Consider the following 230,686-nt stretch of genomic DNA (forward strand, 5'->3'; position numbering starts at 1 on the left):
TAGTACGAAAGAAAAAGGGACTGGTATTGGATTAATGTTAAGTTATAAAATTATTGAAAGTCATCAAGGGACAATTAGTATCATGAGCGAGGTTGGTGTCGGGACAACAGTAACTATTCACTTACCGAAAGTACTAAGTAAACAATCTCTTTCTAATTGTGACGACAAATGTATAACGATACCCACTAGTAGTAATTCTTAAATGAATTAATACCCAATAACAAAGCGATTAGTGAAAACTAAGCTTTTTGTTATTGGGTATTTTTTATATTTAATTTAGTAAACTTTACCTTTTCTTTACCTTTGTTTTAATTTCTATTAAGTTTTAAACATTATATTAATATTTGTACAAAGCAATGTATAGAAATTGTACATTACTTTTAATATAGAAATGTGATTATTATTTGGAATATTGTAAGGAGGAGATTATGACAAGGTGAAAAAGCAAGAGAAGAAAAGTGGGAGAGTAGTACCTCTCCGGTTAAATATTTTATTCCTTTGTGTATTTTTATTATTTTCTGGCATTATTATTCAGTTAGGGAAAGTACAAATTTTTGATGGAGAAACATATAAAAATGAAGTAGAGAAGAGAGAAAATACAACCGTGGGTCTTTCTGTACCACGTGGGAAAATATTTGATCGTGAAGGAAATCCAGTAGTTGATAATAAGTCTTTACGTACAATTACATATACAAAGGTGAAAGGTGTAAAACAAGAAGAAATATTAAAATCAGCAAGACAACTTGCAGATATTATTGAAATGCCACAAGAAGATATAGATAAGTTAACGGAGACTGATAAGAAAGACTTTTGGATGCAATTAAATCCAGAACTTACTCAAGACTTAGTATCAAAAAAAGAAATAGATAAGTTCCGAGATAAGGATATTACCGGAAAAGAGCTAGACAAAAAAATAGAAGATTTAAAAAGGAAGCGCGTTACAGATAAAAATCTTCAAGAATTAACGGCTAAAGATATAGAAGTGTTAGCTATTAAAAGCAAAATGAACTCAGGTTTTCAGATGGCACCTCAAATTATTAAAAAGAACGTTAGTGAACAGGAATATGCGGTGATTAGTGAAAATTTAGCGAACCTTCCAGGGGTAGATGCATCAGTTGATTGGGAGAGAATCTATGTAAATGATGGGTTATTCCGTTCTGTCCTTGGTAACGTTTCAAATGCTGATGAAGGATTGCCACGTGAAAGATTAGATTATTATTTAGTGCGTGATTATAGCCGAAATGATAGGGTCGGCAAGAGTTATATAGAACAGCAATACGAAGATGTACTTCATGGCACAAAAAAAGAAGTAAGAAGCATTGCTGATAAACAAGGAAATACTATTAGAACGGAAACTGTTACTGAAGGGAAAAGCGGTAAAAATTTAACTTTAACAATAGATATGGAATTGCAAAAAAAAGTAGAGGAGAGTATAGAAAAAATATTAAAACAATATAAAGGATCAGAATCAATGTTAGACCGTGCTTTCGTAGTGATGATGAATCCAAAAAATGGCCAAGTATTATCAATGGCTGGGAAAAAGCTTGTAGAAAAAGACGGGAAAATGGAAGTAGAAGATTATGCTTTAGGCACGCTGACTAGTTCTTATGAGCTTGGATCAACGGTTAAAGGTGCGACAGTGTTAACAGGGTTTGAAACAAATGCAATAACTCCTGGAACACATTTTTATGATGCACCTATGAAGTTTAAAGGAACTAAGGAGAAGAAGTCTTGGAAAAATTTTGGTGATATAGACGATCTAAGAGCGTTACAAGTTTCTTCAAACGTTTATATGTTTAATATAGCATTAAAAATTGCTGGCGTGGATTATGTGAAAAATAGTTCACTAGATATTAAACAAGAATATTTTGATAAAATGAGGTATTATTTCAGGCAATTTGGACTAGGCGTACAAACTGGTATTGATTTACCAAATGAAACTGCAGGACAAATTGGAAGAAAAGATAATCAGCCTGGTTTCTTATTAGATTATTCTATTGGACAATATGATACGTATACACCACTTCAGCTTGCACAATATATTTCCACTATCGCAAATGGAGGGTATCGAATGAAACCACAAATTGTTCAAGAGATTAGAGAACAAACCGTTCAAAAAGATGAGGTTGGTAAAGTAGTACAATCAATAGAACCCGTTGTTTTAAATAGAATTGATATGAAACAAGAATATATTAATCAAGTAAAAGAAGGATTTAGAAAAGTATTTCAAGAAGGAGATGGAACGGGAGTAAGAGCGTTCCAAAAAGCACCATATAAACCAGCTGGTAAAACAGGGACCGCACAAACTGTATATGGTGGAGAAAATGATATTGGGCGAAATGAGAAAGGCGACCGTAGAGAATGTTATAATTTAACATTAGCTGGATATGCGCCATATGATGATCCAGAAGTAGCATTTTCTGTTGTAGTACCGTGGGTTAAAAATGATAAATCAGGCATTAACTCCGATATTGGAAAAGAAGTTTTAGATGCTTATTTTGATTTGAAAAATAAGCGATTAACTGGTGAAGCGCCAAAAACAGATGACTCTAAAGAGAATTAAAATGGACGAAACGTCTCTAGCATTCATGTGAACTAGAGGCGTTTTTATCTGGGAATAGATTAGAAATGAGGTATATATGAAGCTGTTTATTCTAAAATATTGGAGGAACATAGGTAGCTACATCATAATAATAATTGAGATTATATTTATTAATAACTCTTTTTTTATTTTAATGAGCTAAAATAATTCTATTAACGATTCACGTTTTGTAAAATAAATCATATATTGATAGCATAGGACAAGCAGAAAAGCTTGTTCTAACCTCACAGAACACTCCTTATCACGGTTAGGCATCTACATAGGTAGATGCCTTTTTTTATGTTGATGACTGAAAATTATTTATCAACATAATGTTGCAAGCACATTAGGACTATTAGGGGACGATTACATGTACAAATAACAGTATGCTTAATTAAAATAGTGAAATGTAAGGAGTGAGGAATAAGTGCTAAATATTTTAGTAGTTAATTTTCCAGCAGAGGGACATGTAAACCCTACATTAAATTTAGTAAAAGCCTTTACTGAACGAGGGGATAATGTACATTATATTACAACGGCAAACTTTAAGGGTAGAATTGAAGATTTAGGAGCTACTGTACATACTCATCCGGATCTATTAAAGGGGATTTCTATTGATGCTGAAACCTCATCTGGGTTAAATGCTTTCTTTCATGTGCATGTTCAAACTTCTTTATATATATTAGAAATTACGAAACAATTAAGTGAAAGCATAAATTTTGATTTCGTAATTTATGATATATTTGGTGCGGGAGAGTTAGTAAAGGAGTATTTAAAAGTTCCAGGTGTAGTGTCCTCACCTATATTTTTAATTCCTTCAGAGTTTTTGAAGACATTACCTTTTCATCCAAATGCAGATATACCATTCCAACCAGAGAAGATCTCTGAAAAATTATTAAACCAGATGGAACATGAATTTGGAGTAAAACCAAACAATAATCTTCAATTTATGAATAATAAGGGTGATGTTTGTCTCGTATACACAAGTCGTTATTTCCAACCTAATAGCGAATCATTCGAAGAAAATAACATTTTTATTGGACCGAGTATTTCAAAGCGTAAAACAAATATAAAGTTTCCATTGGAATCACTTAAAGAAAAGAAAGTTATTTATATTTCAATGGGAACACTGCTTGAAGGACTCGAACCATTCTTTAATACTTGTATTGATACTTTTTCAGATTTTGATGGGATAGTTGTAATGGCAATTGGTGATAGAAATGATATTTCTAAAATTAAGAAAGCACCAGATAATTTTATAATTGCTCCATACGTACCTCAATCAGAAATATTAAATGAAGCAGATGTTTTTATTACACATGGTGGTATGAATAGCGTACACGATGCCATTCATTATAATGTCCCATTTGTAATAATACCGCATGATAAAGACCAGCCAATGATAGCGCAAAGATTAACTGAGCTTGAAGCGGCACATAGACTATTGAAAGAACATGTTAATGTGCACACTTTAAAAGAGGCCGTAACAGATGTTCTTTCAAATGAAAAGTATAAACATGGTATAAGAAAACTTAATGATAGCTTTTTAGAATGTGGTGGTTCAAAAGAAGCAATTGCAGTTATTGAATCTCTTTTAAATAAAGTAAAACTTTAATCGATAGGGATTTTACTACCCATAAATAGCGGGATAAATAGTCGTAACTGTATACAAGCATAGAGGTTCTCACCTTTATGCTTGTATATTCTTATCCAGCAAATTGTACAGCAGTATTTGCATGTAAAAAAGCAGTATCAAAAACGGGAACAGTGAGATCATTTTGGGAGATGAGTAAAGGTATTTCAGTACAGCCTAATAATATACCTTCAGCGCTGTTTTGAATTAATGATTTTGTAATTTGTAATAGCTTTTCTTTAGATGTTTCTGAAATGATCCCTCTACTTAATTCATCTAATATGACATGGTGGATAAAAGTTCTTTCCTCGTCATTTGGGATAATTGTCTCAATGTTATATTTCGCTAATCGTGATTTATAGAAATCTTGCTCCATCGTTTGTTTTGTTCCTAATAGTCCGATACGTTTTATATTCTGTTCTACCATTTCTTTAGCACTTACATCACCAATGTGAAGAAGCGGGATAGATATTGCTTGTTCTACTTCCTCGGCAAATAGATGTACGGTATTTGAACACATTAATAAACATTCAGCCCCAGATTTTTCAACTTTCTTTGCAACTGTAACTAGTTCATTTTTCACTTCTTCATATTGATGGTTTTGTAATAAAGTAGTTACTTCACCAAAGTCCATACTATATAAAACTAACTTTGCATTTTGATCGTATTGAGAGAGTGTAAGTGTATTAATATGTTTATAGTATAATGATGTAGATTCCCAACTTAATCCTCCAATCAAACCAATAACTTTCATAATGCATTCCTCCCGAAACGATTTTGAATTTATTATTTCATAATTCCGATAAGAATACAATGATTTAAATGATCTATTTAACAAAAAATAAAAATAGTAAGAAAAGTGTTGAAATTTACATTCTTTAGTGCCATAATACGAATTACAAATTAATACTTATCCAGAGAGGTGGAGGGAACGGCCCTAAGAAACCTCAGCAACCCCTATGCAATTTTATAGGAAGGTGCTAATTCCGCAGAGGACACGATGTGTTTTTTGAAAGATAAGAGGATTCTTGAACGTGACAGAAAATGACCTCTTATGTAAGAGGTCATTTTTTTGTTGTATAGAAAGGGAGTGTCGATGCATAATTCATTTTTAAATTAAATATAGAGTAATAAAAGTTGACTAATATGAGAGGGGAATTGTCATGAACAAATTATCAACAAAGTTAGTAGTAGCAATCGGTATTGGAGCAGCATTATACGGGATATTAGGGCTTTGGGGATTTTCTATTGCACCGAATACATTTATTAAACCAGCATTAGCTATATTAACTGTTTTTGGAGCATTATTTGGTCCAGTGGCAGGACTGTTAATCGGACTTATCGGTCATACCGTAACAGATACGATTGCTGGATGGGGGATTTGGTGGGGCTGGGTTATTAGTTCAGGAATTATTGGTTTTTCAATGGGGCTTATTCAAAGAAGAGTTGGTTTTAGTGTGAAAAACGGGTCGTTTAACAAGGGGGATATTTCTTATTTAGCAATTACTGGGCTAGTTGGTATTGTCATTGCTATTATATTTGCTGGGGCATTCGATATTATTGTGATGGGAGAACCATTTGACAAAATTGTTATACAAGTATTAGGCGCAACAATTTCCGATGTCATCGTTTTCTTAGTACTTGGATTGCCACTTACAATTGGTTTGGCGAAATCCAATAAGAAACATACACATTTAAAAATTGAAAAGTAGGGATGTTAACATGCAACCAATTATTTCGTTTGAACAATTCACCTTTCAATATTGGCATGCTGCGCAGCCTACTTTAAGTGATATTACCTTTCATATATACCCTGGGGAAAAAGTGCTAATTGCTGGACGAAGTGGTTCAGGCAAGTCGACATTAGCTCATTGTATAAATGGGCTAATCCCATTTTCTTACGAAGGGACTAGTACAGGTAACGTTTTAATTGCCGGTAAAGACCCGAGGGAAGGAAGTATTTTTGAACAAAGTAAACAGGTAGGAACAATTTTGCAAGATCAAGATGCTCAATTTATTGGTCTGACAGTAGAAGAAGATGTAGCTTTTTATTTAGAAAATGAATGTGTAAAGCAAGATGATATGAAAAAGATTGTTTCGGACTCATTAAGAAAGGTGAAGATGCATACGTTTCATAAACAAAGTCCACATGAATTATCAGGAGGTCAAAAGCAAACAGTTTCCCTTGCTGGTTTATTAACAACAAATGCGGATATATTATTGTTCGATGAACCGTTAGCAAACTTAGATCCACTAAGCGCCATACATACGATAGAACTTATGAAAGATATACATGAACAATATAATAAAACGATTGTTATTATCGAACATAGGATAGAAGAAATTTTAAAACTGGATTTAGACAAAGTTATATTAATTGATGAAGGTAAAGTCATTGCGATAGGAACACCAAAAGAAATCTTAGCGTCAAATATATTACCACGTATCGGCTTAAGAGAGCCTATTTACATCGAAGCATTAAAGAGATTACATTTTGATAGTAATAATGACGTAATATATCCAATGGAAAACCTTCAAAAAGAAAAGGTAAGCAACGTTATAAAAGAGTGGATGGAGAAACAAGTCATATTAAAAGGGAATACTAAAAACAAGGAATTACTTAAAGTGGAGAATTTATCATTTTCATACTCTAATAAACAAAAAGTATTAGAAAATGTAAACCTTTCAATATATGAAGGAGAAATTGTGGCACTGTTAGGACATAATGGAGCAGGGAAATCAACATTAGCTCATAGTCTTATAGGCATAAACAAAATGAAAAATGGGAAAATCTTGTTAAAAGGTGAAGATATTAGTTCTTGGTCTATTCGTAAACGTGGGGAAATCATATCTTACGTGATGCAAAATCCAAATCATATGATTACACAGCCTACTGTTTTTGAAGAAGTTTCATTTACATTAACATTACATAATTTTTCTAAGGAAGAAATTAAGAATAGAGTAGAAGGAACTTTAAAAATTTGTGGTTTATATCCATTTCGTAATTGGCCAATTCAAGCACTAAGCTATGGGCAAAAAAAGAGATTAACAATCGCATCTGTATTAACAACAAATCCTAAACTTATCATATTAGATGAACCGACAGCGGGACAAGATTATTATCACTATAAACAATTTATGTCTTTTATTAAAAACCTAGCTAAAAAGGGTATTTCATTTGTTTTTATCACTCATGATATGAATCTCGTACTAGAATATGCAGACCGTGCAGTAGTTCTACATGAAGGGAAAATTATTGCGGATAATACAGTGTTTGATGTATTAGGCGATCAAGAAACGTTACAAAGAGCCAACTTAAGAGAGAGTTCTTTAACCAAGCTTGTTAAATTTAGTGGGATTGCATGTCCAGAAAAATTTATGGAGCTTTATTTAGACAGTAATAGGAGGGAGGAAGGTGCATAGTACATATTTTCATCGTATGGATGGGGTAGTGAAATTGTTTTTATTTATTTTTTGTATGACGCTTACTTTTTTGTTTTTTGATTTTCGGGTGTTGCTAATATTATTTATTATTGGGTGTATCGGGCTCAGCATTGCTAAAATTCCATTTCGTAAAATTTTAATTGTTTTTAGTGTCATATTTACATTTAGTTTATTAAACTCTGTCATGATTTTATTGATTACACCAACTCATGGATCTGAATTAACTGAATCATATACCGTGTTTTTACATGTTGGATATGCAACGATTACATATGAAACATTATTTTATGCAGCTACACTTTCATTAAAGTATTTTACGTTATTACCATTTACACTTCTTTTTATTTACACGACAGATCCAAGTGAATTTGTAAGTAACTTAAGTAAACTGGGTATTCATTATAAGATTACTTATGCAATAAATATTGCACTACGTTATATTCCTGACATCCAGTCTGAGTATAAAATTATTAAACACGCGCAAGAAGCGAGAGGAGTGGCTTTTGAAAAAGGAGAAGCAAGTTTATGGGTTCGTATGAAGAACCGTGTTTTAATTTTCTGGCCACTAATCATTCATTCTCTAGAAAGAATAGATACGGTTTCAAATGCAATGGATTTAAGAGGATTTGGAAAGAAGGATAAACGTACATGGTTTTATACAAGTAAGGCGAAACGTGAAGATTTCATCGCTTTATTTGCCGGTATTTTCATATTTATTGTTGCGGTATATTTAAAATTAAACGTATTTCAAAACTTTTGGTATCCATTTTAAAGCACTCTTTAAACGAGTGCTTTTACTTATTTTTATGTAGACATGCTCAAAAAAGGGATATACACATAATGTATAATACGAACCAGTTAAAATGATCAACTACCTATTAGTTTTCAAACCAAAAGGAGGAGAAAATATGAGTTACGGTGGTTCTTGTGGTTTTGGTGGAGGTTTCGCTTTATTAGTTGTGTTATTCATTCTATTAATAATTGTAGGATGCAGCTGCTGGGGCGGAGGATACTAATTTTTAATTAGTCTTCACAAATGTAAACTAAAAAAACATTGAAGATACTTATGTATCGAAACAAATAAAAAAGGAGCGACTATGCTCCTTTTTTATTTGTTTTAATGTGTATTCTTACTATATTTCGGGAACGTAATCGTTAAAGTCGTTCCTTTACTAACGATACTTCTGATTTTTAAACTTCCATGCATCGTCTCAATAATCTTAACAGCAACCATTGTACCTAAACCAGTTCCTTTTGTTTTTGTACTAAAATACGGTTCACCGAATCGATGTATTTGCTCCTGTGACATTCCAACTCCGCTATCTTCAATTCGTATTTCAACTTTACTATTATTGATGGATGAGGAAATATTTAAGGTACCACCATTAGGCATTGCTTCAATACTATTTTTTATTAAGTTTAAAAAACATTGTTGAAAGTGCTGTTTATTACCAACAATGGTTGCCTCAGAAAAATCCTGTGTAATATGTATCGTATTCATATTACACAATGGCAATATCATATTAATAACTCGATTTAACTCTTGTTTTACTGAAATTTGATCTAATTTTTCTGGAGCAGGTTTGGCAAACGTTAAGTAATCATCGATAATTTCTTGGGCACGATTTAACTCTTCAAGTATATGTTTAATATATTCGTCTCTTGATTCGGGAGTTAAATTTGGTGTTTTTAAAAGCTGTGTAAATCCTTTTACAACCGTTAAGGGATTCCTTACTTCGTGCGATATACTTGCAGCGAGTTGGCTAACAATCTCCATTTTTTCCATTTTAATTAATTTTGAGCGCATTAATACAGCATCTTTAATAACTTCATTTATATAAACAATAAATAACATTAAAGTAGTCGGTAATACCATGAAATAAATAATATACAAATTATTCACTTCAAAATCTGATAAGGTTAATACAATTAAAGTTGTAAATATTGCTAGGAAAAAGGTTAAAAGCATGGAAAAAGCTACTTTAAGTTTTCTATTATATGTATTAAATTTTGAAGATGCGAGTGCTGTAACGATGAACATTATTCCGTAAACAACAACTGTCAACATGTTAAAGCCATAAAATAAAAATCTCGTAATTAATAAAATTGCAAACAATATGATACCGACAGGGAATCCACCATAAAGCGTACCTATTATGACCGGAATTTGTCTTAAATCATGAATACAACTTTCATCCATATAGATAGGGTATCGCATACATAAAATAAGCGGGATACTAGAACAAAGGGTGATCAGTAGTATTTTATATTTCTTTAAATAGTGCCGGCTATCATATATGAAATAAAAAACAAATATACTACATAAAATGTATAGAAGATTATTTAACACGTTTTGATTAATATAAACAAAGTCCATAATATTTGCCTCGTTATTCTGAATTTTCTTTTCATATGTATTATACATGATAACATGTGTTAAGGTGAATAAACCTTGTTAATAGAAGATTTATTTGGATTTTGGTTATAAAATGCAAACATTAGCTAGCCAAAGCTACTTTTACCAAAAATTTTTTACTGGTTCTTCCTCCGTCCAAGTCTGGATGGAGCTTTTTTCTTTTTTGGTAACTCAACAAAATTAGCAGGATTTCTAGAAATAATATTTTGTTTAACTGCTAGATTTAAAGCTGTTTTTAGTATTCGATGCAATTATTTGAAATACCATTATCTAGTGTTAATTTATAGCATTTTTGAATGTGCATAACATTTAATTTATGAAGTGCAATTATTCCTATACTAGGTATAACATAGTGGGTTATATTGCTATTATAAGAAACTTTTCTATACTCACCCTTTTAATTTCTAACCACTGAACCATATAGTCTTTTAAACTAAGCTTAGTCGGCTCCACAAAAGCCCCTTCATTTAACTCCTTAATCTTTTTCGGCTTCTTTTTCCTATCTCTGGATCACGACCAATATTAATAAAGATACGGTACTTATTTCCTCTTTTTCGAATATGTCCTTCCGCTTAAAACACTCCTTCATTTTATTTTGAGCCATGGTGTATAAGTCTTGTTTTAATTTTACTGCTATGAAAATTACATAGTTGGACATATGAGAGATGGATATATTTTACCATATTAAGATTGTTATTAAGGAATAAAAAAAGAGCCATAAGGCCTCTTTTTTGCTGTGTTCATGGAAAAAATTGAAAACGTTTGATAAATAGCTGCAAAAGTACAACATGTGGTTGCTAAAACACTAGCTAACCATCTTGAAGCATGAGTTTTTAACAGTAAGATATAAACTAATCCAAAAGTAACCAAGCGGAGGTTTGTTGATTCTTATTAGGATTAATTTGTTTTTTTGAGATTGATTGTTGTGGTGTTAAATTTGGGACACTCCCCATTTTAAAACCTCCATTACTTATGTATAGAATTTAAATTGTTTAAAAGTATTATATATGCTAAATAGATAATTTTAAACCTATCTGGATAAAGAGAGGTTTATAAAATTTAAATAAAATTCTTATTTGAACAGAAAAAAAGCGTCCGGGAAAGCGCTCTTTGACTAAGACTCAGATCAAGTGAAAATGTAGCAGTAATTTATTTTATATATGTTTCTAGGATATGCGCAAATTTCAAATGATATAGTTATTTTACTATAGAAAAATAAGTGACTCAGTAATTGTGTCAGCCGAGTCACCCAGTACTATCGATCCAGATAATATTCTTTTTTATATGTAGTTATAGCGAGTTCTTAGAGGCTAACTCAAAACCGCAGTTAAAGAACAAAGAAATTTATTTTAGAGAGTTTTAGAATTTGTTATGTTAATGCTACAACAGCAAGAGTTAAGCCCAACGTATTTAATGTATTAGAATATGGTCCTACATTAACAGTAAGAGTACTTGTTATACCTAAAGGTGTAGTGAAAATAGCGGGTGCTGATACAGAAGTGAATCCTGCAGTATATCCCAGAGAAGTACCAGAGCCAATAATTGGGTTATTATTAAGATACATAGTGATACCTGCCGAATTACCTCCTGGTTGAATGATAACTTGCACTTCATAGATTGCCAAATAGGTTCTTCCACCTTCAAGTAAAACAGTTGTTGGTGGTGTGAATGAGATTGCCGTACCATTAGAATTTACCACGGTATCTAATGGAATCGCAGAATTTACAGAGACTATTGATGGGGTAGTTTGAACAACATTTAAACTGTTAGCCGTGGGGGATGGACAAGTGCAAGATTTGTGAATGTTTGAGTTATTATCATTTTGGTAATTCACAAATAATCAAGCTCCTTTGCGTAAGATAATTTTTTATCCTATATAAAACGTAGCTTTTTTGTATCTAAGTTATTTTTAATAAGTCTTTAAAGATAAGTCAAATATTGGTGGTCAGTCAACTCTTAAAAGTATTTGATATTCTGGGATTTCAAAGTGTATCTGATAAATATATATGAAATTTTTTTAAGGACATTACCTTAAGTTCGGAAACATAATAAAATAGTTATTTTGTTAAATAAAAAAACATGCACAAAAATTGTGCATGTTTAAAAAAAGTTATGTCTTGTCTATGTAAATATATGCTTAACTAATATATACCGTATGTATGTTTGAGCAAAATGGTTATTTATTAACAAATATAAAGAGCGCTTTTTAAGGTGCTCCATGAACAAGCCTAATATTGAAAAAGAATCTCACATGATATTTTATGTATGTTCTTAATACATGTGCAGATTTTTCTTTTGTGCAACGAAGCAGCCAGTTAATAAAACTAACTGCTTGTTGTACAAAAGAAACGTTGCGCTTACAGAAATAGTTTGTAACATTAAGTTACAAAAATAGTATGAACAGAGTTAAAAATGTTATTCAGAAGTGAAAGAAAAAAATAAAAAAGAGCATCATGCATTGAAGTGCTCTATAAGATAGGCGGTAACACTTTGAGCTGGATGTTTAGGTTAAAATTATATGTCGTAGAAATAAGACCTAAAATTTATTTTCAACTCAATAGAAAAGAGCAGCTAGCAAAGGCTAACTGCATTGAGAACATTATAACCATTAATTTAAGGAGTACATATAGTGTGGACAAAAACATCAAGTTTATGTAACAAAAATTAAAATCGAACAGTTAATGCAAATAACTGTTTGATTTGATACAACCTGGGTAAGAAGCAGATTGTATTTTGATTAGTATTAGGGAAAGTATTAAATTTTATTTAGTTCGTTAACAAAATCCTTATTTAAAAATTAAAGAGCGCCTTGGGAGAAAGGCGCTCCATGACCAAGATGTTTAAATGATTAATAATAAGATGATCATGATTATTGTATGTACATTTCTAATGAATGTGAAGTCTTTAAATGCATTCAAAAAGAGTACGTATATACATGCTCTTTGACAAGAAAGGTAGATTTTTTATGAGTGGATTCCCCCATTCAATAACATATGCTTGTCCAGTTAAAAGATGAAAGGGTTTAATGAAATCTTTAATTGGTAGAAAGGGATTAGTTTAGTTTTGATTCTGCTAATCCCCAACTAATTATAAAAAGTAAGCCGAATATGAGAGCGTAAATAATACAGGAAATTATTAAACTAGCTATAGCGACTTTTTTGTGATGAGCCTTTTGGAGCAAAAACAGCTAAAACAATTGAGACAGGTATTAAAAAGAGTATATAAATGTTTGAAAGCATTGATAATAAACCAAAAAATACGATTAAAGTTAATAAAAATGAAGTGATTCCAAAGTATTTCCTCATTACTTTAGCCTTTCTTGGAAAAAATAAATAATACAGATTATACCATAAATGAATAAGATTGAAGTGAAATTTTAACAAAAACGCTATTTTAATAAGAGTTGGTTCTCACTCAAAAGCAAGGGTTGCATAGGGAGTTCCAAAATGTTCTTTTTAGATGTATTAATGGTTAGGGAAACATAAATCTGGGAATAAAACTTGATATTCTGGGATTAATCGAAGGTCAACAGTTGTACTTGCAAAGAATTTATATTTTGTTTCTAATTCAGCTAGTGTAACTAGGTGATGCGTACCTAAGCCCTTCTGTATGCTATGTTTAGAAAGGGTTGGGCCAATTTGTAATTTTCGATTTTTCATAGCTGTGTTCCATGGACTGTAAAAGAATTTTAAAACGAAAGCAGGGTACATGTAAACGATAAATGAATGATTTGACCAATGCCTTCCGGCTATATAGTTACCATGCGAATAATTGTGGATTAGTCTACCTCCGTAGTAAGGGGCAGGTGGAGTAGGATCGAGTATTCTCCCATGATAACGCTGTTTGACAAGGGGAATTCCGTATCTCGGATTGGAATAACCATGAGTAGGGTCATCTACCATCAGAATAGTCCTAATAGCATACATGTTTTTCCTTAAAGTGACGAGAGATGAGAAAAAGGCTTCCTTATCAAAACAGCAAAGAAATTCAGTAGTATTTAAAACCATTTTCCACCCCTTAATTTCTTTTTCTATTTCCATTATCTCTTTATCAACTAATATAGCATCAAACTCTAATACTTTTGAATCTCGGATTTCCCAATGAGGCGCAAATAATTTACATATTTCTACTGAACGATCAGTAGAGCCTCGATTAATAAGAATACCGTGATCAAATAGTTTTGTGTGGTGCATTAGCCACCATGGGAGTAGATACTCTTCATTGTAAAAATGGGAAATTAAAGTTGTCTTAATAAAAACCCCTCCTTATAAACATGGATAAAATAATTCTTGCTCTAGTATAATGCTTATCCTAGTAAATACATATGTCTTGAGTATATTTGAGAAAAATGTTTATTTACAAATAAAAAGAGCGCTTTGGGAGGAAGGTGCTTTATAACCAAGTCTTTTTTTTGAAAAAAGGTTCACATCATATTGTATGTATGTTTCTTAGATAGGTGTAGTTTTATACAAAAATCTTTATTTTATAACAAGAAAAAAGAGTACATGTTTATATGTACTCTAAGATAATCTTTTTAATATCTGTACAAGTGTTTCATTAGCGCAACAATATTAGTAAAGCTACGGTCAAAAAAGATGGATTTAAATGAAAACGTTATTTTGGGGAAGTTGAGCAATGGAGTTAAAGGAGTATGCCATTTATAAGGGAAATCTAAATGGCTAATATGTACTAAAACAATACAGGAGTGCGCTCAACATTTGAGTGTGCTTCCTAAGAAAATCCTCTTTTGTAAAATAACGGATAATAGAAAGAAAGTGACTAGTAGAAAGCAAGCTCATAATTATTTAACTGTTATGCTGTTAGGCGAGGTCTAATATGAAAATTTTATTTGCATCTAATTTGTTTCCCGGCTCATAAGATATTAATGGGCAAAAAACGAAATAAAGGATGAAAGGGGAAATAACAGTAAATGAGTTTACAAGAGCTGCTAATATCAAGAACAAATACAGCGGTGGTCATGAAATCAGGAAATGATTCAACAGCATTTATTGGAGGGAACCCTTTTAAAACAATTAATGGTGCGATTACAGCGATTAATACTACAGGAGCTACAGGGATTACAATTTTTGTGTTTCCTGGAATTTATGACGAAAAGGTAGTTATCCCTAATGGAAATTCATTACGAGGAATTAGTCTATGGACAGTAATAATTCGTCAACAGAATGCAACATCAAATACTACTGTACTCACAATGGGAGAAAATACAAGAGTAGAAGATATTACGGTATTAGGAACCTCTTCTATCCATGTGGATTTAACAGGGATTGCTTTTCCTGGAACAACATCACAAACTTCTAGATTAAGAACAGCAGTTATAACTGTGGATAATTCTACAGCATCAACAAGTGGGACTTCAAATGTTTATGGAATTCATTCTTTTGGAACAGGAATTCCAGATGAAAGTATAAGTACTGTAAGAGCAACAACGATAACAGTAAAATCAGCCGGTTTAGGGAATAAAAGAGCCATATTGGTTAATACAAATTCACATAATTTTCATTGCCGTGATGTTAATTTAACCACTACTAGTTCAGTTGGAGCAGGATCTTATATTGGGGCAGAAGTAAATCGAATAGGAGCACAATTAAGTTTGCGTTTAGCGTCGATTCAAGGCACTACAGCGGATATATCACAATCAGCTGGAACATTGATTTTAAGTTCAGCGAATCTTATAAATTCTAACGCTAATAATTTGGGCTTTTCTACAGTTTTACAGCCTACTACAATTATTTGGGCAGATCCGTCGGGTCTACCAACTGGAGGGACTCGTTTTTATAGACCAGGAACAGCGGCTGTTTCAAATACAGAAGTATTTATCCGATTAAGTCAAAAATCTGTTATAAAATCACTATCGGTACGTGCTCGAGTTGGCCCTGGAGGGACAAATATTGATACTTGGACTATTCGAAAAAATGGTGTGGATACACCTCTTGTAGTTTCATTAACTGGTGCCCAGACTTCTAATATAACTAATAATATTTCAACAACATTCCAAGCAGGGGATAGTATCTCGTTAAAAGTAACAGTTTCTACGCTAAGCGCGATAGCAGATACTGTAATACAAGTTGATATTTTCTGAAAGTTAACAAATGAATTGTTGTGTTAATGCAAGGGTAAGTAATGAAACTTATTTCTTTTAAAAATACATCTATATAAGTGAAGCGTTTAAGAGGAATTCTATAAGTTGATAATCTTTGTATCACAATGTAAAAGAAATTTATTTAAACATGAAAAATTAATAAAAACTTCATTTTTTTAGAGAAATGGTGTGATTAAGTATGGGCATTGAATACGGAATGTTTGTATAAAAAAAGAGTAGACTTTAACCTACATATAAAAGTACTGGAATTTTTCTAAAGGAAGGAATATCTGAAATATAAATATAATTGAGGGGAGTGAAATAATAATGGAAACTAGTACTTTTTTAGGGCTGTTCTGGGGATGGATGACGGTTATCGTATCAGGAATACTTTTCGTCCGTCCATCGGTGCTACGTGATTTGAAAAAATTAGTGGTTGAAGACAGAGGGTTTGGTATTATGTATGGTTTTCTATCAATTTTCCTAGGATTAGGTACTGTAATTCTACATAATGTATGGGTATTCAACTGGAAGGGATTCCTAACAGTTATTGCATGGCTTGCATTATTAAAGGGAATTTATATAATTGCATATCCTGAACCTTCCAAGAAAACAGACTTTGAAGTAAGGATACTTTCAACACGTATAGTACTCGCTATCATTGGTGCTTTGGCTTTATGGATGCTTATAGTAATCTATATAAAATAATCTTTTTTTAATAAATAAAAGAGCCTGATGTGAGAGAAAAGGCCTTTTCAAAAATTGTATATGAGGAAAATCAATGTCAATAGTTTAATACCAATAAATTAGAATTAATTCCAGGTATTAAGTATTGAGAAATAAAATTGAACGCAACAAATTGGTTAACTTTATGAGCTAACCAATTGTTACACAAAAGAAAATTAGGCCCTATAAGTAATAGATGTGTAACTTAAAGTTACAGTTATAGTGTAAGCGAGATTGAAAATGTTATACGAAAGTAATTCTGTTTAAAAGTTTTATTTTGTCATAAATAAAAGAGCAGTTAGCCCAGCCTAACTGCTCGATACAGAGGTAATAGTCTAGCTACATAGATATTATATGCTGAGTTATTGATTTTATTTGTGTAAAACACAAAAAAGAGCAGCTAGCAAAACCTAGCCGCTCTAAACAGTGATGTGTCTCTAGATGTAGTTGTAGTATAAACAGAACGTTGAGTTTTATTCATGGGGAGATAGAAATTGGCTTGAAAATAGAATATAGTCCGGCTAGGAAACTAGAGGACACAAATAAAAACCTTTAACTTCCGCTAAAGATAATTATGTTAATGATCTAGTGATTGCGGTTCTGGTAAGGGCAAGAAGAGGACCGTGTAAAAATAGAGTTGTAGAAATAGAAAGAGTGGATTCCTTGTGAGAGAGTAAGGATCCACTTTTTTCTTGCAACTGATAAAGAGACACTATATCTGACTTATATAAATATCCTATTTGTTCAAATTTGTACTTGCTAATGGTACAATTATATTCATGGAGGGATATTATGGTAAGTTTTTATGTAACACTGTTTCTTATATTTGGTACTGCGATATTTTTATTTTTCTTGTCTGGTTCATCAAAAATTAAGGCTAAAAATCTATCATTGATAATGATCTGTTTAAGGATAAATCTACTCACAAGTCCAATGGCTTTATTTATAGGTGTGATGGCAACAGACTCTCCATATAGCACTACGCTTGATTTTTTTGGAGGATGTCTCTTTATTCAGGGAATACCGCTCCTCCTCCTACTTGCAGCTTTTTTGAAGTTTGCAATAGCAAAGAAAACAAAACAAGTATAGTATAAACTCTATATTTCTTTTAATAATTTAAGGTTATATATTTTCTGTATTAGCCGCTTTTAACCACGCTTCGTAGAATTCTATAACTGATGCATACCGTTCTGCCCGATTGTCACTTACAGCACGATACGCTACCTCATATAATTCCTTACTTGCTTCCCATTTTATAAAGGAACGATCTTTTTCACCGCCTAAAAGTGAGAAAGCCATTGCTCCCATATTAAATACATTTGTTCTTTCATCAATTATAGCGTTTAGTTCAAATTCCTCTGGTGACATAAAACGGGAGGAACCCCATAGCCGGCCCATTTTATTTATGTAAGGTTTCTTACTGTATAAATCTATATCACAAATTTTTGTCTCGTTTGTATTAAAATTATATAGAATACTACCGTCATAAAAATCTATTGCTACATAGTTTTTCTTTTCTACATAAGTATGGAAAGAAAAAATGGAATGTAAGGAATGAATTCGTTCTATAGCAGATAAATGTCTAAATTTATAAAATGGAGAGTTTGGATTTTTATATTTCTCAGGAGGTGGGAAACTCCAATGCGAATGAAGACATTCACCATCAAACCAATCGAAAATTAATACATATCCAGATTGAACTGGAAAATGATCAATTAGTCTTATGAGCGATTCATGCTTTAAATCTTCATAGATAGTAACTGAATTTTTTAACCTTTTAATAGCGTGACCCGTTGTTCCTTCAAATGCAATTGTTTGTGCTCCTGCGTATTTAATAAATTTCTTATGCCCATCTTTTTCTACACCAAAACTTATATTACCTGAGTCTTGCTGGTCAAAAACTGCAAATACGGTCCCTAATTTAATAAGCCAATCAAAATTATGATATTCTTTTAATTGGAATGTTACGTTATTCAACTGAATTTCCACGGAATTTTCTTTCATATATTACCTCACATTTAATATAATTAAGTTGTACATTCCACTATTCGACATATTTTATGGAAATCCTATGCTAATAATATAAAATTTTATAAATATAATGATAAACACTTATAAAGAGGTGAATACAATGGATCAACAAATTGTTATTAAAGCATATCAAAAAGACTGGGTTGAAGAGTATATAAAAGAAAAAGAGAAATTCTGTTCCTTGTTAGGACAAGAAATAATTGCTGTTGAACATATAGGAAGCTCAGCAGTAGAAGGATTAGGAGCTAAACCTCTTATTGATATGATGATTGGCGTAACAGACTTACAAATTACTGAAAACTGGATTGAAGTTCTATCGGAAATTGGATATGAGTATGTTCCAAAAGATGCAACGAATTGGCGTTTTTTTAGAAAGGGAAAATGGAGAGCGGGTACTCATCATTTGCATATTTATATTTATAATAGTGATGAGTGGAGAAACAATATTTTATTTCGTGACTTTCTAATAAGCCATGAATGGGCACGTAAAGAATATAGAGAATTAAAAGAGAGGCTTGCTATTACATATGCTTTTGATCGTGTTTCATATACAAAGGCAAAAGCGCCGTTTATTCGAAAAATATTAGAATTGGCTAGAACTCAATGAATTTATAGATTCCTATCTAACTAGTTTTGAAACCCCTTCCTATACTTTTTATAGGGAGGGGGATTTTTTTATGTCAAAATATATAATTTCTAATTATTGGAGGCAAACTATTTTATTTATTTTGATATTTCTAGTACATTGGAAATATTAAGGGGGAATTAAGCAATGAAAGCTATTGTACATCAATATGAAAAAGGATTAGAGGGATTAGAATATAAATTTCTACCTGAGATAAGTCCTAATGCAGGTGAAGTAAAAGTCAAGTTAAAAGCTGCAGGATTAAATCATAGGGATTTATTTATTATAAATAATAGAAAAGAAATGGATCTACCATTAGTAATAGGGTCAGATGGATCAGGAATTGTTACAGAAATAGGAGAAGGAGTTTCAAATATTACACTACATACAGAAGTTATTATTAATCCTAGTATTGGATGGGAACATGCTACTGAAGTACCAGAGTTACCGGAAGTGCTAGGTGGACCGAAAGGTGGAACGTTTGCTGAATATGTAATTGTACCGGCTGAAAATGTAGTAGAAAAGCCGGCATATCTTACTTGGGAAGAATCAGGTGTTTTATCTTTATCCGCACTAACTGCATATAGAGCACTTTTTACAAAGGGTAGATTGAAGTGCGGTGAACATGTTTTAATTCCGGGAATAGGCGGTGGTGTTGCTACATTTGCCATGTTATTCGCGAAAGCAATTGGTGCTAAAGTGAGTGTTACCTCAAGGGTAGAGAATAAAAGGGAACATGCTGAAAAATATGGTGCAGATATTTCTTTTAATAGTACCGGAAATTGGGAAGAGAGCTTACAAGGTGAAAAAGTAGATTTAATAATAGATAGTATAGGCCCGGCAACTTTCTTGAAATATTTTGATGTATTAAAACCAAATGGAAGAATCGTGAATTTTGGTGCAAGCTCAGGAGATACAATTGAATTACCATTACGCGCATTATTTTATAATCAAATTGATATTATAGGAACATCCATGGGTAGCCGTGAGGAATTTAATGAGATGATAAAGTTTATTGAAAAATATCAAATTAAACCAATTATTGATAAGGTTTACTCGTTAGAAGAAGCAATTCGAGCACTAAGCCGTATGGAACATGGGGAACAATTCGGAAATATTGTACTTCAAATGAATTAAAAAATATGATTTTACAATTAGTATATTTAAATGAATATGTTATGTATTTCAAACATGAAAAAAATACGAACCGCCTTATTATAAAGGCTTACCGGTTTTATACATAAATAGCGTATAAAATTTGTTTTATAATTGTCGCATGAGTAATAGTAAAATGAGAATTAGATGAAAAAAGTTTAAGCCTATTTTCATAATGGTATTGTATACTGTGTAAATCAAGAACACTTGTATGTAAGGAGAGAGTTTAATGAATTACACAGTATTTCAGTGGTTTAATAATTTTGCTGATTCATCCAAACTATTAGATACGTTAATGATTGCTATTACAAATAGCGCTGCATACGTAGCCGTTCTATTTATGTTTATCTTATGGTTTAATAATGGAAAGAAAGAGAAGGCAATTAGAAAACAATATACAGTTTTATATACGACGCTTTCGGTTATTATTGCATTAGTAGTAAATGTTCTTATACACGCGGTATATTACCATCCGCGCCCGTTCGTATCACATGATGTACACCAATTAGTACCACACGCAGCAGATTCATCATTCGTTAGTGATCATTCTGTACTTGTATTTTCAATCGCCTTTGTATTTATTCTTAGAGGAGAAAAACTGAAATATATCGCGCTATTATGGGCAGTACTAGTCGGTATATCACGTATGTACGTAGGTGTTCATTATCCTTTAGATATACTTGGTGCAGCATTCTTAACACTTATTACGAGCGCTTTAGTAATGCAAAGTACACGTATGTTTGAACCAATAGCGAAACTTGTATTCAAAATGTATGCATTAGTAGCGAGACGAATTCCTTTCTTAGCGAAATATAACCATATCGCATAATTTTCCTATAAAAAGTTCCCCTTTGGACATCCAGAGGGGAATTTTTTATAGGAAATACGAAAAGAGTTTAGAGTGCTCTGTAATCAAGTTGTACTAATTAATATTCTGAAATTTCACGCACCATATTTACAATATATAAAATAATGACGCAAAATAACAACAGTTAGTTTTGCATTGTTTTAAAGGAATTAAAAAGAAAACTTCGAAACATATAGTATCGCAAACAAAAACTACAAATTTTAAAACGGATCTTCGTACGAATCCATTCCAAAAGAGAGGAGATAAGTATGCAAAAACTCCAAACGAATAAAGGCGCTCGATATATGATGATTGCTTTTATTGTTTTGTTTCTTATTATGATTTTGCGTATATTCTATATTCAGGCAGTAGGAGTCGTGCATAATGTGAATGTAAAGGATCTCGCGAATGAACAACATAATAAAAAAGGTGTTTTAGAAGCGAATCGTGGCACTATCTATGATCAAACCGGAAAGGTGTTAGTACAAGATTCTACAACGTATCGAGTTGTTGTGAATTTAAAAGGAAAAGATAAAGTGAAAAATAAAGATGAAACCGCACAACAATTAGCCGATGCGCTTGAAATTGATAAAGAAGAAGTATTAAAAAACTTTCATGAAGGGCGTACGCAAGTTGAAATTGGGAAAATTGGTCGGAACTTATCTAGGGAAAAGAAGGAAAAAATTAATGATTTAAAAATACCAGGTGTATCTTTTATGTCGGAAAAAGCAAGAGTGTATCCGAATGAAGACTTTGCATCCTATATACTTGGTTTTGCTAGACCAGATGATAAAGGGAATACGGAAGGGAAGTTTGGGCTTGAAAAGAGTTTGGATAAATATTTGCGCTCTACAAACGGGAATATAGAATATGTGGGTACACGAAGGGGAATTCCGCTTACAAATGATATAGGTAAAGTAGAACCAGCTAAAAATGGGAATAACGTATATTTAACGCTTGATAAACAAATTAATAGTTTTTTAGAAGAAGCGATGAACAAAGCGCAAGAACATTATGATCCTTCTATGTTAATTGGCATTATTGCTGATCCAAAAACAGGAAAGGTTTTAGCGATGTCTAGTAAACCTAGTTACAATCCTAATGTAGGTGATATCGAATACTTTTTAAATGACCCGATTGCAAATGCATATGAACCAGGTTCAACAATGAAAGTTTTTACGTTAGCAGCTGCCATTAATGAAGGTGTATATAACGGAAAAGAATATTTTCAATCTGGAAAATATTCCGTTGGTTCCTCTGATATAAAAGACCATAATGGTGGATTTGGATGGGGATCAATTACATTTGATGAAGGTTTTGAAAGGTCATCAAACGTAGCTTTTTCTATTTTAGAAGATCGGTTACTGAAACCAAATAAATTTAAGCAATATATGAATAAATTTGGTTTCAATCAAAAAACAGGGATAGATTTACCTGGAGAAAGTAAAAATACTTTATTATTAAATACACAAATTCAACAGGTTACAACTTCTTTCGGTCAAGGTTCTACAGTAACTCCGATTCAATTAATCCAAGCGGCTACTGCTATAGCAAATGACGGGAAAATAATGCAACCATATATCGTTGATAAAGTTGTAAATCCAACAAACAAAGAAGTTATTATGGAAAATCAACCGAAAGAAATTGGGAATCCGATAAAAAAAGAAACAGCGGACAAGGTTAGAAGCTTAATGGAGCGTGTTATAACATCTTCAAAAGGAACTGGTACAATGTATAAAGTGGATGGTTATCCAATTGGAGGTAAGACAGGAACAGCACAAATCCCGAATCCTGAAAACGGCCGATATATGGAAGGGAAAGAGAATTACATTTTCTCCTTTTTAGGAATGGCTCCAATTGATGATCCGGAGTTAATCGTATACTTAGCTATTAAGCAGCCAAAGTTAAAAGGAGATGAGTATGGAGCTCAGCCTCTTGCTGAAATATTTAAACCTGTTATAAAAAACAGCCTTGAATATTTAAAGGTGAAACCGTATACCGAAAAACAAATAGCTGATGCAGCGAAACAATCTCAATTAAAAGTACAAAATTATGTAAATCAATCGATGGGTACAGCAGAGAAAAGTGTAGAAAAAGAGAAGCTACAGCCGGTAATTTTAGGAGAAGGAAAAATAATAAAACAATATCCACAGTCTGGCGAGGTAATGAGTGAAGGTGATCGTATATTTTTATTAGGGAATAACGCACAAATGCCAAATGTAAAAGGTTGGTCCATGCGTGATGTTATGTATTTCTCTAAGCTTTTGAAATTAGATTTGAAAACTTCTGGTACAGGTTATGTAACGAGCCAAAGTATTGAAAAAGGACAAGATTTACAAGAAGGAGATACACTAGAACTAGAATTAGAACCGCCGTTACAACCGTTAACAGAGGCGAATACGAATTAATTCAAACTTGTTGAAGAACCTATATTCAATAGGTTCTTTTTTAAAAATTTATGAGTAATTTCACGCACCGTATTTTTTAAGAAAATAATAAATAAGATTTTTAACAGTTACTAAAACAAAAAAACTTACATATATTGAAATTAGAACGATTGTTCAATTTTTTTATATTAAACGACAGAAGGAGTCTACATTGAATAAAAGACGATACGATAGCGATTTAGCCAAAGAAATAATAGCAGAGAAAGCGATAGAGTTATTTTCCTTAAAAGGGTATACAAGGACCTCAATTGATAACATTGCGAAAGCCTCTGGTTATAGTAAAGGACATATATATTATCATTATAAAAATAAAGAAGAATTATTTGTTTATTTAGCTAAAGACAGTATGAGAAACTGGCACGATAAATGGAAAATAGTAGAAAAACAGTATGCAAATGCTACTGGGAAATTATATGGAATGGCTAAATTTGTACTTTATAATTACAAAACGCCGTTATTAAGGGCAGGGCAAGAGCTTGCCTCTGATCCGAGCACGAATCCTTCTACAGTAAGACAGCTTTATGGTTTAGCTGCTATCCCTTTAAAGGCATATCATAAAATTTTGGATGAAGGTATACAAAGAGGCGAATTTTATATAGAAAATGTTGAGGACTCCAGTCTTTTATTAGCTTCATGGCTTGGTGGTTTATGTCAATTCATTCATTCAATTGAAACAGAGAAATTAGAAGCTTTATTTGATAAAACCATTACAATTTTTTTACTCTCTATTACAAACAAACATGTGTAGCGTTACAAGCGAATTAGAACGATTGTTCAAATTCTTACACTCGTCCGTTTTCATTATATGTATAAACAACAGGAGGTTATTTATATGGATGAGCAAAGAGTCGCAATTATAACTGGCGGCGCTTCTGGTATTGGTAAAGCTTTAGCCATTCAATTAGCAAATAAAGATATATTTGTAATTATCGCTGATATTAATGAAGTCTGTGGCCAGAACCTTGTGAATAATATAAAAAATAATAATCAACTAGCTAGGTTCGAATATTTAGATGTTACTAACGCTGAATCCGTAGAAAAACTTATTATAAAAATAGTTAATGAGTTTGGTAGAATTGATTATATGTTTAATAATGCAGGAATTGCTATGTATGGAGAAGTATACGATATGTCTTTGGGTGATTGGAAACATATTATTGAAATAAATTTATTAGGAGTAATTTACGGAACACAATTGGCTTACCAATTCATGAAAAAACAAGGATTTGGTCATATCATTAATACTGCTTCTGCAACTGGTTTAGGACCAGCTCCCCTTTGTACCGCGTATGCAACAACCAAACATGCTATCGTAGGTTTAACAACTTCATTACATTATGAGGCGGAAGAATACGGTGTAAATGTAAGTGTGCTTTGTCCAACTTTTGTAGATACACCCATATTTGAAAAATCAATTGCAATTAATATGAATAAGAATCAAATTATAAAACAACTAAAAACAAATAAGCCAATTTCAGCTGACAAGTTTGCTGAAATTGCACTGAAAGCTATTCATAAAAATAAATTAGTAATTTGTCCAATGCCATTAAAAAAAACGATGGACGTATTCTTTACTTTATTTCCTTATCTTCATAAAAAGCTAATGCGTTTCGTATGTCGAATTGGTCGTAAAGCAAAAATGACGAAAATATAAATATCTGATTATTTTTTATTTACAGTTAAAAAAATTGTGATAATATGGTAAAAATCAAATGCAGTGAAGAGAAGAGTAAATAAAATGAATTTTTCACAGAGAGCTCCATTTAGCTGAAAAGGAGTAAAAATTCTTTATTGAACCAAGCCTCTGAGCAGCGCATCGGAACCTATTATTAGGGGATGGTGTGACGGGAGCTCCCGTTATAGAGCTATGGTATAAGCATGAGTTAGAATGCAGTACCTGATAAGGTTAATATGGTGACATATTAACAAACTAGGGTGGCACCGCGATGATAAATCTCGTCCCTAAGATTAAAAGTCTTGGGGGTGGGATTTTTTTATTGTTGTAAAACAATTTGGAAAGCGGGGGCCAAAAAATGAAAAACTTACTTAAAGATTGGAAATATCCTTTATTACTATTGTCCGGAGTTGGTATTGCGAATTTAGGGGCATGGATTTACTTAATAGCACTGAATGTACTTGTCTATCATATGGGCGGCTCAGCCTTAGCTGTTGCTGCTTTATATGTAATAAAACCATTAGCCACTTTATTTACAAACGCTTGGTCTGGGAGTATGATTGATCGTTTAAATAAACGGAAATTAATGATTCACCTCGATATATATCGTGCGTTATTTATCGCTATTTTACCTTTACTTCCGTCACTTTGGATTGTTTATGTATTTGTATTCTTTATAAGTATGGCCAGTGCAATATATGAGCCAACTGCTATGACGTATATGACGAAATTAATTCCGGTAGAACAAAGACAACGTTTCAACTCATTACGTAGTTTAATAGGATCTGGTGCATTTTTAATTGGTCCGGCGATAGCAGGGGTTTTATTAATTGCGAGTACATCAGAGTTTGCTATATATATAAATGCTATAGCATTTCTCTTATCAGGATTCATTACATTACTTTTACCTAATCTTGATAAGAAAAAAGATTCGGATACAACTAGTAATACATTATCCCTTACAGTATTAATAAAAGATTGGAACACTGTTATAAATTTTAGTAGAAAACATGTGTATGTCGTATGTGTGTATTTCTTATTTCAAAGTATGTTCGTATTAGCGACTGCTACTGATTCACTTGAACTATCGTTTGCGAAAGAGGTATTACTACTAACAGATAGTGAATACGGTTTTCTAGTTAGTATAGCTGGTGCAGGATTTATTTTAGGTGCCATAACAAATACAATTTTATCAAAGAAATTAGCACCTTCATTTCTAATTGGAATAGGATCATTATTTATTGCAATTGGTTATTTAATTTATGCTTTTTCAAATGTATTTTTAATAGCTGCTATTGGATTCTTTATTTTATCTTTTTCAATGGCATATGCAAATACAGGATTTTATACATTTTACCAAAATAATATCCCTGTTCATATGATGGGACGGATTGGGAGTATATATGGACTTGTTATTGCGATAGTAACAATCTTTATTACAATATTATCTGGTGTTGCGACTCAGTTCATTTCTATACAACTTGTAATTATTGTAGGTTCATTGATTATGTTATTTATTACTGTCGTCTTGTGTGTGTTTACTTTATTCCCATCACAATCTAAGTTGTATTCTACTGAATCAATAAAGTGAAACTTTAATCAGGGGGGCATCCCCCACTGATTATCAGCCCTCACCAATCGGGCTTTTACGGGCAGCAGCGTCCCCACTTAACTTCTTTGCTTTCGCTGAATTTTGAGATGGGGGTCTTACTGCCCACAAATAGCGGGATAAATTCGAAATGAACTTTGTGTTCTCATTAACAATTTATCGTATTTAATAAAAGGGTTCTTTCCCCTTTATATGGAAAAATCAATAAGGGGAAAGAACAATACCGAAAGATAAGGGTGGTTGTCGTGATAAAAACAAAAGATGAAATTGATAAAATTGTAAAAGAAATACAAAAGAAAATAAATTTCTCAGGGGTAGTTTTAGTACAAAAAGAAAAAGACTTAGTCTATGAAAAAGCTTTGGGTTACGCAAACCAAAGTGAATGTATAAACAATACGATACAAACAAGATTTGGCATTGCCTCAGGATGTAAAATTTTCACTGCAATTGGCATCTGTCAACTTGTTGAAAAAGGTTTTATTTCTTTTCATACAAAATTAAAAGATTGTCTAGAGATAAAATTTTCAAACTTCGATGAAGATATTACAATACATCAACTACTAACGCATAGCGCTGGTATACCAGATTATTTTGATGAAAGTATTATGGATAACTTCGAAGATCTTTGGAAACAAACACCTATGTATCTATTAAAGAGCTTAAAAGACTTTTTACCATTATTCCAAAAAAGTAATATGATGTTTGCACCTGGAACTAAGTTTCACTACAACAATGCAGGTTTTATCATACTTGGATTAATAATAGAAGAACAGACGGGACTTAAATTTACGGAGTATATAGAAAAGACCATTTTTAATTCGATTGGCATGAATGATTCTGGCTATTTTTCGTTAGATAGATTACCAAGACATACAGCTCTAGGATATATAAAGGACGAAACCAACCAAAATTGGAGAACAAACGCCTACTCTATACCGATAAAAGGAGGAGCTGATGGAGGTGCATATGTTACTGCACCAGACATGCTGAAATTTTGGGCGGCCCTATTTAATAATGAAATTTTAGGAAAGGAATATACAAAATTACTTTTAACTCCCCACATTCAAGTAAATGATAAACAGTCGTACGGATATGGAATATGGATTGAAACACAAGAAAACAACATTTTTAAATACCATGTTATGGGTTATGACCCAGGCGTGAGTTTTCGCTCGGCTGTATATCCAGACTTAGGCATTACATTGGTTATTGTTTCAAATAAATGTTCAGGGCCTGAAAAATTATTGACAGAAATCGAAAGAGCTTTTTAATTATATGGATATAAAAGAAGAGATACGAAAACAATTTAAACGGGTTTATGACTGTTTCTGTTTTGAAAAGTATTTTAGTTAATGAGTAACCCTTTATTTAGTAAATAAAGGGTTTTTGTAATTCTGCACAATTACATATGATTATATGGATTTTTAAATTAAAAAACATTACTATATAGTTGTAAATTATAACTATTAATTTATATGAAAGGATGTGTTAGTAATTTGTATATGATCAACGGTAGTTTGTTTATTATTTTAGGGGTTATTTGTTATTTAATTGTACGTGGAATATTAATTGTTACCAAAAATAAAAAACATGTGATTTGGTGGAAAGAAATAATAAGTTTTTTATTCGTGGTCTACATTTGCATGGTTGTTGCAGTAACTTTATTCCCTTTACCAATCGGTTTTCCTTCTAATCTTGAAAATTTGAATCGCTCGGTCAATATAATACCATTTGCATCAATTATTAAAGACATCAATCAAATTGGTAGTGCTTATGATGGAGATGCCCTATTTATGATTGGTCTAATTGTAAGAAATGTAGGCGGAAATATTTTATTATTAATGCCTTTAGGATTTTTAGCACCAATCCTATGGGATAAATATAAGAAATTCAAAAATACAATTTTATTAGGATTTTCTATATCAGCTAGTATTGAATTGTTACAATTAATTCAGTCTTTATTTAGTGGAGTGGGACGTATTACTGATATTGATGATGTGATCTGTAATGTTCTAGGTTCTATTTTTGGATATTGTATTTATAAAATACTTTTAAAACTATCTACTAAATTCAATATTCGAAAGTCAGAAAAAAATGATGGTAGTAATCTGGAATTTATTAATAAATGACATTGAAAATAAATTCATCCTGTGTTTAACGACACTGTGAACGGTAATACTAATTAACATTGAACTTTTACAACAAGGGATGATAATATGATATACATTTACACAGATTTTGGTGGAACACATACTACCTCACTAGCTGCAGCGTATCATTTAAATAAACTACCAACGGATCGCAAATTAACGAAAGAAGAAATTTTGAATGTAGATTACTTTAATAAATTGAAAACAGAAGATATGGGAAAAATTATTTTTCATGGGATCGATGAACATGGTCATCCTGTATATACGATTGGATGCGGCGCATCAAAAGTTGTTGTACCTGCGATGAAGCATTTAGGAGAAATCTTGCAAAAACATTATCAAAGTCATGAAAAAATTATTTTTTCTAATACATCACCAACCGTACCTTTACCAATGACTTTCGGTGGTCTGTTTTCTAGAAGGTTCCATATCGACTTTATTGGTGTACCGTTACTCGTATGGGGAGCAAAAATTTGCTGTGATAATATACAAAGGCTTGTTAGTTATACTAAAGAAGCTGGCCGATTAACGAATGATTATGTTGTAATTTTAGATAATGAAACCTTTAAATAGTATATGATAAGAAGAAAATCGAGCAAATTCCTTGATTTTCTTTTTTATTTGTGAAATAGACAAGAAATAGTCACAATTAATATGCATCTACTATAGCCAAAACAATAAAGTCCTGTTACTATTACAGGGATATTCTCTTTTCGTAACATAAATATATAGAAAAGTCAGAAAAGAGGAATTGAATTAAGGGAGGAACAACATGAAGCGTGTTGCTTGGATTACTGATAGTACAACTGCGAGTTTTAAAACAGAAGGAGATAACTTTGTTATCCCAATTGAAGTTATTATTGATGGTGTGTCGTACAAAGATTGTGAAGAAGGTGTGCGTGAGCGCGTTTATAACGCTTTGAACGAAGGTAAAACTGTCACTACATCACAGCCTAACATAGGGGAAATGGTAGAGTTATTTTCGAAATGCAAAGAAGAATATGAAGAGGGATTTGCAGTTGCTATTAGCGGAAAAGTAAGTGGAACTTATCAAAACATGAAGTTAGCTGCAGAAATGGCAGGTTTCCCATTAACGGTATTGGATAGTGAAACAACAAGTTATCCAATGGATGAACTAATTAGAAAAGCGAAATCGTTATACAATGATGGTATGACGTTACAAGATATACACAAAACATTAGTAGATGAAAAAAGAAGACCCTTCCACGTATTCCCGAAAAGTTTAAAAGGCCTTTACGCAAGTGGGCGTGTAAAAGGAGTTCAATTTTTACTTGGAAGTTTATTAAGTGTGAACTTAATATTAGAAGTAAAAGGTGGAGAGCTTTTACTTGAAAAAAAAGTTCGTAAAATCCAAAAATGTCGAGAATATATTAAAAATGAACTTGAAAAAGAATTACCAAAAGTACTTCACATGTTCCATGCTAACGATAAAACTGGAGCTGAAGAATGGATTGCAGATATTAGACAAGCATTTCCTGAAATGGATTTCAAATTATATCCATTACCAATTTCATTTGCGGTTCATGCAGGTGAAGGTACAATAGCAATTAGTTATTAAAGTAAAACCCGTGAATGATTCACGGGTTTTTTCAGAGTGTTGGGAAAGACCTTATAGTATATAAGGTCTTTTGTACTTCTTAAAATGACTTGAATAGCGTTTATTTGAGGTCATTAGGTAGTTAGAGATTGATGACTATCTTTAAATGTTAATAAATCGGAATTTTCTTCCTTTTATTTCTACAGTTGCAATCTATTTACATATAAGATTATTAGGATTATATTGACAATGAAAGAGAAAACAATAGATGGAAGGGGATGTTTTTTATGTTTAAAAAAGCAGCACTAGGGATTTCATCGTTAGCAATCACAGCGTTCGTCGGATTAGGGATGGCAACAGAAGCTTCAGCTGGACCAGCAGCACCACTTACTTCACTAAACGTCGTACAAGTAGAGTCTGAGCTAGGCGGGGTAGAAACAATTAATCAGAATAGCTTCAGCACATCGCGTAACCACGGGGGAAAATATTTATATATTACAACGAAAGAAATGGGCTATGGCCAAAACCCATTTGCTAAAATGAATGGTTCTAATGTAAAAAGTATTGATTACACTATAATTGGCGGAAGACCAATCGTTGGCTGGTATTATAAATGGGATGCTTCTGGACACCAACAAGGAACCTTTGAGTACCAAAAGACATCTATAAATGCACCATTTAATACAATGCGTACGTCAATTTATATCCAATAATTTTGAAAGCGTTCGCACATATAGAATAGTAAAAAAGGTACTTCTAGGAGTACCTTTTTTTTGATTTGAATCACGTTCATCTATATTTACAATCCCGATTCCACAGCAAGAATGCTTCCCATAAAACAAAATCCTAAACGTCTATAAAATTGATATGAACGCGTAGTACAAGTCCTCTACAATAAAAGTACGTAACCTTAAATATTTTCAACTCAATGAAAAAGGAGTAGCTAAACTTATATAAGTTTAGCTTAATGGGTATGTGGCGGAACCCTAAAATTAATTACAACTTTTTCATAGTATAAATAATTTTGCATAGGGCGATGAAAGGATTTCTTAAAATAATAAAGAAGTATGTATAAACAAATATATAAATGGTTGTGATTAGGATGAAAATCAGTAAGTTTGCAGAAGTAAATAATGTAAGTATAGATACGATTAGACATTATATGGACCTTGGACTTGTTATTCCTGAGAAAAAAGGAAGTCACTATTTTTTTGACGAGTATTGTCAAAAGGATATAGAACTTATATTAGAGTACAAATGGCTAGGGTTTAGCTTGAATGAAATTAAAGAACTGTTTCTTTATAAAAATTTAGGGAAATCTTTAGACTATGAAAAGGATATTTTTTATCAGTCTTTATTTAAAGTAAAATATGAAAAGATTGAACAAGAAATAAAGACCTTAGAGGAACGAAAAGATAAATTAAAGGAAGCGTTACATAATTTATCTATAGAAACTGAAATTTCGAGTTCAATTTTAGGGGTAGATTTAAAAGTACTCCATTTATTTAAATGTGTTAAGTGTAACGGAAATTTAATTCTTGAAGATGGCTTTATCAATAAAAATCAAATTATTGAGGGAAAGTTAATTTGTAATTGTGGTGAAGAATACGCGATTATTTCAGGGGTTTTAACAGCTGACAACTCATTGAAAGCGTATGAAAAGACATCACTTGAATATTCTATTTCGGATTATATCCATGAAACTGATACTGCTTTTTTGGAAAATGTTCAAAGAGGAGGAGAATGGGCGAAAAAGAAACTAATGCAACTAGATTTAAATGAAAAAATACTACTTGATTTAGGATCTGGTATTGGGTTCTTTTTACTAAATATTTATGAAGAACTACCGGAAGAGTGTTTATATATTGCTGTTGATCGAGATTTGAATAAACTTTTACTTTTAAAAGATTTAATTGAGAGAAGAAATGCGAAAAGAAATATTGTATTTATTTGTGCCGATTTTCTAAACATACCTATTCAGAGTAATTCTGTTGATATTGTAATCGATCAATCAGGTACAAGTAATTATAGTTTTGAACATGAGGAGTTTTTATTGCACGAATTAAATTCCCTTTTTAAACACAATTGTTATTTATTAAGTTCATTTATTTTATTTAATAAATTTAGTATAAATAGCCAAATTGTACCTAGACTCCGAGGGAATTTTACATCTGCAAAAGTAACGAAAGAAATCCAAAATTTACAGTTTCAATCGATTGATGAAAGTACTTCAAATTATTTAAAACGAGGCGGAAAGTACGAGGATTTCTTTGTTCAAGGAGAAGAAATTTATACATATTCATTTTTCGGAAAAAGATGGGGCTAACTCCATCTTTTATTTATTTTTCCTTAAAACTTTTCAAATCGTACATATTGCTATTGGGTTGACCCAAGAACTTACAATGTACGTAATACAAAGTTATGCAGGGGGAAAAGTGATGGGAAGTTTACGATTACATATAGAAAATAAAAATAGAAACCAAGAACTAAGAAATATTTGTTTATATTCAATTGCAAAAACAGTATCACTATTCGGTAGCTCTATTTATAGTTTTGCATTAGGATTGTATGTTTTACAAATAACCGGATCTGCGTTGAATTTTGCGATTACGCTCATATTAGGAACGATTCCAATGATTGTTATGAATCCATTTGCTGGTGTCATTGCTGATAAGGTTGATAAAAAGAAACTCGTCGTTTGCATGGATGTACTAAGCGGGTGCTTATTAATAACTGTTTATATATTAAGCAACTATTATGGATTAAACTTATTCATTATTTATACTACTACCTTTCTTATGACAGTATTTACAACGTTTTTTGGAATAGGATTAGAGGCCGTAAAACCGAATATGGTTACTAAAGAACGGTTAATGAGTATTAATTCTATAAGTAAAATTATCGATTCTATATCTTTAATTTTAGGGCCTATGTTAGGGGGCATTGTTTTTGCAGTCTTTGATATGAAAACTTTTATAATTATTAACGGTATTTCATTTATCCTTTCGGCTATATCCATATTGTTTATAAACTTTAAATTGTGCGAGCAAAACATACATGAGGAATGTTCAATTAGAGAAATTAATTTTATTGAAGATATAAAGGAGGGATACTCTTACTTAATGGAGCGGAAAAGCTTAAAAAATACTTTTAGTATTTTAATTTCCCTTAATTTCTTTTTAGGCTTTGCTGTAACTGTTCCGTTGCCATACATTATTAACACAGTTCTCAATCTTAGTTCTAAGCAATTTGGTATGATTCAAGGGACATTTCCGATAGGTATGATAGTTGGTGCAATATTAGTAAAAAAGATAACTGATTGTTTTTCTTATTCTTATCTATTGAAAAAAATAAGTTTTATTTAAATCTATTGTAGTAAATAATTTGGTATATGTTACTACGTATTGCATGATTATGTTCTTTTTAGGATTTATGATAGCACAAATTGATATTCCTTTAATGTATTTCATGCAAAATGAGATTCCTGAAGAATATAGAGGAAGAGTTCTTAGTATTGGATTAAGCATAGGTAAAATAATGCAGCCAATAGCACTTGCAATATCAGGACTATTATTAAATTACATGCCAGCCTATATGCTTCCCATTGCAGGGGGGATTGTATTTTTTATTTTGAATAAAATTTTAGCAAATAAGTTAAATTTAGAAATTCATTCAAAAGGGTATAGTGTTGAACATAATTAAATAATATCGAAATAGCGCAGGATGATGATCCTGCGCTTATCTATCGTAATTCAGCTGTTTTTCTAATGACAATTTTATCAATTTCATCTTCTTCATCACCGATAAATAACCCGCGTTCTTTTAAATATGCCTCAAAATATAAATCTGCTTCAGCGCGTTCGTCATATGGCTTTACAGAGAGAACGAAACCTAATTTGTTTTGTTCTTCTAAATGAGAAGTGGAGATGTAAGCCGGTACATTATGGCGTAAAAACAGTTCTTTAACCGGAATAATCATATCTTTCATTAATTTCGTTAGCATACCCATTTCAAACTCGAAATTAAAGCGATCTATACTAGATAAATCAGCGAATACTACACCGATAAAACCTGTATTAAATACTTCTTGATATTCTACATCTTTGTCATGGCCGCCGTAAAAATTCTTTTCGATCAAATAATTTACAAAATAAGCAACGCCATCACTTTGTTCAAATGGTTTCGTTGAAAGAACAAAGCCAATTTTCTTTTGTTTATGTAAATACACACATGACATGTATGCTGAAATGTTATGTTCTTTAAACAAAGCGCTTGTTGCTCCAGAGAGACCATCTAATACGTGATGAACAATTTGAAGTTTTTTACGAGCGAAATAATAGGATTTCTTTTGTAACTCCAATGTATCAATAAAGACAGAGCCGATAAAGCCTGTATTTGAAATAATAGGTGCTTGCTTTTTTCTTCCTCTGCGCTTTAATGAAGCCATTGTTAAAATCATCCCTTCATGTACGTTTAAAATAAAAAAGAACGTTTGTTCGTATATTTATATTTTACTATTAAAACGCTATAAAGTAAAGGGTTTTTAATGAAAATATAACAAAAAAGACACCTTATAAAAGGTGTCTTAAACACTGTAGGGAATAGGATTTACCCTAATTATTTATATTATGATACAGAAACAATCTCTTCTGTATCTTCTACATCTAAATGACAGTCCATAGTACGAACATCTTGATCTTCATGACTTCCGAAATAAATAGTAATTTTCATATGTATCGCTCCTTTATTCTAGGAATACCTAAAATAATTACTAGTAATGTTAATATTTATTATATACCACTTTTTTCATTCCGACAACGTTATATCATTTTTAATTATTTTAAACTATAGAGCACAATTTAAAGAGGTACTTTTTATAGAAAAAGGTAAATTTCTAATATGTTATATTTAATATAGAAGAATTCGAGTATTACTTTTTATGAAAAGGAGAACTATTGATGAATTATAAACAACTACTAATAGATAACTTTGCATATAAAACTTCATATGTTGCGCAATTTGTGACCGGAATGAGTATAAAAGAAACGAAAGATTATATTGCTGTTGATTGCGGATTACCTGCCGATACATTTAATATCATCACTCTACTAAACAATAATTTAACGGTAGGGATAGAGAAATTATATAAGGAGGTAGACTACTATAATCAAAAGAAATTTCCAATGAGTGTTTGGTTATGGGATGAGGAGCAAGAGCGGGATATAAAAAGCGAGTTAATTAAAATCGGTTTAAAAGAAGCGGAGCAAAATATCGCGATGGTAGCAGATTTAAAAACAATTTCTCCAACAATAAACATGCCAGTAAGTTTTACAATTCAACAAGCATCATCACCTGGACTAATAAAAAAATTTGGAAAAACGTTAGCTAATCTATTTGGCACATCAGAGGAAGGTATACATGTACAAGCATTCTATAATCAAATTTCTACTCTTGATTTATGGAACAGTGAGAATATGAAACTATTTTTAGGATTTTATGAAGGCGAAGTCGTAACTGTTGGTTCATTGATATGTTCAAAAGATAGTATTGGTATTTATGACATAGCAACGAAAGAAGAAATGAGAGGACGAGGATTCGGATCTATTATGTTCAATTTCCTTCTGCAAGAAGCACAAAAATTTAAAAATACGTATTGTGTATTACAAGCTTCACCCGATGGAATCAATATTTATAAAAAATCGGGATTTCAAGCTATCGGCAAAATGACTGTATTTGAAAATCGACATTTAATTAAGTAAATCATTCAAGTTAAATCGTCTTTATATAGGAGCTTATAAATCGTTATGAAAAAGATATATCTCGTTACAATAATTTGTGCCTTTATAGTAATAAGTATCTTTGTTTTTCAGAAAACAAATGAATATAAGTATAATAAGGCTATTAACCAATCAAATTATATAAAAAATATCGCACATAGAGGCGCTTCTGCGTATGCACCTGAACATACAATAGCAGCATATCAATTAGGACAACAAATGAATGGAGATTATATAGAAATTGATCTCCAAATGACAAAAGATGGACATTTAGTGGCTATGCATAATGAAACATTAAACCGTACAACGAATGGTACTGGGCTGGTGAAAGAGCATACATTAGAAGAAATAAAGCAACTAAATGCTGGCTCTTTTTTCAATGGAAAATATCCGAACTTAGCAAAGAAAGAATTTGAAAATGTTAAAGTCCCAACATTAACAGAAATTCTTGAAACGTTTGGGCATAACGCGAACTATTATATCGAAACAAAATCACCTGATGAATATCCAGGAATGGAAGGAAAATTATTAGAAATTATTAATCACTACGAAATACATGATAAAGTTATTATTCAATCGTTTAGTGAAGAAAGTCTACAAAAGATTCATAGCTTAAATAGTAATATATCCATAGTACAATTATTACCTTATAAAAAAGTAGTTCAATTAACAAAATTAGAGATAGAAAAGTATAAAATGTACTGCATAGGTCTTGGTATGAATTACAAATATATTGATTCAGATTATGTAAAGAAAATAAAGAAAAGCGGATTAGAAGTTCATCCATTTACAGTAGATAATGAAAATGATATGAAAAAGTTGCTTGCATGGGGAGTCGATGGAATGTTTACTAATTATCCAGATCATTTACATTCAATATTGGATTTGAAAAATCATGAATAAGTAGTGTTATTCATAAAGGGAAAATTTACACAACCTGTATACTAGGATTATCAATGCAAGAAGGCAGGTAGCATATAAAAAGAAAATACCAAAAACCGCAACTGGAAGACTTAGGTTGTGGTTTTTTTATTGCTTCCATTTCAGTTTACAAAGTTTGAAGCTAGAAGTGAAAACCTTTTTAGATGAATTGGCTTCTTATGTATTTGTACAACCCATGAGATGAATTTTGCATAGGATAATAGAAAAGGAGATGTTGCATATTGAAATACCACAATAGAAATGTAAGTAATCTGAATAAATTAGCGGATAATACGAAAGCTGCAGCTTTTAAGTGGTATCAGTACTGCATTAACAATGGTATTGAAGTGTTAATTTATGAAACAATCCGTACGGTCGAGCAACAACGTGAATATGTTCGTAAAGGAGCATCACAAACGATGCGCTCATATCACTTAGTAGGACAGGCATTAGATTTTGTTCCAATTCAGTCGAATGGTACAGAAGATTGGAATGGCTATAATAAAGAACCGTGGGCATCAGCAATTCGTTATGCTAAACAAATTGGCTTTGAATGGGGCGGTGACTGGAAAGGATTCGTGGATAGCCCGCATTTGCAATATAACTACAAAGGATATGGAACGGATACTTTTGGGAAAGGTGCTCAAAACGTAGTGACTTCTCCTCCATCGAATGATAGTGTAGGGGTTGCGTATATTAACGGTAGTAATGTAAATTTACGAAAAGGACCTGGTACTGGATACGGCGTTATTCGTCAATTAGGGAAAGGAGAGTCCTACAAAGTATTTGGAAAATCAAATGGCTGGTTAAATTTAGGTGGCGATCAGTGGATTTATAACGATCCATCATATATTCGTTATACGGGAGGGAATGTACCAACATCTTCACAATCATCAAACGATGGTGTAGGTGTAGTTACTATAATCGCTGATGTATTGCGTGTTCGTACCGGCCCAGGAACAAATTACGGCATTGTGAAAAACGTGTATCAAGGTGAAAAATATCAATCGTTTGGATATAAAGATGGTTGGTATAATGTTGGTGGAAATCAATGGGTTTCTGGTGAATATGTTACGTTTATAAAGTAAATATAAGAGCCGTCCTGTTGGGCGGCATTTTATTTTAAATATTCATAGGGCGAGCACTCATAATATCATTCGTGATACATAGAGTATAATTTTTCATTCTAATAATCAGAAAGTAATCAAAATGTAATTAATTTCAACTACGCTTTTTATATTTTTTTGATACACTGGCTACGAGGGGAATACCAATTAAGGTGGGTAAAAACCAAAACCATATTGGCGGAAGTAAATTTATAATAGGAATATGGATGCCGACATTTACTAAAAGTGCGGTGACTGCACCTATATAAGAACCTAACATACCTCTGATGTGGTGATGGAGCCAATTTTTCCAACGTTTTTTTCGTGCAAGGTATCCATAAATCGCAAATGAATAAGAGAAGATTGCTACATAAAATAAATATGCGACTTTATCCCAGTTGATAATGGATAATATTATTGCCGTAAGGGTAATGACAACATAGGATGCATGATATATTTCGCCCCATTCGGTATGTTTTCCTTTCTTCTTTTGGGCAACCATCGCTACAATACCAGTGATTAAGCATATTGTTCCAAATAGGATGTGTATGGTTAAAAGAATGTTAAAAATGCTCATAATAATTCCTCCTTTTTTATTTTTATAGTATTGCAGTATAGGAGAAAAGTTGAAAAATATAGTTAGTTCGGCTTAATATATTGAAATAAAGGTACTCCTAGAACAAAATCCAATGATTGAAATGTTTTCTTAAATTTAGTGAGATGATTATTACGTTAAGTGAAGGAGAGACTTCTATGTTTACATCTATTACATATTTACAATCGGGCAATGACAAGCAACAAAAAATATATGATGTTTTGAATAACCTAAACATCATGGAGGATTTAGCTTTATATAATCCAGTTCTTTGTGGGACAATCCCGATAAGAATTGATACTCCTCAATCTGACTTAGATATTGTAATGGAAGTATATAACTTTGATGTTTTTGAGCAGGAAATGAGATCTTTATATGGTTCTTATGGAGGGTTCAACATTAAAAAGAAAAAAATTAAAGGTACTGAATCGATAAAGGTGAATTTTGAATTCGAAGGTTTTGAATTTGAATTATTTGCTCAACCTAAGCCAGTGCGTAATCAAAATGCATATAGACATATGATAGTGGAGCACATGTTATTAATGCAGCATCCCCATATAAGGGAAGAAGTTATTCGCTTAAAGGAACAAGGTTTAAAAACAGAACCTGCATTTGCTCAAGTATTAAATATTGACGGAGATCCTTATGAAAAACTTATTTTATTAGGGCAGGAAATGAAATTGTGGTAAATAAGATACGTAAAAAAATCCTCCAAAAACAAAAGAGGATTTTTTTATGCCGTTAACTTTCGAATTAATTCACTGAGTAATTTAACCCCGTAAGTCATTTGTTCTGGAGAAGCATATCCATATGATAAACGAATGTACTGATCTGATTCTTCTTCATAAATACGTCCCGGGTTTAAAAGAATTCCTTTTGATAGTGCCTCTGAAAATAGTTTTTTCATCGGAATGTTATGCACAACCTTTAGCCATATAAAAAATCCACCACTAGGAATATCCCACGATGCAACATCTGCACAATACTTATTTAAAGCTCGTATCATTATTTGTCTTCGTTCTTTCAGGTGAATTCTTACGTTTGCTACATGGTCTTCATAAAAACCTTCATTTATCCATTCAGCAGCTACTCTTTGAGATAAAGAGCTGGATCCATAGTCTGTTTGCATTTTTATATCTGACAATCTATCAATAACAGGTTCTGGTCCGATTATCCATCCAATTCTAAGTCCTGGGGTAAGTGTTTTAGAGAGACTACCAATATATAATACATGTCCATGTTTATCCATTGACTTTAAAGGAGCTGGTGGTGATTTATCAAGCCATAACTCTCGGTAAATATCATCCTCGATGATAGGCAATTGCTCTTTTTCACATATTTTTAATATTTCTTTTCTTCGCTCTTTGGACATCAATATCCCCGTTGGATTTTGAAAACAAGGGATTGAATATAAAATATTATTTTTTTGACTATACTTAATTCGTTTTAATAAGTCGTTAGGTAAAATACCTTGATTATCCATTGATATACCGGATAAATTTATATTTGCTGATTGAAAAACATGAAGTGAATATAAGTAAGAAGGTTGTTCAAGTAAAACAGTTGATTTTCTATGTAAAAGACCAATTGATATTAATTGTAATGCTTGGAGTGCACCAGAGACTATTAATATAGAACCCGGTGATGCATGTATTCCAAATGATTTTACGTATTTGCTTATTGCTTCACGTAACGGATAAAAACCTTTTTGTTCTTCGTATCCGAAATAATCTAATTCCTCACTGACGTTTTTTATTATAGATTGCATAGTTTCAAGCGGGAAAAGATGAGGTGCAAGTTCACCTTTACTAAGATGAATAAGCGTTTTATTTGCTTCCGCTTCATTTATTTCTCGCACCATTAACTTACTTGGTTTATGAATACCGGCCTTTACATATTCACTCCAATCGGGCGGGGGATTAGTTGCTAATAATGACCATGTATTATTTGTTACAATTGTTCCTGCTCCGATTTGTCCTTGAATTAAACCATCTGCCATAAGTTCATCTAGCGCAGTTATTACAGTACTTCGATTTACATGAAATAATTTTGCTAACTGCCGCTGACTAGGGATTTTACTTCCAATTGGCCATTCTCCGTTTTCAATTTTTTCTTTTATATAGTCTATTATCTGCCAATATTTAGGCACTTTTTTATCGGTTGTCATATAAAAAACTCCCTCGTTTATTTAAAAGATTCAAAGTGGTTGGTTTTTCCGATAAATAACTGGTTGAAGACATTGTATCAACTATTAAATATGATGAAAAGAAATAATTGGTAATTTAAAAATGGTTGGTTTTTTAGGGAAGGAGAGAAAACATGCATAATAAAAAATGGGATTTACGCATTATATGTGCTCACGCTTTTACAATTCTTATATGGGGAACTGCTTTTCCAGCAATTCGTATGGGGCTTGAATCTTATACGCCTGAACACCTTACTTTACTACGTTTATTAATCGCCTCATTTATACTTTTGTTATTTTCATTTATATACAAACTACGACTACCGGATTTAAAGGATATCCCAGCATTTTTTATATTTGGTGCTTTAGGGTTTACTATTTATCACATCGCATTAAACTACGGCGAAAAAACAGTAAATGCTGGATCTGCAAGTTTAATTATTTCAGTCACTCCAATAGTGACGGCAATTCTTGCTTCTGTTTTTTTGAATGAAAAAATGAAATTAAATGGCTGGATCGGTGGTGTAATGAGTTTTGCAGGAATTGTCTTAATTTCACTTAGCCAAGGCGACGCTATTCAATTAAATAGCGGGGGATTATTTATATTATTAGCGGCGATTTCAGAAAGTCTATTTTTCGTTTTCCAAACATCTTACTTAAAAAAATATGGCTTCTTACCATTTACCATATATACAATTTTGTCTAGTACTGTATGTATGCTTATTTTCTTACCCGGAGTTTATCAAGAAATACTAGCAGCCCCTCTTGAAGTTAACTTGAGCGTTATATATTTAGGTGTCTTTCCAACAGTACTCCCGTATATTACATTGGCCTATATTATATCTCGTACTGGTGCTTCTGAAGCAACAAGTTCTCTATATTTAACGCCAATAACTGCGTGTTTCATTGCTTGGATATGGTTAGGAGAAGTGCCAACTTTAGTTTCAATAATTGGCGGAGGAATTACTATACTTGGAATTGTGATTGCTCATATACCAGTATTAAGAAAAGAAAAACATAGGAATTTAGCAAATAATCAATCCGTATAATGTAATTCAATAATGATTTTATGATACTTTTTTATATAGTTTCTTTCTTATGTTGATAAATATAATATTTTGTATTTCAGTTAAATATTGTATGTTACATTTTATGTAGTAAGCATTTTAAAAGGAGATGACAACATAATGAATGGAAAAAGAAAAATTTTCACATGTATTTCTATTATAGGAATCGGACTAGCTAGTTTTTCTAATTCTAGTTTCGCAGCAAATGTAACGGACAATTCAGTACAAAATTTTATTCCCATAGTTAATCAACAAGTAGCTGCTGCAAAGGAAATGAAACCATTTCCCCAGCAAGTTAATTATGCAGGCGTTATAAAACCGAATCATATTACACAAGAAAGCTTAAATGCTTCTGTAAGAAGCTACTACGATAATTGGAAAAAGAAATATTTGAAAAATGATTTATCTTCTTTACCTGGTGGTTATTATGTAAAAGGAGAGATTACAGGTGATGCGGATGGATTTAAGCCACTTGGAACTTCAGAAGGTCAAGGGTATGGGATGATAATTACAGTATTAATGGCTGGTTATGATTCGAATGCTCAAAAAATCTATGACGGTTTATTTAAAACAGCAAGAACTTTTAAAAGTTCTCAAAATCCTAATTTAATGGGATGGGTTGTCGCAGATAGTAAAAAAGCACAAGGTCATTTTGATTCTGCTACTGATGGGGATTTAGATATTGCGTATTCTCTTCTTCTTGCTCATAAGCAGTGGGGATCTAATGGAACAGTTAATTATTTGAAAGAAGCACAAGACATGATTACAAAAGGTATTAAAGCTAGTAATGTTACAAATAATAACCGACTAAATTTAGGAGATTGGGATTCTAAAAGTTCACTTGATACGAGACCATCTGATTGGATGATGTCACACCTTAGAGCATTTTATGAATTTACAGGTGATAAAACTTGGCTTACTGTTATTAATAATTTGTACGATGTTTATACGCAATTTAGTAATAAGTACTCTCCAAATACAGGACTTATTTCAGATTTCGTTGTAAAAAACCCACCACAACCCGCACCTAAAGACTTCTTAGATGAGTCAGAATATACAAATGCATATTATTACAATGCTAGTCGGGTACCATTGAGAATTGTAATGGACTATGCGATGTACGGCGAGAAAAGAAGTAAAGTCATTTCTGATAAAGTTTCTTCGTGGATTCAAAATAAAACGAATGGAAATCCTTCTAAAATTGTGGATGGTTATCAATTAAATGGATCTAATATTGGTAGTTATTCAACTGCTGTATTTGTTTCACCGTTTATTGCTGCAAGTATAACGAGTAGCAATAATCAAAAGTGGGTAAATAGTGGATGGGATTGGATGAAGAATAAGAGAGAAAGCTATTTTAGTGATAGTTACAATCTATTAACTATGCTTTTTATTACGGGAAATTGGTGGAAGCCTGTACCCGATGATAAAAAAACACAAAATCTAATAAATGATGAAATCTATGAAGGATACGATAAATAATCAAATTTGAGAATATTTACCTAAGAAAAGGAATTAGCATACGCTAGTTCCTTTTTATATCTTGTAAAACATTATCCATTTTAAACTTTGCATATGTATACTTGCTTTTTTCATATAAATAGCTATTGATGACTCAATTTTTTTATGAGGGGAGAGTATTTCTTGGAAAAAGTATTATTTTTCGGAGACCCAGGTATTGATGACTCATTTGCCATTATGTATGGTTTACTGCATCCCGAAATTGAAATTGTCGGTATTGTAACTGGATACGGAAATGTTGAGCATATACATGCTGCACATAATGCAGCGTATATTTTACAGTTAGCAAATAGACAAGGCATTCCTGTCATTAGTGGTACAACAAAACCACTTACAGAAGAAATTACTACGTACTACCCTGAAATTCACGGAGCAGAAGGATTAGGTACTATCCATGTTCCAGAAAGCGTATTATCTATTCCAATATACAATTTTGGCAGTATTGCTGCGATTCTTATAAAGTACGGAAAAGATTTAACGATTGTTGCTGTAGGAAGATTTACCTCGTTAGCAATTGCTTTTAATTTATGGAATGATTTAATGCTAAATGTAAAAGCAATATATTTCATGGGTGGTGTTTTTTTAGAAGTAGGAAACGTTACGCCGTTAGCAGAGGCAAATGTGTATGGAGATCCTATAGCAAGTAAAATTGTTTTCCATCAAGCAAAGAATTTATTAATATTCCCTTTAAATGTAACAAACAAAGCTGTGTTAACACCAAATGTATTTAGCTATATTCAAGCTAATACAAAGAATCCATTTCATATGATAATGAAACCAATGTATGATTACTATTTATCTGCATACCAAAAACTTAATCCATCTATCGAAGGACCTTTGCTACATGATGTGGTTGCAATAAGTGGATTAGTAAATCCAAGTTTTTTTGAATTTGTGCATCGTACAGTAAATGTAGATACATACGGAGATACGAAAGGACAAACATTTGCTGATTTCCGCCCTAGCTCTATATCTGAAGGGGCCCATATAGCATTAGAAATAGATGAACAAAAATTCATTCAAGATTTTATAAAAATCATGTTATAAGTTGTTGTCGAAAAAGGGAATTATTTCAATGCGTTGAATATAAAAATACATCCCTCTAGATAAAGGAGCTTACAATATTGAATGTCCAGTTAAAGGTTGTTACGAGAGAAAATTGGGAAGAAGCATTAAAGCTACAAGTTAAAGAAAATCAGTTGAAATTTGTTCCATCCGTAGCAGTTTCGCTTGCTAAAGTATATATAAAACCAGATGGTGACAATGTAGAGTACATACCATTCGCTATATACGATGGTGACCTTATGGTTGGTTTTGTAATACATGCAGTTGTAAGAGAGACATCGGATATGTATTGGATTAACGGATTTATTATTGATCAATCGCAGCAAGGTAATGGTTATGGAAAAGCAGCCTTACAAGAAAGTATTAATATAATAAAAAATACGTTTAAGGCGTGTAAAGAAATTAGATTAACCGTACATAAAGATAATATCTCTGCAAAGAAACTATATGAACGATACAGTTTCAAATCATTAGAACAGGAGTATGATGGCGAGCAAGTATATCGTTTATTCGTTTAACTATTAGGAAGTAAAGGCGTGAAATGAAATATGCAATTTACTGAAGTGAAAATTGAAGTGTTCATTCCTGAAGAATATATTGAAACATTAAGGGATGAATTAAATAAAATTGGAGCATGTAAAACGGGCGAATATGACCATTGTTTTTCCTATAGTTCAGTGAAAGGATATTGGAGACCTTTAGACGAGGCATCTCCTTTTAATGGAGAAATTGGTCAAATATGCGAAGGGCAAGAATGTAAAGTTGAAATAAAGTGTAAACGAGAACTTGTAAAAGATGCTCTTGAAGTTATTAATGATATTCATCCGTATGAAACACCTATGATTTATATTATACCAATACTAAATGACTATTTTGAGCAACTATACATTGAATAATTAGGAGGAATATCAATTGAAAAGTAAATTTCATCATATTGTACGAGCAGTCATGATAAAAGATGAAAAATTATTAGTTGCTGAATATATTGGCCATCATTATTTTTTACCTGGTGGCCATGTTGAGATTGGAGAATCAGCAGAGAATGCATTAATAAGAGAGTTAAGAGAAGAACTTGGAGTAAACTGTAGTATACAACAATTTTTAGGAGTCATAGAAAATCAATGGCAAGATAAAGAAGTGCTTCATCATGAAATTAACCACATTTTTGAAGTAGAGTCACAAGATTTACATACGGACTTACCACCGAAATCTAGCGAGTCTCATTTAGCATTTCACTGGATAGATTATAATAAAGAATCCTTAAATGATTATGAAATCATGCCAATGCCTTTAGTGAAGGAATTACTTGAAAGAAAGTTAAGTGATGAACTACTAAATTGTTGGATTAGTAATTTTTAAATCACTTTATTTATAGTAAATACGTCCATCGAATGAATATAAAGAAAATAGGCTCAAAAACAAGGTACATCACCTAGTGTAAGTTCATATTTTGTTGATGTACGTATTTAGTCTATAGCCTTGTTTCAATCTTGTTTACAAAAATATATAAACTTTAACGTTTGGGCGGAATTTAAATTTATAAATGGAGGGGTTCGTAATGAATCAATTTCAACATGAACTACAAACATTAAACCTTAATGATTATCAAACTGGTAATGTTGTGTATTGGGATCAACAACAAAGTCAATATCCATACTATTACATTCAAGACGATGCACGTCGTTGCGGAGGATGCGGAGGATGCGGAGGTTGTGGTGGACGCTGTGGCGGTTGTGGCGGCGGTAGATGTGGTGGCTGTGGTGGACGTTGCGTAGGTTGCGCTGGTTGTTTTGGTTGCTTTAATTGCTGGAACTGGTGGATTATTTAAATATATTACATCATTAATATTTTATATGAAAGAAAGGTGTAAACATTGTTTATACTTTTCTTTCATGCTGTAATTTTCGAACGTATTAAGGGGGATTTATTTGTATACATACGATAAGTTGATTTCTTGGGTAGAAAATATTAAAGAAAAAAATCATAGTTCTGCTACAGCACTTTGTATTATAAAAAATAATAAAATCGTACTAGAGCATTATAGTGGTTACCACTCAAATATCTCTACAAGTAAAAAAGTAACCGCGTCATCACAATTCAACGTTGCTTCTGCGAGAAAAAGTTATTTAGGTTTAATGGTAGCATACGCACTTTACGAGGGGAAAATAAACTCTATTGATGATGAAGCGACAAAGTATTTTAAAGACTTTGATTCTGCATTGCTTGGTAAAACAACGATAAGACATTTAGTAACACATTCGCACGGATTAGAAGAAACGAATGACGGGACAATTTTTCGTGAATTTGAACCGGGACAATCATGGGCATATAGAGATATTAATGTAAGAATGATGACACGTCTTATTTACCAGCTATATAACAAAAGTGTTCCTGAATTGTTAAAGGAGCGTGTGTTTAAACCTGCTAATTTTCAAGAAACAGGTTGGAGAGTTCAGCGAGATGAAAATTTAGTTGACGTTGTTAATAATCCAAATGAAGACGCAATTAGTGAAATTGGTACAGTAGATGACGGTACTGAAAAAAATCTGTTTGTCTCAGCTAGAGAATTTGCTTATTGGGGTAATCTTCATTTAAATCAAGGTGTGATAAACGGTAAACAAATTGTTCCAAAAGAAGTTATAAAAATCGCTACGAGTTTGCAGAGTCCAACATTTATAAACAAAGAGCTACCACAAAATGGGGTGTTTTGGTTCGTCCAAAATGAACCTGCACAATTAAGTGAGCTTGGTGAACGTATTCCAAAAGGGTCGTATCAAATATTAGGGATTACTGGACCGACTATTTTAGTAATACCTGAATATAATGTAGTTGTTGCAAAAATGTATAACAAAAGATATAACTACGGCGGTGATAATTACTTATATTATTTACGTGAATTTAGCAATTTAGTCACTGATACATTTAGTAGCGGTAATAGGGCATAATTAATCCTATAACAAAAAGGAGTGATTGAAAGTGAAAGATAAAGTGAGCAAAAATAAAAAACAAAATATAAAAGATGTAAATACAGAGCAAAATGCAATTTACAGCGATCCTAAAGATGCAGCAAATATGCAAACTGTACCGCAGCCGAAGGATTTTGATGAAATCGAATATTAATTTTTCATCCGACTATATGATGAATGAAAAATACGTCTTAAGTCCCATCACATATAATAAATTATTTGATAACATATATACATAAGCATTTGAAAATGTCTTATCTTAACAAAGCTTTCTTTAGAAACATTCGATATAACCTGCAAAAAGGCACTTCTTTATGAAGTGTCTTTTTGTGTATATGAACTTAATTACCATTTTCCGTACAGTATCTTACAATTTATGATGGATATACTAACTGTGAAAATTCATGTCAAGATAAAAGAAGGGGACAGTTAGTATGAAACAAACTTCTATAAATCCGTTACTAATTGTTTTAGGTACAATCATTGTTCAAATTGGCCTTGGAACAATTTATACATGGAGTTTATTTAATCAACCCCTTGTAAGTAAGTTTGGATGGAATCTTAATTCAGTAGCGATAACTTTCTCCATAACAAGTTTTTCTTTATCATTCTCAACTTTATTTGCAGCAAAATTGCAGAAAAAATTAGGACTTCGGAAACTTATTGCTACTGCAGGAATTGTTTTAGGACTCGGCTTAATACTTAGTTCACAAGTTTCTTCCTTACCACTATTATATTTATTAGCTGGTGTCGTTGTTGGTTATGCGGATGGAACGGCTTATATTACATCACTATCTAATTTAATTAAATGGTTTCCAAATCGGAAAGGGCTTATTTCAGGTATATCTGTATCAGCATATGGAATGGGCAGCTTAATCTTTAGGTATATAAACGGAAATCTTATCGATAACCTTGGTGTATCACAAGCATTCTTATATTGGGGTATTATCGTGTTACTTTTAGTATTAATCGGATCGTTCTTCTTACGAGAGGCAATTGTAAGAAATGCTGTAACTGAAACATTACACAATGACTATACTCCGCGTGAAATGATGCGAACGAAACAAGTATATCTCCTATTTTTTATGTTATTCACCTCGTGTATGGGTGGTTTGTATTTAATAAGTATGGTAAAAGATATCGGCGTACAACTCGTTGGACTTAGCGCAGCAACCGCTGCAAACGCCGTTGCTATGATTGCAATCTTTAATACAGTAGGTAGAATCATTCTTGGGACGTTATCAGATAAAATCGGCCGCATGAAAATTGTCTCTGCAACGTTTATTATTATAGGTTTGTCAGTCTTTACTTTAAGTTTTATTCCGCTAAATTACGGAATCTATTTTGCTTGTGTAGCAAGTGTCGCCTTTTGCTTCGGCGGTAATATAACTATATTCCCAGCTATTGTCGGAGATTTCTTTGGATTAAAAAACCATAGTACAAATTATGGGATTGTCTACCAAGGTTTCGGATTTGGTGCGCTTGCAGGATCATTTATTGGAGCGATACTCGGGGGATTTCAACCAACTTTCATTATATTCGGTGTTTTAAGTGTTATTTCCTTTATTATTTCAATATTAATTCGTCCACCAAATGCAGAAAAGAAAAAGGAACTAAAACATTTACATCGGAAAGTAGCTTAATACTAAAAAGAGTCCTAATATAGGTCTCTTTTTTTGTGTAGAGAGAATAGAGTTATTTAATTTAAAATGAAATGATTTGAGAAGCAATAAAGTTGTTTATTTCTTAATGAACTAAGTAGCAGATACGTAGAATATTCATATTGTTTTATAAAGGAACTAACATGTTGTTAAAAAACATTTAGAAAATTACAGTTAACCAACTTTGTGATGGAATGTGCACTTCATTCATAGACCATTATTTTCTTATAAGTTTACAATGAAAGTAGTTGGCTTATATTGATTACAACCATAATTTCTTCTGTTGTGGCATTCGCTACAACAAATATTGATGACATTTTTATACTGCTTGTTTTATTTTCACAAGTAAGAACAGAAGTAATTAGGAAAGAAGGTAGAGCTGTCCGCGAAAAAGTTATGAGAAAAAAACTTTATATTGTTATTGGACAATATTTTGGGTTTAGTATGATTGTTTTTCTAAGTATCGTTGGGTCTTTAAGCTCTTTTTTCATTCCTGTTTCGTGGATTGGGTTATTAGGATTCGTGCCAATTTATATGGGGGTTAAAGGACTGTTGTCACTTCGTTCTTATAAAAGTAATGAAGTTATCGATAACGTTACTGGTTCATTATTTAAAGTAGCTTCAATTACATTAGCTAATGGAGCTGACAATATTTCGATTTATATACCAATGTTTGCTAGTCAAACTCTTGAAACAAATATCGTTACATTAGTTATCTTTTTTTTCATGATAGCGATATGGTGTTTTATTAGCTACAAATTGCTAAAAGCTCCTATACTAGCTAAAGTACTTGAGAAAAACTGTTATATTATTGTTCCAATTGTTCTAATTGGTTTAGGAATGTTCATTCTTTTTCGCAGTGATACAATTGGACTATTCTCCTAAGGTGTTGAAATAACGGAAGTTTTCATAAAAAAGAATTGAACAATTTTAATATTTTTTTGAGCAATTACATTCATTGAGATTAATTGGATTCTACACAACGTATATAAGTCTTATTACAGATGAAATGTAGTAGGGCTTTTTTATTTTAGTGAAATGAAACAATTGTATTAGTCATCTACGACTATTATTTAGACAGGACATTAGAATTATGAAGTTGAATAGCTATCGTAAAAGGAGTGTGACACTTAAAATGAAAATAGTACAGCAGTGGGTACAAGAAGATAGTGATTACATAAGAGAGAAAGTGATTGAATACAATCAAAAATATCTTGCAGATGAAGAAAAAACCCCTTCAGAGAAGGTTAGTTTCATAGTAAGAAATGAAAAAGAAGAAATCGTAGGTGGGGTAACAGCAATAATTTTTTGGCACCATGTACACGTTGACTTTCTATGGGTTTCTGAAGAATATAGGCATGAAGGCTACGGAAGCAAGTTAATAAAACTTATTGAAGAATTTGCAATTGAAAAAGGGTGTAGGTTAATTAATTTAGATACTTTTAGTTTCCAAGCTCCTGATTTTTATAAGAAACATGGATATAAAGTAATTGGAGTAAGTGAAGATCATCCGAAAGGACATAATCATTATTATTTAGAAAAACGGTTAAAAAGTATATAGAATTTGTTAACGTTAGTATTTGAAATACAAATGCAATAAGGGCGAGGTTAATATTAATTTCAGTATTAATTGAATCAATTTTTATACTAAAACTGCAAGAACGTACTTTGGATAATCTTCCTAAGGTACGTTCTTTTTTTATATCAGTAGCCTATTCTTATTAACTCCAACAATAGTGGTAAAGGCAAGACTTAACTAACTTATATATATTAAAAGGAGTTAATGGTAGAATGAATAGAAGACAGAAAATTCCTTTTATTTAAAATAGAGGAGGTACATATGAAAAAAGTTAATGTTACATACGCGATTTTGTACGATAAAACTAATGAAAAGATCTTAATGGTAAAAAACAAAGGGGAAAATGGTTCTTATTATACATTACCAGGTGGCGCAGTTAAACTAGGAGAAACATTAGAAGAAGCAGTAATTCGAGAAGTAAAAGAAGAAACAGGGTTACATATAAATGTAAACGGGATTTGTTCTATCAGCGAAGCCTTTTTTGAGGAAAGAGATCATCATGCAATTTTCTTTAATTTTCTAGGCGAAATAATCGGCGGAGAGACATATATATCAAGGCCAAAAGAAATCGAAGAGATTACTTGGATGGAATTACATATAGCAGCTCCATATTTACGCATACCAGAACATTTACTAGATTTATTACAAAAGAAAGAAACAGTACCTTATTTTTTTAACGGAACAATCGTTCATCAATCTTCATAAAAATATTATCTTATGTAAGGCGGGGAAAACATGGAGTTTATCGTTAATCACAAACAATTCACTCAATCACTTTCAGAAGTCAACAAAGCAATATCAACAAAATCTTTAATTCCTATATTATCTGGTATAAAAATAACTGCAGATCAATCTGGAATTACTTTAATTGCAAGTAACTCGAATATTTTTATTAAAAAATTCATTCCTGTTTCAATTGAAGACGAAAAAATTGCAACTATTTTAAAGGCAGGAACTATTGTTGTACCTGCAAAGTATTTCATTGAAATAATAAAGAAAATGCCAAGTGATATAGCAATAAAAAGTAAGAATGAGCAAATTATTAAGATACAATCAGAAGAAATCACATTAAGTTTAAATGGATTTCCTGCAGATGAGTTTCCGAATGTACCGCTTATAGATAATCATGCAGAAATCAAAGTAGAGACAGAGCAATTGATTGAAGTATTTAAACAAACAGTCTTTGCAGTAGCAAAAAATGAATCTAGACCTGTTCTTACTGGGGTGCATATAGAGTTATCTAATAATAAGTTCATTTGTGCTGCAACTGACTCACATAGACTAGCTATACGCGAAACATTGCTTTCCTCAGATGTAAAAGCAAATTGTATTGTACCAAGCGCAACCATTAGTGAACTTCTAAAATTAATGAACGGCAATTCGGAATTCGTATATATCTACCTTTCAGAGAGTCATATTATATTTACGCTCGGAACAACTACATTATATTCAAGACTAATTGAAGGGAAATATCCTAATATTTCTAACCTTATTCCAAATGACTTTAAAACGATTATTAACATAGATAGAAAAAAGATATTACAAGGTGTAGATCGATCAAGTTTATTAGCAAGTGAATGGGCCAATAACAATGTTAACTTAGAAATCATAAACGAATCTACAATTAAAATTTCTTCAAACGCTTCTCAAATTGGGCAAATATCCGAAACGCAACAGATAGATGCGATTCAAGGTGAAAAACAATTAAATATATCTTTCGATGGGCGTTTTATGGTTGATGCTTTAAGGGCAATAAAAGAAGAAACGATTACTTTAAGCTTTGGCGGTTCTATGAGACCGATATTGATTGAAGCAGGAGAGCAATCTGCAGCAGTACATCTTATATCACCAGTAAGAGCTTATTAGGGATAGAGGAAGTGATTACATTATGTACAAGCAGACTTTTGTTTTATGAAATCATAAATTAATACATTATAAGAATGATGTATTAGTATAGCAAACAGTTTACTAAATCCTACATAATATAATTCAATCATAGACAAAGCAGCAATGGTAATCTGAAATACAAAGCAAAATAATAATAACCTAAATATAAAAGCCATAGATTAATCGATATGGGGTGAGTACGATGAAGAAAATAATTGTTTTACTCATTGGTATAGTTTTAATTATTTTTGCTTTTTATCAATACAACAAAAAAGACTATGCAGCTAAAAGTACTAACTTGTATGTAGAAAACTTTAAAGGGGAAAATGATTCAATAAAAATACAATCTGCTATTAATAAAGCAGAGTCTAGTAAAATTAAAACTGTATTGCTTGATGATAAAAAGTATAAAATCACGTCACCAATCATTGTTAAAAAAGGTGTGAAATTATTATTTGGTTATGGATCCCAATTTGTAGTTGAGGGAAACTTTAGAGTTTTAGAACTAGAGAAAAACGCATCCATTGAAGGAGCGTATATAGCTATTGACGATCCTAAATTTAACTCTGAAGTTATTTATTTAGACGGTAAAAATAAATATTATAACACTTGGAACAAAACACAAATAAAAGATATAAATATTATCAATTGGACGGAAACGAATAAAGGTACCGGAATTTCTTTATACTCTGCTGGAAAAGAAAATGAAATTTCGTTTGTTAACTTCGAAAATATTAAAGTTGTAGGAATGGAAACTGGACTGAAATTAGTAGCGAAAAAACCGAGCACCGGACAAGCTTGGATAAATGCCAATCGTTTTATGAACTTTTCTTTAGAAGACTGTGTAAATATGATTTATATGGATAGTCAAGTAACTACGCCAAATGAAATTAGTGGGAATCAATTTACAAACCTTCAAATACAGCCTTCAAATAAAACAAAAAGCGTTATACAGGTAAGTGGTCAACATAATGAATTTCATGGGATGGTGTGGGATTTAAATAAAATAAAACATGAAAACGAACTCATTGAACTGACTGATAAGAGTATGAATACAGTGGTTGAAATGTCCAGTGTACCAGCAAATAGAGTATTAGATAGTGGGAGATCCAATATAGTAAAATAAGTTTAAATACAGAAAAAAGAGCGAATTCTTTATAAGAGGATTCGCTCTTTTTATGTTTTAAAATTAAATTTCCTTCCACCAAGCTGATAAAGGATAGTCTGTAGATTTTAACGTAATAGATTCGCCAATTTGTGGTGTTGTAATTTTCACTCCTAAACGGTTGGCTTCTTGTGTAACACGTTCTATCGGGTCACTCCATTCGTGTAATGCTAACGTAAAAGCACCCCAATGAATCGGAAGAAGTAATTCTCCTTTAACATCAATATGGGCTTGTACCGTTTCTTCAGGCAACATATGAATAGCAGACCACCTCGGATCATATTGTCCGCATTCCATTAATGTAAGATCGAATGGACCGTATTTATCACCAATTTCCTTAAAGTGAGGGGCATAACCGCTATCACCACTAAAGAAAATTTTAGTCTTTTGACCAAGAATAAGCCATGAACACCATAATGAACAATCTCTATCTGTCATACCACGTCCAGAGAAATGCCTTGCAGGCGCACATACTAACTTAATATTATCAAACGTAATTTCGTCCCACCAATTATGCTCACTAATTTTACTAGGTGAAACACCCCATTTAATAAGATATTGTGCAACTCCAGTTGGAACATAAAAGTGCTTTGCGCGATCTTTTAACTGCATAATACTTTTGTAATTCAAATGATCATAGTGATTATGAGAAATGATAATCGCATCAATTTCTTGAAGGTCATCACGTTCTAAAGAAAAAGCACCACTATAGCGTTTACTATTAAACAAAGGAAATGGGGAAGAGGCATCTCCAAACATAGGGTCTAATAATAGTTTTTTATCTTCTATTTTCAAAAGAGAAGCAGAATGGCCAAACCATGTAACACTCTCAAACGATTCATTATCTTTATTTGATAAAACGATAGGCAATTCCTTTATAGGACGCAGCTTTGATTTCATTTTAAAGTAATCCGTCATTAAACTTATAATATCTTTCGGTTTAAAACTCATATCAGTATGAATTTGATTTGTATATTTCTTATTCATCAGTTCTCCTTTTTACGATTAACAATTTACGTATGTGGTTATTGTAGCTATTTGTAGTTTAAACTATATCATTTTACCTTTCATCATAAATTCGTCAAATTCATTATTCGTATCTATAAAGTACAAATCGCAAAGTGGCAGCTAAAACAAATATTAAGTACATGTTGTAAATTGTTTTTATTTAGTAAATTCCTTCTTATACGCAACAAAGAACATACGTTTCGTTGTGTGTTATAGAAGAAAATATGTCTCTAATAAAAGAAAGGAAGGAGAGGATGTAAGTGCACATAGAGCGAAAAAAGAAATCAAAATGTAAACTATCAAAAGCTGAAATCATTCATATGTATGCAGATGGGGAAAGTACTTCAGAAATCGCGATGCTTGCTAATGTTTCTGCAAGGTATATTCGTATGGTTCTAACAGACAACAACGTTCCAAGGCGCGCTATAGGGAGCTGGAAGAGAAAGTATGACATAAAAGAAGATTATTTTAAAACTTGGTCAAATAATATGGCTTATATTTTAGGATTTATAGCAGCAGATGGTGTTATACAGAAAGAAAATCAATACAACTATTTTCAAATTGGATTTATAAAGACAAAGATATTTATTTGCATAGAAAATATGAAGTGTTTCAGAAAGAAAGTCTGAGTTTAGATCAATTACAAGATTGAAAATTAAAACAAACTCAAACTGCCGTTAAACAAAGAAAAAAAAATTTCCTTGAAGAATATATGAAAAATAAATGTAATGCTACAACTTGTTCAAATTTAGAAATAAGCGAATCGGCTTTCAAACGTTGGCTAAAAAATGATAATTAATTTAAAAGAGATTATGAAAAGATTAAGTTAATTAAAGATAACTTATTAATTGAAATTGAAGCAATTGCTGTAGCAAACTAATTTTAAGAACTTATTCGTAATCATATCAATGCAATTCGTTTAATGCGTTCAGTTAAAACGAATTGCATTTTTTATTGTCTTAAATATAATTTATATCTGGAGACATTATCATCAACAACTCATAAAACAACAACAAATAAGCACACAATCGATTACACAGAATGAATCCGATGAAAAGGGAAGCGTAACAATCTTCACTAACATATAATAAGTTTATTACTTTTATCCAGTTAACATAATATATATTATAGGAAGTTATAGAAACAAATCGATTACAGGTATCAAAAAACAAGTAAACTATACTTAATGAGACGGAACAGAGATTTTTAGTGAGATTCACATGAAATCTTATCTAAACAAATTTCTTCAGTTTTTATCGTTTTTATTTGTTATAAATTCATCACAGCAAATCTTAATCAATAATCGCTTGAGATTTAACGAATCCAAATCATTTTTGATCGGCAAGAAATTTTTATACAGAAAAATTTTTTCTATACAAAATATAAATTAGTGATTTTATTTTATGTTTTACTTAATGAATTGATTGCTATTTGCACACGTTTTACAACTTTACATTATTTGTTGTTATTTCTGTTATTTAGGCTTGACTTTCATTACACTCATTGTTTTTTATTCTAGTTAACATAACGTTTATTTTTAATATAAAAAAATCTTCCCTTACCTTCAGGAAGATTTTTTGTTTGCTATTATTTTATTTATATCTTCTAGTAACAATCCCAATTGTAAATGACATTGGAAAAATCTAGATTTAACAGCTCTTCCTTACGTATAAAGAAATTAGCAACACCCGAATCTCCCCACATAATATTTAATGAATCGTCTGTATCGATTTGCAGCAATAATATGTCATGCTGTTGGTATTTTTCTTCCCATTCTCTCGGATCTGTCTGTGTGAAAAATGGATATCCGCCAATTTTATGTCCTTGATCTTTACATAAATCATCATACAGTTCGCCTAATTCTATATTATTTTCTTCATCAACAATTTCTTCCCAATCAATGTTATCACTAAAAATCATTTCAAATCGATAATCTCTTGATGTTACTGGTTGATATGCCAACTCAAACTTTAGTTTTGCTGCTTCGGGTATGATAAAATTCTCTAAATCTAAAGTGTTTAAATAACTAAAATCAGTAATCACCTTAGTTAAATCCGCTGTGATTGTAGAATGATAAACAATTCGAAAGTCTTTTTGGCTTGTGGGATGATCAAAATCTGCTCCAAAAAGATCTTCTTCAGCACTTATGAAAAACTGTAACATTCCATGTTGAGGCATATGTTCAATGTTTGGTATTTCTTCAAGGTTTAACTGCGCAAGTAGCATCATAGGTTGTCCGTTTGAGTCTTTAGGATGCTCTTGATCTATAGGTAAATACGGATAACCACCAAACTTACTTTCAAAAAGGGTTGTCTCTGCTAATGTTCCAGACACTTTAACATACGGTTTCACACTTTCTTCTAAAATACTACGATACTGTTCTAGTTCTTTCGGAATTTGAAGTTGATACGTATTCTTCACTACATTTGCCTCCCTTTAGTAATGAATTGAAAATGCCTAACTTAATTATATAGCAAGCGATAGCTTAATTGAAAATCGTTAAAAATCCATTTTCACCCTCATTTTTTGCGCGCTTGGCGGACAAAGTAAATTATGCTCTAAAACCTTTTTATTGATAGTTCGAATTAATTCCGCTGCTTCTGCCGTATTTGTATTTTCTTTTAGCTTTTCTTTTAAATCATCAATTTCCTTTGAAAGCTCAATCCACCTAGGTAATACATGATTATTTTTCAAAGTTCTATACAGTTGCTTTTCAGGATTGTACGAAAGATCTTTATCTAGATTTAGAGGTTTCTCCTTACCAGGTAAATTATCAAAAGACCCTTTCTTTTTTGCTTCTTTTACGATAGAACTAATATGGTCCTCATACGTAAATGTCCAAACTTTCTCATCTTTTACTAAAATCTCTTGCTTTTTTAGTTTTTTATCTAGTTCTTCTTGATTCATAGAATCTCTCCTCTTTACATTTTATAGTAGCGTTTTTGTACGTTTCAATGCTTTCAATCCATCAAATAACTTTTCTCGCCACCAAATACCGTCATATCCGCCTTGAAACTCTTCATAAGTACTGGATACTCTTTTTCTTTTAAAGCTTTATACAGGCGTCTATTAGCCGTTAAAAGAGGTTTGTTTTCGAGTTCTCCTGCTGCAATATAAAAATGAGGTTGAGTCGCATTTAAATCTATAGATGAAATTTGATTTTCATAACCATCCTTTTTCCAATGCACGGATCCAGACATTGACAACACGTTTCCGAAAACATGTGGATTTTAAAGCGCTGCATAAAAAGCTGCTAGGCCACCAAGACTGAAACCAGCAATTGTTGTATGATTCCTTTCTTGATAAACGTGATACTTAGATTGAATCCACGGAAGTAATTCCTTTGTTAAAAATGTATTCATTTTATCGTTATAAGTTAGCTCTTCTAATCGATCAACAGGATCTATAGCAACAGCAATGCAAGATGGGATTTCTTTTTCGTAAATTAAATAATTAAGTGTTTTTTCAATTGAAAGGCTCTGGATGAATGAATTCCCATCAAATACAATGAGAAGTTCTTGAAGATGTGAAGTGTGAGAATAATCATGAGGCGTATAAATATGAATTTTGCGTGTGTTATTTAAAATCGAACTATAAAAAGAATATGTTTCAATCTTTCCGGATGGATAATCCTTTGAAGGAAAACGACTGCTATATTGCACCTCCATTCCTATGTTTAACACAGACGCTTTATTGGTACCTTCTCCAAATGTATTTCGATTAAATTGGTCTATTTCGTACTGTTCACTACGCTTTATCCAATCATTTTCGAAAACATCGTTTACTGAAAAATAGTACGTTGAAATAAAACTCTTATCCGTCCTAAACGTTACATACCAAATATCTGTCTGTAACAATCGTTGTAATTGATTTACAGACAAATCCCAACCAGGAAAACTACCGAATACATAAACGTTTTCAGTGTTTTGATCCCCTAACCATATATACGTTATAAGCTTATACTGATTATCTGCAGGGCATTGTTCTATTAGTGGCGTGTGATTTGACTTTATTTCATGCAAAAAAGTATAAAGAGCTTTTTCGTTTCCATTCTTTAATTGATTTTTAAGCTTCTCTAACTTAGGACTGATTATTGTAGTCACCTCTCTTCCTCCTTTGTAGTATTCTATATGTAGTTTTTTTCATTAGAATCCCTATATAAAAGTAGTCGTAAGTTATTTGTTTAGCGAAGTTATTTATTAGAAAAATAATCAATTGCCTGAATAGAAAGTTCCAACGATTTTATTCTTCTTTCTAAAAGCGTTCTTTGAGGACTACCAAGCTTTGACTTAACGTAAATCTTTTCAATTGATGGAAGCAAACCAATCAGAACATTACGAGCTTCTGCTAAATCTTCCTGAGTATAATTATGAGTTTCTTGCTTCCAAACACTTTCTAACATAGCTAAGCCGATACTAGCTGCTTTGAGTCTTTTTTTCACTAAAGTAGTATTTGATCCTTTTTGAGTCATCTGTGATAAGGCATTTTCAAGTTTACTAATTGTTGACTGTAAAGATTTTATTGATTCTACTTTATCTATATTTGATACGTTTTTCATGTTAATGTTATCCCTTCTACGTTGCTAACTTGTTTTGTTTAATGTTCAATGAAATCCTTAAAAGCTTGATTTCACTCGAAATATTTTAACATAAATAACTAACTGTATTCGAGTTGGACAATAACTTAAAGCAAAACAGCTATTCCTCTCTCCTCCCCTGCATCATTCTATTATGTGTACTTCTTTCTTCTCGTTAGAATTCCTATATAAACTAGTTGTTAATATTGAATGTTTTATGAACAAAAAAACGTACAAGTAATGTAACCTGTACGTTTTCGCTTTTATTCAGTAAGGTAATAAAGTAATAGCTTCCTGGTCTTCTCATAACTTATGAAATCTCTATACAAAATGGGATAATTCACAATTTCTGTTTCTAGAAAACGATATTGCGGAAACCACTCAAAAAACGATTTTCTTAACCACTTTATTTGTTGAAACGTAATGTTCTGTTCGTTTCCATTTAGTATAGAATTTAAAGTAGCTGCTGTATGCATCCAATAATGATTAAAATCAGCGTTTATACAATCATCTTCGGTAAATTTACTTTTTAGGTCTCGTTGCAATTTTGCTGTAGCACGATAAGAAAACGGTTTATTCAGTGGACTATGCATTTTCTGCAATTCTTTAAAAATAATTCGTTTTCCCAACTTCAACTTTCTCCTCCTTTATTTCTCTATCCAATTTAATAAGTTTTCATAATGGTATTTAGCATCTGTATAGCCAAGATTATATAAATTAATGAGTTTTTCTTTATTTCTTTCTATTCCGCTTATTGGAAGTTGTACGCTAGGCTGAATGATATAAAAGTTATCTTTTTGTCCTATTTGATTCATATAAGATATTGTCTCATTATAAAAACGATAATGGTCTACTAAATTCTCTGCGATTTTTGGATATTTTCTATATAGAATTTTAACTAGTCCAGAAAATTTATTTCGCTGCTTCTCATATCCTTCTGGCTTTGTCATAATTACAACGTTCTTTTCATAACCATCAGTTTGAGCTTTTAAAACCGGTATAGGATCTATAATTCCTCCATCTAGCAATTTTCGATTATCATACTCTACAGCAGGCGCTATAAACGGCACTGAGCTGGATGCACGGATGATTTTTAAAATTTCATTTCCATGTTCTTTTTTATTATAATAAACAGCTTGTCCTGATTCGCAATCAGTCGTCCCTATAACAAATTGTTCATTACAGTTTAAGAAAGTTTGAAAATCAAATGGAACAATTTTATTAGGTACTTCATCAAATAAAAAGTCCATCCCAAATAATTCACGTTTTCGAATTAAGTTTCGGTAAGATATATACCTGTAATCTGATACTAGCTCTGTATTTACTTTCTTATTTCTCCCTTTTTGACGCGCCAAATAAGTTGCTCCCATACAGGCGCCAGCTGATACGCCGACTACATACGGAAAGAATAAGTTCTTTTCCATGAAATATTCGAGTACACCTGCAGTATATAAACCTTTCATTCCTCCGCCCTCTAATACTAAACCGGTATTCTTCATGCTATATCCCTCTGCTTCTTTTTTCTTAATTCCATATTAGCATAAGATTTTAAGATGAGGTTATATAAACTAATTACAACAATAACCAGAAACTACTAAAGTAAAGTCATAATATCTTTGAGAGTAACATGTTACAATATAAGTAATTCATTCCACATATATTAAAGGAGGAATTTAATATGGGGTTATTTAGCGGTATTTTAGGAAATGCATCAAATACGAGTTCTGAAAGTGTAGAACGTGATTTAGAGAAGATTATGCTAGACGATGAAAAAGTAGAGCATGCTTATAAATTAATTCGTGATCTAATCGTATTTACAAATCGTCGTCTTATTTTAGTAGATAAACAAGGAGTAACTGGCAAAAAAACAGAATACCATTCTATTCCTTATAAAAGTATTACACAATATAGCATCGAAACGGCTGGGCATTTTGATTTAGATGCAGAACTTAAAATTTGGGTGTCTAGTATGGAGGATCCAATTACGAAAGAATTTAAAGGTGACGATAGTATTTTAAGCATTCAAAAAGCGTTAGTAACCTTTACGACAAAGTAGTGGTTTTTGTATTTTTATTCATTTCAAAAATTACTAACCCGGGTATTTTGGAAGAATATACATTATTTTTGTATATTTAATCTTAAATAATGTAGAAAGGTAAAGCGTATTTTGTATGCTTTACCTTTCTTTTTTGTAATAAACAAGTGTAGTTTTATCATTTAATTTCTTTTTAGCTTCTGTTCTTTTATACTCCATCTTTTCATACAAAAAACAATTTTTCTCTTCTTCTAAAATAGTAGCAAGTTCCCAGCTCGTTGCTTCAGGAAACATTTCCTCAATTAATGTAAGTACCTTTTGGGCAATTCCTTTTCCTTGATAACTCGGGTGAATAAACATTGGACTGATCCAAAATTTAGAGGGTGTTTCTTTTTGTGAAATGCATATCGCTCCAACAAGATTTATAGCCACTATTATTTTATAGAAGCCACCGTCTACATGATTTATTCTACAAATAGTTTTTTCGATAGTTTCATTTGCTGGATTTGTTTCATAGTCTTTATATTTATGTAATAAAGAGCTAAATGAGTCTATTTGCATTTGAAATATAACTTCTGCATCAGTTTCTGTCGCCTTCTCTAATATAATCTCCATGTTACCAATTTAGACGCTTTCTTAAAGAAGTAATATGAGCGGTATGGTGACGACCATGCCATGCGTATAGTCCTATTGCAACAGCAAGTTTTGTTTCACCAGTTTCAGGATGGTTAAATGTCTTTTCTAAATCTTCAATTTCTAGAGAATATAACAGGTTAACCCATCTTTTATGTAATGAATCTAGCATTACTAGTGAAACATCTACCGGTAATTTTGAATCGGGTAACTCTGCCCACTTCTCTTCTTTATACGGCTTAATAGTTGGATTCTTTTCTGTCAGTGCTAATTTAAAGCGTATGTAGCTATTCATATGGCTATCAACGACGTGATGAACTACTTGACGTACAGTCCAACCTCCAACGCGATATGGTGTATCTAACTGCTTCTGATCTAAATCTTTAATTGCCTTTGTTAGTTCATTAGGTAAATCTTCAATTTCTTGAATCCATGTATCAATCATTTCTGCAGTTATAGGACGTTTGTATGTAAATTGGCCAATTGGATAACGTAAATCATTCATGAATAAGTCCTCCTTATTATAAGCGCGAAGTATTTCTCCAAATATAGTGTACAAACTTCACATGTTCTCCATGTAATTCTACAGATGTTACATCTGATTCGTTTTGATAAGAAGAAAATCCGCTTTTTTCTAGTACAATTTGTGATGCGAGATTATTAGTCGTTGTTTTAGCATGAACTTCAGTAATTTCATTATTTTTCGCTACATCTAAAATTAATTTTACGGCTGCTGTTGCAACTCCTTTTTTAGTAAATTTTTCTCCGACCCGATACCCTAGCGAACTAATTCGAGTTTCTGTATCTATATCTACTAAATTGATTCGTCCTACAATTTCTTTTTCTTCATTACGAATTAAATAAAAATAAGAATTTCCATCCGCCTGTTCTATTAATAAATCGTCTAGTAGTTTTTGGAAATATTCAAATTCAAAATATTTTGAGCCACGATTTGGTACCATTGTTTCAAAAAAAGATTTATTCGTAAGTTCAAACGTAAATAAATCTTTAGCATCTTGTTTCTTTAGTTGCTCTATGTATATTTCCATCCCGTATTCTCCTTCTTGATTTACTAAATGTTATACATTCTTTTTAATCAATTATATTCCTGCTATTTCTTTCGATTAAGTAATACAGTTAGTAGCACTTTCGGATGAAAAAGATGAAATGGACTACGAATTAAATTCATCACTCGTACTAACCGAATATAAACATCAGAATTACTTGCAGATAGTCGATATATTTGTTTCGTATACCATAGCTGAAATTTTTGTTTTGTAGTTAATTCTCTCTTTAGTTGCGGGTGACGTGAAATTTCTGTTGTTGTCATATCCCAAGGGGTTTCTATTATAGTAGCTGCCTTTTTATAAAATTGTTGTGTAAATGTTTTATCAAGTTGTTTTCTATCTTGCAAAAGTAATTGCAATTGGTGAGCCTCCATAGCAGCAACTGAAATACCTTGGCCGAAAACGGGATCAAAACGACATTGCGCATCTCCAACAACTAATAATCCTTCTGGTACATTATTCACTAAATCAAATCGCCGGCGTACTTGATAAGGAATTTTGTATGTCTTTATATCAGTAGTTCCCTCAGCCTTATTTAGGAAATCTGTAACATTAGAAATTGATAGGTTTTCAGCAAAATCATAAAACTCATCATCTGTTTGTGGTGCTTTCTCATTTGCGTATCCACTAAAAGTAACAAAATAACGATTATCTTCTATCGTTTGAATAAGAACACCATAAGGGTTATCAGGGAAACTCGGAGACATTAGCATGTTACAACAGTCTAACTCCTCATTTTCTTTAAGTTTGAACATTTTCGTTGCGTAAAATAAATCAATACGAACTTTCTCTTCTTTTACTTCAATTTCGTATTCTCGTAGCCACTCTATACTTTTCGAGCCAAATCCACTCGCATCAACTACAAGATCCGCATGAACTTCTTCTTGTGTGTCTGTCTCTAAATATTTAACTTTTACTCCACACACTTTGTTAAGCTTTGCATCTACCAATAACCCTTTAACCAATGTTCCATATTTAATAGTAATATTTGAAATTTGATGTATTCGTTTTTGAATATGCCATTCTAGCAAAGGACGACTTTGTTGAATCATATGTACTTCCCCTATGAACGGTTGTTTCCATAGACCGAATTGATTCCATTTCAAATCACGCGTAAAGTTGTTTATAATACTACCCGCTTCTATTAATTCATTCGTAATATTAGGAAACAATTCCTCAATTGCGATTTCTCCACCTTTTAATAACACATGAGGATGATTACTTTGTGGAACTCTTTTTATCGAAGACTTTCCATCCCATCTTTCACCAGCTTCTATAATGATTACTTCTTTAAAAGAAGTTGATAATGCTTTTGCTGCAAACTTCCCTGCCATACTTCCACCAATAACGATAGCCTTATTAAACATATTTTCCCCCTTAATAAAAAGAGATCCTGCCTTGTATGAATGAAACAGGATCTTAAACTAATTAACTTCTTTATCATTATACTTAAAATACATCAGTAAATTGCAACATTAAAATTAAAATACCTAATCCCCATACGTAATACGCGAATACTTTTAAGGAGTGACGTTTTAAATATTGAATCATCCATGAAACAGCTATATATCCAAAAAACGCTGCTGATAACGTTCCGACAATTAAAGATGTACTAGAAATAGATTCTGCTTTCCCTTGAAAAACGTCTACAAATTGCAAAATGATAGCTCCAACGATGGCTGGTGTCGATAGTAAAAAAGAAAAGTAAGCAGCAGTTTCACGGTCTAATTTTCTCCATAATGCAGCGACGATTGTCATTCCAGAACGAGAAATTGCCGGAAAAATAGCAGCCGCTTGAAATGAACCGATAATAAATGCATCTTTATATGTAATGTCGTCCATTTTTTTACGACCATTCTTTTGTTTATCCGCCAAGTAGAGAAAGAATCCTGTCACTAAAAACTCCCAACCAATTGTAATACCTGTTTTTGAAATATCCTCAAAAAAATCTTTAAACAACAATCCGATTACAACTGCGGGTATCGTTCCGACAATAAGTAGCAGCATTAATTTTGAAAATGGATTTTTAATTAAATATATAAATTCTTTTTTGTAATAAATAAACACCGCAAGTAAAGTCCCAATATGCAGCATCGTATCTAAAAATAAGCCTGCTTCATCCAATTGAAACAAATGCCTTCCTAAATAAAGATGTCCAGTACTACTGATTGGTAAAAATTCTGTTAAACCTTGAATTATACCTAATATGAAAGCTTCTAACCAATTCATGATGTTCTCCTTTCTCTTTTGCTTGTACCAATATATGAGGGTTAAATTTTGGATATGAAAAAAACTATATTTCTCTATGAATTTACTTTTAATTTATGGATATATATGTAAAGAGAATTGAGGAGGGTTATTATGTGGAAGCACAAAAAATTCGGTAATGTATTACTTTGGATGGGCCCTATCCTTGTATTTTTAGGACTATGTATGACAAATGTTATTTCAGATATTCCTTTCTTTGAGGGGAAACATAAAACGATTGGTATTGTACTTATATTTATAGGTGTAGTCTGTTTTGTTGCTGCTAATCATTTGAAAAAAGGAGAAAGATATGAAGAATAAATCTAAATAAAAAACAATCCTGGCATATTAACTAGGATTGCTTTTTATTAATGTTGATTATTTGTAGAATACTTTATCAACGTTATATTTCGCTTTGTATTCATTAATGATATATGTTTCGTAAATTTCTCTTTCTGTTGGATCTTCTACGATACATGCATCAATGCGGTATACTTCATCACGGTGGTTTTTAATTGGTGAAACATTATCTTCAAAATGCTTCTTAATACGTTGTCTAATTTTACGAGCTTTACCTACGAAAAGAAGTTCGTCATTAATATTGTAAAACATAAAAATGCCGCCTTTATCTCTAGGGAACAAGTGGAAATCGATAAATCCATTAATTGGAGTAATGATTGGCTCGTCTCCTTTAATAACTTGTTTACGTTCAGTAATTGAAACATCAGCTTCAGGAATATTAATTTTAATCAAGTTCATTCACGTCCTCTTTTATTATAAAGATAAATAATAGCATACATAAGTAAGAAAAGCTATGTTCAGAGGCATATTTCATTTTATAATTCAAATATTATAGGTGTATCATGTAAACTTTTCTTCCAAATCATATGATCACTGGATTCTCCCCAGTAATCTTTCAATACATAGCTAGGTTTTCCAAACTTTTTTATCCATATACTTTGCGCATTTTTATATCCACTATCTAAACAATATTCTGTTATCCCTCTGCTAAGTAATGTAAGAAACATTGTATGTAGTAATAAACTCCCTATTCCCTTTCTCTGATACTCCGGAAGTATGAATACAGTTCCTATTTCATACAAATTTTTAAGTACACCACCTGTACAACTATTAATCAATGTACTTGCTGGACCGATTTCGATTGTTCCAATGATTTTATCGTTACTTGTATCAATTGCTAATAAAAAGTAACGACTTTCTCCGTTACTATCAAAGTCACTTTTCAAATACTGCTTTTTTGAGTTAATTTCATTTTCTATGTCATCTAATAATTGTGACAATCCTTCATTTTTGTATGTATTCGTAATAACTATACGGAAAAATAAATATAGTTCATCTACATCATTCAAATTCGGTCTTCTAACTGCAACGTTAGTCATGAATTCAATCTCCAATCCTCATTATGCCATTGTCAATACAACACTTTATATAATCTATTCATCATTATTCTGCAAAAACCTGCATAAATCCAACAGTATAGAAAGCTCATTATAAATATTGATAAAATAATTTTTATATCCATAGTTGTATGAACAGCAGGACCAAGTACCGGAAAGTGGAAAACATCGAGAACGATCATAATACCTATAAGTAGACAAGTTGCTGAAAAAGAAACAATCCAAATTCTCCTCTTTAATTTTAAAAAGGATACTCCTAAGGCTAGACCTAATAAGCCTGTAGTAAAAGGAAAGACAATTAGTTCACTGGGCTCAATAATAAATAATAGAAAAATAGTAAGAACATAAGAAAGTATTCCCTCACGAATAGAATAGAAAATAGCAAAAAAAATCGGTAATGTCGAAAATGGACTAATGAGCAAACCTATACCAGGAACTAAGTTCCCAGATGCTTGAAACATGGTGGCCAATGCACTCATCAAAGCTGTAAGTACTAACTTATTCGCAAGGGACAATTTTCTTTTATGAACAAAGCTCGTATCATGTTCTATCATCAGTTGATACCAATAACGTACAAACCAATTCATTAAAATACCCCCTAAAGATACCACATTCATTACTTTCTATATTATTCATACACTTATGGTTTATGAGTTGCTTTCTACTAGTTATAAATCACTATATAATAGATACTTATAGATTGAAGATTTTTAGGGGGACAAGTCAAGTTGTGCGTTTTGGAAGCAGAATAAACTCTTTATGTTTTTAAACTGAGAATTTATATCGTATCAAGGAATAATTTCAAAAATGGTACCTTTGTTAAAATCAGTTACTTTCATAGAACTGTAAACTCCTAAATATAATTTAGTTTGATCCGAATTTGTTCCTAAACTCATATAATAAGCTGGTTGCGTACCAAAATCATAATTGGTTTCAATAGCATGAAAGTCAGCGTGTTTACCGTCTGTACCTGCTCTAGTATAGGCTAAAACACCCTTAATTGGAGACTGAGATTCTCCTTTCTTGGCAAGGTCAGTAAAAACAACGCTACCTGTTAAATTTGGAATTGCATTTCCCATATATGGCTGAACTCCTGTAAGTGAAGTTCCTCCAAACTTATCTGTTCTAGAATCTTTATGAAAATAACTAAGTAGAGGCAGAATACGCTTGACTGAAGTTTGTATTGTTTCATCATAATAAGCCATTGTTCTCTCATCCAAAGTCTGATTCTCAGAACAATGTCGTATAAAAGAAGTAGGTAAATCCCCTTCCCATCCTCGCCACCCAAAATTGATAACCCCATCTTGATTGGGAGTTAACCTCATAAAATGCATTTGAACAAGTTCTGTAACCGGTATAGGTTTATATTGAATAAATGAAAAAATAGACTCTACAATATCTTGTCCGACATTTCCGGCGTATTTGATATATTGATTATAAAACCTTTGAAATGAAATGCCGGTTATATTACGTACTCCTTTTGCAATTACTGTAAGTGTTTCTTGTATAGATAAAGGAAGTTCATTAAAGCGTGTAACTACAGGAGGGTTATTTATAAATGTATTTTTACTTACATCGATTTCAATTATTTTACCTGCTATTTCTAAATCATCTTGGCTTAAATTAAATGGATCATAACCTGACCCGCCATCTCCATTTGTAAAAACAAGTTTTCCAGTCTCAGGTGAAAAGTTTAAACTATTGACTCCGTTATGATTAAAAAATGGTCTTCTTACATTCAGTAATGTTCGTCGCTTTTGAACTTGACCATTAGATTGTAAAGTCCATTCTTCTACTGTATCAATGTGATCATATTGCGTATTTCTATTAACCCACTTTAAATTTAGCGTTTTAGGGTCACAAGGATTCGGTTTAAATTGCTCAGAAAATGCACCTGGCCCTTGAGTTCCAGCTACTGAATAATGAAGATAAAATAACCCATTTTGATAAAATTGTGGATGGAACGCAAGTCCAAGCAATCCTCGTTCATCATAACCGCTACTAGAAACACCTTCTTCAAATGTACCTAATTTAATAATTAGGTGACGAATATCTAAAAATGTCTTTATAACTCCGTCCCCTATGTAAAAAATCTCCCCTAATTGAGTTGCGATAAATAGTCTTTCGGTCGATTCACCTGGAAGTATCGTTGTTTTCAATACAGTTGGTAAATTTACGTTATGAACAATGGGTCGTAAACTAACTTTAACTTTTGTCAATTAACTGTACACCCCTTTTTCTTCTTTTTTATAGAAGAATATGATTAGAGTAGTTCTGTTAGTATCAAATAAGTTATATTCCTTTTTATTACAATTTTGTATATAATATAATTATAAATAATCTGGGGGACGAACTATGATAATCGTACTACAAATCATCTTACCACTAATTTTCGCAGTCTATTTATTTACCCTCTATCGTAAAGGGACGTATGGATCAGCTTCATTCCTTTTAGCAGTCATGATAGGAATTTTCGGTTTAGAGAATATTTTTCAGCATGCTAGTCTAACAGATCATGCTATTTATCCATATTGGGGCAGTTTGAAGGCCGTTGTTATCGTTTTATCAGTCGTATTTCTATTTAAAAAAGGTGGTTTAACAGGAAAATATTGATTTTTAATGCGGTACCTATTTTCTTGTTAAATTGCTTTTATTTTATAAAAGAAGAAATATTTATGTAAAAACAAGAAGGGATGTGTTACATATGTCTATAAATATTATTTCAATAGTCTCTATCATAATATGGATTGTGTTAATTACAGAACTTATAAAACCTTCAAAAGAACAGAATGGACGAAAGATAGTAACTTTAGTAACTGCTGGTTCCGCATCAACACTTATTTTGACGGTTTCATTTATTCAAAATGTCCCATTTTGGAATTGATAGTGATATAACTAACAAAAATATGTATAAATAAAAAGATTAGGATTCATTCCTAATCTTTTTATATTTTGAGGTAGCACCATATCCCTAGCAAGCTAAGGTCTTGAAGTATCCCCTAAACAAAATTTAAAGTTTTTCTAAAGTTATTTATGTGAATTCAAATCGTTTTCAGGAACATATGTGGTTCTTTTACAATTTGAATTTCTTTTTAAACTTCTTATATTTTCTGTACGAACGTCTAACAATGTTTAACATAAAATACGGTATTTTAACAGTGAAAGGCAATTTATAAATGAAAGGAAAATAAAAAGTGAAATATGCCTTTTCTAGGTCCCTCCACTTACTATCTTCTTTTGTTTTTAAGAAATCAGATACATCTACTACATATCCCCTTCCTTTTTCCATCATCACATTTTTCCCGTGAACATCACAAGGAGTTAATCCTTGTTCCCTCGCATACTCTAAAGCCTCATTGATATCAAGTATTACCTGCTTAGGAATTTTAATCCCCTTATGAATAGCATCGTATAAGGTAATTTCTTTTAAACGTTTCAATACTATGAAATTTTCTCCTTTATATATAAGCTTTGAATAAGAAGGATGATCTCCAATTCTTCGGTATACTTCTGACTCTTTTTCAATTCCTTCTCCTTCTCGCACGTAAACTTTCACTACCCAATCTTTGTATTCTCTGTGCATGAATACTGCGGCATAATTACCTGTTCCTAAACACTTCCAAAGTCTAGGAATATCTTTAACTACTACAGGCTCGAATTCATCCTCACTTCTTATTCTTACCTCTTTTAATAATTCGTCCTTTATCAATCCCACAAAACTATTTATACTCATCATTCCCACTCCGGTTTTGCTAAAAGGGGGCCCACCCACATTTTAACGAAAATATTACACTAAGCGAATTTTAGCATAAAACGATTCATCTTTCTTCTTAAAATAAAAAGCTGAATCGTTCTATTTGAACTGTTGAATACTTAATATTTATTCTGTTATTCATAGCCAAAAACCGTACGACATAAAAATGTTTTTAACTATTTTCATTTTTTCAAAGTCAACTGTATAGGTTTTTTCTTAGTGCAAGTTCTCTTAGTTCATTAACCATGCCAAATCTATATTACTCTATTTTATAATCTAAAACATTGTTTAGAAGTGTAGCAAGGTTTTTTTAATTGTTCAATTCTTGTTCCACTAATATCTTTGTTAGCAAAAACTTTTATTGTTTTAATAGTCTTTTGTTTAATTCCCACAATGCTGTTTTGTTGCTATCCCATTTCAAAAGCGTTACTGCTTCCTCGAAGCATAACCATTTATAATTGAAGTGTTCTTTAGATAATGATATGTTTTTTGTAGGGACTTTAACTGCAAAAGAAAATTCTTTTATTACATAAACCTCTTCGCCCCAAAGGAATCCTCCAACTACATCCTCTACTGGTAGTGAAGACACAGAATCTAATTGTATATATGGACATTCTCTTGTAATACCAGCCTCTTCAAACGCTTCCCGTTTTGCTGATTCAATAGGAATCTCACCGTCTTCTCCGCCACCAGCTATTCCTTGCCAATAACCATAATCACTTCGTTTGAAAATAGCATATTGAATGGAATCGGCAGTTTTTATATAAGGAAATATCAATACTTGATATGGTGCTCTCATTGCTTAAGATCCTCTCGAAAATAAGTTTTAAATAAATATAAATAAAGAGCCGACATCACAATTCTACATTATTAATGCAGGTTTATAATGTCAGCCCTCTATTTTTAAAGAATTTTATTTTTCATAAACAGGCTTACTCTTAACAGAGGAAAAACTGCTTATTCCCTGTCGAATATGTTTGGCATGGTTTTTTCTAAATGTTAGCAGTACCCTATATTATTCAATTGCGCCAGCAACATCATAATCATTTAAATCTAATTCAATCGTTTGTCCGAGCGCTAGTTTAGCAAGTTCCGCTCCTAGGTATGGACCAGCTGTTAAACCCGAAGCGCCTAATCCATTCGCAACGAGAATTCCTTCAAAGTTAGGTAGTGGTCCGATAACAGGTAAGAATCCTGGTGTGAATGGTCTGAATCCAACTCTCGTTTCAAGCATTGTAGCATTTTCTAAGCCAGGTGCAACTGCTAATGCCTTATGGAATACTTCATGTAAACCACCTGCTGTTACACGATGATCGAAACCAGTATCATTCTCATGTGTTGCACCAATTACGACATGCCCATTGTCAAACGTTAAAATATATTGATCGTTCGGTGGCATAACAACTGGCATATTTTCTGTTGCTGTATTTTCGATTTGCAGATGAACAATTTGTCCTTTTTGGAATGTAACTAAGAAATTAATTCCTAATGGGTTCAAGATTTCGTTCGCCCATGCGCCTGCAGTTACAATAACCTTTTCTGCTAAAAGTGTTTCATCGTTTACTGTAACTCCAGTAATATGATTTCCTTCACGGACTAATACTGCATCGCCTTTTATAAAAGTTGCACCATGTTTTTTCGCAGCACTTATTAATGCATTGCGTAATAATCTTCCATTTACTCGTGCAGCACCACTAATATGAACAGAACTATATTCTTCTGATAATGCCGGGAATAATTTTTTTGTTTCTTCAGCTGATAAGCGAGTGATTTCACCAATCTCTGGGGCATCTTCACGTCGTTTATAAGCTCGCTCTTCCATTTGATCTAACTTTTTCTCGTCAGTATGTAAACTAATTGCACCTACACGATTATATCCTGTGTCAGTTTCACCGTCTTCTTCTAATTGCTGAATTAACGAAGAATAGTAACGTGCACCGCCTTTAACAATTTTATACCATGCTTTATTACGACGCTGTGATAGCCATGGACATACAATACCTGCTCCTGCATCAGTTGCTTGCCCTAATTGTTGGCGATCCACGATAGTAACATTCGCACCTGCCTTAGCAAGATGATAAGCAGTAGACGCTCCTAAAATTCCAGATCCAACTACAATATACGATTTCATTTCAAACACCTTTTCTCTTTTTGCTAATTATATAAATATAAGAACATTCCTTAGTATAATGGAAGGAATACTTTTTTCAATGTACTCATCACAATTAATTGTTGCAGCATTGTGACTTTCTTAGTCATTATTTTTTCTTTTTACGGAATAATTCAATTGTTTTATAGCCTTGTGAAAGGATTTCTATCATTTTCTCTAGACGTTTTTCACGTGTTTTTTCTTGTTTCACAGAAAAAAGATTACGTGCCCAATCTTTTTGGTATCCAGGCGTTAAACTTTGATAAAACTTAAGTTCATTCGGATGATTAGCTAATAATGCTTCAACATCTTTAATTCGATCTGCATAATCGGCAACACATTGACTCATAGCAGATGTTTTCGTTGTTTTTTTCTTCTCGCGTTTTAAACCTACAACAGTAAAGACTTCATCCATACTTACCATTCGTGCAAATTTAATATCGCTTTCTCCCACATAACCATCTTCTCCAACGTTTAATGCCGGAAACATCTCATCACGGTGAATAAACGTACTATAACGAGCATTACCTTTTTTCGGATATGCGAAGAACACGTAACCTTTTTCAATTAGTAATTCTTCATTACTAATAATAAAATTCGTTTGTTTCACCATTTCATCAAGCGTTTCTACAAATATAAAGATAGCATCGTGTTTTTTTGAGAATGCAGTTTCTTTACCTGTAAAAATGTCATAATCACTTGGTTCGTTAATAACGACCATATTTGTATACTTATTAAGTTTCAATTTATCAATAACTGACATATTAATCTTCCTTTACATTCAAAATTCATTGTACATACTTTTTCGTACTGTTCTAGTGTATTATATGTATTAAGAAAATCAAACTTTAAATCAAATTATCCTGCTGCAAAAAAGCCAGTTTTTCATACATATGAAGAAGCTACGGAAATATTAAAAACATTAACTATACCGCAGTTTCCGAAACATATTAGACGAAAACCATTTACACCAAAAATAATAAAGATAGCCGCTTCTGAATAAGTACCGGCTATCTTTATTATTCATAACTTAATAGCAAATAAAGTATATAAAAACTCTCTATATTGATCTTCTGTAATTTCACGCTTAGTTTTTTCCCCATGAATCATTTCAGTTAAACTTGTATTCGTTAATGAAATATGGCCGGAGTTCGTCAACTTTACTGCAATTGGTCCTTTATTAAAAATAGACTTCTCATCTTCTATCACTCTTCTTTGAACATCGTTTACTACTATCTCATCAATAATATGTTTATAAAAAGCATGACAAACTTTCCATTCTCCATCAGTATCTATTCTTTCTAAAACATAATTTCCTTTACTCGTATCTTTCCGTCTCACCCGGTACGAACCATTTTTTGAAGAAACAGACTCGCCAGTAAAAGGTACAGGAACTAGAGGTACTAACGAAGCTATACCTACATCAATTAAATACTGTACATTTTCATAAGTTAAAATAATTGTTATATGGCCATCCTCAAGTGCCCATGCACTTATATCATTTTTATAAACCGTACCCAATGCCAGTTGTACATCATAGCCACAGTCTTTTAAGAAATAGTAAAAAAGAGTATTTAATTCGTAGCAAAGTCCACCACGGGAACTAGTTAAAATTTTCTCCCGTAAGTTTTCCAGAGAGATTTGATTCGTATTTCGTGCTATAACATCTAAATTCTCAAATGGTATAGTGTGCGCAAACGAAAAGAGTATAGTAGGTAATTCTTCAAACTTTACTTCATTACGTTTTTTTAGATTTAATCTTGTGAAAAGCTGATCTTGTAAACTTGTCATAATTAGCACCCCTTAAAAATTTATAAGTTTAAATAATATATGCTGATTGTAAATTTTAAGGGGCACTGTAACAATGTACATTTCATTTAACTGTACCGGTACAAAAATTACGATTCACGAGTTAAATTAATAGAAGGCGTCATTACAAATATCTTTTCTGTAATTACTTCTTTTCGGGGCAAACCAAAAGCTACGAATATAAATTTAATAGTTTATCTATAGGCAAATTATTACTATCACTTAAATCAACAAAATATTGACGTTGCCACGTTTGGCTCTTTTTAGCTTGATTGCTAACGGTGGTATCCCAAACAGGATAAATTCTCATTGCCATTTTCCCTGTTTGATTTTGTGTTCTCAATATTTTTTCTTTAAGAAGAATCTCTTTAGGAAAAATAAATTGTCCTACTTTATTATCAGCAATACAAGTGATTACTAATAAATCAGGAGCAGCTTCATAAGAGAAAGCTCTATTTCGCATATTTTCATCTTTCTCCCAAAAAGAAACAAATTGCCCAATTTTATTAGGAGTCAATTTTGATTTTCTAAAACGAATGGTTTTGTTATTTAAGTGGAATAAACATCCTGCATATTCTGCGTTTTGCTTTTCTTCTTTTAGATTCGTAATCATTAAATTGTTAGGTTTGTAAACTATATTGTTTAAATTTCGGATCGTATCATTAAAATTGTTCAAAAAAACTCCCCCTTTATTCATCTCTTAGTTTACCACAAACATCAGTTCTTCTATATCGTATATAATCATTAACTAAGTGAAATGGGGGAATTTAGCAGGATATAATTATTACTTTAATGTACTTAGTTTTTCAATTGCTTGTTGTTCAGTTGCTAAGTAAAAAATGTCATTCCCTTTATTACATTCATAAATAAAATCCTTTAAGCTTTTACTAGTATATATAGAGAAATCTCCAACAATAGCAATCTTTACCTTGTAGTTTATAAACTGTTGAAGGATATCGCCCGCAAGCCGTGTTTTTAGATCAAAGAAATCTTCACTTATTAAAGATTTATGGATAATAATATGTTTCGCATCTACCTCATATTGAACTGTTGCCATAGTATCTAATGCAGACTGAACATTCGATATTAATACCAATAACCGCAATATTGATTCCATCGATTACTACTTTCTTTATTTCCATAGTCTCACCCCTTTATAATTTACACAGTATGAGTAAAATTGTTTTACAAAACTTCGTATTAATCATAGATTAAATTAGCCTCAGCTATTAAAATGGCCTCTATTTTTTGTTGTAAATATATATTTTTTTATTACTAATACGGTCAATGAAATTAATGATAGTTCCTCTTTTTTTATATTTTTGAATATATATATGGAATTACTTTTACTTGTTATAAAAATATTGTGGAGTAACATAACTTAACAAACTATCCAAAGTGTTAATCTCGACATATGGTTGTATTTTGGTAGTATTCTTGATTTTCTGAGGGTTAAACCACACACCTTTTATATTTGCATTTTGAGGACCAGCAATATCCTTTTCTAAGTCATCTCCAACAAATAAAGTATTTTCCGGTTGTAAATTTAACTTATTTAATGCTAGTTCGAATATACGTTTATCAGGTTTACTAAATCCCACTTCTTCAGAAATAATGATTGTTTCAAAATACCTATTTAAATTCGTGTTAAATATTTTAGCTTTTTGCCTCTGAGTTGAGCCATTTGTTATAATTCCAACTTTAAAGTGCTTCTTTATTTGATTTAAGAAATGAACAGTATTTTGGTCTATTGAAAAACATCTATGGAAATTATTATTCCAAAAATCTTGGATGTAATTGCGTGGCAATCTATACTTCGGCGGGAATTCATCAAACAACGATTCTAAAACTATTGTTTTATCACTCATGCCGTATTCCCTTTTATCGTATTCTTTGAAATTCTGTAACATGTTGCTTTTAGCCGCACCATCTACATTTTCATAACACTTTTCTAAAACAATTAAAAATAATGCCTCTACTGCTTTATCCCTATCAAGTAATGTATCATCTAAATCAAACAGCATCGCTTTATAACCCATCAAATAATTTCACAACCTTTCTCGCATGATTTAAATAATCCTTAGTTCACACCTTAAGCGTTTACTAAATTAGCAAAAAAACTCTAAAGTTAGTGACGTACACTCTATAATTTCGCTAACTTTTTTATATTGAAATTCATTTCCGTTTCCCCTTCTAGTAAGTAGCGAAAGTATATGTTCACACAGTTTAAGAAATCACATACAGTTCCCAATATTATACATTAGTTTTTTAGAAATATAAATCGTTCAGCTTTTCATACGATAAGTTTTTTCAAGCATACAATTATTTTTTCATAAAAAGGAATATGGCTAATAATATTTTTTTGGAGAATACACATTCTTGAAAATGAAGCTAATACGTTAAACGTCCTATGAAGTTCCTATTGTATCTCCACATAAACTCCAGATAGTACGGCTATAATGACTACCAGAGGTGATATTATGAAAAACTATCATATTCTCGTGGTAGAGGACGATCAAGAAATTCAGGAATTAATTAAACAATTTTTAATGACACAGCATTATACAGTGGTAGTCGCTTCAGATGGACTAGAGGGTATGACACAATTTAATAAGCAATCGTTTGATTTAATTCTTCTAGATGTCATGATGCCCAATCTTAATGGGTTTGAAGTTTCTAAAATGATTCGAAGTCAGTCAAACGTACCAATTATTATGCTAACTGCGTTGGAAGAAGAGGAAGATCAAATGAAAGGATTCGACCTTGGGATCGATGATTATATAACAAAGCCCTTTTCATTTCATGTTTTGATTAGACGAGTCGAAGCGGTACTTAGAAGAAGTTATGATAAAAATGTAAATAATCATTTGATATTTAAAGAAGTGCGTATTGATGTGGATGCATATAGAGTATATGTAAATGACGTTGAAATTATATTAACGACAAAAGAGTTTGAAATTCTACAACTACTATTTCAAAATGAGAGAAAAGTACTCACAAGAGAAAATATCGTTGAAAAGGTTTGGGGTTACGATTATTTTGGAGAAACACGAATAATTGATACACATATTAAAAACCTACGAAAAAAATTAGCTATCCCTTATATTAAAACAATAAAGGGTATTGGATATAAAATTGATGAATAGTATTGTGAAACTCATGAAAATGAAGCAAATTACTTATAAACTCTTTATGACTACATCTCTCATTTTATTATCCTTTGCAGTATTGATTTATTTAACTTTATACTTCTTTCTCCCTACATTTTATGAGCAATATAAAACAGATCAACTTCAAACAGGGATAAACGAAATCATTGATAAGTCTAAAAATCTTACGTTTCAAGATGCGATACCACTTTTTGATGAATACGCCAAAAAAAATAATGCGATGCTTTATCTTCAAAATAAAGAAGGAGTAATTATTTACTCTCCTTCATTTTCTTTTATTCAAAGTGGTACGCAAAAAACAGTAGTTACTAAAGCAACACGATTCGAGAATACAAGTACCCTTAGCAATTCATATAACGTTACGAAACCAATTCAATTCCAAGATGGTAGTTTAACGCTTATAGTCTTTGCTACATTTCAACCGATTGATGAAGCTTCACAAGTTTTAGTACGCTTTCTCCCCTATATTAGTATCATTGTGCTCGTTATTGGTATAGGAAGTGCTTATTTTTATTCCAGGTTTATTACAAAGCCACTTATTTATATTAATGAAGGTGCACAAAAGATGGCAAATTTAGATTTCTCCGAAAAAATTGAGGTTCGCTCTACAGATGAGTTAGGAGAATTATCTAATAGTTTGAATGACATGTCTATTAACTTGCAACAAGCTATGTTTGATTTAAAAAAAGCAAATGAACAATTAAAAAATGATATTGAAAAAGAAAGAGAAATAGAAACAAAACGAAGAGAGTTTTTTGCGATTGTAGCACATGAATTAAAGTCTCCTCTTACTGTAATGAAAGGATACTTAGAAGGAATGATATACAATATTGGCCCTTATCAAAATCGCGATCAATATTTAAAGAAAAATCATCAAATTATTGAAAGTATGGAACAATTAGTTCGTGAAATTTTAAGCGTATCGAAATTAGAACAACACACCTTCAAACTAAAAGTAGAGGAAGTTAATCCTTCAAAGTTAATAGGTACAATCACAAAAGATCTCGAATTTTTTGCTTCTCAAAAAAGCATCGAAATAATAAAAGAAATTGATTCTGACCTTTCTATTTATACCGATTGTGCTCTTTTAGAAAAAGCATGTAAAAATATTATTCACAATGCGGTTATGTATTCACCACATAATGAAAAAGTCTATATAAAGTTAATTGAGGATTCTAAACAAGGTCAAATCGAAATGAAAATTATAAATACAGGTGTCAATATTAAAGATGAAGAGATACAACAAATTTTCAAACCATTTTATCGAATTGAAAAATCAAGGAATCGAAATACTGGAGGAAATGGTTTAGGGCTATATATTGTTAAACAAATTCTTGAAACGCTAGATATAAAGTATTCAATAAAAAATATGGAACATAGTGTACAATTTTGCATGAGTATTCCATTATCTAAACATAAAAACAAACAAACTCTCCTTTAAATAGGACGAGTTTGTTTGTTTTTGTAGTAAGTATAAATTTATTAACAGGTTTTTCACGTAATGGACAAATGCTGCTTCTTAAATGGCGATTATCATAAGTAGTGACAAACCGTATTCAATTTACATATTTATCTTCTACTATAGCAGCAAAAAAACGACATTCCGCTTAGCAGCAAATTAGATTCTCTTATTTGAGATGCATTTCATCTATGAAACTGAAAAGGAAGATGAAAAATGTATATTTGCCTCCATTTTTCAGATTAATTTGGAATTCTTTTATGGTAAGCTATATGTAAAGATTAAATATAAAACATAAAGGATGATTCGTATGCAAATAAGACCACAAGTAAGTGAATATAACTCCTATTATGCAACGTATACCAACTTGGTATCAGACGGAAATATCATACATATTCTAGAACAACAAATGAAGGAAACGAATCTTTTATTAAAGGGAATTTCTGATAGTGAGGGACTTTTCCGGTATGCTCCTACTAAATGGAGTATAAAAGAAGTAATGGGTCATATAGCAGATACAGAACGGATTATGGCGTATCGATTACTATCAATCGCTCGAGGCGAGACAGCAGAACTTCCAGGCTATAATGATGATATGTATGTTCTTAGAGCTGCTTTTGATAAGCAATCTATGCAAGATCTTCTTGAGAATTTAATAGTTGTTCGCCAATCTACCCTGCATTTACTTAGAAGCTTAGATAAAGAAGCTTGGTCACAAAGAGGAAATGCGAATAATTCTGAAGTTACAGTTCGTGCATTAGCATACATCATTGCTGGTCATGAGCTTCATCATCTTCAAATTATAAAAGAACGTTACCTTGGTTCTAATTTATATCCAGCAACTTAATATTTGAAGAAAAAGAGTCGTATTTATGTAGGGCTCTTTTTCAGTATTTATAATGGATTAGCGCTTAGAACCATGGCAATTAAATGTCTTTATTTATAAAATTCACCACATAATATTTATGCTATCCCCTCTTATTCTGTACATAATTTTCTTTAGGCTGATATACTATAAACACAATAGTTCTGGAAAGGTGATGATATTATGTATGAACAACAAAATAATAGAGATAGAGATCAAAAAATGATGTTTTCTATGCAAGGAGTTCCCACAAATAAAATTAACATGCATCAATTACCTAAATGGATTAGAATTTTTGGCTATTGTGCGTTTGGTTGGATGATAGTATTTAGTTTAATTATGATTGTAGGTTTAATTCTGCAATAACTATACAGAGTAGGTAAACGGGACGATATTTAGGTCATACATCTAGGTAATGTCCCGTTTTTTATGTGTGATTATCCCATGATATAGAGGTAACCAATTATAATAAAAAGAACCTGTAGAATATCCTACAAGTTCTTTTTATTATATTATTAAAACGGGAACAACAAACTATTTTAACATTCAGTACAGGGAGACCATTTTGATTATGGCTTGATTTTATTATAAATCAAATATAAGCTTTTGAAAGGTCTGAATCTTGAAAATTATGTCAATTAAAAAGCTACGATGTTTATATTAGATTTCATTTATGACCAACTTCTTCTTACTTAAATACACTGCACGATCTGATTTTTTAGCAACCTCCTGTGAGTGCGTCACAACAATAATGCATTTATTCTCTTTATGTGCAAGTTCTTGAAATAGTTCTATTATATCCATTGCGGTTTCCTCGTCGAGGTTTCCTGTCGGCTCATCTGCAATCAGTAAATCAACATTACAAGATAGTGCTCGAGCAATTGCTACACGCTGTTGTTGACCACCACTTAGTTGCAGGACGTTTCGTTTCGCTTCAACTTCTGTGAGTCCTACCCTCTCTAATAATTGTAATGCTCTTGCTGTTTTATTTTGCACTTTAACACCTGTAATTTCCATTGCTGTTAAGACATTTTGAAGAGCTGTCATATAGGTTATCAAATTATAAGATTGGAAAATTACAGATACATTTTGATTACGGTATCGATCCAAACCAATTTTTCTAATATCTTTGCCATTATACAGTACATAACCATTTTTAGGGACATCCAGTCCACAACCTAAGCTCAGGGTTGTGGTTTTGCCAGATCCGGATGGTCCTAAAATCGTGTAGAAATGACCTTTTTGAAAAGAAAAGTTAACATTATCTAGTATCGCTACATTTTTTCCATTACTTTCATAATAATAATCCAAATTTTTAAACTGTAAAATCGTCTCCATATCGAGCCTCCTCATTCATCTTTTAAAAGAATTTGTTTTGGGTTTAAACGTAGAATAGATAATGCTGGAAGAAGTGTTGCTATTATAGCAATAGCTAGTCCAATTCCACCCATTTTCCCTACATCTTCTCCTGTTACACTTACATCAATTTTATCAATTGGATCTTCTTTTTGATTTTGTAGAGTACCACCAGGTCCAGCCATCATTACAGTACCATTTTGCGAGGTATTTGTTTCTTCGCCTGCAGTAGCAATTTCATTCGACAGTAAATTATCCCCGATATATTGAGAAACTTTAGCTCCTGTTGTTATGGATAATCCAAATGCTAAAATAGCGACACACACTACTTCTACTACGAATTGCGCCATTAGTTTCCACTTTTTCTCTCCAATAGACAATAGAATTCCCATTTCTTTACGACGTCCTTTAATTGATAGCATAATGATTAATCCTAAAATAATTGCACCTGCAATCGATACAATATAAATAATCATTTGAGAAGTCGAAGAGATATTTTCGATAGGACCAATCATTTGCTTGTACAATGAATCATGCGCATCTAATTTATAATAATTAAAATCAATATTAGATTTTTTTGCTTCTTTTTTAAATGCATCAATATATTGTGGATCATTCAAGAAATACACGACTTGAACACTACTTATACCAGGGTCTACTTCTAATTTTTTCATAGTTGAATGCGGCATATATAGTTTATTAGCTGGATCCATAATAGGAGGAGCCTGTTGCCCCATTGCTTGCTCATTTGTTTCGTAAATACCGATAATTTCAACCTCAAGGGTTTCCTTCTTATCCCCTGATTGCACTTTAACTTTGTCTCCTGCTTTCAAATTGTTTAATTCCGCTAATCGTTTTTCCATTAAAGCTACATTCTGATCCTTCATTTGCTCTGTAATTGGTTTTCCATCAATGATTTTACTTTTTCCGTTTTTAAAGCTTTCTTGTAATGCAGTCTTGCGAACTCCCTCAATCATAAAAGAAGCATTCATATCTATTTCTGTACCAGAGCTTGAACCGCCTCGCGCAGCCGCCATTCCCACTTTACCTTTTCCTTCTTCTTCTCCTTCTGAAGCTCCTACTAGTTTAAGCCCATCAGAAATACCGAAAGTGTTAGCTATGTAATTATAATCTTTTACATACTTGGACTTCGCTAATTGATCTGTTTCTTTTGCATCGAGCTGCGGCGGATTTGGCATTTCTCCAGTTTCCTTAGCTTTTTGACCTAATTTGTCAAAATCAAGACCTAAAGTAACATCTACACCAAGTTTTTTTCTTGCAGCATCCGCTGCTTTTTTTGATGCATTTTGAATTGTGAAACCTGAAAGAACCAAATTTGTAACAATTAGAAAAACTGCCATCAAAATTAATGATGTTCCTATCCTTTTTTTCATACTGAGAATTGCTCGTTTCATAAAATTCATTTTTTCTTACCTCCTTGATATCTTGTATTCTACATAGGTTATCTAGAGTTTATATGGAGCTAATCGGTAGTTTAACGAGAGATATAAGGAGTTTATGTGTAGTTATTCATTTACCTGTTCAAGAAAAACTAGAACACAAATTCAAAAACGCAGTCGTTGTTGAACATTGGTAAGAAGTAGTCAATTTAAGAGAATTATAGAAAAAGAGGCTAAGGCTTGATTTAATGTATGTAACATGAAAGATATATTTATTGTATAATTTCTATACAATAAATATATAGAAGCTGATTGTGAATATCTATAGGGGAATTGTAAGGTTCCTCATAGAAATTACATCTTTTAATAAGAAAAGAAGCAAGTAAACATTCTTTTATATGGATAAGAATATTAACTTGCTTCTTACATTTTAGTATAAATTATCTATTGTAAGCTTTATAATATAATATACAAATTCATCACCTATTTTTATAATTCAAGCACCTACTAGTAGGAAAAGAAAATATTTCCTACTTAATTTAAAACATAAATTTTGTTTATGTTTTAAACAATATGTATTTTGGAGGAGGTTAATTTGATTTTTTCAAAACTCATTGATCGGTACGCCTTATATGATTTACACAAAAAAAGAAGTGTAGCATTTCAGTTTACTTCCCTTTCTAACACTTCATTAAATATAAAGAACATAGAATCTTTTTATAAAGTAAAACCATCACATTTTCATTTTGACATTAAGCATTCAAAGCAGGAAAATGAATACATGGTTGGGCAATTCAACTATAAAAGTTCGGTTCAATCCGGTGATTCACGCAACGACTCTGTAACTGGGGAATTATTCTTACATAAAAATGAAAATGCACCTCATGTTATCTTTGTTCACGGTTGGAGAATGGATTCTAACGAACGTGTGAAAAACATATTCCACGATCATATGACCAGCCTGAAGTGGAATATGTATTATTTCACTCTACCCTATCATTTTGAAAGAAAACCCGATCAATCCTTATTCAGTGGAGAGTATATGGTAAGTGCAAATATTGAACGAACAGTACAAGCAACTAGACAAGCGGTAGCTGATTTACGGCTTTGATTAAATGGATTAAAGCAAATAAAAAGGGGCCCCTGATTCTAATAGGAATTAGTTTAGGCGGATAACCTCTCTTGTTGAAGAAGAAATTGATGTGTTAGCATCCATTTTCTATGCAAATCGACTTTCTTATTCTATTTGGAATACAACTCCAGGTAAATTTATTAGAGAAGACTTGGAACATCATGGTGTTACGTATGATGATTTAATAGATTATTGGAAAATCACTGAACCGAGTCAAGCATTGCCAAAAGTAAAAAAAGAAAATATTTTATTAATTTCAGGTAAGCATGATCTATATGTGCATTCTGAGGATACAGACTACTTGTGGGAATCTTGGGAAAGACCTCCACGATATATTTATAAATGTGGGCATGCCGGGATCGTTCTTAAACGTAAAAAAATTGCAACTGATACTATTGATTTTATTCAAAATCGATTGAACTCCCCGCCCTTATCCAATGTCATGCCTTAAATCGCGAGATTACTAAGTACAAAATCTTATACTTATATTGTTATATTTTTTACTAGTCACCTTTGTAAATCTTCGTCCCCTAGCCTTACACGATTGAAAATGAAATAAAATAAATAACTAAGGAACTAATTTACCATATGGAAAAACAATGCTCAGCATTTTCACCAGTGATCGCTGTATATGCAATATTACATACAAAAATCTTTATTTGTTACGTTATTAATTTAAAAATAAATTATTCATCCATTAATCTATACCCTCCGTATTTACAGTTATGGATACCCTAATTACATATGAAAAGAGAGAAGAAACATTGGTTAGTTCTTCTCTCTTTGTTTATTTTTAAGATAACTATCTATAAAATTTTTCTAATGTACATAATTACAACGACATTAAAACACTTTGCTCTTAAATCCACTACTTGTATTACTGATTGCATGAAACTCCTTCTTGAGAAAGGTTTTAATTTCTGAATGTTCTGTTGACTGTTATAACATATCCAATTTACAATTTAATTGTGGTGTTCTTTCACAATTAAACTACTTAGAATACACTTCATTTATTTGAAAACAATTACAAATAGAGGTGCTAAAATGAAAACTAGAGTAAATCCAGAATTATTACAAGGGTTAGAGATGTTTCCGGATCTCGATTTACGCCCAGAAAATTTGCAATCAATCAGAGAAGGAATAGCTCAAATGAGACCACCTACCGTTGTTGATGACTCTCTTTCTTTAACAGATAAAGTCATTGTTGGGCCTGATGATAATCCGTTACCATTACGAATTTATCGTCCAAAATCAAATCATGAATCTTTACCTGTCTTATTATGGATACATGGTGGAGGTTATATCTTAGGGTCTATAGATGATAACGATGATACTTGTATGAGGTTTGCAAAAGAAGCTAGCTGTGTGGTCGTGTCTGTAGACTACCGCTTAGCACCTGAATACCCTTACCCAGCACCAATTGAGGATTGTTATTCAGCTTTAAAATGGATTGCTGATAATGCAAAGTCATTAAACATTGATTCGAATCGAATTGGGGTTGCAGGAGTAAGCGCTGGCGGTGGACTAACAGCAGCATTATCATTATTAGCCCGAGATCGAAAATATCCTTCAATTTGTTTACAAATGCCACTATATCCAATGATTGATGACAGAAATGATACACCTTCAGCGAATGAAATTAAAGAGGGATTTGTTTGGAACCAAAAGGCAAATGAAGCTGGCTGGAAAATGTATTTAGGAGAAATGTATGGAACGGATCAAATCCCTGCCTATGCAGCACCTTCTCGAGCTGAGGATTATAGTGACTTACCGTATACTTACACATTTGTTGGTCAATTAGATCCATTCCGCAGCGAAACATTAACCTATGTAAGCAAACTAGCACAAGCTGGTGTTGATGTGGAGTTTCATTTATATCCAAATGCCTATCACTGGTTTGAAGGGTTAAATCCAAATGCCGATGTATCTATTTATGCTGTGAACGAAATAGTACAAGCAATAAAAACTGGTTTCAAACGAGTATCCAAGGTTGAGGCTTAATCCCATTACAAGAGAAACACTTATAAATAGTATATATGTATTTATCATTTAAATATAATAGCCGATTCTAAATAAGAATCGGCTATTATATTTAAAATCCGCCTAATATATCAAGGTTGAGAAACAGATATAAGATGTTTAGGCGATGTGTTTATTTCCTCTGCTAATGCTTTTATGTTCATCATGATTTGAAGTATTTCTTCTTTTGTTGTCCTTGGGTTGATAGAGCAAAGTCGAATTACTACTTTTTCTTTTAATTTAGTCGTACTTAGCATAGCAAATCCTCTTTGATTAATTTCTTCCACCAATTTTTTGTTTATTTCATGAATTGTATCTGTAGATGTTAGCTCACATGGAATATAACGAAAAGTAACAATTCCTAATTGGGCAGGTGTTACTACTTCCCAATCTTTTTCTTTCCTTAAAAACTCTTCAACTTGTTCAGCTAGCATAATGCCATGATCAATTGCCTCACGAAAAGCTGTAACTCCGAATGCTTTAAAAGAAAGCCATACCTTTAATGCTCTAAATCTACGGGAAAGTTCAATTCCACGCTCTCCAAAATTCACTTTTTCTTCTATATTAGTTTCCGTATCCCTAATATACTCTGGGATCATACGAAACGTTTCGCTTAAATATTGACTATTTCGAATGAGTACACAACCAACATCATAAGGCTGAAAAAGCCATTTGTGCGGGTCTAACGTTAAAGAATCGGCACGATGAATTCCACTTAATAACTCCCTTCCTTTTTCACTGAGAATTGCTGCAGCCCCATAAGCCCCATCCACGTGTAGCCATATATCTTCATCACCACATAGATCAGCCAATTCATCGAGGGAGTCCACCGCTCCGCAATTCGTTGTCCCTGCATTAGCAATAACACAGAATGGTTTTTTCCCTTTTAATCGATCTTCTTTTATTTGTTTTCTTAAAGTACTAACTGAAATTTTTAAATCTTCATCTGTCTCAATTCGGCAAATTTGGTGCTGTTTAAAACCTAATACTTTAAGTGCTCGATCTACAGAAAAATGAGTTTGGTTAGAAAAATAAACAATCGCATTTTCTATGTCATTATTCAGCTTGACCTGTCTCGCTACAGTAAGTGCAGTCAAATTAGCCATGGAACCGCCACTGACAAATAGTCCTTCAGCTGAATCAGGGAATCCTAGCATTGATTTTAACCAGTTAATTGTCGTTAATTCAATTTGTTCGGCACCTGCACCTACTATCCAAGCTGTAGGAAATACATTAAACCCACTTGCTAAAAAATCTGCTAATACACCAACATAATTATTAGGACCTGGCACAAAAGCCATAAAATGAGGATGATCCACATGAGTAATTTGATTAAACACATTGTTATTAAGAAAATGAAGTAATTCTTTTGGATTAGATCCGTTTTGCGGAATCGTTTCAATTAGCTTGTCTATAAAAATATTACTATCAATCGTTTCTGAAACTGGTTTACTTTTTAAATGATTCATATGATCAACAATCAAGTCAACCGCTTGATATCCTAACTGACGCATCTCTTCGGCTGATAACTGCAAGTTTTTTGTCATTTGGTTTACTCCTATTCTATTTAAAAAGGCGAGTTCTTGCTCGCCTTTTCATTTTTTATAATTTGTAATCACCAATTGCTTGTATTGGATTTTGAAGAATCATGTTGATTAATCCATGGATGTGATTTAATATTCCCTGTATTTTCTCTGCTTCATATACTGTTTGATCAAATCCAAACTTTATTGTAAGCTTTTCTTCAGGGAAGCACATAATTCCATACTTTACATGTGGCTCATCAACAACTTCGTAATCCGTGATAGCAAAATTTCTGTTTTCATTTGAAGAAAAGATTGCTGGATTAGTTGGATAGTTTTCAAAAACCCAAAGATGGTCAGTCAACTCAGTTTTTAATTCACTTTGCTTTTGTATATCAACAAATGAATAGTATGCATACTCATTACATTTCAATGTCTCTAGTTGTACCTTTTGCAGGAAGTCCACAAAAGATTGCGTTTCTGTCCATGCTAATCGGATAGGCAAAACATTTGTGAACAGACCGAACATATTTTCAATTCCTTCTACTTCGGGAGGTCTGACTGATACTAGATTAGGCAATACTACTTCTCTCGTTCCGTTAAATTTGCCAAGCAATATTCCCCATACAGCTAGTAATGCCGTATTCATAGTTATATTATTTTTAGTTACAAATGTCTGTAACTGATCAGTCAAATCCTTGTCTAATGTTAAATCCATAAAAGTGAAGTTTAACCCTTCACTTTTAGATGGGACTTTCTTTTTAGGAATACTAATTTTCTGATTGTATCCTGATAAATAATCTCGCCAAAAATGACGTGCTTTCTCATGATCTTGTGCCAAAGTCCAGTCTATGAATGTTTCAAAAGGTTTTACCATAGGTAACTCCGCCATAGTTCCCGCATTTGTAGTTTCGTAGAGCTGGAATAATTCGTCTATCAAAATGCTGACGCTCCACCCATCACATAATAGATGATGGGAACTCCAAATTACCTTATGCTCATTATTACCTAGTTGGAATATACAGAGACGTGTCATAAGTTCATCATTTTTGAATCCTCGACTTAAATTTTCATTCATCCACTGTTTTAGGAATTCTTGCTGTTCTTGTTTCGTCATCTCAATCAAGTTTTTTATTTCTGAATTTATTTGAACATCATATAGAACAGCTTGCCAAGGTTTTGCTTGTTCATCTTGCACAATTATTGTTCTTAAAGAATCATGACGATCAACTAATTGTTTGAAACACTGAATAAAGAGTTTAATATCCAACTCCCCCTCAAGTGCCCAAATTGTTTGTTCAAAATATGCATTTGTATCAGGTTCATTCGTAGCATGTTCATAAATAACTTCTTGGAAAGGTGCTAACGGGTAAATACGTTCTATTTTTATATCCGGCATTTTTTCTTGTATTTTGGTAAGTGTTTGTTGATTAAGTTGTTTATCTTTAATATTTAGTAATGTAGCTTTATTATCGTTCATTATGTTTACATCATTTGTTTGTGAACTTGAAAAATGGTCTAGCTTTTTAACAAATTGAACCATGTCCCTTAATATAGGAAATGAAAATAGATTTTTTGGTTCAAGCTCAAATCCTTGTCGATACAGTCTGACGGACACTTGAATCGCTTTTATCGAATCTCCACCTAAGGCGAAGAAATGATCATTTACTCCAACTTGATCTATTTTGAGTACTTCTTGCCAAATACTAGTTAATATTTTTTCCATTTCAGTTTTTGGAGCAATAAATACTTCATTTGTTTGTTTCTCGGGAGCAGGGAGCGCTTTCCTATCTAATTTACCGTTTGGAGTCAAGGGTAATTGGTCCAAATAAACAAAATAAGAAGGAATCATGTAATCTGGCAAGTGATCTCGCAAATGCTTTCGTAGTTCTGTTGTACTAATATTTTGCTCAGTTACCACATATGCAACTAAAAATTTTATTCCGTTCTCATCTGTTTGATCAATTACGACAGCATGTTCGACTTGTTTATAAGTTAGAAGACAATGAGCGATTTCTTCTAACTCTACTCGATACCCTTGAATTTTTACTTGGTAATCTTGGCGGCCTAAAAATTCAATATATCCCTCAGAATGCATTTTTCCACAATCTCCTGTTTTGTATATAAGACCAAAATCAGGATGTGACACAAACGCTTCATTTGTTTTCTTTTCATCATTTAAATATCCTTTAGCAAGGCCCACTCCCCCGATATATAAATCTCCAATTACACCAACAGGGCACATTTTCTTTTCATAGTTCAACACATAATACGTTTGGTTTGCCAAGGGCATCCCGTATGGAATACTATTCCAATGTGATTCCACCTGTTTGACCGGATAATAAATTGACCAAATCGATGCTTCTGTTGCCCCTCCTAGTGAAACTACTTCTGCAATCGGAAAATGTCGTTTTATTTTTTCTGGTAAAGAAAGCGGAATCCAATCTCCACTATGTAAAACTAAACGTAAAGAAGAATGTTCAAAATGAGAACCTACTTGATCCAATGCCAAATCCATGATTGCAGGCACTGTATTCCAAATTGTAATCCCTCTACGTTCGACAGTGCGGATTAATTCTTGCATGTCTCTCGGATCACGAATCATTACTAACATTGCACCTGTGCTTAAAGCTCCGAAAATATCGTATACAGATAGGTCAAAACACATGGAAGAGATACCAATAATACGATCATCTTCATTTACCTCATATTTTTGATTTATGTCTTGAATAGTATTTGTAACCGCTTGGTGAGTAATAATTACTCCTTTTGGTTTTCCTGTACTTCCTGAAGTGTATATAATATAGGCAATATCTTCTGGACCAGCAATAGAGGGCATATCTTCTGTTGTATAAAATGACAAATCATTTTCTTCATAAAGACTAGGTTCTAATAAAAGCTTGCATGAGCTATTTTTTAAAATATATGTTTGGCGATCTAAAGGATGATCGGGATCAATCGGAACATAAGCAGCACCTGCTTTTAAAATACCTAGCATATTAACAATTGTGTCAACTCGTCTTTTGGCTAAAAGACCCACTTTGTCACCAAGACCAATGCCCTGCTCTTTTAAGAAGTGGGCAATTTGATTGGAGCGTTTATGAAGTTCCGAGTATGTTAACCATTTTTGCTCAAATACCACCGCTACTTCATTCGGTGTACGTTTTACTTGGTCTGTAAATAATTGATACAGAGTAGTTGAAGGTATTTTTTTTGTTGTTTCATTGTATTGTTCAATTAAAGTTTGATCCGATTCTTTCATCTGCAAAGATGTTATATCGCTTTGTTTCACCAATTGTTCCAATAAGTTAACAAATTGGGAAAACATTGCTTCTATCACATCAATATCAAACAACTCTTCAACATAATTCCAGCTAATTAATAACTCTCCATTTTTTTCAATTACTACATTATCCAAATACACTTGTGGAGTCCGAGCATGAATATAGCGAAGAGAACCAAGTTGTTCCCAAGAGAAAGCACCTGCACCTGCTAACATCGAGGTGAAAACGATTGGCATAACTGCTTTTGGCGTCATTTGATGATATCGAGTAAAATCTCGAATAAAGTTAACTCCATCGTAATGACGATGTTCAAGGCCATCTAATAAAGTAGCTTGCGTTTCTTTTACTCTAGTAAAGAAAGTTTGCTCTGGTTTTACATCAACATCCAACAAAATAAGCGATGTGAAATCTCCTACAATCTGTTCTACTTCATCATGAACAGGATAACGGTTAAATACAGTCAAATTAATTGCTAATCGACGTTGATTACTCCAATATGCCAACACATCACCATATATTGTACAAAGTAGAGCGGAAGGCGTTACCTCTTTCTCTTGTGCTAACTTTCGTAGCTTTGTCCATTTTTCATTGTCCAGGATTTTTGTAAGTGATTGGAATTTAGGAGTAGCAATCTCTGCTGGATCCTTTTTTAACAGCAAAGAAGGTGCAAACGGAAAGTCAGGCAGCTTACTTGTCCAATAATCTTTTGCTGTTTTATATTCTTCGCTTTGTTCCATTTCATCATAGATAAACATATAATCTTGAAAATCAAAAGATAAAGATTCTAATTTTTGATTTGGTTTATAATAATAATGCAACAAATCCTGTCCAACAATGTTCATGCTTGCTCCGTCCATTAATAAAGCATCGTATCGAAAACATAATAAATACGTGTCTTCTTTTAAAAGAAAAGCTTTCAATTCAAACAAAGGCCATTGTCCCAAAGGGAATACATGGTTAGTCATTCGAGAACGCTCTTCTTGCAAGCGAGCATTTTGATTCCTATCATCTAAATCTATGAGACTCACTATTTCAATCTCGTAATCAGGAACGCTTTGTAATATTTGCTGTTTTCCCTCTGGTAAAATTACAGCTCGCAACATTGGATGACGATGGATTACCTTTTGAAAACTTTTTGAAAGACGATTGATATCCAATGTTGTTTCATATTCAAAATATGTTTGAGGTGAAATACCACTTAATTCAAACTGTGAATTCCTTCCTAACATATACGCTGTCTGAACTTCTGTTAAGGAAAATGGATTAGATAAATCTTTAACATGAGTTGGTCTACTTTCAAATTTTTCCTCTTTATGCTCTAACTTTACACAAGAACTCAGTTGAGCGATTGTAGGGTGCTTAAAAAAATCTGTTGTACTTATTTTTAAGCAGTCTTTTCTTAGTAAATTAATTACTTGAAGTGCTTTAATAGATTCTCCTTTTAATGCAAAAAAATTATCATGAATACCGATTCCCTCAATCTCCATAACTTTTTCCCATGCACACACTAATTTTTGTTCAATTTCATTGCGCGGGGCAACGTATGGGATTGATACATAATCCGTTTGTGTTATATCCAATAACCTTTTTCTATCCACTTTTCCATTTGGATTCAATGGAATCTCTTCTACCTGAATCATTTTTTCAGGAATCATAAACTCAGGTAGTTTATCACTTAAATATTTTCTGATTTCACCAAAAGACACCTTGTTATCCGATACATAGTAGGCAGCTAATAATTTCCTATTTCCATACACTTGATCAACAACGATAGCCTGGTTTATTTCTGGATATTCCCTTAATTGAGTTTCGATTTCTCTTAATTCAATCCGATACCCCCGAATTTTCACTTGATGATCCATTCGACCTAAATACTCAAGTTCTCCATTAGGCAACCAACGAACGAGATCACCTGTATGATACATCATTTCTCCTGCCGTAAAAGGACTCGGTACAAATTTTTCATCTGTCAGTTTACTTTTACCAAGATACCCTCGTGCTACCGCTACGCCAGCAATGCAGAGTTCACCAGGAATTCCAAATGGTTTTAATTGGCCATACTTATTCAATATATAGGAATGATAATTCGGATTTGGTTTGCCAATCGTAACTTCTTTGGAAGTGCTCAAGTCTTTTACTGTTGCGCAAATGGTTGTTTCTGTGGGACCATAGATATTTAAAATTGTTGCTTCACTGATACAACGAATTTTTTCAACCAAATCAATGGAAAATGATTCTCCTGCTAATAAAATAGATTTTAAATCTTTTAGAAAATTTGCCCCTTCTGGATCACTCAAAATCACTTCCATTCGCGATGGCGTTGATTCCCATAAATCCACTTTATGTTTTTTGACCAAATGAGCCAATTCTTTTGTTGCAAACTGGTCCTCTGTAGCAATTACTACTTTTGAACCTTGCGTTAAAGGAAGACATATTTCTAACAAGGAAATATCAAAAGATACACTAGCAAGAAACAAGAATGATTGATTAGCTTTTACTTTTTCTCTCATTACATTTAAAAAATGAACTAGCGATTTTTGTTCTATCATTACCCCTTTTGGATTTCCTGTCGATCCTGATGTGTAAATAACATAAGCTAAATCATTAGGATTATGTTCTCGTACTAAATTACTTTCTTCACCTTGAAAAAGATATTCTTTATCAAGATACAGTACTTCACCTGCAAATTGTGGCAATACTTCCTCTGTTCGCTTACTAAGTAAATATTTTGCTTGACTATCTTGTAACATATATTCAATTCGTTCAGTTGGGTAGTTAGGGTCGATTGGTAAATACGCTGCTCCTGCTTTTAAAATCCCCATCATACCAATAATCATTTCTAATGACCGATCTACCATAACGCCAATAATACTTTCTTTTGAAACACCTTTACTTTGAAGAATAGAAGCCAATTGATTCGCTTTCTTATTCAATTCTCTATATGTCAAAGATTGCTCATTACAAACAACAGCAATTTGATCTGGAGTTTGTAATACTTGCGCTTCAAACAAATCTTGAAATGATTGAAACAAGTCTATGCCTGTTTGAAAAGTATTCAATCCTTCTAACAACTCTTTTTCTCCTTCTGCAATAATACAAATATCTTTCAATGCCAAATTCGGATTTTGTGAAACTTGCTTTAAAACATAACAATACGAATTGGCAAACTGTTGCAAAGAAGAGAATGAACGGGACTTGCAAGAAATTTGAAATTCAAATTCATTATGTATTTCATTCCATTTTCTTCGTATCCATAGGACTAAATTATTCTCTGCATATTCTTCTAGTGAATTTTCATTATGTAATCCTTCCATCCCGATTACAATTTGAAAAGGAGTTAAATTGTGTTTAACTAATAATTCAGAGAGCGGATACTCCTGATTTTCATACCCGAATAAAGTCGTTTGTTCAATCTCATTTACTAACTGTTTAAAGGTGTGATGCGGATGGATTTCACTTCCTAAAGGAATCAACTTATTAAGATTCTCACTTTGTTCAAGATTCTTTTCAATTATAGGAATACCAATAGTAATTCTTTCTTGATCTGTATAATGTGCCAAACAAACCCTTAAAGCGGCTTGAAACCAGCTAAATAATAATAAATCTTGAGACTTACTTATTTTTTGTATATTTTTACTAATTTCTACATTCACTATGACTTGAACGTACTCACAAGGTGTTTCTTTATTTAGTTGGTAATCGCTATTAAATACAGAAAAATCGAGAATCTCGGAAGATAATTGCTCCTTCCAAAACGCTTCTACTTCTTTATTTTCATGAATCGAACTTCGATCTTTAATGTGCATTTTTATCTTTATCCCCCTAATATTCATTTCTTCTACTCGTTAATTTTCAAGCCAACTTCAAGCCCATGGAGAAACACTTGATGGTTATCCAAACATAAAAATTGCTGAATCTCTTCAAATTTCATATGACCAACTGAACAAACCCCTAAATTTAATGTCTCAGCAACCATATTTAAGGTAGCAGTGATAATGCCTGACTCAATACAAGCAAATAAATATCCATCTGAACCGTATTTCGGAATGGAAGCGTTCGCATTATAAACCAAATAAACTGATAATGCAGATTGAGTAAATAAATCTTGATTAATTAACTCATGATCACTTTTGATCACTTGATCAATGTAGTTTACAAACAAAAGACTATTTTTTGATGGGTTATAATAATAAAATCCAGCTTTCATACCCTCTATACGTTTTGGTTTTATATAAACAAAGATATCAATGGGATAGAGCCCGCCTGCACTTGCGTAATGATAGTATATTTTTTCTTCCTTAACCTGTTTTAGAGTTGATAAGAATTGGGAAAATTCCGAAAAACCAATGTGTTTTTCCATTTCAAATTGACGACAAGACCTACGTTCCTTGATTATAGTGGGTAGCTCATCTGTTGTTTCAAGTTGAATTTCGGTTGACCGTGCAGCAACGTGCGTGCGATTTAATTGTTCACTCATATACTTATCTAACTCTTCTTTAGAAAAGCGAATCTGGTTGCTATATGGATTTGGAAAAATCTTTTCTTGTGAAGAAAATACTTCTCTTGGGTGTAATATGTTACTTACTAACACACGATTTTTTATCATGAGTTCTATGTTTTTTTGTGTCTCTTCTACATTTCCTAACGAAAAGCGCTCTACTAGTTCACTAATTTTCACACCTTTTTGAGCCATAAAATAAAAATCAGGAAACCACTCAGACAGAATACCTGTAAATCTCATTTCCCCTATCAAAACTTCATTATGCAACTTCTCCCAATGCTTAATCGGAGACCAGTAATAAATTTGTTCGCTCATATACTCCTCCATAAATGTTTAACTTATTTTTACAATGCACTTTTCCAAGCTACAAAAAATCATCATTTCTCTCATGAAGGTTATAACACGTAATTCAAGAGAATTTTGGGATAATAAAATAACATTTTTCTCATTATTTTTTTTTATTTCATCACAAAAAATGATTTTTTATTAGACATTTCACATCCTTTCCCATAGTAATCCAATAAGGTATAAGCCATTTATAACATTGAGAATATTCATTTATTTTCAATGTGAAATTATTGTAATGGATTGGAGAGCAGTTGAATATAGTTATTAAATCAAATAATGTTGAGAAAGTTTTATTTATTATATCGATAAAATTTTATGATTCATTTTATTACAAATAGATTAAGAAAAGAGCTTTAAATTTTTCTTAAAAAGTTAGTGTAAAAATACAACATATTATTACATACAAAGAAGTTACTTACATATCATCTTCAAAATAGAGAAAAGACACCCTTCAAGGTGTCTTTTCTCTATTTTGATTCCATATACTTTTGGCGCCTTCGTTATTTTTAAACGGTTTATAGGAATTAATACAATTCGAACATCTAGCTCGTTATATGTTCGAGTATGTAATAAAAATTATATAAATTACGAATGGATTTCAGATAATTTTATCGATAAACGCAAAGATATATTCTACTCCTACGGTTACAATAGCAATAACCTATTGCTTATTTTTTATTAAATTGTAATATAATTACAGTATGTGAAATTATATTACATTAACTTTAAAAGCGAAGTGAGAATAATCTTCACTTCGCTTTTAAAGTTTGCAATCCTTATTAAATTTGCTCAATTCAGTATTTATTTCCACACTCTTCGCTTTTATTTAATCGGTTTTTCTGATTTTAAAACAATGGAACTTAGTGCAGGAACTTTAATTTTATTGTCATGTACAACATAAAGTGGTTTACTTCCCGCCTGCTTCCCGTCTACTAGTACTTTCCAAGGACCTTTAAATGGAAGTGTTATTTCAACAGCTTCTCTATTTGCATTGTGAGCCACTGTAAAGTATTCATGTTTATTCCCCTCTATTGTATAAGTGACAGTATTTTTCGGAGCATCAATAAATGATACGTGTGTTTTTATTTGATCTGCAGATGTCATTCGAAAAGCTGAGTACTTTTTGCGTAATTCTATTAAACCCTTCATATAATCTACTTCATTATTAAACGTTGCACGGCGCAACCAATCCATCTGGTTAATTGAATCTGGAGATTTGTAACTATTATGATCACCGTATTTCGTCCGCATAAACTCTTGCCCTGCATGTAAGAATGGAATTCCTTGTGATGTTAATAAAATCGAAGAAGACAATTTGTGCATTTGTTTTCGCACTTCATCGCTATCATCTGAATTAGTTAACTCAAGTTTATCCCATAATGTATGATTGTCATGTGCTTCCACATAAGTTAATACCTGTTCCGAATCTTGATAGGTAGATGAATTTTTATCGTAGTCAATACCTGCCGTAATCCCTTTTTTAATACGATCTTCCATGTTTTCCTTCCCATTTATAAAACCATTTTCCTTCTCCTCAAATACACTACCCTTCAATCCATCACGTATATTATCATTAAAATGAGCAATCCCTTTCATTTTCCCTGCATTTTTTTGATTTGCTTTCAGCTCAGCTGCAAGAGGTGTATTTAAATCCCATCCTTCTCCATGTAGTATAATAGAAGGGTCAATTTGATTAACAGCTTTACGTATTTCATTCATCGTTTCATAATCATGAATACCCATTAAATCAAAACGGAATCCATCTAAATTGTATTCTTTTGCCCAATACGTGACGGAATCTATCATAAATTTCCTCATCATTTTTCTTTCTGAAGCAGTATCATTTCCTACTCCAGTTCCTTTTGCAAATGTTCCATCTTCATTGTAACGATAATAATAACCTGGAACTAACTTATGAAAATTAGATTCAGCAGCGTTATACATATGGTTATATACGACATCCATCACTACTCGAAGATTATTATCATGTAGTGTTTGAACCATTTGCTTTAATTCAGTTATTCGAACAATTGGCTCATAAGGATTTGTAGAATAGGAGCCTTCTGGAACGTTGAAATTTTTAGGATCATATCCCCAGTTATATTGCGGTTCATTTAAAGTCTCTTCATTTACAGAAGCATAATCAAATATCGGTAAAAACTGAACGTGAGTAACACCAAGATCCTTTATATGATCAAGTCCTGTTTTTACACCTTCTGGCCCTTTTGTTCCTTTTTCTGTTACACCTAAATACTTCCCTTTCTGTTTAATACCACTTTCAGGTTGAATGGAAAGATCGCGTACATGTAACTCATAAATAATAGCATCTTCCGGATTTTTAAATTTTGGCTTTTTGTTTGCTTTCCATTTTTTCGGATTTGTTTCTTCTAAATCAACAACTGCACCTTTATCTCCATTTACAGAAGCAGCACGTGCATATGGATCAACTGCTTCAGTCCACTTATCACCAATTTTGACTTTATACGTATAAAAGAGCCCTTTTTGATTCCCCTTTAGTTCTGCAGTCCAAGTTCCTTTTTCACCTTTTTGCATGTTTATTTCAGTACCTATTTTATCACTCCATTTTTTATATGTAACCAACTTCGCTTCACTTGCAGTAGGAGCCCATACACGGAACTTTGTATATTGCGGAGTATATATATTTCCCAAATCATTACCACCATAATAAAATAAATTGTCGAATTCCTCGCTACGAATGACTTTACCGATTTCAGTATTCGTATCATCTAAGTTTTCAATTTTAACTTTGTATGTTTGTTTTAAATCAATTTTCTGTTCCGTAATTATTTTAACCTTATTAGTAACATCTCCACTGTTTATATCATAAGGAGTAATATTCTTAATTTTAATGCCTTCAATTTCAATTTTCTTTTCCTTAATATTAAACGGGACATTAGTCGTTACAGTAATTTCATGGAAACTATCAATAGTTGCTTTTTGAATTGAGAGATCCGATGAAGGCTTAGAGTTATATACTTTTTCATCACCCGAAAGAATCCATACTTCAGCACGACCGTCCTTTATATTTTCAATCCAACGATCTCCACCATCTTTTTCCCATTCATTTGTTCGAACTATAAATCCTACACGATTATAGTCACCTTCTATTTTTATCTTAGCGTATTTTCCAAATTCATCTTCACCAGTAAATTCATAAGATGTACCATTCGCATTTTCTCCCCATAACCAAAGATTCCAGTCTTTTGTATTTCCAAGCTTTTCTTTGTAATGAATGATAATTTCAGTTGTTTTTGAATTTGAAATTGCCTTCACACTCTGAAAGGAGAAAACAGATGATAACATAACGATTAAAGTAAGTAATAAAACTGTTTTGTTAATTAATCTTTTTATAATTTGCACCACATACACCCTTTCTTCAAATATTACTCTCGATTTAATATGTTTACACTACATAACACTGCTTAAATTAATCTAGAAATCTCTTTTACTTCACCTCCATATTGGCTATTTTCACGTATGTATTTCAATGACCTTTTAATACGAAAGCGTTTGCATTAATGGTTAAAAAAATAGATTTGTTTATACCTTCATATATTTGTAAATACTAAAAGATCAGGGAAATCATTTTAAAGCAATCGTTTGTTATCGCTTTCATTTTATAGACTTTCTATCAAGAGGTCAATATATTATTAATTTTCTGTTTTTATACACTTTAAACCTTATTTATATGTCGCTACTTCTTAAAGGTAAAGCGCCTCATTATTGCTTAGTCAGTTTATTTTCAACAATACATTGCTACGTAAAAAACAGCTAATATCCTTAAAATGATATTAGCTGTTTTTCATAATGTTTTAATATACGAATGAGAACTATATTTCTAAATTACTTAATTTTTGCTGCATCAAATGCTTTTTGAACTGCTTGAACTTCAGCTGTATTTGCACCATATTTATTAGTTGCCACTCGAATACATGCTGATCTCAATTCTTTGAAATTAGAAGTCATGTTTAACTCATCTGTATTTGCATAATAGAAAATATCAAACATTTTATCTTCACCAATTCCTTTAACAGTTACTCCGTTATGAGTTCCGCCTTTTGCAATGAGATACGCAACTTTATTAATAATACTTGAATTAAAATGAACACCGCCTTGATCCCATCCATTAAAATCGTTAAATTCACTGTAATCATCTGGATAAGGTACTCCTAGTGAAGATGGAACAGAAGCTGGGTTTTCCATATCACGGAAAATAGATCCCGTTTGTTCTCCCATTGTCCAGTTAAAGTTTCCATTATTTACGTATTTCTCAATAGATGTTCCCATAATATCAGATAGCGCCTCATTAATCGCACCAGATTCCCCGAAATATTCAAGATTAGATTCGCTAGAAGTAACAGCATGTGTAAATTCATGTCCAGCTACGTCATATGCTTTAACAATAGGATCGCCATATACAAGCATACTTCCATTATTAGCACTTAATGCATTCTGCCAATTTTTCGGATCATTCGTCTCTTCAGAATCCCAAGCGTGTACAACTGAAACTACTTTTTGTCCTTTATTATCAAAGCTATTACGCTTGTATTTATCTTTATAAAAATCAAATACTTTTGTTGCTAAGTAATGAGCACTTACTGCTTTTGGATCGTTAAATGTTGCCGAAGTACTAGTCGCTAATGTACCAGGATAATAGCTTTCTTCTTTAGTAATATCTCTGTAATTCACATCATATGTTTCAATGCCTTGCCCTCTTGTATAATCAGCAAGAGCATATTTGCCATTACTTTGTTTAGAGATACCAAATGAACGAGAAATACCTAAATCATCTTTTCCTGTTCCAGTTAATGATGTAAGACTGCTTTGTTTACTTTTCTTTAAAGCGCCAACTAGTTTATCACTGGCTTTTAAGTTAGATTCTTGTACCATATTTTTTAACATATCACCATTTTGTGCATTTACTAAATAAGTACCAGAAATATAGTTTGGTGTTGCAGCTTCAAACGTAACTTGGTATGCATTTTTAGCTTGTCCATTATTTTCATCAACAAAAATAACCTCTTTAACTTCTGGCTCAGAAATAAACTTGATATCGTTCCCGTACTTCGTATAAATAAATTGTTTTGCTTCATCTTTTGATAGATTAATAGGTTTTTTCAATTCTTCTTGTTTTAGATTTTGCGCGCTATCACCTGAAACACTTTTAATAACACCCTTATTATCTACGTGCGCAGTTAATTGATGGCCATATACTTCTTTTCCTTCGTATGTTTGCTGCATACGCACAAGTGTAGTTCCATCATACGAACCACGTTTTTGAAGGACTTTATAATCTACTCCAGTTTCTCCATTGACTTGTTTTTGGGACAGAGCTTGTTCTGTTTTCTCCTTAAGTGCATCCTTTACTACATTTTCTGGTGCCTTTTGTGACGGCTGTGTAAGTTCACCCGAACGGAACGATTCCTCCTGAATTTGAACTTGTAGTTGATCTGTTTCCTCTGCATGACCTACCCCATATGGTGCCACAGCTGTTAAAGCCAATCCTGTTGTTAATGCTACCTTAGTTAATGTCTTTTTGTTTTTCATTATTTCACCTCGTATAATTTTTGAAATAGAAAGCTTGTACAAAGTATACTGTCTATTTCTGTCGGAAAAAAGAGAAAATACACAATTTATGTAACATTATGCAAAATTACATAAATTGTGGTCAATATTATAAATAATGAATGGAACACATATGAACATTAATTTGAATAAAAGAGAGTCCTTATAGGCGCTCATCCAATTGGTTAGTTATTAATTATCTATATTCATTCTAATAAAAGTATACTTAAATCTAAATAACAACATAAAAACCCACTCTTTACTACTGTAAGAGTGGGTTTCATGCTATTAAAATAACAATTACTATAAGAAACCTTTTAATTTATATTTTTTTAGTAATCCTACTAAGTTTTTTGTAAAATTCACCTTTTGTCTTTGCATGAATAAACTCATTTGGACTAATATTTACTTTTTGTGAGAGTGCTACAATCTCTTCTTTTGAAATTGAGTCTTTCGTATTTATAGTTGCTATATTTGTGTATTTTCCGTCTTCTGTTTTTGGAATTTCTAAAATCCCTTTATTCACGAGATCAACTACAGCCTTATGCTCTGAAGAATGTAAATCTACACCAGTAATTTTCCAATTACGCATAACTTCTGGCGTGTATACACCATTCTTTACCTCTTTTAAATATGTAATAGCAAGGTTACGAATGGTTCCACCTGTTTCTCCAAATGCATTCTCTTGTTTAGATGACCAAATTTGTTCAAACTTACGCCCCTCTAAAGCTCCTCCTTTTGCCTGAAGAGCCTCCATTCTATATGCATTCATTCCCAGCGTCATAACATCGCTCATTTTGATTGGTTTGTTTGTACGAATAGAGCGTAAATTTGTAATTCTGCTTCCGTATGGTTTTGTTAAGTCAATTTCGTATTTTACTCCTCCAAAGAAATCGTTCGTACTGTATTTAGATGCACGGCGGGTTTTATCAAAACTAACGGTTACATCTCCGACACGAGATGAGTTAAAATATCCTGCTGCCCATTCCATATAGTCTTTTAAATCTTTTCCAGAAATCTTATATACTGTAATTTCTCCCAAGGCATATTGGTAATTGTACGCAATATCCTTTTTCTTAATAGGACCTGTATCTAAACGGGCATAATCATTATCAATTTGATGGGCTACTACATCTGCTTTACTGTAGTAGAGCATGACTTCATGAAAGAAATCTGATAAAGGTGTTTCTTGAATCTGAACACTTGGAATACCCTTTATTTCATTTTCAGGAACAAGATTTCTACCCTTTAATTGAGCGACTACGACATTTGCATCTCCTCTCGCATATTCGTGAAAAGGTGTTAATGTTTCTTCAAGTGTAGGATCAGATAATATCGTTGTTCCATCAGCATTTTTTACAGGTATAGCGGTAGCGGTTTTATCTTTTAAAACCAATTTCCCATCTTGCTTTGTAAAAGTAAGGTCAATACGTGAAATATGTGTTCCATATTTATCTGGTTCCGTAATAATTACGCCATTTACAACTTCTTTTTTTACAAGTTTATGCATATGAGCTGCAAAAATAGCGCTTAATTCCGGACAAGCATTTGCAATATCTTGAACACCAGTACCAGGGATACCATTCTCATTTTCTAATCCCATATGCATAACTCCTACCATTACATCTACTTTACCTTCTAATTCCTTAATTGCCTTTTTCGTCTCTTCTACCGGATTTTTCACCACTAAACCATCTAAGTGATCTGTCCCTTTTTCAAAATCACTAATCATTGGTGTATTCATACCAATAATCCCAACTTTAATTCCACCTTTTTCTACAATTGTATATGCAGGAAGAAAGCGCTCTCCATTTTCCTTATAAATATTTCCCGCTAACGTTTTTCCCTTATATTGCTCACTAACTTTTTTCAATGTATCTAATCCAAAATTGAATTCATGATTTCCAAATGCCCAGGCGTCATATCCCATTGTATTCATCGCTACCATCATTGGCGATTGTGGTTTATCGTTGAATAATTCTACTGAGTTTCCTTGAATTGTATCCCCAGCATCTACTAATATGGTATTTGGATTTTCTTGACGGACCTTCTTTATAACCGTATAAAGCTGCGTCAAACTTCCACTCATATTTGCTCCATCAAGCGCATAATCCCAAGGCATAAATCTACCATGAATATCTGCAGTACCTAACAATGTAATATTAACTTCAGATTCCTCAGCCTTAGAGATAGGTGGTTTGACTATTACTGCTGTTCCAAGCAGTAATAGAATTACAAAGTAACATACATAGTTCTTCCATTTCATTTTTTGCATAATAATAATATTTCTCCCCTTTTTGTACTTTCATAAAGTTGCTTGAACTTTAAAAATGTAACTTATTATTCAGGAAACTTCAACTACAAAAGATAATTTTGAAGGGGGTTCTGTTGCAAAAATAAAGAGAATAAATTGCATACATCCCCTGACAGAATTGTATTTTATCGTTTCCTGACAGAATACCCCTTCCTTAAGCGTGTGAAGAGTACTTTCAAAATAAGGACATATCATTCATCATCATAAAATCATTATTTCAATTTACTAAAATTCGCATATAAAATATGTTATGATGATTATTTTTTGAATTTCATTGTCGAAGTATTTCCTTCTCAATGAAAATACTTCCAAAAAAATAACCCCGCTCTTCATTTAAGACGGGGTTACACTTATACAGAAAATCGGATAGTTTCATATTTTCTTAAGCTTATTGGTTACTTTCAACTAATTTCATTCTATTTTTGTTTTCTTCTGAATCAATATGAATCAACCGTTTTCCCTGTTTATAATACGCATCAATAAATAGGGAATGATTTTTACTTTTCAATTTCACAAAGCAATTTTATCTCTTTTATTTGTGAAATATGACGCTGTTCATGTAAATAAATCAGTTCTATCCACTGATCAAGGGATAATTCTCCAAGAGCTGGATGCATCACTGCTTTTTTTGCTAATATAGACTCATCTTCTATTGTACTCAGGAAACGCATCAATTCTTTTCTCGATTCGTTTAGCATATTGAGCATTTGCTCCACTTCAAATGGTTCTATACTTGGTTCAATCATTTCTGGAGCTATAAACTTTTTCGTTCTATCTAATAAAATAGTGTGAATTTCTTTACGCTCATTTTGGGTACTATCTAACTTTTTTAATCCTGATGAAATAACTGTTATAACTCTCTCATCTAATAAAACTAAATGATGACAAACTTGTGCAATACTCCATTTATCCTTATCTGGTTTCCTATTAAATTGAGCATCACTCAACAAATTAATTTCCTCAACTAATTGATCTCTCGTTTCATAAAACTTATCATTTACAAATGTATCCATGTGGATTCTCCTTCATTGCAACCTACATACTTAAATTCCTACGCTAGAAATATTATCTTCAAAAAAAGTTTTTCTTTCACTACTATTCCAATTTCATTTTAAAGCTACAAATGAAATTATTTGTTTTTTATATCTTTTTAATTGGCACAAATAAATTAACCTTTAACTTTCCGTCTAGATCTTCAGCAACATTATTTAAGCAACACTCTAAATTATCTCTATCATAATCTGCATCATACTCACTATTTGGTAGCCACTCTGCATACATGTATTGATACGCTTCACTTAATTTATGAGGTTCATCATAGAACTGGTATAGACCATATGTACCTCCATCTAATCTTTTAAATTGCACATCATGATGCTTTTCTTTATCGAAGTTTTCAGGAATCGTAACACATGCATCATGCCGGCACTTATGACTTGCAACAAGTTCAGGATTATCCAATGATATTCCAATAAATGATTGCTCTGGTGGATACAGTTTATTTTCAATTGACCAATTCAGTAACTTTCCCCAGTGATCTTGCGGTTCAAAGTAGCTACCAGTTCGTCTTATATACGCTACTTCTAATGGTGGTAATTTTTTTATAACAACTTTCATTTATATCTTCTCCCCTATAAATATGTACACTGTTTAATTAGCTTTCTTTAACATTTATTCCTTCTTAAATAAAAAGAATTCTCTAATCATATAAAGTGAAACTTTAATCAGCGGGAGATGAATTTGAATTGAAATATAATTGATTACTATTACTACTAAAGTAGTATGTACTTTCATACTTTTATTTGATTTTACATTCTTTTTAAATCGATATATTAATTGTAAGAAAATAAAAAGGTGGCGGATTTTAATTGATTAAAGGAATATACGAAGCGCATTTACCAATATAATGTCCTATCAATTTATCATTAAATAAATGTAAAAAATGACCCTATTTATTCATTTTTAATGCGTATGTATGTACATTTGTTAATTTATTCGATATATTATGGGTATTGAATGATTACGTGAAGTGTATAGGTCGCTTATATAACACCTTATATTTTTATATCCGTGAAAACTACAAAGTGTATGAAAATCCATTTGTCAAATGAATTTAGTGCGGAAGGAGGTTTGTGGTTACTTCATAGGGTATAATAATCAGTTTTTTACTGATAAAAATATAGGAGGCGACATAATGTTTCGTACGATTTCAAATTTCATGAGAGTAGCTGAGATAAGAAGGAAAATCCTTTTTACACTAGCGATGTTAATCGTTTTTCGAATTGGCACGTTTATTCCAGTTCCTCATACTAACGCAGAGGTATTAAAAGTACAAGATCAAGCTAACGTTCTAGGTATGTTAAACGTATTTGGCGGAGGAGCATTGCAACACTTCTCAATCTTTGCTGTTGGTATTACACCATATATTACAGCTTCCATCATAGTACAGTTACTACAAATGGATGTTATACCTAAATTTTCGGAATGGGCAAAGCAAGGAGAAATGGGCCGTAAGAAATCAGCTCAATTCACTCGATACTTTACAATCATTCTCGCATTCATACAGGCCATCGGAATGTCTTATGGCTTTAATAATATAGCAGGTGGACAATTAATAACAGATCAAAGCTGGACTACATACTTATTTATTGCGACAGTTTTAACTGCAGGTACTGCATTTTTACTTTGGTTAGGCGAACAAATTACCGCTAACGGAGTTGGTAATGGTATTTCGATGATTATCTTCGCAGGTCTCGTTGCCGCCATTCCAAATGTTGCAAATCAAATTTATTTACAACAATTCCAAAATGCTGGCGATCAGCTATTTATGCACATAATAAAAATTGTTTTAATTGGACTCGTAATTTTAGCGATAGTTGTTGGTGTTATTTACATTCAACAAGCTGTACGTAAAATACCGATCCAATATGCAAAAGCTGTTTCAGGAAACAATCAATATCAAGGAGCAAAAAACACTCATTTACCGCTTAAAGTAAATAGTGCTGGTGTTATACCAGTTATCTTTGCTTCTGCATTTTTAATGACGCCGCGTACAATTGCGCAGCTCTTCCCTGATTCAAGCGTATCAAAATGGTTAGTTGCAAATCTTGATTTCGCACATCCAATTGGAATGACACTTTATGTCGGTCTTATTGTTGCTTTCACATACTTCTACGCATTTATTCAAGTAAATCCTGAACAAATGGCTGAGAATTTGAAAAAGCAAAATGGATATGTTCCTGGTATTCGTCCTGGTAAAGCAACTGAACAATATGTAACTAAAATTCTATACCGTTTAACATTTATCGGTGCAATTTTCTTAGGTGCTATTTCTATATTACCGCTCGTATTTACGAAAATTGCTACGTTACCACCTTCTGCTCAAATTGGTGGTACAAGCTTACTTATCATTGTCGGTGTAGCACTAGAAACTATGAAGACGTTAGAAAGCCAGCTTGTAAAACGTCATTATAAAGGCTTTATTAAAAAAGTGAATTAATTATAAAAAACACAGTTGGTTATTTTTCCAACTGTGTTTTTTATTTTATCAGTTCTGTAATTAATATACAGGGCTGTTGCTTTATTAAACTACATCTCCTTCTCTAATAACCGCCCTTTTTTGAAATAAGTCCGTAGTGTTGAACGATTGGCCAAAAATACACCAATCAATATAAGACAAGCCCCCATTCCCATTGTAGGATTTAAAGGTTCTCCTAAAATGATATATCCCACAATTATTGCAATCAATGGTGATACATATAACCACGTCGATGGAAATACTGGATTTGTTTTTGATAAGAGCCAGTAATATAATCCGTGGCCACCAATCGATCCGATAAATATGAGATATAAAATAGGCCATTGCACACTCCATGAAGTTAATACGGTTACATTGGGTTGTTCTACAATAATAGATGCGATTAGTAGTAAAATCCCTCCATAAAACATTTGAATACCGTTAATAAGAAATGGTGATACATTTGATAAATCTGAAAGTATTTCTTTCGAACGAATAGAGCCTATTCCGTAAAATAACTCCCCTATAACTAAAACAATACAAGCAATACTCCATATGAAACTTACTTGTTGATGCATTCCTGGTAAAGAAACAAATATAACACCTATTAGTGCAATAACTAAAGCAACGAGTTGTTCCTTTTGTAGCTTCTCCCTATTCCTCTTTGCTTGTATTAACAAGATCATCATTGGTCCCGTAGCAGAAAGAACAGCAGCTAATCCTGAAGAAATATACTGTTCTGACCAATATAAACTTGCGAATGTCATGAATGTTAAACAAAATCCAGCATACATAATGCGTTTTGAAAATATATGTGGCATAATTTCTTTTCGCTTGAATTTAAAAATAATCATAAGGATTATGCCTGCTAAAAAGAAGCGAATTCCTGCTGAAAACAACGGTGGCGCCCCTGCTTCAATTCCAATTTTTATCGTTAAAAATGTTGTCCCGAAAATAATACATACTAAAATGTAATTAAAAATGACCATTTTGCTTCCTCCTTTTTACTCTTAAAATGAGTATAGAGGGTATGGTGTATAACAGTGTATCGGTACATATAACAGTTACTTCAAGTTGTAGTTGATTCCCTATATATTTTTCGCTTTAATTAAGTTAAAAAGAAAAATAGGTGAACCTATGAAAATTGTATTGCGTAAAGAAACAAACATACCGTATTACAAGCAAATATATATGCAAATTGTTGACAGAATACAAAGTGGTATGCTTTCACATGGTGAATCTCTTCCTTCTTTACGTTGTATGGCCACAGATTTACAAATCAATGTATTAACAGTTCGCAAAGCGTATAAACAATTAGAAACCAAAGGGTATATACGCATCGAACAAGGAAAAGGTGCTTACATATATAAACGGGTAAAGAAAGATTTCAAACCAATTCCGTATAAATGGCAACAAACGAAAACGATTAATGTTATGCGTTCTCAATATGCAATGAATAAACACCGTAAATATTATGATTTTTCACAAGCAATTCTGTATCCTCGTCTATTACCAAATCCATTTTTGGCAGACGAAATGCATAAATTGCTGGATAAAAATCCAATGTTGTTAGCAACTTACGGGCCAGTTCAAGGCGATTATGAACTGCGAGTTGAAATAGCAAATTACTTACATGAACACCAGAAATTAGTGACAGACCCATCTCAATTATTAATTACAAGCGGAGCACAACAAGGAATTGATTTAATTGCTCAAACATTATTAAAACCTGGAGATATTGTATTAGTAGAAAGTCCGTGTTACAGTGCTGCGCTTGATGTTTTCATCAATAAAAGTGTTCAAATCATTCCCGTTTCTCTTGATAATCATGGAGTTCGCGCCGACTTAATTGATGATATTTGTCAAAGTAAAAATCCCGTTTTATTGTATACGAATCCAACCTTCCAAAACCCGACAGGTACAGTAATGAGTAAAGAACGAAGAGTGGAACTTATTGAACTAGCGGAGTTATATCAATTTTTTATCATTGAAGATGATTCTTTCGGGGAAATATATTTTGAGGATGCTATAGTCCCGCCTCCAATCAAAAGTTTTGATAAAGATGGCCACGTAATATATATAAAAGGATTTAGTAAAACGTTAGCACCAGGAATGCGTATCGCAGCACTTATTGCCGATGGTCCTATTTTTGAATGGCTATATGCAGTGAAAGGTTCAATGGATATCGGTAGTCCCTTATTAACACAAAAGGCACTTCTGCCGTTTTTACGTGCGGAACGTATGAAAAACCATTTAGAAAAATTACGTACAGCTTTACAAATGAGACGTGATTTAACAATTAATATATTATCGCCATTAAAAGAACTAAACTTTGAAATACCAAATGGAGGTTTTAATTTATGGGTGACACTGCCTGATTCGATAGATCCCTTTACCTTATTACAAAAAGCAAATGAAGTAGATGTCTCTTTTTTACCAGGAACAGCTTGTCTATTAAATTACGAAACAAATGATAACCAATTAAGAATTAGCTATTCAATGTTAAACGAGAAAGATATGGAAATTGGATTAGAGAAATTACATGATACAATACGAAAAAGTATTTGTTAGAAGCAATCTCACATTAGCCAACAATAAATAATACCCGAAAATGAAAATGTATAGTATGGGATATTATTTATTGTTGAGCTTTTTCGTTATTCTTAACAATCGGTTTTAAAACTTGTCTTTCTTTTAATTCTTCAACACTGCCATATTGATCAATAACAATTGCTTTCATTTCCTCTCCTCTCCTCCTTGCTGTTTATTTTAATAACATACAATTATTTCTCAAAATTTTTTGTCTTGAATTAACATATAATTATTTTTGGGGGTAATTATGTAAGAAGCATTATAAAGTGAAACTTTAATCAACCCTCGTCAATCGGTCTTTTTCAGGAAGTTGGTCCCCTCCCAACTTCTTTACTTTCCCTGAATTTTGAGATGAGACTCTTACCGCCCGGCAAATGGCAAATAGCGGGATGAATTACAATACGAATCTTACACACATCTTAGAATCATCCAAAACTGTTTTATTAATTAAATTCAAAAGAAATGGGGCTAACTATATGAGTGAAAAGATATTTAAAATAAATGGAATTGATATATGTACAGAAAGCTTTGGAAACCCTAAGAACCCTGCTATTTTATTAATTATGGGCGCTACATGTTCCATGGTTTATTGGGACGAAGAGTTTTGTGAGCTGTTGGCTAGTACGGGGAAGTTTGTTATTCGCTTTGATAACCGTGATGTTGGACGCTCTGTTGCCTATGAACCTAGAACTTCCAATTATACAGTAACAGATATGGCTGAAGATGCAATTGGAGTACTAGATGCTTATCATATTGATAAAGCTCACCTATTTGGTATGTCATTAGGTGGTATGATTGCTCAAATTGCCGCTGTAAAACATCCCGAAAGAATTTTGACGCTAACTTTACTAGCGACTAGTGTAATAGGATCTGATGACAATACTCGCGATTTACCTCCAATGGATGAAAGAATTTTAACACATCATGTAAATGGCACAAGTATAGATTGGGCAAATAAAAATGATGTGGCAGAGTATTTAGTTTCAGGATCTCGTCTATTATGTGGATCAGAACGAATATTTGATGAAAATAGAGTTTATAAACAAGTAAAACAAGAAATAGAACGCGCAAACAATTTATTAAGTATGTTTAATCACGCTTTACTTCAAGGTGATGATGCATATGAAGGTGTACTTCAATCCATACAAGCACCTACATTAGTTATTCACGGAACAGACGATACAGCACTCCCATTTGAACATGGCCTCGCACTAATTGGTGAAATTCCAAACTCAGTACTATTAACTCTTAAAGGAGCAGGCCATGAAAACCATCCAGATGACTGGGAAAGCATAATTAATGCTGTTTCTAAACATACATCTAAAATTTAGATAAATAACTAATGGAAGGGGCACAAATTGTATTGTGCCTCCTTCTAGTTACAAACAAAAACCCATCACTGTATTCGTATGTATAGTGATGGGGACTTTTTATACTTTTCTATGTTTAAAAAAATGGACAATCTAATTGATCAACAGATTCCCATAATTTTTTTTTTGCATTTTCGGTGGATGTATTTGTGTCTAGTGTCATGTTTTTAAAAGGGTTTACTTCGACTTTTAATAAGGATGAAGGCTCCACATATAATGAGAAAACATGGCTGCTTGGTAAAGCTTTTGAAACGTCAATATCTCCTACTTGTTTAAATAGTTGCTGTGCAGCAAAAAAGAAGAAATTAGTTGGATTTGATTGTTTATTCAGCCACGCAAGCATTTCAGGTGATACCGATTTATGAATATTGATTTTTACTCGATCACCACGTTTATATCGCCTAGATCGCATACTTCCACCAACTAACTTATCGTTAAGTTTGTAAATCCTAACTCTTTTTGCTTATGCTCTCTATATTTTGGTGAACAAGTATATACTAATAATCCTCGTGCATTTGTAAATAACGGATTATCTACAAAGATTACATTTTTGAGTCGTCCTTTTTGCTTTAAAATCATTTTTAAACTGTTTTTAATAATTACTGCACCCCCGCCATAAATAAACACGTATGGATCGTCTTTCATATCATCAATTTTGTTTATAATATCCGTTGCAACGCGCGCTGCTAAACCTAATAATGCTGGTTGTGATTCCTCAACTAATAATGCATTTCTAGGGTGTTTATCATTTAAATAAATTTGATTGAACTCTGTAATACTATCAATTGTCTTTGTTGGATACTTCCGGTTCCATCTCGTAATAATTTGTAGTAACGTTTCTTTCACACCATACGATAAACCCTTACTTAGTTGTGGTCTAAAGTTTACGCCTAGTGATACTACTTCTTCTGTCGTCCCTGCGCCAATATCAAAAGATAATAGTGTTTTATCAACAAAATCAATTTCTGACACTTTATTTTGTTCACATTCTATTTTATGTTTCACAACATTTCCTTCTTCATCGTATACAATGCCCCACGTCCCAGAAGCACCCTCAGGCAGGCATTTACAATACTCAATTGAAACATTAATTGTCACATCACGTCCGTTCGGATAATGGAAAATAACCTTATGATTTCCCATATAACGTTTTGCATTTTCAGCAGCTATTTCTTGTGTAATAAGCTGCATAGGAAGAGCGACAGATAAATCATAACGAATATTAATATGACTAGAAGTTGGACTTTGACGCATAGCGCTTACAGCTAAACCTGATAGAATTGTAATAACCATTAACTCATCAGTCGACTTATTCGATTTCTTCTCTACCTCAGTACCTTTTAATTGATCTTGAATAACTTTTTCTCCAACGATGTATCGTACATTATTTAACATTAACGATGGCGAACTTATAGTCACATCAATGTGGTTTTCTAATTCAGATAATGAGACATCTACCTCATCTAAGAGTCCTGTAGGCTCACCTATATATAAAGAATAAATACTCGGAATAAAAATAGGGTCTTGCCCTTTCACCATTAACTTCAAACCGTTGTTTCCTGCATCTGCACCAGCCTTTAAAAGTATAGACATAACTACCCCCTAAATTAATCTGACATCCCTTCCAAATATATGCGAGCCCATTCTTTTACATTCAAATGTATTGTAATTTTTTACTCATTACAAAAACAAGATATTACATAATTACGCATTGCGTGTAAAAAATATTTGACACAAAACTTTCCAAATTTTATACTATAGTTGTAAATAGTTTTTTACAATAGTGGAGGTGTTGTTCTAATATGAATCGTAATAAATTCATTTTAATAACAATCGTTTTATCATTAGTCGCAGTCCTTATACATGGTACCTATAAATACATCAATGAAGGTGTAATTTTAGGTGGAACCATTTTCTCAAGCGCTTTAATACTTAGCTACCTCCTTAATCATATTACATGGGGAGATCCCCGCGGTGTGTCAGAAGAAAGTCAAGATGAGATGGGACAACAAATTACATATAAAAGCTTTAAAATTGCGTATTTTGTGCTTGTAGTTGTAATGTTCCTTTTATTAATCTTCTCCGAAGGATTTTCTATGGGGGCTAATTTAGATGGAGTAAAAAACCTCCCCCTGTTCATCGCAATTTGCTCTTCATTCTTTATTTATCCTATTGTCGAACTCATAGTTGCAAAACAATATAAGTAAAAAGATGAGGTTTTCTACATGTAGAAAACCTCATCTTTTTATATTTACATACTCTCTACAATTGCTTTTAATTTATTCACAGTCCGCCAATTCCTAACTGTAGCTGGTGTATGTAACTTCTGAAACTGGTTCATTAATTTAGAATTTCGAATGCTATTTTTGAAAAATAAATAAACGACCTTCTCATCTATATAGCAATCTTCAAGTTCACTTTTAAATGTAAGCAATTGACTACTCTCTTCTTCAGAAAGTACATTAGCTAAAAAAGCAATATGAACACTTTCTCCTTCTAACAATGAATGAACTTCATATGGACATTGTTTAATAATATTTATAAATTCATCATGTGTTCTTAGCATGACTGGAACATCGAAATCAAATTCTTTTTTTATTTCAGATTGTATTCGGTCCTTTAGAAAGTTTATACCTTCCTCAGATTCGAACACAATATTACCACTTTGTATATATGTTTTCACTTGTTTTAACCCTATTGATTCAAACACTCGTTTTAAATCAGCCATTTTGATTACTTTATGGCCACCGACATTGATTCCTCTTAGTAATGCAATATAAAGTGTCATATTATCCCCCCCACAGTAAAATGAACTTATCAATTGAATCGATTTTCCCACTCATATTTCTCGGATATTTGTTTTAATTCTTCTAACATATCATGAATAGATAATACCTCAAATAAAATAATAGATTCACTTGAAAAATGGTGATGATAATGATTTGGTTTATAATCTTTTAAATCATTTTTATAACTCCAAAATTGCTTGTCTAATTCAGCAATAAGTTTAAAATGTTCCTCATTAATTTCATTACAACGGTTTCTCAATATAGCAATTATAGAATGAATTGTTCGTTGTAATATTTCCTTTTCACTTTGTGACCAGTCACAAGTCTCAATTGACACTCGAGCTAAATTATCTATATGGTAAATGATTTGTTGTAATATATGAAGTTGCTTCTGCATAGTTAAAAAGCTTCGCATTTCCTTCTTTGTATGTTGATGATATTTCCAATCTTTCTGCTCATATTGAACAAATTGTATCGCCTTATGCAATAATAAAGTCAATTTAGATAAATCCTGAGCAGTCTCATTTTTCATACCTTTTCCTGCAACTAATGCAGCAATCCATTCTTCCATAATATTTGCTGTTTTAGCAAATAGATCCTCTGTGCATCCAAAAATCGTTTTCGTATAGTGGGGTGGAAAAATGAAAAAATTCACTAAAGTAGATACTATAATACCAGTAGATGTAGTAGCTAAACGAATTAAAAATGCAGTAAAATAATGATCTGCCGTAATTGGAATCATAGCTACAGCAGTTAAAGTTGCGACTAAAGTACCCGCGTGTAACCTTAGTTTTTGACATGTAACGATCGTAAACATTGCAGCTAATGCATAAGAAATTGCTTGGTAGTCTAGGAAAAATGTGAAAGTCATGGCATATGCCGATCCAATTGTTGAGGCCGGAAAGCGAATAAGTCCTTTTTTTATTGAGTCTGTTGCAGTTGGTTCAATTGTAACAATTGCTGTTATTACAGCAAAAATAGTTGGGATGTTAAAAAATTCACAAACTAACACTGTAAGAAAAACTGCAATCCCAGTTTTAATCACTCTTCCCCCAACAATATACCATTTTCTATCTTGATTCATTTTTTATATCCTTCATTTCTGTTTCATTTTATATACATATATTATATATTGTTAAAATAAAAAAACCTACTACATGAATATTCAAGAGTAAGTTTTTTATCTCGTTATTCCATTATAGGTAAATGCATTATTATTTGTTGGCCAATTGGCCCCATTCTCCTAAAACCTTTATCTTGGAAGCCGACTTTTGCATATAAATTTTGTGCAGGAATATTTCTTTCATTCACAGCAAGTACAACTTCATTTTTTATTGGAAAATAACGTTTTACAAACTCTTCTAATAATAACAATGAATTTTTAGCGTATCCTTTTCTTTGTCTATTGTGATTAATAGAAAATGATGTTAAAAGTAAAGCATCCTCATTATCAGTGAACTTCTTTACTCTATCTCCTGTTTGCAATGCGAAAAGACCAACAGGTAACCCGTTGTAATCTAAAATAACAATCACGTTTTTTGTACGATCACTTTTTTCTTTCTCCAGTAATGCGCTTGGATCTGATGTAAACTGGACTTGTTCACTTGGTAAAGTAAATGTTTGTATAACTTCTTTATATTTCTCCTTATACGGAACTAATTGAATTTCCCCTGTGTGTATGTTCATGCTAAACTCTCCCATTTTTTAGCTTATTAACTTATACCTTGCTGTGCTTTTGAATGCACTCTTCCATCTAAAAAGGTAATTTCAACAAATGAATTTGGATCGTTTCCTTTCCAAACAAAAATTTGTTTAATTTGTGTAGAATGTTCTACCCCTTCTTCTATAAGTAAATCCCCTTCAAAACCAATTAAATCTTTCACTTCTGTATAAGTCATTCCTTCATTTATGTTCGAGAAATGATTTATATTAATAGAATCTTTCTGTTGCCTTTCCATCACAGTAGAAGAAGTTGCTGTTTGATTTTTCACTTCTTTTCTCTGTTCACACGCTGTCATACTGAAACCTAAGCATAAACTAAACAATATACATGCGCTTTTTTTCATCATAACAGTTGTCCCTCCCATCATAATTAAACCATATATTCCCTTGAAAATAAACTGAATATTTAATATTACATTCAAAAACCTCGTACAATTAAGTACGAGGTTAATTTCATTTATTCAAATGATTATTTGATTGATCATCCTGTTCTTTTCTTAACTCTTGTTCTTCATCTTTTGGTAATTGTTTATCATTATCTTTAATTGGATTCGTTTCTCTATTTTCAATCATATCATTTGGAACTTGTGGCATTACTCGGCCCACAATAGCCGCTAATTCATCTAGTATACCTTCACCTGTTTTTCCTTTTTTAATTTGCTTTCCAATTTGTTTTAGGCGTTCATACGTATCAACATCTGCTACAACGACTGCATTAGCACCGTCAGGGTCATTTTTTAAACTTTCTGCAACAGAGTATTTAATTGATTCAACACGAGTTCGATCAAGTTTTGCTTTTACGTCTATACCTACAATAGCATATTTTCCAAAAACGACCGCTGTTGCATCATTCACACCTGGCAAACTTGCTGCTAAAGATGCTAAATGATCTGCTGCTTTTTCATTTGGCTTATTTGATTTATTCGTATAATTAACATTTTTCATTGAAACATTTTTTTGTTCCGACTTTTCGTTTGGATTGTCTTTTTTTCCAATACTGCATCCAGTTATAACGAAGCAAAGCATCAATATATATATTAGAGTTTTCATTATTTTCACCACTTCACTATTAAGGTTTAATCATAAATTTTTTCAACAGCTTGCATTTTCTTTACCTTTTCCTCGGCCCCGCTATTAGCATTAATGAATATTTGATACGTATCTTTTCCTAAAGTACCTATAAATTCATAGCAAAGTACTTCCTTATGCAAATCATTGACTACAACAGCTTTACGTTCTTCCATGACTTTTACATCCGGATTGATTTTCTTTCTTGCTTCTGCTGTAGTTAGCTTTGCCGATGGAACTGTTCGCTTTTGATGTGACGCTAAATATTCTTTTGCGGAGAACCCTACGATAGAACCATCATCTAAAGCAATTTTCATTTGGATTGCTTCTGGATAAATTCGTACTCCATTTTCATTTACTACATACGTAAATACACCAACATTATCATATTGAGAGCTATCATAAAGCTCCATATTATTAAACTTATGGTCCTTTAAAAATTTCAAACCTTTACTACCTGCATCGTTTAAACTAACTTTCTGTTCTTTAATTTCGCGGTTATTCATAACCCAAATTGGATATCCGCCTTTTCCGGTAATATCCATATAGAACTCATTGTTCGTTGCTTCATCTTTAATTTTCACACTATAGAAGGATTCTTTCGCACCTTTTCCGCTTTTCTCAACATCTACTTTTTCATTTCCTTTTAAATTCAAAAACGATTTGGCAATTTTCGCCGCTTCATCTTTAGAAATTGCCTTTCCTTCCGCTTCAAATCCACCTTTTTTATTTTTTTGCGCACTTGTAAAGGTCGGTCCGAAGTTTGTAGAAGAATATGATGTTACGTTTTTCTCTACAGTTTTCAATCCATCAATAATTGTGTTATCTGCTGGATCGCGATTTGATGCAAGTGCCATTTCTACATCCATCCAGCGTAAATTATTTTTCAAAACAAGATGTTGTACTTTTCTTAGTTCATCTTGTATATTTCCTGCATTTGAATATAAAGTTTGCAACGTTTTATATTCTTGCTCATTTAACGGTTCTTTTTCTAAATCACGAATGGCTGCACGGTAACTAAAATCACCGATATTCGCTAAAAATTCTTCCGTTTTATTAAATGGCATTAATGTTAAAGGAAGTTGCCCTACATCCGAGCGAGCTTCAGATGTTAAACGCCATACATCCGCTAGTGCAGGTGATAAAGATGATCGTGAATTCATCGCAAGTGTTGTACCAATTTTATCGTGCAATAAATCGACTTCGTATGCTAAATCATGGAATGCACGTTGATAACTATTTTCCGCTCGAATTAAAACCGCATTTTTCTCTTGGTGCTCTTTATAGCCCCAGTATCCTGTTCCTACTACACCGACTGTTAATAATACAATGATAATACCTCTTAACATTGTCCCACCTCCACTCTATTTACAGAAAATATGTTTACCGATTTTTTTAATTTGTGGACGAGTCCAAATCCATTTACTAGTCGCAGTATCTGGATTGAAATAATATAAAGCATTTCCTGTTGGATCCCATCCGTTAATCGCATCTAAAACTGCTTTTTTTGCTGTTTCATTTGGCGTTAAATATATTTGTCCATCGGCTACCGCTGTAAATGCTCTAGGCTCAAAGATTACACCTGAAACAGTATTTGGGAACGACGCACTTGTAACACGATTTAAAATAACAGCAGCTACTGCAACTTGTCCTAAATACGGTTCACCACGTGATTCCCCGTATACTGCGTTTGCCATAAGCTGAATATCATTTTGAGAATAACCGTTCGGAACATTTGTCCCTTTATTTTGAGGTGGTTTATTCTCCTGTGCAGTGCCACCACTATTTCCTTTATTCGTTGTCGTCCCTTTATTAGCAGTTGACTTGTCATACTTCGTTGCCTTCACGAGCATTTGCTTCGTTTTAGCTCCAGCTAAACCATCAACGGGTAATCCGAATTTCTCTTGAAAATTCCGAAGTGCCCAGTATGTACCCCATCCGAAAACACCATCCACTTTTCCCGTATAAAATCCGTTATATTTCAAACGAGATTGCAGTTCAATGACATCTTCGCCAGATGCCCCTCTTTGAATGACTTGATTAGAAAAAGCTTCTACATTCTTTAGTTGTATACTACTGACCATTAAAGACAGCCCTATGAACGCAAGTAAAACTGCTATTTTAAAAATAGCCTTTTGGCGCATAATTTTTCCTCCTTAATTACGGAAATGATTTCTTGGTTATGTTTTGTAAAAGCCTCGCTTTTATGTAAAGAAGACAAAAAAATCCAAACTAATATCGTTGAAAAAATATGTAAACAATATACAAAAAAGATAAAAGGAGTTCATCATGAAGAAATTGTTAAAGCGTGTCGCACTTGTCATTCTGTTCCTAACAACATGTTCAAATATATATACAGGCTCATCAATTGTTCATGCGCAGCCGCCGTATGCCAAATGGGGTAAGCTAGCCGTAGAAAAGACGAAAGAACAATACCCAAAAGCAGAAATTATTGACTATCTTCATATAGGTAGAAAACCCAAAACAGTTCAAATAACTGTTGAAAAATTTAAATTGTGGTTACGTGAAGATGGAAAAGAATATGGTGTTTTTGTTGATGTAGAATTTGAAACAAAGACGGAGAAATTTATAAAGATGTCGTTTCAGAAGACGAGTAGATAAAGTGAAACCCCCACTGTTAAAAACAGACACAGTGGGGGTTCTTGCATTTCTAAAATTCTTTTCTAAAGTTTCGATTCCCTAAAAATCTTACCAATATACAAATAGCGCCAATTACAACTGCTATCCCTATACTGTATAAAAGTACTTTACCATACCCACCTATTCTTGGATCTAAAAACGGATATGGATACCAATTCACGATTGGACCACGTACTAAGCTATATACCACATAAAAAAACGGGAATAAGAGCCAACTTGCAGATTGTTTCCAAGTGATTTTCTTAATAGGTGGATTTAAAATCCAATCTAAAAGCATTGTAATCGGCATGATATAATGTAGCACAGTATTTACCCATGGTATTGCCGTTTGAAGTGATTCTTCTAACCCTCTTAATAATAAAAAATAAATGAGTCCAGTCGTAAGTATGTATACCGTTGCTGCACCACGAAGTATACCAAACTGCTCTGAGCGACCAAATGTAGCTGTTACGATACTACTTAAAAGGAGAATACATGCAACTAAAATGTTACTTTCGATAGTGAAGAAACTAAAAAAGTTAACTGGATTAAACGGCTTCACTTGTGCCCTAATTATGAATTGCGTAATAATGGCGCTACATACTAGAAGACTTAAACAGAATCTAAATAAAGATAAAGTTTTTTCATCCCTCATACATTCCCTCCTTTTCTTATATATAATTGGAGTTTCCCTGTACATGCTCAATAAATAGTTTTAATGGAACGAGCCCACGTTTTGGCATATGACTACTTATAATAGCTACTACTTCTAACTGAGGAATGATAACAATGTATTGTCCGCCATATCCCATAGCAAAATATATACAATACGGTATGGGAAATCTTTCGTTATGTAATACCCACCAGTGATAGCCATATGCGCCGACATGTTCATATGTTTCAAATTGCGCCCTGCTTGACTCTTCTAACCATTGCGCTGATACAATTTCTTTCCCATTCCAATATCCATTTTGTAAACATAATTTTCCTAATTTTAATAAATCGGTAGATTTCATTTTCATACCGAAGCCACCTACATATATACCCTGCGGATCTTGTTGCCACTCGTATTCGTTAATTTTTAATGGATCAAATAAATATTTCTTTGCAAACCGCTCTGTCGAAATTCCAGTAGCTTCTTGAATAATATAGCTCAGTAAATGAGAAGAACCTGAATTATAATTCATTTTTGTAGCAGGTTCTTCAATTATTGGCTTTTCTAATATGTACTGTACCCAGTTCTCTGATTCTACAAAGTCATTTGGGAATACTACTCCATTCCCAAACTCTTTCCAGTCCTCACCAGTAGTCATTGTTAATAAGTGATATAGCGTTAAATCATGTTTTTCCCCAGGTACATTTTCAATCCACTCTGTAATTGATGTATGTATATCATTTATATAGCCCTTATCAATTGCAATACCAATTAATAAAGATACGATACTTTTTGTAATCGAATTTATTTTATATAAGTTATTTGCACATTCGGGTGTTTTATAATACTCAGTTGTTAATTCCCCTTTTTGATAAACAAGAAATGTATTCACTTTTTTCTTTTCGAATTTATTTTCTAGTTGCTTGAAATCCAAAAACTTTACCTCCATTTAAATAGTTACTCCATTTATTATATCTTGTTCCTTCATTTTAAACATAATTGTGCTCAAATAAAAATAAACCTGTCAGCCATAATGAACTGACAGGTTTATTTTTATAATTTCGTACGAACATTCCAAAGCTCTGGGAAGAATTGTTGATCAAGTACTCGCTTTAAATAAGAAACACCGGAGGATCCACCTGTACCCATTTTATGCCCAATAATTCTTTCTACTGTTTTCATATGACGGAAACGCCATTGTTGTAGCCAGTCTTCAATATCAATCAATTTTTCAGCAAGCTGATATAAATTCCAATATTTTTTCACATCCGCATACACTTCCAACCATGCTGCTTCTACTGTTGCATCTTCTTCATAAGGCTGCGTAATATCACGGTTTAACACATCTTTATGAATAGGGAATCCTTCTTTTACTAATGCTTGAATCGCGACATCATATAGACTTGGTGCATGTAGCGCTTTATGAAGTCGTGCATGTAATTCTGGATCCTTTTCATAAATTTTTAATGCGTGTGGCGTTTTATAGCCAAGTGCATACTCAATCATACGATATTGATACGATTGAAAACCTGAAGCTTGACCGAGTGAATCACGAAACTCAATATATTCTGATGGTGTTAATGTCGCAAGAATATCCCAAGATTGAATAATTTGAGACTGAATTTTTGATACACGTGCTAACATTTTAAAAGCTGGTTGTAATTTATCTTGTTTAATAGATTCAACCGCCGCATTTAGCTCATGTAAAATGAGCTTCATCCAAAGCTCACTTGCTTGGTGAATAACGATAAATAACATTTCATCATGATGGTCCGATAATCTTTTTTGAGAAGATAGTAAACTATCTAATTGTAAATACTCCCCATACGTCATATTCTCTTTAAAATCCGTATGAATCCCTTTTTCCATAATTACTTTTTCATTTTCTTTCATATTAGCCAAACGCCCCTTTTATATGATTCTACTTATATTGGTCTAATAACGGCTCGAACTGGACTTCCATCTGCATCAGTTAATGCAAGTGGTAATGCAATAAGTTCATAATCACCGTCTGCTACATGATCTAGTACGACATTTTCTAAAATATGAATTCCATGTTTAAATAATTGATGATGCGCTGCTAATTCTTTATCATCTAGCGGATCAACTGATGGTACATCTACTCCGATTAAACGAATACCTTTCTCTGAAAGAAACGATGCTATGTCTGCACGTAAATGAGGGATCACCTCTGGAAATTCTTCAGCTTTTCCATGTGAAGATGTACGTAATAATAATCGTTCTACACCTTCTAAATGAAAGCTTTCTAATTCCTTTTTCCCGATGCTTTCAAGATTAGAAACGTCAATAATCCGTGCTGGGCCAACATAAACTTGAACATCTAAATCCAATACTTTCTTTCCATCATTATCAAAATGAAATGGTGCATCAATATGAGTGCCTGTATGAATACTCATCGTTAACTTTCCGACATTTACTGAGCCACTTTCTTCTTTTGACCATGAAACTTCATACGAGAACGGTGTGTCTCCTGGCCACGTTGCAATATTATTATTTAGCGGTTGTGAAATATCAATCCACTCTGATGTTTTCATATTTATGCCACAACCTCTCGCTTATTTTCAAACTGCTTATACTCTTCATTTTTCATAATTTTCTTTAATATTTGTACAGATTTCCACACTTCTTCGTATGTGTTATATAAAGCGACCGGCGCAAGTCTCACCCCATTTGGCGCTCTAAAATCTGGAATTACTCCATTTGCTTTTAGTGCTTTACATATACGTGCTGCTTCTGCATGCTCTAAATAAATGTGCCCGCCTCGTTTTTCATCCTCTAATGGATTTCCAATTGTAAATTCGAAATCTTTTAATTCATGTCCAATTAAATTCAGCATGTATCTCGTAATATGTAAAGATTTCTCACGTAAACGTTCAATACCAGCATCTTTGAAAATTTCAAGTGAACCAATTAATGGTGCTGTACTTAATACGTGCGGTGTACCAATTTGATAAGCACCTGCATGATCAGCAGCTGTTAATGTATGCTCCATATCAAACTGTTTATCTTTTCTAGAACTAAACCATCCAGACAATCCTGGCAGTCTATTAAAATGTTTACTATTTACATAAAGGCCTGCAACACTACCCGGTCCTGCATTTAAATATTTATAATTGCACCAAACAGCAAAATCGACATCCCAATCTTTGAAATGATGCGGAATAGATCCTATTGAATGGCATAAATCAAATCCAATGTGAATGCCGCATTTATGAGCTTCCGTTGTTAAACGTTTCATATCAAGAATTTGACCACTTCTATATAAAACAGAAGGTAATAAAATTAAAGCGATATCATCTTCCATCGCATGGATAATATCTTCTTCAGAAAGTGTTCTACCATCTCTGCTTTTCACTCTTACTAAATGCTCATCTGGATCTAATCCTTTTAAACGAATTTGACTTTGAAGTGCATATATATCTGATGGGAATGTTAATTCATCCGCAAGAATTTTTGTACGTATTCCTTTCGGCTCATAAAATGTGGCAATCACTTGGTGTATATTCGTCGTCGTAGAACCGGTTACAATGGTTTCTTCTGGTAAAGCTCCAATAAGAGGTGCAGTCAACTCACCTAATTTCTCCGAGAGAAAAAACCACGGATGCTCACCCTCTGTCCAGCCGTCAATGCCATACTCTTTCCATGAATCTAGCAAAATAAGTAACGATTTCTCTGCTCTTTTTGAAAGTAGTCCTAATGAGTTTCCATCTAAATATATCGTTCCTTCTTTTTTATAGAATTCAGTTTGAAAATCTTTCAGTTCATCATGTTTATCACATTCAAGCGCATATTCATAATTCGGTTGAAATGGTTCTTTATACATGGTGTCACCTTCTCTTAATTTTCTTTTTATTCTAACTAATTGAAATATATCACCTCAATTGATACGACGTCAATGATATTATGTCAGTTGACTTTATATATGAATTTCTTTTACAATACAGTTATATTTTCAGATATTTCAGTATAAAGAGGTGATTCTTTGAAAAACAGTACCCTTTCATCAAGAAAACACCGCTCCTTAGAAACGAAGAAGAAACTATTACACTCTGGTTACACTATTTTTATACGTAACGGATTTCAAAAAACGACAATTACACAAATTATTAAACATGCAGAAACCGGATATGGTACAGCATATGTATACTTCAAAAACAAAGATGATTTCCTAATTAGTTTAATGGAAGATGTTATGAATCGTTTTTATAATATCGCTGAACGCTCTTTTTCTCCACAAACAAAAGAAGAAGCACGTATAATGATCCAAAATCAAGTTAGAGCATTCCTGCAATTAGCAAATGAAGAACGCGCTATTTTGCAAGTTGTAGAGGAAGCGATAGGATTATCAAGAGAAATACGGCAAAAATGGGATGAGATTCGGGAACGTTTTATAAAAAGCATTAAACAGGATATTACATACTCTCAAGAAAGTGGATTGGCACAACCGAATTTAAATAAAGAGATTGTAGCACGCGGTTGGTTCGCGATGAATGAATCGTTTCTTTGGACTATTATGCAAAACGACAAAAAGATTAACTTAGAGGAAATTGTGTATTCGTTGACGGAGATGTATACGACGGGGTTATATAAATAGCACACCTGCAATAAATACGGTGTGCTATTTTACAACTATAAAAATATTTTATCTGGGTAAGGCAATGCTAAAAGGGGCTTTTCAGATAAAGAGAAATATTTTAGTTTTAACGATTCACCATCTATCGATTTCAACTCGCCACTAGTAACTTCACACTCAAACACAACAACAATATATTCTACTTCATCACCATTCGGATATATATGGCGGTACTTTTCTCCTCCAAATACTCCTTTTTGTTTTTTTACTTGTACTTCCAATCCTGTTTCTTCCCAAACTTCCCGAATTACTGCTTCTTCTGGAGTTTCCCCAAGTTCAATTGCTCCAGCTGGCAAACTCCAGTATTCCCCGCCAGGATATTGAAACAAAATATCTCCCTGCCCATTTTTTATAACAGCAGCTACACTTGGCATGAATATTAGTTCATGTCCTAATTGCTCACGGATTTTTTTATAATATAGCGACATAGACATAAAATTCTCCCCCACTTCATTAGTAAATACCTTTATTTCCTGACATCTATTGTATAATAATACCAATAACAATTCCTATATAGAAAGGACAAGAAAATGTCTCAAGAACAACTAATAAATAGTTTTCTATCATTTTTAGGTGCTACAAAACAGCATACTAGCTTAAGGTTTTTAAATGAACTTATTAAAGCTCATCAAGAAAAAGTAAAGTGGGAAACTCTTACTAAAATAATTGACTGGGAAAAAGGTAATAAAACAGGTCATTTTTTTCCTTCCATTGAGACATACATATACCGTATTACAACAAAAGGTCTCGGGGGTACTTGTTGGACGCACTCAATTGGATTTCATTGGTTATTATCAAATCTTGGTTTTAATGTTCATTATATGTATATGGATCCCGGACATTTATGCTTACGGGTTAACTTAGACCAACCTTATTATGTTGATGTTGGTTATTGTGCACCTTTATTCCAATCTTACCCACTTTATGAATCATTTCAAGTAAGTAATGTAAGAGAAACTTTCACTTATGAAGTCTCAAATAATAAGATTGAAATTACTAGAAATCCAGGTCCCACAAAAACCTTACACATAGAACCAATACACTTATCAAATATGAAAGAACTTATTTCAAGGTCTAACGATTGGCGTACATCTCCTGTATTAAAGAAAATTCAGATTTTCGGTTATATCGATGGTATTCCAACTTCTATTAATGATAATGTTTTAAAACGATATTTCCAAGGTAAGAAAAGAGAACAAATCATTACATCTTCTGAACTTAATTATTGGATAACAGAAAGATTTTGTGTTTATAAAGAAATATATGAAAGAGCTATTGAGATTTTCAATGAAAAAATTTTCAAACAGTAAAAGCGTTACTCATGAGATTGAGTAACGCTTTTACCTTAATATATTTTTAATATTAATCTTCTTTATGATAAGCAGCTTCTACACATTCTGCTAGACGTTCCATTTGTTCTATAGTTAAACCTCGTGAAATCCAGCCTGTTAACTTATACATCATTTTATAATAAAAATTACTAGGTTCATATTCTGAAATTAATGTTAGTGCTGTACCTTCCTCATCTTCTTCTAACATATAAGTCATTGCTGAATATCCTTGCTTCATTTCACTACCTAGTGAAATAATATGGGGTGTATCGTATTCAAGAATTTCTACTTCTGCCTCAAATGTTTTCTTACCTACTTTTTGAACAGAAATATATTTATCTCCTACACGTGGATTCTCTTTATCCATATTTGAAGGATAGCGATTTTCTATTATAAACGTATTCCATTCTTTTATTTTTTCATCTTCTATTATATAGTCACATACAATATCCATTGGTGCTTTTATTACTATTCCAATTGCAAAACTCATTATACTGCCCCTCTCAAATACCCTATCCATTTCTATTTAACTAAATCATTATGCCATATTTTATATAGTGAAATACAAGTAGAATTTTAACTTTTTATTGTGAGGGGGATTCAATAAATAATCATTTTTTATTAATTTAAAAACTTATTCATACAAAATATTTTATTAAAGATACAACAATTAAAAACAAAGCCACGAGTAGTAAAGCAATCCCTATACTTCTATTTTCTTTTTCGTTATTTTTTAAATTTTGCACGCCTAAGCTAACTAACATAAACCCTAAAAGCGTTTGTAAAATTAGCATACTCAGTTCCGAAGTATCATTCCAACTATAAATGGAATACCCCATTATAATAATTGCAAGTAAAACAGTTACGATCCTATTCATACGCAAACCCTCCCTTTTTAAAAAGAAACCGCTAAGTTTTCTTAGCGGTTTTATTAACAATTTATATTTAGTAAATGTGCTTTTCATGAATTTGATATAAGTCAAAAGAATTTCCTGTCCAATATAACTACGCATGTTAGCCCACTTTTTCTTTATTCAGTCTACTTACAATTCCAACAATAAATTTATATTCAACCCTTCTCTTCTTATCTTTCTTAAAACCCTCTTTCGTATCAAAAATAAAACAAGTTTTCCGAAACCAAATACGTACGTATAAAGACTCAAAATAAATAGGTTTTATAATACCTCGTTCTTCAAATTCAGTCCCATCTTTATTTTCAGTTTCCGTTCGAACAAACCACCTATTCCCGATGCCAATTTCAATATACTTCACATAAGTCCCCCTTCCGGAAATTAATTTCTAACAATTCTATTATTTCCCCGGTAAGCGCACATTCCGACAGAACATGAGCCCACAAAGAAAAAGTAGATTGCAAAAATCTACTTTATAACTTATATTTTTGCATTCGTTTATAAAATGTACTACGGGGTACATTTAATAGTTTTGCAGCTAACGAAACATTTCCATTTGTCTTTTGTAATGCTTCAATCATGCTATCACGCTGTATTTTTTCGCGAAAATGTAATGTATCTTCTGTTTTATTTTCAACTTGTAACTCAAGTTGTTGTTGATTTCCCCTCATTGTTTGTAACAAAAAAGCTACTTGTTTTTCGCATATTTCCCGTCCTTGCGACAAAATGTAAATGCGTTCTAATACATTTACTAGTTCCCGAATATTTCCGGGCCATGTATGTTGTAAAAATTGATTGTATATACTCTTTGGAAATACAACATTCCAATTCTTCTGTTCGCAGAAGTGTTGTATAAAATATGGGATATCCTCTTTTCTTTCTATTAACGATGGAACATATAACGGATAAACGTGCAAACGATAATATAAATCTTGACGGAATTTCCCTTCTTCTACTAACCGTAGTAAATCTTTATGTGTGGCAGTAATAATACGAATATTTACTGGTACCAATTTTGAACTCCCAATTGGAGTTATTGTGCGTTCTTGTAAAACACGCAATAATGCTACTTGCATCTCTGGTGGTACTTCACCAATTTCATCTAAAAATAATGTTCCTCCGTTTGCTTGTTCAAATTTCCCTTTATATCCTTGACGTCGCGCACCTGTAAATGCACCTTCAGCATAACCGAACAATTCACTTTCCATTAATTCTTTAGGCAAAGAACCGCAGTTAACAGCTATAAAGGGCCCGTCTTTTCTTGGACTATTTTCATGAATCGCTCTCGCAACATATTCCTTTCCTACTCCTGTCTCACCACATACATACACACTAGCATCAGTCGGTGAAACAAGCTTAATTTCTTCTAGTGTGTGTTGAAATGCTCTGCTTGTCCCGGTAACTCCTGAAAAAGTAATCCCTTTTATAAATGTGAGAGCAGAATATGTATTCATTTGTTTATTTTCCTTTAAATACATACATTTCCCGATCATTCTTTCATTACTATATACTGGTATCTCTAATTTAGTTTCCAATCCATGGTACATTAACTCTTCAAGTTTCATTCTTGACCAATTATTTATTCGTTCACGAACGCTCTTACTCGCAGAAACGATAACATCTCGATGATTACAAATAACTACTTGTTCATCACTATCAATGACATCTAAAAAACGATGGATTAAGTGTAATTCATTTTGATGAACTCTTATGCTACATTCACGTTCTATTGCATGTGCCATTGAAGTTACCATACCGAGCATATATGGATGCGAAAATTCAATTGGACATGAGAAATTTAGAACACCAATTAATTTCCCGTCATCGTTATGAATGGGAGCGGCCGCACAACTCCAGCTATGAGATACCACGGAGTAATGTTCAGTACCACTTATCATAATAGCTTCTTCAATTTCTAGCGCTGTTCCAATTGCATTTGTGCCAACAGCTGCTTCCGTCCATTTTACACCTTCAATAAAATTAATATGTTTCGCTCGCTTTAACGTTTGTTTATTTCCACTTAACGATAGAACATAACCATCTGGATCGATTAATAATGCCATCATTTGTAGTTCATCAATGGTTTTTCTCATATTTTGTATTTGAGGTAATGCTATATCAAGGAAAATTTCACTCTTTTTCTTTTGTTCTTGAAAAAAAACAGAAGACAAAATTTTCTGACCTTTACTCATATGAGGATTCACATTTGCTTGTTTACATCGGTACCATGATTCTGAAATTCTTTCGTTTATACGGTTCGAATCAAGGACTCCTTCATCAATAAACTTTTTCCATGTATGTAAGTAAAACGGTGAAGCTAACATTGTATCATCTCCCTTTTAATTGTTTTGGAGATTTATAAAACATACTTTTATTATAAAACTGAATAAAAGCGTTTTCAATAAAACTAGAAAGACGACACAAATATGTTAATAATTTGAATATCCTAATGCATTTCTTTATTCTTTTTTAGTAGCACTATATTTTGTATAATGGACGCAAAGAAAATACATAACCAAAACCACTTTTGTGGATTACCATTTATAAAGAAAACAATCACGGCTATTGCAAATAAAATAGTGGATGCTAAACTAAAATATAATTTTGTTTTCATTCCTATTATCCCTCACCCCTCTATTACTTTACAGTACATACTAACTCTTCATTTTTCATCTCTACTATGTACTCCTGTAAAACATATTCTTTCCCACCATGTTTTTCATACCGTTCATGTATTCTTTTAATATGCCTCTCGTCACTTCTAATTTTCGATTCTATTTCTTTATACTGTTCATAACTATCATATTCCCATATGGCAAATACTTCATACGTACCATTCTTATTATCTTTCATCCAGCGTCCTATTAGCCTAGAACCATGCTTTAACTGATTAGGTAAGTTTGTGTGATTGAAATGATCATTAAATACTTCTATGGATTCATTTTTCACTACATAGTACTTCCTTCTGTAAAACATACTTCTTCACCTCTTTCATGAAAAGTATTAGTAAATCTTCCCATCACTACCGTATTATAATACTTTCCATCCGATAGTCTTTTGTCATTTTTCAAAATGCCTTCTACTTCAAAACCTAATTTTTTATAAAGATGAATAGCTTTCTCGTTTGTCTCTAATACTTGTAAAGATATTTTATTCACTGCATTTTCGTCAGCCCATTTAATAGATTGTTGTAATAGGCTCTTCCCCATTCTATATCCCCAAAACTCTTTTAAAATGCAAACGCCAAACTCCACTTTATGAGATAATCTCTTAAAATTTGATCCTTCACATCTTGAAAATCCAACGATTCGATTGTGCACTTCTGCAACTAAAAAGAGATTCTTAGTCTCTTCACTATCTGTTTTTATTATTTTTTGAAATCCTAGATTATCTATAAATCCCTCTCCAGCATCTCTATCCATATTTTCAGTTTCTCCATCAATCTGAACTCTAATTTTCGATAACTGCTCAGCATCTTTCTCAGCTGCAGAACGAATTGTATAAGTTAATCCATTTATATAAAACTCTTGCTCTTTTACAATCATGTCAAACTCCTTTCAAATCAATATAATGGCGCTATTACAACTTGTTTACCTTGTTTCTCAAAGTCCTGAACAGTTTCTTTACTAGCCTCTTCGTCAGTTATAATAATGTCAATTTCTTTTAGAGACTCTCCTCTTATAAAACAATCTATTCCAAGTTTATTATGTGGAACTAAACAAATATTTCTTCTAGCAATTTCACTTACTCTTTTACTAAAATAAGCAACTTCAGGTGTTGCAGTACTAATACCTTGTAATGAAATGCCTCCACCTGTAGAGAAATAAAGATCAATAGAAAATCTACTTATCAATTCAGAGGCAAGTGTATCAGTAATATTCCCTGAAGGTTTTACTTTTCCGCCAATTAAATACGTATCAATATTCTTATATTCTCGTAGATAACCAGCTATTTCTATAGAATTCGTAATAACCGTAAATGATACTTCTGGTAAATATTTCAGCATCGCATTATGAACGGAAGCCCCACCAATAAAAATTGAATCACCTTCTTGTATATAAGATACCGCAACTCTTGCAATTGTGTCCTCATACATTGAGCTATCACTATAACGTTTAGCTGGTTCCGCAGCTAAGTTTCTCACTCGCGTAAGTTCAATTGCACCTCCGTGCGTTCTTTTTAATAAACCATCCTTTTCCATAATAGACAAATCTCTTCTTATAGAATCAATAGACATATCAAATCTTTCCGCAAGATCCTTTGCGATTACTCTTCCATCTGTATTAAGTAGCTCTAAAATTTTCTCTCGACGCTCTTCAGTAAACATGTCATCACCACCGTTATTGAAGATTCAGAAACTTAAACTTTATTTTAATTATATGCATGCCTCTTCCATTTTACAATATTTTCAATTCTTATTTATTCCGTTTTATACAGTCTTCTCCCTCTTTCTATCCTGTTAACTTGACAACCAAATAAATATATATCTGTATATTACGCAAAAACACTTCCATTCACCTTCCTATTGATGTAAAATTATTCCTATGTTTTACTTTTTAATACAGAAAGGGATTACTATGAAACCATTAATCAAAACGACATGTACAGCATTATTATTTACTGGAATATTAACAGGATGTAATAGCAATACTACATCAAAACAAGAAAAGAGCGCTCTCGAAAAGAATGCAATGCACTATGGGGAAATATTTAAAAACGAATACTATAGAGCAACTGTTGAAAATGCTAAATTCGAAAAAATAGACAAAGAGTGGCGTCTCACAGCTCGCGTTACTATAAATAACGCTCGTGTTGACGGACAAACGATAGATCTTTCAGAAATAAAATATTTCATAAAAGATGACAAAACGGGTGAAAAATACGAAGGTAAAGTTATACAAAATGAAAATGCTAAAAAAGTTCCATCTGAATTTTCTTTAACTACTGACATTGAATTTAATATGAAAACTTCACCAAAAGATTTAAATAATATGTATTTATACATAGATAGCAAAGCAGCGCCGTTAACAGATACATATTGGAAGCTTGATAATTTAGTATCTAAATAGAAAGACCAGTCTTACATGACTGGTCTTTTACATTCATACATTTAACTTTCATTAACACTTATAATAATTTTCTAATAACAACTTGAATAACATCAGCTAAACCAGTGTGCCCTTTCCCTTCAATTCGCTCTTGTTCGCCATTAAAGAAATGAATTACCTTATGTTCTTCACACCAAGTAAGGATATCAATTGGATCATACAGCATATCAACATCTTTTGGTCCACCAGTACCATAGTTTATTTGTTTTTTTGAGTAAACTTCAAACATAATTAAACCACCAGGCTTTATCGTTTGTATCATTTTACCTAATATCATTTTTTTATAATCATCATGAAAATGTCCAAATACCATAATTGCTGCATCATATTCATTTTCTGGCAAACTATCAGCTAATAAATCTACTTTTTTTGTATGCACGTTTACGTTATGCTTCTCTGCCAATTTTTTTGTCTTCTCTAATCCATCTTCCGAATAATCAATAGCTGTTACTTCGTTCCCTTGTCTTGCTAGAAATACAGCATTTCTACCTTCTCCCTCCGCGAAAGCTATTACTTTATTGTGATTTGCTAAACGAAATGCTTGTTCTTTAATAAATGTATTAGGTTCTTCCCCGTAAAAATATTCATCTGATTTATATCGATCATTCCAAAATTTAGTCATCATCTTCTCTCCTTCTTCATATCATTTTCTAACTACAATTAAAGATATCAAAGAGTCTTTTTATCCTTAATTAATTTAAAAATAAAAGCAGATTAAAAATCCACTTTTATTTTTTTCGCAAGATCTACGATTTTTTGATTTCGTAACTCTTCTTCCATTTTCTCTTCTGCTGCAAGCATTACTTCATTAATTAAACATCCAGGTTTGTCATGTAAACAACATTCAAACAATGATGTTTTACCTTCAATTGCATGTATAATATCTAAAAATGAAATATCTTCCCAATTCTTACTAAGCGAGTAACCGCCCTTTGGACCAGATGATGAATGTATCATCCCTTCCTTCGTCAACTTAGTTAGTATTTTAGACAAGTACGTTGGTGAAACATTTTGCATTTCTGCTAATTGGTGAACACTAACTAACTTATTTAGTGTAGCCTTTGCCAGAAAAAGCATTGTATGAAGAGCATAATTTGTAGCTTTAGAATATTTCATAATACAGCTCCTATTGTAGACTTCATGTATCTACAATAACTTTATTTTTTTATTATGTCAAACGTTTGTAATACTCCATACAACATTATTTCTTCACAAGTAATACATCTGCCGCGCAAATCGTCACTTCTCTAAATGGAGAGTCAAATAAAACACCTAGTTCAAAACCATCTTCAGTAAGAGCTATTTCATGATATAACCACCAAGCATTTTCAAAGTTTTCCGGCATAGAACACTTTGTTACTCCTATAAAGTGAAACTTTAATCAGTGGGGGTTTTGTTCATCTCCCACTGATTATTAGCTCTAACCAATCGGGCTTTTACGGGCAGTTAATTCCCACCTAACTTCTTTGCTTTCGCTGCATTTTGAGGTGGGTGTCTTACTGCCCGTTAATGCGGGATAAAAGTTATTTCAAGTTTATCAAATTCACTAAAAGTACCAATGCAATCTAATATGATAGACAAAATATCTTCTGACTTTCTCTTTACTACTTTAATTACACTATCTTGTAGTGATGTCTTGTGTAACTGAGCAACATTTGACGGAAGTTTTTTCTCAATGGAATTAAAATATTCTACGTATGATTGATCTAATTATTCCACTCTTTTCTCATAATCTGTTGACCACTCTCGCATACGTTTTTTCAATTCACCTGATGGGTACTCTGAATTAATTGTGATGTTTTGTATAATTGAGTATATCGATTCAGGAAGGAATTTTAATAAATCTATTTTCCTTTCCTCTATTTCTTCCTTTAAACTTTGTATATCCATTTCCGACCATTCTTTTATAGACTCTATAAAACTTAAAAATTCTAAAAATTTATTTTTTTATACCAATCTCTTGTAAAATATTTCAATGACACCTCTCCTAAAACATCTTTACATCCAGTAAAAACAATATATCCACTTATTATATCATTCCAATAACTATTTTTTCTAAAGAAAAAATGTAAAACTGTAAATATTACGCCTATTATTTCTAAAACTTCAGAATATTTACAAAAATATAAAATTATAATACATTTTAGCTGTACAAGATTCACCTGTACAAAAATCCAAACAAAAAGGGATGGTTATATGTTGAAGAAATTAGTAGCAGGTACATTAGTAGCGGGATTTGCATTAACTGGAGGACTAGGAGTAGCAAGTGCTGAAGAAAAAAGTAACACAATTAAGTCTTTTGATTATTTAAAAGTGGATGAACAGAACGTTAATTCACTTACAAAATTAAGTGATCAAGATAAAAAAGACATCCAAATTACTATGGTATTACCAGAGCAAAATGAAAATGGAGATTGGTTAGCTTACGGTTTTACTAGTAGAGAAACATTGGATGCTTATATTGAAAAGGATAAAAAAGCACTTAAAAATAAAATTAATCCTTTAGGTAGCGGCGCTGGTAGTACTGATTTTTATGAACATATAAATAAAGGTGGACAATACATTTACTGGAGCAGTGGCTTTAAAAACTTACCTTCTAGCTGGAACGACAGAATTTCTTCTGTAAGTACGGCTTCACCTTCTGCAAGTTATTCAACGACACTTTGGGAGCATACTTCTACACAAGGATATGGAAAAGGTGTTGTATTTAAACACGCTGATTGGTATGGTAAAACTGCTAATTTAGCTCCTGAATGGAACGATAAAACTTCAGCTATTGACGTAAAAAAATAATAGGATATTCAATTTCTTCCGTAAAAATTCAAACCACTATTCTCTTATTCATTTAGAGAATAGTGGTTTATTATAATTCCATTTAAGCATGTACAGCATGCCCTACTGCTTGCGATAGCGCTTCATGAATCGCTTCAGATAAAGTCGGATGCGCTGCAATATAATCTCTCATAATATCGGCAGTAACTTCCGTATGAATCATTACAGTTCCTTGACCAATTAGTTCGGTTGCACGTGGACCGATAATAGAAATCCCAACAATTTCTTGATATTTAGGTTCCACAATAACTTTTACTTTCCCCGTTTGTTCTCCAATAATAAGCGCTTTTCCGTTCGCTGTAAAAGGAAATTCTCCAATTTGTATGTCACCGTACTGCTCTTTTGCATCTTTTTCTGTTAGACCAACGCTAGCAATTTCTGGAGCGGTATACATACAACGAGGTACAGCATGATAGTTAACTTTTACATCTTCTCCGCTCGCGTGTAATGCTGCCGTCGTTCCTTCATGGAAGGCAACGTGAGCAAGCTGGATGCCACCAATTACATCACCAGCTGCGTAAATATGTGATACATTGGTTTGCATATGTTCATTTACAGAAATTCCTTTATTTGAATATTGAATGCCTGCTTTTTCTAAATCTAATTGTTGTATACGTGGTTTTCGGCCGACTGAAACGAGAACAAATTCTGGATTAACTTCTTGGATACTTCCTTCATATTCAAATAATGCCTGCTTCTTATAACTATTTAATCCTTTTAAAGCTGCCCCTGTACATATTTTTACGCCATCAGTTTCTAGTTTTCCTCTTAAAATATGTGCGATATCTTCATCTTCACCAGGTAATAATTGTGGTGCCATTTCAATAATTGTAACTTTTGTTCCAAGACGACTATAAATACTTGCAAACTCGCACCCTATTACACCACCGCCAACGATTAATAATGATTTCGGTATATGATCTATGGACATTGCATGGCTACTATTTAAAACCCACTTTCCATCAAATGGAGCAAAGGGTAATTCAGTCGGTTCTGAACCTGCCGCTATAATGAACTGTTCTCCATCTACTACATCTTCTTTATCACCGTATGTAACTCGCACACGATGATCCGTTTCGAATTTCGCTTTTCCTTTTACAACTTTAATTTTATTTTTCTTCATTAAATATTGTATTCCTTGGACGAGTTGCATTACGATTTGTGATTTCCTTGCCTGTATTTGATCCCAATCAATTGATATACTTCCTGTATTAAGCGTAACCCCATAATCATTCGCTTTTCTCACAATGTCATGCACTTCTGCACTTTCTAACAATGATTTCGTCGGCATACACCCAACATTCAAACACGTTCCGCCAAGGTCAGCTTCATCAATAAGAGTGACCTCTTTTCCATTTTGAGCCGCGGTAATTGCCGCTACATATCCAGCTGGTCCGCCTCCAATTACAACTAATTTACTCATTCTCTCACCTTCTCTTTATAAAAGAATTGTTATAGGTTCTTCTAAATAATATTTAATTGTGCGTAAAAATGCAGCTGCTGGTGCACCGTCTAGTACACGATGATCGAATGTTAAACTTAAAGGTAACATACTACCTTTTTTTAATTTTTTCCCTTTATATACAGGAACATGTTCAATTGCGCCAATACCTAAAATACCAGTCTCAGGTGTATTTAATACAGGTGTGAAATATTCAATACCAAAGCTACCTAAATTACTAATTGTAAATGTCGTTCCGTGCATATCATCACTACTTAAGCTACCTGCTCGCGCCTTTTGTGCCATATCCTTAATCTCTTTAGACAACTCTACTAAAGATAAATTATTTGCAAAGCGAATAGCTGGAACGACTAATCCTTTTTCTAATGCGACTGCTATGCCTAAATTCACATGTTCAAATTGATGAATTGCATCATCTATATAAGCGCTGTTCATTTCTTTATGCTCTCCAAGTGCTAATACAACAGCACGCGAGACGAAATGCGTAATGGTTAATTTATTATCGTATCTTTTTTGTACAACTTCCGCTATTTCTTTATGTAAAGCAGCTAAATCTGTTACATCTACTTTCATCGTTAACGTTAATTGTGCGCTATTTTGTAAGCTTGCGTGCATACGATTTGCGATTGCTTTACGCATACCAGTAACAGGAATGGCTTTACTTTCTTCTTTTTCAGATATTTCCGGGACGATTCCTCTTACCTCAAGTGTTTTTAATACATCTGCCTTTGTAATTCTTCTGCCAGGACCTGTACCAACTAATGCCTTGATATCCAGATTTTCAGACTTTGCAATTTTTTTCGCTACAGGTGAAATTTTAATTCTTTGCTTCGATACTTCTTTCCCATTTGGTTCTTGATTTTGTACATTTTGTACTTCTATATTAGATGTTTTTTCTTCTACAACATGTGTGCTTTCCTGCATTTCTACTTTTTCATTCGGTTTACCGATGTAGCAAATTACAGTACCAGGCGGCACTCCTTCATCTTCACTTACAGCTATATCAAGTACCGTACCATCAACTGGCGCTTCAATTTCCGTTTCAATTTTTTCTGAATTAATACTAGCAATCAGTTCTCCTTTTGCTACATTATCGCCTGCTTTAATATTCCAGCTCGTAATAATACCTTCTTTCATCGCCATACCTAACTTCGGCATTACAACTTCTACAGCCATGTTTCTCTCTCCCTTCACATCGTTTTATTACACATGTAATAAAGATTGGTCTCCAATCATTTCTGATACAGTTTCAATTACTTTTTCTGGCGTTGGCAAATACAATTTTTCAAGTGGTGGTGAAAACGGAACCGGCGTATGTGGTGCTGTAATTCGTTTAATGGGTGCATCTAACAAATCAAAACCTTTATCCGCTACAATTGCCGCAATATCTGTTGCGATACTACATCTTGGATTCGCTTCGTCAATAACGATAAGACGATTTGTTTTTTCAACAGATGATAAAATCGTATCTTCATCAAGCGGTGATAAAGATCGTGGATCGATTACTTCTACTTCAAGCCCCTTTTTCGATAATTGCTTTGCAGCTGCAAGCGCTGTATGAACTTGCTTTCCGATTGCGACAATTGTTACATCAGAACCTTCCCGTTTAATATCTGCTTTTCCTAATGGAATTGTATAGTATCCTTCTGGCACTTCACCTTTCATATTGTAAAGTGTTTTATCCTCAAAGAAGATTACTGGATCATCATCTTCAATTGCTGCTAATAATAAGCCTTTTGCATCATACGGCGTGGAAGGAACAACAACTTTAATACCTGGTATGCTCGTAAATAATGCGTACAAACTTTGTGAATGCTGAGCTGCTGCACTAAAACCAGCGCCATGCATCGTACGTACTGTAACGGGTACTTTTGCTTTACCTCCAAACATATAACGGAATTTCGCACCTTGGTTTAATACTTGGTCAAGACAACTACCGATAAAATCATTAAACATTAACTCAGCTATCGGACGTAACCCAGTTGCAGCAGCTGCCATCGCAGCTCCCATATAACCTGCTTCAGAAATTGGTGTATCTAAAATACGATTCCGGCCAAATTCTTGTACTAGCCCTTTTGTAACACCAAGAACACCACCCCAAGCTTCATCATCTTGCAGATGATCAACTTGTGCACCGCCTGCAACGTCTTCACCTATTAAAATTACATTTTCATCACGACGCATTGAGATTTTCATTGCTTCATTAATTGCAGTTGACATACTTACTGTTCTAGTCATATTTTTTCACCCTCCTCTTATTTGTAAGAAACGTATACATCTTTTAATAATTCTTCATCGTCTGGGTATGGACTATTTTCACTAAATTCAATGGATCTTTGTACTGCATCATCTACTGCTTTTTCCATATCAACAAGTTCAGATTCCGTTAATAAACCCTCATGAATTAAATGCTTACGGAAATTCACAATCGCATCTTTTTCATTTAAATGTTCTTCTTTTTCTTCTGATGTTTTATATGTTTGCGCTTCACCTTCAAAATGACCGTAATTACGATATGTCATACATTCAATAATTGTTGGACCATCACCATTACGCGCACGTTCCACTGCTTCTGCAGCAGCTTTATATACAGCTAGAAGATCTTTTCCATCTACTTGAACGCCTGGAATATTATAAGCTTTTGCACGATCCGCAATAGAATCACAACTTGAAGCATATTCAAAGGTAGTTGCTTCACCGTAACCGTTATTTTCTGCAATAAAAATAACTGGTAACTTCCAAATCGCCGCTAAATTAACCCCTTCATGGAATGTTCCTTCATTATTTGCTCCGTCACCGAAGAAGCAAACACTTACATCTTTCGTTCCTTTATATTTAGCTGTCAATGCTGAACCGCAAGCAAGTGGGAAACCCCCGCCTACAATGCCGTTAGCACCAAGCATTCCTTTATCTAAATCCGCAATATGCATGGAACCGCCTTTACCTTTACATAATCCTGTCGCTTTCCCGAAAAGTTCAGCCATCATACCATTTAAATCACAACCTTTTGCGATACAATGTCCATGACCTCTATGTGTACTTGTAATACTGTCACTATCCGTTAAGTGGGCACATACACCAACTGCTACCGCTTCTTCACCTGCGTATAAATGAACGAAACCTGGCAAAACGCCTTGCGCGAACAATTCATGCACCTTATCTTCAAACTTACGAATCTCTAACATTTTTTCGTACATCCAACGAGCTTGTTCTTTCGTAATTTCATTCCCTTTACTTTCAGTTGTTTTTAACATGTCCAGCCCTCCTATTTTCTTGTTCGTCTTTTATATTGCAAGTACCGTGCCAAATTCTAATCCTTGCTTTAATAGGTTTTCTCTTTTCTTTCATAATAAAAAAGTGGACAAAATGAGACATTTGTCTCGTTTTGTCCACTTTTGTTCACCTAATTTGAGAACTATTATCTTATTCATTATCAAAGCTCTGCTGTAATTTTCGGATGTAAATAATTTGCCCAATATGATATGCATTATGAGTTGTTACATTCGCTAACACTTCCCACCACTTTGCAGAAACAGGAAGTCCTACTACATCACTTTCAACCTTTTCTTCATTTATAAGATTTTGCCATTGTAACAGTTTTTCTAGTAGTTTTTCCCGTAATTCATCGAAAGTTTGATTATTTGAAAGCATAAAACTTTTGTTATTATCACCAATAGCGGGCACAGCATTCACATTCGATTCTTTATATCTAGTTTGCCACGTAGAATTCCAATACAATAAATGTTGTACAATTTCAGCTATACTGTTACTCTCTTCATTCGGTTTCCAGAAAGCTTCCCTCTCAGATAGATCTTTCACTGCATCTGAAAATGGGATATACCAACTAGGATCGTTTGCATTCGCCAACAATTGATCTGCTAATACATCCTTCACATGGACCATTTTTCTTCCCTCATTTCATTATCATATTAATATACACTACTCTATATACGCTCATTCCCTATAATCCCCTTTTTTACATACAAATTGATTTCATACTGAATGTAAGAATAATAGATTTTCTTATCATAACTCGTTATGATAAAAGAAAAAGAAAGCTGGCGGAAAATGAATAAAAAAATCGCAATAATTACAGGAGCCTCAAGTGGATTTGGACTATTAACTACACTCGAACTCGCAAAAAAAGATTATTTAGTTATCGCTACAATGCGGAACCTTGAAAAACAAGTGAACTTACTATCTCAAGCTACTCAACTCAACTTACAACAAAACATAAAAATTCAACAATTAGATGTAACCGATCAAAACTCTATACATAACTTCCAATTATTTTTAAAAGAAATACAAAAAGTAGACCTACTTGTTAATAATGCAGGATATGCAAATGGCGGCTTTGTAGAAGAAATTCCAGTAGAGGAATACCGTAAACAATTTGAAACGAACCTATTTGGAGCTATATCAATTACCCAGCTTGTCTTACCGTATATGAGAAAACAAAGAAGTGGAAAAATCATTAATATAAGCAGCATTAGCGGCCAAGTTGGATTCCCTGGTTTATCTCCTTATGTATCTTCAAAATATGCATTAGAAGGCTGGAGTGAATCGCTTCGCTTAGAAGTAAAACCTTTCGGAATAGATGTTGCTTTAATTGAACCAGGTTCTTATAACACAAACATATGGGAGGTTGGGAAACAACTAGCTGAAAACCAATCTGATACAACATCTCCTTACAAAGAGTATATGGATAAAATACAAAAACATATTAATAGCGGTAGTGATACATTTGGTAATCCGATAGATGTTGCTAATAAAATTGTAGAAATTGCTGAATCTAAGCGTACAAATTTACGATATCCAATCGGTAAAGGTGTGAAATTTATGATCTTTGCGAAGAAGATTCTTCCTTGGAGATTGTGGGAATATCTTGTTTTGAGGAGCTTTAAGAAAATGTAATAAACTTTTTTGAAAGGGATGCTAATTAAATGTTAGGTTTACCGTATGGGAAAGTATTTTTAGTGCCGTGGACTGAAGAATGGGAAATTGAGTTTATGAAAGAGAAACAACTCATTGAGGAACAAATTGGCGAACATATTTTAGCGATACACCATATTGGTAGTACTTCTATTCCATATTTAAGTGCAAAGCCAATTATTGATATAGCAATTGAATTAGAAAATTATACGGACGGTATACATTGTATTAAAAAGTTAGAACTACTAAACTATAAATATAGAAAAGAAGTATTACCCGAAAGATACTATTTTAATAAAGGTGAACCAAGAACTCATCAAATTCATATGTATGAACAAGGGAATACATATTTAATAGAACAATTACAATTTCGTGATTACTTAATAGACAATAAAACTGCACGGATGCAGTATGAACAGTTAAAGATTCAACTTTCACAAGCTAATCCTACTGATAAACATAAGTATGCAGAGGATAAAACTAATTTCATTACATCTATATTAACTAAAATAAATGCTTAAATAAACAAGAAACCATTTAGTAGTAAATGGTTTCTTGTTTATTAGTTATTTCATTTAATTACTTGAAATAAATTGGACTATATTACGGTTATCCTCTTCTAAATAGCTTATGATGCCTTCAGGATATGTCGGCTTCTCCTGTAATTCCTCTAGACTTTTCCAAATTAATATAATATCCTCATGCTCTTTATGCCTTATTTCATTTGTAATGATTTTTTCAACAGTCCCCCAATGTATCAATGTACAATGATGACCTTTTTCGTTGTCCCACTCAAAAATGTGTTCATTTACAATTGCTAACTCTTGAACATCAACTTTCAAATCGTATTCTTCTATTAACTCTCGAATTATTGCTTCTTTTGACGTTTCACCAAATTCAATAGAGCCACCTGGAAAACGATAAAATGATTCATTTTCATCGCATTGTACAAGTACTTTAGAATGATCTTCATTTAAAATCATTGCTTCAGCACGTAATTTAGGATTTTTCATTTTGTCTCCCCATTCATTCCACATATGATTAAATCCAATAGGTATAAAAGAAAAAATTAAGAATAATTCCTGTTATTACTAATAGCGGAACCGTTCCTAAAGAAATGACATATTCCCTCGATTCTTTATCAAATTTCCACTCCATAAATGATTGAAAGCAGTATAAAGTTATTAAAAACAAAATGGGTAAATTACTAATATAAACGGGATTTAAAGTAGCACATATCATCGTAAAAATTATATAAGAAATAATAAGAGCCCTAGTGCCCCATTTATGAAAGTTGTTTACATATTTACTATTCCAGTCTGTTTGTTTCGGTATATTTTGTTTTTTCCTCACTACTTTTTCAAAAACAACTAAGGATATAATCCATACTATTAATAAAATTCCTTTAACCCAAAACAGTGATGTTTCCTCCTTTACCTTTTCTCCGGCTGATCACTCGGATACGTAGCATTCCTTTTATTTTCTACGTCCCAACTAATAATTGTCGCACTATCACGTCCCAACTGATGATGCACGTGTTCTAAAACATTGTGAATATTTTCTTTAAGTGTTTTATCATTTCTGTTCATAGCATTATACAAATTTACAGGTATTTCATATCGGCGTTCCCCGCATTCTAATACTCCATCTGTCACCATTACAATTCGGGTCTTTCCAGTACGTAATTCACGAATACCTGATGAATAGCAAGGAACAGGTAAATCAAATGTGTTTACATTTCCAATCCATTCGTAAAAATGACGTTGATTTAATGCATATTGTCCTAACTTATGTAACTCTTCATGAAATACATACACTAAACAATCACCGATAGAAAGCCACCATATATAATTTTCTTTCCTTACACATAGTAAGCAAGCTGTTTCACCTTTAATTTTTTTGCACTTTTCCTTAAATGAAGATGACTGAAAAATTGTAAGTATATGATTTTCAACAGACTGAAATACTGAATTAATTGGTTCATTCAAAATTACTTTTATATTTTCATATTCTTTTTGGATTGTATTTACTACTAACTCAACACTTTCTGCACTATTATGTCCATCTAGAATAGCTGCAAATTCCCATTCACCATTTGACCAAACTAATGCACCATCTTCATTCTTTTTCGCTCCAGCACTTTTATTCCCGCCATATTTACCAAGTACAATATCACCATATTGTTTAACTGAAATTTCTCCTAAACACATTTCTATATTTCCAACCCATGAATATTCTGTATTATTTGTTGTATGCATACTCATTTACCATATACTTTCGTATTCTTTCACATAGTTTTTTTATTTTCTCTTCGTCACCATATGGTGCGCCAGTCCATTTCGCTACTTCAGTCGGTGACCAAAACTCTTTTGGTGTATTCGGATAACGCGGAATAATGTGCATATGCATATGTGGTACACCATTTCCTGAAACAAAAGTGTAAATATGTTCTGCTCCCTCACTTTCTTTTAACGCTTTACTTACTCTACTTGTTATAAGTCCGAACGCTTTCGCTTCTTCATCTGTTAATTCAGCAAGGTCAGGTACATGTCTTTTTATATCTATCATTACATAACCCAGGTATGTTTCTTCACTATCCCAGTGGACATGTCCAACGTAAACGAGTTCATCTTCGTAAATAGCTCCACCTGGAACTATAATATTTCCTATATGTTTTTTGCAAATGAAACAGTTTTGTTCTATTTGATTGTTTGTTGACATATCCATCACCTTCCTTTTCATATATAATATCACAATAAAAGGAAAAACAGGTTTCGTATTCCGAATTTTCATTCTTTTGATACAACAATTTTTGAAATGAATTTACATCTCATTATTTCTTCAAAAACGCAATCCCAATTATAATCCCAATCACAATTCCGATTACTAAATTATTTGTAAAGTGCCCTTGAAATACACCAATTACAACTCCTATACCGACACCTATTGCCAAAGCATCATTCCTTTTTTTATTTTTAGCCAAAATTACATCTCCTCCCATCATTTCTCCCTAAATAACATACATTTACTTGAATGTATTAATATACGCACTATCTCGCTTAAATATTTCCAAAAAATGTACTGTAACTTCACATATAATATTTTCCATTTTCTGTACATACTCCTTTTATATTGGAAAATTTTCAAGTAACTATTAATTATACATAGGCATTTACTATAAGAAAGCTTCGTAATTTATTGAAGGAGGAACGATTCAAATGTATCCTCATTGGAATCCAAATATAAATCAACAGTATGTTTATTCCCCTCATCCCGCAAGGAATACATTGCATCATGATTCACAATATATGATGCAGCGTATTGCAAGTCTTGAAAATCAATTAACTAAATTAATCTCATTAATCGAGGAAAATAATCAATTAATTAAATCAATGGAACAACAAAAAAACCAAGTTTGTGCACCAGCTGGAGGTTCTGTTATCGTTCGTATGTGATCTGGATGCAATAAAAAACACACTTTGTATTATAAAAGTGTGTTTTTTATTCATTATTTTCTTTTCGTATGGAACCCTTGTGTAATTCGATCTAATATAATTGCGATTACTACGATAGCTAATCCAGCTTCAAATCCCATTCCGATATTAACTTGTGTTACAGAGCGATATACATCAACTCCAAGTCCTGGAGCTCCTACAAGTGATGCTGTTACAACCATCGATAACGAAAGCATAATGCTTTGGTTCACACCAGCCATAATCGTTCCGGTTGCAAGTGGTAATTGTACTTTAAATAGTTTTTGTGATGCCGTGGATCCAAACGCATTCGCTGCTTCAATTAAATCTTCTGGAACTTGTCTAATTCCTAAGTCAGTAAAACGAATTGTCGGTGGCATTGCAAAGATTACTGATGCAATAATTCCAGGTACTACACCTACTCCGAAAAATGTAATCGCTGGAATAAGGTATACGAATGCAGGCATTGTTTGCATAAAATCTAATGTTGGTTTTAAAAATTTTGAGAAACGTTCATTTTGAGATGCTAATATACCAATTGGAATTCCGACAATAATTGAAATAATAACAGACGTAAGTACGAGTGCTAATGTTTGCATCGTCTGTGCCCAGTAGTTAATATTTAAAATAAATAATAAACCGATCAGTGTAAAAATAATTAAAGATACCTTTCTCGTTGTGTACCAAATGAGGAAACAAAGGATGATAATCATCAATATGGCCGGTATTATTGTTAAAAAATTAGTGAGTAAATCAACGAATCCGCCGATAATATAAGAGAATCCTCGGAATAAGCCTTCAAGGTGCTCATATAAACTTGCAACAAATGAGTCGACCCATTCCCCTAATGGAATCCGCGGTATACTATTCATCGTCTTTCACCTCTTCCTCAATGTTTCCTGCAAGAGCTTGAATGACACTTTCACGTTTAATAATTCCTCTTAGCCTTTTCTTCTCATCGATTACTGGTAACGGATATTTCATCTCTGCCATTTTTGCATATGTCTCTTCCAGTAAAGTATCCAAATACACATGCGGAATATCATTAAGTAATAAATCAGCAATCGGCCACTGTTTTTGTACTGCTTTACTCGCATCATCCGCAGTTAATATACCTAAAAACTCATACTTTTTGTTTACAACATATACAGTTGAGACACCTGCATTCCTCATAATTTGAAGGGCTACACGAGGTCCACGATCAATTAATAAAGTTTCTGGTCGTTTTAAAATAGACTCAGCCGTAATTACTTTTCCTAAATTCACGTCCGCAACAAACTTTTCTACAAATTCATTAGCGGGGCTCATCATAATTTCTTCTGGTGTTCCAATTTGGACAATTTCTCCATCTTTCATTAATGCGATACGATCTCCAATTCGAAGCGCTTCATCTAAATCATGCGTAATAAATATAATCGTTTTTTCCATTTTATCTTGTAACTCTAACAATTCATCTTGCATTTCTTTTCGAATAAGTGGATCTAATGCACTGAATGACTCGTCCATTAGTAATACATCTGGATTATTCGTTAGTGCCCTTGCGATTCCAACGCGCTGCTGCATACCACCACTAAGTTGACTTGGGTAATTATCTTTATGATGATCGAGTCCTACTAACTGTAGCGATTCTAACGCTTTTTTCTCTCGCTCTTCAACCGGAACTCCTTGAATCTCTAAACCATATGCAACATTTTGTATAACTGTACGATGCGGAAATAGAGCGAATTTCTGAAATACCATACTCATTTTCGTTCTTCTTACTCTCCGTAACTCTTCTTTTCCCATCGTTGCGATGTCTTCACCATCTATGTATATATGACCTGCAGTTGGTTTAATCAATTGATTTAACATACGAACTAGCGTAGATTTCCCGCTACCAGACAAACCCATAATAACGAAAATCTCTCCAGAGTAAACTTCAAACGTTGCTTTTTTCACCCCAACGTTCATTCCTGTCTCTTTTAAAATTTCCGATTTACTTTTTCCTTCTTTTAATAAGGAAAGGGCTCTTTGCGGATGTTTCCCGAATACTTTTGTTACGTTTTCAACACGCACCTTTGTATTATCCATGTCACTACTCCTTTTCTACCCATCTATTCACATAGTGTTGCGATTTTACAAAGAAATATTACATAAAAATGACATTCATAAGATTTCTTTAAAATTCTCGTTTCCGTTCATAATAAGAATGCTTACTTATACATTTATTTTATAAGGCAAACGTTACTTAGGAGGTTTTCGATGCGAAAGAAAATTTGGTTTATATGCCTTGCATTATTTATTACTATGATTTTCACTTCATGTAATGCAACAAATGCAAATTCGAAAGGAAAAATTAAACTTGGTGTAACAAGTTGGAAAGAAAATATTGCAACCGCAAACATGTGGAAAGTTTTATTAGAAGAAAAAGGCTACAAAGTTGAACTTATGTATTTAGAAAAAGCCGCAATTTGGACTGGTGTCGCTCGCGGTGATGTTGATGCTAATTTAGAAGTGTGGCTACCCGTTACGGATAAACCGCTAAACGATCGTTATAAAGATGATATTGTTTTAAAATCAAAATGGTATGAAGGTACTGGTCTTGGCCTAGTCGTCCCTTCTTATATGAAAAACATTAACAGTATCGAAGATGTAAATGCACATAAAGGTGAGCTAGATAACAAAATTGTCGGAATCGAACCCGGTAGTAGTCTTATGAATTTAACGAACAAAGCAATGAAGGAATATGATATTAAACTAAAACTTGTCCAATCTTCTGAGGCTGCGATGATGAGTGAATTAAAGAAAGCATATACGAAAAAGAAACCAATCGCTGTTACGCTTTGGAATCCACATTGGGGCTTTTCGGAATTTGACTTGAAATATTTAAAAGACCCTAAGAAAGTATATGGTGAAAAAGATGACATTTATTACTCTGTTCGTAAAGGTTTCGAAAAAGATCATCCGGATATCATAAAATACTTTGACAAATGGAAAATGAACGATGAACAGCTTGGTACATTAATGGTCGAGTTAAATAAAACGAAAGATCCTGAAGACGCGGCGCGAAAATGGATTAAGAAGAATCAAGCGCTAGTTGATGAATGGGTAAAAGATTAATAAAATAGGCTAGAGGGTTAGCATATCCTCTAGCCTGTTTTTAACTTATTTTTTCGTAACAACGTCATCTACTATCCCATATGCCTTCGCTTCTTCTGCAGTCATAAAATAATCTCTTTCTGTATCATGTGCTACTCTTTCAATCGGTTGCCCCGTTTTTTCTGCAATCATTTTATTAATATCATGCTTTAACTTTAATATTCTTTTCGCAGTTATTTCAATTTCTGTTGCTTGCCCTTGTGCACCACCAAGCGGCTGATGAATCATAATTTCACTGTTAGGGAGCGCAAACCGTTTTCCTTTTGCTCCTGATAATAATAACAATGCACCGAATGATGCCGCAAAGCCCATGCATAGCGTTTGCACATCTGGTTTAATTAAATTCATCGTATCTAATATTGCAAAACCTGCTGTCGTTGAACCGCCAGGGCTATTGATGTATAAGAATATATCTTTTTCTGCATCTTCTGCTTCTAAAAATAATAATTGCGCTACGACACTACTCGCTACTTGATCATTAATTTCTGAGCCGATAATAATAATGCGGTCTTTCAATAACCTTGAATATATATCATAGGAACGTTCTCCTAATTTTGTTTGTTCTACTACATATGGAATTGCATTCATTTTAAATCCCTCCAATACTTGTTATGCTGCGTAAAGCATATAACTGTAGGAAGAAGGGTTTTTCACATTAAATAATAAGACTGGCTGTTTAGATGGTAACTTAGTAAAATCTATTGTCGGAAGAAGCTTCGTTAATAATTCTGGTCTTTCCTCACGAATAGATGTTACAACAACTTCAATATCCTCTGTGAATTCGACTATCTCAATCCCTTCTTCACTTACAGTTTTCAGCCTATTTCTACTCCGAAATAAAGAAGCCTTTACTGCACCTTCTGATACAGAACACACTTTAGCAATATCAGCGATACTATATTGAAAAACATCTTTTAATAATAAAATTGCGGATTGCTGTACATTTAATGAAGATAATACTTTCCCTACCATTTCATGCAAATCTGCAATGTTCTCATGTGGTTCTTCAAAAGTAATTTGTTCCTTTATTTTTTCATGAACTGATTTTGATTTCATCTGGTCTATCCAACGATTTCGAGCTATTTTATATACAAGCGTCATACAAATATCTTTATTACTATATTTTTGAAGAACTTTACAAATTGTTTCTTGGGCAAGATCTTCGCCGTCCCATTTGTTTTTCGTTAAAAATGTACAATACCTTTTCAACTCTCCATATTGCTCAATTAAAAAGTCTATATTTGAATGATTCATATCGATATGATTCTTTAAAACATGAGTTACTTTTGTGCACAAAATAACCACTCCTTTTCAGCGCTTACTTAATAAACGATTCAACATAAAAAAAAGTTACGGGGATATAAAAAAATAATGTTTATGTTCAATAATTCGCGGTCATAAATATGTTATGTACAATTTTACGTGAGGAGGAACAAATTTGCCAAAATTAACAATTGAAGGTGCGGGAACTTTTGATGTGAAAGAAGGAACAAAGTTAGTATTAGCAATTGAAGATAGCGGTGTCAACATTCTTCATCGTTGCGGCGGGAATGCACGTTGCACAACTTGTAGAGTAGAAATACTAGCAGGTGATTTCTGTGAAGCAAGTGCGAATGAGAAACATGCAATGACGGAAAAAGGGATTGAAGATCATTTACGATTATCTTGTCAAATGCGCGTACATAAAGATATAGTCGTTCGTCCGGTACTTACAGTTGAAAATTCAGGTCTTGATGCCGGGCCGCGTCCGGCGGAATAAAGAGATGAATTTAAAACAGCTCGCTGGCGAATATGCCGCTAACTTTGTAAATGATGGCATGAAGATTGGGCTTGGTACAGGTTCTACTGTATATTGGACAATACAAAAATTAGGTGAGCGTGTAAAAGAAGGATTATCATTTCAAGCTGTACCAACATCAAAGGAAACTGAAGCATTAGCACATCAACTAAATATCCCCCTACTTTCGTTAAACGACGTACAAAGTCTTGATCTTACAATTGATGGAGCGGATGAAATTGATTCAAATTTACAGCTTATAAAAGGCGGTGGCGGTGCATTACTTCGTGAAAAAATCGTTGCCTCTTCCTCTAAAGAACTAATTATCATTGCTGATGAATCGAAACTTGTAACACATTTAGGTAATTTTCCATTACCTGTTGAAATCATCCCTTTTTCATGGAAACAAACCGAAAATAAAATTCAGTCTTTAGGGTGTCAAACAACGTTACGTTTAAAAAATAATGAAACCTATATAACCGATAACAATAACATGATTATCGATTGTATATTCCCTAATCATATTTCTAATCCTGCCCATTTACACACCCAATTAAAAATGATTACTGGTGTAGTTGAAACAGGGTTGTTTATAAGTATGACGAGTACAGCAATTATTGGCACTAAAAATGGGATAAAGAAATTGTAATAAAAGCTAACTTTTTAAAGTTGGCTTTTTAGTATGTTCTTCTTCTCTTAATAGTGCTTTATTATGATATACTAGGAAAACGCAAACTGATTACATTAGAAAGGACTGAACATTTTGCAATCCAAACTTATAACAGAACTTACTGATTTAGAAACTGCCTTTCATATTCGAAAAGAAGTATTTGTAAAAGAACAAGGTGTTCCTCTTACAGATGAATTCGATACATTCGATGAAATCGGAGAGCAATGTAAACATATTTTAGTTTATTATCATGATCTTCCTGTAGGCACAGGGCGTATACGATTTGTTGATGGTGTCGGAAAATTAGAACGTATTTGTATTTTAAAAGATTATCGTACATATGGATTAGGTAAAGTCATCATTCAAACGTTAGAAGAAATTGCTCGTAACGAACAAGCTACAAAAGTGAAGCTACACGGTCAAACACAAGCTGAAGGATTTTATAAAAAATTAGACTATCAAACTTCTTCTGATATATTTATGGAAGATGGCATTCCGCACATACTTATGACGAAAGTGTTATCATAATAAAAAGGGTAGTATATGAATCTTATGTATTCATACACTACCCTGTTTTATTAATAGAAAAGTGAATTCTCAAAATTACCTTTTGCATCAAAGCCCATCATCTTTTAGTTCATACCTAGGTAAAACTTACACTGTTTTCCATAATGATAATGCATAAATCCAGTTTGGATCACCATTTCCTTGATAACTCTGGACTGCTTCATATACTTTTCCTTCGTGTAGAACTCTATCTCCCTTTTTATATGCTTTTTTTGCATCCCACACTTCATATGAAGCGCTTTCAGTTTTTGTAGTAATTGTGAATATATCACTCTGTACGGATTCATTTCCAGCTACATCAACAGCTTTCACTACATATTTATAAGTAGTATTAGCGAGCAGATTTTTATCCAAATAAGAAGTTGTATTGGATGTTGCAATCTTTTTCATTGACCCTTCTGTTTCTCTATAAATATCATAATGGTCTACACCAATATTATCGTCAGATGGACTCCACATTAAATCCACACTTGACGCTGTCGTTCCCATACTATGTAATCCTTTTGGTTGTGTTGGTGCTTCTGTATCAGGAGTCTCAACTGACGTTTTTACTGTAAGCGCTGTACTTTCTTTTGATACATTGCCAGCTGCGTCAATTGCTTTTACAGTATAAGAGTAATCTGTACTTGGTTGTAACTTCTTATCAATAAAATGAGTCCCTGGTACTGTATCAATCATCTCTCCGTTACGGAAGATTTGATATCCTTTTACCTCTACATTATCCGTAGAAGCGTTCCATGTTAGTTCTACACTATTCGCTGTTACTTTTTGCGTCTGAAGTCCATTTGGACTACTTGGCGCTTCTATGTCTGGTTTCACATCATTAATAAGATTAACATCAATTACATTATAGAATGCATTTGCTGTATCAGCTACATCCCATACTGCTAAAATCACATGATATCCACTACGATCAGTAGGTACATTGATTTTATGAGTTAAATTATTTGAAGCTGCAGAACCATCATGTTGTACAGTTCCAATTGGTTCGAAATCTGCTCTTGTTAGCGCTTTATTTGGATTCCATCCTTTTTTAGTAATATAGTAATGCCACTTACTCGTTAAGTGAGGCGCAGTATACTTCCAAGTAAATGTATTTTCCCCACCAGTGATTGTATTTTTAAACCAACGATTTGCTGTTTGTTGATCTAAAATACCACCAAATTTTCCGCCTGCTGAAGCAATTTGTCCATCTACTGGACCACCTTGTGGGAACCCTTTTGGAGCTTCTAAACTTTGTGGTTCATACATAACACTTCCACAGTTTACATTTAGCGCACCATAAGTTGGACTACATAAAGCGGATCGGCTACCGGGCTTTTCAACAAAACCGTGCGCATAAGCATTTTGAGGAATAAGTGTCGTACTAATAATTCCAGCTGTTAATGCTACAGCTCCTAAACTTTTTTTGTTCATTTTCATATTTTGTAGTTGTTTTAAAAATCGATTATTCATGCTCATGTCTCCTTCTTGTTATACTTTGTAGTGGAATGTGGGCTTTGATGTAAAAGAATAACAAGAGACAAACTTGTACCGATGTATGTATTAATTATGCATACACCGCAGTGAAAATATATTTTTTCCTTGTGAAACATTTCACTTTATGAATATATCATGACATAGAACTCGCCTAAGCATGTGCAGCAGTTGTGCAGAAACAGTGAAATTATTACTAACATATAAAACCACATCCTGAAATCATAAAGTAAAACTTTAATTAGTTGGGGTTTTACGGTCGGTTAATACGGGATAAAATAAAAGTGTGCAGCAGAAATTGTAGACTTAGTTCTCAAAATTCACATTTAGTATTTTCATTTTTTCCATTTAAACAATTCTTCTCTTTTTACAACAGAAAAGTGTCTATATCATTTAATATAGACACTTTTTCATGTATAACTTTATATTTATTACTGACCTACAAATGTAAAAAATAGAATAATATTCTTTTAATCCCGCTTTTTTTGAAAGTACATTACCAAACGCAATGGCATCGTTCCATGAAATATTGACAACTGGTTTATGATTTTTATCAAAATTATTTAATGGACTATTTGTAATAGCATCATATAGTTTGATTGTTACAGCATACTTCGCAAGAAGAAATGGTTGAATTTGCACTAGCCATTCTTTTTTTATTCGATCATCTCTTAATACTACCTCTCCAGCTGGAATATTTACCATTAATGAATCGATTGTTTGAATTAAATCATTAGTCATTTTCTATTCCTCCAAACGTTCATTTTATATGAGTTTATAGTCATATACTCATTACAAAATACAATTTTCAAAAAGCGTTAAATTTTTCATAATAAAAAACGATTAGTTTAATTAAACTAATCGGTAAGATCCAAAAAGAATTGTTGTGTCACATTCTATTATTATATGTGCTCTATAAATTTCCGAACCTCATTTGGAGATTTTAAAACAATAACCTTTTTCTCTTCGGACAATTGCTCTAACCCTTTTAAAATTGTAGGTCGTTTAGCATTAGGATATTTCCATATTCATTAAAAAAATTGCAAATCAAATCTTTCTTCACATCCCGCGCCCATATCTGGCCTTGTTTTATTCCGGTATTTTACAATTCTTTTAAACGCACGATAAATACAAATTGTTCTATGAATATCAAGGAAGATAATTGTATCAGCTGCATTCAGTCTGATATCCATCGTCCCGCCATAATTCCCATCAATAATCCACTTCTCATCTTTAATTAAGTTATTTTGAACTGCTATTTGTTCTTCTCTCGGAACACCTTCCCAATTCGGTTTCCAAAATAATGCATCAAGATGATGCACCTTAATATTTAATTTATTTCCTAACTGCCTTGCTAATGTAGATTTTCCTGAACCACCAGAACCATTTAATATTATTTTTTTCATACCTTTACGATACCTTCTATAACTTCTTCAATAGCTTCCTTATTAGCAAAAATCCAGAAGAACATTTCTTCATTTAACTTTAATAAATCTGGTAACTGGACAAAATAAGCAATAAAGATAATTTGAATTGAAAGCATAACATACCAAATGGCTTTTCGTTCTTCTTTCGTTAAATCATTTTGTTTATAATAACCTTCAAAGACTTTGCTAACGATATGTAACCATTTCCCTCTTAATCTTTCATCACTAAATAGCTCGCTTAATATACTTGTACAGCAATAACATAAATCAAATATTTTTACATTATTTTCTAAAATCTCAAAATCTATAAACCCTTCCAGTTTATCATCTTTAAAGATTACATTTGATAGATGCATATCACGATGAATAATTTGTCTCGGTAATGAATGGACCGTTTCCTTGAAAGCTGCGTGCATTCGCTCCATCTTTTGAATTACCTCTCGATGAACATACTCATTCTTTTCTAAAATTGGTATAGCCCATTCAAATACCATCTTATATAAATCTCTTTTTATTAACTCATGGTCACTATTCACCGAATGTAATGCTTTGTGCAGATTAGCTATTTCTTCTCCAATTGTACTTGCTAGCCTTTCCAGCTTATCCGTATCTTTAATTTCTAAAACACTTCCGGCAACATACTCATATAAGCAATAACATTTCTCTTTATATAATACATATTGTTCATCATTTTCTGTCTTTACTACTCTCTGTACTTTAATTTCCTTTTCATACAGTTGCTTCAAAACATCGAATTCAACTAGAAGTTGCTTTATCGATCCCGTTCTCTTTAAAATGTACTCTTTATTCTTGCATAAAACCTTCGCTACTTTTGGTTGCATTACAGTAGCTGTGACATGTTCATTTCGAAACCAAAGCTTTGCAATTTCCAGTGCTTGTTCCATTTACAAATACCCCTTTTACAATTCTTATTTCTTCCGAAAAATAACCTCACACAGTATTCCCACTCCAACACCAATTGTATAAGCCACTACATCACTCCACAAAAAACCGTATCCCAACACGAGTCCGCCCAAAGTCGTTGCACGAATGCTATCTATCCATTCCGCATGATACAATTGGCTCGCTTCAATCCCGTAGCAAAACATTAAACTAATAAAAGCCAACTTCTTCGTCTCTGTTTTAGGAAACAAAAATCCAAAGCCAGTGAAAATCATTAATGCCCATAATGCATCACCTAAATAATCATTTAATAGATGTGGTAGTGCAAAAGCAAACTTTCTTGAGCTAAGACCTAAAATAATAACAACTATAGTAAATAGTGCATATACTACTCTATTTCGTTTCGTATTCATTTTAAAGTCTCCTAATATGTAATGTAAAACTGTAAATAGCTAGTAAAACAAAGTTATTTTACTAGCTATTTATTGATTGCTTTTATGATAAGAAAATGTGGATTCATATTTAAATAATAATATGATTTTTCGCTTACTTCTTTCATTTTTTCAATTGCCTTCGGTTCCACTATCTCTTCTAATACAAAATAATTTGTAGTTTCATTTAGTATGTCTTGTAATGATCTTCTAAAAAACTTGACTTCAATAGTAATATTCGGTTTAACCCAAGTATCTATTAATAACTGTTTTTCAAAATAATTTTCACATGGAAACTTTGTGAAATCCATAAAAGGATGATGAATAGAATAAATAAGTTCTCCACCTGGCTTCAATACACGACGAAATTCTTGAAATACTTGATTCCAATTTTCTATATAATGAAGAGTTAATGAGCTTACAATCACATCATACGTATTATCTTCAAATGGCAATGTTTCTTGCAGATCATGACAAAGGAACGTCGCTTCTTCTCCTATATTTTCTTTTGCTGCTTTTACCATTTCAGGACTTACATCAATTGCTGTAACATTTGCTCCTCTTCCTATGAATTGAGAAGTATACCATCCAGCTGCACATCCAGCATCTAATATCTTTTTTCCTTCTAGTTCCTTTGGAATAAGCTCCATCATCGCCGGTCTTTCATAATAACTGTTATATGGATTTGCGAAATCTAGATTTTCTTTATATGTACTCGCTAATTTATCATACGTATCTTTAATCGAATCTTTCATTACACACACTCCTAATACATATTAATCCATTAACTCCTGCTGCTTTTTCTTTGAAAATGATTGTAGTACTAAATCATACGACCAATCAATCATTTTATTAATTTGCTCCTGCTCTATATCCTTATGAATATAAACAGTATTCCAATGTTTTTTATTCATATGATACCCTGGAATAATTGTTTCTGGATAATCTTCTCTTATTCTTAATGCGACTTCTGGATCACACTTCAATGTAATCGCAGCTTTTTCGCCTTCTTCATGATTTACTATCGCAAATATTTTATTATTAAGCCTCATACATGTTGCACTCCAGCCACCTGGAGAATCTTCTGTCGCTTTTCTTTTCGATAAACAGTACGCTCTTGTTGCATTCATTTTAATTGGCACCTCTTATTCTTTCCCTGTTTGATTACGATGCATCACAATTTGCTTCGTTGCTTGAAATTGCTGCTCACCGTAAAACTTTATTAGCTTCTCTCCGCAAAATAGACTAACAATATGAGATATTTCTGGAAGTAATATTGTAAGCATCTTCTCTCCAATACCTTTATTTCTTACACTCTCATGTATGACAACATCTTCAATGTATGATCGAAAAACACCATCAGAAACGACTCTAGCAAATCCAACTAATTCATTTTCTTCCCATACTCCAATGGCTATACTATTCTTTAACATTTTTTCAATATCGACTTCTTTTCTTTCTGGCCACCAACCGACAGAATCATAAAGCTTCTTTATTTTTTCTGCACAGATTGGTTGTTCTTGTTGCAATTTATACGTGTACATATGCTTTCTCCCATCAATCAGTATACATAATATTATTATAATCTCTTTTCAAAAAAGTGCTGACTATGACCTTTCGGATGATCTTCAACGATACCATACTCTCGGTAACCGTGCTTTTTATAAAATTCTGGCGCTTGAAAACTAAATGAATCTAGCAATATTAATCTGCACCCTTTTTCCTTCGCAATTTCTTCAATTTTATGTAACAGTTGACTACCATAACCGTCATGACGAACTGATTTATCAACCCATAAAAAGTCGATATGAAGATGATAAAAATACATCGTACCTGTTACACCACCAAATATTTTTCCTTCTTCATTTTTTACTACGAGACTTACTTCTTCCATCGGCTGTTTTACTTCATCTGTTAAGATGGACATATTATATTGAATGACTTTATTTTTAATGTATTCTCCTTCAATACGTGTACCGTTCTCTATATGTTTCATATACATTGCTTCCTTTCAACTTAGTAAGCTACATTTTATTTTTCCCCTTTAAAATACTAATCAAAACGAATCCACCATATGTAACAAAGCATGAAAAGCCAATTATCCCTGGTACAGAGACATAGCCTACCCTTATGTAACTTATAACTGCAAAACAAGCGATAGACAATAAAATAGATGGCCAAAATATAACAGCTATTTTTCTTCGCCCTCGTTTCGATGTACTTTCTTTCTCTTCAGAAACACGTGTGCCAAAAAGCAATACAATACAAATAAGGATCGCTGCAAAGTAAATTGTATCTAATGACAAATTGTGATCATATAGGGCGATTCCAACTTCAAGAGCAATAATCGTTAAAATTAAAATAATGATTGTTAAAGTCTTTAAGTTTCTTTTCAATCGCTCACTCCTAGCATGCTTTCACTATATTCTTTGTATATGTATTTCAACGATACTGCAAAAACTTCATCTATTTCTTTATTTTCACTTCGATTAGGTAAATCTTTCCCCCCCAATAACGTAAAGAACCGGGAATTCGTTAAACACCCCTATTATACCAATATTTATTATTGCTGTAGGCAATCCACCTGTCATATGAGCTATATGATAATACGGTATCCCTTCATATTCTCCTTGCTGCCTTACCATTCCATTTATTATTGGTTCCCATAATTCCGGCTCAGTTTTATACCCTCGAAAAATTTGCACTAAAAGTGAATGTATTTCATTTAACTCTCCAACATTTTGTTCATCTCTAGGGTTTTCTTGAACATGTATGTTAGGGAAGTACGTTGAAACATGCTTTCTAATAGTATCCCATCCTCCGCAGTGCAATACAATCGCCTTTGCAATATAACTGTCATGACACGCTATCATCACTTCAACAGCTTTACTGAGTGATATTGTATCTCTTCCTTGCAAATGTGGATATAATTGTGCACTATCTTCTTTTGGATTAAATTTAATTTGGTGAAGCATATCATTCCAACTAATTTGTTTGTTTTTTACCATGTTTGCTACTGCAAATCCAATTGCCACTTTTGCTGCTGATGCTAAAGGAACATATAGTTCATTATTATAGGAGGCAATTATATCTTCAAATTTTGTAGAAGACACAATCACTCCAACTTGACCAGATTGTATTTCTTTCATTCCTTCAATGACAGTTTGCATATTCGCACCTCTTTTTATATTGTTTTATTACATTCTTTAATTTCGATATAGAATGTATAAAACCTTTTTTGTTACTTGATATGTATGCATACAATAAAAAAGATAGCATGAAATTTTCCCATGCTACCTTTCTAAAATACATACTAAGCAAAACGCAAATATCTATTCTTCCGTAGGCCTTTTAGGACCATTAAGCTCCAATTGATAAAAAGCTAAATCTAACCACCTATTAAACTTATAACCAGCCTTCTTAATTGTCCCCGCATGAACAAATCCATAGTTTTGATGCAAGGCAATACTTTTCTCATTCTCTGCATCAATTCCAGCAATTAAGGTCATATACTCTCTTTCCTTTGCAATTTTGATTAATTCTTTCATTAATGAAGACCCAATGCCACTTTTTCTATATGCCTTATCTACATACACAGAATGTTCAACTGAATATTTATAAGCAGGCCACGCTCTAAATGGACCGAATGTCGCAAATCCTACTACTTTATTATCTAATTCATATACGAAAATTGGATACCCTTCAGCCTTTTTTTGTTCATACCAATCTATTCTATTTTCAAGGGTTACAGGTTTATACGCATATACAGCTGTTGCATAAAGTATCGCATCGTTATAAATATCTAAAATGTATGCTAAATCTTTTTTCGTTGCTTCCCTTATCATTATTTTCTTCCTTTCATCATGTTCACCTTATTTTACTATCTTTTTAATAGTTTTATTTTATCGAAATTTCCGATTTTTATCTACATACGAATACTAGCTTTTCGGAAACCATCAAATATATTTATTGCAGCAGATAACATGTAGAAGAAAATTCCTCCCCTAATGAGCCACGTTTTAAACTCCTCTGAGGAAATAGTAAATGCATTTGCCAAATACGTAATAAACCCTGCGTTAAATACATGTGGATTTACTACAATTACAATGAATACTATCGTCCCAGCTATTTGAAGAATAGCATTCCCAATCGCCAATCTTTGCGTCCATTGTCCCTGCACTAATTTATAAAGGGATATACATATTTCAAAAACGATCATAATTACAACGATTGGCCAGTACTGCAATAAAACATCTTGATTAAAAGTTGGCGAGATAAACTTCAGTCCATTTGCCGTACCGTTATATACGCCAACAAGATAATTCGCATAAAAGTAAAGTGTAGCCCAAACTGCTGTCCACATTAAACCTCCAAAAACTTCAAACTTCGAGATTGCTTTTTTCTTTGGGATATACGAGATGTTTTTCAAATCATCTGGTGTCCATTTTTTTAAACTTGTTGTCAATGGTTGTGGGTCTTTTTCTTTATCTGTTCTTTCTAAAACAGCGAAAACAAGTGTTATCCAAAAAAATACTTGGAGACCTACTTCAAATGTTTTTGCAATTCCTTCACCCATCAATTTTAAAATAACGTTTACTACTGCCTGCTCACCACTATAACTAATAAAACTTTCTGCAGCCATTGAAATAAGTGCAATAACAACTGCAATTGGTATAATCATTTTTAATAATGTCATATATACATCAAAATAACGTGGTCCAATTAAATGCATCGGTCTATCCATGTATCCATTAGCCAATGAAACTGGACTTCCCAATTTTTCAAGAACGCTCTTTACATCATCTTCATTATAATTATCAGGTAACATATCCTCTATTGTTGACCGTATTTCAAGTGTAATATCTTCACGATTTTTTTCAGGTAATCTTTTTGCAACTTCATGGACGTAGATATCAATTAGACTCATTATCGTCCTCCTCCTTTAATAAGTTATACAGTTCTTTTGAATCCTTTATCCATTCTTTTTTCAACTGCAAAAATATTTCTAATCCATATTCACTTAAAACATAATACTTACGAGGTCTACTCTCCGTTTTATCCCAACTACTCGTCACTAATTCCTGCTTTTCTAATCGGCGAAGTAGCGGATATAAAGTACTTTGATCAATTGTAATTCCTGATTGCTCCAATAACTGGACAAGTGAATATCCGTACTGCGGCGTTGTTAATTGACTTAAAACGGCTAACGTTAATGTCCCTCTTCTTAACTCAGTAATTAACGAGTTTAATAAAGTATCCATTCACTCACCTCATTTCCATTACTATATGTCATACAGTATGTGTTTTATACTATGTATCGTACAGTATTAGTGTGACAAAAACTATAATTTTTTACCAAAAAACGGATAATGAAAAGCGCAAATTATATGATTTGTGCTTTTTTAGCTAAGTTATATATATCACTCTAAAAGGTAGCAACCTTAACTACTAATTTTGCAGTTCCAGTAATACTATATTAAGCTACAAATATCGTATACATATGATTTGAACATAACACCTCACTATAGGAAGCTAATAAAACGGAAAATTACCATAGTTGAATGATTCCTGTTTTATTCTTTAGGCGCTGTTAATTTCACACTGTTTTCAGCACCTAATCAACGTTATTTCCTTCATAAACTTCATCTTGTTCAAAATCTTTATTTTTGTTTGGTTTATTAGAGAAAAATAAAAAAACAATTAAATTAGGTTAATTGTTTTTCAAATACAAAATCTTTATTTTTTTAAATAACCTATGATATTCGAAAAGACAAATTCTCCAAATGCAAGTGGTATATAAATAAACCATAACTTTAATATTGCCTTTGTTTCTTTGTGATCAGAATCCCCCATTAAAACCAACCCTATCCTTTATTTTCAAATATTTTGATTTTAATTCCAATAACAAGGAAATTATACCATTTACCAATGTTGTAGTCTATGTTTTCTAAAAAATTAAATAAATAAAACTCTTGTATTCCTTCAATATTCAGATAAAAACAATAACTTTTTTACGTTTCATCTTCAAAGTCTATAATGAGTCCTGTTAGAACCGCTGCATTACCTATCGATTGGATCCCGTGACCATCTTAAATTCTTCCCACTCTAACTGCTCTTTTGTGATTCATCGTCACATTATGATGAATCACTCATACATTATCTAGAAGTAAAAAATCCTAATTCACTTTTCTCTTAAAGAGCACAATTCAAATGTGCTCTTTTTAAGTCCGTTCGAATAAAATTCAAAATCCTACTGATAAACAAAAAAACCTCGTTTATCAATAGGATTCATTAGCTATATATAGCGATTATAGCGAACTCCATCACCTATTACTAAAGTCGAACTGATTTAAGTAATATAAATTCCCCTTTTTCTTTAGAAAATTGAACAACCTCTACAATCGCCTCAACATTAATTACTCCGTAAACATGCGGATATTCTTGACCGTTAGAAGCAAGTTCATATTTTACTTCTGCTTTTAATAGAGCTGGATCAATTGTAAGTAATAAAACATCTTCTTCATGCTTGAAATATTTTTCTGCAACTTTTAAAGCTTGATCTAATAATGAACAATGAATAAATCCCTCTTCTATAAGTGATTCTTCATTAATTTCTCCAGTTGTTTTTGCGATTTCCCAATTACTTTTCGTAATTACTTTTGTAATCATAGTGACTCTCCCTTTTTAATTTATGTAATGATATAATAACACTAAATTTTCAACACGTGCTTAATAGATTGGGGACTTATAATGGATAAACCTCTCAATACATTACAAACTATTATTATACATATGAATAAAAATGAGCATTGGCATGATTTTATTTGTTACTGTCAGCATCGCGAAGCGGGACTTCGAAAATTAGCTTTTAAACATTTAGAGACATTTATTTCAAATGCAAAGAAATGGGAATCAAAAGATCAAGAAGAGTTTGCCATTTCGCTGTTTACTATTTTAGATGCATTAAACGAAAAAGATGGGATCTTAACTTTCTCACTAAATAGTTTTCTAATTGACATTCTATATAGATGGACAGAAAACAACCCATTTGATTCAAGACCTTTTAGATGGATAGGAATTTATATGGACTCTAGCAATAAAGAAGACGATTTAGAAAAATTCCTTCGAAAAGCGATTGAATTAGGTGGTGATACCGAACAAAAAGCCATGATATACCTAGTTTCTAATTACATCAATACTTTAGAATTTGGTACAAATGAATTCCCTTCAGGTTATTGCGGAGATTTAAGCGAATGTATAGAAAAACTTCCCTATATGCTGCAATTAATTAATAGAATTCAGAATAAGAACATAAAGGAGCAAAACATTGGGCAAATACAAGAACAACTACACCTTATTCTAGATTGGTTAAAACATACACAAACTCCAGTAGATGCCGTTCGTGTACGGGAAAAAGGACAAACTAAGGAATTAGAAAAGGTCATTGTATATTATTTACACAACAGCTCAAGTCGTTAATTCATCGTGTACAGAGATAATAAAGTTGTTTAAAAAACGCCAGTCATGTTATTCAACAATCGGGCTATATAACGGAATAAATACTTGTGAAAATTAAAAACATTTGAAATAATCGTCATTAAGTTGAAGCAGAGCGATTGCAGCAAAAGGTGATACGACTTTTTCTTACTTAATAATCGTACGATAGTTAAAAAATTCAACTAATTATATTCCGAAAGGGTGTGTGTAGTATCTTATCAACTAATGTTTTTACTTATAAATCTAAGGATAGAAAAACAGTAATAATTAGAGAAGCTAAAGAACAGGATGCAGAAAGAATACTAGATTCTGCTTCAAAAGCTTTAATAAACGCTCCATACATGCTAAGTACGGTTGAGGATGTAAAAAAGGTGCGTATCGATGCTATTCAAAAAACGTTAAAAGCTTATCTTGAAAATCCAAATTATGTACAGTTTATTGCTGAAGTTGATGGTAAGTTAGTCGGTGCAATAGATTTTAAGAACGGAAACAAAGAAAAAATTAGTCATCAAGGGGCTTTTGCGATGACCATACTACCTGAATATCGAAATTATGGTATTGGAAGAGCTCTTCTAGAAACGTTAATCAATTGGGCTAAAAATAACAGTAAGATTGAAAAAGTTTGTCTTGAGGTAATGGAAGATAATCTAGGTGCAATCCAGTTATATAAGAATCTAGGCTTCTTTGAAGAGGGTAGAAAAGCAAAGGGTATAAAATTGGATGATAGCTATTAAAATTTAATATTAATGGCTTTATTCGTTTAAAATCGAACACTAATTTCAATATAAAAAGAGGATCTTCATAGTCATCTCCCTGTTAAGTAGACAGTAATAGAAATCCTCTTTTTATATTTATCTCACATTAGCTTGCAGTAAAAATCCCCACTGATTATAGTTTCACTTTATTTTAATCCTTTAATTAAAGGTGACGCTTCTCCACTATAGAAAATCCATAAGTCATGAAGTGATCTCGTACATCCGACATATAGTAATTTTGCATCATGCTTTGTGTTTTTGTAATGTTCCTCATCCACATCAATTAAAAGCACCGCATCAAATTCTAAACCTTTCGCTAAATAGACAGGTACTACTGATATACCACCTTCATATTTACTTTGGTTTGCTTCAATTACGTTTACCGTTAATCCTGCATTTGTTAATTTCACATATATATCACGGCATTCATCTTCTGTTCTTCCGATTACCGCAATTGTTTTCACATCTGCATTTTGCAAATGTTTTACCGTCTTCACAATTTCAGTAAATTGATTTTCTGTATGAATTACTTTCACATCTTCTCCACTGCGGAAGACTGGTGTTGCGAGTCCTACTGGGATTTCTGCATTTTTAATTATTTCATTTGCAAATTCAATAATTTCTTTTGTAGAACGATAACTTCTTGTCAATTCATAATAACCGGTTTCTTGGAATACTTCCTTAAAAGCATTCCAATCTTCAATTCCTTGGTAATCATAAATCGCTTGCGATAAATCACCTAATATAGTGAAAGAATTACCTAATGTAATTTCTTTTAATACATAAACTTGGAAAGGCGAAAAATCTTGCGCTTCATCAATAACAACGTGATGAAACTTCTGCCCGATTTCAATCCCTGTTATACGATGATGTATGTATATTAAAGCTGGTAAATCTTCTACATACACTTCTTTTTTACGACAACTCTTTTCTGTTTCTTTAACAAGTTCTTCAGGTAATACCTCGAGTATTTCTTTACTTTTTACTATTGAACTATACAGTGAAAGAGCACTCATTTTCGGCCAAAACTTCATATATGCGTTCAGTCTCTTAGTCGCTTCTTTTTTAAGTAATTTTTTCTCGTTTGTTTCCCCGAATTTTTTAAGTTCAATTTCAATCCAGCGCTTCATTCGTCCTACTAATCGTTCTCTTCTTTTCTGTAAAGGATAATGTTTATATTCAACTTGCATCCATTTTTTAATATCTTCTACTGGAATAATCGCTCTATCCCACGCCTCAAAATCTTTTGTCGGAACTAACTCATTTTCAAATTGGATCATTCTCTCTTCAATAAACTTCTTAAATTCCAACGTACCCTTTAATTTACCTAGCATTACCTTCTTTTGATCACGATTAATTGAAAATGCTTCTTTCAATTTTTCTTCTGTCTGCTTTAGTTTCACTGAATCATCTAACGTACGTAATGCCCAATCCAGAAACGTTGTTTGACTAATATTCCCTACACCTAATTCAGGAAGTACACTCGAAATGTAGTCTAAAAACAGACTATTCGGCGCAAATACGATCATTCTTTCTGCTTCTAGTTGTTCACGATATTCATAAATTAAAAAAGCAAGGCGATGTAAAGCAATTGTTGTCTTTCCGCTCCCTGCAACCCCTTGAATAAGTAATGGTAAATTTCTTTCCGCTCGAATAATATCATTTTGTTCCGATTGAATCGTTGAAACAATATCCTTTAGCTTATTATCTTTATTCTCACCTAATCGATATAGAAGAAAATCATCGGCATGCGATACATCTTCATTTCCTTTTACATATGTATCAACAACACGTTCAAGTTCTCTTTTTCGAATGGAAATGTTTCGTTTTAAATACACATCACCTTCTACTAACCCATCTGGTGATTGATAAAATGCTAATTCTTCTCCACCGGTAAATGAATAAAACATACTTGCGACAGGCGCCCGCCAATCAATAATGATTGGCTTCATCGTGTCCATATCCGAAACCCCTACTTTTCCGATATAAATCGGCATAACTTCTTCTTTTCCATCTTCCTGAAAATCTAACCTTCCAAAGTACGGCTCTTGCACACCAATACGTAAGTTTTGTCTATTAGACTCCCTCATACTTTCAAGAATTTGCTCTTTAAAATCTTCTCCATAATAAACCGGGGTTTTTTCAAGCTTATCCAATTGCTCATCCATCGTATGTAAAGTATCCTTCATTTTTTGTAACTCACCTTCAAATATGTTGCTCATTTCGACGATTCCCTCCTGTCCGTTCTAATTTTTCAGTCGAAGTATCATTGTATTAAAAACCCAATCATAAAGTCAATAGTTTCTGTTTAAATTTTCCGAAAAAACTTATTTTTCATCTTTCTAATTTAAAAAGAATATGCAACATCTAAATCACACAAATACACATATAGTATAGTGATGCATACAAAAGATACTACTTTCTATTTGTCTCCTATTTAATTTATCTATTAACAAATATTGTAAAAATTAAAGACTTTAATCAATGGGCGTTTTACTGCCCACAAATAGTAGGATAAATAAAAGTAAAGGAGGCTCTTCAAATGAATATTTTGAATCTATCTCAAGATTAAATATGCTTCTATCTGGCTGTATCCTTATGGTTTGTTGGTCAATTATGTATGTTGAAATATATAGACTTACAAAATCCGTCTGGCCATGTGTTATCATGCATGCAATCGAGGATGCTGTTCCTACTGTTTTAGTTACAATAACAGGGATTATTACTCTTACAAACAGTAGTGATTTTTGGTTAAATCCTACTAGCGGGGTCGCTGCTACTGTTTTATTTCTCGGAATTGGAATCGTACTAAGAACTATAAGAATAAAAAGAGAACGACAATTATTCACACAATAAAAAGCAGATAATGAATTCGTCATTATCTGCTTTCCAATTTTTAAAACTACCTTATTATATTTTTTGATACATAAGCCAGTCTCCAGAGTCTATCACTTTCTTTAACATCTTTTTATCCTGAGCGATATACACATATGCCTCAATTTCCCTATAAGCAACATATATTGTTTGCGTGATTCGATTATATAAATCAGTCTCCGCATTACCTTTATATTCTTCTAGTTCATCTAACTTACACAATATCTCATCATTTACTACATAAATTTCTCCATACACCTGTTCTTCAATCGAATAAGTCATGGCCGGATATCCTTCGTTCGTATCAAATAATTTTCCATATGTCCAAGCTCTGTCTGCGATGCATGTTGCACCTAGCATATAATGAGCATTCGTTTGTCCTCTTCTTAACGTTCCATAAACGAAAACATGATACATAAATTCTTATCCCCTTTATATGCCTCTACTTTCTTATTTGTAAATAAGCACGAATCATAAAGTAACTCACTTCATTAGGAAGCTGTTCTTTAATAGATTTCAGACCACCATCTGCATTTTGAACGGCAGTTTCAATAAGAGATTCATACTCTGCTGGAACAAAGCTTTGCCAATCTACTTCCATTCCATCCTCATAGCAGCGAATTAAATGGTTTTCGATTGTTTGTCTTGATAAGTTACGTTCTTTTGCAATCTCATTCAAATCAATACCTTGTTTATACATTTCATACGTTTCTAAATGAGAATTTGCGGACGCTTTTCCTGACTTTTTACGCTCTGAAACTACTTCTGTCTTAATCGTTTCAGCATAATTTGGATTTTCCTTAATAAAATGCTGAACTGCTTGTAAGAAGTGCGAGCCATATTTCACAAGTTTGTGTTCTCCGATACCTTTTACCGTCAACAATTCGGAATCACTTTGCGGCATTTTCACACACATATCTTTTAATGTTTGGTCAGAGAAAATAACGAATGGCGGTACACCTTCTCCTTGTGCAATTTCTTTACGTACTTCACGAAGCACTTCAAATAAAGGATGGTCTTGAACAATTTGTCTTGTCTCTACTCGTTCTTTTCGTAAAACATTCTCTTTACCAAGTAATACTTCTTTCCCTTTTTCAGTTACTTTTAACGTCGGATAAGTGCCATGTTCAACTGCAATTAACTCGTCTGAAATTAAAAACTCAATAAACTCACTGACCTCTTTTACACTACGGTTCGATAAAAGCCCATACGTTGGTAAAGTATGAAAATTAAATTCAATAACTTTCTTATTCTTCGACCCAGTTAATACTTGCGCTATCATTTGCTTTCCAAAGCGTTGGTTCGTTCTAATCATGCATGATAAAACCATTTGTGATTCTCTTGTCACATCGATGCTCTCGCGATTGTCTGTACAATTACCACAGCGTCCACAATCTTCTTTCGGTTCTTCTCCAAAGTATTGCAAAATGAATGATTGTAAACATTGTTCTGTATGACAGTAATCGGTCATATTTTGCAATTTTTCAAGTTCATTTGAAAAACGTGATTCTCCAGTTGATTGATCAATTAAAAAACGCTGTACTTGTACATCTTGAGAAGAATATAACAATATACATGTACTATCTAATCCGTCACGACCAGCACGTCCTGCTTCTTGATAGTAACTTTCCATATTTTTTGGAAGCTGATAATGAATTACGTAACGAATATTCGATTTATCAATACCCATCCCGAATGCAGATGTTGCTACCATTACACTTACTTCATCTCGTAAAAAGAGTTCTTGTTGCTCATTTCGATCAATATCACTCATACCAGCGTGATATTTTGATACAGAAACTCCTGCCTTCATTAAATCTTCATATAACTGATCGACTACTTTTCTAGTAGCTGCATATATAATCCCAGATTCCTTTTGATTTTGACGAATATAATCCGCCAAATATGCATTTCGATCTTGCCCTTTAATAACAGAAAACGATAAGTTTTCACGCTCAAACGTTGTCATAATTGTATTTTCTTGATTAATTTCAAGTGTATTACAAATATCATCACGTACTTGCGGTGTTGCTGTTGCTGTTAATGCTAATACGAGCGGCTTTTCTGGAAGATAATCTAATATGCGATGTATATGTAAATAACTTGGACGGAAATCATGTCCCCACTGTGAAATACAGTGTGCTTCATCAATCGCAATCATAGGGATTTTCATATCGATAAGTTGGTCAACAAACTCCATCGAATCAAGACGCTCAGGCGCCACATAAAGTAACTTGTAATGTCCTTGTTTCGCTAATTGAATTCGCTGATTTGCTTCTGCAATAGATATAGAACTATTAATATATGTAGCTGAAATGCCATTCTGTACCAATGTATCTACTTGATCCTTCATAAGTGATATTAGAGGCGATATAACCAACGTCGTTCCTTCAAATACTAATGCCGGAATTTGATAACAAATCGACTTACCGCCACCGGTTGGCATAATACAAACCGTATCTTTCCCATCTAGTACATTTTTAATTGTTTCATCTTGTCCTCTTCGAAACGAAGAATAACCAAAGTAGGACGCTAAAAGTTCTTGTGCTTTAGTAAACAAAAAAGAGTCACCTGCTTTTCTTTATCTTTCATCTACTTCTATTATATCAATCACTTATGCGACTTGAAAGGGATGATTAGATGCTTATTGTTTTTTCATTATTCTATGTTTCTTCACTTATTTAATATGAATTAGCATCATTATTTTATATGTTTTACAGCATTTATAACGTAAATCCAGTACACAAGAAGAAAGATTTTCAATTTAAATGTTCATTTTATTTCCCTTTCTTGAATACTACTAATCGTATACATATAAATTCAGGAGGTTACTATATGAATCATCGTAATATGAGTTCCATCAACGCAAAAACGAAAACACAAAAGCCCCAATTCTCTAATAATGATGCGTGGAAATATGAATCATACTATAAGTATCAGGCATTATTCTCTTATAAAAAGCTTTTTAATTTTTTTTCTCAACTTTTTAGACGTTAATATATGCACAAAAAATATATTATTCACAGAAGTTTTCTCAATATTAAACGTATAGACTTACTACAATTGAATTGTTAACATATATAATAATCTGTTGGATAAACCCCTTAAGTTGACCTGCTTATATTAGCAGGTCTTTTTCATGATTACATACTTCTGTGCACCTCAATCTCACTTCCACTTCTTTTCTCCATTTTATAACCATATTTAAATCCCAACAATTCATGATAATCATAAATTGTTGGGATTTAAATTGTTCACATATAATTATGCAATTCTTCTTTCTCAATACACAAAAGTCATTTTACTTGTTACTATAAAAGTACTCCAGATGAGTTTTTGCTCATCGACATTATCTAGTTATTGGGACCTGCCGCGGGAAGCAGGTCCCTTTGACTGTATTAAGGTACCAATTTCATTTGGACACATTTACCAGGTTTTTTCAAAAGAATTTTATGATAACATTACGTAGTCGAGTCCGACATCTCGGCAATACCCTTTTGAGGGTCTGCAACTTCCCTTGCAGACCCTATTTTACTTTATATTCACTTTATTCATATATACCACAACATCATTCACCTAATTTCTCCATTTCAAATTCCCTAAAAATAATCTAGGACACGTAACTAAAAATAAATCTTCATCATACTTTGAGTTATACATGTTCAAAGGAGTGTTACTATTTATGTATTCTTATTGGCAATCGTATTACTCCCCCTACCATAACCCTTATGTAAACTATGATTTATCCGTACGGAACTACCGAATTAGTAAAAATGAGAATTTTTTAAAAGGGTATATGCGTTCTTTATGGGAACAACACGTCGCTTGGACGAGATTGGCTATTGTAAGTATAGTATTTAATTTACCAGATGTTAACGTTACTGTTGGGCGACTTCTACAAAACGCAACACATATGGGACTATCACTTGAACCATTTTACGGTGAAGATGCAGTGAAAAAATATAGTGCATTAATTAAAGATCACTTAGTAATTGCAGCGGATCTTGTTAAAGCCGCAAAAGCTGGTAATCAAAATGCAGCGGCCGCTATAGAGAAAAAATGGTACGCTAATGGTGACGCAATTATTGAATTTCTTAACAGTATCAACCCATATATAGATAAAGAAGAATTTAGAAAAATGTTTTATGAACATTTAGCACTAACGAAAGCAGAAGCACTTGCCTTCCTAAATAAAGATTATGAAGCAGGAGTAGAACTTTACGATAAAATTGAAAAAGAAGCATTAGAAATGGCCGACATGATAACAAACGCAATCGTAAAACAATTCCCGCAAGTATTTCAATAAAGTGAAACTTTAATCAGAGTAGGTATTACTACTAAGTAATACTTGATAAAAATAAGTCGATTTCCCAACATAAATCGGCTTATTTAGTTTTCTCTCCATGATATTTCACCTCTCCTCTTTACATTTAGCTTATATCGATATATTTTATTAATATCCGTTTTTTATAGGAGGAAATAGTTTGATTAACGCGATTGGTCTAGTTTTTATACTTACAAATAAACACGAGAAAAAAAAGAAAGTTTACTTAAATGAAAAATTTGCACTAATAGATATTATTGATTCTAAAGAAGTATTTGATGATGAAGGGAATCCTTTAGTAGAACTAACATGTAAATACAGTATATATTTAGATGAGAAATATTACTGTAAATCTCTCGATGATTATACTGGACAAGTATTTCCTTTCTTAAGTGCAAAAATAGGAAAAGGTCTTCTAAGAAACTTAAACTACTACTTTTCTTACGTTGATGCCTATGATAAGAAACCACCAGTTAAAGAAATAAGACCACTTATGAAACAAGTAACTAACAGATAGCCAAAAATACAAAAAAGAAAGCATCTAACTCTGGATGTTTTCTTTTTTATTGAAAATTCATTAACTTTCATACTCTTCTAAAAGTCTGTATCCAAGCATATTTTAAATTAAAAACATTGGAGGATTAGAGTGAATGAAATACTCAGAAACAATTATAAGCAAACGACTTCGAATACTTAAAATGACGGGTATGTTTTTCATGCTAGTGTTAATAGCATGGATTGGCTATACAAAATTACTTTATGAAAACGGCTTTCTTCAAGAAAAAAAGAATTCAGTAGAAGTAATGAACACTAGCATTACAGGAGAAATAGAGCAGCTTTTTCATATAAACTTGCAAGGTTATCGAAAAACAAGCCTTGATGCTGTTATAGAAGCCAGTAAAACCGATCCAAGTGAACTATCCTTAATTGAACTAGTCAACAAATCCTGTTCGCGAGATTGCATAGGTGAACCAGTTACATATGTAAACTCAAACAATGGATATATCTTTTATAAGGAATCTAATGGAACTAATGTAGCTATAACGGTTAAAAAGAAAGACACATGGGTAATTGTAAAGAAATCTGTTCAAGATGGAATATAATCACCCCAAAAAAGAGTACGCATCGTACTCTTTTTTATTATTAATACCCTTCCTCTTCATGCCCACAATGGCATTTCGCTTTTGTTTTACAATGACATTTTTCACACTCACACTTCGGTTTCTCTTTGCAACAACACTCGTGAAAATCATTGCGCTTACATCTACATCTCCCAAACATTAAATCATCCCAAAATTTATTACAATCTTGAAAATGTCCACAATGACAAGTATTTCTCATAAATATGCTTCCTCCTTGATAGAATTCATCATATTCTATGTTTGAAAGTATACAAAGGCTTGTTTATTAGTCTATTTTCTCCATATTATAAGTAGAGTTAAAAGATTAAATAAAAATATTTAATTCCTTTCATATCTAACCAAGCAGTTGCTTTGTCCAGTTCGTTCCCTTGACGATAATCTGTTTCGAAATACACAAGCCCTTGGTTATCTCCACGAGATATTATTTTAGAAGTATATCCAAGCTTATCCATCATTTGAATCATGTCAGAAATTAAATTTACACCAAATTCATAAGTAACTACTTTGTTATATTTATTCACTATAATTCCAACCCCTTCTTGTTTTTTTATCGGCTCAACAATTTGATTTGTAAACCAAGCTAACGGCTTATTTCCAATCAGCTTATTTAAATCACACTTGCCGATACCAGCCACATTGCCTGTCTCTGTGTATTGCCAAATATCACATGGATACGCCGGTTTGTTACCACCATAACGAGGAATCCATACAAAATCACAATTGACATTTGCCATTCCAAATGGAGCATACATATGATGAGCAATATATAAACCGACTTTCTTAGCTCCTAATCTGCGTAATTCATCAATAAAAGCTTGTGCACCCGCTCTCATATCGTTCATTGTTCTTACTTCTACGTCAGCTACCCAAACTGTTGCATTTTTATCACCACGGTTCCAAAAGTCTCTTGCTTCTATCCGTGCATCCTCTACTGAAACGAAACGACAGAACGCATAATTACCAAACGGAATATTCCTTGCTTTCATTGCTTGTACATAATTTTTATATAAAGGATCTACATAGTTTGAACCATCTTGCACACGTACAATTACGAAATCTAATTGTGGTGCTGCGATATCCCAGTTAATGTCGCCATTCCATTTCGAAATATCTACAATATAACCCATTATTTAACATCTCCTTTTTCATTATTATATTCAAAGCTTGTTTTTTTGTTATTATCAACTAATAAATAGTATGAGAGGTATTATATTATTGGGTAATAATTTAAAATTCGGCTTATGTATTGAGAAAACAAAATATTATTACGGGTTTAATAAGTAAAGATTTACAAAACTCTAAACTATATAAAGTGAAACGATAATTAGTAGGAGGCTACGAGCAGTGTAATTCCCACCTAATTTCTTAGCTTCATCCGAATTTTGAGGTGAGAATTTTACCGCCCACAAATAGCTTGATAAATAAAACCACCTTTCTGACAGGTGGTTTTGTGTACTAATTTACATATAAATTGTCCATATTTTTATAGTTACTTAATATACTTGTTAACTAAAAATAAGACAATTTTTAGTTTTTAATCAAACCAATTTTCGTTTTATCTCACGTACTCATAGTACCATTTACGTGCATCTAACCAAGCTGTAAATTTATCGATATTCCCGGACGGATAGCCATTCGTTATAGCATAACCAATGCCATCTTTTTGAACGACAATTTGTCCATCAATACCCGCATCAACCATAGCTTGAGCCAAAGCTTGTAAATTACTAAATGCTACACCACCAGTTTTTACTTTGAGCAAATTCGCTGCACCTCCTCCAGTTTGTCCTGTAAGAGCAAATACAATAGAATTAGCGATTTTATCAACATTCCATTTTGCCATGTCGGATTCATTATCAATAAACCCTAATTCAATAAGAATAGCCGGTGCCTTCGTTCCATTTAATACTGCTAAATCTGTACGTTGTTTCGCACCTCGATCACGCCATCCAATATCTTTTGCTAGTTGAGCTGAGATTTTAGCCGCCAAATCTTTCTGATCATAATATAAAACCTCAACACCCTGTCCATTTCCATCACTTGCATTAAGATGAAAAGAAATAACTAAATCCACAGCATGGGAATTGCTATTCCGAATGATATTATTTAAATTTTGTGATTGAGTTGCCCCTACCTCGTCCGTATCGTCATAAACCGTGTGTCCTAGGGCTCTTAACTTAGCCGCCACGGCATCTTTAACTTGCCTATCTAGAACGTGTTCTTTCCGATTCCCGAAATTAGCACCTTGAACAATACTATTGTGTCCTCCGTGCAAACTATATCTAGCCATTATTCATCAACATCTCCTTTCTTAATATCTTATTCAAAACTTGTCTTATTGCTATTCCCACTTACAATCTTAACTGTGCCCATACGTCCTATATTTTCTAAAAGTGACGCAATTTGTTTTCGATATAAAAAAGCTATCGCTTCATAAATCGAATGATTTATTCTCTAAATTACTTTTACATGAATGACGACACGAACAAAAAAGCATCACCCTTTCGGCGATGCCTAAAAACTCTATTTTACTTTTCAGCTCCCTAAATAAATAGAGTTTAAAATCACTGAAACTACACCTATATTTCTTCCCCTTCCTTCACAGCTTCTTTCAACCTCTGCAACATATACCCAATTCCTTTACACCCCTCTAGCGGATATGTAATCATTTCTTCTGGATATAACTTTGTCACTACTTTTTTATGCTTCTTCCCTGCTAGTAAGACGATTTCGTCAAACTGTAGTAAACTTTTATCTACCATCTGTTTTTGTAATTGCTCTATACTTATTACCTCATCGCTTTTTGAATCAAATGCAAGATCATAGTTTTCTAATACAATATCACTTGGTCTTAAAAATCCATGTTTCGCTGATAATATAACCCAGTTTTCGAAAAACATAGTTGCGTACGCCTGACATGCTTTTCCGAACGGACTAATATATACATCTTTTGCTTCCAGCGGTCCGTAGTCTGAATGTTTATCCCAAATTTTCTTTTTTCCGCATGGAATTATACATAGCCTTTTCATATATATTTCTACTCCCTTTACTTTGGTAAATAAAATTCGTTATTTTGTACATTTTTTTCTCGAAATACTATATAATAATTCTGAAAGTTAAAATTACACATTTTACCATATGCGTACTATAGATTACTCTCATTGCAAATATTATAATACCATAAAAAATTTTTCATTTTTTCTTCAAAATAATGAAACTAAATTATAATACAAGTATGTATTAATAAAACAATAAGGGAGGTTCATAAAAATGAAAAATATTATCCCTGCACTATTAGTCTATTTTATCGTTTGCGTTATTTCCGTTATCATCCCAGCATCTGAAGGCTATAATTATGTCGGCTGGAAGTTATTTGTTGGGCAAGTGTATGCGATACCTATTTTCTTCATTACTACGATAATCACATTTTATATAAACAAGAAAAAATCTTACGAATAAACGATTATAAGGATAGCTAACGCTATCCTTATTTTAATTCGTTAATCAAAACTTTATATCCTTTCTTCTAAAAAGTTAAACGCAACATCTGTATTTCAGCGTTTAAACGCAGTTCCTCCGAAATCCAGCTCTCTAATTTTGAAACAGATGCAATATTTTTTCAAAAAGCCCCTGTAATTTACTTTTCAATACTTCCATATCATTAAGCATACACAATGCGACTGTTTAAAAGTTAAAAATTTCTGCTTATTATAAATAAAAAAGGACAAGTAGCCAATCTGACTACTTGTCCTTACTGTTCATCTGTACGCAATACGATTAAGCTTGGAATGCTTCTGTTAATACTGGTACGATTTGTTTTTTACGAGATACAACACCTTTTAAAGTAGCTGTATTGTTTTCTAGTGATACGTTGTATGCTTTCTCAACAACGTTTGCTGCTTTACCGATCGCAAGACCGACAGAATCGTTAGTTAAGATATCAGTTACAACGAATAAGAATAGGTCTAAACCTTTTTCTTCTACTACTGCAGAAATTACTTTTTCAAGTTCCGCTTGGTGTACAAGAACGTCGTTTGTATCAACAGCGTTTACTTGTGCGATTTCAACTTTCGCATTACCCATTTGGAATTCTTTAGCATCAAGAGAGATTAATTGCTCCATTGTTTTTCCGCTTAAGTCAGCACCAGCTTTTAACATTTCTAAGCCGTAGTTATCTGCATCTACACCAGCGATTTCCGCTAATTCACGAGCAGCTGCTACATCTTGTTCTGTGCAAGTTGGAGATTTGAATAGTAAAGAATCTGAAATGATTGCAGATAACATTAAACCTGCAACTTCTTTACGAATTGTTACGCCATTTTCTTTGTACATTTTGTTTAAGATTGTAGCTGTACAGCCAACTGGCTCACAACGATAGTATATAGGATCGCTTGTTTCAAAGTTAGCAATACGGTGATGGTCAATAACTTCTAACACACGAACTGATTCGATATCGTTAGCACTTTGTTGACGCTCGTTATGGTCAACTAAAATAACGTTGTCCACTTCGCTTGCTACTGTCTCAACAAAACGCGGTCCTTCTACTTTAAAATAGTCTAACGCAAATTGAGTTTCACCGCTGATTTCGCCTAAACGTACAGGCTCAGCATTCATTCCTAATTCTTTTTTCAATTCTGCATAAGCAATTGCAGAACAAATTGCATCTGTATCTGGGTTTTTATGCCCGAAAACTAGTACTTTTTCCATGTTTTCCACCTCTTCATGAAAAGGATATCTTAAAGAAGCAAATATGACAATATTTAAAGCATATTTTTTTATAAATAATTGCACTTTCTTCTATATTTTTCATCATTTTCATAAAAAAAATCATCTAAAATGAATTAGATGATCGAAATGTATGTTTCAATTAAAATAATGTAGGAGCTTGCACTACATTGTTAAAAGCGAATTTTGAGGATAAGCCATTATTCAAAAGGTTTACATCTATAACTTGATAAAACGCATTTCCAGTGTCTGCAATTTCCCAAACAGCTAAAATAAGATGGTATCCACTACGGTCAGTTGGTACATTTGCTTCGTGCGTAACTGTTGTCCCTGGTCTAGCTCCACCGTCATTTTTCACATAGAATGGCACTAAATCTAAATCTGATCGCGTCAAAGGTTTATTGGGATTCCAACCTTTTTTCGTAATATAGTATTTCCACTCTTTCGTACTATGAGGAGCCGTTAGTTTCCACTTGAATGTATTCGTCCCGCCATTTAACGTAACTTTCTTCCACCTATCTACAGTTTGAACATCTAAAGCGGGAAAATGACCAGCCCCTGCAATTTGTCCATCAGAAGGTCCTAGTTGCGGAAATCCACCTATTCCTTCTACGCTTTGAGGTTCATATTGAATCGGTCCACAATTTACATTTACCCCTTGCTTACATAAATAAGATCGGCTCGCTGGTGATTCTACATATCCATGAGCTGAAGCCTTTTCTGAAAATCCAAATGTTAATAATCCCGTAAGTAATACGCCACCACTTAAAATAACTTTCTTCATCTTTTGTAAACTATTCTTTTTCATTTTTTCATCCCCTTCCCATAATAAAGCGAAAATAACTATAGTTGGCTAGTCATCTTCTCTACATTTATTATAAGACGAGAATCATTACTAAAAGAACCCTCTAAAAACTTTCTCAAATTCATTTAGTGCGTTAATTAGATTATAATTAACTATTTTAACACCGCCAGAAAAATATAGACGGTGTTAAAAATAGTCGTTTATTATTCACTTACTAATAATTAAGCACTCTCCCCGTTTGATTATAACTTAAATGTTTTTATAATAAAGAACCGTAGCATCTAACTTTCCATTCGTAGAAATTGCATACCCTGGTATTGTTCCAACTTCTTGGTAGTCTAGTGATTTGTACAATTTATTGGAAGGATCTCCTTCTCTTGTATCTAATACTAAAAGAGACCTGTTTTCTTGCTTTGCTCGTTCCTCTGCTTTTTGCATAAGCGATCGTCCAATACCGTTTCGTCTAAAGTTTGGATGAGTCATTAATTTGCAAATCTCGGCTCTATGAATTCCGTTAGGCTTAGTAACTAATTGTAATTGAATACTCCCTGCTACTTCGTTGTTTATTTTAGCCACATACAATATCACTTCTGGCGCTAATACTGTTTGCCAATACTTTGTTGCATCTTTTTGTTCCAGTGGAGGCAAAAAACCAATTGATGCCCCATCATTTACAACCATTTTCAAAAGTTTCGAAAGTTCTTCTATATCATTTTCTAGTTTCTTAATTTCTTCAATTACTAAATTCCGCATTACTTTTCCCCCTTTTGTTTCATTGTAACAATTTTTAAAGAAGGAATAATGAAATAATAAGAGGAATTTATAGTTAAGATATGATTTTTTGTGAAAGGATAACGATATGAAATATATATTAGATAGAACGTACGCAAAAGAATTACTCGAATGGGCATATGAACAAAACCCGGGCCCTTGGTTTGAACATTCACTACATGTTGCTCATGCAACTGAAAACATAATTATAGAACTTATAAAAAAAGGGTACAAGCTAGATGCTGACATAGCATATAACGCTGCCCTTTTGCATGATATCGGAAGATACAAAGGTTTTACCAAATCGGTCATTCATTCCTATGATGGTTATATGTATATGAATGATTTAGGGTATACAGGAAACGCTGTTATTTGTGTGACACACTCATTCCCATGCAAAAATGAACATATAGATATCGCAGCGGAATGGAGTCTCGTTCCTGACCATATGAGAAGCCGGTTAGTTGAAATATTAAATGAACATTGTAACTACGACTTATACAATAAAGTAATTACTCTTTGTGACGCTCTTGCTGATGCGGATGGCTTTACTACGTTGGAAAGAAGATTAATTTCTGTTGGTTTGCGTCATGGTACAACATCTCATACATCTTTACATTGGAAAGGGTTTTATGCGATTAAGAAAGAATTAGAAGCTTTAATCGGTAAGAGTATATACACAGTTCTTCCTGATGTAGAAAAATCTATTTATGAAGATATAGAATATTAAAGTAAATACAAATTGAAAACGATAAACTTTGTATGTATGTTTCTAAAAGACTCTTTCAAAAATGGAGGGATTTCTTATTAGTAAAATAGGATTTGACTTGATAAACCTTGAGGGGAATTTTGAATTTGGATATGAAGATATAAAAAAAGATTTCTATAAGATGTAAATTTTCTAACTGTTCACATACAAACGAACCAAACTGCGCGGTTAAAAGAGCTATCTCTGACGGTGCTCTTTCTGAAGAAGTAGTTAACAGTTACTATAGAGATTTTAATGAGGCACATTATGTTTCTAAACAGAAAAATAAAACAAAAGCCATTGATTATATGAAGCAATTGAAGCTTTTTACAAAACCTTAAAATTAAATAAATAGTTGTTATTTCTCATTCCTACTAAATTTAAAATTCTCCCATTATTGTATAACCATAAATTGAACCCATCCTAGATAATTTTTATACTCAAATTTAATTTCACATAAAAAACGTTTTAAACATAAAGTTTAAAACGTTTTTTTATTCAATGCTTTTGATTTTTCAATTCTGTTAAACACTCTTGCACTAAAGTTACCGCTTGACTCATCGCAGCTCCGCCAGCAAATGCTGCTGAAACACCACATGCTTCTAGAATCTCTTTATCCGAACATCCTTGATCAAGACAACCTTTTGTATGATAAATTGTACAATACTCATCTTGCGTTGCTAAACTAATTCCTAATGCAATAAGTTGTTTTTCTCTTTTTGTTAAAGAACCCTCTTGAAAACAAGCTTGCGTGAACGCATTATATGTCTCAGCGATTTCAGGAATTTGATTTGTAAAACTACCTATACCTTCTTTATAATGATGTAAAATATCATTTATCGAACTATGTTGCTCATGTTCCATCTTATTCCCTCCAGTCATATTATCCATACTTATTGTAGTATGTGATGAAATGGAGGCAATATACCTTCTTTTAAATTAAGAATTTTCAATTAATTTTAGTTATAATTTTAAATTATCATCGACAATAACTTTTTCTCTAGAACTTTTTCTTTCAACCTCTTTACTTCTTTCTTCCCAAAATGTTAATCCTTCAATCCCCACATTTTTAGGATTAAATACTGGATCTTTCCCTTCTTTTTTCTGCGTTTCATAATCTTTTAACACTTTTAATGCGGTTTTACTTAAAAGTAAGATTGCGATTAAGTTTAACCATGCCATACTACCGATTCCTAAATCTCCAAGATTCCATAAAAGCGACGCTGATTCAACGCTACCGATGTAAACCATAATTAAAAATCCAAATTTTAAAACTGGTTTTAACCAGCCATACTTCAGTTGACGATCTAAATAAGTAAGTGTCGTTTCAGCGATATAGTAATAAGCGAGTAACGTTGTAAATGCAAAAAAGAAAATCGCAATTGAAATAAATATTGGACCAAACCCTGTTATCACAGTTTCAACTGCTTGTTGTGTATAAATTGGACCAGCTTCCACATTTCCTATGTTTTGTACAATGGCGGTTTTCCCTTCAGGTATAACATTATACATACCTGTTATTAAAATCATAAGAGCTGTCGCTGTACATACGACAATTGTATCGATATATACGGAAAACGCTTGAACTAATCCTTGTTTTGCGGGATGCGATACTTCAGCAGCCACCGAACTATACGTCGCTTCTCCGACACCAGCAACGTTTGAAAATACAGCGCGTTTTACGCCCCATGCAATAGCTGCACCAACAATTCCACCAAACATTTCATTTACACCAAATGCGCTAGAGAAAATTAAAGCAAACATACTTGGAATCTCCGTTACATTCGCAATTAATATGATACATGTAACAATTACATAACCAATTGCCATAAATGGAACAAGCATTTGAGAAACGCCAGCAATTCTCTTTACACCACCAAAAATAATTGCTGCTAGTAACACGACTAAAAATATACCAGTTATATATTTGCTAATACCATTAGAGTTTTCAAATCCAACTGCGATACTACTAGATTGAATACCTGGTAATAACACGCCATATGAAAGTGTTACAACTACTGCTACAATGACTGCAAACCATTTCATTTTCAAACCTTTCTCAATGAAATATGGAGTACCGCCGCGATATTCATTCCCTACTTTACTTTTGTATACTTGAGATAATGTTGATTCTACAAACGCGCTCGCTGCCCCTAACAAAGCCATTACCCACATCCAAAATACAGCTCCAGGACCGCCGAAAGCAATTGCTGTCGCTACCCCTGCAATATTACCAATTCCAACTCTTCCTGATAAGGCTAAACAAAATGCCTGAAAAGATGATATTCCCGTCTCTGAACTCTTTCCTTCAAATAATAGTTTAATCATCTCTTTAAAATAACGGATTTGCAAAAAGCGTGTTGCAATCGTGAAATATACGCCTGCCCCTAATGCAAAAACAACTAAACCGATACCCCACACTTGCCCTACTAACCATTCTACTAAATTCTCCATCCAAATCCCCCTTATCATTCTTTGGAAAAGCAATTTTGTATATAAAAAAAACGGACAACTATTATCAAACTTTCTAGTTGTCCGCATCTTTCATTATTTCATCCCTCAATTTTTATCAGTAAAACGCCCTATTACTTTATATTTACCCAAACACTTTTCACTTCTGTATAATTATCAAGCGCATATGAACCTAATTCGCGGCCAATACCAGATTGTTTATATCCACCAAATGGTGTAGCTGCATTTTCTAAGTTATAATCATTAATCCACACTGTTCCTGCTTTTAATTTATTTGCTACTTGATGACCCGTTTTGATATTTTGCGTCCATACACCCGCAGCAAGGCCATAGGATGAGTTGTTCGCTCGTTCAATTACTTCTTCTGTCGAATCAAATGGAAGTACGACAACAACTGGTCCAAATATTTCTTCCTTAACGATTGTCATATTGTCTGTAACATCTGTGAATATAGTTGGCTTAACGAAATAACCTTTTTCAAGCGCACGTTCGCCACCAGCCGCAACTGTAGCACCTTCTTTCTTCCCTTGCTCAATATAATTTAACACACGCTCTTGTTGTTTCTTAGATACGAGTGGACCCATTTCCGTTCCTTTCTCCATACCTGCTCCAAGTTTTACGTTGTTCGCCATTTTCACAAGTGCATCTACTACAGTTTCATAATGTTTACGATGAACAAATACACGTGATCCTGCGCTACAATTTTGACCGTGGTTATACATAATACCTTGGAATGCACCATTTATCGCTTCTTCCAAGTCCGCATCTTCTAAAATGATATTTGGTGATTTTCCGCCAAGCTCTAACGTTACATGCTTAATCATTTCTGCAGATTGACGCATAATATACTTTCCTGTAACAGTAGATCCTGTAAAAGCAACTTTATCAATGTCATGATGATTTACAATTGCAGCCCCTGCTTCAGGACCAAAGCCTGATACAAAGTTTACAACGCCGTTTGGAAATCCAGCCTCTTTAAAGAGTTTCGCTGTATATAGTAAAGATAAAGGCGTTTGCTCTGCTGGCTTTAATACAATCGTACAACCTGTCGCCAGTGCAGCTCCCATTTTCCAAGAAGACATAACAAGCGGAAAATTCCACGGAATAATTTGTCCTACAACACCAACAGGTTCATGTCTCGTATAATTCAAGTAATCTTTTGAAATCGGGATTGTTTGCCCAATAATTTTTGTAGCCCATCCTGCGTAATAACGATAATTTTCTACAGTCGCTGAAATATCATCATCAAGCGCTACTTGATATGGCTTTCCATTATCTAAAGCTTCTAGTTGCGCTAATTCTTCTCTATGTTCTTCAATTAAATCTGCTAATTTATAAATAAGATGCGCTCTTTCAGCAGTAGTCATTTCTGCCCACGGGCCAGATTCAAATGCAGATCTTGCCGCTTTTACTGCAGCATCAATATCCTCTTCTTGCGCTTCACATACGACTGCTAGAACCTCTTCTGTTGCTGGATTGTACGTTTCAAACGTCTTTCCGCCAATAGCAGAAACAAATTCGCCATTAATAAACATTTTAATTTCTTCATTTAAAAACGCTTCCACTTTTGGTTTCAGCTCAATATTTGTCTTTAACATTATGTTCTCCTCCTTATTTAAACAGCTGCATGAGCTGCAATATTTGATAAAATCGTTTGAAGCTTTTGATCTTCTTCTACAGTTAACCCTAGTCTTGGATAGCGAGAAGGTCCTCCCGCTTGCCCATGTAATTCCATAGAACGTTTAACGATTTGAACATATTTCCCTGATCCTTCAAGAAACTCGCAAAGTGGTAAAATAGCATCGTTTATTTCCCACGCCTTTTCTAATTCACCATTTTGAAAATGCTCATACATTTTTGTAACGAGACCGGGAACGATATTTCCTGCTACTGAAACCCATCCCGAGGCACCAACTAAATATGATTCCATAACTAAATCTTCAGAACCACAGAAGACTAGGAAAGCCCCTTCACTTTGTCTTACTAAATCTCTCGCTTTTCGAATATCTCCGCTAGATTCTTTAATATGTGTAACATTTTCACACTCTTTTCCAATACGGAGCATTAGCTCTGTACTCATATCAACACCAGAAGTAAATGGATTATTGTATAACATAATTGGTATATTTACAGAGTTTGAGATTTCTTTAAAATGAAAATAAATCTCCTCTTCCTTCGGTTTACAATAGTAAGAGTTTATAATTAATACACAATCCGCTCCGTGCGCTTCTGCATGTTTCGTATATTCAATTGTTTCTTTCGTCGTCTCTGCTGCAGTTCCAACAATAACTGGAATACGGCCATCAATTTCTTTCAACACGGTTGCTACCATTTTAAATCGTTCTTCTTTTGATAAACTTACAAATTCTCCTGTACTTCCATTAATGATGATACCTGCAACGTTTTGTTCGATAAAGTAATTTACATTTTGCTTTACCCCATCCCAATTAATTTCCTGAAATTCATCCATCGGTGTTATTAATACTGGAAATGCCCCTTTAATTTTTTGCATATTTATCTCTCCCTATCACATTTTATTTTAATAAGAAACCTGCCGGAAACGGATCCGTAGGGTCTAATAGAAACGTCTGCATCCCTGTAATAAACCCTCTACTTTCAAAACGGAAAATGTATCCTAGTTCCTCCTTCTTCACTTTCTCCACAGTTATAAAACTATTAAATATACTTTCATTTTTAAAAGGTTTATCCGCCATATAATCATTTTTAAATAACGCATGAACATAGGAAACAATAGTAGAAACAAAACCTGGCGAACGTACGATAAAGTTATCTTCATGAAATGTAATCGATTTTATATGGTTCTTTTCTTTTTGCGAAGGATCTACTAAAATAAGCCTTTTTATTAGCGACTGTTTTTGTATAGCCTGCAGTGTAGCTTCTCCCCATCTTTTCAATTCAGAAATGTTTTCCATGCGAATTTCTGGCGAATACGCACCTTTTTCTACAACTGCATATACTTTATCTGCTTGTATAAGAGAATAACTTACATTACCAACCTGTAAATTTTTCTCAATCATATAGCATAGTTTGCTTTCAAACGAAACCGATATAACTTCATCATTCTCTACATACGCATGAACTAAAAATATTCCACATAACGTTTCAATTTTGTATTGATTGGACTCTCTCTTTTTTAAATACCCACTTTCGAGTAACATCGTTATTACTGCAACAATGCCTCCATAATGAAGCGGAATCGAACCTTCATGATTAAAAAATAATACAGCTGCATCCACTTCATTATAGATAGATGGAACGACAATACACCCATTCAAACCGATAAAACCACGTGGTTCATTTAATAAAAGCTTCATCTCTTCTGCTAATTCACCTGAAAATTGTTCATTTAATTGCTCCAAACTGTAGTAGTATTTGCATGGTACGTCTTTCATTACACGAAATGCCTCGCCATTTACATGTACGTCTACTGCTGTATACATTTTTTGAATGTTCATTTTATATCCTCCGTTTCATGTTCCATCGGCGGAATTAGCAAAAATCCTTCTTTAAGTGGATCCATTTCATTGTAAAAAAATCTATGCATACCCATAAGCCAAGCTGATCCCGTAATTTTCGTTATGACAGCTTCAATATTTTCAACATGTGTCGTATTCATGACATATCCTTTAAATAAAGAACCAACGATACTCTCATGAATGAACTCTTCACCAATTTCGATTTCTTTCTGAGCGTATAATACAGCTAGCTTCGCAGATGTTCCTGTACCGCATGGAGATCGATCTATTCCGCCTGGTGGTACAACAACTGTATTTTTCACATGCGCACATTCATGAGTAGGATCTGTATAAAATTCAACATGTGTTAATCCTCTTATAAACGAATACTCTGGATGAGTGATTTCAAACTTCTCATTAATTGTGTTCCTTATATGAATCGCCTTATCGATGATTGTAGATGCATTTTCTGGTACTAATTCTAGATCTACTGATTTCGCATCAATAATGGCATAAAAATTCCCTCCATACGCAATATCAGCCTCTATAGTTCCAATGTCTTTCACTTGTACAGTAATATTTTTCAATAAAAAAGCTGGTATGTTACAGAAAGATACTTCTTTTGCTTTTCCATCTTGAACAGCAATATCTACTTCAACTAAGCCAGCCGGTGTATCTAGTTTTAAAGAAGTAATCGGTTCAACTACCGGAATTAAACCTGATTCAACTAACGCTGTACATACACCGATTGTATCGTGACCACACATCGGTAAATATCCACCTGTCTCTATGTATATAACACCTATATCAGCCTCAGGATGACACGGGTCTGTTAATAATGCTCCTGACATTACATCATGACCACGCGGTTCATTCATTAACAATTTTCGAATCCAATCATACTCCTTTTTCATATGTAACATCTTCTCTACCATCGTCTCTCCAATCAACTTTGGAAGTCCACTAATTAATGTCCTCGTTGGATTCCCACCTGTGTGTGTATCAATCGTCGTAAAGGCTCTTTGTGACCTCATCCGTTTAACACCCTTTCTGTAAAACGACTCAAACGAAGTGGTTCAATAGGAATAATTGTCTCTTTTTCATTTAATAACTCTTCAATTACTTTTCCAGTAACTGCTGCAAGACTAATCCCATCACCTTCATGTCCAGCGGCAATGAAATAATTCGGAATATGTTCCACTCGTGAAATAATCGGTAAATGATCTTCGGTCCACGGACGTAAACCAGCGTAAGAACGAATTACCATCATATCTGCCATTTTCGGATAAAAACGAATTGCTCTATTTGCGATACATTTAATGACTTCATTATTTATCCTCGTATGAAATCCTACAAATTCACGACTACTACCAATTAAGAAATTTTGACTTTCAGTAGGCTCAAATACGAGCGCAACCCCGTATTTTTCAGTTAAAGCATCCACTTTTCGTTTTCCGCCAAATTTAGAAATTAAATAACCGAATTCCATTACTTTACGGCATCCTACGTGTTGTTGCCTTGAAGCTACAATAATATGCCCTTTTCTCGGTTCAATTGGTATATTTATATTTAACATCTGACCAATCTTAGGAGCCCACACACCGGCTGCATTTACAACTTGTTGTGCTGTAAAAGTTCCATTCGTAGTTTCTACAACAAATGAACCATCCGTCTCTATTTCCATACTCTTTACTTCCGTCTGCTTAAAAGCTTTTGCGCCAAACTTTTGTGCCTCTGACACAAGCGAGAAAGCAAGGAGATATGGATTCACAGTTGAATCCGTCGCACATTCTAAACCGCCTAATAAATCATCAGCAAAAAAAGGCGACTCTTCCCTTATATCTTGCCTATCAAGCATTCGAAACGGTAATCCAGCTTCTTTTTGCCGATTTACCCATTGCTGCGCAGCTTCCATCTCTTCGTCTGACTCACATACGAGAATACTTCCTGGTGCCCTATATTCAAATGAATGCTCTAATTCTTCACTTAAATCAGTTACTAATTTTTGACTTACTAAAGACATTTGACTATCAAATCCCGGGTCTTTATCAATGGCCAAAATATTCCCATCACACCGTGAAGACGTCCCGCTGACAAATTCCCCTTTTTCAATGATTGTTACGTCTCTTCCGTATTTTGAAGTGTAATAAGCGATAGAACACCCTATTATTCCACCACCTATAATTAAAACGTCGCAGTGCCTCACAATATACTCCTCCTTTCCTAGCCCTCTCACTTTCTTTTCATGCAATTGACGTGCCAATTCTGTACATATACAATTTTTATAAATGATATTTTTATTTGTAAAAATATTTTAAATTTATAGTAAGTAGGTGTATTATTTTTTTATCACTGTCAAAATTTTTATACATAACAGGAGGACATTATGGAATTTTCATTTCCGACTATACAAGAATTTTTGGAAAGCGTTTTAATCAATCATACATGTTGCCTTGATCGCATTAAGAAAATAAACGAAAGGTTTTATTATCTCCCTTCTACTACAGAAGAATATAATTGCGCAATTATTTATGTAGATGACTCATTCACTGCATTAATTGACGCTTTTTCTTATGAATTAGCTGTTATCATCCTTAACGAAAACGATGAGCCGATATGCTGTATAACTTCTCAGCAAATGATTCCATTTCTTTATAAGTCCTACAATGAACTACAGTCATTTTATGACACTGTAATACAAACAACTGACTCTTCTGTTACAGTAATTGATAGTAAAGAATGCGTTCGAACTTGGACAGATGGTGCTGAAAAAATATTTTCAGTCAACCATAATGAGATTATTGGGCAACCGATTACTCGTTTTTTTGATTATAAAGACTTGGAAATTTTACAATCTTTACATGATGGAAAAAGCATAGTCGCTCAGTTCCATCAGCCTCGCCCCGGTTTATTCGTATTAATTAATTCAAATCCAGTTTATTGTAATGATGAAATTATAGGAGCAGTCGTTTCAGAGACAGATGTTACAAATCAAGTCGCTTTAAATGAAAAACTATTTAATATGTCACATGAAATGCACCGTTTAGAACAAGAAGTGGCAAAGTATAAAGATGAATCCGATCCATTCCTTGCGATGAATGGAAAAAGTCCTGTTATACAAAGAACGATACAATTAGCTAGAAAAGTTTGTTCGGTAAAATCAACTGTTTTAATACTTGGGGAAAGCGGAGTTGGAAAAGAAGTATTTGCGAAAGCAATTCATGAAGCAAGTGAAGCAGCGAAGGCGCCTTTCATTTCGATTAACTGCGGGGCAATTCCAGAAGCATTATTTGAAAGTGAATTATTCGGTTACGAGCGTGGGGCGTTTTCTGGAGCAAATAGTAAAGGAAAAAAAGGTAAAATTGAACTCGCGCAAGGCGGTACTTTATTTCTTGATGAAATAGGTGAAATGCCACTTGATATGCAAGTAAAACTGTTACGTGTACTGCAAGAGCGAAAGTATTACCGAGTTGGTGGTGAAAAAGAAATTAATATTGATTTCCGTATTATCGCTGCTACAAATCGTGATTTACAAGAAGAAATGATAAAAGGAACTTTCCGAGAAGATTTATATTACCGCTTAAATGTAGTTAGCTTGCAGATTCCACCGCTGCGCGAAAGACGCGAGGATATTATTGAATTAACCTATTCTTTCTTAAACGATTTTTCAATCAACTATAACAGACCAATTCGTGACTTACCTTCAAGCATTATGCATGAACTGCTTCATTACAATTGGCCAGGTAATATTCGCGAACTTCGAAACGTTGTTGAACGGCTTGTGGTATTCGCAACAGACGGAATTATAAAACAAGAATATTTACCATTTCATACGACTGAAACTTTAGACAACCATACAGCCCATTCCCTATTACTCAGCAACAATAATACAATCCTTTCTTTACAAGAAGAGATGGATGAGCATGAGAAAAAAGTTATTGAAAGGGCTTTACGAATTTTAAATGGGAATAAATTAGAATGCGCAAAACAACTTGGTGTAACAAGGGCTACTTTATATAACCGTTTAAAGAAACTTGGACTTCAATAAAGAATCAGTATGCACCGATCAGGCGTTTACAGGTAGCCCTCTCTCCCTCCTCTATATTGGCATGATTTTTGCATATATAATTTGTGAAAACCGAACTAGAGGAGGAATACATATGACAAATAAAAACAACTTAATCGTTTGTCGTTGTGAAGAGGTTACATATGGGCAACTTCAATCGACAATTGCTGAATATAACTGCTCGGCAAGAGAATTAAAACTAAGAACACGTGCTGGCATGGGATTTTGCGGTGGTCGCACATGCAGAATAATGATAGATCGAATGATTGAAAATGCGAATCCTGACGTAACTCTTAATGAACTACCGTTAAAATATCAACCACCAATACGTGCAGTTACTTTTGGATCGGTAGGTGAAAGTAAATGAGTAGAATTACACATCACCCTATTTTAGGTACTTTACAAAGTAGTGAGCGTATTACCTTTCAATTTAACGGTCATCAATACGGAGCATATGAACATGAAACGATAGCTGCTGCCCTGTTAGCAAATGGAATACGGACATTAAGAGTTCATGAAGATAGCGGAGCACCGCGAGGTATTTATTGTAATATCGGGCACTGTTCCGAATGCCGCATGACAGTAAATAATCAAACAAATGTGCGCGCATGCTTAACTGTTGTAGAAGAAAACATGGTTGTTGAAAGCGGGAAACAGCATCCGAATATCGTGAGAGAGATGGTGAAAAAACGATGAGTGATGTAATTATTATTGGTGCAGGGCCAGCGGGATTATCTGCTTCTATTTCTTGTGCTCGTTTCGGACTAAAAGTGCTCGTTATTGATGAATTTATGAAGCCGGGCGGGAGATTGTTAGGACAGTTGCATCAAGAGCCTACTGGAGAATGGTGGAACGGAATAAAAGAATCGAAGCGACTTCATGAAGAAGCAGAATCACTTTCAGTACATATCAGGTGCGGTGTTTCGGTCTATAATTTAGATAGAGATGAAAACAATTGGTTTGTACATACTAATATCGGTACGTTAGAAGCACCTTTCGTACTACTTGCTACTGGAGCTGCGGAACATTCTATTCCCCTTCCTGGCTGGACACTTCCAGGAGTGATGTCAATTGGAGCAGCTCAAGTTATGACAAATGTTCATCGCGTGCAAGTTGGAAAAAAAGGAATTATTATTGGTGCTAACATTTTGTCTTTCGCCATTTTAAGTGAATTGCAATTAGCGGGAATTACAGTGGATCATATTGTACTCCCTGAGAAAAGCGAGTTAAGTCAAAAAGCTGGTGAACCTGAAGAAGTTTTAAACTCTCTTTTAAATGCAGCTCACCTCGCTCCTTCTGCTTTCTTGCGAATAGGTAGCCACTTTATGAAATTTGATTGGATTCGAAAAGCTGGATTAACATTCTATCCAAACAACGGAATGAAAATAAACGGAACGCCACTTCACCTTCGGAAAGCAGCTCTTGAAATTATCGGAACAGATCAAGTTGAAGGTGTACGTATTGCTAATATTGACTCTAAAGGAAATGTTATTAATGGATCAGAGAAAATATATGAAGCAGATTTTGTTTGTATTGCCGGAGGATTATACCCACTTGCCGAACTTGCAGCTGTAGCTGGTTGTCCCTTCCATTACATTTCAGAATTAGGCGGACACGTTCCTCTCCATTCCGAAACAATGGAAACCCCTCTTCCTGGTTTATTTGTAGCCGGCAATATTACAGGCATTGAAAGCGGAAAAATTGCGATGGCGCAAGGAACAGTTGCAGGTCTATCTATTGCTAAATATGCAAGCAAAAAACGTGATATAGTCGACCAACAATTATCTCACGCCATTCAAAACGTTCGCTTTATTCGTCAGAAAGCTGCAATTCAGTTTAATCCGATGGTAGATATCGGTAGACGAAAAATGAATGAAATTTGGCGTGATTACTCATCTACATATGCACATACTAAAAAGAGCTGCTGAGATTATTCTCAACAGCTCTCTTCTCTACTCATCTGAGTTATTAAATTTCGCTAATGCGTAAATGCCTTCTTCATCATCTAATTCAAGTTGTAATCTCGCTGCGAATGGATTGACATTATATTCTCTGTCAAGCAATAAGCGTAAAGCTTCGATTAAGTTTGCTTGAATTAAAATTTGCTGGCGACCATTTACCTCTACTTCCGCAGAGAAACCGTAGTCGTCATCATACATGAGTTCAACTAATACTTCTTCTGGACCCACTTGTCTTTTTTCAGCGATATATATACAAAGCGCATTTATAAGCTCTTGTTCAGAAATTTTTATTGTTTCCATGCTACTTCATCTGCCTTCTTCTTACGTTGGTCTTTGAAGTATTTAAATGCACGAACTGCTAACATTACGATACCAGCCATTACTAACATATTTACCATAAATGCTAATACAGAACCAAGAGCTCCCATATTTGCAAATAAGCTACCCATTAGTAAACCACCAAGACCACCTAGTAATAAACCTTTCATAAAGCTTCCTTTATTACTTTTTGGTGCTGTGTTTGTTGCTTTCGTTTTCGAATCTGGAGTCGTTTTTTGAGAATTTACATTTGAGTCTTTTTTGTTTAAATCAACTTTTGACTTTTGACCTGAACTTGGTGTAAATGATTTTTTACCAGATTTGTAACTTTTCGCTGCTGCATGATCTACGAACATAAAGCTGCTAGCCCCAAAGATAACCATGAATGCTGTCATTACTGCTACAAGTTTTTTCAACATATTATATCCATTCTCCTTTTATATAGATATATGTGAAATCTATCTTTCTAGTAAATTCAGAATGATAGATTTGTTTTTAAGAACATTTTAAAGGTTCTTATGAACTTATTATATGAACTTTTGTCGAAATATGCAAGTATTATTTACTTTCAACAGTTTGGTCACAAAGGAAAAATTAAGCAAAACAGAATTGACTTTAAATGAAACAAAACATATTATAAGTTCATAAGAACTTTTTATTATTTTGGAGGTGAAAAGATGGAAACATTTCATCTCACACGAAACGAAATGGCTACCCTTCTTCTATCACTAAGAGGATGGAATACGAAAAAGCCTCTCGGTATTTTACAAGAAGCTTGGGCAAAGTCACATAAAAAAGATATTGAAAGCGGACAAAGCGTTACAGCTTTTATTACTACCGCACTTTCACCTATTTTTGAAAAGCTGATTAAAATTGACGATACTGATGTCGGTTTTTCTTTAAATGAAATAGTTGCGCTTGGCAATCAGATTGAAAACACAAGTTTCTCTGTAACTGCTATGCAAAACTGGGTGAAACGAGATATAAAAGAAATGATTGGCTCTCCTCAAAAAGGGAAAAAATATTCAATTGAACAAGCAGCCTTACTATTTATTGTCGAAGATTTAAAAACAGCACTTGATTTTGAATCCATTCGTAAGCTATTACGCCTTATTGTAAATGATCCAGCTGATCGAAGTGATGATTTAATCAATCCTGTTCATTTATATGTAGCATACTCTTCTTTATTTGAAGAACTCAATCAAGGGAATTGCTTACAATTAAATGCAACAGATACCGTTCATACAATTGAAAACATCGTAAAAGAAAAAGCTGATAAAATCGCAAGTAAGTTCGATCAAATTAATAACGAACAACGCGAAGCAATTCGTAACGCTATTATTATTGCGACCCTTTCTGTACATACCGCTTATGTACAAATGTTAGCAAAGCGTTACGTAACAGCAACTTTATTTTTACAGAACTTAGATGTGAAGCCTTAAAAAATAGGAGCAGAAATGCTTCTATTTTTTTACAACGAAAACAAGCAACCATCTGTTCCAAATATACAACAAATGCTTGCTTGATTTATTTAAATTTAAGTTTCATATAAAACCGTAGTATTACGCATATCTATAAGTAGTGTCATTTAAGGTTCCATATATCCCCCTAACCCTCATTACATTCAGAATTAACTGTTTTTTACCGTGCTATTTTCTCATTCTTAATTCTATGCATATCATACACTTTCACTTCATTCTCTATATATGATTTTACTTTTTTAAATCCAGCTTTCTCATAACAACGAATTGCCCTTTTGTTGTCTTCTCTTACCTGTAATACAACTGCTTGTATATCGGAATCTAAAAACGATTTACTTATGAAATACTTTGTAATTTCTGTTCCAAGTCCTTTTGAATATAAATTCGAAACGCCAATAAGAATAGAGTATTCCATCACATAGGTATCATCATATTTCGTCTTTTTTAATCCGACTCTTCCTATTACTTCATCTCTCACTATTATTACATGATAACTTGCATAAGACCGCGCTAATTTTTCAGTCCAATACTCCCGAAGTTCTTCTATTGTATATCGCTTAAATGGTTTCACATCTGCTATGTTATGTAATTCTTCATCGTTATACCATTCTAATATAATTGATAAATCATCTAATTCTAGAAGACGTTCTTTCCAGTTCACATTTCCACCCCATCTATTTTATGTTTTCAAACCACTTTAAAAAGAATAGGCATATTCTTTTTTAGGCAATTTTACTATCTTTTGAATGAAATTTGATTTCTCTAAAATATCCTCTAACTGCCCCTCACTATAAACGTAAATACTCCCTACATATGAACTGTACGCCTTTTTCTCAGTTATTATCGTTAAATTGTTATTTTCCTTTTTAAAATCACCCTCCACTCCTTTTTGAAATGATAAACTTTTGGTTGCTGAAACATACAGTTGAATTAAAGATCCTATTTCAACATCACCTGATTTTGCAAAGCACTGTATTTCATTTAAAATCATTTCATCTTGTAACGGAAGAAAGTCTTCTACTTCTAACTTCTCTCCTTTATGAAAGAAGTTTTGAAGTTCAGGAGTATAGAACGAAAGATTTTTCTCCTCTATCATTTTAAAAATTGTTTGCAGCAATATGTCTTTTCCTATCACAAACGGGTGGCCAAATCCATTATTGTAAAGCCCTTCTTTCATTTTCATTAATTGTTCGATGAAGGGGATTCCCGATTCTTCAATAACAAGTTTACCGTCAATTAAACGCATGTTAGCAATCAATTCTTCTATCTGTAAACCTTCTAATTCAAGCGACGAGTAATATAAATCTCTATTCCAAAAATCTAATTGATCCATTCCTAATGAATTAAATAAGAGCTCATCTATAATTGGAAAAACTCCATCTTCTGTTAAAGCTTTCGTTACATCATCTAATAATCTAGGTGTTTGATTTAAAATCGTACGTATTTCTTCGTCCTCTTGAATGATTCGTACCGTCCACTCACTATGATCTTCACCCGATATTTGCTGAAAACAATGTGAATATGGCCCATGTCCAACATCATGTAGAAGGGCTACAGTAGATACTAGCTTTCGTTCATATTTCGATAAATGTATGTCACCAATCTCAGTAAGATGTTCTATCACTTTATTTACTAGCACATATACACCTATCGAATGTTCTTTCCTCGTATGTATTGCGTTCTCATGTAAAAAATAATTATGTCCTTGTTGTTTAATATTCGCCAACCTTTGAAATGCTTTTGTATCTATCAATCGAAGGATATCTCTATCACGAATAGAGATTGGTCCATAAATCGGATCTGTAATATACATACGTTCTCCTCCTATTTTTGTAAATGAAAGACCTATATCATTATACTTAATTTTCAGTCTATTATCATTGATATATGAGAAATTTTTAATAATCTTTTCATTAAGCCTTCATTAAAACGTAGCTTATATACTTTACTATAATACTTATGAGAGACATAAAAGAATTGAAATAGCAATCCCCTATGTAAATAAGGTATAATCTACATATAGTGAACCTTTTACGTAATTAAATAAAAGGTTCTTATACTCAAAAATTCATAAACTAGAAGGTGCAACAATGTTAAGTAGTTTTATTCATTCAGTATTAACGTTTTTTGAAGGATTAGGTTATTGGGGCATTATGCTTGGACTTATGATTGAAATTATCCCAAGTGAAATTGTCCTTGCTTATGCAGGATACTTAGTATTCAATGGAAGTATCTCATTTATAGGCGCAGTTGTATTCGGTACAATTGGCGGTGTTATTGCCCAAATCTTTATTTATTGGCTTGGACGATACGGCGGACGCCCTATATTAGAACGTTATGGAAAATATATTTTCATACATAAAAAACAAATAGATGCTGCAGAAGATTGGTTTAATCGTTACGGAACTGGCGTCATTTTTACAGCACGCTTCATTCCAGTAGTGCGTCATGCGATTTCAATTCCTGCTGGTATTACAAAAATGCCTTTACTACGTTTCACTACATTAACAGCACTTGCGATTATCCCTTGGTCTATTATTTTCATTTATTTAGGTGAAAAACTAGGTGAAAATTGGGAAAATATTAACGATATTGCTGGTCCTTATGTGAAATCATTCGCAATTGGTGGCGTCGTACTTATACTTTTATACTTCGTTATAAAAAAATGGACAAAAAAGCGTAAAAATCTTGCTTAAGAATATAACAAAAACCGCTATAAATTCATTCGGAGTTATAGCGGTTTTTTATTTATATATGAATTAATCTTCAAGAATTATATAACACTTTTCCATCTACATTTACATGGATAAGCAACCGTTTGATCATTTCTTTCGTATATTATCTCAAAAAGGAGTGATTCCCCTATGCATTGGCAGCAAAAAATACTATACTTAATCGGACGCCCTATCGGTATTTCCTTCATAAATGGGCAAGGAACTTCTGGTGTATTATGTTCAGCTCATGATGGTCAATTATATGTGTATGAATACCTTTATCAAGCCCAGTTCGCAATGAAACATTATGATTATAGACAGATTCAAGATATACATGCATTCCCAAATTGTCCTCACCAAAATCCTCTATACTAAAAAAATCGGAACGGCTCATAGCCATTCCGATTTCTATACTTTATTTCTCAGAATTAAATTTCTGCACTGCTTCATCAAAATAAATCCAACCTTTCCAGCCCAAATGAATCGTATCTTTTAAGAAATACTTATCATATTCATGACCAGAGAAATCAACTACTGGATATCCTGCTTTCTCAACCTGTTCTCGAACTTTTTTATAATACACTTCACGGCGTTCTTTCGGGAATCCAGTATAATCATACCAAGGCCCATTGACAGGTACAGAAATAAAGAGTGGTTTGACATTTTTCTCTTTAAATAAATCTAAAATAATTTGTAAATCATCGTATTCTGGTGATTCATCATATGTTTCATTTGCTCTAAAGTTTTTTAAACCTTTTAGTTTTTTCTTCAGATTATTCTTATGATAATACGGATTTTCAATTCCGAATGTATTTGTAGTAGACTCTGCTTTCCCTTCTTGTTCTGCGTGTTTACGTGCGTCTTCCCAAGAAATTGAACGAAGTCCGATATTTGTTTTCTCTTTCATCGGTTCGATTTTAAATAAAGAGTTAAATAAATCTCTATGATCTAAAATATTTCTATGCATATAAGCAAGTGGTTTAACTAAACCTGCTTTTATGTTATGTTTCGTATCATTATATACAATACCTTCTAATGAATTTTTTAATATATCATCTTCTTGAACAACTTTATAATCTAATAGCCGTTTCGCGATTTGCTTCTTCATTTCTGGATTTATCTCATCATTAAAAATAAAATGATATGCTTGTTGTTTGGAGAAATTATTAGTGAAATCCCCTTGTGATACACCAGTCTTTGTAAACCATTGTGGTGAAAGAACAAAGACTACTTTTTTACCTTCTAATTCATCCATAGTAGATGTCATATTTAAAATATGAGCTAAACTTTGTGTACCACCAGTTCCAATTAAAAACGGTGTAAAACCAGCTGGATTTACTTTGAAATAATTAGACGGATGATATGCATCCATTCGTAAAAATTCTGATGAACCGTACATCGGTAAATACTGTGAATTCTCTAACATTTTTTGCTGTAAGAAAACACTTTGTAATTTCTCTTTTTGTAAAGAAGTAGCCGCATCTTCTACCTTCTTATCACTAATAAGCGATACTAAACTTTTCGATGGGATTAGAATGATAATGAAAAAAAGCACACACGCTAAAATTATAGGACCAAAAGCATGCTTCATTTTCATCTTCTGTCCCTCTTTCTATCGTTATTAACTTGTAACCCTTGTCTTTGACACGCCATCTTTTCTCTCCTTTTTCTCTATACATGTTCCATTCTATTTGTCTATTATATACATGTATGTATTTCCTTCCTTGTTCTATTAAATCCTATAGAAATAGCGCAAGAAAATGTTTCCATAGAAACACGTTAATTATACAAGATTCTACATAAATTTCACACTGGAATTTTAGTAATAATTTTATTTTTAAGTCGTAAAAAAACATATGAAATGTCTATATTTCATTCGGAACTGTACAAAAAAACAGACTATCACATACGTGAAGTCTGTTTCCCCATTCTTTTATTTTTGTACATCTGCCCATTTTAAACTTGTAGCTGGACCAAATTGATGTACATATAAATCTTTCACATATGGTTTTTGTAAGTAAGATAATCCGCGCTGGAATACCGGTGCAATTACTGCATCATCAAGTAGCATTTTTTCAGCATCTTGCATTGCTTTCCAGCGAGCCTTTTCATCATTACCTAATTCTGTTTTAATCTTCTTAATTAACGCATCATATTCTGGGTTTGCATATTCTGTATTATTAACACTGCTTCCAGAAAGAAATACTTCTAAATAAGTCATTGGATCTGGATAATCCGGTAACCAGCGTGATAACGACATTTCATATTCTTTCTTCTTCTCAAGTGCTAATTTTTGCGTATGTGGCTGTAATTTCACATTCACTTTTAAGCCTGGTAAGTTTTTCTCAAGCTGCTCTTTAATGTACTCTCCAACTTTTTTAAAGTTTTCTAAGTCATAATTTAATAGTTCTAACGTCACTTCATTTGTACCTGTCTCTTGTTTTGCTTTCTCCCAATATTCTTTCGCTTTTTTTACATCAGTTTTATTAAACTCACCTGCCGTACTTCTAAAATCTTTCTTATCTGGGCCCTTTAAGAATCCTTTTGGTACGTAATAGTTTGCTGCAACCGACCCATCATTTAAAAATGAATCTGCGAGTCCCTTCTTATCAAAAACTGTACTTAGCGCAAGACGTGCATTTTTATTTTTAAGAATCGGTACATTTTCATTAAATCGGAAGAAGTACATAACTGGATCTGTATATTGTTTTAGCTCTTTATTATTTTTATATTTATCTACGAATTCTGTAGAAATAACAGCTCTATCAACTTTATCTGTTTCATATAAATTTACCGCAGTTGAAATTTCTTTTACAATTTGATAGTTTACTTCATCTAACTTCACTTCTTTTTTATCCCAATACTTATCGTTTTTCTTCATTGTAAAGCTAGCTTCATGCTTCCACTCTGATAATGTAAACGGTCCATTATATACCGCTTTATTTGCTTCTAATCCATATTTATCACCTTGCTCTTTCGCATATTTTTCGTTAATTGGATAGAAGGATGGTAAAATTAATAATTTCGTAAAATACGGTACAGGATGTTCTAGCTCTACGACGAATGTTTTATCATCCTTCGCTTTTACTCCTAATTCATCTAGACCTAGTTGTTTTTTATTTATCTTCTCAGCATTTTTTACATCGTACGCAATGTATGCATATTGAGAAGCTGTATCTGGATTAATCAATTGCTTCCAAGCGTATACGTAATCATGGGCGGTTACTGGATCTCCGTTAGACCATTTCGCATCACGCAATTGGAATGTATATGTCTTTCCATCTTTACTCACTTCATATTTTTGTGCGCCTGCCTCAATTACTTCATCATTTTTCGATAGACGGAATAGTCCTTCCATTACGTTATTCAAAACGTTAAACGAGATTGCATCTGTGACTTTCACTGAGTTTAACGACGGAATTTCACCCGTTTCTAGTAACTGTAATACTTTCTTCTTATCTTTGGGCTTTGTTGCAGTTTTTTCTTTTGCGCAACCAACTAAAAATGAAGAAACTAATAGAGTACTAACTAATGAGTAACGAACAACTTTTTTCATTTAAAAACCCCCTCTATTTTTAAGGTAAGTAACGACGAGCACCAGCGTATTCTTCTATATATCCTGGTGTATTTAGCGGTATAATCTCTACCGATCTTTCAGCTCTTGGTGAGTGAATCATATTGCCATCACCAATATACATTGCGACGTGATGGACACTACCTTTCCCTTGATCATGTGCAAAGAAAATTAAATCTCCTTTTTGTAGATTTTCTTTATCAACTGCAACTCCTGCTCTTGATTGTGGTCCAGAATCTCGCGGAATTGTAATGCCGTGCGATTTATAGATCGTATGCGTGAAGCCAGAGCAATCAAATCCAAAACCACTTGTACCAGCCCATATATACGGTAAACCTAAAAACATTTTCCCTGTGTTTATTAAATCATCGGCCGCCGGGGTTGGAATATCATTTTGAGAACGGTAAACCGTTCCATCATTTTTTCGTAGCCAAGCTTTCTGACCATTTGGCAACAATACACGGTATGAAATTGTGTCTTCACTTAATAGCGGCAGTCTTGTATTATAACTGACTTCAAGTGATTTATGTTTTTCAGAAGGATTTATATATAAAATCGCTGTTGGCTTTGTTATTAACACAAAAGGTTCATTTGTTTTATCTGCAAATTCTTGATTATATGTTAATTGCTTTTCAGGCATCCAGCCCGGATAACCTTCTTCATTTCGTGGCGTTGGCTGTCCATGCACTAATACCTTCACCCATTCACCTTTCTTATCAATAACAGTTACTTCTTGACCGAGTAACGCTTGTGTTTCTAATTTATTTGCATTTGTTAACCATAGTTTCTCGTCAAGTGTCATTGATTTCGTCCATTTCCATAGATCCACTGGATTTGTTGCACTCGGTGTATCGATTGGCCTTAATGAATCAGGTACTGTCCATAACGTTGCAGCAGATACATCTATAAATGCTTTATTATCCTTCTTTTCTTCAGCATTTGCCGATGTAAACGATGAAAATATAAATAAAGTTGTTAAAAATGCAGTTCCTACTTTTTTCATATTTATCCCCCTTAAAAGATAGTTTACTAGTCTCTTCTCCTAAAACTTACTATTCACTGTCGATTGAAGGTTTATCTTTGATCCAGAATAAGTCATTCCTTCTGGCTCTTCCATTAACCAAAGCGGTGCATCAAGATCAAAATAATGAATATTAGGATGCGCTGCCGCTAAATGCGCAACAGCACTAACGGAAAGTGAAGACTCCATCATGCTGCCCACCATACACTTCACACCAGCTGTTTCTGCGATATCTGCAATACGCCATGCTTCACGTATGCCACCACATTTCATTAATTTAATATTAATGAAGTCTGCATATCTTCCTTGAACGAGCTTTAATGCGTCACTTGCTGAAAATATACTTTCATCGGCCATAATTGGCGTTTGCACACGATCTTTGACGTACTTTAACCCATCCCAATCTTTCGCGTGTACTGGTTGTTCAATAAATTCTATATTTAAATTACGATTTTCCATCTCTTGAATGATAGAGACCGCTTCTTTTGGACTCCAACCTTGATTCGCATCTAAACGTAATGTCGTATTTCTTGGTACCACATTTCGAATTGCCTCAATACGTTCCAAATCTAAATGCGCCTCTTTACCCACTTTAATCTTCAATGTTTGAAATCCTTTTTCTATATGTTTCTTCGCTTCTTTTGCCATTAATACAGGCTCATCTACACTCACTGTAATATCGGTATGAATTTCTTTCTTCCCGCCTAACAATGCATATAACGGCACATTTTGATATTGGCAATATACATCATATAAAGCGATATCTACCGCTGCTTTCGAACTTGAATTTCCAATACAACTCATTTGAATGCCCTGTAGTAACTGCTGAAACTGAATGATATTTTGACCAATTAAACATGAACGCATCGGTCCTAAAATCGCTTCTTCCATTCCGCTGGTGAAATCCCCCGTAATAACTGGCGTTGCGGCTGCAGCCCCCTTACCAATCACTCCTTCGTCTGTATGAATATAAACATCTATACTTTCAATTTCTGTTACAGTACGAAGTGCGGTTTTAAACGGTGTATGCAGTTTTACACGTCTACGATTTACTTTTACATCTGTAATTTTCATTTTGTTCATCCTTTCGTTCCCCAATGAAGTGAAATCTTAATCCACCGGAGATTTATACCCACGAATTATTAGGTAAACCCATTGGACATTTACTCTTCTATCACTCTACTTTGTTTTCGTTTACTTTTGATGTAGAACGATAATGTGAAATAAAAAAATCCAGCCATAAGAATGATTCTTACGGCTGGATTTTGTCTATGATTGAGTAGACAAAGCAGCAATCTGATTATATTTTTTCTGTGCATCTTTTAGCGCTACAAGTAACGCTTTTTGAGAAGAACCGAAATATCGGTTCTTTACTTCCATTACTAATGCCGGGTCATTTATATTTTTATGTAGAAATAAATATTTAACAAATTGAGATGTTAATGCAATTGTCGCTGAGCAGTCTGCATCTACAATTTCCCCTGTATCCTTAACAAGTACAAATGCTACGAAATAGCTTTTAAACTTTTCAGTAATGGGATTATTTTGAGGTGCTTTCGCATCCCCTACGATATAAATTGTATTTGAAGCGTACACAGCTATCTTCCTTTCGTATACGAGGATAACGGGTTTCTTAATAGTCGTATGAGCGAGGAACTCAACGTTGATTAAAAAATGTATCCACTTACCTTGTATTATAATATAATTGACAGAATTTTAACAACATTTATTTTAGTGCATATTCCATATCTATGAAAATAGCTTAAACTCTTCATTTTTACAATATGTGATTATTCCTTGTACCATTACATTCATACATAAAAAAACAGTTAGCGACGGCTAACTATTTTTTTCATTACTTGGGCATCACAAATATAGTTTCATTTGACTTAGAAAATTGATACTCTTTTCTCGCAAACTTCAAAATTTCTTCCTCATCGTCTGTTAAATTTTCTATGTTAGTCTTTAAAGAATCTTTATCTTTCTTTAAAGATACTAATTGTTCCTTTTGATCCGTAATCGTACCTTTCTTCTTATCAATTACTTCTTGTTGTTTCGTTAAAATATATTGAACGTACAGAGTAGTTGCTGCAATAAAAAGGACCATTAAAATAAGTCGCCTTAACTTCTTTTTATTTATCCTACGCTTGTCACTAGGTTGTGATAACTGCTCTGGTATATTAGGAACATTTACTCGTTTGAGTTTCCTCATTCAAATCCCCCTAACCCATATTTTTCACTACCATCGGCACGTTTTCTTACTAAACTAAATTCTATTCTTATAAAATAAACTCCTTCACAAAAATATCCCATAAATTAACCAATTAAAGATAGCATTCGACGACATTTCCATATTTACACCGATTTTTTTTATACATGCTGCTATAAAATAGTAGTTTCTGTAATTCTTTTTCTACTATTGTAGAAGAGTTTTTTCACACACAAAATTCCTTCCCTACATATCCATGTTATAACATGCTTACAAGGAGGGGAATATGCATTACCGCACATTAGGTAAAACTGGAATAACTGTTTCTGAAATAGGTTTTGGCGCATGGGCAATCGGTGGTGATGAATGGGGACCTGTTAACGATAAACAATCTATAACTGCTATAAAAAAAGCAATTGAGTGTGGTGTGAATTTTATTGATACTGCGGATGTGTATGGTTTAGGACATAGTGAAAAGTTGGTGGCTACCGCGATTAAAGGACATCGTAATGATATTATACTATCAACGAAAGGTGGTTTAATCGGACATCACTACGACCCTAATGGCGTTCCTGTATATGATACTCCTGAAAAAATCATCGCCGTATTTGAAACAAGTTTACAACGTCTTCAAACAGATTATATTGATCTTTATTTTTGTCATATTTGGTGGCATAATCGTAGAGAAACAGAAGCATTTCTACGTGCATTTGACATATTAAAACGTGATGGCAAAGTAAGAGCAGTCGGTGTTTCGACTCATGATTTACAATACATTCATCATTTCAATAACAACAACGAAATTGATATCGTACAACTTGATTACAATATATTAAATCGAAAACCAGAAAAAGATATATTACCATTCTTACAAGAGAAAAATCTAGGGGCTGTTATTCGTGGTCCATTAAAAATGGGCATTTTAACTGGAAAATTTACAAATAAAACAATTTTTCCAGATGGAGATTTACGCAAAGATTGGCCAAATGAAACTTGGTTTCAAGAAGACTTACAAACCGTAGAGAAACTTCGGTTGCTCTCAAAAAAAAATCAGACCCTAGGGCAACTTGCACTTCGCTATGTACTCTCTCATCCGGCAGTAAGTGTTGTAATTCCTGGTGCGAAATCAGGAACGCAAGCACAAGAAAATGCAAATGCATCTGTTCGCCCTATTTTGAGTGATGAAGAGCTTAACTATATTCATTCAATATAAAAAGCCCAATCCGGGCTTTTTAATTTGGCAAACTAATATCATACTCCATTCGCTTCGCTGTGTCCTCCGCAACATGCACACCTAACAAGTTTTTCACAATATGAAATGCCATATTAATTCCAGCTGAAATTCCGGCAGATGTTATAATATGTCCTTCATCTACAAACTTTACATTTTCTATAACTTCAACATTTTGAAACTCATTTTTAAACTTTTCAATACTAGCCCAATGTGTTGTTGCTTTTAACCCTTCCAGTAAACCTGCTTTCGCCAGTAATAACGCTCCTGTACAAACTGAAGTCATCAGCTTTACTTCTTTCATTTGTTGGCGAATCCATTTTATTACTATTTCATTTTTTATTTCATATTTTCTAGCACCTAGCCCACCCGGAATTATTAAAATATCCACTGGTGGTAAATTTTCAATACTATAATCTGGCTGTACCTTCAATCCATTCCTTGCTGTAATCATTTCTCCATTCTCGCTAACTGTATAAACAGTAAATGGTTTTTCTTCATTCACCTCAGTTACAGAAAAAACTTCAAATGGTCCTGCAAAATCTAACACTTCTACTTCATTAAATAAAAATATACCAACACTCCATTTATTCATCATAAGTTCACTTCCTGTTTCAAATGATGTAAAAGGTGATCATATCCTTTTTCTAATGCAATATCATACGCTGTTTTCCCATCATTTTTCTTTATCATCTTATTAGCTCCATTTTTAAGGAGTAGCATAATTATTTCTTCATTTCCTAATAATGCCGCTTCGTGAAGTCCTGTCCAGCCACCACTTTGCATAATATTTACATTTGATCCTTTTTCAATTAAGAAAGCAACAAGTTCACTTTGCTTGTTCGCGATTGCTGCTTGCAAAGGCGTATTTTCATTTTCGTTTTTCGCTCTACTATGTATATCTGCACCGCTTTCTAAAAGAAAACTCGCTATTTCTTTTTGTCCAAAATAAGCTGCTAAATGAAGTGGTGTCGCCTTTATAAACTTCACTACTTTTCCCTTATGACCACTTATAACAGCTTGTGCTATTGATTGTAAATGCTCCATAATAATCTCCCATCCTTCAAACTATTTAAGCATCTCCTTCTACATGTTCTATTAATTATTACATTTTCCTTTTAAAACCTTAAGTTTACATAATAATATTATATATCCCTTTTTGTGCTTAATGCTGAATAGCAATAATGTTAAAAATACTGCCTTTAAACAATGAAGACCATGATTTCATTAGAGTTACTGAAAAAGCAAGCAAAAAACTATACACATAGTTTTCATCATATTTGTTCAGTTGCATGAAATAAAACAGGTAATGTTTATTCTGCTATTTATGCTTTCAACATATCAAATAATATTATTCCAATAAAAAAACAATCCATTTTTAAAATGGATTGTTTTTTTTATTTCTGTTTTATGCGGTTTATTTTATTTTTGTATTTTCAATGATGGAATAATTACATTTACAAAAATGAAACGCTACTATCTTAGCCCCTCTTATAGTAAGTTTTTCGTTTGAAAACAAAAATACAATTTCACCTTACAATTGAAAAAACATACGTAAAAATTTCTAAAACAGCTGCCTTATCATACTAATCTATAGCAATTCTGTCTTCTTCCCTTACCTGTTTCCTTTAACACATACGATTTTAAAACTAGCGCCGTTAATGAATCTGTTAATGTTTTATATGATAAATTTGATAATGCCAATAGATCGTTTGTATATAACATTCTATGCTTCTCTAATAATAATAGTACTAATCGTTCAGACGGTTTTAATGCCTCGTCACTTTCTAGTATAAAGTCTATATTTTTCATTTCTCTAATTACTACTCCTTATAAAAAAATACTTTAGGTGCTAATTTAATATAAAAATAATACATAACAAAACTATAGATATATTAAAATAGCACCATCTAAAAACACTATTATACTATAACATAGAAGTAGTGTTTCCCCAAATAGGAAATGCTTTTTTATATCGCTGTAAGATTCTTGCAAACGTACATAATATTTTGTACCATTACCCGCCAAGTTTTCTTCTAATTTCGCTGCTCATCCTGATGTATTTGTAATCAATGAAGTTCTTCTAAATTTATAAACAAATAAAAAACGGTTCGTCTATCATGCCCTAAACATGAATGACAACCGTTTTCCAGCTTCTTCTTAATTAACATGTTCTATCTTAAATATTTCTTGCAATATGCGGCTTACTGTAATGACTTGTTCCACCGCCACCAACTACTACTTTACCGCCTTTTTCGAAAATTAATAATTTACTTGAACCATCTGCAAGAAGCACTATTACTTCAGCATTATTACTTGTTGCTACATAAATTACATAACCACTCTTTGATATACAAGTTTCCCAATTCGAATCAAATTCTGATCTTACTACACGATTTGAATACACTTGATTTTCAATTCTATCTTGTTCTACGTTTTCCAAATTGATTCCTCCCACTTCACTAAAATAGCATTTATAGGAAAATAACAGCCCTATATTAAATAGTAGCCGACTTTAACATAAATAGTATATGTAATTAGTAGGAGAATGCTTGGACAACGAAAACGAAATAGACTTCAAAAATTTCACAATTGAAACTTCTCTTTAATCATTTCCGCCACTTCTTTTGCACTCAAATACGTGTTATTAATTTTTATATACTCTTCTTTTTCAATTTCACCATGAAGAGAGTTTAATCTATGCTTTTTCATCGTTTCTTTCAAATTATTTTCAGACCACTCAATATCTCTTTTTTTCGGTTTATGTTCTAATCTATTCGGGCTTTTATTTCGTTCTAATCTTTCATCTAATTCCGCTTCCAGCTCTACAAAATACACTGTCCCACCTTTTGATTCAAAAATACTTTCTACATTATGTATATAATCCCAATCCGCTTGGAGGCCAAATGCCCATATATACGTAAAAATCATTCCAGATAAATCACTTTTAGATACTTCTTCAAATATTTCATTACGAAATAAACTTACTAGTCTTTTTGCTTCTTTCGTACTGTAATCAAAAATTGGACTTACTAAATCAATTGTCATGTGGTTATGAAAAAGTTTTAAACCGGTTAATGTTGCTAATTCTTGCCCCACTGTCATTTTTCCAACTGCTTGTGAGCCAAATATTAATATAAGTTTCATTTATTTCCCTCCAATCTTTCTCTATAAACCATTACATAAAATTAAAAATAAGGCAGCCGATTTTAAATCGATTGCCTTATTTTTTATTCATATTTTTAGTTCTATTCTTTTCGCATAGCTTCAAAAGTAATCATTTGATTTGCATTTGACGGTTCTTTTTCATAATCATATTCAGCAGAGCAAGTAATGTTAGAGAAACCTATACTTTCTAACAGAAGTTTAAACTCTTCTATTCCATACCAACGCAGTGCAAAGCGTTGTAGTTCTGTTTGTACTAACTGTCCTTTACTCCACTTTTCATATTTCAAATATGATACAGTAACTTGGTTCAGCCAATCTATTTCAATTAATTTATTTTCTAATGTGATTCCGTCTCCACTCGGCAAAGAGAAAGTCGATGTATGAATTTCCCCAGTCTTCCAGTCATGCGGAAGCATAATATCTACGATTAATCGTCCATCTAGATTAAGATGTTCATAAAAACATTTCAATGCATTTATAGAATCCACACGATTTTCAATTAAACAAAAAGATCCAGTAGGAATGATAATTGCGTCATATTTATACGGAAGTGAAAATTGTTGCAAGCTTCCTTCATATAAATTAGGATGTAAGCCTCTCTCTTTACAGCGCTTACGACAAGAATCTAGCATTTCAGGTGAATAATCTATCCCATCCACTTTAAAACCAGCCTCTAGAAGCGGAATGATGACACGCCCTGAACCTACTGCGGCTTCGAGGATTCTTCCTCTACAATCTTTTAAACGTTCTTTGTAATACTCAATATCACCATTTAAAGAATAACCGACTGGTTTTGTGTAATCATATAGTTCCGTACAAAGTGTACTATAAAAGCTAAACATTTATTTTCTCCTCCGTTTTTACGTACGGAAGATTTCAATTCAACTAATCTTCCTGTACCTCTAATTTTAATGAGATTTCGAAAGAGCTGACTGTCATAATATATCACTCACTTTCCATAGAATATAATGATATTGTATTACATAACCTTCCAATTTGAAATATAAAAATTAAAAATTCAGACTACAAATTAAAGAGCTTACTTTAGTAGGCTCTTCAGAAAAAGTATTTATTTCACAATCGGCAATGTCACTTCACTTAATTTCACTGTAAGTTTCGTGCCAGCTTTCGGTCTAATTGTATAATCATAATCACTTGCAATTAAAACAACTCCGATTTGATGCCCCGCTTTAAATACATAATCATCTGGCTGCATGTCCCATGTAAATGTATAATCTTTGCCCGGTTGAATCGCTGTTGAATTTTCTATACTCTTTAAGTTTTGTGGATCCATCCAGCCTCTCGTTACGATTTCCGGCTTCGCTCCTCCATAGTCAACAAGTAATGCTGTTAAATTTGATACAGATCGATCAATATTTCCTGTAATTGAAATCTTTGGTGTACCACTTATACGCGTATCTTTTTGCAGTACAGGCATTGTATATACTAATCGATTTGCTACTTCTAATTCTGGATTTGCTACTAATTGGTTTGATTTCATTTGTGCATCATCTAAGAATGAGAAAACTTTATTAGCCGATCCCATACTTAATGGTAAATTGACTGATTTATTACTTAAATACATACGGATTTTTGAAGGTACAGCTGATGGATCTGGCCAATTTTTTATCTTTTGCCACGTTTTATTTTCTCTTTGCACATCAACCATTGGTTCATCCATAATTCCATTTTCAATTCCGTACAACCAATAATCTAACCATTTATTTTGTGTTTGCTGCCAGTTATTACTTGATGTCCCACCATGACCACCTTGGTGTAGCCACATTTTACGCGGAACATTATTTTCTCCAAGTGCTTCCCACCATTGCGCGAACTGTTTTGTTTTAACATTCCAATCGTTTAAACCATGAACAACAAATACACTCGCTTTTACATTTTTAGCATCTTTTACATAGTTACGTTTATCCCAAAAATCATTATAATTACCTGTTTTTCGGTCTTGTCCAGCCGTTAACTCTTTTATAACTTGTCCGCAAACTTCAGGGTTTTCCCTTGTCAGTACTGCTTCTGCCATATTATCTGTATCTTCCCCTTGATATCCGCCTGGAGCAATGACTGCACCATTTGCACGATAATAATCATACCAACTACTAATTGCTGCGATTGGAATAATTGTTTTTAAACCTTCAACTCCAGTAGTCGCAACAGCATTTGGTAATGTACCATTATAGGAAACTCCAGTCATACCTACATTTCCTGTAGACCAATTTGCCTGAACTTCCTCACCCTGTTCTGTAAATGCTTTCGCGCGACCGTTTACCCAATCAATAACAGATTTTGTCCCGAGTATCTCTTGTTCATCTCCAGTTGTAGGGCATCCATCTGATTTTCCAGTACCAATACTTTCACCTAGAATAACTGCATAACCTCTTGGCACGTAATAGTTCCCATACGAACCAAGATTAACCGCTCCATACGGTTTTCCTTCATACGCATACAATTCTTCATCTACATTATATACAGGAACATCTTTTAATCCAGATCGATATGGACTCATTTCATAAATAACAGGAACTTTCACATTCGGATCTGTCTTTGGACGCATAACTTTTATCGATACTCTGTCTTTCTTACCGTCTCGATCACTATCAACTTCTGTCTCTACATATAAATTTTCGATAATAGCTTCATCGAGAGAATAAATCGGTTTTGTCATCCCATTTTCTAATTCAATTTTCGTACTTTTAGTCTCTTCCTTCTTCTCTGCATGCACATCCATAGTAAAGCTAGGTATAATTGTTGCAGATAGCATTGCTGACAGTGTAATTGCCATTTTCTTTTTACTCAAAATGTTCCCTCCCCTTATTCGTTCTCTTTTACTATATAACAAAATAACTGAAAATTCAGTTTTATTTTATATAAAAGTTGAGAAACTCAAAGATTTCTTATTAAGTAAAATTTAATGCAGGTATGAAAGTATTTTCCCACTTCCTCCTTCTTTATAAAGTGAAACTTTAATCAGCCCTCACCAATTGGGCGTTTACGATCAGCAGGGCCACTTCTTTGCTTTCGCTGAATTTTGAGGTGGGGTCTTACTGCCCGGCCAATAGCGGGATAAATAGAGAAAAAGACAACCGATATTTCTATCGCTTGCCTTACATTCCATTTATTATTTTTCTAACTCTTTAAAGGTATCTTTCAAGTCTTTATCAGATACCTTTATATCTGCATTTTTAAGCAGTTCTCTAGTAACTTGTTGATGGAATTGAGGATCTTGTATACGTTGCTGTTCTAATTCTTTACGAATATTCTCTTTCTCTTCCTCATACGGTTTAAGCTCTTTTTTATCCGTTAGCTTAATAATATGATATCCGAAAGAAGATTTAACAGGTTCACTCAATTGACCAACTTCTAACTTATACGCAGCATCCTCAAATTCTTTCACCATCATACCAGGTCCAAATTCAGATAGTTCCCCACCTTTTTCTTTAGAACCTGGATCCTCTGAATATTGTTTAGCCAATGCCGCGAAATCTTCGCCACTATTTAATTTTTCTTTAATTTCTTTTGCTGTCTTTTCATCTTTTACTAAAATATGGCTAACTTGAAGCTTTGGCTTATAATGATCTTTAATATCTTTTTCCGTTACGGTTGCTTTAATGGCTTTTTCAAAAGCAAAAGTAAGCTTTAATTTCTCTTTCAACTGATCTTCATTTTTCACACCATTGGATTCCATATATGTATTAAAATTATCGCCCATCTTGTCTTTTAATTCTTTTAGTTGTTTCGTTACCTCTTCATCCGTAACTTTATATTTATCATTTAATACTTTTTCTACTACCATTTCAGATAAATTCTGTTTACCGTAGTTTTCTTTTAATTTTTTGTTAAAATCACTTTCTGAAATGCTTCCTGATTTTGTCGTTACAATATTATCTGATGAACCACATGCAGATAAAGATAACGTCATACCCATTAAAATGCTACCAATTACTAATTTCTTTCTTTTCAAATCTGAATACCTCACTTCATTAAATTCAAATATAACCATTTAAATATAACGTTTTCCTGTGAACTTCACGTGAATTTAATGCAAGTAGAACATTTGCTAATTCTCCATTTAATACATCACTTTTGAAAATTATGGTGATTCATCCTGTATCGCTAATCTCTAAAGCTGCAAAAAGGACTAATATTTTCATTAGTCCTTTTTCACATTTATATAAAATTGAATTTCTCCATCTATAGAGGAAACTCCATATTCAAAACCATGCCTTTCTAAAATACTTTTCACTATCGCTAAACCTAATCCTGTACCTGATTTTTCTTTACTACGAGAAGATTCTAGTACATAAAAAGGCTCCCAAATTTTCTCGATATCCTTAATTTTATCCGTAGGAATGCCATTTTTTATTTGGAAATATATACTTTTATTTCTATCTTCTAATGTAATTATTATGTTTTGATTTGCTGTATATTTTATCGCATTAGAAATTAAATTTTGAAACACCATTCTCATTTTATTTAAATCTGCATAAACGATTGTATCGCCCGCATTACAATTTACTTGCAAGTTAATTTCTTTCGAATCCAGTTCAATCTGGTGCTTATCTAATATACTCTGGACCAGTGGTTCAATGGGGAATTCTTCTTTTTGTAAAATATCTCTTTCTAGTTTAGAAAATCGTAATAGTTCTTCAATTAAGTTTGATATTTGATCTGTTTGTTTAATAATTGTATCTACATAAGTCCCATCATCTAATCCATCTTTAATCCCCATAGAGTATGCTTTTACTAATGCGATCGGTGTCTTTAATTCATGCGTTACATCACCCATAAATCGTTTTAAATGTTCATTACGATCAGTTAAATCTTGATGTGCTTCATGTAGTTTTTCGCTCATGATATTAATACTATTGGCCAACTCTCCTATTTCATCATTCGTTTTCACTTTCGTTCTTTTAAACTGTAAATGTGAAATATCCTGAGCTACATCACTTAGCTCTTTCAGTGGCGTCGTTATTATTTTTGAAAGTATCCACACAAGTAAAATAATAAGAAGCAGCGAGAAACATACGATGTATAAGTAAAATGTATTTAACGTATTTATAATTTCATTTGAATTCGCAATGGAAGTACCAATTAAAATTATCGTATCATCTTTCGCAATATATTTAGCAAAAAAACTCGCTTTTACCTTTCCTTGATCGTACAGTTTATTCGATTGCCCTTCCGTTTTCACTTTCATGACTTCGTCTTTCGTAATCCAAAGCTTATTTAACGTTACTTTCTTTTTCGTAAGTTGCATGCGTAACGCGTCGTTCATAGCATCTTCTGACTGATTAATTGGCGTATACGCAATTGTAACGTTATTTTCACTTTCAATTATATGGATAACATCTTCTAAGTCATTGACTGGCGCATTTTGTATTTGAGTTGTAAATTCATTTAAGTTCTCACGTGTTTTATAAATATTATATTTCGGCAGGAGATAGTTAATTAACAATAAAGAAATTGTAAATATAAGAATAACGGTTAAAGAAATGCTGAGAAATAGCTTTTTCCCAAGTTTATTCACTTTGTTCCTCCAAACTATAACCCAGCCCACGATGCGTCTTAATAATATTTTCTCCAATTTTTTTACGCAGCCTTCTTACATGTGTATCAACCGTTCTCTCTTCTCCAAAATAGTCAAATCCCCATACAATGTCTAACAATTTTTTACGAGTTAAAATAGTTCCTTTATGATTTAAAAAGCATTTTATTAATTCGAGCTCTGTTTTTGTAATTTCTAACTCTATATCATTTTTATATACTTTATTTTTGGCGAAATTTATCTTTACATCTTGTACTTGAATAATATCATCATGCTGAATAAGTTTTTTCGCTCGTGTAATTAGTACTCCTGGATGAAATGGTTTTTTTACGTACTCATCTGCCCCACTTTGAAGCGCTGCTAATTCATCTTCACTTTCACTTTTCGCCGTAAGCATTAATACTTTTACGCTTGAATTCTTTTTTATTTCCTGACAGACAGTAATACCACTATGTTTCGGCATCATCCAATCCAAAATAGCTAAATCAATTTTTTCATCATAAAATATTTGAAGTGCTTCCTCTCCGTCTTTCGCTAATAATACTTCAAAGCCTTCTTTTTCAAAATAAGCTTTTAAAATCCTTAACATATCTTGTTCGTCATCTGCAATTAAAACTTTCATATTTTTTCCTCCATTGCTTTTAAACAAAAACCAATTGTATCATACAACATCTTTGTTACATGAATGTGACAGAAAAATATTTAAAGCTTTTGAGGGGATAGTAATGGTGAGGTGTTGTACTATGATAAAAAAAATCGGGGTCATTTCTCTTCTTCTATTTCTATTATCAACAAATGCGTTCGCAAATACAAATCAACAAATTGAAGTATTTGATTGTCAAAAAGAAATGGTCATTCAAAAACAATCTTTAGATCCAGTAATCCAAAAAGAAGCAGTTCAATACGCTAAATCAATTACTGGTCCATTTAAAAACTTAAATGTCGTTCCAAAAGATGGCTATATGATAAAAATCCCTTTATCTAAGCCGGTTTCTATTACTAATCAATGGTTACACACTACAATAGACGAAGTACTTATACTACTCCCACTAAAAGATAAGCCTTATATTATGCTTTATGATGATGAAAATAATCCGCATTTTTATTATGTAAAAGGTAAACCAGGATTATTATTGAAACAAATGAAGGTTAAAACGTAATTGACTGAAAAGGAGTCACCTTATAAGCTAAATTTTAAAAGCTAAGGTGCTCTTTTTTATAATAACAATTTGGTAAATGAAATTATAAAAGTTGTTTCTAATATAAGGATCGCACCTTCATATATATCAGCGATTTTTTAAGATATATCGATTTATCAACGAAAATACCTTTCCGTAGCTATTGTTTGGATAGCAAACTCTATAATAGTTTGTAGTGACTCGATCCCTTATATAATCCCCCTTTTACAAATCCATTTGAAGTATAAAACACATCCCCTTGCTTCGTGTCAGCATGTAAAACAATCACTTCAAAATACTTTTCCGCATGACATAATAGTTGATTTAATAATAAATTCCCTAACCCTATACGCCGATAATCCTTGGAAATATAAAATCTCCTCAACCGCCCAATCTTATTGTCTTTTGTGTACGGATCTTTATTTAAACCTCCAACTCCGATTAACATATCCCCTTGGAAAATACCATATAAACATTCTCCAGTTTTATTGAATACATTTACTTTGTTTTTATATTCATTTATTAGTCTTATAAGGAAATTAAACCATTCTTCTTCACTGTCTTGAACGAGATGACTGAATTCATATTCCATTAAATCTTCTATTTGTTGAATATGTATATCTTTCAAGTCCAATCCCCCTAAGTACGAAAACACATAAAAATGCTCGAGAATCATTTATTCTGAGCATTTTTATGGTTGTTACTTTATTTAATTCATAGTATGCATATACTTCACTTGATATGTAAATCGATAATATAGTTGTTTAAGTCTTATTGAACTAAAGCACCTGTTTGCTTAAATAAATACATTTATATTTATAATGTCTCTCAAATATAATATCAGTTTATAAATTCACCATTCTTCTCTAGCAGGTATAAGTTAAATTATAATTTGTTAATTGATATGCTTGTGTAACCACTGTTCAAATATCTTTAACTGTTCTTCAGTATGAAAGTAATGTTCACCCGTCTCCATAACTTCTAATTCACAACGATGTTTTTTTGTAAAATAGTTAATAGTTTCAAATTCGCACAGTTCATCCTTGGCTCCGTACATAATATATGTATCTGTATTCCATGTACTAATAGGATGCTCTTTTACATAGCATAAATAATCCCAATATAACTTTTGACCAATAGGTGTCTCTATAGTCATTTCTTTTTGCAAAAGCTCCGGTGTTACATTAAACCATTTCATCATATTTTCAATAATTCGTTCCATATTAACTACTGGTGATAAAAATAATGCCTTTTCTAGCACATCATTTTGATAAGCTAAAAGACTAAAATACGCCCCCATACTACATGCAAACACGTTTATTTCTTTCCAATGATCTTTTGCGTAGTTCATAATTATAGATAACTCATTAACACAAAACTGTACTTTGCAAGGAGTGTTATCATTTTTTCTTTCTCCATGCTCAGGTAAATCAAAGCTTAATACTTGATAACCTTTTCGATTGGCTTCTTCAGCTAATATTTGAATAACTGCATCTTCCTTATTTGACATATTTCCATGTACTGCAATAAAAACTTTTTCACTCTTCTCTCCCCACAAAACCGCAGGAATATTACTAATTTTAAAATTATTTTTAAGCATATTCCCCTCCATAAAATAAGACATATAGGACTCGAAAAAAATGCACACACTTTATTTATCTCTGTACAGCAGGCAGTATCCGCTTTAACTTTATTAAATCATCTATTACTATATCAGCGTGAGCAAGTTCCGCTTCTTGCGCAAAATCAAAATTGCACCCAATTGCAAGTAAACCGTTGTCTTTCGCTGCATTTATATCAGATAGCCGGTCACCAACTACCGCTGCCTCTTTTATATCATATTTGTTCATAATACTTTTAACTAAGTCACCTTTATTTAGCGATTGTATTTGTTCAATACTAAACGTTTCAGTCACCCACTTGTCTAAAGCATAATAAGTTACGATTGCTCTTAAATATTCTTTCAAACCATTACTAGCAATGTAAATTGAACAATTATTTTCTTTTATATATGTAAATATTTCTTTTACATTTGGATATAAAGCGCCTTTTCCGCTTTTTATGTTTTCAATTAGTCTATCTAAAAAATATGCATCTGTTTGTTCTCTTATTTCAATAGAATGGTCCGGTAATAAAGCTTCCCAAACTTTCGGTAGCGGCACACCCATAATTTCACGGTATTTTTCAATCGGTGTTACCGTATCCCATAATTGAAGTGATCTTAAGTAATCAAAAGTATCATCTAACGATAATTCTAAAATTTTATCTGTTTGAAATAATGTTCCATCCATATCAAAAATTAATGCTTGTAACATTCCTATCTCTCCTTTTGGACTATAGTTTTACCAGATATATTTTTAAGCATCTCAATAATAATTTCTGAACAATAATTCGCAGCAGTTTTCGCGAAGTCATCATAAGAAACTTGAGCTTCATCATCTGCGCTGTCAGAAATACATCGTATAACAAGAAACGGTATATCATTTATGTAGGCGACATGTCCAATTGCTGCCCCTTCCATTTCTGTACAATGAGGTGCATATTCATCTATTAATTTTGCCTTTAACTTTGAGTCTTCAACAAAACATTCACCACTTACAATTCTTCCTTCGTGAGCTTGAATATTTGAACTATTACTGTTACATGCTTTACGTGCTAACTCTATCAATTCCTTACTTGCAATAAACTCCTCTTGAAACGGGAATAATTTTTTCATTTGATTTTTACTTACATCATGATGGGTAACATTCGTTGAAATAACTAAATCGCCAACTTTTACATCTGGATGTAATCCACCAGCAACGCCCGTATTGATGATAAAGTCTACATTAAATTTATGAATTAATGTTTGCACACATGCAGCAGCATTTACTTTCCCTACACCAGAACGTGTAATAATTACTTCTGTTCCCATGAATTCTCCAATATAAAATGGCATTCCCGCAATTGTCTGTTCTTCTTGTATTACTAGCTTTTTTAAAAGTAAATCTATTTCAATTTGCATTGCTCCGATAATGCCGATTCTGTTCATGTATGTAGTCCCCTTTATTAATTAATCCCTTTAATCCTCTCAGACATAACCGATAATAAAAATTTCGGAAGTACAAGTTGTCGCTTTAATCTTTTCGGCTGTGAGAGTAGCCTATACAGCCATTCAGTTCCAGTATCCCTCATTATTTTTGGTGCTCTTTTTACAGTACCAGATATTATATCAATCATGCCTCCGATACCAATAGATAGCGGGACGTTTAATGTTTGTATGTTTTCATAGATGAACTCTTCTTGTTTTGGTGAACCTAGTCCTACGAGTAGTAAATGTGGCTTGAACTGCTTAATTTTCATTTTTATTTCTTCTATTTCTTCACCATTTACAAATCCATGCTGTCCTTTAAAATGTGCTCCTGGAAACTGCTCATTTAATTTTTTAATGCCTTTTTATTACTTTCTGGCGCAGCTCCAAACAGAAAGACACGATATTCATTGTCGTTACAATATTTTATTAAATCGTGAGTTAAATCCGCAGATAGTAACATCTTTTTAAACTGTTTTGATTTTTCCGTATTTTCCTTTGCAGACATAACAATTTCAGGATTGGCAGTTACTACAAACCTTGGTTTCTCTTGTTGTTCATGTAGCCAACCTTTTAATAAACTTATAGCTTTTGCATATTCTAAAGTTGAAAAAGGTATACCTTTTATAAACTGCTGATCCACTATACTCTCCCCTTACATAAACTGCAAATATTCATCAATGTCTTTAGAAATTTGAATAAAAGCTTTATTCCAAAATTCATAATTTCTTATATCTATTTCAAAATGTTTTTTCATAAGCTCATCTACTGGAGCCTTTCCTGTTTCTCGTAAAAACTCTTTATATTTCGAATGAAAAGTACTTTTACCTTCTTGAACTATTTCTAATAAACTAAAACTTACTAAATATCCAAATGTGTATGGATAATTGTAAAAAGGAACATCTGCTATATAAAATTGAATATATTTCATCCATACAAACGGCTGGTATTCACTTAAAGCATTTCCATAAGCTTCTTTTTGTGCAATTATAGATAATTTCTCAATTTCATCAGCACTTAAAGAACCCTCTTTACATTTTTCATAAATACAGTTTGTGAAATGCCATTCGCATGAAAAGATTGTGTTAAAATCTCTCTATCTTCTATTTCATCACTCTTTGCATTACGCAATCTCCCTATTTGATTTAATACAGTAGCAAAGATTTCTTTTTCCTTATGTAAAGTACTTGTAAGTAACTCGAATACTTCTAATCTTTCCTTTTCATTATCACTATTCATTGCAATAGTATTTGCTTGTCCAAAGGATAATTGTTTATTATTGTGCTCTATTTCGATCCTATCCCGTAATTGTATGTACATATTTTCCCACGCACTAAGTTCATTTTTTATAAACTTAGTATTATCTGAAGTTCCCACTTCATTATGTTTTATTACTTGCTGTAATTCATTTTTTAGTTCCTTCACTTTCACGGTCAATTTAGTAAGGTCAGGTGGTACACTTTCTTCAACTGATCTACAGTACAAATAGTATTCTGCTTTTTCAATAGCTTGTATAAGCTTTGAAAGAACCTCTACATCTTTTGTTACAAAATATTGCTCTTTCAACTCCAAAATTTGAAATAGAATATCCTCATTCGAATACAAGCGATTTAAATCCCATCTAGCAATTTCATGCATTTTTATAGCCGCCTCCTATTTTTACAAATAGTTACAGATATTTCTTCCTACACAATTATATATGAAATGGAAAAATTTTGATATCTTCAAATATTTAAATTCCTATAAATACATTCTTATTTATACTCTTTTCTTCTACCATTAAGTATCATTCCACATATAAAAAATACTCCCTCTACAAGAGAGCAATTGATATAGGAAAACTTCAAAGATTTTATCTTCACCAATACCATATCGACCGGTAATCACAGATTAAAGAAAAAAGGACTGATCAAATGATCAATCCTTTACTCTACTTCATTTAAGAAAAATAACGTTATAACGCCAGGTCCTGTATGTGCACCGATTGCTGCACCAATTGTATTTACGATAAATACTTCACAGCCGAATCTTTCCGTAATTAATGATTTTAATGCTTCAGCTGTTTCTATGTCATCACCATGAGTTATACCGATTGTTTGACCTTTAAGGTCTTTACCACGCTCTTCCATAATATCAACAATTCGGCTTAATACTTTCTTTTTCCCTCTTACCTTTTCAAGTGGTACAAGTTTTCCTTCTTCCACGTTTAAGATAGGCTTAATGTTTAGTAAACCACCGATAAAACCAGCTACTTTACTTAAACGTCCACCTCTAACAAGGTACTGTAAATCAGCTACAGTGAAGATGTGCTCCATATGGTTCATTAGAAAAGCGACACGGTTTAAAATATCTTCTTTTGATGCGCCGTCTTTTGCCATTTTAGCAGCTTCTAAAACGACAAGACCTTGACCAAGCGAAGCACATTTCGTATCAATAATTTCTAAATCTAAATCTGCATATGTTTCTTTTACTTCCTCTTTAATGACAACTGATGATTGATATGTACCAGACAGTTCAGATGAAAAAGCTAAATATATACAAGGATTACCTTCTTTTGCATAAGAAACAAATTTTTCTTGGAAAGTTTCAAGTGAAGGCAATGACGTTCTATAAACAGCGCCTTCTCTCATTTTTTGCAATAATGTAACTGACTCTAATGTTACTCCATCTAAATACTCTGTTTCTGCTTCATCATATACACGGAGTGGAATTAAATCAATATCATATGCTTGCAGCAATTCTACTGGTAAATCCGCCGCACTATCCGTAATGATTTTAACACTCATTTTTAAACCTCTATTCTGTTATAAATATAAAATAATAAAATAAAAATAGTACTTTTAAATTATATACGTAAAACTTAAATGAAGAAAGGAAAACACTTTATATTGTATGCACTATTCTTCAAAACTTGAACTATTAATGAAAATCATGTGATTCCAACCACTTTTTCCCTGATATTATATTCGATATAATGAAAATAGCACAAGTCGCCTGAAGGAGGATGCACATGAGTATTCAACTAGCTACATCTAATGATCTAGAATGGATTAATAATCAATATGAATCGATAGGATTTGTACGAAGTGATTTAAAGAGAGATAAAGTTGCAATTATTACATATAACAACGAGTATGCAGGTGTTGGCCGATTAGTCCAAATAGATGAAGATACTTTAGAAATGGGCGGGATTTTTATTCTGCCTCAATTTAGAGGGCTACAATTAGCTGGTGAGCTTGTTTCATTTTTAGTAGAAACTGCGAAAAAATCACAAATACAAGATGTATATTGTCTTCCTTTTGAGGAATTAGAAAACTTTTATAAGAAATATGGCTATACTGAAGTCGATACTACGAAAGAAGTAGTCCATCCAATTATTCTAAAAAAATATAATTGGTGTTTGGAGAATTACGATAAACACGTTCTACTCTTCAAATTGTAAATGTAATAAAAAAATATATTCTCAATTGCTTTTCTATCCGTACTCCTAATCGGAGCTAAGGATTAATCAAAGATATTTTATCTCTCCTTTTATAAATGGTTGATTAAAACTCAATGTTCCGTTAATACTATAGGTAACATGATTGTATTTCTCCATTCTCCCTTGGAGAAGAGCAGTTAGCTTTTGCTAGCTGCTCTTTTATTTTTTCAAAAAGTCACATAAATATCTTTAATTCCAAACATTCAAAAGATAAAATGTGATAAGATTGTTATGAAGATATTTACCAACTAATAAATGCGCCCTAGACTTACGTACTAGGGCGCATTTATTTTTTAGTATGAACTTCCTTCACTCATCTATTGTCCACAAAATAAGTATCATATGCCTTATCAAATTCATATCCTAACTTTTCTGCTAGTTTAGCAGATGTAGTATTCGCTGCGTCCCAATTTGGATACTTTCCACTTTCTAAGCAATCCAATATAAGAGCTGCACTTACTACAGTTGCCAAGCCCTCTCTTCTATGATTGTGATCAGTCGCAACTTCAATTTCAATCCCATCATTATAAATACTATAGGAGGATGCACCGCATACAACTTCTCCGTTATATAAAATGCTATAACCTATACCACGTTTTATATAATCTTCTACCGAATGAAATTGACTTGTAAAATCTTCAGATATCTTATGTAATGTGGGTCTATTTGCGATATGCTCATCTATTCTTCTTAACTCATATTCTTTTGGAAGTGTTGATATAAAAGACTGTAATTTTGAACGATTAAAAACTTCTGGATTTCGTTTGAACTTATAGCGTAAAAACTTATCTATTTTTCTTTCATGGAATGTTTCTAAGCGTTGTTTCCACTCTTCACTATTTACGATAACTAAAATTCTTTCTGGAATATTACGTAATAACTCTTCTGTTTCTTTCACATTTGGGTCTCCAGCGTAAAATGTAAAAATCCCTACCGTAACTTGTGCTACTGTTGGATTTTCAAGATCATTGACCCAAGCAGTACCCATATGCCCTTGTAAATAAGAAAGTAAAACAACGTTATTGAAATCCTCAAACATAGAAACTAGTTTTTTTCTTGTATGTATATTCGCTTCATATATCATTTACATTCCCGCCTTCTTTAAAATCAATCGTATTCTAAATCTTTAAGAATCAACTTATATAATTTTTCACTCAACCGCTTGTTATATAAGCAAACACCTATTAAACTAAAATTTTATATAATTATAAATTATTCACAAATATAAAATTATTATAACATCTAATAAAAAAGAGTATCTCACTTTTTAAACTTTTGAATATACATCGTGTATGTATAAACCCTCAACATAATGTATGAGGATTTATCAAAAAATGCGTTACAACTCCTTCTTAGAAATAAAAGATTCCATTTCACCATTTTTATATACTTTAGTCAATTTAACAACTGACTTGTACGTGTTAACCTCATCCCTTATAATTTTTTTCAACTCTTCTATTTCGATATTACCAGTTCCACTCTCTACTTTTAAACAATTTGAAATGTTTAAGTATCCACTAGATGCGAAAAGAATAATGAATGTAATATCAGGAAAATTAATGAACAGTATTCCAAACTTTAAAGGGTTCGCAGCAGTATCGGATAAAACTAATCGAAAATCTAACAGTTCAGGTACTTGAACAAAGTCCTTAGAAACAATCGCTTTACCTACAATTGCAACTTGCTTTACTACATTCCCAAGTTCATCTGTAAATTCAGTACATATAGGTGTATCTATTGTTTTCGCTTGTAAAGATACATTTAATTCTACATTATGAAAATCGAAAAAGATTGTACTACCCTCTGTTAAACATTGCGGGCACACATTTCCTAGCAAGCTAAAGTCCTCTTCAATATATTTAACTTTTGTTTTGCAACTACATACTTTCCCTATTCGAATCGCATCAATCTTTGAACAATCGACAAATATAACCTCTTCTTGTACGAATGATACGATACCTGTTTTCTTATTAAATGAAAGAAAATAAGATACAACAATTTCCTTTCTTACTATTATGATATTTTCAACTTTAGTATACGGTTCTAGACTTTGTAAAAACTCACATATACTATTTTGGCAACACCCACAATCACGTTTCGGTTCACAACCCACTTACACTCCATCCCTTCTCTATATAGAATTGCTACTACATATATATGAGTAGCAAATAAGAAAAGCTTGGACAATATAACTTTAACGTAACATTATCGTTACCTACTCGTACATTTATATGGAAATTACACCAATTTTGAGTAAGGACACATAATTTTTACTATAAATACATATAACAATTTCATCTTTCATAAAAAAAACGTTATAATAAGGTGTAGCCTCTACGATTACGTTATAAAGGAGATTAAAACTATGGCTAAAATTAAAGTGTACCAAGCAAAAGAAGAAAATATGGATGCAGTAAAAAATATCATTGATGTTGAGGAACAAAACCCAACTGCTGAAAATTTACAAAATCTATATGCGTGTGTATTAGATACTGAAGATATGGCATTGCCTGAATCATATATTGAAGAAGATATCTTAATTGATTCTATTGAAGTTATGGTTAACGCTTCTCAAAGCAAAGTAAGAGACTTAGGCGCATACGATGTAATCGAAGTTCAAAACAAAGGCAAGAAAACGCAAATTTTATTACTTGCAGACGAAGAATACGAAATTATCGAAGGCTAATCTAACACCGTACATACGAAAAAGCTCCTTTCCAATTGGAAAGGAGCTTTTTCATTACGCTTTTGATGTTTCACTCTTTTTATTCATTTGTTCTTTCTTAATTACCATACGCTCATTTCCCATAAAGAAAATGAATATGAATGCTAATCCAGCTGGTACCAATGCCCACATGAATGTTTGAACAATTGAACTAGAAAGAGCGTCAATAATCTTATCTAATATTTGCGGAAGGATTTGAGATCTTGCCGATTCTGATAAAATGGCTCTTGAATCCCCTAATTTTGTATTCATTCCCCCGCTCATACCTTTAAACACTTCTTCTAATTGATCTTGGAAACCTGTTCTTTGGATCATTCCGAAGATTGTAATGCCTAGTGTCATTCCTAATGAACGAATGAAGTTACTCGTTGAAGTCGCAGACCCGCGCTGTTCCATACCGAAGTTGTGAATAGCTGCCATACTTAGTACAGAGAATGAGAAACCGACTCCAAATCCGATAATAATCATATAAACTGTTAATAATGCACGACTTGTTTCTGGTGTTAACGTGCTTAATAAGAATAATCCAATTAGCATAATAACCGCAGAAATAATCATAATGTTTCGGTAGCTAAGCTTAGTTGTTAAAAATCCGCCTAACTGCGCTGTTACGACTGACCCTAACATCATCGGTAAAAGTAATAATCCTGAGTTTGTTGCAGTCCCGCCGTATACACCTTGAATGAATAACGGAATGTATACAGTTGCTGACATAAATGCAGCACCGTAACATAATGCAATAATTGTACTCATTCCGAATAAGCGCTGTTTAAACATCTCAAATGAAATAATTGGTTCTTCTACTTTTCGTTCAATAAAAATGAATGCGATGATTAAAATAGCGAATCCACCAAATAAACTTAAAATAAAGCTAGAATCCCAATCATATTTTTGTCCGCCTAGTTCAAGCGCAAACATTAAAGAAACTACTGCACCAACTAAAGTAATTGCGCCAAACCAATCAATTTTTTGCTTTCTATGAACGCGTGATTCTTTATAAAAGAATGTAATAAAAATAAGTGCTAAAATGCCAAGTGGTAAGTTAATATAAAATACCCAGTGCCAGCTAATGTAATCGGTAATATATGCGCCAAGTAATGGCCCGAAAATACTAGATAATCCAAATACAGCTCCAAATAAACCACCCATTTTCCCGCGTTTTTCAGGTGGGAAAATATCAAAAACGATAGTAAACGCGATCGGCACTAATGCCCCGCCGCCAATACCTTGAATAGCACGATAAATACCTAACTGTGTAATATTTTCAGCAGTACCACAAAGTGCCGAACCAATCATAAAGACGATTAAACCGAAAATAAAGAATCTCTTTCTACCATACATATCTGATAGCTTACCGAAAATCGGCATGCCTGCATTTCTGCGACCATATAGGCAGAAACGACCCATACAAAGTTTTCGAGGCCTCCTAAGTCACCAACGATTGTTCCCATCGCCGTTACGACAATGGTATTATCCATCGATGCCATTAAAATACCTAGCAATAAGCCCGCCACAACAAAGCCGAGCTTACTATTCTTCTCAACCATATCTCTTGCTCTCCCTCATACTACTTATATTTGTTTATGTTCTTTTACGACTGCATTACCTTTTTGATTAAAACTAGTATGATATTCTACAACACTAATTTCACATCCAGGACCAATTGTGACGTTGTTGCCTCTTACAACTTCAGCAATCGTATGTTCTAAATAGATATCATCTCCTTCAACAATCGAAGTTTGGAGGTTTCCAGCATGACTAGTAAAAGGAATAAATCTCGCTTTTTTACGAACGGTAATTTTTTTACCACCAATTTCTCTTACCTTACTGCCTTCATAACGAAGTGAGATTTGAATATTTTCAGCATTAAGTAATCCATCACTTTCAAGACCACCAGTTAATGATAAATCTTCTACTTCAATATCTCCCTTTACATTTAAAGCACCTTTTACATCTACGAAATCACCTGAAAACTTTCCTTCAATATCTATCATACCTCTAACTTTTGTTTTTTCAATATGAGCATCACCATGAATTTGTGTATTACCATATACTTTTACATATTCCGCATCTACATTTCCTTGTACTTCGTTATCTCCATACACGACATAGTTTTTCACTTTTATATTACCGCGTACATCACTCGTTCCGTACGTTTTAAACTCATTGCAACTCATATCATTCGTAATTGTTCCTTCACCGCGAATCTTCACTTTATTATAATCTCCGCCTGCTGAATTACCAGAACCATTTACTGTGAGACTATGTGGATGTTCCATACTGATTTCTCCCTTCCGTTAAACCTGCTTAATTTCTTTTACATTTGCATTTTTATCAACAGTAAGAACACCAGTATATTCAATCAGTTCAATCTCACAGTTTGCTCCTACTGTAACATTGTTTCCTCTTACCGTTCTTATGTGAGCATAATCAATATCGATATTGTCACCTTCTAATAGTTCAGCTTCTAACTGCAAGCCAAACACTGTTTTAAATAGTCTACTAAATGTACCTGATCTATGTCTTACTTTAATCGTTTGACCACCAATTTCTTTCGCTCGACATGTACCGTGAATATTTATATTAATTTCATCTGCGCTTAATAAACCACCGATTGTAAATTGTCCTTCTGAAGAAAAAGTATCCACTTCACAATTACCGTCAATTGTAGCTTGACCATTGACTTTAAATTCTTCACCAGTGACATTTCCACCTATTGTACCTTTTCCTGCAATTTTCAAACTGTTTGCTTTTACATTTTGCGTAATTGTTGCTTTTCCATCAATTCGCATCGTTTCAGCTTGAACTGTGCCATCAACTTTACCAGATCCGCTAATTCGTGCACTGCTACTTTTCAAATCGCCAGTAACTGCACCGTAACCGTTACATTCAAATTGCTCACATTCAACATTTCCATTCACAGTTCCTTTTCCGTTTAATTGCACTTTATGAAACTCGCCACCATTCGATGAACCGTAACCATTTATAATCAAATTATCTGTACGCATACTTTCTCCTCCACTACAACAATTTAGTTTTTAATGCTTCGGTATATTTCATAATCGCTTCGCGTAAAACGATTTTGGTGCCTTTTTCAAAAATTAAATCGTCCACGTTTGAAACTAATAAACATGTAGAAATCCCTAACTTTCGGACAATGATTAAATCACAAGTTTTATGTTTAATTGCTTCATAATTTTCACGTAAAACTTGCAAGACCATTTTTCCTTCTTCTAAACTAATCTCTCCTGATTGTAGTAATTCTTCTAACATGTACACATAAAGAATGTCTACAAATTGAAACTCTGCTGTTTTATTCGTTTGTTCTATGAAAAATTGTAAAACTGGTTCTGATGCAATCCCCTTGCATAAAATGTCTTCCTTTGTTAAAAGAATTTCTCTCACACTCGGCGAAAACATGTTCGCTAGTTCATCAAGTGATAAATCCTCTTTCATCGTTTGGATTTTATCGATACGCTCTAATATCTTTTCTTTCGGAAAAAATGTCTCTTGACCTGTAAATGTTGATTTTCGTACAAACCAATCTTCCGGAATTAAATTTTTTCTTTTCCACCTATATAACTGTCCGTATGAAATACCAGTTAATTCTAATAAATCTTTTTTTGAAATTAAATCTGTACTCAACTGTACAACACTCCTTCCTGACAACAATGTAACATAACACTGTTACGTTGTAAATAAACTTTTATCACAAGTAGCGTAACAATGTGTAAAACAAACCTATTCCTATATACAAAAAAGGCTCTTACACACCTTATGAAAATGTGCAAAAGCCCTTATATATCAAGACTTAAACCAAATATTATAAAAATCAATCCAACCTTGTGAATTAATCATTATATTTTGAACTTTTTCATGTGTACTTACCTCTTGTTTATTACGATATAAAGGAATAATATGAATTTGACGTAACAAAGTATCCTCGATATCGCGTAACAGTGTAACTCTTTTCTCTAATTCTTCTTGTCTAAAATAAGGAGACAACTTTTCATGAAAGTCCATGCTGCTTTGTCCATGAATAAAACTATTTTTTGTAAGAAACATATATAATAGACTATCTTCTATTCGTTCACTAATTGTGGCACTATCATGCATCATATCGGCCTTTTGTATCGTACTTACTTCCAATAGCTCTTCTATATCAAGAAAATTATTTTCTACACGAACCCCGTATTTCGCACACTCTTTTTGTATCCACTGTGCATCTTCAACATGATCTCGTCCTGTAAATGTGTAGAGTTGTAGCACTTCATTATGATAAGTACTCCTTTTAATTAAACTTTCTACATCTTCCTCAATCTCTACAATGCTTTCACCTGCTAATATTAGTTTTTTTGCCACTTCTCCACGTTCTCCGCCGAGTTCTTGAACGATTGTATAACCATGAATGATGTTGTATAACGCTTTCCGAAATAACGCATCTTGCATTGGTCCTTCTTTCGTAAGATTACATGTTATATATGTCACGTTCGACTCAAGCCGAGACAATTCTTTATTATGTTTTTCTTTATCTTTATACTGCGCCTTTACTAAAACATCGTATGTACTTACACCTTGTTCTACATTCCACAACTCAACACGATCTAAAAAAGGTCTTTCACGAAAATATAAAGGATGTCCTTCTAAAATGAACAGATTTTCATTACTTTTATATAATTGAAAAGGCCCTGTTCCAATTAGCCCTCCTGCTTCATCTTCATTCACGATAGAACACTGTTCTGCACTTAGCATATGTAAAAACATTCGATTTTCTGTATGTAATTGAATTTCGAAAACGTAGTCATCCACTGAACGGATACTTTCAACGTGTTGTAACATCCATGCGTGTGCATTATTTTCCAGCTTCATAAATCGATTCAACGAGTATATAACATCATGTGCAGTAAGTTGTTTTCCATTATGAAAGTGAACTCCTTTTCGTAAGTAAAACGTCCATATTTTTTTAGCGTCATTATATTCCCAGTGAAATGCAAGTCTTGGCTCTATAATGTTTGTATTACCGTCTACATACACGAGTGTGTCGAATATATGTTTTACCATATGGCATTCTGAGCGCATTGTAGCGTATACAGGATCTAATGTGATATCTAAATTCATTTGTACTTGCAACCGGAGTACATCTCTTCTCCCTTCAGATGTCATTTCAACCTTATGACCAAATATTGAATCCACCCAGCAGTGATATTCTCCCTTTACCGATGGAAAATGCGAGCTATAGCGTTCCACAAATATGCTTCCGCTTTTCACATCCCCTTTTTTCGTTATTTCTTTTCCTCTATCTAAAATTAAAGAAATCGGGTGCTTTTGAAATATTAACTTAGAACGATTTCCTCTACCGCGACCTGGAAACCACTTAATCCAATTTAAATCATCTAATTTTTTTATAATTAATTTACTATTACGCTCTGTACAAAATAAAGTTTCAGATATATTTTGCACTGTTACTTCCAAACGTTCTCCCTCTTTTTTTCCTTTTCCATAAGCAATCCATAGTTCAATGTATTGATCTAAAATAAACATCAAAATCCCCCTAAAAGGTGAAAAATACTCCCTATTCTTTCTACCCTTTTTCCAACTCTCCTTTCATCTTATCATTTCAATATAGAAAGGAGGAATTAATATTGAATTATCTCTTACTTCGTTACAATAAACCTATTTTTATTAGACTGTGCGGTGAATTATTAACCCGAACGACTGAATCTATGTTAGCTCTCATTATGATTATTTACGTCAATAAAATGTTAAACGGCAATGTAATAATAACTATGCTGATTTTCGGCTTACAGCCACTTTCAGACATTTTATTTACACTTATTGCTGGAGGAATTACTGATAAATATGGTCGAAAAAAGATTATGTTACTCGGATTATTACTACAAGGTGTTGCAATCGGTAGTTTTGTTTTCGCTCAATCCGTTTTTATATTTGCACTGTTATATGTCATTAATGGTATTGGCCGTTCCTTATACATTCCAGCTCAGCGTGCACAAATTGCTGATTTAACAAAACAAGAGCAGCAAGCAGAGATTTTTGCTCTCCTACAAACGATGGGAGCAATTGGATCCGTAGTCGGCCCTTTAATCGGTGCAATTTTTTATAATACTCACCCAGAATATTTATTTATCGTGCAAAGTGTAACCCTTACGATATATGCCGTTGTTGTTTGGACCCAGCTCCCAGAAACCGTTCCACCTATAAGTAAGTCGAAACAAACAGTTGAGGCAAGTTCACCAAAACAATTTGTTTTTAAACATTATGCCATATTCGGTCTTATGGTTTCTACACTTCCTATTAGCTTTTTTTATGCCCAAACTGAGACGAATTATCGTATTTTTGCAGAACATGTATTTACTAATCTCGTATTCATACTCGCATTTATTTCAACATGCAAAGCCATTTTGGAAATCATTCTACAAATCTTCCTCGTAAAATGGTCTGAACGATTTTCTATGGCGAAAATCATCCTTATTTCTTACGCCTGCTATACAATAGCTGCAGTTGGCTTTAGTTATTCAACGACGATATTGTCGTTGTTCTTCACCTTACTCTTTTTAGTCATTGGAGAAAGTATTGCTCTAAACCATTTATTACGATTCGTTTCAGAAATTGCACCTCATGATAAACGTGGTTTATATTTTTCAATTTACGGTATACACTGGGATATATCTCGAACGTGTGGACCAGTTATTGGTGCAGTTTTATTAAGTAAGTTAAATGGAAGTATGCTGTTTTATATTTGTGCTAGTTTCTTATTAATTGGAGGTATTGTTCAAGCGCTATTTGTTCAAAATTTGGAACGTAAAAAAATCGTGAACCATCCTACACATAATTTATAGGTTACTACTTTTTCAGTAGATCAACATTTCTTATTGGATGAATGCTAAAAGTATTTCGCATATGACAGGAGACGTTCCTTATTTACAACTAAAAACACCTCACTTAAAGAAAGTGAGGTGTTTTTGAAATCACTTAATTTCTTATCCTGCCATTTTATTAATACTATCCTCTGGTGAAAATACGGAAATATGATCTACCTTACCAGTCGATTTTGGAATGACAAATTTCAATTCATACTGGTTATTTACTTTGTATACATATATTTTGTCTTCACCATTCTCTTTAACTGAAGATGGTTTTCCTAATGCTTTTTCAATTTCTTGTAATGTAATCGATTTTAGTTCTGCATGATATGAGCGTACATCAAAAACTTGTGATCCTTTATTAAATCCGAAAACAACATTTTTATTTGTAAAAGTTGCGTACATTCCGTTCCCTGCTTGTTCGGTTTTATTTGCTTTCCCCCACGCTTTTTCAATTTCTTCAATATCCCCTGTATGGGCTCCAAATGGTACATTAGGTACTTTTCCTTCTTTTGCGAGTTCAAACAAATCTTTAACGTGGTTAATTGATTTTTGATTAAGTGTTCTATTTTTCGAATCTGACTCAGGTGATGGGTTTGTTGTTTTTTCATTACTTGGTTTTGCTTCAGGATTTTTCTGTTCTTCTGAAGAATTGCTTTGTTCATTTTTATTATTTTCCGAGGTTAGATTTGTTTCCTTTCTTTCGTCTGTCCCTTTACATGCTGCTAATGCAAATGTGCATGTAAAAGTGAGGAATATCATACCTATTTTCCAATATACCTTCATCACTTTTACCCCCTATTGTATTTTATTCATTTCGATAACCAACCGGATGCGAAGTATAATATCGATTAAGGACTTCTAATTCTAAA

Annotated in this window: 225 protein-coding genes, 19 pseudogenes, 2 riboswitches and 1 other annotated feature (1 of these 247 only partly in view); of the genes and pseudogenes, 92 read left to right on the forward strand and 152 right to left on the reverse strand. The window is 32.9% G+C overall.

The window, feature by feature from the left end; genetic code table 11:
• From BAQ53_RS12355 to BAQ53_RS12365, 3 genes are all read left to right on the forward strand, one after another.
• A protein-coding gene (locus BAQ53_RS12355) for a PAS domain-containing sensor histidine kinase (protein ID WP_208906900.1) crosses the window boundary here: on the forward strand, positions 1-202 show its 3' end. It extends 1,586 nt beyond the left edge of the window; 202 of the gene's 1,788 nt are visible here — the last part of the coding sequence; its start codon lies beyond the left edge, outside the window; it ends in the stop codon at positions 200-202.
• Between the two features lie 234 nt (positions 203-436).
• A complete protein-coding gene (locus BAQ53_RS12360) occupies positions 437-2,563 on the forward strand; it encodes a peptidoglycan D,D-transpeptidase FtsI family protein (RefSeq protein ID WP_000743782.1) in 2,127 nt (708 codons plus the stop codon).
• A gap of 445 nt (positions 2,564-3,008) precedes the next feature.
• Entirely contained in the window at positions 3,009-4,196 is a 1,188-nt protein-coding gene (locus BAQ53_RS12365) for a macrolide family glycosyltransferase (protein WP_000932162.1), read from the forward strand.
• A 91-nt stretch (positions 4,197-4,287) separates the two neighbouring features.
• Here BAQ53_RS12365 and BAQ53_RS12370 read toward each other — a convergent pair whose 3' ends face one another.
• The gene (locus BAQ53_RS12370) at positions 4,288-4,968 is read right to left on the reverse strand and encodes an aspartate/glutamate racemase family protein (RefSeq protein ID WP_208906901.1); all 681 of its coding nucleotides are present in this window, start codon (positions 4,966-4,968) and stop codon (positions 4,288-4,290) included.
• 153 nt (positions 4,969-5,121) lie between these two features.
• Positions 5,122-5,237: riboswitch (SAM riboswitch) on the forward strand.
• Positions 5,238-5,377: 140 nt separating this feature from the next.
• Between BAQ53_RS12370 and BAQ53_RS12375 the strand changes: the two genes are divergently transcribed.
• From BAQ53_RS12375 to BAQ53_RS12390, 4 genes are all read left to right on the forward strand, one after another.
• A complete protein-coding gene (locus tag BAQ53_RS12375) occupies positions 5,378-5,926 on the forward strand; it encodes an ECF-type riboflavin transporter substrate-binding protein (protein ID WP_001038213.1) in 549 nt (182 codons plus the stop codon).
• Positions 5,927-5,936: 10 nt separating this feature from the next.
• On the forward strand, positions 5,937-7,637 hold the full coding sequence (locus tag BAQ53_RS12380) for an ABC transporter ATP-binding protein (protein WP_001182529.1): 1,701 nt from the start codon (positions 5,937-5,939) through the stop codon (positions 7,635-7,637).
• Positions 7,630-8,430 carry an energy-coupling factor transporter transmembrane component T family protein gene (locus tag BAQ53_RS12385; protein WP_000556378.1) on the forward strand — a complete coding sequence of 267 codons (801 nt, stop codon included), beginning with the start codon at positions 7,630-7,632 and terminating at the stop codon, positions 8,428-8,430. Before BAQ53_RS12380 ends, BAQ53_RS12385 begins: the two co-directional genes overlap by 8 nt.
• A gap of 136 nt (positions 8,431-8,566) precedes the next feature.
• Positions 8,567-8,674 carry a YjcZ family sporulation protein gene (locus tag BAQ53_RS12390; protein WP_000120182.1) on the forward strand — a complete coding sequence of 36 codons (108 nt, stop codon included), beginning with the start codon at positions 8,567-8,569 and terminating at the stop codon, positions 8,672-8,674.
• Positions 8,675-8,775: 101 nt separating this feature from the next.
• On the opposite strand, the gene BAQ53_RS12395 is transcribed toward BAQ53_RS12390, so the two are convergent.
• From BAQ53_RS12395 to BAQ53_RS12410, 5 genes and pseudogenes are all read right to left on the reverse strand, one after another.
• Entirely contained in the window at positions 8,776-10,035 is a 1,260-nt protein-coding gene (locus BAQ53_RS12395; protein ID WP_002181517.1) for a sensor histidine kinase, read from the reverse strand.
• A gap of 147 nt (positions 10,036-10,182) precedes the next feature.
• Positions 10,183-10,634: pseudogene (locus BAQ53_RS26475) on the reverse strand (site-specific integrase); the annotation flags it as partial.
• A gap of 312 nt (positions 10,635-10,946) precedes the next feature.
• Positions 10,947-11,027, reverse strand: a pseudogene (locus BAQ53_RS26480) (septum formation initiator family protein); the annotation flags it as partial.
• A 416-nt stretch (positions 11,028-11,443) separates the two neighbouring features.
• Complete coding sequence (locus tag BAQ53_RS12405) at positions 11,444-11,908, reverse strand: hypothetical protein (protein ID WP_001109250.1); 465 nt, start codon at positions 11,906-11,908, stop codon at positions 11,444-11,446.
• A gap of 1,630 nt (positions 11,909-13,538) precedes the next feature.
• Positions 13,539-14,267 (reverse strand): hypothetical protein, encoded by a 729-nt coding sequence (locus tag BAQ53_RS12410; RefSeq protein WP_000546535.1) that lies wholly within the window; start codon positions 14,265-14,267, stop codon positions 13,539-13,541.
• A 737-nt stretch (positions 14,268-15,004) separates the two neighbouring features.
• Here BAQ53_RS12410 and BAQ53_RS12415 point away from each other — a divergent pair.
• The 3 genes from BAQ53_RS12415 to BAQ53_RS12425 all read left to right on the forward strand — a co-directional run bounded on the left by BAQ53_RS12415 (position 15,005) and on the right by BAQ53_RS12425 (position 17,989).
• A complete protein-coding gene (locus BAQ53_RS12415; RefSeq protein ID WP_000058013.1) occupies positions 15,005-16,174 on the forward strand; it encodes a pectinesterase in 1,170 nt (389 codons plus the stop codon).
• 327 nt (positions 16,175-16,501) lie between these two features.
• Positions 16,502-16,882, forward strand: a complete 381-nt coding sequence (locus BAQ53_RS12420; protein WP_000450246.1) for a hypothetical protein — start codon at positions 16,502-16,504, stop codon at positions 16,880-16,882.
• A gap of 810 nt (positions 16,883-17,692) precedes the next feature.
• The gene (locus tag BAQ53_RS12425; protein ID WP_000253419.1) at positions 17,693-17,989 is read left to right on the forward strand and encodes a hypothetical protein; all 297 of its coding nucleotides are present in this window, start codon (positions 17,693-17,695) and stop codon (positions 17,987-17,989) included.
• A 33-nt stretch (positions 17,990-18,022) separates the two neighbouring features.
• Here the strand turns inward: BAQ53_RS12425 and BAQ53_RS12430 are convergent, their stop codons facing one another.
• A complete protein-coding gene (locus BAQ53_RS12430; protein ID WP_000662484.1) occupies positions 18,023-18,904 on the reverse strand; it encodes a protein kinase domain-containing protein in 882 nt (293 codons plus the stop codon).
• A 127-nt stretch (positions 18,905-19,031) separates the two neighbouring features.
• Between BAQ53_RS12430 and BAQ53_RS12435 the strand changes: the two genes are divergently transcribed.
• The 15 genes and pseudogenes from BAQ53_RS12435 to BAQ53_RS12500 all read left to right on the forward strand — a co-directional run bounded on the left by BAQ53_RS12435 (position 19,032) and on the right by BAQ53_RS12500 (position 34,699).
• Positions 19,032-19,538 carry a GrpB family protein gene (locus BAQ53_RS12435; protein ID WP_000372676.1) on the forward strand — a complete coding sequence of 169 codons (507 nt, stop codon included), beginning with the start codon at positions 19,032-19,034 and terminating at the stop codon, positions 19,536-19,538.
• 165 nt (positions 19,539-19,703) lie between these two features.
• Positions 19,704-20,693, forward strand: a complete 990-nt coding sequence (locus tag BAQ53_RS12440; protein ID WP_208906902.1) for a zinc-binding dehydrogenase — start codon at positions 19,704-19,706, stop codon at positions 20,691-20,693.
• Between the two features lie 247 nt (positions 20,694-20,940).
• Complete coding sequence (locus tag BAQ53_RS12445; RefSeq protein ID WP_001110128.1) at positions 20,941-21,540, forward strand: undecaprenyl-diphosphatase; 600 nt, start codon at positions 20,941-20,943, stop codon at positions 21,538-21,540.
• A gap of 287 nt (positions 21,541-21,827) precedes the next feature.
• Positions 21,828-23,966, forward strand: coding sequence for a penicillin-binding protein (locus BAQ53_RS12450; RefSeq protein WP_208906903.1), 2,139 nt, complete (start codon positions 21,828-21,830; stop codon positions 23,964-23,966).
• 190 nt (positions 23,967-24,156) lie between these two features.
• Positions 24,157-24,753 carry a TetR/AcrR family transcriptional regulator gene (locus tag BAQ53_RS12455; RefSeq protein ID WP_208906904.1) on the forward strand — a complete coding sequence of 199 codons (597 nt, stop codon included), beginning with the start codon at positions 24,157-24,159 and terminating at the stop codon, positions 24,751-24,753.
• A gap of 84 nt (positions 24,754-24,837) precedes the next feature.
• A complete protein-coding gene (locus BAQ53_RS12460; protein WP_046945053.1) occupies positions 24,838-25,659 on the forward strand; it encodes an SDR family NAD(P)-dependent oxidoreductase in 822 nt (273 codons plus the stop codon).
• Between the two features lie 54 nt (positions 25,660-25,713).
• Positions 25,714-25,972, forward strand: a binding site (T-box leader).
• Positions 25,973-26,038: 66 nt separating this feature from the next.
• Positions 26,039-27,271, forward strand: a complete 1,233-nt coding sequence (locus BAQ53_RS12465) for an MFS transporter (protein ID WP_089148792.1) — start codon at positions 26,039-26,041, stop codon at positions 27,269-27,271.
• A gap of 263 nt (positions 27,272-27,534) precedes the next feature.
• Positions 27,535-28,560, forward strand: coding sequence for a serine hydrolase domain-containing protein (locus tag BAQ53_RS12470; RefSeq protein ID WP_208906905.1), 1,026 nt, complete (start codon positions 27,535-27,537; stop codon positions 28,558-28,560).
• 13 nt (positions 28,561-28,573) lie between these two features.
• Positions 28,574-28,642 (forward strand): annotated as a pseudogene (locus tag BAQ53_RS26630) (GNAT family N-acetyltransferase); the annotation flags it as partial.
• A gap of 143 nt (positions 28,643-28,785) precedes the next feature.
• Positions 28,786-29,418 (forward strand): VanZ family protein, encoded by a 633-nt coding sequence (locus BAQ53_RS12475; RefSeq protein ID WP_000281845.1) that lies wholly within the window; start codon positions 28,786-28,788, stop codon positions 29,416-29,418.
• Positions 29,419-29,505: 87 nt separating this feature from the next.
• A complete protein-coding gene (locus BAQ53_RS12480) occupies positions 29,506-30,012 on the forward strand; it encodes a DUF3189 family protein (RefSeq protein WP_000639421.1) in 507 nt (168 codons plus the stop codon).
• Between the two features lie 199 nt (positions 30,013-30,211).
• Positions 30,212-31,018, forward strand: a complete 807-nt coding sequence (locus BAQ53_RS12485) for a DegV family protein (RefSeq protein ID WP_089148791.1) — start codon at positions 30,212-30,214, stop codon at positions 31,016-31,018.
• A gap of 266 nt (positions 31,019-31,284) precedes the next feature.
• A complete protein-coding gene (locus BAQ53_RS12490; protein WP_089148790.1) occupies positions 31,285-31,710 on the forward strand; it encodes a DUF4879 domain-containing protein in 426 nt (141 codons plus the stop codon).
• A gap of 389 nt (positions 31,711-32,099) precedes the next feature.
• Positions 32,100-33,323 (forward strand): methyltransferase domain-containing protein, encoded by a 1,224-nt coding sequence (locus tag BAQ53_RS12495; protein WP_208906906.1) that lies wholly within the window; start codon positions 32,100-32,102, stop codon positions 33,321-33,323.
• A gap of 112 nt (positions 33,324-33,435) precedes the next feature.
• A pseudogene (locus BAQ53_RS12500) lies at positions 33,436-34,699 on the forward strand (MFS transporter).
• 40 nt (positions 34,700-34,739) lie between these two features.
• Here the strand turns inward: BAQ53_RS12500 and BAQ53_RS12505 are convergent.
• A complete protein-coding gene (locus tag BAQ53_RS12505) occupies positions 34,740-35,444 on the reverse strand; it encodes a hypothetical protein (RefSeq protein ID WP_000157646.1) in 705 nt (234 codons plus the stop codon).
• 511 nt (positions 35,445-35,955) lie between these two features.
• On the opposite strand from BAQ53_RS12505, the gene BAQ53_RS12510 reads away from it, so the two are divergent.
• From BAQ53_RS12510 to BAQ53_RS12520, 3 genes are all read left to right on the forward strand, one after another.
• A complete protein-coding gene (locus BAQ53_RS12510) occupies positions 35,956-36,756 on the forward strand; it encodes a GNAT family N-acetyltransferase (protein ID WP_208906907.1) in 801 nt (266 codons plus the stop codon).
• 45 nt (positions 36,757-36,801) lie between these two features.
• Positions 36,802-37,677, forward strand: a complete 876-nt coding sequence (locus BAQ53_RS12515; RefSeq protein ID WP_208906908.1) for a glycerophosphodiester phosphodiesterase — start codon at positions 36,802-36,804, stop codon at positions 37,675-37,677.
• A 260-nt stretch (positions 37,678-37,937) separates the two neighbouring features.
• A complete protein-coding gene (locus BAQ53_RS12520) occupies positions 37,938-38,783 on the forward strand; it encodes an SH3 domain-containing protein (protein ID WP_000873745.1) in 846 nt (281 codons plus the stop codon).
• A 133-nt stretch (positions 38,784-38,916) separates the two neighbouring features.
• On the opposite strand, the gene BAQ53_RS12525 is transcribed toward BAQ53_RS12520, so the two are convergent.
• On the reverse strand, positions 38,917-39,378 hold the full coding sequence (locus BAQ53_RS12525) for a DUF2306 domain-containing protein (RefSeq protein ID WP_000021746.1): 462 nt from the start codon (positions 39,376-39,378) through the stop codon (positions 38,917-38,919).
• A gap of 176 nt (positions 39,379-39,554) precedes the next feature.
• Between BAQ53_RS12525 and BAQ53_RS12530 the strand changes: the two genes are divergently transcribed.
• On the forward strand, positions 39,555-40,085 hold the full coding sequence (locus tag BAQ53_RS12530; protein WP_000495166.1) for a DUF4269 domain-containing protein: 531 nt from the start codon (positions 39,555-39,557) through the stop codon (positions 40,083-40,085).
• Positions 40,086-40,129: 44 nt separating this feature from the next.
• On the opposite strand, the gene norG is transcribed toward BAQ53_RS12530, so the two are convergent.
• Positions 40,130-41,563 (reverse strand): efflux pump transcription regulator NorG, encoded by a 1,434-nt coding sequence (gene norG / locus BAQ53_RS12535; protein ID WP_000205604.1) that lies wholly within the window; start codon positions 41,561-41,563, stop codon positions 40,130-40,132.
• 152 nt (positions 41,564-41,715) lie between these two features.
• Between norG and BAQ53_RS12540 the strand changes: the two genes are divergently transcribed.
• The 15 genes from BAQ53_RS12540 to BAQ53_RS12610 all read left to right on the forward strand — a co-directional run bounded on the left by BAQ53_RS12540 (position 41,716) and on the right by BAQ53_RS12610 (position 54,453).
• Complete coding sequence (locus BAQ53_RS12540; protein WP_000551614.1) at positions 41,716-42,630, forward strand: DMT family transporter; 915 nt, start codon at positions 41,716-41,718, stop codon at positions 42,628-42,630.
• Positions 42,631-42,768: 138 nt separating this feature from the next.
• Positions 42,769-44,130, forward strand: coding sequence for a family 8 glycosyl hydrolase (locus BAQ53_RS12545; RefSeq protein WP_001013584.1), 1,362 nt, complete (start codon positions 42,769-42,771; stop codon positions 44,128-44,130).
• Positions 44,131-44,292: 162 nt separating this feature from the next.
• Positions 44,293-45,216, forward strand: a complete 924-nt coding sequence (locus BAQ53_RS12550) for a nucleoside hydrolase (protein ID WP_000416794.1) — start codon at positions 44,293-44,295, stop codon at positions 45,214-45,216.
• 77 nt (positions 45,217-45,293) lie between these two features.
• Positions 45,294-45,752 carry a GNAT family N-acetyltransferase gene (locus BAQ53_RS12555; protein ID WP_089148784.1) on the forward strand — a complete coding sequence of 153 codons (459 nt, stop codon included), beginning with the start codon at positions 45,294-45,296 and terminating at the stop codon, positions 45,750-45,752.
• 30 nt (positions 45,753-45,782) lie between these two features.
• Complete coding sequence (cutA, locus tag BAQ53_RS12560; protein WP_208906909.1) at positions 45,783-46,130, forward strand: divalent cation tolerance protein CutA; 348 nt, start codon at positions 45,783-45,785, stop codon at positions 46,128-46,130.
• 16 nt (positions 46,131-46,146) lie between these two features.
• The gene (locus BAQ53_RS12565) at positions 46,147-46,593 is read left to right on the forward strand and encodes an NUDIX domain-containing protein (RefSeq protein ID WP_000836825.1); all 447 of its coding nucleotides are present in this window, start codon (positions 46,147-46,149) and stop codon (positions 46,591-46,593) included.
• A gap of 199 nt (positions 46,594-46,792) precedes the next feature.
• Positions 46,793-47,062, forward strand: coding sequence for a heterocycloanthracin/sonorensin family bacteriocin (locus tag BAQ53_RS12570; protein WP_001071341.1), 270 nt, complete (start codon positions 46,793-46,795; stop codon positions 47,060-47,062).
• Positions 47,063-47,162: 100 nt separating this feature from the next.
• A complete protein-coding gene (locus tag BAQ53_RS12575; RefSeq protein ID WP_046945046.1) occupies positions 47,163-48,179 on the forward strand; it encodes a serine hydrolase domain-containing protein in 1,017 nt (338 codons plus the stop codon).
• A 31-nt stretch (positions 48,180-48,210) separates the two neighbouring features.
• Positions 48,211-48,354 carry a hypothetical protein gene (locus BAQ53_RS12580; RefSeq protein WP_000653685.1) on the forward strand — a complete coding sequence of 48 codons (144 nt, stop codon included), beginning with the start codon at positions 48,211-48,213 and terminating at the stop codon, positions 48,352-48,354.
• 280 nt (positions 48,355-48,634) lie between these two features.
• The gene (locus BAQ53_RS12585) at positions 48,635-49,843 is read left to right on the forward strand and encodes an L-lactate MFS transporter (protein WP_208906910.1); all 1,209 of its coding nucleotides are present in this window, start codon (positions 48,635-48,637) and stop codon (positions 49,841-49,843) included.
• 276 nt (positions 49,844-50,119) lie between these two features.
• Complete coding sequence (locus tag BAQ53_RS12590) at positions 50,120-50,746, forward strand: cadmium resistance transporter (protein ID WP_000633412.1); 627 nt, start codon at positions 50,120-50,122, stop codon at positions 50,744-50,746.
• Positions 50,747-50,996: 250 nt separating this feature from the next.
• Positions 50,997-51,422, forward strand: coding sequence for a GNAT family N-acetyltransferase (locus BAQ53_RS12595; protein WP_000706900.1), 426 nt, complete (start codon positions 50,997-50,999; stop codon positions 51,420-51,422).
• Between the two features lie 279 nt (positions 51,423-51,701).
• On the forward strand, positions 51,702-52,145 hold the full coding sequence (locus BAQ53_RS12600; RefSeq protein WP_000757606.1) for an NUDIX hydrolase: 444 nt from the start codon (positions 51,702-51,704) through the stop codon (positions 52,143-52,145).
• Positions 52,146-52,175: 30 nt separating this feature from the next.
• Positions 52,176-53,306: a DNA polymerase III subunit beta gene (dnaN, locus tag BAQ53_RS12605; RefSeq protein WP_000394490.1), complete on the forward strand. Its 1,131-nt coding sequence runs from the start codon at positions 52,176-52,178 to the stop codon at positions 53,304-53,306.
• Between the two features lie 223 nt (positions 53,307-53,529).
• On the forward strand, positions 53,530-54,453 hold the full coding sequence (locus BAQ53_RS12610; protein WP_000721072.1) for a hypothetical protein: 924 nt from the start codon (positions 53,530-53,532) through the stop codon (positions 54,451-54,453).
• 63 nt (positions 54,454-54,516) lie between these two features.
• On the opposite strand, the gene BAQ53_RS12615 is transcribed toward BAQ53_RS12610, so the two are convergent.
• The gene (locus BAQ53_RS12615) at positions 54,517-55,479 is read right to left on the reverse strand and encodes an MBL fold metallo-hydrolase (protein WP_208906911.1); all 963 of its coding nucleotides are present in this window, start codon (positions 55,477-55,479) and stop codon (positions 54,517-54,519) included.
• Between the two features lie 281 nt (positions 55,480-55,760).
• Here BAQ53_RS12615 and BAQ53_RS12620 point away from each other — a divergent pair.
• Positions 55,761-56,299: pseudogene (locus BAQ53_RS12620) on the forward strand (hypothetical protein).
• An 806-nt stretch (positions 56,300-57,105) separates the two neighbouring features.
• Here the strand turns inward: BAQ53_RS12620 and BAQ53_RS12625 are convergent.
• The 6 genes and pseudogenes from BAQ53_RS12625 to BAQ53_RS12650 all read right to left on the reverse strand — a co-directional run bounded on the left by BAQ53_RS12625 (position 57,106) and on the right by BAQ53_RS12650 (position 61,575).
• Positions 57,106-57,921 carry a YwqG family protein gene (locus BAQ53_RS12625; RefSeq protein WP_208906912.1) on the reverse strand — a complete coding sequence of 272 codons (816 nt, stop codon included), beginning with the start codon at positions 57,919-57,921 and terminating at the stop codon, positions 57,106-57,108.
• Positions 57,922-57,999: 78 nt separating this feature from the next.
• Entirely contained in the window at positions 58,000-58,407 is a 408-nt protein-coding gene (locus tag BAQ53_RS12630) for a DnaJ family domain-containing protein (RefSeq protein WP_001070929.1), read from the reverse strand.
• Positions 58,408-58,428: 21 nt separating this feature from the next.
• Positions 58,429-59,603: pseudogene (locus BAQ53_RS12635) on the reverse strand (alpha/beta hydrolase-fold protein).
• Positions 59,604-59,692: 89 nt separating this feature from the next.
• Positions 59,693-60,058, reverse strand: a complete 366-nt coding sequence (locus tag BAQ53_RS12640; RefSeq protein ID WP_000800306.1) for a hypothetical protein — start codon at positions 60,056-60,058, stop codon at positions 59,693-59,695.
• A 281-nt stretch (positions 60,059-60,339) separates the two neighbouring features.
• Positions 60,340-60,711, reverse strand: coding sequence for a YxiJ-like family protein (locus BAQ53_RS12645; protein WP_000765938.1), 372 nt, complete (start codon positions 60,709-60,711; stop codon positions 60,340-60,342).
• Between the two features lie 12 nt (positions 60,712-60,723).
• Positions 60,724-61,575 (reverse strand): patatin-like phospholipase family protein, encoded by an 852-nt coding sequence (locus BAQ53_RS12650; RefSeq protein ID WP_000799070.1) that lies wholly within the window; start codon positions 61,573-61,575, stop codon positions 60,724-60,726.
• A gap of 179 nt (positions 61,576-61,754) precedes the next feature.
• Here BAQ53_RS12650 and BAQ53_RS12655 point away from each other — a divergent pair, with 179 nt between their 5' ends.
• Positions 61,755-62,132 (forward strand): PH domain-containing protein, encoded by a 378-nt coding sequence (locus tag BAQ53_RS12655; protein ID WP_000522472.1) that lies wholly within the window; start codon positions 61,755-61,757, stop codon positions 62,130-62,132.
• A gap of 120 nt (positions 62,133-62,252) precedes the next feature.
• On the opposite strand, the gene BAQ53_RS12660 is transcribed toward BAQ53_RS12655, so the two are convergent.
• From BAQ53_RS12660 to BAQ53_RS12680, 5 genes are all read right to left on the reverse strand, one after another.
• Entirely contained in the window at positions 62,253-62,726 is a 474-nt protein-coding gene (locus BAQ53_RS12660) for a GNAT family N-acetyltransferase (RefSeq protein ID WP_208906913.1), read from the reverse strand.
• Position 62,727: 1 nt separating this feature from the next.
• Positions 62,728-63,249: a YfiT family bacillithiol transferase gene (locus tag BAQ53_RS12665; RefSeq protein ID WP_199696969.1), complete on the reverse strand. Its 522-nt coding sequence runs from the start codon at positions 63,247-63,249 to the stop codon at positions 62,728-62,730.
• A 16-nt stretch (positions 63,250-63,265) separates the two neighbouring features.
• Positions 63,266-63,793, reverse strand: coding sequence for a GNAT family N-acetyltransferase (locus BAQ53_RS12670; RefSeq protein WP_208906914.1), 528 nt, complete (start codon positions 63,791-63,793; stop codon positions 63,266-63,268).
• A gap of 62 nt (positions 63,794-63,855) precedes the next feature.
• Positions 63,856-65,178 (reverse strand): FAD-dependent oxidoreductase, encoded by a 1,323-nt coding sequence (locus BAQ53_RS12675; RefSeq protein ID WP_208906915.1) that lies wholly within the window; start codon positions 65,176-65,178, stop codon positions 63,856-63,858.
• A gap of 82 nt (positions 65,179-65,260) precedes the next feature.
• Positions 65,261-66,040, reverse strand: coding sequence for an undecaprenyl-diphosphate phosphatase (locus BAQ53_RS12680; RefSeq protein ID WP_208906916.1), 780 nt, complete (start codon positions 66,038-66,040; stop codon positions 65,261-65,263).
• Positions 66,041-66,172: 132 nt separating this feature from the next.
• Between BAQ53_RS12680 and BAQ53_RS12685 the strand changes: the two genes are divergently transcribed.
• Complete coding sequence (locus tag BAQ53_RS12685) at positions 66,173-66,379, forward strand: hypothetical protein (protein WP_208906917.1); 207 nt, start codon at positions 66,173-66,175, stop codon at positions 66,377-66,379.
• Between the two features lie 57 nt (positions 66,380-66,436).
• On the opposite strand, the gene BAQ53_RS12690 is transcribed toward BAQ53_RS12685, so the two are convergent.
• The 4 genes from BAQ53_RS12690 to BAQ53_RS12705 form a co-directional block, all read right to left on the reverse strand.
• Positions 66,437-66,817 (reverse strand): nucleotide excision repair endonuclease, encoded by a 381-nt coding sequence (locus BAQ53_RS12690; RefSeq protein WP_001048941.1) that lies wholly within the window; start codon positions 66,815-66,817, stop codon positions 66,437-66,439.
• Between the two features lie 77 nt (positions 66,818-66,894).
• Complete coding sequence (locus BAQ53_RS12695) at positions 66,895-67,458, reverse strand: GNAT family N-acetyltransferase (protein WP_000185960.1); 564 nt, start codon at positions 67,456-67,458, stop codon at positions 66,895-66,897.
• Between the two features lie 32 nt (positions 67,459-67,490).
• The gene (locus BAQ53_RS12700) at positions 67,491-68,063 is read right to left on the reverse strand and encodes a YybS family protein (RefSeq protein WP_208906918.1); all 573 of its coding nucleotides are present in this window, start codon (positions 68,061-68,063) and stop codon (positions 67,491-67,493) included.
• A gap of 201 nt (positions 68,064-68,264) precedes the next feature.
• Complete coding sequence (locus tag BAQ53_RS12705; protein WP_208906919.1) at positions 68,265-69,695, reverse strand: PQQ-dependent sugar dehydrogenase; 1,431 nt, start codon at positions 69,693-69,695, stop codon at positions 68,265-68,267.
• A gap of 136 nt (positions 69,696-69,831) precedes the next feature.
• On the opposite strand from BAQ53_RS12705, the gene BAQ53_RS12710 reads away from it, so the two are divergent.
• Together BAQ53_RS12710 and BAQ53_RS12715 are read left to right on the forward strand one after the other, a co-directional pair.
• Positions 69,832-70,089: a hypothetical protein gene (locus BAQ53_RS12710; protein WP_000587704.1), complete on the forward strand. Its 258-nt coding sequence runs from the start codon at positions 69,832-69,834 to the stop codon at positions 70,087-70,089.
• A 91-nt stretch (positions 70,090-70,180) separates the two neighbouring features.
• Entirely contained in the window at positions 70,181-70,360 is a 180-nt protein-coding gene (locus tag BAQ53_RS12715; protein WP_000026326.1) for a hypothetical protein, read from the forward strand.
• Between the two features lie 189 nt (positions 70,361-70,549).
• On the opposite strand, the gene BAQ53_RS12720 is transcribed toward BAQ53_RS12715, so the two are convergent.
• From BAQ53_RS12720 to BAQ53_RS12755, 8 genes and pseudogenes are all read right to left on the reverse strand, one after another.
• Entirely contained in the window at positions 70,550-71,209 is a 660-nt protein-coding gene (locus BAQ53_RS12720) for a protein kinase family protein (RefSeq protein WP_000026515.1), read from the reverse strand.
• Between the two features lie 379 nt (positions 71,210-71,588).
• Complete coding sequence (locus tag BAQ53_RS12725; RefSeq protein WP_001202585.1) at positions 71,589-72,029, reverse strand: NUDIX hydrolase; 441 nt, start codon at positions 72,027-72,029, stop codon at positions 71,589-71,591.
• Positions 72,030-72,245: 216 nt separating this feature from the next.
• On the reverse strand, positions 72,246-73,361 hold the full coding sequence (locus BAQ53_RS12730) for an NAD(P)/FAD-dependent oxidoreductase (protein WP_000844392.1): 1,116 nt from the start codon (positions 73,359-73,361) through the stop codon (positions 72,246-72,248).
• A gap of 127 nt (positions 73,362-73,488) precedes the next feature.
• Entirely contained in the window at positions 73,489-74,142 is a 654-nt protein-coding gene (locus BAQ53_RS12735; RefSeq protein ID WP_199717750.1) for a YdeI/OmpD-associated family protein, read from the reverse strand.
• 260 nt (positions 74,143-74,402) lie between these two features.
• Entirely contained in the window at positions 74,403-75,170 is a 768-nt protein-coding gene (locus BAQ53_RS12740; RefSeq protein ID WP_000202753.1) for an arylamine N-acetyltransferase family protein, read from the reverse strand.
• Positions 75,171-75,360: 190 nt separating this feature from the next.
• The gene (locus BAQ53_RS12745) at positions 75,361-75,864 is read right to left on the reverse strand and encodes a MepB family protein (RefSeq protein ID WP_001058783.1); all 504 of its coding nucleotides are present in this window, start codon (positions 75,862-75,864) and stop codon (positions 75,361-75,363) included.
• 108 nt (positions 75,865-75,972) lie between these two features.
• Positions 75,973-76,330: pseudogene (locus BAQ53_RS12750) on the reverse strand (DUF4180 domain-containing protein).
• Positions 76,331-76,534: 204 nt separating this feature from the next.
• Positions 76,535-77,227 carry an HAD family hydrolase gene (locus BAQ53_RS12755; protein ID WP_208906949.1) on the reverse strand — a complete coding sequence of 231 codons (693 nt, stop codon included), beginning with the start codon at positions 77,225-77,227 and terminating at the stop codon, positions 76,535-76,537.
• A gap of 441 nt (positions 77,228-77,668) precedes the next feature.
• On the opposite strand from BAQ53_RS12755, the gene BAQ53_RS12760 reads away from it, so the two are divergent.
• The 4 genes from BAQ53_RS12760 (at position 77,669) to BAQ53_RS12775 (ending at position 81,048) form a co-directional block, all read left to right on the forward strand.
• Positions 77,669-78,334: a response regulator transcription factor gene (locus tag BAQ53_RS12760; protein ID WP_000800727.1), complete on the forward strand. Its 666-nt coding sequence runs from the start codon at positions 77,669-77,671 to the stop codon at positions 78,332-78,334.
• Entirely contained in the window at positions 78,327-79,799 is a 1,473-nt protein-coding gene (locus BAQ53_RS12765) for a sensor histidine kinase (RefSeq protein ID WP_001084902.1), read from the forward strand. The genes BAQ53_RS12760 and BAQ53_RS12765 overlap by 8 nt, the downstream gene beginning before the upstream one ends.
• 328 nt (positions 79,800-80,127) lie before the next feature.
• A complete protein-coding gene (locus BAQ53_RS12770; protein WP_001167136.1) occupies positions 80,128-80,664 on the forward strand; it encodes a DinB family protein in 537 nt (178 codons plus the stop codon).
• Positions 80,665-80,865: 201 nt separating this feature from the next.
• The gene (locus BAQ53_RS12775; protein ID WP_000273233.1) at positions 80,866-81,048 is read left to right on the forward strand and encodes a hypothetical protein; all 183 of its coding nucleotides are present in this window, start codon (positions 80,866-80,868) and stop codon (positions 81,046-81,048) included.
• A gap of 294 nt (positions 81,049-81,342) precedes the next feature.
• Here the strand turns inward: BAQ53_RS12775 and BAQ53_RS12780 are convergent, their stop codons facing one another.
• Positions 81,343-82,020, reverse strand: coding sequence for an ABC transporter ATP-binding protein (locus tag BAQ53_RS12780; protein WP_208906920.1), 678 nt, complete (start codon positions 82,018-82,020; stop codon positions 81,343-81,345).
• Positions 82,021-82,031: 11 nt separating this feature from the next.
• On the reverse strand, positions 82,032-83,462 hold the full coding sequence (locus BAQ53_RS12785) for an ABC transporter permease (RefSeq protein ID WP_001010229.1): 1,431 nt from the start codon (positions 83,460-83,462) through the stop codon (positions 82,032-82,034).
• A 571-nt stretch (positions 83,463-84,033) separates the two neighbouring features.
• Between BAQ53_RS12785 and BAQ53_RS12790 the strand changes: the two are divergent.
• Both BAQ53_RS12790 and BAQ53_RS12795 read left to right on the forward strand, forming a co-directional pair.
• Positions 84,034-85,021, forward strand: a pseudogene (locus BAQ53_RS12790) (alpha/beta hydrolase).
• 593 nt (positions 85,022-85,614) lie between these two features.
• Entirely contained in the window at positions 85,615-86,571 is a 957-nt protein-coding gene (locus tag BAQ53_RS12795) for an alpha/beta hydrolase (RefSeq protein WP_000857945.1), read from the forward strand.
• Positions 86,572-86,681: 110 nt separating this feature from the next.
• On the opposite strand, the gene BAQ53_RS12800 is transcribed toward BAQ53_RS12795, so the two are convergent.
• The 8 genes from BAQ53_RS12800 to BAQ53_RS12835 all read right to left on the reverse strand — a co-directional run bounded on the left by BAQ53_RS12800 (position 86,682) and on the right by BAQ53_RS12835 (position 105,762).
• A complete protein-coding gene (locus BAQ53_RS12800) occupies positions 86,682-88,136 on the reverse strand; it encodes a pyridoxal phosphate-dependent decarboxylase family protein (RefSeq protein WP_208906921.1) in 1,455 nt (484 codons plus the stop codon).
• A 55-nt stretch (positions 88,137-88,191) separates the two neighbouring features.
• Complete coding sequence (locus BAQ53_RS12805) at positions 88,192-95,202, reverse strand: non-ribosomal peptide synthetase (RefSeq protein ID WP_208906922.1); 7,011 nt, start codon at positions 95,200-95,202, stop codon at positions 88,192-88,194.
• A 32-nt stretch (positions 95,203-95,234) separates the two neighbouring features.
• A complete protein-coding gene (locus tag BAQ53_RS12810) occupies positions 95,235-96,212 on the reverse strand; it encodes a SagB/ThcOx family dehydrogenase (RefSeq protein ID WP_208906923.1) in 978 nt (325 codons plus the stop codon).
• 855 nt (positions 96,213-97,067) lie between these two features.
• Positions 97,068-99,626, reverse strand: a complete 2,559-nt coding sequence (gene pulA, locus BAQ53_RS12815; RefSeq protein WP_208906924.1) for a type I pullulanase — start codon at positions 99,624-99,626, stop codon at positions 97,068-97,070.
• Between the two features lie 483 nt (positions 99,627-100,109).
• The gene (locus tag BAQ53_RS12820) at positions 100,110-101,813 is read right to left on the reverse strand and encodes a M4 family metallopeptidase (protein ID WP_000791456.1); all 1,704 of its coding nucleotides are present in this window, start codon (positions 101,811-101,813) and stop codon (positions 100,110-100,112) included.
• Between the two features lie 340 nt (positions 101,814-102,153).
• Positions 102,154-104,106 carry a bifunctional metallophosphatase/5'-nucleotidase gene (locus tag BAQ53_RS12825; RefSeq protein ID WP_208906925.1) on the reverse strand — a complete coding sequence of 651 codons (1,953 nt, stop codon included), beginning with the start codon at positions 104,104-104,106 and terminating at the stop codon, positions 102,154-102,156.
• Between the two features lie 536 nt (positions 104,107-104,642).
• On the reverse strand, positions 104,643-105,158 hold the full coding sequence (locus BAQ53_RS12830) for a DinB family protein (RefSeq protein WP_000379370.1): 516 nt from the start codon (positions 105,156-105,158) through the stop codon (positions 104,643-104,645).
• 127 nt (positions 105,159-105,285) lie between these two features.
• Positions 105,286-105,762, reverse strand: a complete 477-nt coding sequence (locus tag BAQ53_RS12835) for an AraC family transcriptional regulator (RefSeq protein ID WP_208906926.1) — start codon at positions 105,760-105,762, stop codon at positions 105,286-105,288.
• Between the two features lie 577 nt (positions 105,763-106,339).
• Here BAQ53_RS12835 and secY point away from each other — a divergent pair.
• Entirely contained in the window at positions 106,340-107,644 is a 1,305-nt protein-coding gene (secY, locus tag BAQ53_RS12840; protein ID WP_000490135.1) for a preprotein translocase subunit SecY, read from the forward strand.
• Between the two features lie 89 nt (positions 107,645-107,733).
• On the opposite strand, the gene BAQ53_RS12845 is transcribed toward secY, so the two are convergent.
• Entirely contained in the window at positions 107,734-108,651 is a 918-nt protein-coding gene (locus BAQ53_RS12845) for a DMT family transporter (protein WP_000234327.1), read from the reverse strand.
• A gap of 148 nt (positions 108,652-108,799) precedes the next feature.
• On the opposite strand from BAQ53_RS12845, the gene pdxR reads away from it, so the two are divergent.
• The gene (gene pdxR, locus BAQ53_RS12850) at positions 108,800-110,233 is read left to right on the forward strand and encodes a MocR-like pyridoxine biosynthesis transcription factor PdxR (protein WP_208906927.1); all 1,434 of its coding nucleotides are present in this window, start codon (positions 108,800-108,802) and stop codon (positions 110,231-110,233) included.
• A 497-nt stretch (positions 110,234-110,730) separates the two neighbouring features.
• Positions 110,731-111,585, forward strand: a complete 855-nt coding sequence (gene mleBCA, locus BAQ53_RS12855; protein ID WP_001290771.1) for a BCA family alpha/beta fold macrolide esterase — start codon at positions 110,731-110,733, stop codon at positions 111,583-111,585.
• 115 nt (positions 111,586-111,700) lie between these two features.
• On the opposite strand, the gene BAQ53_RS12860 is transcribed toward mleBCA, so the two are convergent.
• Positions 111,701-112,036 carry a hypothetical protein gene (locus BAQ53_RS12860; RefSeq protein ID WP_001257760.1) on the reverse strand — a complete coding sequence of 112 codons (336 nt, stop codon included), beginning with the start codon at positions 112,034-112,036 and terminating at the stop codon, positions 111,701-111,703.
• Positions 112,037-112,047: 11 nt separating this feature from the next.
• Complete coding sequence (locus tag BAQ53_RS12865) at positions 112,048-113,217, reverse strand: ParM/StbA family protein (RefSeq protein WP_000025621.1); 1,170 nt, start codon at positions 113,215-113,217, stop codon at positions 112,048-112,050.
• Between the two features lie 209 nt (positions 113,218-113,426).
• Between BAQ53_RS12865 and BAQ53_RS12870 the strand changes: the two genes are divergently transcribed.
• Positions 113,427-113,831 carry a hypothetical protein gene (locus BAQ53_RS12870; RefSeq protein ID WP_001081360.1) on the forward strand — a complete coding sequence of 135 codons (405 nt, stop codon included), beginning with the start codon at positions 113,427-113,429 and terminating at the stop codon, positions 113,829-113,831.
• Positions 113,832-113,875: 44 nt separating this feature from the next.
• Here BAQ53_RS12870 and BAQ53_RS12875 read toward each other — a convergent pair whose 3' ends face one another.
• From BAQ53_RS12875 to sleB, 7 genes are all read right to left on the reverse strand, one after another.
• A complete protein-coding gene (locus BAQ53_RS12875; RefSeq protein WP_000177389.1) occupies positions 113,876-114,412 on the reverse strand; it encodes a DUF1697 domain-containing protein in 537 nt (178 codons plus the stop codon).
• A 29-nt stretch (positions 114,413-114,441) separates the two neighbouring features.
• Positions 114,442-115,497, reverse strand: coding sequence for an aromatic acid exporter family protein (locus BAQ53_RS12880; protein WP_208906928.1), 1,056 nt, complete (start codon positions 115,495-115,497; stop codon positions 114,442-114,444).
• A 104-nt stretch (positions 115,498-115,601) separates the two neighbouring features.
• Entirely contained in the window at positions 115,602-116,114 is a 513-nt protein-coding gene (locus tag BAQ53_RS12885) for a GNAT family N-acetyltransferase (RefSeq protein ID WP_208906929.1), read from the reverse strand.
• An 11-nt stretch (positions 116,115-116,125) separates the two neighbouring features.
• The gene (locus BAQ53_RS12890) at positions 116,126-116,482 is read right to left on the reverse strand and encodes a hypothetical protein (protein ID WP_208906930.1); all 357 of its coding nucleotides are present in this window, start codon (positions 116,480-116,482) and stop codon (positions 116,126-116,128) included.
• A gap of 106 nt (positions 116,483-116,588) precedes the next feature.
• Complete coding sequence (locus tag BAQ53_RS12895; RefSeq protein WP_000854058.1) at positions 116,589-117,185, reverse strand: YhcN/YlaJ family sporulation lipoprotein; 597 nt, start codon at positions 117,183-117,185, stop codon at positions 116,589-116,591.
• Positions 117,186-117,211: 26 nt separating this feature from the next.
• Positions 117,212-118,552: a germination protein YpeB gene (ypeB, locus tag BAQ53_RS12900; protein WP_000943729.1), complete on the reverse strand. Its 1,341-nt coding sequence runs from the start codon at positions 118,550-118,552 to the stop codon at positions 117,212-117,214.
• A 15-nt stretch (positions 118,553-118,567) separates the two neighbouring features.
• Positions 118,568-119,347, reverse strand: coding sequence for a spore cortex-lytic enzyme (gene sleB, locus BAQ53_RS12905; RefSeq protein WP_001249053.1), 780 nt, complete (start codon positions 119,345-119,347; stop codon positions 118,568-118,570).
• Positions 119,348-119,492: 145 nt separating this feature from the next.
• Between sleB and BAQ53_RS12910 the strand changes: the two genes are divergently transcribed.
• Positions 119,493-119,825 (forward strand): DUF3889 domain-containing protein, encoded by a 333-nt coding sequence (locus BAQ53_RS12910; protein WP_000734902.1) that lies wholly within the window; start codon positions 119,493-119,495, stop codon positions 119,823-119,825.
• A 49-nt stretch (positions 119,826-119,874) separates the two neighbouring features.
• On the opposite strand, the gene BAQ53_RS12915 is transcribed toward BAQ53_RS12910, so the two are convergent.
• The 5 genes from BAQ53_RS12915 to kynU form a co-directional block, all read right to left on the reverse strand.
• On the reverse strand, positions 119,875-120,498 hold the full coding sequence (locus tag BAQ53_RS12915) for a Pr6Pr family membrane protein (protein ID WP_001204114.1): 624 nt from the start codon (positions 120,496-120,498) through the stop codon (positions 119,875-119,877).
• A gap of 16 nt (positions 120,499-120,514) precedes the next feature.
• Complete coding sequence (locus BAQ53_RS12920) at positions 120,515-121,432, reverse strand: serine hydrolase domain-containing protein (RefSeq protein ID WP_208906931.1); 918 nt, start codon at positions 121,430-121,432, stop codon at positions 120,515-120,517.
• 119 nt (positions 121,433-121,551) lie between these two features.
• Positions 121,552-122,391 (reverse strand): tryptophan 2,3-dioxygenase, encoded by an 840-nt coding sequence (kynA, locus tag BAQ53_RS12925; RefSeq protein WP_000661972.1) that lies wholly within the window; start codon positions 122,389-122,391, stop codon positions 121,552-121,554.
• A 32-nt stretch (positions 122,392-122,423) separates the two neighbouring features.
• Positions 122,424-123,053 carry an arylformamidase gene (gene kynB / locus BAQ53_RS12930; protein ID WP_000858074.1) on the reverse strand — a complete coding sequence of 210 codons (630 nt, stop codon included), beginning with the start codon at positions 123,051-123,053 and terminating at the stop codon, positions 122,424-122,426.
• Positions 123,054-123,055: 2 nt separating this feature from the next.
• A complete protein-coding gene (gene kynU, locus BAQ53_RS12935) occupies positions 123,056-124,342 on the reverse strand; it encodes a kynureninase (RefSeq protein WP_000276257.1) in 1,287 nt (428 codons plus the stop codon).
• 159 nt (positions 124,343-124,501) lie between these two features.
• Here kynU and BAQ53_RS12940 point away from each other — a divergent pair, with 159 nt between their 5' ends.
• Positions 124,502-125,113 (forward strand): TetR/AcrR family transcriptional regulator, encoded by a 612-nt coding sequence (locus BAQ53_RS12940; protein ID WP_000798546.1) that lies wholly within the window; start codon positions 124,502-124,504, stop codon positions 125,111-125,113.
• A gap of 35 nt (positions 125,114-125,148) precedes the next feature.
• Here BAQ53_RS12940 and BAQ53_RS12945 read toward each other — a convergent pair whose 3' ends face one another.
• On the reverse strand, positions 125,149-125,586 hold the full coding sequence (locus tag BAQ53_RS12945; protein WP_089148768.1) for an NUDIX hydrolase: 438 nt from the start codon (positions 125,584-125,586) through the stop codon (positions 125,149-125,151).
• A 96-nt stretch (positions 125,587-125,682) separates the two neighbouring features.
• Here BAQ53_RS12945 and BAQ53_RS12950 point away from each other — a divergent pair.
• A pseudogene (locus BAQ53_RS12950) lies at positions 125,683-126,487 on the forward strand (arylamine N-acetyltransferase family protein).
• Between the two features lie 27 nt (positions 126,488-126,514).
• Here BAQ53_RS12950 and BAQ53_RS12955 read toward each other — a convergent pair.
• The 7 genes from BAQ53_RS12955 to BAQ53_RS12985 all read right to left on the reverse strand — a co-directional run bounded on the left by BAQ53_RS12955 (position 126,515) and on the right by BAQ53_RS12985 (position 131,721).
• The gene (locus BAQ53_RS12955) at positions 126,515-126,973 is read right to left on the reverse strand and encodes an SRPBCC domain-containing protein (protein WP_208905395.1); all 459 of its coding nucleotides are present in this window, start codon (positions 126,971-126,973) and stop codon (positions 126,515-126,517) included.
• 148 nt (positions 126,974-127,121) lie between these two features.
• The gene (locus BAQ53_RS12960; protein WP_001080074.1) at positions 127,122-127,361 is read right to left on the reverse strand and encodes a DUF3953 domain-containing protein; all 240 of its coding nucleotides are present in this window, start codon (positions 127,359-127,361) and stop codon (positions 127,122-127,124) included.
• A 136-nt stretch (positions 127,362-127,497) separates the two neighbouring features.
• The gene (locus BAQ53_RS12965) at positions 127,498-127,755 is read right to left on the reverse strand and encodes a DUF3977 family protein (protein ID WP_000873842.1); all 258 of its coding nucleotides are present in this window, start codon (positions 127,753-127,755) and stop codon (positions 127,498-127,500) included.
• A 112-nt stretch (positions 127,756-127,867) separates the two neighbouring features.
• Positions 127,868-129,718, reverse strand: a complete 1,851-nt coding sequence (locus BAQ53_RS12970; RefSeq protein ID WP_089148766.1) for a sigma-54-dependent Fis family transcriptional regulator — start codon at positions 129,716-129,718, stop codon at positions 127,868-127,870.
• A gap of 313 nt (positions 129,719-130,031) precedes the next feature.
• Positions 130,032-130,370 (reverse strand): NIPSNAP family protein, encoded by a 339-nt coding sequence (locus BAQ53_RS12975; protein ID WP_208905396.1) that lies wholly within the window; start codon positions 130,368-130,370, stop codon positions 130,032-130,034.
• Complete coding sequence (locus BAQ53_RS12980) at positions 130,343-130,939, reverse strand: GNAT family N-acetyltransferase (protein ID WP_000635684.1); 597 nt, start codon at positions 130,937-130,939, stop codon at positions 130,343-130,345. The genes BAQ53_RS12975 and BAQ53_RS12980 overlap by 28 nt, the downstream gene beginning before the upstream one ends.
• Positions 130,940-130,956: 17 nt before the next feature.
• A complete protein-coding gene (locus tag BAQ53_RS12985; RefSeq protein WP_089148765.1) occupies positions 130,957-131,721 on the reverse strand; it encodes a DeoR/GlpR family DNA-binding transcription regulator in 765 nt (254 codons plus the stop codon).
• Between the two features lie 250 nt (positions 131,722-131,971).
• Between BAQ53_RS12985 and BAQ53_RS12990 the strand changes: the two genes are divergently transcribed.
• Positions 131,972-132,463 carry a hypothetical protein gene (locus BAQ53_RS12990; RefSeq protein WP_000803254.1) on the forward strand — a complete coding sequence of 164 codons (492 nt, stop codon included), beginning with the start codon at positions 131,972-131,974 and terminating at the stop codon, positions 132,461-132,463.
• Between the two features lie 58 nt (positions 132,464-132,521).
• Here the strand turns inward: BAQ53_RS12990 and BAQ53_RS12995 are convergent, their stop codons facing one another.
• The 4 genes and pseudogenes from BAQ53_RS12995 to BAQ53_RS13010 all read right to left on the reverse strand — a co-directional run.
• Positions 132,522-133,127 carry a class I SAM-dependent methyltransferase gene (locus tag BAQ53_RS12995; protein WP_049108040.1) on the reverse strand — a complete coding sequence of 202 codons (606 nt, stop codon included), beginning with the start codon at positions 133,125-133,127 and terminating at the stop codon, positions 132,522-132,524.
• An 89-nt stretch (positions 133,128-133,216) separates the two neighbouring features.
• Complete coding sequence (locus BAQ53_RS13000) at positions 133,217-133,618, reverse strand: Rrf2 family transcriptional regulator (protein WP_208905397.1); 402 nt, start codon at positions 133,616-133,618, stop codon at positions 133,217-133,219.
• Between the two features lie 85 nt (positions 133,619-133,703).
• Positions 133,704-133,871 (reverse strand): annotated as a pseudogene (locus BAQ53_RS13005) (DUF4085 family protein); the annotation flags it as partial.
• A gap of 152 nt (positions 133,872-134,023) precedes the next feature.
• Positions 134,024-134,478 (reverse strand): annotated as a pseudogene (locus tag BAQ53_RS13010) (DUF4085 family protein); the annotation flags it as partial.
• Positions 134,479-134,698: 220 nt separating this feature from the next.
• Here BAQ53_RS13010 and BAQ53_RS13015 point away from each other — a divergent pair.
• Positions 134,699-135,295, forward strand: coding sequence for a hypothetical protein (locus BAQ53_RS13015; RefSeq protein ID WP_000914454.1), 597 nt, complete (start codon positions 134,699-134,701; stop codon positions 135,293-135,295).
• 82 nt (positions 135,296-135,377) lie between these two features.
• On the opposite strand, the gene lpdA is transcribed toward BAQ53_RS13015, so the two are convergent.
• The 5 genes from lpdA to BAQ53_RS13040 form a co-directional block, all read right to left on the reverse strand.
• Complete coding sequence (gene lpdA / locus BAQ53_RS13020; protein ID WP_208905398.1) at positions 135,378-136,757, reverse strand: dihydrolipoyl dehydrogenase; 1,380 nt, start codon at positions 136,755-136,757, stop codon at positions 135,378-135,380.
• Between the two features lie 15 nt (positions 136,758-136,772).
• Positions 136,773-137,972 (reverse strand): dihydrolipoamide acetyltransferase family protein, encoded by a 1,200-nt coding sequence (locus tag BAQ53_RS13025; protein ID WP_208905399.1) that lies wholly within the window; start codon positions 137,970-137,972, stop codon positions 136,773-136,775.
• Between the two features lie 27 nt (positions 137,973-137,999).
• On the reverse strand, positions 138,000-139,034 hold the full coding sequence (acoB, locus tag BAQ53_RS13030) for an acetoin:2,6-dichlorophenolindophenol oxidoreductase subunit beta (protein ID WP_000198898.1): 1,035 nt from the start codon (positions 139,032-139,034) through the stop codon (positions 138,000-138,002).
• Between the two features lie 17 nt (positions 139,035-139,051).
• Positions 139,052-140,050 (reverse strand): acetoin:2,6-dichlorophenolindophenol oxidoreductase subunit alpha, encoded by a 999-nt coding sequence (gene acoA, locus BAQ53_RS13035; RefSeq protein WP_000921275.1) that lies wholly within the window; start codon positions 140,048-140,050, stop codon positions 139,052-139,054.
• Between the two features lie 169 nt (positions 140,051-140,219).
• Positions 140,220-140,699, reverse strand: a complete 480-nt coding sequence (locus BAQ53_RS13040) for a DinB family protein (RefSeq protein WP_000233784.1) — start codon at positions 140,697-140,699, stop codon at positions 140,220-140,222.
• A 165-nt stretch (positions 140,700-140,864) separates the two neighbouring features.
• Here BAQ53_RS13040 and BAQ53_RS13045 point away from each other — a divergent pair, with 165 nt between their 5' ends.
• The gene (locus tag BAQ53_RS13045; protein ID WP_208905400.1) at positions 140,865-141,710 is read left to right on the forward strand and encodes an oxidoreductase; all 846 of its coding nucleotides are present in this window, start codon (positions 140,865-140,867) and stop codon (positions 141,708-141,710) included.
• Between the two features lie 29 nt (positions 141,711-141,739).
• Positions 141,740-142,249, forward strand: a complete 510-nt coding sequence (locus BAQ53_RS13050) for a GrpB family protein (RefSeq protein ID WP_000901213.1) — start codon at positions 141,740-141,742, stop codon at positions 142,247-142,249.
• Positions 142,250-142,303: 54 nt separating this feature from the next.
• Here the strand turns inward: BAQ53_RS13050 and BAQ53_RS13055 are convergent, their stop codons facing one another.
• From BAQ53_RS13055 to BAQ53_RS13075, 5 genes are all read right to left on the reverse strand, one after another.
• Entirely contained in the window at positions 142,304-142,741 is a 438-nt protein-coding gene (locus BAQ53_RS13055) for an NUDIX domain-containing protein (protein ID WP_208905401.1), read from the reverse strand.
• A gap of 28 nt (positions 142,742-142,769) precedes the next feature.
• A complete protein-coding gene (locus BAQ53_RS13060; protein ID WP_208906950.1) occupies positions 142,770-143,108 on the reverse strand; it encodes a DUF4181 domain-containing protein in 339 nt (112 codons plus the stop codon).
• Positions 143,109-143,161: 53 nt separating this feature from the next.
• The gene (locus tag BAQ53_RS13065) at positions 143,162-143,986 is read right to left on the reverse strand and encodes a PP2C family serine/threonine-protein phosphatase (protein ID WP_208905402.1); all 825 of its coding nucleotides are present in this window, start codon (positions 143,984-143,986) and stop codon (positions 143,162-143,164) included.
• Positions 143,970-144,470, reverse strand: coding sequence for an HIT family protein (locus BAQ53_RS13070; protein ID WP_208905403.1), 501 nt, complete (start codon positions 144,468-144,470; stop codon positions 143,970-143,972). The genes BAQ53_RS13065 and BAQ53_RS13070 overlap by 17 nt, the downstream gene beginning before the upstream one ends.
• 91 nt (positions 144,471-144,561) lie before the next feature.
• A complete protein-coding gene (locus tag BAQ53_RS13075) occupies positions 144,562-144,729 on the reverse strand; it encodes a glycine zipper domain-containing protein (RefSeq protein WP_000508470.1) in 168 nt (55 codons plus the stop codon).
• 217 nt (positions 144,730-144,946) lie between these two features.
• On the opposite strand from BAQ53_RS13075, the gene BAQ53_RS13080 reads away from it, so the two are divergent.
• Positions 144,947-145,183 carry a hypothetical protein gene (locus BAQ53_RS13080; protein ID WP_000283222.1) on the forward strand — a complete coding sequence of 79 codons (237 nt, stop codon included), beginning with the start codon at positions 144,947-144,949 and terminating at the stop codon, positions 145,181-145,183.
• Between the two features lie 53 nt (positions 145,184-145,236).
• On the opposite strand, the gene BAQ53_RS13085 is transcribed toward BAQ53_RS13080, so the two are convergent.
• Together BAQ53_RS13085 and BAQ53_RS13090 are read right to left on the reverse strand one after the other, a co-directional pair.
• On the reverse strand, positions 145,237-146,073 hold the full coding sequence (locus tag BAQ53_RS13085; RefSeq protein ID WP_001084769.1) for an ABC transporter permease: 837 nt from the start codon (positions 146,071-146,073) through the stop codon (positions 145,237-145,239).
• Positions 146,066-147,271, reverse strand: a complete 1,206-nt coding sequence (locus BAQ53_RS13090; RefSeq protein ID WP_000370606.1) for a quaternary amine ABC transporter ATP-binding protein — start codon at positions 147,269-147,271, stop codon at positions 146,066-146,068. The genes BAQ53_RS13085 and BAQ53_RS13090 overlap by 8 nt, the downstream gene beginning before the upstream one ends.
• A 171-nt stretch (positions 147,272-147,442) precedes the next feature.
• Here BAQ53_RS13090 and BAQ53_RS13095 point away from each other — a divergent pair, with 171 nt between their 5' ends.
• On the forward strand, positions 147,443-148,300 hold the full coding sequence (locus BAQ53_RS13095) for a glycine betaine ABC transporter substrate-binding protein (protein WP_089148763.1): 858 nt from the start codon (positions 147,443-147,445) through the stop codon (positions 148,298-148,300).
• Between the two features lie 45 nt (positions 148,301-148,345).
• Here the strand turns inward: BAQ53_RS13095 and clpP are convergent, their stop codons facing one another.
• Both clpP and BAQ53_RS13105 read right to left on the reverse strand, forming a co-directional pair.
• On the reverse strand, positions 148,346-148,927 hold the full coding sequence (gene clpP / locus BAQ53_RS13100; protein WP_000991610.1) for an ATP-dependent Clp endopeptidase proteolytic subunit ClpP: 582 nt from the start codon (positions 148,925-148,927) through the stop codon (positions 148,346-148,348).
• 21 nt (positions 148,928-148,948) lie between these two features.
• Positions 148,949-149,635: an RNA polymerase subunit sigma-70 gene (locus BAQ53_RS13105; RefSeq protein WP_000337504.1), complete on the reverse strand. Its 687-nt coding sequence runs from the start codon at positions 149,633-149,635 to the stop codon at positions 148,949-148,951.
• A gap of 142 nt (positions 149,636-149,777) precedes the next feature.
• Between BAQ53_RS13105 and BAQ53_RS13110 the strand changes: the two genes are divergently transcribed.
• The 3 genes from BAQ53_RS13110 to BAQ53_RS13120 all read left to right on the forward strand — a co-directional run bounded on the left by BAQ53_RS13110 (position 149,778) and on the right by BAQ53_RS13120 (position 151,314).
• Entirely contained in the window at positions 149,778-150,098 is a 321-nt protein-coding gene (locus BAQ53_RS13110) for a 2Fe-2S iron-sulfur cluster-binding protein (RefSeq protein ID WP_001125388.1), read from the forward strand.
• A 4-nt stretch (positions 150,099-150,102) separates the two neighbouring features.
• Positions 150,103-150,765, forward strand: coding sequence for a ribose 5-phosphate isomerase A (rpiA, locus tag BAQ53_RS13115; protein WP_001049985.1), 663 nt, complete (start codon positions 150,103-150,105; stop codon positions 150,763-150,765).
• 114 nt (positions 150,766-150,879) lie between these two features.
• Positions 150,880-151,314 (forward strand): GNAT family N-acetyltransferase, encoded by a 435-nt coding sequence (locus BAQ53_RS13120; protein ID WP_001190880.1) that lies wholly within the window; start codon positions 150,880-150,882, stop codon positions 151,312-151,314.
• 126 nt (positions 151,315-151,440) lie between these two features.
• On the opposite strand, the gene BAQ53_RS13125 is transcribed toward BAQ53_RS13120, so the two are convergent.
• The 15 genes and pseudogenes from BAQ53_RS13125 to BAQ53_RS13195 all read right to left on the reverse strand — a co-directional run bounded on the left by BAQ53_RS13125 (position 151,441) and on the right by BAQ53_RS13195 (position 162,259).
• Positions 151,441-152,808, reverse strand: a complete 1,368-nt coding sequence (locus BAQ53_RS13125; RefSeq protein ID WP_208905404.1) for a lytic polysaccharide monooxygenase — start codon at positions 152,806-152,808, stop codon at positions 151,441-151,443.
• Between the two features lie 474 nt (positions 152,809-153,282).
• Positions 153,283-153,570, reverse strand: a pseudogene (locus tag BAQ53_RS13130) (formylglycine-generating enzyme family protein); the annotation flags it as partial.
• Between the two features lie 161 nt (positions 153,571-153,731).
• Positions 153,732-154,235, reverse strand: a pseudogene (locus BAQ53_RS13135) (DNA topology modulation protein).
• Positions 154,232-155,161, reverse strand: coding sequence for a phosphotransferase enzyme family protein (locus BAQ53_RS13140; RefSeq protein ID WP_208905405.1), 930 nt, complete (start codon positions 155,159-155,161; stop codon positions 154,232-154,234). Before BAQ53_RS13140 ends, BAQ53_RS13135 begins: the two are co-directional and overlap by 4 nt.
• A gap of 24 nt (positions 155,162-155,185) precedes the next feature.
• Complete coding sequence (locus tag BAQ53_RS13145; protein ID WP_001093461.1) at positions 155,186-155,572, reverse strand: ribosomal maturation YjgA family protein; 387 nt, start codon at positions 155,570-155,572, stop codon at positions 155,186-155,188.
• Positions 155,573-155,637: 65 nt separating this feature from the next.
• Positions 155,638-156,345 carry a class I SAM-dependent methyltransferase gene (locus tag BAQ53_RS13150; protein ID WP_000655257.1) on the reverse strand — a complete coding sequence of 236 codons (708 nt, stop codon included), beginning with the start codon at positions 156,343-156,345 and terminating at the stop codon, positions 155,638-155,640.
• Positions 156,346-156,366: 21 nt separating this feature from the next.
• Positions 156,367-156,720 carry an MmcQ/YjbR family DNA-binding protein gene (locus BAQ53_RS13155; RefSeq protein WP_000994630.1) on the reverse strand — a complete coding sequence of 118 codons (354 nt, stop codon included), beginning with the start codon at positions 156,718-156,720 and terminating at the stop codon, positions 156,367-156,369.
• A 15-nt stretch (positions 156,721-156,735) separates the two neighbouring features.
• The gene (locus BAQ53_RS13160; RefSeq protein ID WP_208905406.1) at positions 156,736-157,134 is read right to left on the reverse strand and encodes a GNAT family N-acetyltransferase; all 399 of its coding nucleotides are present in this window, start codon (positions 157,132-157,134) and stop codon (positions 156,736-156,738) included.
• Between the two features lie 35 nt (positions 157,135-157,169).
• Positions 157,170-157,586 carry a GNAT family N-acetyltransferase gene (locus tag BAQ53_RS13165; RefSeq protein ID WP_000680417.1) on the reverse strand — a complete coding sequence of 139 codons (417 nt, stop codon included), beginning with the start codon at positions 157,584-157,586 and terminating at the stop codon, positions 157,170-157,172.
• A gap of 28 nt (positions 157,587-157,614) precedes the next feature.
• Positions 157,615-157,986: a hypothetical protein gene (locus BAQ53_RS13170; protein WP_000827982.1), complete on the reverse strand. Its 372-nt coding sequence runs from the start codon at positions 157,984-157,986 to the stop codon at positions 157,615-157,617.
• Positions 157,983-158,760: pseudogene (locus BAQ53_RS13175) on the reverse strand (serine hydrolase). Before BAQ53_RS13175 ends, BAQ53_RS13170 begins: the two are co-directional and overlap by 4 nt.
• A gap of 162 nt (positions 158,761-158,922) precedes the next feature.
• Positions 158,923-159,435: a GNAT family N-acetyltransferase gene (locus BAQ53_RS13180; RefSeq protein WP_208905407.1), complete on the reverse strand. Its 513-nt coding sequence runs from the start codon at positions 159,433-159,435 to the stop codon at positions 158,923-158,925.
• A gap of 80 nt (positions 159,436-159,515) precedes the next feature.
• A complete protein-coding gene (locus BAQ53_RS13185) occupies positions 159,516-160,517 on the reverse strand; it encodes an HAAS signaling domain-containing protein (protein ID WP_208905408.1) in 1,002 nt (333 codons plus the stop codon).
• On the reverse strand, positions 160,504-160,851 hold the full coding sequence (locus BAQ53_RS13190) for a PadR family transcriptional regulator (protein ID WP_000380305.1): 348 nt from the start codon (positions 160,849-160,851) through the stop codon (positions 160,504-160,506). Before BAQ53_RS13190 ends, BAQ53_RS13185 begins: the two co-directional genes overlap by 14 nt.
• A 1,014-nt stretch (positions 160,852-161,865) precedes the next feature.
• Positions 161,866-161,927: riboswitch (Fluoride riboswitch) on the reverse strand.
• The gene (locus BAQ53_RS13195) at positions 161,924-162,259 is read right to left on the reverse strand and encodes a DUF952 domain-containing protein (RefSeq protein ID WP_000629083.1); all 336 of its coding nucleotides are present in this window, start codon (positions 162,257-162,259) and stop codon (positions 161,924-161,926) included. It overlaps the preceding riboswitch by 4 nt.
• A gap of 81 nt (positions 162,260-162,340) precedes the next feature.
• Here BAQ53_RS13195 and BAQ53_RS13200 point away from each other — a divergent pair, with 81 nt between their 5' ends.
• Both BAQ53_RS13200 and BAQ53_RS13205 read left to right on the forward strand, forming a co-directional pair.
• On the forward strand, positions 162,341-163,069 hold the full coding sequence (locus BAQ53_RS13200) for a hypothetical protein (RefSeq protein WP_208905409.1): 729 nt from the start codon (positions 162,341-162,343) through the stop codon (positions 163,067-163,069).
• A gap of 221 nt (positions 163,070-163,290) precedes the next feature.
• Entirely contained in the window at positions 163,291-163,821 is a 531-nt protein-coding gene (locus tag BAQ53_RS13205) for a GNAT family N-acetyltransferase (RefSeq protein ID WP_208905410.1), read from the forward strand.
• Positions 163,822-163,988: 167 nt separating this feature from the next.
• Here the strand turns inward: BAQ53_RS13205 and BAQ53_RS13210 are convergent, their stop codons facing one another.
• Complete coding sequence (locus tag BAQ53_RS13210) at positions 163,989-166,064, reverse strand: HelD family protein (protein WP_000065194.1); 2,076 nt, start codon at positions 166,062-166,064, stop codon at positions 163,989-163,991.
• Between the two features lie 319 nt (positions 166,065-166,383).
• On the opposite strand from BAQ53_RS13210, the pseudogene BAQ53_RS13215 reads away from it, so the two are divergent.
• Positions 166,384-166,698: pseudogene (locus tag BAQ53_RS13215) on the forward strand (CPBP family intramembrane glutamate endopeptidase); the annotation flags it as partial.
• A 54-nt stretch (positions 166,699-166,752) separates the two neighbouring features.
• Here the strand turns inward: BAQ53_RS13215 and BAQ53_RS13220 are convergent.
• Together BAQ53_RS13220 and recQ are read right to left on the reverse strand one after the other, a co-directional pair.
• Complete coding sequence (locus tag BAQ53_RS13220; protein ID WP_208905411.1) at positions 166,753-167,133, reverse strand: gamma-glutamylcyclotransferase family protein; 381 nt, start codon at positions 167,131-167,133, stop codon at positions 166,753-166,755.
• 25 nt (positions 167,134-167,158) lie between these two features.
• Positions 167,159-169,276: a DNA helicase RecQ gene (gene recQ, locus BAQ53_RS13225; RefSeq protein WP_000494267.1), complete on the reverse strand. Its 2,118-nt coding sequence runs from the start codon at positions 169,274-169,276 to the stop codon at positions 167,159-167,161.
• A 1,122-nt stretch (positions 169,277-170,398) separates the two neighbouring features.
• On the opposite strand from recQ, the gene BAQ53_RS13230 reads away from it, so the two are divergent.
• From BAQ53_RS13230 to BAQ53_RS13240, 3 genes are all read left to right on the forward strand, one after another.
• Positions 170,399-171,022, forward strand: a complete 624-nt coding sequence (locus BAQ53_RS13230) for a hypothetical protein (protein ID WP_000287736.1) — start codon at positions 170,399-170,401, stop codon at positions 171,020-171,022.
• Between the two features lie 178 nt (positions 171,023-171,200).
• Positions 171,201-171,557 (forward strand): hypothetical protein, encoded by a 357-nt coding sequence (locus tag BAQ53_RS13235; RefSeq protein WP_000606231.1) that lies wholly within the window; start codon positions 171,201-171,203, stop codon positions 171,555-171,557.
• A gap of 133 nt (positions 171,558-171,690) precedes the next feature.
• Entirely contained in the window at positions 171,691-172,143 is a 453-nt protein-coding gene (locus BAQ53_RS13240; protein ID WP_000877572.1) for a hypothetical protein, read from the forward strand.
• Here the strand turns inward: BAQ53_RS13240 and BAQ53_RS13245 are convergent, their stop codons facing one another.
• The 4 genes from BAQ53_RS13245 to BAQ53_RS13260 form a co-directional block, all read right to left on the reverse strand.
• The gene (locus BAQ53_RS13245; protein ID WP_000503012.1) at positions 172,144-172,317 is read right to left on the reverse strand and encodes a hypothetical protein; all 174 of its coding nucleotides are present in this window, start codon (positions 172,315-172,317) and stop codon (positions 172,144-172,146) included.
• A gap of 161 nt (positions 172,318-172,478) precedes the next feature.
• Positions 172,479-173,309: a GH25 family lysozyme gene (locus BAQ53_RS13250; RefSeq protein WP_208905412.1), complete on the reverse strand. Its 831-nt coding sequence runs from the start codon at positions 173,307-173,309 to the stop codon at positions 172,479-172,481.
• Positions 173,310-173,737: 428 nt separating this feature from the next.
• Positions 173,738-174,472: an N-acetylmuramoyl-L-alanine amidase gene (locus BAQ53_RS13255; protein ID WP_000135279.1), complete on the reverse strand. Its 735-nt coding sequence runs from the start codon at positions 174,470-174,472 to the stop codon at positions 173,738-173,740.
• Positions 174,473-174,761: 289 nt separating this feature from the next.
• A complete protein-coding gene (locus BAQ53_RS13260) occupies positions 174,762-175,211 on the reverse strand; it encodes a DUF6884 domain-containing protein (RefSeq protein WP_208905413.1) in 450 nt (149 codons plus the stop codon).
• 241 nt (positions 175,212-175,452) lie between these two features.
• On the opposite strand from BAQ53_RS13260, the gene BAQ53_RS13265 reads away from it, so the two are divergent.
• On the forward strand, positions 175,453-175,641 hold the full coding sequence (locus tag BAQ53_RS13265) for a DUF4017 family protein (protein ID WP_000789486.1): 189 nt from the start codon (positions 175,453-175,455) through the stop codon (positions 175,639-175,641).
• A 318-nt stretch (positions 175,642-175,959) separates the two neighbouring features.
• Here the strand turns inward: BAQ53_RS13265 and ppaC are convergent, their stop codons facing one another.
• From ppaC to BAQ53_RS13280, 3 genes are all read right to left on the reverse strand, one after another.
• Positions 175,960-176,889, reverse strand: coding sequence for a manganese-dependent inorganic pyrophosphatase (gene ppaC, locus BAQ53_RS13270; RefSeq protein WP_000416865.1), 930 nt, complete (start codon positions 176,887-176,889; stop codon positions 175,960-175,962).
• Positions 176,890-177,049: 160 nt separating this feature from the next.
• A complete protein-coding gene (locus BAQ53_RS13275; RefSeq protein WP_000742278.1) occupies positions 177,050-177,715 on the reverse strand; it encodes a lytic polysaccharide monooxygenase in 666 nt (221 codons plus the stop codon).
• A gap of 246 nt (positions 177,716-177,961) precedes the next feature.
• Positions 177,962-178,465 carry a GNAT family N-acetyltransferase gene (locus BAQ53_RS13280; RefSeq protein ID WP_001245253.1) on the reverse strand — a complete coding sequence of 168 codons (504 nt, stop codon included), beginning with the start codon at positions 178,463-178,465 and terminating at the stop codon, positions 177,962-177,964.
• Positions 178,466-178,571: 106 nt separating this feature from the next.
• Here BAQ53_RS13280 and BAQ53_RS13285 point away from each other — a divergent pair, with 106 nt between their 5' ends.
• Both BAQ53_RS13285 and BAQ53_RS13290 read left to right on the forward strand, forming a co-directional pair.
• Positions 178,572-179,213 (forward strand): HD domain-containing protein, encoded by a 642-nt coding sequence (locus tag BAQ53_RS13285; RefSeq protein ID WP_000874109.1) that lies wholly within the window; start codon positions 178,572-178,574, stop codon positions 179,211-179,213.
• Between the two features lie 61 nt (positions 179,214-179,274).
• Positions 179,275-179,572: pseudogene (locus BAQ53_RS13290) on the forward strand (hypothetical protein).
• 157 nt (positions 179,573-179,729) lie between these two features.
• Here the strand turns inward: BAQ53_RS13290 and BAQ53_RS13295 are convergent.
• From BAQ53_RS13295 to BAQ53_RS13325, 7 genes are all read right to left on the reverse strand, one after another.
• Positions 179,730-180,122 (reverse strand): carboxymuconolactone decarboxylase family protein, encoded by a 393-nt coding sequence (locus BAQ53_RS13295; RefSeq protein ID WP_002005224.1) that lies wholly within the window; start codon positions 180,120-180,122, stop codon positions 179,730-179,732.
• Positions 180,123-180,194: 72 nt separating this feature from the next.
• A complete protein-coding gene (locus BAQ53_RS13300; protein WP_208905414.1) occupies positions 180,195-181,685 on the reverse strand; it encodes an alanine/glycine:cation symporter family protein in 1,491 nt (496 codons plus the stop codon).
• A 131-nt stretch (positions 181,686-181,816) separates the two neighbouring features.
• Positions 181,817-183,301 (reverse strand): aldehyde dehydrogenase family protein, encoded by a 1,485-nt coding sequence (locus BAQ53_RS13305; protein WP_000920987.1) that lies wholly within the window; start codon positions 183,299-183,301, stop codon positions 181,817-181,819.
• A gap of 17 nt (positions 183,302-183,318) precedes the next feature.
• Positions 183,319-184,215: a 4-hydroxy-tetrahydrodipicolinate synthase gene (gene dapA / locus BAQ53_RS13310; protein ID WP_208905415.1), complete on the reverse strand. Its 897-nt coding sequence runs from the start codon at positions 184,213-184,215 to the stop codon at positions 183,319-183,321.
• A gap of 22 nt (positions 184,216-184,237) precedes the next feature.
• Entirely contained in the window at positions 184,238-185,179 is a 942-nt protein-coding gene (locus BAQ53_RS13315; protein WP_001025571.1) for a proline racemase family protein, read from the reverse strand.
• On the reverse strand, positions 185,176-186,213 hold the full coding sequence (locus tag BAQ53_RS13320) for a proline racemase family protein (protein WP_001257517.1): 1,038 nt from the start codon (positions 186,211-186,213) through the stop codon (positions 185,176-185,178). Before BAQ53_RS13320 ends, BAQ53_RS13315 begins: the two co-directional genes overlap by 4 nt.
• Entirely contained in the window at positions 186,210-187,385 is a 1,176-nt protein-coding gene (locus BAQ53_RS13325) for an NAD(P)/FAD-dependent oxidoreductase (RefSeq protein WP_001215263.1), read from the reverse strand. Before BAQ53_RS13325 ends, BAQ53_RS13320 begins: the two co-directional genes overlap by 4 nt.
• Before the next feature lie 180 nt (positions 187,386-187,565).
• On the opposite strand from BAQ53_RS13325, the gene BAQ53_RS13330 reads away from it, so the two are divergent.
• The 4 genes from BAQ53_RS13330 to BAQ53_RS13345 all read left to right on the forward strand — a co-directional run bounded on the left by BAQ53_RS13330 (position 187,566) and on the right by BAQ53_RS13345 (position 191,173).
• Positions 187,566-189,227, forward strand: coding sequence for a sigma-54 interaction domain-containing protein (locus BAQ53_RS13330; protein ID WP_208905416.1), 1,662 nt, complete (start codon positions 187,566-187,568; stop codon positions 189,225-189,227).
• Positions 189,228-189,339: 112 nt separating this feature from the next.
• A complete protein-coding gene (locus BAQ53_RS13335; protein WP_000182619.1) occupies positions 189,340-189,612 on the forward strand; it encodes a (2Fe-2S)-binding protein in 273 nt (90 codons plus the stop codon).
• Complete coding sequence (locus BAQ53_RS13340) at positions 189,609-189,941, forward strand: (2Fe-2S)-binding protein (protein WP_000087066.1); 333 nt, start codon at positions 189,609-189,611, stop codon at positions 189,939-189,941. Before BAQ53_RS13335 ends, BAQ53_RS13340 begins: the two co-directional genes overlap by 4 nt.
• Positions 189,938-191,173 (forward strand): NAD(P)/FAD-dependent oxidoreductase, encoded by a 1,236-nt coding sequence (locus tag BAQ53_RS13345; protein ID WP_208905417.1) that lies wholly within the window; start codon positions 189,938-189,940, stop codon positions 191,171-191,173. Before BAQ53_RS13340 ends, BAQ53_RS13345 begins: the two co-directional genes overlap by 4 nt.
• Before the next feature lie 24 nt (positions 191,174-191,197).
• Here BAQ53_RS13345 and BAQ53_RS13350 read toward each other — a convergent pair whose 3' ends face one another.
• Together BAQ53_RS13350 and BAQ53_RS13355 are read right to left on the reverse strand one after the other, a co-directional pair.
• Complete coding sequence (locus BAQ53_RS13350; protein WP_000447747.1) at positions 191,198-191,506, reverse strand: YxcD family protein; 309 nt, start codon at positions 191,504-191,506, stop codon at positions 191,198-191,200.
• Positions 191,494-191,943 carry a hypothetical protein gene (locus tag BAQ53_RS13355; RefSeq protein ID WP_000914478.1) on the reverse strand — a complete coding sequence of 150 codons (450 nt, stop codon included), beginning with the start codon at positions 191,941-191,943 and terminating at the stop codon, positions 191,494-191,496. Before BAQ53_RS13355 ends, BAQ53_RS13350 begins: the two co-directional genes overlap by 13 nt.
• A gap of 258 nt (positions 191,944-192,201) precedes the next feature.
• On the opposite strand from BAQ53_RS13355, the gene BAQ53_RS13360 reads away from it, so the two are divergent.
• A complete protein-coding gene (locus BAQ53_RS13360) occupies positions 192,202-192,966 on the forward strand; it encodes a DUF1836 domain-containing protein (RefSeq protein WP_000447231.1) in 765 nt (254 codons plus the stop codon).
• 199 nt (positions 192,967-193,165) lie between these two features.
• Here the strand turns inward: BAQ53_RS13360 and BAQ53_RS13365 are convergent, their stop codons facing one another.
• Together BAQ53_RS13365 and BAQ53_RS13370 are read right to left on the reverse strand one after the other, a co-directional pair.
• Complete coding sequence (locus tag BAQ53_RS13365) at positions 193,166-193,666, reverse strand: GNAT family N-acetyltransferase (protein WP_001104067.1); 501 nt, start codon at positions 193,664-193,666, stop codon at positions 193,166-193,168.
• A gap of 36 nt (positions 193,667-193,702) precedes the next feature.
• Positions 193,703-194,818, reverse strand: a complete 1,116-nt coding sequence (locus BAQ53_RS13370) for an HD domain-containing protein (protein WP_208905418.1) — start codon at positions 194,816-194,818, stop codon at positions 193,703-193,705.
• Between the two features lie 277 nt (positions 194,819-195,095).
• Here BAQ53_RS13370 and uptA point away from each other — a divergent pair, with 277 nt between their 5' ends.
• Together uptA and BAQ53_RS13380 are read left to right on the forward strand one after the other, a co-directional pair.
• Positions 195,096-195,701 (forward strand): undecaprenyl phosphate transporter UptA, encoded by a 606-nt coding sequence (gene uptA, locus BAQ53_RS13375; RefSeq protein WP_000952913.1) that lies wholly within the window; start codon positions 195,096-195,098, stop codon positions 195,699-195,701.
• A 168-nt stretch (positions 195,702-195,869) separates the two neighbouring features.
• Positions 195,870-196,094 carry a hypothetical protein gene (locus tag BAQ53_RS13380; RefSeq protein WP_000558686.1) on the forward strand — a complete coding sequence of 75 codons (225 nt, stop codon included), beginning with the start codon at positions 195,870-195,872 and terminating at the stop codon, positions 196,092-196,094.
• Positions 196,095-196,134: 40 nt separating this feature from the next.
• On the opposite strand, the gene dltD is transcribed toward BAQ53_RS13380, so the two are convergent.
• From dltD to BAQ53_RS13410, 6 genes are all read right to left on the reverse strand, one after another.
• Positions 196,135-197,316, reverse strand: coding sequence for a D-alanyl-lipoteichoic acid biosynthesis protein DltD (dltD, locus tag BAQ53_RS13385; RefSeq protein WP_000782300.1), 1,182 nt, complete (start codon positions 197,314-197,316; stop codon positions 196,135-196,137).
• A 336-nt stretch (positions 197,317-197,652) separates the two neighbouring features.
• The gene (locus tag BAQ53_RS13390) at positions 197,653-199,275 is read right to left on the reverse strand and encodes a peptide ABC transporter substrate-binding protein (protein WP_061884277.1); all 1,623 of its coding nucleotides are present in this window, start codon (positions 199,273-199,275) and stop codon (positions 197,653-197,655) included.
• A gap of 19 nt (positions 199,276-199,294) precedes the next feature.
• Positions 199,295-200,296 carry a C40 family peptidase gene (locus BAQ53_RS13395; protein WP_000755429.1) on the reverse strand — a complete coding sequence of 334 codons (1,002 nt, stop codon included), beginning with the start codon at positions 200,294-200,296 and terminating at the stop codon, positions 199,295-199,297.
• Between the two features lie 39 nt (positions 200,297-200,335).
• Complete coding sequence (locus BAQ53_RS13400) at positions 200,336-201,397, reverse strand: dipeptide epimerase (RefSeq protein ID WP_001038461.1); 1,062 nt, start codon at positions 201,395-201,397, stop codon at positions 200,336-200,338.
• A 186-nt stretch (positions 201,398-201,583) separates the two neighbouring features.
• Entirely contained in the window at positions 201,584-201,910 is a 327-nt protein-coding gene (locus tag BAQ53_RS13405; protein ID WP_000271314.1) for a DUF3870 domain-containing protein, read from the reverse strand.
• 259 nt (positions 201,911-202,169) lie between these two features.
• Positions 202,170-202,526, reverse strand: a complete 357-nt coding sequence (locus tag BAQ53_RS13410) for an FtsB family cell division protein (RefSeq protein ID WP_001228728.1) — start codon at positions 202,524-202,526, stop codon at positions 202,170-202,172.
• A gap of 283 nt (positions 202,527-202,809) precedes the next feature.
• Here BAQ53_RS13410 and BAQ53_RS13415 point away from each other — a divergent pair, with 283 nt between their 5' ends.
• A complete protein-coding gene (locus tag BAQ53_RS13415; RefSeq protein WP_208905419.1) occupies positions 202,810-203,736 on the forward strand; it encodes an aldo/keto reductase in 927 nt (308 codons plus the stop codon).
• A gap of 19 nt (positions 203,737-203,755) precedes the next feature.
• Here BAQ53_RS13415 and BAQ53_RS13420 read toward each other — a convergent pair whose 3' ends face one another.
• The 10 genes from BAQ53_RS13420 to BAQ53_RS13465 form a co-directional block, all read right to left on the reverse strand.
• Positions 203,756-204,352, reverse strand: coding sequence for a DJ-1/PfpI family protein (locus BAQ53_RS13420; protein ID WP_000981426.1), 597 nt, complete (start codon positions 204,350-204,352; stop codon positions 203,756-203,758).
• Positions 204,349-204,801 (reverse strand): ankyrin repeat domain-containing protein, encoded by a 453-nt coding sequence (locus BAQ53_RS13425; protein ID WP_208905421.1) that lies wholly within the window; start codon positions 204,799-204,801, stop codon positions 204,349-204,351. Before BAQ53_RS13425 ends, BAQ53_RS13420 begins: the two co-directional genes overlap by 4 nt.
• Before the next feature lie 534 nt (positions 204,802-205,335).
• Complete coding sequence (locus BAQ53_RS13430) at positions 205,336-205,566, reverse strand: hypothetical protein (protein WP_000789031.1); 231 nt, start codon at positions 205,564-205,566, stop codon at positions 205,336-205,338.
• Positions 205,567-205,933: 367 nt separating this feature from the next.
• The gene (locus BAQ53_RS13435) at positions 205,934-206,197 is read right to left on the reverse strand and encodes a hypothetical protein (RefSeq protein WP_000432429.1); all 264 of its coding nucleotides are present in this window, start codon (positions 206,195-206,197) and stop codon (positions 205,934-205,936) included.
• 143 nt (positions 206,198-206,340) lie between these two features.
• On the reverse strand, positions 206,341-206,901 hold the full coding sequence (locus BAQ53_RS13440; protein ID WP_208905423.1) for an AAA family ATPase: 561 nt from the start codon (positions 206,899-206,901) through the stop codon (positions 206,341-206,343).
• A 101-nt stretch (positions 206,902-207,002) separates the two neighbouring features.
• On the reverse strand, positions 207,003-207,764 hold the full coding sequence (locus BAQ53_RS13445) for a class I SAM-dependent methyltransferase (RefSeq protein WP_208905425.1): 762 nt from the start codon (positions 207,762-207,764) through the stop codon (positions 207,003-207,005).
• A 227-nt stretch (positions 207,765-207,991) separates the two neighbouring features.
• Positions 207,992-209,731 carry a Xaa-Pro dipeptidyl-peptidase gene (locus BAQ53_RS13450; protein ID WP_089148746.1) on the reverse strand — a complete coding sequence of 580 codons (1,740 nt, stop codon included), beginning with the start codon at positions 209,729-209,731 and terminating at the stop codon, positions 207,992-207,994.
• 321 nt (positions 209,732-210,052) lie between these two features.
• On the reverse strand, positions 210,053-210,895 hold the full coding sequence (locus BAQ53_RS13455) for a peptidylprolyl isomerase PrsA (RefSeq protein ID WP_002103226.1): 843 nt from the start codon (positions 210,893-210,895) through the stop codon (positions 210,053-210,055).
• A 189-nt stretch (positions 210,896-211,084) separates the two neighbouring features.
• Positions 211,085-212,461: a sensor histidine kinase gene (locus BAQ53_RS13460; RefSeq protein ID WP_001037265.1), complete on the reverse strand. Its 1,377-nt coding sequence runs from the start codon at positions 212,459-212,461 to the stop codon at positions 211,085-211,087.
• A complete protein-coding gene (locus BAQ53_RS13465) occupies positions 212,454-213,101 on the reverse strand; it encodes a response regulator transcription factor (protein ID WP_000865979.1) in 648 nt (215 codons plus the stop codon). Before BAQ53_RS13465 ends, BAQ53_RS13460 begins: the two co-directional genes overlap by 8 nt.
• Positions 213,102-213,222: 121 nt before the next feature.
• Here BAQ53_RS13465 and BAQ53_RS13470 point away from each other — a divergent pair, with 121 nt between their 5' ends.
• Positions 213,223-213,639, forward strand: coding sequence for a hypothetical protein (locus tag BAQ53_RS13470; RefSeq protein WP_000591768.1), 417 nt, complete (start codon positions 213,223-213,225; stop codon positions 213,637-213,639).
• A gap of 199 nt (positions 213,640-213,838) precedes the next feature.
• Here BAQ53_RS13470 and BAQ53_RS13475 read toward each other — a convergent pair whose 3' ends face one another.
• The 7 genes and pseudogenes from BAQ53_RS13475 to BAQ53_RS13505 all read right to left on the reverse strand — a co-directional run bounded on the left by BAQ53_RS13475 (position 213,839) and on the right by BAQ53_RS13505 (position 219,513).
• Positions 213,839-214,333 carry a GNAT family N-acetyltransferase gene (locus BAQ53_RS13475; protein WP_208905427.1) on the reverse strand — a complete coding sequence of 165 codons (495 nt, stop codon included), beginning with the start codon at positions 214,331-214,333 and terminating at the stop codon, positions 213,839-213,841.
• A gap of 219 nt (positions 214,334-214,552) precedes the next feature.
• Positions 214,553-215,257: an alpha/beta hydrolase gene (locus BAQ53_RS13480; protein ID WP_061884280.1), complete on the reverse strand. Its 705-nt coding sequence runs from the start codon at positions 215,255-215,257 to the stop codon at positions 214,553-214,555.
• A gap of 55 nt (positions 215,258-215,312) precedes the next feature.
• Positions 215,313-215,972, reverse strand: coding sequence for an HAD family hydrolase (locus BAQ53_RS13485; RefSeq protein ID WP_208905429.1), 660 nt, complete (start codon positions 215,970-215,972; stop codon positions 215,313-215,315).
• A gap of 2 nt (positions 215,973-215,974) precedes the next feature.
• Positions 215,975-216,688, reverse strand: coding sequence for a 5'-methylthioadenosine/adenosylhomocysteine nucleosidase (locus tag BAQ53_RS13490; protein WP_061884282.1), 714 nt, complete (start codon positions 216,686-216,688; stop codon positions 215,975-215,977).
• A 17-nt stretch (positions 216,689-216,705) separates the two neighbouring features.
• Positions 216,706-217,370, reverse strand: a pseudogene (locus BAQ53_RS13495) (WecB/TagA/CpsF family glycosyltransferase).
• A 12-nt stretch (positions 217,371-217,382) separates the two neighbouring features.
• A pseudogene (locus BAQ53_RS13500) lies at positions 217,383-218,365 on the reverse strand (hypothetical protein).
• 287 nt (positions 218,366-218,652) lie between these two features.
• Positions 218,653-219,513 (reverse strand): DegV family protein, encoded by an 861-nt coding sequence (locus BAQ53_RS13505; RefSeq protein ID WP_000111644.1) that lies wholly within the window; start codon positions 219,511-219,513, stop codon positions 218,653-218,655.
• A 224-nt stretch (positions 219,514-219,737) separates the two neighbouring features.
• On the opposite strand from BAQ53_RS13505, the gene BAQ53_RS13510 reads away from it, so the two are divergent.
• Positions 219,738-220,169, forward strand: a complete 432-nt coding sequence (locus BAQ53_RS13510) for a GNAT family N-acetyltransferase (RefSeq protein ID WP_151522626.1) — start codon at positions 219,738-219,740, stop codon at positions 220,167-220,169.
• Between the two features lie 352 nt (positions 220,170-220,521).
• Here BAQ53_RS13510 and BAQ53_RS13515 read toward each other — a convergent pair whose 3' ends face one another.
• Together BAQ53_RS13515 and BAQ53_RS13520 are read right to left on the reverse strand one after the other, a co-directional pair.
• Positions 220,522-221,292: a GNAT family N-acetyltransferase gene (locus BAQ53_RS13515; RefSeq protein WP_208905431.1), complete on the reverse strand. Its 771-nt coding sequence runs from the start codon at positions 221,290-221,292 to the stop codon at positions 220,522-220,524.
• A 255-nt stretch (positions 221,293-221,547) separates the two neighbouring features.
• Entirely contained in the window at positions 221,548-222,321 is a 774-nt protein-coding gene (locus BAQ53_RS13520) for a BC_2878 family exosporium-associated protein (protein WP_208905433.1), read from the reverse strand.
• A 252-nt stretch (positions 222,322-222,573) separates the two neighbouring features.
• Between BAQ53_RS13520 and BAQ53_RS13525 the strand changes: the two genes are divergently transcribed.
• Positions 222,574-222,894, forward strand: a complete 321-nt coding sequence (locus BAQ53_RS13525) for a hypothetical protein (RefSeq protein WP_001062727.1) — start codon at positions 222,574-222,576, stop codon at positions 222,892-222,894.
• Between the two features lie 54 nt (positions 222,895-222,948).
• Here the strand turns inward: BAQ53_RS13525 and BAQ53_RS13530 are convergent.
• The 5 genes and pseudogenes from BAQ53_RS13530 to BAQ53_RS13550 form a co-directional block, all read right to left on the reverse strand.
• Positions 222,949-224,480 (reverse strand): annotated as a pseudogene (locus BAQ53_RS13530) (MDR family MFS transporter).
• Positions 224,481-224,504: 24 nt separating this feature from the next.
• The gene (locus tag BAQ53_RS13535; protein ID WP_208905435.1) at positions 224,505-225,212 is read right to left on the reverse strand and encodes a polymer-forming cytoskeletal protein; all 708 of its coding nucleotides are present in this window, start codon (positions 225,210-225,212) and stop codon (positions 224,505-224,507) included.
• Positions 225,213-225,230: 18 nt separating this feature from the next.
• Positions 225,231-225,941 (reverse strand): bactofilin family protein, encoded by a 711-nt coding sequence (locus tag BAQ53_RS13540; protein ID WP_001258385.1) that lies wholly within the window; start codon positions 225,939-225,941, stop codon positions 225,231-225,233.
• 13 nt (positions 225,942-225,954) lie between these two features.
• Positions 225,955-226,578, reverse strand: coding sequence for a YhbD family protein (locus tag BAQ53_RS13545; RefSeq protein WP_000102239.1), 624 nt, complete (start codon positions 226,576-226,578; stop codon positions 225,955-225,957).
• A gap of 159 nt (positions 226,579-226,737) precedes the next feature.
• The gene (locus BAQ53_RS13550) at positions 226,738-228,474 is read right to left on the reverse strand and encodes an ABC transporter substrate-binding protein (RefSeq protein ID WP_046945971.1); all 1,737 of its coding nucleotides are present in this window, start codon (positions 228,472-228,474) and stop codon (positions 226,738-226,740) included.
• Between the two features lie 101 nt (positions 228,475-228,575).
• Between BAQ53_RS13550 and BAQ53_RS13555 the strand changes: the two genes are divergently transcribed.
• Positions 228,576-229,790 carry an MDR family MFS transporter gene (locus BAQ53_RS13555; protein ID WP_074593341.1) on the forward strand — a complete coding sequence of 405 codons (1,215 nt, stop codon included), beginning with the start codon at positions 228,576-228,578 and terminating at the stop codon, positions 229,788-229,790.
• Between the two features lie 141 nt (positions 229,791-229,931).
• Here BAQ53_RS13555 and BAQ53_RS13560 read toward each other — a convergent pair whose 3' ends face one another.
• The gene (locus tag BAQ53_RS13560) at positions 229,932-230,600 is read right to left on the reverse strand and encodes a YjgB family protein (RefSeq protein ID WP_046945972.1); all 669 of its coding nucleotides are present in this window, start codon (positions 230,598-230,600) and stop codon (positions 229,932-229,934) included.
• Positions 230,601-230,686: the final 86 nt, after the last annotated feature.

It is taken from the genome of Bacillus sp. B25(2016b) (assembly GCF_001679765.1).
Lineage (GTDB): Bacteria > Bacillota > Bacilli > Bacillales > Bacillaceae_G > Bacillus_A > Bacillus_A thuringiensis_K.

What these genes read in the sequence shown, in the direction of transcription:
- BAQ53_RS12710 (WP_000587704.1), top strand. Translation starts at nt 69,832, where the DNA reads ATGATAATCGTACTACAAATCATCTTACCACTAATTTTCGCAGTCTAT.
- BAQ53_RS13040 (WP_000233784.1), bottom strand. Translation starts at nt 140,699, where the DNA reads ATGGTCCATGTGAAGGATGTATTAGCAGATCAATTGTTGGCGAATGCA.
- BAQ53_RS13160 (WP_208905406.1), bottom strand. Translation starts at nt 157,134, where the DNA reads ATGTACACGTATAAATTGCAACAAGAACAACCAATCTGTGCAGAAAAA.
- BAQ53_RS12450 (WP_208906903.1), top strand. Translation starts at nt 21,828, where the DNA reads ATGCAAAAACTCCAAACGAATAAAGGCGCTCGATATATGATGATTGCT.
- BAQ53_RS12735 (WP_199717750.1), bottom strand. Translation starts at nt 74,142, where the DNA reads ATGTCAGTTATTGATAAATTGAAACTTAATAAGTATACAAATATGGTC.
- BAQ53_RS13345 (WP_208905417.1), top strand. Translation starts at nt 189,938, where the DNA reads ATGAGTGATGTAATTATTATTGGTGCAGGGCCAGCGGGATTATCTGCT.
- BAQ53_RS13400 (WP_001038461.1), bottom strand. Translation starts at nt 201,397, where the DNA reads ATGAACAAAATGAAAATTACAGATGTAAAAGTAAATCGTAGACGTGTA.
- BAQ53_RS12540 (WP_000551614.1), top strand. Translation starts at nt 41,716, where the DNA reads ATGCATAATAAAAAATGGGATTTACGCATTATATGTGCTCACGCTTTT.
- BAQ53_RS12420 (WP_000450246.1), top strand. Translation starts at nt 16,502, where the DNA reads ATGGAAACTAGTACTTTTTTAGGGCTGTTCTGGGGATGGATGACGGTT.
- BAQ53_RS12995 (WP_049108040.1), bottom strand. Translation starts at nt 133,127, where the DNA reads ATGATGACTAAATTTTGGAATGATCGATATAAATCAGATGAATATTTT.
- BAQ53_RS13515 (WP_208905431.1), bottom strand. Translation starts at nt 221,292, where the DNA reads ATGATATATGAAGCGAATATACATACAAGAAAAAAACTAGTTTCTATG.
- BAQ53_RS12980 (WP_000635684.1), bottom strand. Translation starts at nt 130,939, where the DNA reads ATGATTGTAAAAGAGCAAGAGTTTTATATAAATGGATTAACTTATACA.
- BAQ53_RS12465 (WP_089148792.1), top strand. Translation starts at nt 26,039, where the DNA reads ATGAAAAACTTACTTAAAGATTGGAAATATCCTTTATTACTATTGTCC.
- BAQ53_RS12765 (WP_001084902.1), top strand. Translation starts at nt 78,327, where the DNA reads ATGAATAGTATTGTGAAACTCATGAAAATGAAGCAAATTACTTATAAA.
- BAQ53_RS13250 (WP_208905412.1), bottom strand. Translation starts at nt 173,309, where the DNA reads ATGGGTTATATTGTAGATATTTCGAAATGGAATGGCGACATTAACTGG.
- BAQ53_RS12955 (WP_208905395.1), bottom strand. Translation starts at nt 126,973, where the DNA reads ATGAGTTTTGCAATTGGAATAGTAATAAAAGCACCAATGGATATTGTA.
- BAQ53_RS12395 (WP_002181517.1), bottom strand. Translation starts at nt 10,035, where the DNA reads ATGGACTTTGTTTATATTAATCAAAACGTGTTAAATAATCTTCTATAC.
- BAQ53_RS13260 (WP_208905413.1), bottom strand. Translation starts at nt 175,211, where the DNA reads ATGAAAAGGCTATGTATAATTCCATGCGGAAAAAAGAAAATTTGGGAT.
- BAQ53_RS13025 (WP_208905399.1), bottom strand. Translation starts at nt 137,972, where the DNA reads ATGGCTGTAGAAGTTGTAATGCCGAAGTTAGGTATGGCGATGAAAGAA.
- BAQ53_RS13560 (WP_046945972.1), bottom strand. Translation starts at nt 230,600, where the DNA reads ATGAAGGTATATTGGAAAATAGGTATGATATTCCTCACTTTTACATGC.
- BAQ53_RS13480 (WP_061884280.1), bottom strand. Translation starts at nt 215,257, where the DNA reads ATGCTTAAAAATAATTTTAAAATTAGTAATATTCCTGCGGTTTTGTGG.
- BAQ53_RS12525 (WP_000021746.1), bottom strand. Translation starts at nt 39,378, where the DNA reads ATGAGCATTTTTAACATTCTTTTAACCATACACATCCTATTTGGAACA.
- BAQ53_RS13150 (WP_000655257.1), bottom strand. Translation starts at nt 156,345, where the DNA reads ATGAAAGATTCGATTAAAGATACGTATGATAAATTAGCGAGTACATAT.
- BAQ53_RS12865 (WP_000025621.1), bottom strand. Translation starts at nt 113,217, where the DNA reads ATGTCTATACTTTTAAAGGCTGGTGCAGATGCAGGAAACAACGGTTTG.
- BAQ53_RS13350 (WP_000447747.1), bottom strand. Translation starts at nt 191,506, where the DNA reads ATGGAAACAATAAAAATTTCTGAACAAGAGCTTATAAATGCGCTTTGT.
- BAQ53_RS13000 (WP_208905397.1), bottom strand. Translation starts at nt 133,618, where the DNA reads ATGAAATATTCTAAAGCTACAAATTATGCTCTTCATACAATGCTTTTT.
- BAQ53_RS13255 (WP_000135279.1), bottom strand. Translation starts at nt 174,472, where the DNA reads ATGGCTAGATATAGTTTGCACGGAGGACACAATAGTATTGTTCAAGGT.
- BAQ53_RS13285 (WP_000874109.1), top strand. Translation starts at nt 178,572, where the DNA reads ATGAAATATATATTAGATAGAACGTACGCAAAAGAATTACTCGAATGG.
- BAQ53_RS12435 (WP_000372676.1), top strand. Translation starts at nt 19,032, where the DNA reads ATGGATCAACAAATTGTTATTAAAGCATATCAAAAAGACTGGGTTGAA.
- BAQ53_RS12770 (WP_001167136.1), top strand. Translation starts at nt 80,128, where the DNA reads ATGCAAATAAGACCACAAGTAAGTGAATATAACTCCTATTATGCAACG.
- BAQ53_RS12885 (WP_208906929.1), bottom strand. Translation starts at nt 116,114, where the DNA reads ATGGGAGAGTTTAGCATGAACATACACACAGGGGAAATTCAATTAGTT.
- BAQ53_RS12430 (WP_000662484.1), bottom strand. Translation starts at nt 18,904, where the DNA reads ATGAAAGAAAATTCCGTGGAAATTCAGTTGAATAACGTAACATTCCAA.
- uptA (WP_000952913.1), top strand. Translation starts at nt 195,096, where the DNA reads ATGTTAAGTAGTTTTATTCATTCAGTATTAACGTTTTTTGAAGGATTA.
- BAQ53_RS12805 (WP_208906922.1), bottom strand. Translation starts at nt 95,202, where the DNA reads ATGCACATTAAAGATCGAAGTTCGATTCATGAAAATAAAGAAGTAGAA.
- BAQ53_RS13355 (WP_000914478.1), bottom strand. Translation starts at nt 191,943, where the DNA reads ATGTTGAAAAAACTTGTAGCAGTAATGACAGCATTCATGGTTATCTTT.
- BAQ53_RS12830 (WP_000379370.1), bottom strand. Translation starts at nt 105,158, where the DNA reads ATGGATACATTTGTAAATGATAAGTTTTATGAAACGAGAGATCAATTA.
- BAQ53_RS12665 (WP_199696969.1), bottom strand. Translation starts at nt 63,249, where the DNA reads ATGAATGATTTACGTTATCCAATTGGCCAATTTACATACAAACGTCCT.
- BAQ53_RS13165 (WP_000680417.1), bottom strand. Translation starts at nt 157,586, where the DNA reads ATGAAACATATAGAGAACGGTACACGTATTGAAGGAGAATACATTAAA.
- BAQ53_RS13190 (WP_000380305.1), bottom strand. Translation starts at nt 160,851, where the DNA reads ATGGATACTTTATTAAACTCGTTAATTACTGAGTTAAGAAGAGGGACA.
- BAQ53_RS13535 (WP_208905435.1), bottom strand. Translation starts at nt 225,212, where the DNA reads ATGGAACATCCACATAGTCTCACAGTAAATGGTTCTGGTAATTCAGCA.
- BAQ53_RS13240 (WP_000877572.1), top strand. Translation starts at nt 171,691, where the DNA reads ATGAAATACTCAGAAACAATTATAAGCAAACGACTTCGAATACTTAAA.
- dnaN (WP_000394490.1), top strand. Translation starts at nt 52,176, where the DNA reads ATGGAGTTTATCGTTAATCACAAACAATTCACTCAATCACTTTCAGAA.
- BAQ53_RS12370 (WP_208906901.1), bottom strand. Translation starts at nt 4,968, where the DNA reads ATGAAAGTTATTGGTTTGATTGGAGGATTAAGTTGGGAATCTACATCA.
- BAQ53_RS12860 (WP_001257760.1), bottom strand. Translation starts at nt 112,036, where the DNA reads ATGCGATCTAGGCGATATAAACGTGGTGATCGAGTAAAAATCAATATT.
- BAQ53_RS13295 (WP_002005224.1), bottom strand. Translation starts at nt 180,122, where the DNA reads ATGGATAATATGACTGGAGGGAATAAGATGGAACATGAGCAACATAGT.
- BAQ53_RS13395 (WP_000755429.1), bottom strand. Translation starts at nt 200,296, where the DNA reads ATGAAAAAAGTAGGAACTGCATTTTTAACAACTTTATTTATATTTTCA.
- kynB (WP_000858074.1), bottom strand. Translation starts at nt 123,053, where the DNA reads ATGAAAACATCAGAGTGGATTGATATTTCACAACCGCTAAATAATAAT.
- BAQ53_RS12490 (WP_089148790.1), top strand. Translation starts at nt 31,285, where the DNA reads ATGTTTAAAAAAGCAGCACTAGGGATTTCATCGTTAGCAATCACAGCG.
- BAQ53_RS13370 (WP_208905418.1), bottom strand. Translation starts at nt 194,818, where the DNA reads ATGTATATTACAGATCCGATTTATGGACCAATCTCTATTCGTGATAGA.
- ypeB (WP_000943729.1), bottom strand. Translation starts at nt 118,552, where the DNA reads ATGTTAAGAGGTATTATCATTGTATTATTAACAGTCGGTGTAGTAGGA.
- BAQ53_RS13335 (WP_000182619.1), top strand. Translation starts at nt 189,340, where the DNA reads ATGACAAATAAAAACAACTTAATCGTTTGTCGTTGTGAAGAGGTTACA.
- BAQ53_RS12615 (WP_208906911.1), bottom strand. Translation starts at nt 55,479, where the DNA reads ATGAATAAGAAATATACAAATCAAATTCATACTGATATGAGTTTTAAA.
- BAQ53_RS13470 (WP_000591768.1), top strand. Translation starts at nt 213,223, where the DNA reads ATGATAAAAAAAATCGGGGTCATTTCTCTTCTTCTATTTCTATTATCA.
- BAQ53_RS13075 (WP_000508470.1), bottom strand. Translation starts at nt 144,729, where the DNA reads ATGGGAGGAGATGTAATTTTGGCTAAAAATAAAAAAAGGAATGATGCT.
- BAQ53_RS13200 (WP_208905409.1), top strand. Translation starts at nt 162,341, where the DNA reads ATGGATAAACCTCTCAATACATTACAAACTATTATTATACATATGAAT.
- BAQ53_RS13510 (WP_151522626.1), top strand. Translation starts at nt 219,738, where the DNA reads ATGAGTATTCAACTAGCTACATCTAATGATCTAGAATGGATTAATAAT.
- BAQ53_RS12795 (WP_000857945.1), top strand. Translation starts at nt 85,615, where the DNA reads ATGAAAACTAGAGTAAATCCAGAATTATTACAAGGGTTAGAGATGTTT.
- BAQ53_RS12440 (WP_208906902.1), top strand. Translation starts at nt 19,704, where the DNA reads ATGAAAGCTATTGTACATCAATATGAAAAAGGATTAGAGGGATTAGAA.
- BAQ53_RS13070 (WP_208905403.1), bottom strand. Translation starts at nt 144,470, where the DNA reads ATGAAAAGGAAGGTGATGGATATGTCAACAAACAATCAAATAGAACAA.
- lpdA (WP_208905398.1), bottom strand. Translation starts at nt 136,757, where the DNA reads ATGAGTAAATTAGTTGTAATTGGAGGCGGACCAGCTGGATATGTAGCG.
- BAQ53_RS13045 (WP_208905400.1), top strand. Translation starts at nt 140,865, where the DNA reads ATGAATAAAAAAATCGCAATAATTACAGGAGCCTCAAGTGGATTTGGA.
- BAQ53_RS12820 (WP_000791456.1), bottom strand. Translation starts at nt 101,813, where the DNA reads ATGAAAAACAAAAAGACATTAACTAAGGTAGCATTAACAACAGGATTG.
- BAQ53_RS13360 (WP_000447231.1), top strand. Translation starts at nt 192,202, where the DNA reads ATGGAAACATTTCATCTCACACGAAACGAAATGGCTACCCTTCTTCTA.
- BAQ53_RS12495 (WP_208906906.1), top strand. Translation starts at nt 32,100, where the DNA reads ATGAAAATCAGTAAGTTTGCAGAAGTAAATAATGTAAGTATAGATACG.
- sleB (WP_001249053.1), bottom strand. Translation starts at nt 119,347, where the DNA reads ATGCGCCAAAAGGCTATTTTTAAAATAGCAGTTTTACTTGCGTTCATA.
- BAQ53_RS12760 (WP_000800727.1), top strand. Translation starts at nt 77,669, where the DNA reads ATGAAAAACTATCATATTCTCGTGGTAGAGGACGATCAAGAAATTCAG.
- dapA (WP_208905415.1), bottom strand. Translation starts at nt 184,215, where the DNA reads ATGCAAAAAATTAAAGGGGCATTTCCAGTATTAATAACACCGATGGAT.
- BAQ53_RS13425 (WP_208905421.1), bottom strand. Translation starts at nt 204,801, where the DNA reads ATGGAGCATTTACAATCAATAGCACAAGCTGTTATAAGTGGTCATAAG.
- BAQ53_RS12690 (WP_001048941.1), bottom strand. Translation starts at nt 66,817, where the DNA reads ATGAACTTGATTAAAATTAATATTCCTGAAGCTGATGTTTCAATTACT.
- BAQ53_RS12680 (WP_208906916.1), bottom strand. Translation starts at nt 66,040, where the DNA reads ATGAATTGGTTAGAAGCTTTCATATTAGGTATAATTCAAGGTTTAACA.
- BAQ53_RS13540 (WP_001258385.1), bottom strand. Translation starts at nt 225,941, where the DNA reads ATGCGTACAGATAATTTGATTATAAATGGTTACGGTTCATCGAATGGT.
- BAQ53_RS12670 (WP_208906914.1), bottom strand. Translation starts at nt 63,793, where the DNA reads ATGGAAATATACATAGAGCAACTAAAGAAACAAGATGCTAAAGATTTA.
- BAQ53_RS13340 (WP_000087066.1), top strand. Translation starts at nt 189,609, where the DNA reads ATGAGTAGAATTACACATCACCCTATTTTAGGTACTTTACAAAGTAGT.
- BAQ53_RS12600 (WP_000757606.1), top strand. Translation starts at nt 51,702, where the DNA reads ATGAAAAAAGTTAATGTTACATACGCGATTTTGTACGATAAAACTAAT.
- BAQ53_RS12695 (WP_000185960.1), bottom strand. Translation starts at nt 67,458, where the DNA reads ATGACTAACGTTGCAGTTAGAAGACCGAATTTGAATGATGTAGATGAA.
- BAQ53_RS12685 (WP_208906917.1), top strand. Translation starts at nt 66,173, where the DNA reads ATGTGGAAGCACAAAAAATTCGGTAATGTATTACTTTGGATGGGCCCT.
- BAQ53_RS13230 (WP_000287736.1), top strand. Translation starts at nt 170,399, where the DNA reads ATGTATTCTTATTGGCAATCGTATTACTCCCCCTACCATAACCCTTAT.
- BAQ53_RS12585 (WP_208906910.1), top strand. Translation starts at nt 48,635, where the DNA reads ATGAAACAAACTTCTATAAATCCGTTACTAATTGTTTTAGGTACAATC.
- BAQ53_RS12720 (WP_000026515.1), bottom strand. Translation starts at nt 71,209, where the DNA reads ATGAGTATAAATAGTTTTGTGGGATTGATAAAGGACGAATTATTAAAA.
- BAQ53_RS12460 (WP_046945053.1), top strand. Translation starts at nt 24,838, where the DNA reads ATGGATGAGCAAAGAGTCGCAATTATAACTGGCGGCGCTTCTGGTATT.
- BAQ53_RS12570 (WP_001071341.1), top strand. Translation starts at nt 46,793, where the DNA reads ATGAATCAATTTCAACATGAACTACAAACATTAAACCTTAATGATTAT.
- BAQ53_RS12895 (WP_000854058.1), bottom strand. Translation starts at nt 117,185, where the DNA reads ATGAAAACTCTAATATATATATTGATGCTTTGCTTCGTTATAACTGGA.
- BAQ53_RS13220 (WP_208905411.1), bottom strand. Translation starts at nt 167,133, where the DNA reads ATGTATCATGTTTTCGTTTATGGAACGTTAAGAAGAGGACAAACGAAT.
- BAQ53_RS13195 (WP_000629083.1), bottom strand. Translation starts at nt 162,259, where the DNA reads ATGATTACAAAAGTAATTACGAAAAGTAATTGGGAAATCGCAAAAACA.
- BAQ53_RS12610 (WP_000721072.1), top strand. Translation starts at nt 53,530, where the DNA reads ATGAAGAAAATAATTGTTTTACTCATTGGTATAGTTTTAATTATTTTT.
- BAQ53_RS12515 (WP_208906908.1), top strand. Translation starts at nt 36,802, where the DNA reads ATGAAAAAGATATATCTCGTTACAATAATTTGTGCCTTTATAGTAATA.
- BAQ53_RS12835 (WP_208906926.1), bottom strand. Translation starts at nt 105,762, where the DNA reads ATGAAAGTTGTTATAAAAAAATTACCACCATTAGAAGTAGCGTATATA.
- BAQ53_RS12630 (WP_001070929.1), bottom strand. Translation starts at nt 58,407, where the DNA reads ATGAATCAAGAAGAACTAGATAAAAAACTAAAAAAGCAAGAGATTTTA.
- BAQ53_RS13180 (WP_208905407.1), bottom strand. Translation starts at nt 159,435, where the DNA reads ATGATAAGGGAAGCAACGAAAAAAGATTTAGCATACATTTTAGATATT.
- BAQ53_RS12915 (WP_001204114.1), bottom strand. Translation starts at nt 120,498, where the DNA reads ATGAGGGATGAAAAAACTTTATCTTTATTTAGATTCTGTTTAAGTCTT.
- BAQ53_RS12975 (WP_208905396.1), bottom strand. Translation starts at nt 130,370, where the DNA reads ATGTTTTACAGAAGGAAGTACTATGTAGTGAAAAATGAATCCATAGAA.
- BAQ53_RS12660 (WP_208906913.1), bottom strand. Translation starts at nt 62,726, where the DNA reads ATGGAGATTATATTAGAGAAGGCGACAGAAACTGATGCAGAAGTTATA.
- BAQ53_RS12870 (WP_001081360.1), top strand. Translation starts at nt 113,427, where the DNA reads ATGAATCGTAATAAATTCATTTTAATAACAATCGTTTTATCATTAGTC.
- BAQ53_RS13155 (WP_000994630.1), bottom strand. Translation starts at nt 156,720, where the DNA reads ATGAATGCAACAAGAGCGTACTGTTTATCGAAAAGAAAAGCGACAGAA.
- BAQ53_RS13315 (WP_001025571.1), bottom strand. Translation starts at nt 185,179, where the DNA reads ATGAACATTCAAAAAATGTATACAGCAGTAGACGTACATGTAAATGGC.
- kynU (WP_000276257.1), bottom strand. Translation starts at nt 124,342, where the DNA reads ATGTATAAAGAACCATTTCAACCGAATTATGAATATGCGCTTGAATGT.
- BAQ53_RS12725 (WP_001202585.1), bottom strand. Translation starts at nt 72,029, where the DNA reads ATGAGAGCACCATATCAAGTATTGATATTTCCTTATATAAAAACTGCC.
- BAQ53_RS12655 (WP_000522472.1), top strand. Translation starts at nt 61,755, where the DNA reads ATGGGGTTATTTAGCGGTATTTTAGGAAATGCATCAAATACGAGTTCT.
- BAQ53_RS13015 (WP_000914454.1), top strand. Translation starts at nt 134,699, where the DNA reads ATGTTGAAGAAATTAGTAGCAGGTACATTAGTAGCGGGATTTGCATTA.
- BAQ53_RS13140 (WP_208905405.1), bottom strand. Translation starts at nt 155,161, where the DNA reads ATGGAACAAGCACTGGAAATTGCAAAGCTTTGGTTTCGAAATGAACAT.
- BAQ53_RS13085 (WP_001084769.1), bottom strand. Translation starts at nt 146,073, where the DNA reads ATGAATAGTATACCGCGGATTCCATTAGGGGAATGGGTCGACTCATTT.
- BAQ53_RS12960 (WP_001080074.1), bottom strand. Translation starts at nt 127,361, where the DNA reads ATGAATAGGATCGTAACTGTTTTACTTGCAATTATTATAATGGGGTAT.
- BAQ53_RS12545 (WP_001013584.1), top strand. Translation starts at nt 42,769, where the DNA reads ATGAATGGAAAAAGAAAAATTTTCACATGTATTTCTATTATAGGAATC.
- BAQ53_RS12425 (WP_000253419.1), top strand. Translation starts at nt 17,693, where the DNA reads ATGGTAAGTTTTTATGTAACACTGTTTCTTATATTTGGTACTGCGATA.
- BAQ53_RS12755 (WP_208906949.1), bottom strand. Translation starts at nt 77,227, where the DNA reads ATGGGTTATAAAGCGATGCTGTTTGATTTAGATGATACATTACTTGAT.
- clpP (WP_000991610.1), bottom strand. Translation starts at nt 148,927, where the DNA reads ATGAATGCAATTCCATATGTAGTAGAACAAACAAAATTAGGAGAACGT.
- BAQ53_RS13065 (WP_208905402.1), bottom strand. Translation starts at nt 143,986, where the DNA reads ATGCATACAACAAATAATACAGAATATTCATGGGTTGGAAATATAGAA.
- BAQ53_RS13330 (WP_208905416.1), top strand. Translation starts at nt 187,566, where the DNA reads ATGGAATTTTCATTTCCGACTATACAAGAATTTTTGGAAAGCGTTTTA.
- BAQ53_RS12810 (WP_208906923.1), bottom strand. Translation starts at nt 96,212, where the DNA reads ATGAGCGAACAAATTTATTACTGGTCTCCGATTAAGCATTGGGAGAAG.
- acoA (WP_000921275.1), bottom strand. Translation starts at nt 140,050, where the DNA reads ATGTTAAAAACAACTGAAAGTAAAGGGAATGAAATTACGAAAGAACAA.
- BAQ53_RS12530 (WP_000495166.1), top strand. Translation starts at nt 39,555, where the DNA reads ATGTTTACATCTATTACATATTTACAATCGGGCAATGACAAGCAACAA.
- mleBCA (WP_001290771.1), top strand. Translation starts at nt 110,731, where the DNA reads ATGAGTGAAAAGATATTTAAAATAAATGGAATTGATATATGTACAGAA.
- BAQ53_RS12415 (WP_000058013.1), top strand. Translation starts at nt 15,005, where the DNA reads ATGAGTTTACAAGAGCTGCTAATATCAAGAACAAATACAGCGGTGGTC.
- BAQ53_RS13185 (WP_208905408.1), bottom strand. Translation starts at nt 160,517, where the DNA reads ATGAGTCTAATTGATATCTACGTCCATGAAGTTGCAAAAAGATTACCT.
- BAQ53_RS13145 (WP_001093461.1), bottom strand. Translation starts at nt 155,572, where the DNA reads ATGAATACGAAACGAAATAGAGTAGTATATGCACTATTTACTATAGTT.
- secY (WP_000490135.1), top strand. Translation starts at nt 106,340, where the DNA reads ATGTTTCGTACGATTTCAAATTTCATGAGAGTAGCTGAGATAAGAAGG.
- acoB (WP_000198898.1), bottom strand. Translation starts at nt 139,034, where the DNA reads ATGACTAGAACAGTAAGTATGTCAACTGCAATTAATGAAGCAATGAAA.
- BAQ53_RS13125 (WP_208905404.1), bottom strand. Translation starts at nt 152,808, where the DNA reads ATGAATAATCGATTTTTAAAACAACTACAAAATATGAAAATGAACAAA.
- BAQ53_RS12785 (WP_001010229.1), bottom strand. Translation starts at nt 83,462, where the DNA reads ATGAATTTTATGAAACGAGCAATTCTCAGTATGAAAAAAAGGATAGGA.
- BAQ53_RS12640 (WP_000800306.1), bottom strand. Translation starts at nt 60,058, where the DNA reads ATGAAAAACGTATCAAATATAGATAAAGTAGAATCAATAAAATCTTTA.
- BAQ53_RS13305 (WP_000920987.1), bottom strand. Translation starts at nt 183,301, where the DNA reads ATGTTAAAGACAAATATTGAGCTGAAACCAAAAGTGGAAGCGTTTTTA.
- BAQ53_RS12945 (WP_089148768.1), bottom strand. Translation starts at nt 125,586, where the DNA reads ATGTCTATGTCGCTATATTATAAAAAAATCCGTGAGCAATTAGGACAT.
- BAQ53_RS12845 (WP_000234327.1), bottom strand. Translation starts at nt 108,651, where the DNA reads ATGGTCATTTTTAATTACATTTTAGTATGTATTATTTTCGGGACAACA.
- BAQ53_RS12650 (WP_000799070.1), bottom strand. Translation starts at nt 61,575, where the DNA reads ATGAAGAATACCGGTTTAGTATTAGAGGGCGGAGGAATGAAAGGTTTA.
- BAQ53_RS12775 (WP_000273233.1), top strand. Translation starts at nt 80,866, where the DNA reads ATGTATGAACAACAAAATAATAGAGATAGAGATCAAAAAATGATGTTT.
- BAQ53_RS13525 (WP_001062727.1), top strand. Translation starts at nt 222,574, where the DNA reads ATGGCTAAAATTAAAGTGTACCAAGCAAAAGAAGAAAATATGGATGCA.
- BAQ53_RS13080 (WP_000283222.1), top strand. Translation starts at nt 144,947, where the DNA reads ATGTATCCTCATTGGAATCCAAATATAAATCAACAGTATGTTTATTCC.
- BAQ53_RS12505 (WP_000157646.1), bottom strand. Translation starts at nt 35,444, where the DNA reads ATGGCTTCATTAAAGCGCAGAGGAAGAAAAAAGCAAGCACCTATTATT.
- rpiA (WP_001049985.1), top strand. Translation starts at nt 150,103, where the DNA reads ATGAATTTAAAACAGCTCGCTGGCGAATATGCCGCTAACTTTGTAAAT.
- BAQ53_RS12875 (WP_000177389.1), bottom strand. Translation starts at nt 114,412, where the DNA reads ATGACACTTTATATTGCATTACTAAGAGGAATCAATGTCGGTGGCCAT.
- BAQ53_RS12595 (WP_000706900.1), top strand. Translation starts at nt 50,997, where the DNA reads ATGAAAATAGTACAGCAGTGGGTACAAGAAGATAGTGATTACATAAGA.
- BAQ53_RS13055 (WP_208905401.1), bottom strand. Translation starts at nt 142,741, where the DNA reads ATGAAAAATCCTAAATTACGTGCTGAAGCAATGATTTTAAATGAAGAT.
- BAQ53_RS12445 (WP_001110128.1), top strand. Translation starts at nt 20,941, where the DNA reads ATGAATTACACAGTATTTCAGTGGTTTAATAATTTTGCTGATTCATCC.
- BAQ53_RS13410 (WP_001228728.1), bottom strand. Translation starts at nt 202,526, where the DNA reads ATGAGGAAACTCAAACGAGTAAATGTTCCTAATATACCAGAGCAGTTA.
- BAQ53_RS12390 (WP_000120182.1), top strand. Translation starts at nt 8,567, where the DNA reads ATGAGTTACGGTGGTTCTTGTGGTTTTGGTGGAGGTTTCGCTTTATTA.
- BAQ53_RS12825 (WP_208906925.1), bottom strand. Translation starts at nt 104,106, where the DNA reads ATGCAAAAAATGAAATGGAAGAACTATGTATGTTACTTTGTAATTCTA.
- BAQ53_RS12990 (WP_000803254.1), top strand. Translation starts at nt 131,972, where the DNA reads ATGAAACCATTAATCAAAACGACATGTACAGCATTATTATTTACTGGA.
- BAQ53_RS12675 (WP_208906915.1), bottom strand. Translation starts at nt 65,178, where the DNA reads ATGTTTAATAAGGCTATCGTTATTGGTGGAAGTATGGCAGGGAAGTTT.
- BAQ53_RS12985 (WP_089148765.1), bottom strand. Translation starts at nt 131,721, where the DNA reads ATGTTTACTGAAGAGCGTCGAGAGAAAATTTTAGAGCTACTTAATACA.
- BAQ53_RS12880 (WP_208906928.1), bottom strand. Translation starts at nt 115,497, where the DNA reads ATGAATCAAGATAGAAAATGGTATATTGTTGGGGGAAGAGTGATTAAA.
- BAQ53_RS12380 (WP_001182529.1), top strand. Translation starts at nt 5,937, where the DNA reads ATGCAACCAATTATTTCGTTTGAACAATTCACCTTTCAATATTGGCAT.
- BAQ53_RS12485 (WP_089148791.1), top strand. Translation starts at nt 30,212, where the DNA reads ATGAAGCGTGTTGCTTGGATTACTGATAGTACAACTGCGAGTTTTAAA.
- BAQ53_RS13420 (WP_000981426.1), bottom strand. Translation starts at nt 204,352, where the DNA reads ATGATGAATAAATGGAGTGTTGGTATATTTTTATTTAATGAAGTAGAA.
- BAQ53_RS13550 (WP_046945971.1), bottom strand. Translation starts at nt 228,474, where the DNA reads ATGTTTATTTTAGATCAATACATTGAACTATGGATTGCTTATGGAAAA.
- BAQ53_RS13095 (WP_089148763.1), top strand. Translation starts at nt 147,443, where the DNA reads ATGCGAAAGAAAATTTGGTTTATATGCCTTGCATTATTTATTACTATG.
- BAQ53_RS12740 (WP_000202753.1), bottom strand. Translation starts at nt 75,170, where the DNA reads ATGACAAGTTTACAAGATCAGCTTTTCACAAGATTAAATCTAAAAAAA.
- norG (WP_000205604.1), bottom strand. Translation starts at nt 41,563, where the DNA reads ATGACAACCGATAAAAAAGTGCCTAAATATTGGCAGATAATAGACTAT.
- BAQ53_RS13380 (WP_000558686.1), top strand. Translation starts at nt 195,870, where the DNA reads ATGCATTGGCAGCAAAAAATACTATACTTAATCGGACGCCCTATCGGT.
- BAQ53_RS12480 (WP_000639421.1), top strand. Translation starts at nt 29,506, where the DNA reads ATGATATACATTTACACAGATTTTGGTGGAACACATACTACCTCACTA.
- BAQ53_RS13265 (WP_000789486.1), top strand. Translation starts at nt 175,453, where the DNA reads ATGAAAAATATTATCCCTGCACTATTAGTCTATTTTATCGTTTGCGTT.
- BAQ53_RS13475 (WP_208905427.1), bottom strand. Translation starts at nt 214,333, where the DNA reads ATGATTCTCGAGCATTTTTATGTGTTTTCGTACTTAGGGGGATTGGAC.
- BAQ53_RS13300 (WP_208905414.1), bottom strand. Translation starts at nt 181,685, where the DNA reads ATGGAGAATTTAGTAGAATGGTTAGTAGGGCAAGTGTGGGGTATCGGT.
- dltD (WP_000782300.1), bottom strand. Translation starts at nt 197,316, where the DNA reads ATGAAAATGAAGCATGCTTTTGGTCCTATAATTTTAGCGTGTGTGCTT.
- BAQ53_RS13280 (WP_001245253.1), bottom strand. Translation starts at nt 178,465, where the DNA reads ATGCGGAATTTAGTAATTGAAGAAATTAAGAAACTAGAAAATGATATA.
- BAQ53_RS12780 (WP_208906920.1), bottom strand. Translation starts at nt 82,020, where the DNA reads ATGGAGACGATTTTACAGTTTAAAAATTTGGATTATTATTATGAAAGT.
- BAQ53_RS12410 (WP_000546535.1), bottom strand. Translation starts at nt 14,267, where the DNA reads ATGCACCACACAAAACTATTTGATCACGGTATTCTTATTAATCGAGGC.
- cutA (WP_208906909.1), top strand. Translation starts at nt 45,783, where the DNA reads ATGCAATTTACTGAAGTGAAAATTGAAGTGTTCATTCCTGAAGAATAT.
- BAQ53_RS13415 (WP_208905419.1), top strand. Translation starts at nt 202,810, where the DNA reads ATGCATTACCGCACATTAGGTAAAACTGGAATAACTGTTTCTGAAATA.
- BAQ53_RS13490 (WP_061884282.1), bottom strand. Translation starts at nt 216,688, where the DNA reads ATGAACAGAATCGGCATTATCGGAGCAATGCAAATTGAAATAGATTTA.
- BAQ53_RS13390 (WP_061884277.1), bottom strand. Translation starts at nt 199,275, where the DNA reads ATGAAAAAAGTTGTTCGTTACTCATTAGTTAGTACTCTATTAGTTTCT.
- pdxR (WP_208906927.1), top strand. Translation starts at nt 108,800, where the DNA reads ATGAAAATTGTATTGCGTAAAGAAACAAACATACCGTATTACAAGCAA.
- BAQ53_RS13485 (WP_208905429.1), bottom strand. Translation starts at nt 215,972, where the DNA reads ATGTTACAAGCATTAATTTTTGATATGGATGGAACATTATTTCAAACA.
- BAQ53_RS13465 (WP_000865979.1), bottom strand. Translation starts at nt 213,101, where the DNA reads ATGAAAGTTTTAATTGCAGATGACGAACAAGATATGTTAAGGATTTTA.
- BAQ53_RS12700 (WP_208906918.1), bottom strand. Translation starts at nt 68,063, where the DNA reads ATGAATTGGTTTGTACGTTATTGGTATCAACTGATGATAGAACATGAT.
- BAQ53_RS12375 (WP_001038213.1), top strand. Translation starts at nt 5,378, where the DNA reads ATGAACAAATTATCAACAAAGTTAGTAGTAGCAATCGGTATTGGAGCA.
- BAQ53_RS13440 (WP_208905423.1), bottom strand. Translation starts at nt 206,901, where the DNA reads ATGAAACTTATATTAATATTTGGCTCACAAGCAGTTGGAAAAATGACA.
- BAQ53_RS13505 (WP_000111644.1), bottom strand. Translation starts at nt 219,513, where the DNA reads ATGAGTGTTAAAATCATTACGGATAGTGCGGCGGATTTACCAGTAGAA.
- BAQ53_RS13320 (WP_001257517.1), bottom strand. Translation starts at nt 186,213, where the DNA reads ATGAGGTCACAAAGAGCCTTTACGACGATTGATACACACACAGGTGGG.
- BAQ53_RS13210 (WP_000065194.1), bottom strand. Translation starts at nt 166,064, where the DNA reads ATGAGCAACATATTTGAAGGTGAGTTACAAAAAATGAAGGATACTTTA.
- kynA (WP_000661972.1), bottom strand. Translation starts at nt 122,391, where the DNA reads ATGAAAGAAAATGAAAAAGTAATTATGGAAAAAGGGATTCATACGGAT.
- BAQ53_RS12910 (WP_000734902.1), top strand. Translation starts at nt 119,493, where the DNA reads ATGAAGAAATTGTTAAAGCGTGTCGCACTTGTCATTCTGTTCCTAACA.
- ppaC (WP_000416865.1), bottom strand. Translation starts at nt 176,889, where the DNA reads ATGGAAAAAGTACTAGTTTTCGGGCATAAAAACCCAGATACAGATGCA.
- BAQ53_RS13050 (WP_000901213.1), top strand. Translation starts at nt 141,740, where the DNA reads ATGTTAGGTTTACCGTATGGGAAAGTATTTTTAGTGCCGTGGACTGAA.
- BAQ53_RS12970 (WP_089148766.1), bottom strand. Translation starts at nt 129,718, where the DNA reads ATGTTAGCTTCACCGTTTTACTTACATACATGGAAAAAGTTTATTGAT.
- BAQ53_RS12800 (WP_208906921.1), bottom strand. Translation starts at nt 88,136, where the DNA reads ATGACAAAAAACTTGCAGTTATCAGCCGAAGAGATGCGTCAGTTAGGA.
- BAQ53_RS13445 (WP_208905425.1), bottom strand. Translation starts at nt 207,764, where the DNA reads ATGTTTAGCTTTTATAGTACACTTTGTACGGAACTATATGATTACACA.
- BAQ53_RS13090 (WP_000370606.1), bottom strand. Translation starts at nt 147,271, where the DNA reads ATGGATAATACAAAGGTGCGTGTTGAAAACGTAACAAAAGTATTCGGG.
- BAQ53_RS13430 (WP_000789031.1), bottom strand. Translation starts at nt 205,566, where the DNA reads ATGAAAAATATAGACTTTATACTAGAAAGTGACGAGGCATTAAAACCG.
- BAQ53_RS12730 (WP_000844392.1), bottom strand. Translation starts at nt 73,361, where the DNA reads ATGAAATCGTATATTGTAGTTGGATCTGGAATTTTAGGAGCGTCTACT.
- BAQ53_RS12510 (WP_208906907.1), top strand. Translation starts at nt 35,956, where the DNA reads ATGAATTATAAACAACTACTAATAGATAACTTTGCATATAAAACTTCA.
- BAQ53_RS12890 (WP_208906930.1), bottom strand. Translation starts at nt 116,482, where the DNA reads ATGATGAAAAAAAGCGCATGTATATTGTTTAGTTTATGCTTAGGTTTC.
- BAQ53_RS12715 (WP_000026326.1), top strand. Translation starts at nt 70,181, where the DNA reads ATGTCTATAAATATTATTTCAATAGTCTCTATCATAATATGGATTGTG.
- BAQ53_RS13275 (WP_000742278.1), bottom strand. Translation starts at nt 177,715, where the DNA reads ATGAAAAAGAATAGTTTACAAAAGATGAAGAAAGTTATTTTAAGTGGT.